Source organism: Micromonospora sp. NPDC005205 (genome assembly GCF_040608275.1).
Taxonomy (GTDB): domain Bacteria; phylum Actinomycetota; class Actinomycetes; order Mycobacteriales; family Micromonosporaceae; genus Micromonospora.
Window position 1 is genome coordinate 69,958 of record NZ_JBEXHV010000001.1, and the last position, 230,686, is coordinate 300,643.

Here is a 230,686-nt window from a genome sequence, read left to right on the forward strand (position 1 = left end):
AGGGCGCGGTAATAATGGTCCAGGGCCCGCTGCCGATCCCCCAACCCGTGGTACGCGAGGCCGATGTTGTTCAGGGTGATGGCTTCGCCGGCCCGGTCACCGACCTCCCGCTGGATGGGCAGGGCGCGGTAATAATGGTCCAGGGCCCGCTGCCGATCCCCCAACCCGTGGTACGCGAGGCCGATGTTGTTCAGGGTGATGGCTTCGCCGGCCCGGTGACCGACCTCCCGCTGGATGGGCAGGGCCTGGTGGAAGTGGCTGAGGGCCCGCTGCCGATCCCCCAACCCGATGTATGCGCCGCCGATGTTGTTGAGGGTGGTGGCTTCACCGGCCCGGTCACCGACCTCCCGCTGGATGGGCAGGGCCTGGTGGAAGTGGCCCAGGGCCCGCTCGCGATCCCCCAACCTGATGTACACGCTGCCGATGTTGTTCAGGGTGGCGGCTTCGTTGCCCCGGTCGCCGGCCTGCTGGTACATGGTCAGGGCCTGCTGAAGGTCCTCCAGTGCCGGCCAGGGCCGACCGGTCGACGACCGCGCCCAGCCACGTTGGTAGAGGGCGCTGGCATCCGGGCCGAGGGTCAGCGTCGCGGTGGCCACTGCCTCGACCGCCGCGAACCGCGAGGTACGCAACCACACCCGACACACTCGGACACTGGCATCGCGGGCGATCACCGGCTGCTGACCGGCGACAGCAAGCCGATGCACCTCCACAAGTCGGGCGACGGTGGTCGCCGCAGCGTGAGGACCGGGGCGTGATGGTGATGGTTCTCGATCCTCCATGCCGAATCCACCTCGCTTTTCCCACTGCTCCCGGTTGCCTGTTCAGCGTGTCCAGGGATCGGACCGTGGCACACCAGCGATGTACCGCTGTGACATGGGTCGTCATTGTTCTTCCCACGATCGCCGGGACTTGGTCAGCGAGTCGGAAACCCGTCAGCCGGGTTTACCGAGCGGTCCCGGGACGCGAATAAACGTACAGTGGCCGCCAAGGTCCACCCGTTGATCGTCTGGCCTGGGCCAGGAATCCGCGGTCCTGGGCGGGCTTGACCAGGCGCATCAGGGGAGGGTGCGGGTGATGGGAAACGCCACAGTGGAGGTGTCCGGGGCGCAGGCCGCGCGCTGGGCGGCGGAGCTGCGGTCCGCGCTGATCGGGGCGATGGGGCCGGACGACAGCGTGTCGCCAGTGCAGGTGCAGCGGTCGGCCGAGATGGTGATCGCGGTCATCGGGCTGGTGTTCTCCGGGGTCGAGGTGGCCAAGACGATCGCCGAGTGGTGGAGCGCCCGCCGCCGGGAAGGCGTTGCCGTGACCGTGCTGCTGCCGGACGGCACCCGGATCGAGCTGGCCGAGGGCAGCCAGGCTCGGCTGGAGATCGCCATGCGGCAGGAAGGCACCGAGCCGCACTGAACTGACCGCCACGACGGGATGGGCAGATGGGCACCTTCGAACTGGAGGTCTTCGCGCAGACCTCGAACTACTACGAGCTGCGGCTGTCCTTCGACGGCGCGGCGCCCCAGACCCGCAACCTGGACAGGGCGGCGGTCGATGAGCTGATCACGCTGGTACAGCGTGACTACAGCAGTGACGCCAACGCGCAGAAGGTGTACGGCGCGGTCCGGCTGACTGAGCTGGGGGCGAGGCTGGCGGATTTCCTCGACGGCGATCAGCGGTGGCTGACCCCGATCCTGGCCCATCCTGCCGGGGCGGTGCTGCGGATCGCCGCCGAGGAGCGGTTGCGGCACCTGCCTTGGGAACTGCTCGCCCGGGAGGGCACGTTCCTGACCGTGGCAGGGCGGGCACCGCTGTTGCCGGTTCGTGCGGTTGGCACCCACGCGGCACTGACCAGCCCGGTCACGCCGAACAACCGGCCGTTGCGGGTGTTGTTCATGGCAGCCTCGCCAGAAGGCGTCGAGCCGGTGCTCAACTTCGAGGCCGAGGAGGCGGCGATCCTCGCCGCGACCCGACGGACCGGCACCGACCTGGTGGTCGAGGAGAGCGGCACCCTGGAAGGGCTCCGGTTCCTGAGCCGCGCCTACGGGCCCGACCACTTCGATGTGCTGCATCTGAGCGGGCACGCCACCACCGACGGCGGGGAGCCGGTCTTCGTGGTGGAGGGCGAGTTCGGCGGGCGCGCCACGGCGACGGCCGACCAGATCGCCCAGGCGATGCAGGGACACTGGCCGCGACTGGTGTTCGTTTCCGGCTGCCTGACTGCTGACGCCCCCGGTGGTGGGGTTTTCCCCTCGATGAGCGAGAGTCTGGTCGATGCCGGCGCCCCTGCGGTGCTGGGCTGGGCGCTACCGGTGGGAGACGTCTCCGCCACCGATTTCGCCGCAGCTCTCTACCAGGCGCTGGCCGACGGCGGGTCGTTGGACCAGGCCGTCATCGAGGCTCGCCGTCACCTGTTTCACGACAAGAAGAGCAACTGCTGGCATCTGCTCCGGGTCTACGCCGACCGGTCTCCGCTGACTCCCCTGGTCACGCCGCTCCACGCCCGGGGCCGCAGGCAGTCGCAGGTGCGCGCCGCCGACCGGCAGTTCCTGGACCCGCAGACCCAACTGTCCCGGGTCGCGTCCCGCGCCGAGTTCGTCGGCCGGCGGCGGATCATCCAGCGCTGTCTGCGTGCCCTCCGGCAACCCGCCGACACCCCCGGCGCGGCACAGGGCCTGCTGCTGGCCGGCATGGGTGGGCTCGGCAAGAGCAGCCTCGCCTCCCGGCTCCTGGAACGCATGCCCACCCATCAGCATGTCGTCTGGTACGGCCAGGTCGACGCCATCAAGTTTCGTGAGCTGACCACCAAGATCCGCTTCGACAGCGGGGAGCAGTCCGAGGAGGCCGGCAGGCTTCTCGACAACGAGCAGATTCCACTCCCGACCCGGCTGCGGTACCTGCTCGACGCCGACGGGCTCCTTGGCAGAACACCCTGCCTGTTCGTGTTCGACGACTTCGAGACCGGCAACCTCGACACCCGCGACGACGGCAGCCGGGTGCTCGCCCCGGCGATGGCCGAGATCCTGCCCGCCCTGCTCACCGCGATCCGCGACACCGGCAGCCCGAGCCGTGTCATCATCACCAGCCGCTACCGCTTCCCCACCCCGGCCGGCACCACTGTCGCCGTCGAGGCTCTGGAGACCCTCAGCCCCGTCGAGCAGACCAAGAAGATCGCCAATCTGGTCAACCTGCGCCCCGAATCCACCATCGACCCGGCCATCCGGGACCGGGCGATCGAGGCCGCGGCGGGCAATCCCCGCCTGCTCGACTGGCTCAACCGGATCGTCAACGATCCCGCCCTCGACATCGATGGCCTGCTCACCGCCATCGAGAACGAGACCGACAGGTTCCGCCGCGAGACGGTGCTGGCCGACAACCTGCTCGACTCCCAGCCCCTCGAACTCCGCCGCATGCTCGCCAGGATCAACGTCGTCGAACTACCCGTACCGGCCGCCACCGTCCACGCAATGCACCAACATGCCGACGCCGATCGGCACATCCAGCGGGCCGTCCAGCTCGGCCTGCTCGAAGAGGGCATCGACCCCGAGACCCACCAGCCCCGCTACTACGTCTCCAACGTCCTGCACCCCCTCGTTCGCCCTCTGATCACCGACGACGAGTACATCGAGGCATGCGGCGCCGCCGCGCAGTCCCTCTACCAACTCTGGGTCCTCAACCCCGCCGGTTCCGATGGCCGCTGACCCGAGGAACCTCGCCCGATGGGTCGAGGTGCATCGGCTTGCCGTCGCCGGTCGGCAGTCGCTGATCGCGCGGCATCTAGGTGACAGGGTGTGTCGGGTGTGGTTGCGTACCTCGCGGTTCGTGGCGGTCGAGGCAATGGCCACCGCGACGCTGACCCTCGGCCCGGATGCCCGCGCCCTGTACCAACGTGGCTGGGCGCGGTTGGCCACCGGTCGACCCCGGCCGGCACTAAAGGACTTTCAGCAGGCCCTGACCATGTACCAGCAGGCCGGCGACCGGGGCAACGAAGCCGCCACCCTGAACAACATCGGCAGCGTGTACGACAGGTTGGGGGATCGGCAGCGGGCCCTTGACCACTACCACCAAGCCCTGCCCATCCGGCGGGAGGTCCATGACCGAGCTGGCGAGGCCGTCACCCTCAGCAACATCGGCAGCGTGTACAACGCCTCGGGGGATCAGCAGCGGGCCCTCGACCACTACCACCAGGCCCTGCCCATCGGGCGGGAGGTCGGTGACCGAGCCGGCGAAGCCGTCACCCTGACCAACATCGGCAGCGTGTACCACGCCTCGGGGGATCGGCAGCGGGCCCTCGACCACTACCACCAAGCCCTGCCCATCAGGCGGGAGGTCGGTGACCGAGCCGGCGAGGCCGCCACCCTCGGCAACATCGGCAGCGTGTACTACAGGTCAGGGGATCAGCAGCGGGCCCTCGACCACTACCACCAGGCCCTGGCCATCCAGCGAGAAGTCGGCGACCGGGCCGGCGAAGCCACCACCCGCAACAACATCGGCCTCGTTTATGACGGGTTGGGGGATCGGCAACGGGCCCTCGACCACTACCACCAAGCCCTCCCCATGACGCGGGAGGTCGGCGACCGGGCCGGCGAAGCCGTCACCCGGTACAACATCGCGGTGGCCCACCAGGCGGACGGTGACCTGGACCAGGCCATCCGGGAACTCGAACACGTGGTCGACCTCGATCGGCAGGTCGACCACCCTGACCTCGAAGCCGACACCGCCCTCCTCGAACAACTCCGCCAACAACGCTCCCTGGCTGACCCGACCAGGGGTCAGTGAGGACGGGTCAGGCTCGCGTAGATGTCCAGGTGTCGCTTGATGACCACGTCGGGGTGGAACGTCTGCTCGTACCGCAGCCGGGCCGGTGCGGAGAGCGCGGCGGCACCGGCCCGCGCGACCGGGAGCGCGGCGGCCAACGCGGCCGCTTCCGGCGGGACCACCCAGCCGGCGGTGCCGGTGACCAGGCCGGCCGGCACCGCAGGCGGACCCGCCGGCGGCGGCGAATGACCGGCGACGGCGGAGGCGATCTCGGCGGGCCCGGTGCCGGCGGGCTCGTGCGGGGCGTCGGCACCGACCAGGTACGGAATGCCGCCCAGCGCCGTCCCGAGCACGGGTCGGCCGTTCGCCAACGCCTCGATGATCACGGTGGGCAGCACGTCGTGCCACATCGCGGCGGCGATCACCACAGCGCTCGCCTCGACCGCGGCCTGCACGCCGGCCCGGTCGAGCTGACCGAGGTAGACCACGTCGGGTCGCTCGGCGGCGGCTGCCTCCACGAGCGGGCGCAGCTCGCCGTCACCGGCCACCCGCAGCGTGCCCAGCGAACCCACCGGGTGCCGGCGCCAGGCGTCCAGCAGCAGGTCGACGCCCTTCTCCGGAGAGAGTCGGGCCATGTAGAGGAACCCGTCGCCCAGCGGCGCCGGCCGACCCGGGTCGGGTACGGAGTTCGGCTTCACGACGATGCGTTCGTCCGGAATGCCGTAGTCGCGGAGGTGATCGGCGATGGCCGAGGTGAGCGCGATGTACCGATCCACCGAGCGCCAGGTGCCCCGGTGCACGGCCAGGGTGGTCGCCATCAGCGCGCTCTGCACCGCCGAGTCGCGGTAGCAGCGGTGCTTGATCGCGGGCACACCCAACGCCCGACCCTTGCAGTCCTGGCAGATCACGCCGTCGCGGAAGTAGATCCCCGACGAGCAGACCTGCCGGTAGTTGTGCACCGTCTGGACCACCGGCACGCCGTGCCGGTGGGCGGTTCGCACCACCCAGGGCGAGATCAGGGGGTACGGGTTGTGCAGGTGCAGAACGTCCGGTCGGTGCTCGGTGAGCAGGCGGCTCAGGTCGTGTTGGGCGCGGGGCGCCCAGATCGGCGAGATCGGCAGCAGGGCCTTCGCCGACTTCGACATCGACGGGATCTCGTCCGAACTGCGGATGAAGGGCAGCACCTCGACGCCGGCGGCGGTGAGCTGGGCGATCTCCGAGTCGACGATCGTGTTCTCACCGGAGGGCTGGGCTTCCCGGTACCGGTTGTGTGCCACCACGATTCTCACGGAGCTTGCCTCTCGTTCGCGGCTGTGCCGACTGTTGCTCGCGACTGCGGGGCTCGCAAGCTCACTCCTCGCGCTCGCGGTGGGAACTCGCAAGCTCATTCCTCACGCTCACGGGAAAGAAGGCTACCGTTGTGTCGTGCCCGAACTACCGGAGGTTGAGGCGCTCGCGGGTTACCTGCGTCAGCGCGCGGTGGGGCGGCGCGTCGATCGGCTGGAGATCGCCGCGATCAGCGCCCTGAAGACGTACGAGCCGGCACCTACCGAGGTCGCCGGCCGGGCGGTGGTCGACGCCAGTCGGCACGGAAAGTTCCTCGATGTCCTCTTCGAGGGTGGCCTGCACCTGGTGGTGCATTTGGCGCGAGCAGGCTGGCTGCACTACCGGGAGGCGTTCCCCGCCACCACGCCGCTCCGTCCGGGCAAGGGCCCGATCGCGGTGCGGGTACGCCTTGATGACGGTTCCGGCTTCGACCTCACCGAGGCCGGCACCCAGAAGAAGCTGGCCGCGTATCTGGTCACCGACCTCGCGACGGTTCCCGGGGTGGCCAAGCTGGGCCCGGACGTGCTCGCCGCGGATCTGCCCCTCTTCGCCGAGCGGCTGCGGAGCAGGCGGGGGCAGGTCAAGGGGGTGCTGACCGACCAGTCGGTGCTGTCCGGGGTGGGCAACGCGTACTCCGACGAGATTTTGCACGCCGCGAAGCTGTCCCCGTTCGCGATCACCGATCGGCTCACCGACGCCCAGATCGCCACCCTGCACGCCGCCACCCGACAGGTTCTCGGCGACGCGGTAGAGCGGTCCCTCGGTCAGCGGGCCGCGGAGCTGAAGGGCGAGAAGCGCTCCGGGCTGAAGGTGCACGCCCGCACCGGGCTGCCCTGCCCGGTCTGCGGGGACACCGTGCGCGAGGTGTCGTTCGCCGACTCCAGCCTCCAGTACTGCCCGACCTGCCAGACCGGCGGCAAGCCGCTGGCTGACCGTCGGTTGTCTCGTCTCGTACGGTGAGTAATTGCACTTCAGGACTACGGAGCGGAATCGCCCTCACTGAGTGAAAGCTCCGGTCCGCCGTTCTGGTCACGCGCGTATCCATCGGTATAGTGGCCCCGGTCCCCGGCTTCTGAAATGGTGCGGAGCCGGCCAGATCGCACCGGCACCGGCGGTCGCCAATCTCCTTCGGGGCGGCGACCGGTCGGAGCCCGCGTGGGAGACTGGAACGGTGGGCGACCCGGGCCCTCACTGCGAGTGAGCAGCCCGTGTCATGCGGGAGGACATGGGTGAGGTGACGGCAAGCCTCCAGCGCCCGGTAACCAACGAAGGCCGGAGCAGACTCGTGCGGCACGTCGACAGCTTCGAGATCCAGCCGCCGACGCCGCCGTCCCACAACGGCGTACCCCGGTCGGCGTGGACGAGGTCGCGACGCCGGGTTTCCCGCTGGCACCGCCCCTACATCGCGGTCCTGCTGCTGCTCGACTTCGGCGCGGCGGCGTTCGCCAGCTGGATCGCGATCCAGCTCTTCGACCAGGCCGCCTCCGGGTTCTCCGGCACCAAGCAGGACCCGACCTGGTTCCACACCATCTCCTACCTGCTGCTCCCGCTCGGCTGGGTGATCATCCTCTGGAGCAACAGGGCCTACGACCGGCGCTATCTGGGGCTCGGCCCGGACGAGTTCAAGCGGGTCATCCGGGCCGCGGTGACGGTCGCGGCGAGTGTCTCGTTCCTCGCCTTCGCCACCAAGACCGAGTTGTCCCGTTGGACGGTCGGCACGGCCCTGCTCGGGGCGCTGCTGTTGATCCTCTGGGGCCGTTTCGTGGCCCGCTGGGCGCTGCACTACATCCGGCGGCGGGCCGGCCAGGCCGCCCACCGGATGGTGCTGGTCGGCACCCTGCCCGAATGCCTGGAGGTCTACGCGGCGGTCACCCGCAGCCCGGCCGCCGGGCTGATGCCCGTCGCCATCCACATCACCGACGGGTACGCGGCGGCCAGAGGCATGCCGACCCCGGTTCCGGTGTACGCCGGACGCGACGTCCTGGCCCTGGTCCGTGAGGTCGGTGGGGACACCATCGCCGTCTGCGGGTCGGCCAGCGCCGAGCCGGGCGAGTTGCGCCGGCTGGCCTGGCAGTTGGAGGGCTCCGGTGTCGACCTGGTGGTCGCCCCGCAGCTCACCGACATCGCCGGCCCCCGGGTGCACATCCGGCCGATCGAGGGTCTGCCGCTGCTGCACGTCGAGGAGCCGACCCTCTCCGGGCCGGCGCTGCTGGCCAAGAACCTGATGGACCGGGTCGCCGCCGGCCTCGGCCTGCTGCTGCTGATCCCGCTCTTCCTGGCCATCGCCGTGGCGATCCGGATCTCCGACCCCGGGCCGGTCTTCTTCCGCCAGCCCCGGGTGGGGCACGAGGGGCGCACGTTCCGGGTGTGGAAGTTCCGGACCATGTACGTCAACGCCGAGGACCGGCTGGCCAGCCTGGTCGATCGGAACGAGACCGACGGCATGCTGTTCAAGATGAAGGAGGACCCTCGGGTCTTCCCGGTCGGTCGCTTCCTGCGGGCCACGTCGCTGGACGAGCTGCCGCAGCTGATCAACGTGCTGTGGGGCGAGATGTCGCTGGTCGGGCCCCGCCCGCTGCCGGCCGACGACGGTGACTTCCTGGGTGACGTACGGCGCCGACTGCTGGTCCGCCCCGGCATGACCGGGCTGTGGCAGGTCTCCGGCCGCTCCGACCTGTCCTGGGACGAGTCGGTCCGACTGGACCTCTACTACGTCGACAACTGGTCGCTCGCGTACGACCTGAGCATCCTGTGGCGCACCGTCGGGGTGGTGCTCGCCCGAAAGGGCGCGTACTAGAGGGTTGGCGCGCGGGCTCGCAGGGGCGAGGATCGCTGCGTGGCTGCCAACCTCTCCGCCGTGGTAGGCGTCGTCTCACTCGTCACCGCGCTGACCGCGGCTCTGCTGGCGGTGCTGCGGCTGCGGGCCCGCCGTGGCATCGCCACCGCCACCCAGCGGGCCACCTACGAGGTGCTGCACACCGCCGGCCTGGCCGCCGAGCCGCTGCGGGCGGGGTTGAGCGAGGCGGGCGCGGCGAAGGCCGTACGGCATCTGCGGGCGCTGGTGGGCGCGGTCGGGCTGGCGCTCGCCGACGCCGACCGGCTGCTCGCCCTCGACGGGCGCGGCACGCACCACGGGGAGCAACTGCTCGCGGCGGCGCAGCGGACTGTGGGCAGCGGCCGCTCGACGGTGCTGGGTGAGCAGGAACTGCACTGCGACCGGGTCGACTGCCCGGTCCGCGGGGCGGTGGTCGCGCCGTTGCTGGGGGCCGACGGCCGGGTGGTGGGCGCTCTGGTGGCGGTAGCCGACAGCCCGCCGCCTCCGGGGTTGGTGCAGGCCACCCTGGAGACGGCGCACTGGGCCGGCAACCAGCTGGCCCTGGCTGAGCTGGACTCGTCGCGGGAGCGGCTGGCCCGCGCCGAGATCCGGGCGTTGCGGGCGCAGATCAGCCCGCACTTCATCTACAACGCGCTGACCGCCATCGGCTCGTTCGTCCGCACCGACCCGGAGCGGGCCCGGGAGTTGATCCTGGAGTTCGCGGAATTCACCAGGTACTCGTTCCGTGCGCACGGGGAGTTCACCACACTGGCCGAGGAGCTGCGGTCGATCGACCGCTACCTGACCATCGAGCGGGCCCGGTTCGGCGACCGGTTGCAGGTGCGGTTGCAGATCGCCCCGGAGGTGCTGCCGGTGACGCTGCCGTTCCTCTGCCTCCAGCCGCTGGTGGAGAACGCGGTTCGCCACGGGTTGTCCCGCAAGCCGGGCACGGGCATGGTGAGCATCGAGGCCCGGGACGCGGGAGCCGAATGCCACATCACGGTGGAGGACGACGGAGTGGGAATGGATCCGACCACGCTGACCGCCGGCATCGCCGAGCTGGCCCACGGCACCGGCGACCCCGGTGAGGACACGGGCCAGCACGTCGGCCTCTCCAACGTTGACGAGCGGTTGCGCTCGGTCTTCGGGGACCGGTTCGGCCTGGTCGTGGAGACCGGGTTGGGCTCGGGCACGAAGGTGAGCATGCGGGTGCCGAAGTTCCACCCGGGCGTACGGGCAGGGTCGTGAGCGAGCGGACCGGGACGGGGGCGGTGAACGCGACCGGTTTCCTGCGCGTCCTCGCGGTGGACGACGAGCCGCCCGCGCTGGACGAGCTGGCGTACCACCTGCGGGCCGACCCCCGGGTGGCCCGCCTGCACACGGCCGGGGATGCCACCGAGGCGCTGCGGTTACTGCGCGACGGCGACGTGGACGTGGTTTTCCTGGACATCCGGATGCCCGGCCTGGACGGGATGGAGCTGGCCCGGGTGCTGCGCCGGTTCGCCCGGCCACCGGCGATCGTGTTCGTCACCGCGTACGACGACGGCGCGGTGGACGCCTTCGATCTGGGCGCCACCGACTACGTGCGGAAACCGGTGCGCGCCGATCGGCTGGCCGAGTCACTGCGCCGGGTGATCGGCTCACGGGTGGTGCCGTCGCACCCGGCGGCGCTGGCCCGCGCGGAGGAGGACCCGACCATCCCCATCGAGCTGGCCGGCACCACCCGGATGCTGCCCCGCTCGGCGGTGCGCTGGGTGGAGGCGCAGGGCGACTACGCCCGGTTGCACACCGCCGAGGGGTCGCACCTGGTGCGGGTTTCGCTGGCCACGCTCGCGGAACGCTGGGCCGATGCCGGCTTCGTCCGGGTGCACCGGTCGTACCTGGTGCAGTTGAAGTTGATCGCGGAGTTGCGGTTGGTCAACTCCGGCTACGTGGTGGTGATCGACTCGACCGAGCTCCCGGTGAGCCGGCGGCACACCCGGGAGCTGAAGGACAAGCTGGTCAGGGCCGCGAAGCAGGACTGGAGTCGCTGAGCCGGGAATGGAAGCAGCCCTACCGTACGTTGTACGCTAGTCCGTACGACTTCCGGGAGGCCTGCCGTGACCGAGACTCCGTTCGACGCCGCATCCGAGTTCGACAACCAACTCGACCGACTGGTGCAGCTCGGTTATCCCGCCCTCGCCGGGCTGACCGAGAGCGCCTTCCGCGACCTGGTCGCGCCACTGCGGGCCGCTGCGGTCGAGGGGGTCGCCGGGCTGCCCGCCCCCACCGACGCCCGGGTGCCGTTCCTGCTGGTCATCACCCGGGACCTGATCGGTGTGCCGGAACGGGTGGAGCTCACCACACTGGCCGGCAAGCGCAAGCCCGGCGTCATCGACCGGAACTACGCCGAGGACGACCTGCCCCGCTTCGACCCGATCAAGGAGTTGGAGGTGCCGGCCGGTCCGGCGTACCTGCTCTTCGACGTCGACCGGGGCGAGGAGTTCCGCAATCTGGCCCCGGCCACGGCCATGGAGGGGATCACCGCTCAGGGCCGGTTGCCGCTGAGCATCGACGAGGGGCTCGCCTTCATCACGCTGCACCCGGCCGCGTTGGCGAGCAACCGGTGCTTCTCGCTGGTCGGCTCCCGCTGCGGCGACAAGCGGGTGCCGGCGCTGTGGATCAGCCAGGGCGCACCCAAGCTGGGTTGGTGCTGGTACGGCAACCCGCACACCTGGCTCGGCTCCGCCTCGGCCCGACCGGAGCGCATCCCGTTGAAGATCTCGTAGGCCTGGTCGTCCTCGTGGATGCTCTGGAGTTCCCGCACGCCAGCCGGCATGATCCCCGAGTTATCCACAGCCGCGCGCGGTTCTCCACAGGTTATTCACAACGCAAACCACTGATCTCCACGGCCGCTCCCTACAGTCAGGACCCATGAACGAACGCCGGGTACTGGTGGTCGAGGACGAACGGACCATCGCCGAGTCCATCGCCGCCCGACTGCGGGCCGAGGGATTCACCGTGGAGATCGCGGCGGACGGGCCCAGCGCGGTCGCGCAGTTCCACGCCGGACAGCCGGATCTCGTCGTCCTCGACGTGATGCTGCCGGGCTTCGACGGACTGGAAGTGTGCCGCCGGATCCAGGCCGACCGGCCGGTGCCGGTGCTGATGCTCACCGCCCGGGACGACGAGACCGACCTGCTCGTGGGGCTGGCGGTCGGCGCGGACGACTACCTCACCAAGCCGTTCTCCATGCGGGAACTCACCGCCCGGGTGCATGTCCTGCTGCGTCGGATGGAGCGGGCCGCCGCCACTCCCGCGCCGCCGGCCATCCGCCTCGGCGACATCGAGATCAACCAGGCCGAGCGACGGGTCCGCCGGGCCGGGGCGGACGTGCACCTCACCCCTACCGAGTTCGACCTGCTGGTCCACCTCGCGGGACGACCCCGCACGGTGCTCCCCCGGGAACGGCTGCTCGCCGACGTCTGGGGATGGGTCGACGGGAGCGGCACCCGCACCGTGGACAGCCACATCAAGGCTCTGCGCCGCAAGCTCGGCGCCGACCTGATCCGGACCGTCCACGGCGTCGGGTACGCCCTGGAGATGCCCGCGTGATCGGCCGCGCGTTCGACTGGCTGGAACGGGTGCTACCGCGTCCACTGGATCCCGTCCGCTCGATCAAGATGAAGCTCGGCGTCCTGCTGGTCGCGTCCTGGGCCGTGGCCATCGGTTACTTCTGGTACGGCATCGGTTGGCTCCCGCCCGGCACGGCGGTCACCAGCATCTGCATCGCGCTGGTGACCTCGCAGGTGCTCGCCCACGGGATGACGTCGCCGCTGCGCGAGATGACGGCGGCCGCCGGGGCGATGGCCCGCGGCGACTACACACGTCGGGTGCGCGCGACCTCCCGCGACGAGGTGGGCGAGCTGGCCCAGGCGTTCAACAAGATGGCCGAGGACCTGCACGCCGCCGACCAGCGCCGACGCGAGCTGATCGCGAACGTCTCGCACGAGCTGCGTACGCCGATCACCGCGTTGCAGGGCGTGCTGGAGAACATGGTGGACGGGGTCGCCGACCCCGAACCGGCCGCGCTGCGTTCGGCGTTGGCCCAGACCCAACGGCTCGGGCACCTCGTCGCGGACCTGCTCGACCTGTCCCGACTCGACGCCGGGGTGGTGCCGCTGCGGCGAGTACGCATCGACGTGTGGGACTTCCTCGACGAGGCGGTGGAGCACGCCACCGCCAGCGCGTCCGGTGCCGGTCTGGACGTGCGCTTCGAGCTCCGGGACCTGCCGACACCGCTGACGGTCCACGCGGACCCGTGGCGGCTGCACCAGGTCTTCGCGAACCTCCTCGACAACGCGGCCCGACACAGCCCACCCGGCGGCACGGTACGGGTGTGCGCCGAGGAACACGGCGACCAGCTCCGCTTCGAGGTGAGCGACGAGGGCCAGGGCATTCCGCCGGCGGAGCGTTCCCGGGTGTTCGAGCGCTTCACCCGCGGCGACCGGTCGGCCGGCGGCGGGACCGGGCTCGGCCTGGCCATCGCCCGGTGGGTCGTCGAACTGCACGGCGGTCGGATCGGTGTCCTCGATCCCGCCGGACCCGACCGGGGTGGCCGGCCCGGCTGCCGCATCCAGGTCACCATCCCGTGCGACGGGACATACCGAGAAGAGGCAGCATGACCAGCCCCGGCAGCACCAATCTCCCGGCCACCGGGCCGACCGGACCGCAGGTCTCCCCGGTCGTCGGCCCCGGCCCGGCTGCCACACCGGTCGCCGTCCGAGCTCAGGCGTGGCCTGTCGCACCCGCCCCGCCCAGGCCCCCGTCGCTGATCCAGCGCCGCTGGCCGGGGCCGTCCGGACCTGCCCGTCCGCTGGTGCTGGGGGCGCTGGCGGCTGCGGCGGTCATTGGGGCGTCGATCCTGACGATGGTTCGTCCCGGCCTCGGTTGGCTGGTGGCGGCGCTGGCCGTCACCGCTGCCCTCGGCACCGCCAGCGTCGTCCGTTCCGGGAGGCCGTCCCCGACGGGGAGCGCCATCACGCCGACCGGCGCGGCGGTACCGCAGGGACCGACCGCCGCGCCGGAGCGGACTGTCCAGGCGGATCCGGCCGCCGCGCCCGAGCCGACCGTCCAGGCGGCCACCGCCCGTCCCGGTGCCACGGGGGCACCGGGGCGGGCGGTACAGGCCCTCTGGGCCGCCGCGACGGTCGCGTTGGTCGCCGTCGGCACGGTCCGGGCCGCCGGCTGGCTCTTCGCCCTCTGCCTGCTCGCGGCGGCGGTGACCGGGGCTCTCGCGGTGACCGGTGGGCGAAGCCCGCTCGGCATGCTGGTCGCCGTGACGCTGCCGCCCGCCGCGACGGTACGGGCGCTCCCGTGGGCGGTACGCGGAGTACGCGACACCCGCCCGGCAGGGTCCGGGGTCGGCTTCGGACGAATCCTCACCAGCGTGGCCGTCTCCGCCGTCCTGCTGACGCTGTTCGGGCTGCTCTTCTCCTCCGCCGACGCGGTCTTCGCCGAACTGGTCACCGGTCTGCTGCCCGACATCTCGCTACCCGGCGTGATCGGCTGGACGTTCCGCCTGGTGGTGATCGGCGGTGGTTTGCTCGGCGGCGCGTACCTGATCAGCCGCCCACCCGACCTGGAGGGCCTGCGGCCGAGGCCGTCACGACCGGTCCACCGACTGGAGTGGACCCTCCCGCTGGTGTTGCTCGACGCCCTGTTCGCCGCGTTCGTGCTGGTCCAGCTGACGGTGTTGTTCGGCGGCGCGGGGCACGTGCTGCGTACGGCCGGGCTCACCTACGCCGAGTACGCCCGTGGCGGGTTCTGGCAACTGCTCGCCGTCACCGCGCTCACCCTGCTGGTGATCGCGGTCGCCGCCCGCCGGGCGTCGCAGGCCACCCGCGCGGACCGGCTGCTGGTCCGCGTACTGCTCGGCACGCTCACCGCGCTCAGTCTGGTGATCGTCGCCTCGGCGCTCTACCGGATGCAGGTCTACGCCGACGCGTACGGGGCGACCCGGCTGCGGCTTGTCGTGGCGACCATGGAGCTGTGGCTCGGGCTGCTCTTCCTCCTGGTCGGGGTCGCCGTGGTGCGGCTGCGGGCCGAGTGGCTGCCTCGGTTGGTGATCGGCACGGCGGTGCTGGCGCTGCTCGGGTTGGCGCTCGTCAATCCCGACCGGTTGATCGCCGACCGGAACGTCGACAGGTACCTGGAGACCGGCCGGTTGGACGTCGGGTACGTGTCCGGGTTGTCCGCCGATGCGGTACCCGCGTTGGCCCGACTGCCCGATCCGATGCGCATCTGCGCACTGACGCAGCTCGCCGCCGAGCAGCCCCGGGACGGCCTCTGGGCGACGAACCTCGGCCGGCTGCGGGCCCGAGCGGAACTCGACACGATTCCGCTGAGCCGCACGCTGACCTACTGCCTCGAACTGGGACGCTGGTGAGTGTGAGCGCTTGACAATCGCGTACGGCGGGCGAGACTGCCGGGGTGGCCAAGCAACTCCCCGACGTGGGGTCGAGCGGTGCGGTGCCGCCGCCCCGGCGGTCCCGGATCGTGCTGGCCGAAATCACCAGGCAGGACACCCGCGCCGAGCGAACCCGCGCCGAGCTGGCCCAGCAGACCCAGGTCGGCGAGGCGCTGGTCCGCGGCCTGGTCCGGGCCCAGCTCGCGCTGGCGCTGCGGCTGTCCCTGGTGGTGGCCATCGGGTTGGGCGGGCTGCCCTGGCTGTTCGCGATCGCGCCCTCGCTCGGCCGGACCACCGTCGCCGGCGTCAACCTGCCGTGGCTGCTGCTCGGGGTGGCATCCTTTCCGTTCCTGATCGCCGTGGGCTGGGCGTACGTGCGGCTGGCCGAGCGCAACGAGCAGGACTTCACCGACCTGGTGCAACGGCCGGAGCGCTGAGTGGGCAACGACTTCGTGGTCCCGGCCATCGTCGCGGTCACCCTGGTCACCGTCGGGATCGGTTTCTACGGGCTGCGGTTGGCCCGGACCACGTCCGACTTCCTGGTGGCGTCCAGGGCGATCAGTCCGACCTGGAACGCCGCCGCCATCGGTGGGGAGTACCTGTCGGCGGCGAGCTTCCTCGGCATCGCGGGGCTGGTCCTCAAGTACGGCGTGGACGTGCTCTGGTACCCGGTCGGGTTCGCCGCCGGGTACCTGGCCCTGCTGCTCTTCGTGGCCGCGCCGTTGCGCCGTTCCGGGGCGTTCACCCTGCCCGACTTCTGCGAGTTGCGGCTGGGCTCGCGTCGACTCCGCATCCTGGCCACCGCCTTCGTGATCTTCATCGGTTGGCTGTACCTGGTGCCGCAGCTCCAGGGCGCCGGGCTGACCCTGGCCACGGTGGCCGGCTCCCCGTACCCTCTCGGAGCCCTGCTGGTGGCGGCCGTGGTCACCGCGAACGTGGCGCTGGGCGGCATGCGCGCGATCACCTTCGTCCAGGCGTTCCAGTACTGGCTCAAGCTGACCGCTCTCGCCGTACCGGTGATCTTTCTGGCCCTGCAGTGGCAGGCCGACGGCCGCCCGGCGGTGACCCCGCCCGACGGGCCGACGTTCCGGACCGCGACCACCGTCGTGGTCGAGCACCGCGCGGCCCTCACCCTGCCCAACGGTGACATCCGGGAGGTACGCCCCGGCGACGAGTTGACCTTCGCCGCCGGTGATCCGGTGCCGAACGTCTCCGGGGTGGCCACCGATGCCAACGACTGGTTGCTGCCCAGCGCCGCCGGTGACGACGACCGGGGCCTGTTCGCCACGTACTCGCTGATCCTGGCCACCTTCCTGGGCACCATGGGCCTGCCGCACGTGCTGGTGCGCTTCTACACCAATCCGGACGGCGCGGCGGCCCGTCGGACCACCCTGGTCGTGCTGGCGTTGGTCGGCGCGTTCTACCTGCTGCCTACTCTCTACGGGGTCCTCGGCCGGATCTACACCCCGCAGTTGCTGCTCAGCGGCCAGACCGACGCGGTGGTGGTGCTGCTACCCGAAGCCGCCCTGGGTGACGGCCTGGCCGGGCGGCTGCTCGCCGCGCTGGTCGCCGCAGGCGCCTTCGCGGCATTCCTCTCCACCTCGTCCGGCCTGCTGACCAGCGTCGCCGGGGTGATCTCGACGGACGTGCTCGGTCGGGGATCGGTACGCGGGTTCCGGCTGGCCACCGTCATCGCCGGTGGTGTGCCAGCGGTGCTGGCGCTGCACGTTTCCGGGCTGGACGTCTCACAGGTCGTCGGGCTGGCCTTCGCGGTCGCCGCGTCGAGCTTCTGCCCGCTGTTGGTGCTCGGCATCTGGTGGCGCGGGCTGACCGACGTGGGCGCCACCGCCGGCGTGGTGGCCGGCGGCGGCGCGGCGATCGGCGCGGTGCTGGTCACAGTGCTCGGCCCACCGTTGTCCGGATGGCCGGCCACGCTCATCGCGCAGCCGGCCGCCTGGACGGTGCCACTGGCCTTCACCGTGATGGTCGCCGTGTCGATGGCGACCCGCCGGCGAGCACCGGCCGACGTCGCCGCCACCATGCTCCGCCTGCACACCCCGGAAGCCCTCCGCATGTAGATGCGGTCAGCAGGCATCGGTGCCGGCACACAACCGGTCGGCTGCCCGTTTTGCCACCCGTCGGGCCTCCGATTCGGTCGAGTTGCCCAGCCGGATCTCTGCGACCAGATCGCCCTGTCGGACGAAGAGCGTGTAATCAACCAAGCTCGGGCCGTCGGATCTGATCAGGAGCGAACCGTCCCCGGCGAATCCGGAGTCGACAGTCGACAGCGAATACCGCTCGTCCTCCGGCTCGCACTGCGTCACCGTCCACGCCCAGAAGGTCATCGTGGCCTTCGCGCCTTCAAGGGAGTATCGCCCCACCCGCTCGATGACCGACGACGCGCCGGGCTTGCTGAACCCCGCGGTGCGCTCGGCGCGCTCCTGCGGCGACCGGTCCGGCGTGGCCGCGCAGGCGATGCTGACGATATAACCGAACGACCATTCACCATCCAGCAGGTCACTTCCGCCCACCCGGTAACCGGACGGCAGGTCCGACGCACGCAGGAGCGCCTGCGCAGGAATGGCCGGGCTGGTGGGGCCCTTCGTCGGTTGACCAGTGGTCGTCGACGGGCTCGACGGTGGTGCGCCGGGGGTGTTGCGGGGCGAGGTCGTCGGAAACGGAGATGGGGTCGGGGGGGCGGATGGCGTGGGTGTCGGGGTGGGCGATCCGGTCGCCGGCAGCACCGGCGGCGGCGCCCCCTCCCGGTTACCGGCCAGTGCCACCGCCCCGGTGGCCACCAGAGCCATCGCCACCACCGCGGCGAGCCCCGCCACAAACCTCGTCTGACGGGTCCGCCGCCGGCCGCGCTCCCGCACCTGCTCGGTAGCGGCCCAGCTCAGGTGCTCGGTGTCCTGGAACAGGTGCGCGAAGGGCTGATCAGGCATTGCTGACCTCCTCAGGGAGGGTGGTGCCGAGCAGAGATGCGAGAGCCTTGCGCCCTCGGGCGAGCCGGGCCTTGACCGTTCCGACCGGAACAGCGGTCCGCGTCGCGATGTCCGCGACCGGGAGATCCGCGAGGTGGTGCAGGACGATCGCCTCGCGTTGGTCCTTCGGTAACTGGCGTAACGCGGCGACCACCGCGACGGTGTTCTCCGATGGTGGCCCGACCGCGGTCACCGAACCATTCCGCCGCTGGGCGGTGATCCCGTTGCGGATCTTCCGCCAGCGGTTTTGAAGAAGGCGGTGTCCCACGAGGTGCACCCAAGCCTCCGGATCGTCGTACTCGCTGATGCTCCGCCAGCGCTGCCAGGCCCGCACGTACGCCTCCTGTGCGGCGTCCTGCGCCTCATGGATGTCGCCACCGAGCGCGTACAGCACGGTGACGACCCGGTGCCTGCTGGCTCGGTAGAACTCTTCGAAGCCGTCGTCTCTGTCCACTGCCTCTCCCCCGTGTCGATCCTGCCTCTGTCACCCGCCAGCCCGGTGTCCGGTTGCATGAGGTGCCGCGAGGTGAGTGGGAGGGTTGATCGAACCCGGGCGGTGGCCGCGTGGGAGCGGGACAACGGTCGTCAGCACCCGTACCAGGGGCTTTGAGGGGCTCGTCCGTCTCGGGGATGATCGTGGGTCCGCCTGTTGCCGGAGGGCGGAACTGGTGATCGGCGGATAACGTCGGCGCATGACTGTTGAGCACCCCGCGCTCGCACTGCGTGGCCTGGCCAAGCGGTTCGACGGCACGATCGCGGTGGCCGGCGTCGACCTGGACGTCCCCGCCGGCTCCTTCTACGGCCTGCTCGGCCCGAACGGCGCCGGCAAGACGACCACGCTGTCGATGGCTGTCGGGCTGTTGCGACCGGACGCCGGCTCTGCCTGGGTGCTCGGGCACGACGTCTGGCAGGACCCGGTCACCGCCAAGCGGCTGCTCGGCGTGATGCCCGACGGGGTCCGGTTGTTCGACCGGCTGACCGGGGCGGAGCTTCTGGCGTACAACGGTCTGTTGCGGGGGATGGACCCGGCGGTGGTCGACCAGCGGGCCGCCGAGCTGCTGGACGTGCTGGCGCTCGGCGACGCCGGTCGCACGCTGGTGGTGGACTACTCGGCGGGCATGAAGAAGAAGATCGGGCTGGCCTGCGCGCTGCTGCACGGTCCTCGGGTGCTCGTGTTGGACGAGCCGTTCGAGGCTGTCGACCCGGTGTCCGCGGCGCTGATCCGGGACATCCTCACCCGGTACGCGGCCGGTGGCGGCACCGTGGTGTTCTCCAGTCACGTCATGGAGGTCGTCGAGCGGCTGTGCTCGCACGTGGCGATCCTCGCCCAGGGCGTCATCAAGCGGGTCGGGACCATCGACGAGGTCCGCGGCGGTCGCTCGTTGGAGCAGGTCTTCGTCGAGGTGGTCGGCGGGCGCACCGCTACCGGCGAGGAGCTGTCGTGGCTCTCCCAGTGAGCGCGGACGCCACCCCCGCCGCGCCGCTACGGTCGGTCTCCGCTCGACACTTCGTACGGCTCAAGCTGCGGGTGATGGGCAACAACTTCCGGGGGCAGGGCTGGCGGATCGCCCTGTTCATCGGCGGCGCGTTGCTCGGGCTCTGGTTCGCGGCCAGCGGGTTCTTCCTCTTCGCCGCGCCGGGCCTGGCCGGCAACGGCCGGTACGCGGTGCTGGTCGCGGCGGCCGGCGGCGGGCTGCTGGTGCTCGGTTGGCTGCTCCTGCCACTTGTCTTCTTCGGCGTGGACGAGACACTCGATCCAGCCCGGTTCGCGCTGCTGCCACTGCCCCGGCGCACGTTGGTGACCGGCCTGTTCGCGGCGGCTCTGGTCAGCGTGCCGGTGCTTGCGGTGCTCCTCGCGACGTCCGGGCTGGTGCTGACCGCCTGGTCGTTGGGTGGCTGGTCGGCGGGGTTGGTCGCTGCCGTGGGTGTGCTCGCCGGGCTGCTGCTCTGTGTTGCGGCGAGCCGTGCGGTGACCAGCGCGTTCGCCACCATGCTGCGGTCCCGACGGGTCCGCGACCTGGCAGCCGTGCTGCTGGCGGTGACGGCGGCGCTGCTCGGCCCTCTCCAGGTCATCGGCCTCGCCGCGCTACGGGAGGCGGACTGGAGCCGGTTGAGCGGTGTGGCGACCGTGATCGGTTGGACGCCGTTGGGCGCTCCGTGGACCCTCGGCATCGACGTGGCCCAGGGGCGGGTCTGGGCGGCACCGGTCAAGTTGCTGATCACTGTGGTGGCGCTCGGTGGCCTGCTGGCCTGGTGGTCCCGGTCGCTCGAGTCAGCGATGGTGGGCGCGGCGAGCGGCGGTAAGGCACCGGTTCGACGCGGGGTCGCGGGTGGCGCGGTCGCCCAACTGTTCCCCCGGGCCGCTGGCTGGGCCCGCCGGGACCGGTTCGGTGCCCTGGTCGCCCGGGAGGCCCGTTACTGGTGGCGGGACGCGCGCCGCCGCGCCAACCTGATCTCGATCGCGGTGGTCGGCATCTTCGTGCCCGTCTTCGTCAACGTCACCGGCGGCGACTTCGCTGCCATGGACAGCGGGGGGTTGACGGCGGCTGCCAACGACAGCTCACCGGTCGTGGTCACCATTTCCATGGTTCTCGTGGGTGTGCTGGCCGCCGCCACCCTGGCCAACCAGTTCGGTTTCGACGGCAGCGCGTACGCCGCGAACGTGGTGGCCGGCGTACCCGGCCGGGTCGAGCTGCGGGCGAGGATGACGGCCTTCTCGCTGTACGTGCTGCCGATGCTGGCGTTCGTGTCGGTGGTGCTGTCGGTGCTGCTCAGTCGACCCGGGTGGATCGGGCTCACCTTCGGTAGCCTGGTCGCCACCTACGGCGTCGGGCTGGCGGTGAACAGCCTGGTCTCGGTGCTCGGGGCGTACTCACTGCCGGAGACCAGCAACCCGTTCGCGATGAACAGCGGAGCGGGCCTCACGAAGGGGCTGCTCACCCTGCTGAGCATGCTCGCCTCGGCGGTCGCCGCGGTGCCGATGGTGGTGGCCGCCGCGCTGCTCGGTGACGCGTGGCTCTGGCTGGCCCTGCCGGTCGGCGCGGCGTACGGGCTGGGCGCGGCGCTGCTGGGCGCGTACCTGGCCGGCGACGTGCTGGACCGCCGCCAGCCGGAACTGCTGGCCACTGTCACCCCGCGCCGTTAACCGACGCGGCGGCCAGCCCTCTGGCCAGCGTCGGCGAGAAACCCACGCCAGGCGGCCGGAGCGAAGGTGAGGACCGGGCCGGAGCGATCCTTGCTGTCCCGGACCAGCACGACACCAGGCAGGTTGTCCGCGACCTCAACGCAGTTGCCGCCGGAGTCAGTCGACCGAGCGGAGGTGCGCCATCGGGGTTCGTTGATCGTCATGGGGTCACCTTCAGCTTCCGGATCAGATCCATCGAGGCGCTTGTGGACAGCGCCTCGCCGAGCAGGCTATCCCATTTGCGATCAATCAACCGGAGTGTCTCCGGGTCGTCCATGACGTGTCCGCGAGCGGCATTCTCCAGGTAGAGCACTCTGTCTCCGTCTGGCAGATCGGCGAACACGAAGCCACCTCCAAAGCCGACATGCTCCCCGACGCTCAGGGGAATGACGTGCAGTCGGGCGGACGGAAGGTCCGCCACCTCAAGCAGTCGGCCGAGTTGGGCGTTGAGCACGGCGTGACCACCCACCGGACGGTGGAGGCCCATCTCGTCCACCAGGAACACGCACGTCGGCGGCGCACTACGGGACAGCAGCAGTTGGCGCTCCAGACGAACCGCGACAAGCTCGTCAACCACCGCGGGCGGATGCAGCCCACCCGCCGAGATGACGGCGCGGGCGTACTCCTCGGTCTGAAGGAGGCCTGGCACAAGACACGCCTCGAAGGCACGCAGGCGCGTCGCCCGCTGTTCGTATCCGCGCCAGGGAACGAACCAGGATGGGCCATATTCCTGGTCCGCAGCCTTGAGGAGTTCGGCGAGGAGGCCGCCGGTGGCGAGGGCCTCGTCGGCCGCCACAGCGAATTCCATCGTCGGGCGGCGTCGGCCGGTCTCGATGGCCGCGACAGTGGATGGGCTCCACCTGGTGAGCGTCGCCAACGCCTCCTGGGACACCTCAGCACCGGCGCGGGCGGCCTTCAACGCCCGTACCCACATTTCGACGTTCATCCTTACCTCTCCGGTAAGTACGTGACTGCGCTGCGTAGTAAGCCCTGGCATCCTCCCCTGTCCACGCCTTGCCGTCCAGGGTGGAGGGCACGCGGCCCGGCCGGTGGAGGCGACGTCCCGGCGACCGGGTCCTGCGTTCGGGCCGCCCCGGTCGTCCCCCGGCCGGGGCGGCCCTCGTCGACGGGAGGAGATCAGCCATGTTCGGGTTCATCCGGGGCAGCAACGGGGCGCTGTGGTCGTACCGGAAAAGGAAGGTGGCCGCGCCGGCGGCCGTGCCGGGCGCGACCGGATCGGAGCGGTCGGCAGGCCCGCCGAACCGACCACCCGCGTGGGCTGACGGGCCGACGGTGGCCCTGCCGCGACCCGGCCGGGCCGGTTGGCTGACCCCGGCGCAGACCTGGCGGGCGAACGGCGGGCGCTGGTGAACCCCGCAGCCCAGCAGCCGGATCGGGCCGCGAACCAGGCAGGCGACCGGACGGCGCGCCGCACCAGGGATCGGTGTCTCACCGCGAGCGTGATGTCTGTGAGGCATCAATATGACTCGCAGACATCACGGTCATTCGGGCATTGCCCTCCGCCGAGCGGACCGCGCCGCGGCCGGGCGACCCCACCGCCCCGGACGGCCGGAGAGCCGCGGTGAGCCGGCCGCACCTGCCGATGCGGCCGCTCTGGCGGTGCCGTGGGTGTGGCGCGCTCTGGCCGTGCCAGCCGGCGCGGCTGGCGCTGCTGGCCGAGTACCGGGACGACCGGGTGGGGTTGCTGGTCTACCTGGGCGCGCTCATGACGGAGGCGGGCGATCAGCTCGCCCGGCTCAACGGGCGGCCCGCCGACCTGCACGAGCGCTTCCTTGGTTGGGCGAGGGCCCGGGGCGGCACAATGTTTCACGTGAATCATGAGCCGGGTGCCGAGATCCACCACACCGATCCGTTCGCGGTGCCGACCGGGCAACGGTCGCCGGTACGCCGGCTGCGTGGTCGCCTCGCCGCACCGGTGACCCTCTGGACGGCGCCCGGTCCGGCCGGGCTGACCGTCTCGTCCACCCTGGTGGCCGAGGGGGAACCCGACCGGCTGCTCGGGCTGATCGACCCGGAGTCCGACCTCTGGGCATCGGCCGAGGAGTCGGGTCGGTTCGCTGTCACGCCGCTCGGCCCGCCACACCGGCAGCTCGCCGACCGGTTCGCCGGCCTCTTCCCCGCCCCGGGCGGGCTCTTCGCCACGGGCGCGTGGAACGAGACGCCGTACGGGCCGGTTCCGGCGGACGCCGGCGGCTGGGCCGGGTGCCGGCTGGACACCGCCCGGGAGTACGGCTGGGGCCTGCTGGTCGAGGCCACCATCGAGGCTGTCGACCTGACCGGGGAGGCCACCCCGCTGCTGCACTACCGGGGTCGTTACCACGAGCTGCCGATCTGAACGGACGCCTCACACGGGCGACCGATCACCGCAGTGACCTGAGTCACTTGGCGCAGCCAGCCAACCGCTCGGCGCACTCGCCGACCGGCGTCGATCTCAGCCTTCCCTGCCGGGGAGTGCGCTCTCTACGGTGCGCGAAACTCCTCTGACGCCTGTGAAGGTGGTGATCCACAGATGTCCACGGACACACCCGCTCCGGCCGCTTCCCAGTCGGACAAGTACCTGGCCGTACAACGGTCGGACGAGTTCGCCGGGCTGCGGCGTGCGCTGCGCGGCTTCGTCTTCCCGATGACCGTCGCGTTCTTCCTGTGGTATGCGCTCTACGTCATTCTCTCCGCGTACGCCCGGGACTTCATGGGCACGAAGCTGTTCGGCAGCAACATCAACGTCGCACTGGTCTTCGGCCTGCTCCAGTTCGTCTCCACGTTCGTGATCGCCTGGCTCTACTCCCGGTACGCGGACCGGAAGATCGACCCCATCGCGGACCGGATCCGCGCCGAGATCGGGGAGGTGACCCGTGAAGACGGTTCACGCGGTTGAGTCGTTCCTCGCGGCTGAGGCGGGCAATCACACCGCCCGCAACCTGACCATCACGCTCTTCCTGGTCTTCGTGGCGGTGACCCTGGGCATCACCATCTGGGCCAGCCGGCAGACCAAGACGGCTACCGACTTCTACGCGGGCGGCCGGTCCTTCTCCGGTTTCCAGAACGGCATGGCGATCGGCGGCGACTACATGTCGGCCGCTTCGTTCCTCGGCATCGCCGGCATCATCGCGTTGTACGGCTACGACGGCTTCCTCTACTCGATCGGCTTCCTGGTCGCCTGGCTGGTGGCCCTGCTGCTGGTCGCGGAGCTGCTGCGCAACTCGGGCCGGTACACGATGGCGGACGTGCTGGCCTTCCGGATGCGTCAGCGTCCGGTGCGTACCGCGGCTGCGGTCTCCACCATCACGGTGTCGATCTTCTACCTGCTCGCGCAGATGGTGGGCGCCGGCGCGCTGGTCGCGCTGCTGCTCGGCATCCGGCCGGGGACGACCTTCCTCGGCATGGACGCGGCCACCGCCAAGGTGGCCACCATCATCATGGTCGGCACCCTGATGATCATCTACGTGACCGTGGGTGGCATGAAGGGCACCACCTACGTACAGATCGTCAAGGCGTTCCTGCTCATGGGCGGCGCGCTGTTGATGACCATCCTGGTGCTGGCGAAGTTCAACTTCAACCTGTCGGAGCTGCTCGGCCAGGCGGCCGCCGCATCCGGCAAGGGCAGCGCGTTCCTCGAACCCGGGCTCCGGTACGGCGTCGAGGTCGCCGGCAACTCGACCCAGACGTTCTACAACAAGGTCGACCTGCTGTCCCTGGGCATCGCCCTGGTGCTCGGCACCGCCGGTCTGCCGCACATCCTGATCCGCTTCTACACGGTGCCGACCGCGAAGGCGGCCCGTAAGAGCGTGCTCTGGGCGATCGGCATCATCGGCACCTTCTACCTGCTCACCCTGGCCCTCGGCTTCGGTGCGGCGGCGCTGGTCGGCAGCCAGGCGATCACGGCACAGGACAAGGCCGGCAATACCGCCGCGCCACAGTTGGCCGAAGCGCTCGGCATCGACTTCTTCGGCGGCGAACTGGGCGGGGCAGCACTGCTGGCGATCATCGCAGCGGTCGCCTTCGCCACCATCCTCGCGGTGGTCGCCGGGTTGACGCTGGCCTCGTCGTCCAGCCTGGCGCACGACTTCTACGCGAACGTGCTGAAGAAGGGTGAGGCGTCGGAGCGGCAGGAGGTGCGGGTCGCCCGGATCTCCGCCCTGGGAATCGGCGCGGTGTCGATCGCCCTGTCGATCTACGCGCAGAACCTCAACGTGGCGTTCCTGGTGGCGCTGGCCTTCGCGGTCGCCGCCTCGGGCAACCTGCCGGCGATCCTCTACAGCCTGTTCTGGCGGCGGTTCAACACCTCCGGCGCGGTGTGGTCGATCTACGGCGGGCTGATCTCGGCCGTGCTGCTGGTGTTCTTCTCGCCGGTGGTCTCCGGTGCGGCGACCTCGATGTTCCCGGACCACGACTGGCAGTGGTTCCCGCTGTCCAACCCGGGCATCCTCTCCATCCCGTTCGGTTTCCTCTGCGGGTGGATCGGCACTGTCATCTCCAAGGAGCACGACGAGGACAAGTACGCGGAGCTGGAGGTGCGCGCCCTCACCGGCGCAGGCGCCCACTGATCACGGCACCTGTCGAGGGGTCCCCTGTTGACGTCCCACGTCAACAGGGGACCCCTTCGGCGAATTCGGCGGTCGGTAGGCTGAGCCGTATGAAGGTTGCTGAGCGCTTTGGTTCCGATCACCGCGTCCTCGTCACCGGCGGAGCTGGCTTCGTCCCGTCACACCTGGTGGACGCCCTGATCGCCCGAGGCTGCACGGTGGTGGCGCTGGACAACTTCGTGACCGGCTCCAAGGAGAACGTCGCCCACCTGCTGGACCGGCCGACCTTCACCCTCGTCGAAGCGGACATCTCCGACGGTCTACCGACCCACCACCCGGCGCTGGCCGAGCGGTTCGACGCGATCCTGCACATGGCCTCTCCAGCCAGCCCCACCGACTTCGCCCAACTGCCGGTGGAGATCCTCCGGGTCGGCTCGGTCGGCACCCTGCACCTGCTGGAGCGCGCTGTCGCCGACGGCGCCCGGTTCCTGATGGCCTCCACCTCCGAGGCGTACGGAGACCCGAAGGAGCACCCGCAGCGGGAGACCTACTGGGGCAACGTCAACCCGATCGGGGTCCGCAGCGTCTACGACGAGGCCAAGCGCTTCTCCGAGGCCGCGACGATGGCGTACCACCGCTACCGCGGGCTCGACGCGGCGATCGTCCGGATCTTCAACACGTACGGCCCGCGGATGCGCCCGGACGACGGCCGCGCCATCCCCACCTTCATCTCCCAGGCGCTGCGCGGCGAGCCGATCACCGTGCACGGCACCGGCAACCAGACCCGGTCGATCTGCTTCGTCGAGGATCTGGTGCGCGGCATCCTGCTGCTGCTCGACTCGACCGAGACGGGCCCGGTCAACTGCGGCACCGAGCACGAGCTGACCATGCGGCAACTCGCTGAGTTGATCGTGTCGCTCTCCGACAGCACCTCGAAGGTGACCTATGTCACCCGCAGCTCGGATGACCCGGAGATGCGCCGCCCGGATCTGACGCTCGCTCGCGAGCTGCTCGGATACGAGCCGTCGGTCGCGCCCGAAGATGGCCTGCGACGCACGATCGAGTACTTCCGGTCGCGGCTAGGGTAACCGGATTTCCGCGTAGCGCCTGCCGCTGAGTGTCGCCTGAAGGCGGCAGTGGCTCCCGCTACGTACCCTGATTTACATGTCCGCGACCTCGTCTGCCGGCGTCCCGCATCCGTACCTGCACCGCAGCGCCGGGCGCGCATCGGTGCCCGGCCCCGATCGGGGCGCCTCCGGGCGCGCCCGTCCGACCGAGGCGCGCTTCTACCCGTCGTACGACGAGGAACAGCCCCGGTCCGGCGGCCCGGCGGGGCCCACCGGGCCTGGCGGCCCGGGTGGCACCGGCGGGTCAGGACGGCGCGGCCCACGACCGCGTTGGGGCCGGATCGCCCTGGTGGCCGGGGCCGCGGTGCTGGTGCTGGCGCTGCTCGGCAGCGTCGGCGCCTGGTTGTACGCCCGCAACCTCAACAGTGACCTGGCCCGCACCGACCCGTTCGCGGAGATCACCGGTGGTCGGCCCGCCAAGACCGTCGATGGCGCGCTGAACATCCTGCTGGTCGGCAGCGACTCACGGGACCCGGACGCACCGGTCGACAGCAAGAGTCAGTGGCGCGCCGACACGATCATCGTCATGCACATTCCCGCCGACCACCAGGAGGCCTACCTGGTCTCCATCCCCCGGGACCTGTACGTGCCGATCCCGGAGAGCGCCGGCGCGGACTGCAGCTCCGGTTCGCGCGCGAAGATCAACGCAGCGTTCGCGTTCGGTGGGCTGCCGCTGGCGGTCCGCACCGTGGAGTGCTTCACCGACGTTCGGATCGACCACGTGATGGCGATCGACTTCGGCGGCTTCAAGGAGGTCACCGATGCTCTCGGCGGGGTGGACCTGAAGGTGGAGCGCACCATCACCTCGATCCACAAGCCGTACCGGACCTTCACCAAGGGCACCAACCACATGGACGGCGCGGAGGCCCTGGACTGGATCCGGCAGCGCAAGCAGTTCCCGGACGGTGACTTCGCCCGGATGCGGCACCAGCAGGAGTTCCTCCGGGCCCTGATGGACAAGGCGGCCAGCACCGGCACGCTGGCGAACCCGAAGAAGCTGAACGATTTCCTCAAATCGGTGACCGCGGCCGTAACCGTCGACCAGACTTTCTCGGTTACAGACATGGCGCTTCAGTTCCGTAACCTGCGCGGCCAGAACCTCACCTTTGTGACCAGCCCGAACTCGGGCAGCGACACGATCAACGGCGAGTCGGTGGTGGTGTCGGACCGGGAGAAGGCGCTCGCGATGTACCAGGCCATGTCCGCCGACACGATGGCCGACTGGGTCAAGGCGAACCCGCCGAAGAGCAACGACGGGGGCTGAGCGCGGCCCGGCTGGCACCACCCGTTCGGGTCATCGAGCGGCGACGATCGACTGAGTCTGCAAAATTCGACGTCCGGATTGACCCGGGATGAACTCGCCAAGTCGATTTGATGTACGTACAGTGGTGCCGCCCCCTCCTGATCACGAGCTGGAGCACGAATGCCGGTTCAGGCCAGTCGTCGCCCTTCTTCCTCCGGGTCCGCCGCCCCCAGCGGCCGAGTCGCTGCGGCCATACCCGCGCAGGCGCGCCCCTCGGGAGGCGGGCCGGGCTCGCGTCCGCCGGGTAGCGGCGGTGGTGGCGGTGGCGGCGACCGCCCGGGTGGCGGTGGGTCGAAGAAGCGGACCAAGCGCAAGGACCCGCTCTGGGCCAGGCTGACCGTCGTCTTCGGTGCCGTGCTGATGCTGAGCAGCGGGGTGGCCATCGTCGGCAGCAAGGCGTTGATCGGGCAGGCCACCGGCGGCATCGCGAAGGGCAACCTGCTGGGTGATGCCGGCAAGTCCGACGCCGAGGGCGGTGCGAGCCTGGACGGCCCGATCGACATGCTGCTGCTCGGCGTGGACGCGCGGGAGCGCTGGGCCGCCGACGACGTGCGTTCGGACAGCATCATCGTCCTGCACATCCCGGCCACGCACGACCAGGCGTACCTGATCTCGATCCCCCGGGACACCGAGGCGCAGATCCCGGCGTTCAAGAAGAGCGGCTACGGCGGCGGTTCCGGCAAGATCAACGCCGCGTTCCAGGCCGGTGCCGCCAACGGTGGCGGCTGGGAGGGTGGCGCCCAGCTGATGGCCCAGACGATCAAGCGGCTCACCGGGATCAGCTTCGACGGCGCGGCGATCATCAACTTCGGTGGCTTCAAGAACGTCATCGACACCCTGGGCACGGTGCGGATCTGTGTCAGCCAGGAGGTCAAGTCGCTGCACATGTCGTACGTCGACGGCAAGCCGATGTGGAACGCGGACGCCAAGAAGACCGGCAAGCAGCGGACCCCGGTGGTGCACAAGAAGGGCTGCCAGGAGATGGAGGGTTGGGCCGCGCTCGACTACTCCCGCCAGCGCAAGTCCCTCAAGAACGGCGACTACGACCGGCAGGCCAACCAGCAGCAGCTGATCAAGGCGATGGCGAAGAAGGCCACCGAGGGCGGGATGTTGTCCAACCCGGCCAAGATGAACAACCTGATCAAGGCGGCGGGCAAGGCGTTCGTGCTGGACACCGGCGGCGTGCCGATCGAGGACTTCATCTTCACGATGCGCGGGGTCACCGGCAACGAGCTGACCATGCTCAAGACCAACAACGGCACCTTCAACGCCAACAACAACAACACCGAGGGTCTGAACGAAGAGACCCTGGCGATGTTCCAGGCGGTCAAGCAGGACAAACTCGCCGAGTTCGTCTTCACCCACCCCGAGGTGATCTCCACCCGCAAGTGAGGCCGGGAGTCGCGGAAAGCCAGCGACGACCTCCTCACCGCCCGTAGCCTGACGTGAACGGGTTTCACGTATCGGCTGCGGGGAGGCGGTCACGTCCAGGTGGGGACGGAACGCAGCGGGCCGGGCCGGAGCAGCCCCGTCCGCCCGGTCGCCCCGCGCCCGTTGGCCGCGGATCCTGCTCGGCATCGGCCTGGCCCTCGTCCTGCTGGCGGGGCTCGCCGTGGCCGGGCTCAAGACGCTCAGCCACCGCTACGACCGCACGGTGACCAAGGAGCAACTGCTCGACGCCGACGCCCGCACGGGGCGCACCGACCTGGACGGGCCGCTCAACTACCTCCTGGTCGGCTCCGACCGGCGCCCGGGCGAGAGCGGCCCCGACCAGCGCTCGGACACCATCCTCATCGTGCACGTCCCCGCCGGGCAACGGGAGGCGTACCTGGTCTCCATCCCGCGTGACCTGCTGGTCACCATCCCGCCCGCGAACGGCTTCGGCGGCGGTCAAGACAAGATCAATGCCGCGTACGAGCACGGCGGCGGCGGGCAGGCCGGCGCCCAACTGCTCTCCGCCACCCTGCACCGGCTCACCGGCATCCGGTTCGACGGCGCCGCGCTGATCGACTTCTCCGGCTTCCGGAAGGTCATCGACCTGCTCGGCGGGGTGGAGATGTGCGTGGACACCGAGGTCCGCTCGATCCACACCAACCGGGTCTTCCCCACCGGCTGCCAGCAGATGGACGGCGCGCAGGCGCTCGACTACGTCCGACAGCGCTACGACCTGCCCGGCGGTGACTACGACCGGCAGCACCACCAGCAGCAGCTGCTCAGGGCGATGTTGGACAGCGCCGGCAGGGCGGACCTGCGGAGCAACCCCGTCAAACTGGACCAGGTGCTCCGGGCGGTCGGCGGCTCGTTGACCGTCGACACCAACGGCGTACCCCTGGAGGATCTGCTCCTCGCGCTGCGCGCGCTGCCGCCCGACGGGATGCGCGGCGTTCAGGTGCCCTCCTCGCCGCAGACCATCGACGAGGTCTCGTACGTGGTGCTGGACAACGGCGGCAACGGGCTGTTCGAGGCGCTGCGTGACACCCGGGTGCCGGCCTGGGCGCAGGCCAATCCCCGCTGGGTGACCCGGTTGTGACGGTGCCGACGGCCCGGTCGGTGTCGAACCGGGCCACGAGGATCTAGTGTTGCTTCCTGTGTTTGGACCCCAGGTTCCCACGGTGCCCGTGACCGAGATCGCCGACGAGACCTACCTGCTGGATGTGCGGGAGGACGACGAGTGGGCGGCCGGCCACGCGCCCACCGCTCACCACCTGCCGATGATGCAGCTGCCGGCCCGGCTGGCCGAGGTGCCCACCGACCGGGAGGTGGCGGTCGTCTGCCGTTCCGGTGGGCGTTCCGCCCAGGTCGTCGCCTACCTGATCAACAACGGTTGGGAGCAGGTGCGCAACGCCGACGGCGGGATGCGCCAGTGGGCTGCCGTCGGCCGACCGGTGGTCGACGCGAACGGGCAGCCCGGCCAGGTCATCTGAGGCCGGCGCAATGGGCGGGCCACTGGTCTTCGCGCACCGCGGCGCCTCGTTCGACCTACCCGAGCACACACTCGCCGCGTACCTGCGCGCCCTCGACGAGGGCGCCGACGGCCTGGAGTGCGACGTCCGGCTGACCCGGGACGGGCACCTGGTCTGTGTGCACGACCGACGACTGGACCGCACCAGCAACGGTCGCGGTCTGGTCAGCGCGCGTACGCTCGCCGAACTGGACGCCCTGGACTTCGGCTCGTGGCACCCGGGCGGCGCCCCGGACGGTGATCTGCCGCCTGACGAGTCACACACCCGGCTGCTGACCCTGGCCCGGCTCCTGGACGCGGTGCTCGCCGCCGGGCGGCCGGTCCGACTGCTGGTGGAGACGAAGCACCCCTCCCGCTACGGCTCGAACGTGGAACGGCGGCTGGTCAGCCTGCTGCGCCGGTACGGGCTCGCCGACCCCGCGCCGGACGACCCGGTGCAGGTGACAGTCATGTCGTTCTCCCCGCTGGCGGTCCGTCGGGTGCGCGAGCTGGCCCCGACGCTGCCCACAGTGCTGTTGCTGGAGGTGCTGCCGCGCTGGCTGCGGTTGGGTCGGCTGCCGTTCGGCACCCGGATCGCCGGGCCGGGCATCGGCCTGGTCCGGACCCGCCCGCAGTTGCTGCCCGCGCTACGCGCCGCTGGCAACCAGGTGTACGTCTGGACGATCAACGAGCCGACCGACCTGGAGCTGGCGCTGGCCGCCGGGGTGGACGGGATCATCACCGACCGGCCCGCGTACGCCCTCGCCCGGCTGGACCGCTGACCCATCGACCGGGCGGGGGTGCCCAAAACCGGGTCGGCGGGGCAGACTCGGCACATGCCGGAGCGTATCGATTTCCCCGCTCTCCTCGCCGGCCACACCGTCGTGATCGAGATGATCAACTCTGGGGACGCGGGCCTGCCGGTCCTCACCCAACTGCTCCGGGTGGCCCAGCCGGCGCTCGGCGCGACCGGGATGGCGTTCGTCGAGTTCGGTCCCACCGGCGGTCGCGTCATCGCCGCGACCGGCGCGGCGGAATGGGCCCTGGGCCGACCACTGGCGGTCGACGACCCGGACACCGTCTGCCTGCTCACCGGACCACGGGTACGACAGGCGCGGGTGAGTGACCTCAACGGCAAGCTGGCCGCCGAACTGGCCGGCAGCGGCCTGCGCCGGATGGTGGTCTCCCGGGCCGAGATCGGCGGTCACACCGTCGGCAGCCTGCACGCGCTCTACCCGGGCGACGACGAGCCGGGCGCCGAGCAGCAGGGGGTGATCGCCTATCTCGCCTCCTGCGTCGGGCACATGTACGGCGACCAGAGTGGCCTGCCGGTGCACGGCGACGGCCCGGTGGTGGCGGCCCTCGCCGACGGGCTGGCCGTCGTCGACCGGGACGGGCACGTCCGGCTCTGGAACCCGGCCGCCGCCCAGGTCACCGGCCGGACGGTCGAGCAGTCGCTGAGCCGCCCGTTGCCGTTCCCGCTGCCACCCTCCGGGCAGGTTCGGGACCACCGGATGCCGGACGGCCGCTGGCTGCGGATCACCTCCGGCGACCTGCCCGGCCCGGGAACGTTACGGGTGGTCACCTTCCGCGACATCACCGACCAGCAGCGCCGCGACCACGACCGCGAACTGTTCGTCGCGGTGACCAGCCACGAGCTGCGCACCCCGGTCACCGTCATCAAGGGGTACGCGGACACCCTCACCGACCACTGGGAGTCGCTGACCGACGTCGACCGACGGCAGGCGGCCCGGGTGATCGGGCAACGCGCCAACGAGCTGGCCCGGCTGGTCGACCGTCTGCTCAGCTCGGCGGCCGAGGTGGGGCCGGGCGACGACCCTCCCACCCCGTTCGACCTCGGTGAGGCGCTGCGCTCCGCCGTCGTCGACCTGCCGGCTGAGCTGCGCCGCCGGCTGGTGCTCCGCCTTCCGAGCGACCTGCCCAAGGCGCTCGGTCACCGGCCCAGCCTGGCCACGGTGCTGACCGAGTTGACGACGAACGCCGGTAAGTACTCGGCACCTGATTCTCCCATCGAGATCACCGCCTCGGGCGACGGTCATCTGGTGGCGTTCCGGGTCAGCGACCAGGGCATCGGCATCAGACCCGAGCACGTGGAACGGGCGTTCGACAGGTTCTGGCAGGGCGAGTCCGGCGACCGGCGCGGCTATCCCGGAGCCGGGCTCGGGCTCTATCTCGTCCGCCGAATCGTTGAACAACAGAATGGATGGGTATCCCTACGTCCGAGGGCCGGCGGCGGTACGGTCGCAGAGGTGCGGCTACCGCGCGGTTGACCAGGGGTGGCGCGACGTGGAGGCGACGGTGGCAGCGGCAACGAGGGATCGGGCCTGGTGCGTGGTGGTTCCTCACCACCCGGGCGGGGCACGGCTGGCCCGACACCGGCTCGCCGCCGAGCTGACTGATGTCGTACCCCCGACGATCCTCGCGGACCTGATCGCTGTGCTCGCGGAGCTGGTGGGCAACGCGGTGCGGCACGCCAGACCGCTGCCCGGCGACGTCATCAGGGTTGCCTGGCAACTGCGGCCGTCGGCCGAGGGCACACTGATCCAGCTTCGGGTCACCGACGGCGGCAGCGCGAGCACCGGGCCACGGCTCCGGACGGCCAGCCCGGATGCGGCGGACGGGCGCGGCCTGCACATCGTGGCCGGCCTGGCGACCCGTTGGGGCGTCGAGCAGGATGGCATGGGCCAGCGCGTCTGGGCGGAGTTCGACAGGGTGCCGACACCCCGACCCGACCTGGTGCCGGCGGGCTGAGGACGACTCGGGCGGGTCCCGGTCACGGCGAGCCGCTCGAAGCTCTAGGCTGTGACGCCGTGAGTAAGCGTCGAAAGAGCCAGCGCGCCGCCGCCGACACCACCCCTCGTCGCGACAAGGTGCGGGACGTCTTCGTGCCGCGTCCGTTCGACGGGCTGGTCGACGAGTCCGAGTGGATCGCGCTGCGCGAGTTGGTGCCCGCCGCCTCCGCCCCGCTGCGGCTGGCGCCCGCCCTGGTCGAGGAATTCGGCGACCGGACGGCGACGCTCGCCACGGTGCTGCCCATGGCCGCCCCGGCGATCACCAAGCCGGACGGACGGGTGCTGATCGGCCTCCAGCGCCACCAGCAGTCCGGTGACGTGTCGCGGGATCTGGCCGACGCGTTGCTCAGCGCGCTGCGCGCCGAGCCGGGTGGCCAGGTGGCGGTGGCGCCACTGCCCGGCCCCGGGCCCCGGCTGCAGGACATCCTCGTGGACGGTCCGCTGGACATCACCATGCACGACGGTTTCGACTTCTGGCTCGACCCCGGGGCCGCCGACGACCCGACCGTCCAGGCGTCGCTGGAGCGGGCGAACGCGGCCATCTACCCAACGGTCCGGCTGACCGCGGCGAAGGCCGCGTACTGGTGTCAGGTCCCGGAGAAGGCCCACGTGCGCTGGGTGCTGCCGGACGACGAGGACGCCGCCCTGGACGCGCTGGCCCGACTCGGCGCGGCCGGCACGTTGACGCTCGGCGAGCAGACCAAGTTCGCCGGCATGTTCCGCGCGCACGGTCGACTCGTGCCGGTCTGGGACCTGCCGGAGGAGACCCCGGCCGCCGAGTGGGAGGAGCCGGTGGCGCAGTTCGCCAAGCGGTACGCCGAGGCGCTCACCGTCACCGACCCACTCGACGCCGCCGGCCGCCGGGCCCGTCAGGGGCTGCTCGGCCGTCAGCTCACCCTGCGCTGAGCCGGGGACGACAGCGCCCCGCGCGGCGGGCGCTGTCGTCCACTCAGCGGGGCGGCGGCTGCGCCCGTCGCGTGCTCAGCCGGCGACGGGTAGCGGGTCCCGGGTGATCGGGCAGGACATGCAGCGCGGTCCGCCCCGACCGGAGCCCAACTCGGAGCCGGCGATCGGGATCACCTCGATGCCGGCCCGCTCCAGTTGGGCGTTGGTCGCCGTGTTGCGCTCGTAGCCGACGCAGAGCCGGGGGGCCAGCGCGAGGGTGTTGTTGCCGTCGTCCCACTGCTCGCGTTCCGCGGTGACCGGATCCAGGCCGGTGTCGATGACCCGGAGCAGGTCGAGGTCCATCGCGTCGGCGGCGGCCCGCAGGAACGGTGCCGGCCCGTCCACCCGCGGGTCCTCGCCGTCCCCGCCGGAGATCACCGTGTACGCGGACAGCGTGCTGGCGATGTTGGGGTACATCAGGACGGCGTCCACGTCGACCATCGTGCACACGGTGTCCAGGTGCATCGTGGCGCGCTTCTGGGCGATCGGCACCACCAGGATGGTGTGGGCCAGGCCGGCGGCGAAGACCTGCCGACCGAGGCGTTCCGCTCCGGCCGGTGTCGTCCGCTCGCCCACCCCGACCGCCAGTACGCCGGGCGCGAGCAGCAGCACGTCCCCGCCCTCCAGGTGCTCGAGGGTGGGGCGGTAGACGAACTCGGTGCCGGCGAACCGGGGGTGGTGGCGGTAGATGGCGTCGGTCAGGGTGGTCTCGCGGCGGCGGGCCGGCATGGCCAGGCTGGTGACGCCGACCCGGTCGCCGATCCACAGCGACGAGTCGCGGGTGAAGAGCAGGTTGGGCAACGGGTCGATGACGAAGTCGTGTCGGTCCATCAGCGTGTAGACCAGCCCACCGGGCCGCTCCGAGCTGATCCGCAACTCCTCGTGGGCCAGCCCGGCGGTGAGCACGTCGGCCAGCGCGGCCGGGTCCAGGTAGGAGAGGTGGTCGGCGACGCGGGCGCGCAGCGTGTCGCCGAGCCGCCGGGAGCGCAGCACCTGTTCGGTGAGTTCGGCCCGGGCGTCCGCGACGGCCAGCGTCTCGGCCAGCAGGGTGGCCAGGTAGAGCACCTCGACGCCGCGTTCGCGCAGGGCGGCGGCGAACGCGTCGTGCTCCTCCTGGGCGCGCTCCACCCAGGGGATCGCGTCGAACAGGAGCGAGTCGTTGTTGCGCGGGGTGAGCCGGGCCAGTTCGGGGCCGGGCCGGTGCAGCAGTACGGTGCCGAGCCGGCCGACTTCACTGTCGACGTAGTGGGTCACTCCCGCAGCGTAGGGCAGGGTTTAGCGGCATCCGAGAAAAGAACTGTGGATGAATATGGCATTCATCCACAGTCACTCCGGCGCTCCGGCTTGCAGAACACCGGTAGTGGCAACGTAGGGTAGTGAGGACATAACTTCGAGGGACCTTTTGCCGGAGGTCGCGATGACTGTCTTTCCCGCACGACGAGCCGTACCGTCCGCTCGGGCACTGCCGCCCGTCGCGGTGCCACATCCCCGCGTCGAGGCGCCGGGGGTTCTCGAACCGGTCCGTCCGACACCGCTCGAATGGGCCCGCCGCCGTCGTGCTGAGCGGGGTGCACGCCGCCTGGAGGCGGCCGGGGCACGGGCGTTGGGCCAACTCGACCACCTCGGGCCGTCCTGGCACGTGATCGAGTGGCCGCGCACCGACGTGACAGACGTCCTCGACCACGGTCAGGACGATCGAGCCGGGTTCCTCGCCATCGGGCCGAGTGGCCTCTTCGCCGTGACCATCGCCGACCATGGCCGGGCCCGGGTGCTCGTCGCCGGAGACGTGGTGCAGATCAACGGCAAGCGACCTCCGTACGTGGCCGAGTCCCGCCGGGACGCCAAGCGGGCCAGCAAGGCCCTCTCCGAGGCGGTGGGGCTTCCCGTACCGGTGACACCGGTGCTGACCTTCGTCGGTTCGGGCGTGATCAGCGTCTACGGCCTTCCGAAGGACTGTCTGATGGCCACCCACCGGGAACTGGACCGGCTGCTCGTGGCCGGCGGCAGCCGGATCAGCCCCGCCACCGCCGAGAAGCTTTCCCGGGTCGCGCAGCACCCGGGCACCTGGCTGAACGGCACGTACCGTCCAACCGCCGACTACCGGTGGTACGACGAGGGCCGAACGGCCGCTGACAAGCCGGCCCACCGCCGGTAACGTCACCGGCGACGCCACGCGGCTCCGGTCCCCCCGTTCACCTCACCGGTTTCCGCGCCGTCACCGGTCGCTGCGGTTCACGCTGCGCGCCCCGGTGACCCGGTGCGCTCGGTGATTCCGTCGGCGACCCGCTAGCGTGGACAGTCGATCGGTGCACATAGGAGGCGCGGTGGCCCACGTCGAACTTTCGCTCTCGGAAGCGTTCGTGCCGGCGGTGCGGGCCTCGACAGAGCCGGAGTCCGACAATGTCGGCCAATGGTCGTCGACAGTCTCCCGGGCCGACGAGCCGTGCCTGCTGATCGACGCCGACACCCGGGTGGTGGCGATCTCCACGGCCGGTTGCGAGCTGCTCTGCCTCGGCGAGCCGGCCGGGCTGATCGGTCGACCGTTGCTCGATGGCGGGCTGCGCCTGCTCGACTTCACCGCCAACCGGGGCGAGCTGACCGAAGCCGAGATCGACAAGATTCCGCCCCTGCTGGCGCTCTCCTCCGGCCGACTCGCCCGGGGGCTACTCAGGGTGCAGGCCGCCTCCGCGAACAGCTCCGACGCGACAGTTGACGCGATCTCCACCCCGGTGCTCACCGACGGCACCGTCACTGGCTCACTCACCTTCTTCTCCGAGGTCTGACCTGCGGCGCAGTGTGCCCTTCGCCGCACGCGGCGTTGCCGGGGCGGGGTTGCACGAAGGCCGTAGGGTGCCCTCATGCTCGATATCGCTCTGCTGCCGGGGGAATACGCTGTGTGCCGGCTGGCTCCCGGCAACACAGTGCCGTACGCGCTGTCGAGCGGGCTGCGCGGCGCGGACGTGGTGACCGTGAGCTGGACCTCCGACGGGATCTCCGTGATCTGCCCGACCGAGCGGGCGCCGGCACAGGCCGTGGTGGAGACGACCTGGCGCTGCCTACGGGTCACTGCCCCGGTGACGCTGGCCGGCACCGGCAGTCTGGCCGCGCTGGTCGACCCGCTCGCCGAGGCCCGGGTCAGTGCCGTCACGTTCTCCACGTTCGACACCGACTATCTGCTGGTGCCGACCGTCCGGTTGACCGAGGGCACGGCCGCGCTCCAGCGCGCCGGGCATCGCGTCACCGGCTGACCTTCACCCGACCGGCCGCTCACCCTACGATGGGCTCGGCCACCCCGGCCGCGACGAATTCTCCGATGTCCCGAGGATCGGCCCGTGCCGTTCACCCCGCCCCCGCCCGCGTCCCCCGCACCGCGGTCGACGATCCACCCCGCACCGGCGGCTCCTGGCCGGCCAGTCGATCGCGTTCCGGCGCGGAGCCTCGCCCGAGTCCTGCCGATGGCGCTCGCCGTCGCGGCGCTGGCCGGCTGTGGCGCCCCACCCGGGCTGGGGGAGCCGACCAGCGTTCCCACCCACACCGCAGCCCCGACACCGTCCGCCCCGAGCACCGCACCGGCCACCCCGCCGACCACCGCCCCGTCTCTCGGCACTGTCACGCCCACCCCGGACGCCGGATTGGTCGCGACGGCCTGCCGCAACGGGCCGACCGGCCAGCGGGTGCTGCAACTGTTGCGCGGCAGGGCCGGAGTGCTGCCGGCGAACGTCCGGGTCCAGGTCCGCACCGGTCCGCTCTGCGCCGGCGACTGGCAGTTCACAGTGCTGACGGTGACCGGGCACGAGGAACTCCAGGTGATCACCCGGGGCGAGCCCGGTTCCCCGGTGCTGGTCACCGCCGGCACTGACGTCTGCACCATCGAGGTACGCGCCACCGGCCCGGCCGGGATTCGCGCCCTCGCCTGCGACGCCGGCCCGGCCAACGGGCCGGGTGCGTAGGCTGATCGGCATGCCGGGAACACCGCCGACACGTTTCGTCTTCCTCGGGCCGGAAGGCACCTTCGCCGAGCAGGCCCTGCGCTCGATACCCGCCGCCGAGCGCGGCGCCCGTACGCCCGCTCGCAGCGTCGGAGAGGCGCTGGACAGCGTCCGCGCCGGCGACGCCGACGCCGCCCTGGTGCCACTGGAGAACTCGATCGGCGGGGCGGTGGGCGTCACGCTGGACGAGATGGCCGAGGGCGAGCCGCTGGTGATCACCCGGGAGGTGATCCTGTCAGTGGAGTTCGTGCTCGCCGCACGGCCCGACACCCCGCTGACCTCGATCCGCACCGTGGCGGCCCATCCACAGGCGTCCACCCAGTGCCGGGGCTGGTTGCGCAACCACCTGCCCGACGCCGTGGTGGTCGACGTGCTCTCCAACGGCGCGGCGGCCGCCGGCGCCGGCACGGGCGAGTACGACGCGGCGATCTGCGCACCGATCGGAGCCGCCCGGCACCGACTCACCACCCTCGCCGACAAGATCGCCGACCACCCCGACGCGGTGACCCGGTTCGCGCTGGTGTCCCGCCCCGGGCCGCCACCCCCGCCGACCGGTGACGACCTCACCTCGCTCGCGGTCTTCATCGCCCACGACCGGGTCGGCGCGCTGCTGTCCGTGCTGATGGAGTTGGCCGTCCGTGGGGTCAACCTGACCCGGATCGAATCCCGGCCGACCGGCGAGGCGTTGGGCCGCTACGTCTTCTTCCTGGACTGCACCGGCCACGTGGCCGACGTCCGCCTGGGCGAGGCGTTGCAGGGGCTCCGCAGGGTCTGTGCCGACGTCCGCTTCCTGGGCTCCTACCCCCGGCACCGGTGGGCCGAGGCGGGCGAACGCCCGGTGCCCGCGCCGGCGGGCCTCTCCGACGTCGACTACGCCGACGCGGCGGCCTGGTTGGCCCGCCTGCGTACCGGCGAGTTGACCTGACCGGCGCAGAGCGCCCCCGAGGGAACGGGAACGCCCGCGCCGCCGCGGTCAGCTCTACGGATCAGGTGCGCGTCGCGCGACTGTCGATCAGCTCAGCAGACCGCCGAGCAGACCGCCCTCCTGCTGCTGCTGGCCACTGCCCATGACCGGTGGCTCCTCGGACGGCTGCACCACCACGAAGCCCTGACCGGCGAAGCTCATCGTGAACGACTCACCGGTGCGGCGCCCCAGCAGAGTGCCGAGGCCGAGCTGCTCGGCCCGGTGGTAGCCGGTCTGGAGGTTGGCCGACCAGCAGACCGCAGCCTGTGGGTCGACGTACGTCGGAGCGTCCACGTTCAGCACGACCGGGGTGCCCTTGGTGGTGATGGCGATCCGCCCGTAGCCGCTGAACACACAGTTGAAGAGGCCGGACGAGGACGCCATCCCGGCGCCGCCGACCATCCTGATGTCGTACTGGAGGGTGGAGTCGAAGGCGAGCACGCTGCTGCCGTTGATGGAGAGGGCGTCGCCCGGCTCCAGGTCGATGATGTGCACGTCCTTGGCCAGCTCGGCGAGGAAGACGTCACCCTGCCCGGTGACCTTCATCAGCGGGACGCCCTCGCCGGTGAGCTTCTGCTTGAGGAACTTGCCGAGCCCACCTGAACCCAACGCCTGGAACTGCACATTCCCCTGGTAGGCGACCATCGACCCGACCCGGGCCATCGCCTCGCCGTTGAGCTCGATCTTCAACATCTTGGAGTTCTGCAACCGCATGCCGGGCTGCGCGGACTCCTTCTCCAGGTTCTCCGCGGAGAACAGCTCGCTGCGCATGAAAGGGCCTCCTGAATAGGGTCGCGTTCGCTGCACCGACGGTAGGCGACCTCGGCAAGCACCGGCCGTCGGAGGGGCGGCGCGGCGCGTTCGCGTGGCGCGGGTGGGCGGGCGTCGAGCGGCGGGGCTCAGCCCCAGCCGAGCGCGTGCAACCGCGCGTCGTCGATGCCGAAGTGGTGGGCGATCTCGTGCACCACCGTCACCGCCACCTCGTCGATGACGTCGTCGTCGTTGTCACAGATCCGCAGGATCGGACGGCGGTAGATGAAGATCCGGTCGGGCAGCACACCGGAGTAGCCCCAACCGCGCTCGGTGAGCGCGTGCCCCTCGTAGAGGCCGAGCAGGTCGACCTCTCCCGGTGGTGGGTCGTCCTCGACCAGGATCACCACGTTGTTCATCAGGCCGAGTAGTTCTTCGGGCACCTCGTCGAGGGCTTCGCCGACCAACTCCTCGAAGCGCTCACGGCTCATCTCCACCGGCACCTCGCCCATTGTGCCCGACGCTGGCGCACGCGGCCCGGTCCTGTTGGACGACGGTGACTGTCATCCGCACATGCACGGAAGAAGCGACCACCCGCAACCGGGCGGAGGCTCCTTCCGTGGACGTACGGTGTGGGCCGGCTGGCTCAGGCAGCCAGGCGGGCGTTGAGGGTGATCTCGGCACCCGGCGAGAGCAGGCGGGAGATCGGGCAGTTGGCCTTGGCGGCCTCGGCGAGCTTCTGGAACTCCGCCTCGTCGATCCCCGGGACCTGGCCGACCGTCTCCAGGTCGATCCGGGTCACGGTCATGCCGGCGTCGGTCTTGTCCAGGTGCACCTTGGCGGTGGTCTCGACCGAGGTGGCCGTCGAGCCCGCGTCGGCAAGCGCCTTGGAGAACGCCATCGAGAAGCAGCCGGCGTGCGCGGCGGCGATCAGCTCCTCGGGGTTGGTGCCCTCACCCTCCTCGAAGCGCGACTTGAAGGAGTAGTTGCCGGACAGGCCGCCCTTACCGGTGCGAATGGTGCCCGCGCCCTCGGTGAGATTGCCCTGCCATTGTGCTGAAGCGGTACGGATAGGCATGGGGCAAACGCTAGCGGAAAGGCGACCATCGGGCGACAGACCGGCGCGCGCGCCAGCCCTGCGATCCCTGTCACCACCAGCTTGCTGTGCCATGATGCGACCCAGGTCCGTGACCGGCGGAAGGGTGGCCGATGTCCGAGGAGCTTCCGATCCCGCGGCAGGGCGACCGCTCCGAGGCCCCTGCGGTGATCGAGTGGGGTGCCGACGAGCCGGCCCGGCGACGCCGCTTCGCCTGGTCCCTGGCTGACCTCGCGCAGGATCCCCGGCTGCCCCTGCTGCTCGCCGGTCTGGGCGCGGTGGCCGCGATCGCCTCGCTCGTCGGTGAGTGGCTGGTGATGAGCCTGCCGAACGGTGGGCCCGAGGGCAACACGACGATCGAGGTGCCCGCCGGGGTGTCCGAGGTCGGTGGCTTCGGGGTCGGCTACCTGGTCGGGCTTATCGCCCTCGTCTGCGCCGTGGCGCTGACGTTGCGCGGCACGGCGGCCGTACGGCCGAACGCCCGGCTGGCCGGCCTCACCCTGGCCGGTGCCCTGCTGGTGCTGCTGGTGGCCGCCACCGCGGGCCTCGACAACCCCGGTCAGCGAAACTTCTTCTACTCGCTCGAGGACGGTTTTCGGATCGAGTACGGCCGTGGGCTGGTGATGGCGTTCGTCGCCTGTGTGCTGTTCGCTGCCGCTCTGCGACTGACTCCCGCCGCGCCCCCCGCCGTGTTCGGCGGCCCACCGGACGATGACCGGCCCGGCGACGCGCCAGCACCGCGCCCCTGGCGCCGCCGCCGGGACCCCGACCCGATCGAGGACGGCCTTCCGTCTCCGGCCGACCTGACGGTCACCCCCGCCGCCCCCTTCGCCCGCCCCGACTCCCAGCCCTGACCGGCCCCCTTCACCCGCCCACCGCCCGGGAGTGGGTGGGAGTTGGCGTCCGATTCGCCTGGAAGTCATGGATGCGACCCATTCCGCGAGGTACGGTTGCTGACCCGCCGTCACTCCGAGACTCGGGTTCCCTGACCCTGGCGGTGCGACGGCGGCGGGCGAAGGAGGAACCATGACCCGCCCGGGACTGCCCAAGTTGATCGCGACCGACCTCGACGGGACGCTGGTCCGCAGCGATGACACCGTCTCCGCGTACACCCATGGGGTGCTCGACCGGGTGCGCGCCGCCGGAATTCCGGTGGTCGGCGCGACCGGACGCGGCCCTCGGTTGACCGAGTTGACCCGCAACGACATCCGCGCCGCCGACTTCCTGGTGATGGCCGGCGGTGGACGGGTGGTCGACCAGAGCGACCCGAGCGGCCCGGTGGTGCTCCGCGACGAGCGGCTGCCCGCCGAGGTGCTGGCTCGGCTCCTCGCCGATCTGGAGGCGGAGGTCGGCCCGCTGACCGTGATGGTCGAGGCGTCCGACGAGCACGACGCCCCGCTGTGGGGCGACTACCACGAGAGCTGGCCGTACCAGGACCGCTTCGAGGCGCGCACACGCGACGAGTGCCTCGCCTGCGACGTGATCAAGGCGTTTGCCCGGACCGCCGACCATCACGTGGACGAGCTGCTGGCGGTGGCCCGCCGGATCGTCCCGCCGCAGGTCGCCACACTCACCCAGGCCGGGCTCGGCTTCATCGAGATCTGCCCGCCCGGCGTGGACAAGGCGACCGGGTTGACAGTGGTGGCGCAGACCCTCGGGGTCGACCCGGCCGATGTGCTGGTCTTCGGCGACATGCCCAACGACCTGCCGATGTTCGAGTGGGCCGGCTGGTCGCGGGTGGCCGTGGCCAACGCGCACCCCGAGTTGCGTGCCGTCGCCGACGAGGTGACCTTGCGCAACGACGACGACGGGGTGGCGGTGTATCTGGACCGGCTACTGTCCCGCTAATGCGAGACACACCCCGCCTCATCGCCACCGACATCGACGGCACGCTGATCCGCGACGACCACACCGTCAGCCCACGCACCGCCGACCTGCTCGCGCGGATCTCCGCGCAGGGCACGCCGGTCGTCCTGGTCACCGGCCGTCCGGTCCGCTGGCTCAAGATGGTGTACGACCAGCTCGCCCGACCGCTGCCGGCGGTCTGCGCCAACGGCGCCGTGGTCTACGACCCGTTCTCCGACGAGGTGGTGCGGGCTAACCCGCTCGCCCCGCACCACCTGGCCGAGGTGGCCCGGAGGCTACGGGCCGAGGTGCCCGGGATCAGCTTCGCCGTGGAGATCCTGGACAGCCGGGAGATGCGGCACGAGGAGCACTACCCGCTGCGCTGGGACGCCGACGCCAGCGGCATCCGACCGGTCGAGACGCCGGAGGAGCTGCTCTCCGTTCCGGCGGTGAAGCTCCTCGCCCGAGCCGGCGAGCAGGACCCGGATGCCTTCGCCGAGCTGATCGCCACGGCGGTGGCGGGGTTGGCCGAGGCCACGCACTCGTCGTCCTCCGGGCTGGTGGAGATTTCGGCGGCCGGCGTGACCAAGGCGGCGGGGCTGGCCTGGTACTGCGACCAGGTCGGGGTGGCCGCGGCGGACGTGCTGGCCTTCGGCGACATGCCGAACGACGTGCCGATGCTGACCTGGGCCGGGCGTGGTGTGGCGGTGGCCAACGCGCACCGCGCCGTCCTGGCGGTCGCCGACGACGTGACGACGGCGAACACCGAGGACGGCGTGGCGGCGTACCTGGAGAAGATCTTCGGGGTGGACTGAGGTCAGAGGTACTGACCGGTGTTGTGGCCCTCGCCGCCGCCCGGCTGGCCGATGCCCGGCATCCCGGGGACGACCCCACCGGGGCCGCTGGGCAGCGCCTGCCGGCCGCCGCGCATCTGCTCCAGCTGCACCCGGGCGGCCATCTGCTGGGCCACCAGGGCCGCCTGGATGCCGTGGAACAGGCCCTCCAGCCAGCCGACGAGCTGGGCGTGCGCGATCCGCAGCTCGCTCTCGCTGGGGGCCTTGTCCTCAGCGAAGGGCAGCGAGATGCGCTCCAGCTCGTCGCGAAGCTCGGGGGCGAGGCCCTCCTTGAGCTCGACGATCGACCGCTCGTGGATCTCCCGCATCCGGCTGCGGCTGGCGTCGTCGAGAGGTGCGGCCTTCACCTCCTCCAGCAACTGCTTGATCATGCTGCCGATCCGCATCACCTTGGCCGGCTGTTCGACCAGGCGGGTCGGGTCCTCGCCCTGGCCCTCGTCGGTCTGCATCGTGCCGATCGGGCGGCCGTCCGGACCAACCACCACCACTGTGCCGGAGTGGCCGGAGTCGTCGGGGCCGGGCTCGTCGTTCTGTCCAGCGGAGCGCGCTTCGGTCATGGGGTCCATCTTTACCCAGCGGGCGCGACCCATGCCGCCCGGGACCGACTACCGGGGCCGAACCACCCGGGCGGGGCGCGCTACCGTCGCGCCATGCCTGTCGACCCGCGCGCCGTGTTGACCCGGCCCGCCCCCGAACCCGACCGGACGGTGGCGTACGGGGACCACCCGGATCAGGTGGCCGATCTGCGCCTCCCGGCGGGCACCGGGCCGGCCCGGCCGCTGGTCGTCGTCCTGCACGGCGGCTTCTGGCGGGCCGAGTACGACCGACGGCACACCGGCCCGCTGGCCGCAGCCCTCGCCGCCGCCGGTTACCCGGTGGCGCAGCTGGAATACCGCCGCACCGGGCAGCCCGGAGGCGGCTGGCCGGGCACCCTCACCGACGTACTGACCGGGGTGGCCGAGCTGCCAGCGCTGGCGGCCGAGGCGCTGCCCGGCCGGGTGAGCCTGGCGGCGCCGATCCTGGTCGGGCACTCCGCCGGCGGCCACCTGGCGCTGTACGTGGCGGGCACCGCACCGGCGACGGTGGGCGGAGTACTCGCGCTGGCCCCGGTGGCCGATCTGGGCGAGGCGTACCGGCGGGATCTGGACTCGGGCGCGGTCGCCGCGCTGCTCGGCGGCGGCCCGGCGCACGTCCCGGACCGGTACGCGGCAGCGGATCCACGGATGTTGGTACCGATACGAACACGCACAGTAGTCGTTCACGGCTCTGACGATCATCAGGTTCCAGTGGAGATGAGCCGGGATTTCGTCGCGGAGGCGCGTGCCACGGGTTCCGATATCTCCCTTGTTGAACTGCCCGGATGTGAGCATTTCGGGCTGATCGACCCGGAGGCCGTCGCCTGGCCTCAGGTCCTTGCCGTGTTGCGGTCCCTGCACGATGATCAATAGCCATTGACGCAGCGTCGCGGACCAGGTAGAACGCCGTTGGGGCGGTGTTCAGCCCTGCAACGCTTCCCTGGAAGGAACTCGGTGTCGCAGATGAATCGCAGGCGGGCGCTCCAACTGTTGGCCGCGCTCGGAACGACCGGGTTCGTCGCCGCGTGCGGCTCAGACGGTGACGCCGAGTCGACCGCCGACCGGGGCCCGATCAAGATCGGCTTGATCACGCCGCAGGCCGGTGGTTTCAAGAGCATCGGCGACGACATCACCAATGGCTTCCAGCTCTTCCTCGACCTGCACGACCAGCGGCTGGGCGGCCACCCGGTGGAGCTGCTGACCGCCGACGAGGGCGACACCGCCAAGACGGGCAAGGCTGCCGTCGAGGGCCTGCTCAAGCAGGGCGTGCTGGCACTCACCGGGGTGGTCAACTCGGCGGTGATGGTCGGCATCCGGGACACCGTGGAGCAGGCCCGGGTCCCGCTGATCGGCTCCAACGCCTCACCGAGCAGCCTGCAGAGCGTCTTCTACATCTGGCGGACCTCGTACGTGCTCGACGAGGCCGGCAAGGCGCTCGGCCGCTACCTGCGCGACCAACTGCCGGCAAACGGCCGCGTCGCGATCATCATGCCGGAGAACGTCGGCAGCCCGGACGTCGTGCGCGGCTTCCGGCAGGACTTCGGCACGAACGACCCCCGGATCCGCGACGCGGTGACCTACACCAGCGCCACCTCCAACCCCGGCAAGACGACGTACGCCTCGGACATCAGCAGGGCGCTGGCCAAGAAGCCCACAGCGGTCTTCTGCTTCTTCGCCGGAGCGGCGGCGGTGGAGTTCATCAAGCAGCTGCGCGAGAAGTTCGCCGGGCCGATCTACGCACCCGGCTTCCTCACCGAGGGCGCCGTGCTGGAGAACCTGAAGGACAACGCGCTGGGCATCCAGACCGCGCTGAACTACTCGGCCGACCTGAACAACACGTCCAACCGGGTCTTCGCCTCGGCGTACCGCAAGAAGTACCAGGTCACCCCCACCACGTACGCGATGGCGTCGTACGACGCGGCGCAGGTGCTCGACCAGGCCATCCAGCTGACCGGTGGGAAGCCCACGCCGCAGCAGGTCAACCTGGCCCTGGGCAAGATCGGCCAGATCGACAGCCCGCGCGGCATCTGGCAGTTCAACCAGCCGCGTACCCCGCAGCAGAAGTGGTACCTGCGCGAGGTGCAGCGCGACGGTCAGGTCATGTCGAACGTGCTGATCAACGAGCTGGCCACGCTGGGCTGAACGCCCACCCGGAGCACGATTCGGGGCCGGTCTCCCAGTGGGAGGCCGGCCCCGGAACGTTCGCGGGTCAGTGCCGCAGCTCGGCGATGCAGCACTTCACGCTGCCGCCACCCTTCTTCAGCTCGGCCAGCTCGACCGGGACCGGGGTATACCCGGCCGCCTTGAGCTTGCCGGCCAGGCGGGTGGCCTCGCTGTTGAGCACCACGTTCGCGCCGTCGCTGACCAGGTTGAGCCCGAAGGCCATCGCGTCCTCGTCGTCGGCGATCACCGCGTCCGGGAAGAGCTGGGTGAGCACCCGCTGACTGGCCGCGGAGAACGCACCCGGGAAGTAGACGACATTCGCGTCGTCGATGGCCGCGAGCGCCACGTCCAGGTGGTAGAAGCGGGGGTCGATCAGGCGCAGCGACACCACCGGACGGCCCAGCGCCTCCTGCGCCTCCGCGTGCGCCGGGATCTCGGTACGGAAGCCGTGCCCGGCCAGGATGAGCCCGCCGTGCGCCTCCGGCACGTACGCGAAGTCGCCCTCACCCTCGTTGGTCTCGCTGGGTGCGATGAACCGCCAGCCCTGCGCGTCGTAGAAGGCGTGGTGGGCGGCGGCCTCGGCGGCCCGCTGCTCGTGCTTGAACCGGGCGCCGTAGACGCTGCCGTCCACCACGAAGCCACCATTGGCGGCGTAGACCATGTCGGGCAGGCCCTGCTCGGCGGTGAGCAGGTGCACCTCGTGGCCGAGGCCGACAAGCGTCTCGCGCAGCCGGTCCCACTGCTTGACGGCCAGGGCCCGGTCGACCGGGGTGGTCACGTCCATCCACGGGTTGATCGCGTACTCGACCGCGAAGTACTCCGGCGAGCACATGAGATATGTCCGCTTTCGCGGGAAACGCTGCTGGTTCACGGTCACCAAGAGTAGGTACCGTGGAACTTTGAAAACAGCCACAAGCGTTGCTTCCCAGAGGCGGAACGTTGCAGATAGACGCGGTAGACCAGCGGATCATTGCGTTACTCGTCGCGGACGCCCGTGCGTCCTACGCCGACATCGGTGCCCGGGTGTCACTCTCCGCCCCGGCGGTCAAGCGTCGCGTCGACCGACTGCGGGCCACCGGCGTGATCAGGGGATTCACGGCCGTCGTTGATCCGGCCGCCGTCGGCTGGACCACGGAGGCCTTCGTCGAGCTGTTCTGCGCCGGCCGGACCACCCCGGCGCAGATCGGCGTGGCCTCCCGCCGGCACCCCGAGGTGGTCGGCGCGTACACCGTCTCCGGGGAGGCGGACGCGCTCGTGCACCTGCGCGCCGCCGACATCGCCCACCTGGAGACGGCGCTGGAGCGGCTGCGTGCCGAGTCCTTCGTGACCTCCACCCGCAGCACCATCGTGCTCTCGCGGCTGGTCGAATCGCCCGGCGTCGGCCCGTCCTCCGGCACCTCTTGACCTCAACCCAGGTTGAGGAGATGGACTGGCCCCGAGTGGGCGAGGCAGCCCACCGGGGCCGAGGGGGCTGTCATGCGGGCGATCTGGTTACGTGAGTTCGGCGGGCCCGAGGTGCTGGTGCCCGGCCCCGCTCCGGACCCGGTCGCCGGTCCCGGCCAGGTGCTGATCGACGTCGCACACGCGAACATCACCTTCGTCGAGACCCAACTGCGCGCCGGTCACCCCGGCCCGTTCCGCCTCACCCCACCGCTGATCCCCGGCAACGGCGTCGGCGGGGTGATCACCGCCGTCGGGCCGGACGTCGACCCGGCGCTGACCGGGCAGCGGGTGGTCAGCGCCACCGGAGGTTCCGGCGGTTACGCCGAACGCGCCGCAGTGGACGCGTCGGCGACGATCGCGGTGCCGGCCGGGTTGGCTCTGGACGAGGCGGTGGCACTGCTGGCCGACGGGCGGACCGCCACCATGCTGATCGAGGCGGTCGGCGTCCGCCCCGGTGACCGGGTGCTGGTGGAGGCCGCTGCCGGCGGTGTCGGCAGCCTGTTGGTGCAGCTCGCGGTCCGCGCCGGGGCACTGGTGATCGGCGTGGCCGGTGGGCGACGCAAGGTGGACCTGCTACCCGGCCTGGGCGCCGAACTGGCCGTCGACTACCTGCTGCCCGAGTGGGCCGAGCAGGTACGCGCCGCGGTGGGCGGGGTCGACGTGGTGCTCGACGGGGTCGGTGGTTCGGTGGCCCGGGCCGCCTTCGACCTGCTCCCGCCGGGCGGCCGGATGGTCAGCTTCGGGCTGGCGAGCGGAGAGTGGTCCCCGGTGTCGACTGAGGCCGCCACGGCACGGCAGGTCACCATGATCCGCCCGGACGTGCCACCGGCCCGGCTGCGGGCGTACACCGAACAGGCCCTGACGGACGCGGCGGCCGGCCACCTGCGACCGCTCATCGGCCAACGCTTCCCACTGGACCGCGCCGCCGACGCGCACGCCGCCATCGAGGCGCGCGCGACGGTCGGCAAGACCCTGCTGGACGTGGCCTGACCGAGCTCAGAGGTACATGCCGGTGCGGTGCTCCGACTCGTCGCGTCGGACCGGCTTGTCACCTTCACCGAAGAACCGCTTGCCGCCGAACTCGCCGTGCAGACGGTCGTCCAACTCGTCGGCGAGACCGGTCATCACCTGCACGGCCAGCATCAGATGGGTCGCCTGGAAGTTGCGGCCGAAGACCGGGATGGACGCCCACACCGTGTCGTCGGCGCAGTAGAGGCGGCCGATCGGCATCCGGTTCGTCAGTTCGGAGAGCTTGACGTAGAGCCGCTCGGTCGGCTCCACCTCGGTGAGCACCGGGGAGAAGACGTCCACCAGGGGCGGGTTGTCCCGCACCCGCACGAAGACCATCGCCGAACCGGCGCGGATGGTGATGTCGCCGTCCGAGTCGATCTGCAACCGGTCGGTGTCCGACTTCAACATGGTGGAGACCACGGTTCGGACCCGATCGGCCAGGTCGAGCACGTCGTCCTGCTCGACCTGCGCGGCGGCCGCCTCGGCCAACGCCTCCTCCAGGTCCGCCTCGACGTCGGCGTCCGGACCGAACTCGCTGCGAGCGGTGCCCAGCGGTTCCACGGCCAACGGCTCGCCCTCGGCGTCGTGCACCAGATAGACGAGGAAGGCCGGGTGCGGAGCACCGTAGACGTCCCGCAGCGTGCGGGAGAGCAGGGTGGCGACCTGGGTCGACTCGGCCGTCGTGGCGTTCAGCCCGAAGGAACCGCCAGAGCCGGCGACCACCCCGGGCGGGGACCAACCGAGCGCGACCATGTCCGCCACCGCGCCCCGGTCCAGTCGGTAGCCCGCCGGCAGAGCGGCGTTGCCGACCGCGCGGGCGGACAACACCCGGTCCGCGTCCACGTCGACGCTGATCGAATAGACAGCGTCCCCGGTGCCGGAGGCGGTGGGGTCCAGGGTCAGGTCGAGGTTTGCGCCGACGGGGAGTTCCCGCAGCCGTACGGCGAGCGCGCGGGCGAACTCCCGCCACGCCTCGGTCACCTTCGCCCGCAGGTCGGTGGTGCTGGGCTCGTCGAGCAGGATCGATTCCGCCGGCTCAGTCGAAGCGCCGGGCAGCTCACCGTGCGGCGCCGAGGGGTGGTCAGCCGTCATGATCGCCTCCGTCCGTCACGATCACCCTACCCACGCCGCCCGTGGGTCGGATCAGCCCGGACCGGGATCGGACAGCGGCGGTCAGGGGGCCGTCGGGTCCGTCGGGTCGGCGCCCAGCTCGACCGGCCACGCGCCCGCCAGCGCGCTGAGCCGGGCCGCGGCGTCCGCCGGGTCCGCGCCCCGGCCAACCGCCAACCCGAAGAGGTACGCGGTGACCGGCGCACCCGGACGCAGCACCTGGTGGGCGACGTCCCGGGCCAGATCCAGCACCGCCGGCACCGGCACCGCGGTCGGGTCCAGATCCAACTCGGCACACACCGCCGTGACCCAGTCGTCCATCACCGTCATCGCGCCCACTCCTCCGCCCGGCGTACGTCCTCGTCAGTGTCGCAGTCGAACCACGGCGGCGGGCCCTCGCCGGACCAGGCCACCTCCGACACGACGAGCCCCGCCAGCAACGCCCGGACCGGGGCTCCGGACAAGCTGCCGCCCCGCTCGACCGCCAACCGGTCCACCGCTGCCCGCAGCGCGGCCACCCGCCAGACGCCACAGAGCGACTGCCGCCGCCCGTCCCCATCCACGAAGCACGCCCCGTCGGGTTGCTCACCGCCGCCGAGGCCGTCGCGAGCCGGCGGTGCCGGATCGGTGGGGCCGCCCGCCGAACCGGTGTCGGGGGTCTCCCGATCGAGGTGGTGCAGCAGATCGCCGATCGCGGCCCGGGTGAGCAGCGGCAGGTCGGCGGCGAGCAGCGCGACCAAGGTGACGTCGGTGTCCAGCAGCGCCAGTCCGGCCGCAGCCGCGGCGACAGGGCCCCCGCCGGGCGGGTCCTCCCGGACGACCCGGACGCCCGCCGGCACGGCGTCGGCCGCACCGACAAGCACCCGCGGCGTCGCGTCGGCGACTGCGGCCAGCACCCGGTCGCGCATCGGCCGGCCGCCGACCGGAAGCGCGGGCTTGTCGAGCCCGCCCATCCGTCGGGCGGCCCCACCCGCGAGCACCACAGCGGCGTACGTCCCCACCCGGCCACCGTAGCCGGGACCGGTCCCACCCAGACGTCGGGCGGCTGCGCGAACCCAGCGCGGCGAACGACCACCATGATCCACTCGGATTCGCCGAAATCGCGGTGTCCCGGTGCCGGGGATACCCCGACTTCAAGGAACACGAGTGGATCACGCCCCGGGCACCGCCGGCAGACCGGATCGGAGGGGCATCGGTCGGACGGCGCCGCCGGATGCCCGGTGACCCGTCGCCCGGCCAGCCCCTCGCCCCGGTGATCATGGAGTTTATCGCTCGACACGCCGACGACACGCACGGGCAACTCCATGATCAACGCGTCGGGGGCGTCCGGGGCGTCGGGGGGCACGCGCCCGGGGGCGGGCGTTGGGGTGGGGTGGGGGTATGGGGTGGGGCTGGGGGTGGAGGATGGCGGGATGGGACGGGCAACTGATCGACGGGGCGTACTCCGGATCGACCTGGACGCGGCGAGCGCCGGACGCGGGGCGATCCGCCGACCGGACACGCTCGCCGTGGAGGAGCCGCTGGAGATCCGGGTCGGCGCGGCAGGCCCCGGCCGACGCCGGCCGCTCGCCGTCACCATGCGTACTCCCGGCGACGATCTGGACCTGGCCATCGGGTTCCTGCTGACGGAGGGGCTGATCCGGTCGACCGACGACGTGTTGACCGCGCAACTCTGTGCCGGCGCGGAGACGCCGAACACGTACAACGTGGTGGACGTGGTGCTCGCGCCCGGCGTACCGGAACCGGCCACCGACCCGTCCCGGAACTTCTACACGACCAGCTCCTGCGGTGTCTGCGGCAAGGCCAGCATCGACGCGGTACGCACCCGGTCGCTCTTCCCGGTCGCGGCGGACCCGCTCAGCGTCCCGGCCACGTTGCTCGCCGAGCTGCCCGACCGGTTGCGCGCCGCCCAGCGTGGCTTCGATCGGACCGGCGGGCTGCACGCGGCGGGGTTGTTCACCCCCGACGGTGAGCTGGTGGTGCTCCGGGAGGACGTGGGCCGGCACAACGCCGTGGACAAGGTGATCGGCTGGGCCGTGCGGGAACGCCGGCTGCCGCTCGCCGGGCACCTGCTGCTGGTCTCCGGGCGGGCCAGCTTCGAGCTGACCCAGAAGGCGTGGATGGCGGGGTTGCCGCTGCTGGCAGCGGTGTCCGCCCCGAGCACCCTCGCCGCGGAACTGGCCGACGAGGCGGGGATGACACTTGTCGGCTTCCTGCGCGGGCGGACCATGAACGTCTACGCCGGGCCGCACCGGATCACCGTGGAGCAGGCAGCCTGACCCGAGCGGCCCGTCAGCGACCGATCCGGTCGATCAGGTCGAACAGGCCCAGCCGGGCGGCGGCGTCACGGGCGATCAGGAAACCGGCGATGCCGAGGATCCAGCCCAAGGCGCTGCCCGCCTTCGTGACGATCCAGGTGTTCAGGCGGGCCAGCACCGGCTCGACCAGTCGCGGGCTGGCCACTCTGGCACCCAGCAGCAGCACCGCCGGCAGCACCATGACCAGGCAGTATCCGGCGAGCAGCACCACCACGCTCGCCGCTCCCACCTCCGAGGTGGCCAACAGACCCACCGCACCGAGGTACGGAAGCATGGTCGCCACCTCGGCCAGCGCCGCGAGCAGCGCGAGCCCGACCAACCAGCGGGCCGAGGAATCTCCGGCGGTGGCCCGGTCCCGCCAGCGCAGGACGCCACCGGTACGGGGACGCCGCTTGCCGTCGTAGCGGAAGCTGAGCGCCAGCATTCCCACGCCCAGCACGAGTTGCGCCCAGAGGACGCCCCGGTTGTCCAGGGCGCCGCCCAGCGCGTCGCCCAGGCTGCTGCCTCCCCAGACCAGAAGCAGCCCAACCGCGAGGTAGAACACCGCGATGGTGGCGAGGTAGCCCAGGATCCGCCGGACGTTGACCGGCCCGGGGGCGAGCAGCAACCAGACCGGGATGAAGAGGGTGCCGATGCTGGTGCTGTCGATCAACGCCAGCCCGGCCAGCGACAGCAGCAACTCGGGGGTCATGTCGTACCAACGCGGAGAACGGCCACGAGATCATTCTCCGGCGGCGGCGAGCCTGCCGCGTCGGCCGTGAACAGGAGCAACGCGTACATCCTTCGACGGAGGCGTCGCCGGAAGACCCGTCACGCCAGGTCGAGAATGCTCCAGTTGGTCGGGAGCACCTTCGCCGCCACCTTGGGTCGCACTGTCGCGTAGTGCGCCTCGTGGGTGAGTGCCGCGCGGGCGGCATGGCCGAACGAGATGTCGCCGTCCACGGCGCGGGCCAGCCTGCCGGTGTCCTGCACGTCCTCGACGTCGAGCGGCAGCAGACGGATCATCGGGGCAGTCATCATCAGGGCCAGTAGCGCGGCATCGATCTCGTCGGCCACGCTCGCGAAGGCGACAGCGAGGCACGTCGCTGGGACGGCGACCTGCCGACCCTCGTCGGCGACCTCCAGCATCAACTCCCCCACCGAGACGTTGCCCTCGATGTAGGCAGTCAGCGCCGACGCGTCGAACACGGCAGCGATCTGATCGCTCATCCGGGGCGGCCCAACATCCGGCGTCCCTCAGCCAGGGCGTCCGCCGGGATGGGTGTCGCCAGCCGCTTGCGCCATCGCGCCCGGCCAGCCTCGGTCACCTCGATGCCGGCTCGCCGCAGCACCTCGTCGAGGTGCGTCCCGTTCATCTGGGCCCGCACCGCCGCGGTGATAGCGGCCGAGACGTTGGGCTGCTGGTCGAGCCAGTCCGCGACGTCGTCGGGAAGGCTCACGGAGCGCTTCACTGTCACGTCCGCCAGCCTATCAATTCTGGTAGCACCTGCGGTATTACCGCGCGGGGGGTCGCGTCCTTCAGCGGCGACCACGACGGCTCCGCTTGCGGGTGCGGATGACGCCGGGCATCCCGACCGACGGCCAGCCGTCCAGCTCGGCCGGGGGAACGCCCCGTCGGAGCAGGTCGTCCAGCAGCAGCGCGAGCGAGTAGTCGGGGTGCAGGCTCAGCGTGCGTTCGAGCGCGACCGCCGCCAACGCACCCTGCCCAGCACGCCAGGCGGCGAACGCCAGCAGCGCACCCGGCGCGGCGGCCACCTCCGGCTCGGCGCGGCGCAGCACGTCGGTCCAGAGGGCGATGTCCCGGTCCCGGCCGTCGGTGCGTTCCCACGCGTGATCGCGGACCGGCAGGTGGGTCATCAACAGGCTCAGCCAAGCCACCTCGTCGTCGTCGAGCCGTTCACCACGCCGCTGCCGACGCTGGGCCTCGCGGACCGCAGCCACCCCGGCGGCGCGCAGCGCCCGCGCCCCGAGCAGATCACTCTCGGGTGCCTGCTCGACCAGCTCGGCCAATCTCAGCTCGGCGCGGGCGGTGGCCGCGCGGGCCGCCTCCCGGGCCGGCCCGTCCACCGGTGCCACCTGCGCCACCAGGGCGGCCCGGTCGGGGAGCGCGACCTGACCGGCGAAGACCGCCGAGGCGGTCACCGGGTTGGCGGTCGGGTCGTAGCGGCGGCCCTCGGGCGGGCAGCACTCGGGCTCGGTGCAGAGATAGGACCACCAGCGGCCGTCGGTCACCCGCAGCGCGTCGAGCACGTGCAGCCCGAAGTCGTTCAACGCGTCGCGCAGCGCGTCCACTGCCGGGGTGACCTGCTCGGGTTGCCCGTAACCCACGACCGTGGCGGCCTCCGCGCCCTGCCGGCGGAGCACACCAGCCAGGTGCCCGGCCAATCCGCCCAGCTCGGTCGGGTCGGGCAGGTCCGCGCGGGCGGCGAAGACGATCTGTCGGCCGACCAGCGCCACGGCGACGACGCTGTCGGTGGGGTGGAAGCCGAGCAGGTACGGCACAGCGGCGATCAGGTCGGCGGGTGAGCGGACGGCGAGCTGAGGGCGTTCGGTCGAGGTCATGTCGGAAGCCTGCGGCGGGCGTGCCGAGCCCTGCCACCCCTGTGGACGACACGCGGCTTATCCACAGTTACTGAACGTGTTTTCCCTGCTCACGTGCCACCTACGGGTGCGGAAAGAGCGCCGATGTCGTCGGGCGACACCTGGCTGTCGTAAGGAGCGGTTACCGTGCGCTGATGGACCTGGCGTACCTGCGCGCGCATCCGGCACACCTCCCGACCTTCCGGACCCATCAGCGGCTCCGGGAGACGCCGGTCGCCGGTGGAAACATCTGCGCAGCCGCCCGGCTCACCCTCGACGACGGCCACTCCGTCTTCGCCAAGTCCTGGCCGGAGGGCGCCGACCGACCGGCGCCGGAGGGCTTCTTCGCCGCCGAGGCCGCCGGCCTGCGCTGGCTGCGGGAGGCGGGCACTGTCGGCGTACCCGAGGTGATCGTGGTGTTGCCGGAGCTGCTGGCGCTCGACTGGGTGGAGCCCGGCGAACCGACGCCGGAGGCAGCGGAGCGCTTCGGCCGGGAGCTGGCCGGCCTGCACCGGGCGGGCGCAACCGCCTTCGGTGCCGCCTGGCCCGGCTTCATCGGCTCGCTCCCCCAGGACAACACCCTCACCGGCGGGCGCTGGTCGACCTGGTTCGCCGAGCGACGCCTCGCCCCCTACCTGCGACGCTCGGTCGATGCTGGCGCGCTGACCAGCGCCGATGCCGCTCTGGTCGAGCAGGTGATCGGTCGCCTCGACGGGCTCGGCGGCGACGAGCCGCCCGCGCGCATCCACGGCGACCTGTGGCCGGGCAACGTGCTGTGGGGGATCGACGACCGGGCCTGGCTCGTCGACCCGGCGGCGCACGGTGGGCACCGGGAGACGGATCTCGCCCAGCTCGCCCTCTTCGGCGGCATTCCCCACCTGGATCGGGTGCTGGCCGCCTACCAGGAGAGTTGGCCACTGCCGGACGGTTGGCGTGACCGCGTGCCAGTGCATCAGCTGCATCTGCTGCTCGTGCACACAGCACTCTTCGGCGTCAGCTTCCGAGATGTGGTCGTCCAGACCGCCCGTGGCGTCCTGAGCCGGGCCGAGCGCGCTACGGTCGACAGGTGAGCGTCGCCCCGGGGATCGACGGCGTCCTCGTCGACCGGTACGACCGTGTCGCCCGGGACCTGCGCGTGTCCCTCACCGACAAGTGCAACCTGCGCTGCACCTACTGCATGCCGGCGGAAGGGCTCCCCTGGCTGGCCGGCCCCGAGTTGCTGACCGACGAGGAGATCGTCCGGCTGGTCCGGGTGGCTGTCGAACTGCTCGGCGTGACCGAGGTGCGGTTCACCGGCGGTGAACCGCTGATCCGAGCCGGGCTGGTCGACATCGTGACGGCTGTCGCCGCCCTCGAACCCCGCCCCCGGGTCTCGCTGACCACCAACGGCATCGGCCTGGACCGACTGGCCCCGGCGTTGCGGGCGGCCGGCCTGGACCGGGTGAACGTCTCACTGGACACCCTGGACCCGGACCGGTTCACCAAGCTCACCCGGCGCCCCCGCCTCGACGCGGTGCTGGCCGGGCTCGCCGGTGCGGCGACCGTCGGGCTCAGCCCCGTGAAGATCAATTCAGTGCTGATGCGTGGTGTCAACGAGGACGAGGCGCCGGCGCTGCTCCGCTTCGCCCTCGAGCACGACTACCAGCTGCGGATCATCGAGCAGATGCCGTTGGACGCCCAGCACGGTTGGGCCCGCGACACCATGGTCACCGCCGAGGAGATCCTGGCGTCACTGCGTACCGTCTTCGATCTGAGCCCCGACCCGACCGAGCGCGGCGCGGCACCGGCGGAGACCTGGCTGGTTGACGGAGGCCCCGCCCGGGTCGGCGTGATCGCCAGCGTCACCCGCCCTTTCTGCGGGGACTGCGACCGCACCCGGTTGACAGCCGACGGCCAGGTCCGCGCCTGCCTCTTCGCCACCGAAGAGTCGGATCTGCGCGCCGCGCTGCGCACCGGTGCCGACGACGACGAGTTGGCCCGGCGCTGGCGTACCGCGATGTGGGGCAAGCGTGCCGGGCACGGCATCGACGATCCCACCTTCCTCCAGCCCACCCGCCCGATGTCAGCGATCGGAGGCTGAGCGTGGAGTCGACGACGCTGACCGTCCGCTACTTCGCGGGCGCCCGCGCCGCCGCCGGCCGCGCCGAGGAGGCCATCCCCGCCGGGCGGTCCTTGGACGACCTCACGGCAGAGCTGACCCAGCGCCACGGCGACCGGCTCGCCGGCGTGCTGCGGGTGGCGAGTTTCCTCGTGAACGGCGTCAGCTGTCATGATCGTCAGACCCCCCTACCGGCCGGGGCCACGATCGATGTCCTGCCCCCGTTCGCGGGCGGCTGAGGGAGGCTTCACACATGATGGCGGTTCTGGGGTTCGTGGCTGTCCTGGCGCTGGTCACCGGCCTCATCCACCTCTACCTGTGGAAGCGGCTCGTTCGGGACGCCACCGCGCCGGGCCGCTGGCGACGGGTCGGCGGGATCGCCGCAGTGGTGCTGGCACTGCTCGTGCCGGTCACGATGGCCGGCACGCAGGCCGGGCTCTACTGGCTCGCCTGGCCCGGCTACCTGTGGCTCGCGCTGATGTTCTACCTGCTGATCGTCCTGGTCGTGCTGGAAGTCCCGATGCTCGTCGCCCGACTGGTGCTGCGCCGTCGGGTGGTCGCCGCAGAGCCCACCACCGCCGCGCCCGAGCCGGTGCTCGTCGGGGCCGCCGGGCCGACCGACCCGCCGGCCGCCGACGCCGTCGCCGCACCGGACCACGACCCGTCCCGTCGGTTGGTGCTCGCCCGTGGGGCCGCCATCTTCGCCGGTCTCACCGCCACCGGCATCGTGGGGTACGGCGTTCGCACGGCACTCGGTCCACCCCAGCTCGACCGGGTACGCATCCCGCTCGCCAAACTCCCCCGCAGCATGGACGGCCTGCGCATCGCCACCGTCTCCGACATCCACCTCGGTCCGCTGCGCGGCCGGGCGCACACCGAGCGGATCGTCGCCGCGATCAACCGGCTCGACGCGGACCTGGTAGCGGTTGTCGGCGACCTGGTCGACGGGTCCGTCGCCGAACTCGGCGCGGCCGCCGAGCCCCTGCGTGACCTGCGCTCCCGGTACGGCAACTTCTTCGTCACCGGCAACCACGAGTACTACTCCGGGGTGGAGGAGTGGGTCCAGGAGGTCGACCGGCTCGGCCTACGAGTCCTCCAGAACCAGCGGCAGGAGATCCAGGCTCGGGGTGGTGTGCTCGACCTGGCCGGCGTGAACGACCTCACCGGGGCCGGCACCGGCCTCGCCGCCGGCCCGGACTTCGCCGCCGCCCTCGGCGACCGCGACCCGAGCCGTCCCGTGGTCCTGCTCGCGCACCAGCCGCTGGCGGCGAAGGAGGCCGCCCGGTACGGCGTCGACCTGCAACTGTCCGGGCACACCCACGGTGGGCAGATGGTGCCGTTCAACCTGGCCGTCAGGCTCGAACAGCCGGTGGTCAGCGGCCTCGGCGAAGTCGACGGCACGAAGGTCTACGTGACCAACGGCGCCGGTTTCTGGGGGCCACCGGTCCGGGTCGGGGCGGAGCCGCAGATCAGTCTGGTCGAGCTGCGCTCGGCATAGCGGAGGTCACGTCCGCGCGTGGCGGCGGGTGGCCGGCGCGGCGGGCGTGACAGGATGCGGCGTGCCCCCGTTCAGCGCCGTACCCCCCGGTGGCCTACCGCCATTCGTCGCGGACCTGCACATCCACTCGAAATACTCGCGCGCGTGCAGCCGTGACCTCACAGTGCCGAACCTCGCGTGGTGGGCCCGGCGTAAGGGCATCGGCCTGCTCGGCACCGGCGACTTCACCCACCCCGCCTGGTACGACCACCTGCGGGAGACGCTGCGCCCGGCCGAACCGGGGCTCTACCGGCTCGACCCGGAGGCGGAACGGGACCTCGCCCGGCGGCTGCCACCCCGACTCGCGCCGAACGCGGAGGCGGACCCGGTCCGTTTCATGCTGAGCGTGGAGATCTCCACCATCTACAAGCGGGACGACCGGACCCGCAAGGTGCACCACCTGATCTACCTGCCGGATCTGGACGCGGTGGCCCGGTTCAACACCGCGCTGGGCCGGATCGGCAACCTCGGCTCCGACGGCCGGCCGATCCTCGGACTGGACTCCCGCGACCTGCTGGAGATCACCCTGGAGGCCAGCCCGGACGGCTACCTGGTGCCGGCACACATCTGGACTCCCTGGTTCTCCGCGCTGGGCTCGAAGTCCGGCTTCGACGCGATCGCGGACTGCTACGCCGACCTGGCCGGGCACATCTTCGCCGTGGAGACCGGGCTCTCCTCCGACCCCGCCATGAACTGGCGGGTCGGCAGCCTGGACGGCTACCAACTGGTGTCCAACTCGGACGCGCACTCGCCGCCGGCGCTCGGCCGGGAGGCGACGGTGCTGACCGCCGAACGGGACTACTTCGCCGTTCGGGAGGCGCTGCGTACCGGTGACGGCCTGGCCGGCACCATCGAGTTCTTCCCGGAGGAGGGCAAGTACCACGCGGACGGGCACCGGCTGTGCGGGGTCAACTGGACTCCGGAGCGCACCCGGGCCGCCGACGGGTGCTGCCCCGAGTGCGGCAAACCCCTCACCGTGGGTGTCCTCAGTCGGATCGAGGAGTTGGCGGACCGGCCGGACGGGCACCGGCCGGCGCACGCCCGGGACGTCACCCACCTGGTGCCGCTGGCCGAGATCCTCGGCGAGATCAACAAGGTGGGTGCCCGGTCGAAGAAGGTCGAGGGGCGGCTCAACGAGCTGCTGGCCACGCTCGGCCCCGAGCTGGAGATCCTGACCACGACGCCGCTGACCGAGATCGCGCAGGCCGGTGGTGAGCTCCTCGCGGAGGGCATCGGGCGGCTGCGGCGCGGCGACGTCCGCCGGGTGCCCGGCTACGACGGCGAGTACGGCGTGATCACGCTCTTCGACCCGGCCGAGCTGGGAGCGCAGGAGACGCTGTTCGACGTACCGGTGCCGGCGCAGCGACGACCCTCGGAGCCGGCTCCACGGGTCCCGGCCAAGCGCCCGACGGCGGCCAAGGCGGAGCCGAAGCGGAAGCCGGTCCCGGCGCCCGCGCCGCCGATCGCGTCACCGCCGTCTCCGCACGAGCCGTTCGAGCCGATGCTCTCCGGCATGGAGGAGGTCGGCACCGGCCTGCTGGACCGACTGGACGCCATGCAGCGGGTGGCCGCCTCCGCACCCGGCGGTCCGCTGCTCATCGTGGCCGGTCCGGGCACCGGCAAGACCAGGACGCTCACCCACCGGATCGCGTACCTCTGCGCGGAGCTGAACGTCTTCCCCGAGCACTGCCTCGCGATCACCTTCACCCGCCGGGCAGCCGAGGAGCTGCGGCACCGCCTCGACGGTCTGCTCGGCCCGGTCGCCGAGGACGTCACGGTGGGTACCTTCCACGCGTTGGGGCTGACCATCCTGCGGGAGAACGTCGGCGCGGCGGGTCTCCCCGCCGACTTCCGGATCGCCGACGACGCCGAGCGGGCGGCGGCACGCACCGAGGCCGGCGACGACAGCGCCGCTTACGTGTCGCTGCTGCGCAAGCAGGACCTGGTCGACCTGGACGAGCTGGTGACCCTGCCGGTGGAGCTGCTGCGGGCCGACCGGAAGCTTGTCGAACGGTACCGGGACCGCTGGCGGTGGATCTTCGTCGACGAGTACCAGGACGTCGACGAGGTGCAGTACGAGCTGCTGCGGCTGCTCAGCCCCGCCGACGGCAACCTCTGCGCGATCGGCGACCCGGACCAGGCCATCTACTCGTTCCGGGGTGCCGACGTCGGCTACTTCCTGCGCTTCTCCGAGGACTTCACCGACGCCCGACTGGTCCGACTCAACCGCAACTACCGCTCGTCGGCCCCGATCCTGGCCGCCGCCGTGCAGGCCATCGCACCGTCCTCGCTGGTCCGGGGCCGACGGCTCGACCCGGCCCGGCTCGACCCGGAAGCTCCGCTGGTCGGGCGGTACCCGGCGGCGTCGGTGAACGAGGAGGCCGACTTCGTCGTGCGTACCGTCGACGATCTGGTCGGCGGGTTGTCGCACCGCTCGCTGGACTCGGGCCGCATCGACGGCCGGTCCACCTCACTGTCGTTCTCCGACATCGCCGTGCTGTACCGCACCGACGCGCAGGCCGCCCCGATCGTGGACGCCCTGACCCGGGCCAACATCCCCGTGCAGAAGCGTTCCCACGACCGGCTGCGGGATCGGCCCGGGGTGGCGGCCATCGCCCGCGAACTACGACACGCCGACGGCCTGGCCGGCTCACTTGCCGCCCGGGTGCGGCTGGCCGGTCAGGTGGTCGCCGAGCGGTTCGCCGTGCCCACCCTGGACGGCGCCAGCAGTGCGGTCCGACCCGAGGACGTCCGCTCGGCCGTGGACCTGCTGACCCCGCTGGCCCGACGCTGCGGCGACGACCTGGAGGTCTTCCTGTCGCAGTTGGCCACCGGCGCCGAGGTGGACGCCCTCGACCCGCGCGCCGAGGCGGTCACGCTGCTCACCCTGCACGCCGCGAAGGGCCTGGAGTTCCCAGTTGTCTTCCTGGTCGGTGTCGAGGACGGGTTGTTGCCGTTGCGCTGGCCGGGCTCGACCCCCGACGAGGACGCCGTCGCCGAGGAGCGCCGGCTCTTCTTCGTCGGCCTGACCCGGGCCCAGGATCGGCTGTACGTCAGTCACGCCGCCCGCCGCACCCGGCACGGCACCGAGCGGGACTGTTCACCATCGCCGTTCCTCGGCACCATCGACCCCGGCCTCTTCGAACGCTTCGGCGAAGCCGAACCCCGCCGCCCCAAGGACCGCCAACTCCGCCTGATCTAAGCCCCGCGCCCTCACGCCGCCGAGCCTCCGCCGATCTTGCGCTTTCGGTTGGCGATGTGCGTGGGATGCACCTTGTGTCGGCGCAGAAACTGCAAGATCGACGAAGCCTGGGGCCGGGACCACGGCCACGGCCGGGGGCGGGGCCGGGGCGGGGGTGTCAGGGGAGGAGGGCGGCTAGCCAGGCGCCCGCCAGCATTGCCGGGCCGAGGGGTAGCAGGGTGGTCCGGTGCACCTTTCGGGTGACGAGCAGGGCGAGCACCAGACCGCCGTGCAGCACGTGCGGCAGGAGCAGCCCGGTCAGCAGGGCGTCCCACCCCAACCAGCCGAGCGGCAGGCCGAGGACGGCGGCGAGTTTCACGTCCCCGAAACCCAGCCGTGAGCCGGGCAGCAGGGCCAGCAGCACGTGGGCCGCGCCCGCGACGACCGCACCTGCCAGCGCGCCGAGCAGCCGGCCGGGAGTGCCGGACAGCAGCGCCGCTGCGGTCAGCCCTCCGAGGGCCAGCAGCCCGGCGACGAGGACCAGCGGGTCGGGCAGCCGCAGGCAGGCCAGGTCGACCCGCGCCAGCACCAGACCGACCGCCGCGACCGCGAGGAAGGCCGGCAGCGCCGCGTCGTCACCCATGGCGACGGCAAGGCCGGCGAAGACGCCGGCCGCCACCACCGGGTCGACCCAGGGCCGCCGGACCGGCTGCGGCAGTGGAAACGTCGGTGGCCGCGCGTCCGCGGTGGTGAAGCACCGCGACACCAGGGGTACGACGAGGCCGACCATCGCGCCGAGCAGCGCGATCGACACCAGCGCGGCGGCCGACATGGGCCGGACGTTACTGGCGGTCGCGCACCGGCGTGTCCCCCGATCGTGATGCCGGCTTGTCCCCCGATCGTGATCCCGTGCCCGCCCGACGCGGCCGTTCGGTGGTCACCACCACGGCGACCCCGGCGACGATGACGGCACCGCCGAGCAGCACCTGCGGGGTGATCGGCTCGGCCACCAGCAGCGCGCCGAGCGCCACCGCGACCGCCGGGTTCACGTAGGCGTACGTCGACACCAGCGAGATCGGCGCGTTGTGCAGCAGCCAGACGTACGCGGTGAAGGCCACCAGCGAGCCGGCCACCATGAGGTAGCCCAACGCCAACCAGGACCGGGTGCTCACCGCCGCCGGGTGGAAGTCGGCCAGTTCGCCCCGACCGGCGGCGAGGGCCACCAGCACCAGCGCGCCGGCCATCATCTCGTACACCGTGGCCACGAACGGGTCGGCGGGCATCCGGATCCGTCCGGACAGGAACGACCCGACCGACCAGGAGGTGGCCGCCGCCACCACTGTCAACGCCCCGACCAGGGGCACCGCTGCCGAACTACCGCTCGGCAGCACCAGCAGGACGAGGCCGGCGAAGCCCACTGTGACCCCGGCGAACGTCCAGATCGGCGGCCGGTCCCCGGTGGCCGAGCGCAACAGCACGACCAGCAGCGGCACCGTGGCCACCAGCAGCGCGGCGATCCCGGACGGCAGCGCCACTCCCGGCGGCCCTGATTCGGCGAGCACCACCAGGCCGTTGCCGGCGGTGAGCAGGAGCACCCCGACCAAGGCGGCCGAGCCGAGTTGCCGTCGGTCCACCCGCAGCGCGCCGGGGCCTCGACGCAGTCGCAGCACCACCGCCAGGACCAGGCCGGCCACGGCGAAGCGGAGCGCGGCCGACAGCAGCGGAGGCATCGTCTCCACTGTGATCCGGATGGCCAGATAGGTCGAACCCCAGAGCACGTAGACCACGATCAACGCGGTCCAGATCACTGTCGGTGTGCTGTTGGCACGACGGCCGGCGAGGGCCGTGGCGCTCGGTGGAGGTGAGCTCATCAGTGGACCACGCTACGGTGACCCCGGAGCCCGCGTCGCGCTTTGGTGGCCGGCCTCTCACCACTTGTGCAGGAGGGCGGCATGACGAACTACGGACAACCGGGGAGCGGCCACCCGGGGCCGTGGCGTGGGCAAAGACCCGACGAGACGCCCGGTCGACCGCCGCAGCAGCCCTACCCGCCCGCGGCGGAGCCCTACCCGCCGGCGGTCCCGTCGTACCCGCCCGCACCGCAGGGACGACCCGGGGAGTACGGCGGCCCACCCACCCCACCCTACGGTGCGGCACCCGACGCGCCCTACGGCGGCGGTACGGCCACGCCCTATGGTCACGAGCCCCGCCCGCCCTACGGCGGCCCGTACCAGCCGACCCCGACGTACGGCGGGCAGCCGTACCGGCCCGACGACCCGTACGGCGAGGATCCGGCACCGAGCCGGCGCGGCCGGGGGCCACTGATCGCGGTACTGGCCGTCGTACTGCTGGTGGTGGCCGCCGCCGGGGCGTTCTGGTTGCGCAGTGGGCCGAGCGACCCGCCGCCGGCAGCCGCGCCGAGCAACTCGGCCGTTGCCGGTGAACCCAGCGCGGACGCGGTAGAGCCCGCGCCGAGCGCGGCCGCGCCGGAGTCGTCGGCCGATCCCCGGTTCGCGAAGGTCGGCCAGTGCGTCCGCAACGACGGCACCGCCGGTGGCAAGCCGAAGCTGCTGATCAGCGGCTGTACCGCGAAGTCGTACGAGGTGCTGAGCCGGATCGACGGCCCGACCAGCGGCGAGCGGGACGCCGAGGCCAAGTGCGGCAAGGTCGAGGGCTACACCAACTGGTATTTCTTCGACAGTGAGCTGGACACTCTCGACTTCGTCCTCTGCCTCAAGCAACGCTGAGACCACCCACCCCCGGGGATGACATGACGACCTACGGACCTGCGGGTTCCGACCAGCCGGACGATCCGTACCAGCGCCCGCCCAACGGGCCTGACAGCTCACCACCGGTCGATGAGACGGTGCCCCTGCGGAGCACGCCGCCGCCCGCGGATGACCCGACCCGGCAGCAGTGGGGTCCTCCGCCGGCTGGCGCGGAGCCACCGACGGCACCCATGTGGGCGCCGCCACCCACCGATCCGGAGCCGCCGACCGCGCCGATGTGGGCGCCGCCGCCCACCTCGGGCCCGGGTTACCCACCGCCCGGCCCGTACCCGCCAGCGGGTCCGACACCGCAGGCCGGGCCGTACCCACCCGCCGGCTCGACACCGCCGACCGGGCCGTACCCACCGACCGGGCCGTACCCACCGGCCGGCCCGATGCCCGGTCAGCCTGCCGGGCCGGCACCGGGGCAGCCACCCGCGCCCTGGGGTCAGCAGCCTCCCGGCGGCTACGGGATGCCGCCCGTCGCGCCCGCGAAGAAGACCGGCCGCAACGTCGCTCTGATCATCACCGTGGTGGTGCTGCTCGTGCTCTGTCCGTGCCTCGGCCTGGCCGGATGGGTGGTCTGGAAGGTGGCCGACGCTGGCAGTGACGCGGCGCGTACCCCGTCGACGAGTGCCCCGGGCGTTCCACCCGCGCTGCCCAGCGACGCTCCGAAGTCGCCCGCCCCGACTCCGGGCCCGGAGTTCGCCAGGGGTGACTGCGTGGTGAACGACGGCAGTGAGAGCGACGCGGAGCTCCGTAAGGTGCCCTGCGGCCCGAACACCTATCAGGTGCTGCTGCGGATTCCGGCGACCACCGACGGCGACCGGTGCGAGATGCTCGCGCCGCAGGCGACCGCGAACTATGTGCACGACAACTCGGTCGACCTGTTCGACTACGTGCTCTGTCTGAAGGAGCGCTAAAGCCTGTTGCCAAAACTAGGGCTGTCTAGCGTGGATGCTAGACAGCCCTAGTTTATGGTCGACGGTCTCGACACGCCGGTAGCCCCATCTATCCATGTCTAGCCTCGCAGCTAGACGGCCCGATAATCTGCGATGCGTGGATCCGGTCCGCAACCCGTACGCGCCGGGCGCCGGTCAGCGTCCGCCCGAACTTGCCGGGCGGGGGCGAGAGCTGGACGTCTTCGACATCGTGCTCGAGCGCATCGCCCGAGGCCGACCCGAGCGCAGCCTCATGCTCACCGGGCTGCGGGGCGTCGGCAAGACGGTCCTGCTCAACACGCTCCGGTCGCAGGCGATCAACCGACTCTGGGGCAGCGGCAAGATCGAGGCCCGACCGGACCAGTCGTTGCGCAGACCGGTCGCCGCCGCACTGCACATGGCCGTCCGGGAGCTGGCCCCCCGCCACCGCGCACCGGACCGCATCGACGCGTTCCTCGGCGTCCTCAAGGCGTTCGCCCAGCGGTCCAACCCGACCGGCCGGGCCGGTGCCGCCACCAAGCTGCGCGACCGGTGGCAGCCCGGCATCGACGTGCCGGCCGCCAGCGGTCGGGCCGACTCCGGCGACATCGAGATCGACCTGGTCGAACTGTTCAGTGACGCCGCCGCCGTAGCCAGCGACGTCGGCACCGGCATCGCCATCTTCATCGACGAGATGCAGGATCTCGGCCCGGAGGACGTGTCGGCGCTCTGCGCCGCCTGCCACGAGCTGTCCCAGCTCGGCGCGCCGCTGATCGTCGTCGGCGCCGGCCTTCCGCACCTGCCGGCGGTGCTCAGCGCCGCCAAGTCGTACTCCGAACGGTTGTTCCGTTATCAACGCATCGACCGGCTCGACCGGATCGCCGCCGACCGGGCGCTCTGCGCGCCCGCCGAGCGCGAGGAGGTCGAGTACGAGCAGAAGGCGCTCGACCTGCTCTACGAGAAGTCCGGCGGCTATCCCTACTTCGTCCAGGCGTACGGCAAGGCCACCTGGGACCACGCGCCACGCTCGCCGATCACCGCCGCCGACGTGCGGGTGGCCGCTCCCGAGGCGGAGGCCGAGCTGGCGGTCGGGTTCTTCGGTTCCCGGTTCGAACGGGCCACTCCCGCCGAACGCGAGTACATGCGGGCGATGGCCATGATGTCCGCGGTCGAGGGCGAGCCCGGCGAGGTGGTCCGCGACGACATGGACGCCGCGGTGCCCACCGCGGAGATCGCCCGTACCCTCGGCCGCAAGCCGGCCAGTCTGTCTCCGGCCCGGGACGCGCTGATCAAGAAGGGGCTGATCTACTCCGGTGAGCGGGGCACTGTCGCCTTCACCGTCCCGCACTTCGGCCGGTACCTGCGGACGCAGCCGGCCTGAGGCCCGGTCAGACCTTCGACCAGGGAGCCGGGAAGAGCACCTCACCGCGAGGCGGGGGGCCCTCCTCGCTGGTGGACGGCGGCAGCACCAGCGCCTGCCAGGGCTCGCCGAGGCCGGCCCAGGGGCTGGTCAGGCCCAGTTCACTCGCCGGACCGAACCCGAACCGACGGTAGAAGACCGGGGCACCGAGGACGACGACGAGCCGCTCACCCAACTCGGTGGAGGCATCCAGGGCAGCCTGCACGACCGCCGTGCCGTGCCCGACACGCTGTCGGTGCGGCGCGACCGCCACCGGGCCGAGGGCCAGGACTGGCACGTCCGAACCCCGCTCCGGCCGCAGCCGCACCCGGGTGAGCAGCGCGTAACCGACCACCTCACCGCCGTACTCGGCGACCATGGCCAACTCCGGCAACCAGGCGGTGGTGTCGCGCAGCTCCTCGACCAGGCTGACCTCCGGCGGCGTCGCCACGTCCGGGCGGGCGAAGGCGGCGGCCAGTACCCGGCGGACCGGGCCGGCGTCGGCCGGGTCCTCGGGGCGTAGCCGCAGCGTGGTCACCCGCGCGACGTTACCCGCCAGCGCCCGTCCATCCGTGACGGTCGCTTGACTCGGCGTGGCGCACGTGTACGAACACCAATCCGATCCTGCGGTTGACGGGGTAGCAAACGTCGCGAGGGGGTATGACTGATCCATGACGCCCGTACGTTCCCTCGCCCGCGCCATGCTGAGCGGCATCTTCGTGGTCAGCGGGTATCGCAACCTACGCGACCCCGGCCGACTCGCGGTGGCCGCCAAACCGGTGACCGACAAGGTCGCGCCGATGCTGAAGAAGGCACACCCGAGCTTCCCCACCGAGACCGAGACGTTGATCCGGCTCAACGCGGCTGTGCAGGTCGGTGCCGGTCTGATGCTGGCCACCGGCCGGTTCAGCCGACCCGCGGCGCTGGTTCTGGCCGGCACGCTGGTGCCGGTGACCGTCGCCGGGCATCCCTTCTGGAACAACGACGACCCGATCGCCAGGAACAACAACCAGATTCACGCCCTGAAGAACCTCGGGCTCCTCGGCGGTCTGCTCCTCGCCGCCGCGGACACCGGCGGCAGGCCGGGTCTGCGGTGGCGGACGGGCCATCGCATCGGTCATTCTCGACGTTCCATGCAACGCGCCGTCCGAACCGCCCGCCGCGAGGCCCGGATCGCCGTCCGCTCCGCGTCCACCGCACGTCGACTCCCCGGCTGACCTGCGTCGATCCGTCTCCGTCTCACCCCCACCCCTCGCTAAGGCCGCGAATTACCTGAACCACCCGGTAGGCGTTAACGCGGTGGAAATGTCAAAAACATGTGTGGGATCGGACACGGTCGCATAACGCGGGAGGCACTGACGTGAGGCGCCGTTCTAGGCTCCGTGCAGGACCTGGACGGGTAGGACGACCTTGGTACGGGGGTGGCCACGCCATGCCGACGGATGTCGGTAGACGGGCGGACCGCCTCGCCCCAATCCAACGTGTGACACGCGGGATCGATCGCGTGGCTCGCGGGATCGATCGCAGGAACGTCGTACGGGGGGCCATCGTGGCCGCCGTCGCCTATGCCGCATGGCTTGCCATCGGTGCCTTCGGGCGGCCGTACAACTTCTTCGACATGAAGATCTACCACGGTGCCGTGGTGTGGTGGGCGAGCGGTCACGAGCTCTATGAGTTCATCGCGCCCGAAACCACACTCGGGTTCACCTACCCGCCCTTCGCCGGGCTGGTCATGCTGCCGATGGCGCAGCTGCCGATCGGCGTGGCCGGCCTGGTCAACGCCGCCGCCAGCATCGCCGCCCTGGCGCTGGTGCTGGCCGGGCTGCTCCGACCCATCGTGGACCGACTGGGATGGCCACTGTGGTTCACGGTGGCCCTGGCGGTGCCGCTCGCGGTCGCCATCGAGCCGGGTCGGGAGACGCTCGGCTACGGCCAGGTCAACATCCTGCTGTTCGCCTTGATCATGGCTGACCTGATCGGCCTTCGCTGGCGGTCCCGCCGGGGCACCCACTACGCCGCCACCGACGGGCCGCTGCTGCGCTTCATCTACGGCGGGGCCTGGGCAGGGGCCGGTATCGGCCTCGCCACGGCGGTCAAGCTCACCCCGGCGCTGTTCATCGCCTACCTGCTGATCACCCGTCAGTGGCGGGTGGCGGCCACCGCCATCGGCACGACGATCGGCGTGACGTTGGGGACCTTCGCGATCGTCGGGGACGAGTCGCGGACCTACTTCGGCAGCGTGCTGTGGCAGACCGAACGCGTCGGCGCGGCGGACATGACGCCCAACCAGTCCCTCGCCGGCCTGCTTGCCCGGCTGTACGACTCGATCGAGACCCCGGGGCTGCTGTGGCTCGCCTTCTCGGTGCTGGTCCTGGCGCTGGGCCTGTCCCGGGCGGCCAGTTCCCGCGCCGACGGTGACGAGTTGACCGCCTTCACGTTGGTGGGTCTCACCGCGAACGTGATCAGCCCGATCTCCTGGACGCACCACCTGGTCTGGGTGATCCCGGCGATCATCGTGCTGGCCGACGCCGCCGTGCGTCGCCGCGAGGCGAGCCGGGGGATGCCGCAGCGCACCGGCCAGGGGCCGGTCTTCGGCGGTCTACCCGGTGTCAACGGGCTCCGCCCACCGATCTGGTACCCGGCGCTGACCGGGCTCCGCCACGGCTTCGCCGCGATCGGGCTCTACCTGCTCTTCCTGATCTCCCCGATCTGGCCGTACGAACACCAACTGCCGGAAATGTCGCACTACCAGGACGGTCTGTTCGGGGCGCTGATGGAAAACTCGCTCGCGCTCGCGCTGATCGTCCTGGTCGCCGCGCTGCCCTGGCGCCCCGGCGCGGAGCCGGCGTTCTACGGCGACCGGCTCGCCCGGGCCGTGGTGGTCAACGGCCGCCGCTGAGCGTCAGGGGCAGTTGACCCATTCCTCGGTGCCGTCGGTGAAGACCTGCCGCTTCCAGATCGGCAGTCGCGCCTTGACCTCGTCGACCAGCCGGGCGCAGGCCGCGAAGGCCGCCGCCCGGTGCGCGGTGCTCACCGCGGCGACGAGCGCGACGTCACCGATCGCCAGGGGGCCGACCCGGTGCGAGACCGCCACCGCGTAGACGTCGGGCTCTGCGGCGATCTCGGCGGCCACCTCGCGCAGCACCTGTGCGGCGCTCGGGTGGCCCTCGTACTCCAGGCTGGTGACCTGGCGACCGTGGTCGTGGTCGCGGACCACGCCCTGGAACGACACCACGGCGCCGGCCCGGCGGTCGGCGACCGCCGCCTCGTGCGTGGCGAGATCGAGCGGCTGGTCGGTGACCTCGCCGAAGGTGATCGCTGGCGCGGTCACGACGCACGCTCCCCGGGAAACAACGGCAGTGGCACGATCGGCACCCGGTCGCCCGGCTCACCGCGGGTGCCGGGTCGGATGACCGCGAACCCGTCCGCGCCGGCCAGGCCCCGCAGCATCGCCGAGCCGACGTGACGGACCGGGAACGCGACGCCGGCGGACCGGTCCAGTCGGACCAACGCCAGGTGGGTGTGGTCACCGCGACCGGGCACCGCCTCGGCCAACGTGACCTGCGGCAGCACCGGCATCGACCGGCCCTGGAGGCCGGCGAGCAGCGGGGCGACCAACGACACCAGCGCAACGATGGCGGACTGCGGGTTGCCAGGCAGCCCGGCCACGAACCGGGCTCGCCCGTCGGGCCCGGTCAGCCGGGCCAGCAGCATCGGGAAGCCCGGGCGAACCGCCACCGTGTTGACGACGTAGTCGGCGCCGAGCGCCTCCAGGGTCGGGTGCAGGTGGTCGACCGGACCGTTCATCGTGCCGCCGGTGGTGCAGACCAGATCGGCGTGGCCCAGCGCCGAGCGTAGGGCCGCCACGTGCGCGGGCAGCGTGTCGGCCACCGGGCCGACCACGTCGGACGGGCGGACCTGGCAGCCGTAGCGCCGCAGCCAGGCCGGCACCGCGGGGCCCAACGCGTCGCGGATGCGACCGGCCGCGGGCGGACCCGCCGTCAGCAGCTCGTCGCCGAAGACCAGCAGCGCGGCGCGCGGCAAGCGCCGGACCCGCAGCGTGTCGTGCCCGCAGGCGGCGGCCAGGCCGATCACCGCCGGGTCGACCGGCGTGCCGACCGGCAACAACTCCTCATCGGCGTACGCCTCCTCGCCGGGCTTCCGCCATTCGGGCGTCTCCCGGGGAACGCCGCTGATCAGGCCGGCGGTGGATGCGGCGGACTCCTCGACGCGGAGCACGGCGGTGGCGCCCTCGGGCACCATCGCGCCGGTCGCGATCTCGACAGTGGTGTCGTCCTCGGTGAGCGGCGCGGGGGTGCTGCCGGCCAGGACCCGGCCGACGACGCGCCACGGCCCACTGCCGCGCACCGCCCAGCCGTCCACGCTGGAGGTCGGGAACGCCGGCAGGTCGGTGCGGGTGGTCAACGGCTCGGCCAGTGTCGACCCGTCGGTGTCGGCAAGTGGTCGGGCGGCGGCGGGCAGCGCGGCGGCCAGACCGACCGCGTAGACCCGCGAACGGGCTTCTTCCCACCCGGCTGGCGGGGGTGCGGTGACCCGATCCGCGGTGGGTGCGGTTTCCGTGCTCACCGACCGAGCCTATCGGCCCGGACCGACACCCGCCCGGGCCTGGCGCGCACCGGTCAGCGCTCGCCGCGGAGCGGTCAGTGGTCCCGTCGTGCGGAGCGGTCAGTGGTCTCCGCCGCGGAGCTGGTCGACGGTGTGGCCGAGGATCGGCCCGAGAACGGCCAGGCCATCGCGGGCACCGCCGGTCGAGCCGGGCAGATTGACCACCAGCATCCGACCGGTGACCCCGGCCAGGCCCCGGGACAGCACCGACGTCGGCACGCGGTCACGACTGTGCGCCCGGATCGCCTCGGCGACGCCAGGGATCTCGTAATCCAGGAGGCCCCGCGTCACGTCCGGGGTCCGATCCGTCGGGGTCACTCCGGTGCCGCCGCTGGTCAGCACCACGTCGACACCGTCGGCGCGGGCGGCCCGCAGAGCGTCGCCGACCGGCTCGCCGTCGGGCACCACCACCGGGTCGTCGACCTGGCAGCCCAGCTCACGCAACCCGGCGACGAGAAGCGGCCCGCTGGTGTCGGCGTAGACACCGGCCGCAGCCCGGTTGGAAGCGACGATCACCCGAGCCCGGATCACTGCCGGTCCTCCGGCCGAACCCACTCGCCGGTCTTGCCGCCCTCCTTGCGCAGCACCCGGACCGCCTCCACCGAGGCCGCCGGGTCGACCGCCTTGACCATGTCGACCAGGGCGAGACCGGCGACAGCAACCGCCGTCAGTGCCTCCATCTCCACCCCCGTCCGGTCCGCCGTGCGGGCGGTGGCCGTGATCTCCACGGTGTCGGCGGTCAGCCGTAGGTCGACGGTGACGCCGTGCAGCGCGATCGGGTGGCAGAGCGGAATCAGGTCAGGAGTGCGCTTGGCCCCCATGATCCCGGCCAGCCGTCCGACGGCCAACGCGTCACCCTTGGGCAGCCCGTCGCGATGCAACAGGTCGATGACCTCTGGCGTGGTCCGCAGACGGCCCGCCGCGACGGCCAACCGACCCGTCACCGCCTTGGCGGAGACGTCGACCATGCGGGCCGCGCCGGCGCGATCGACGTGGCTGAGCTGCGCGGGTTCGGTCACGGTCGTGAGCCTATCGGTGCGGTACGACGGCGGTCGGAAGGAGCGGCGTCACGCTGGCGACCGCACCGGGTGCTGCCGGCGCAACGGCCCCGACGCCGCTCCTTCCTCACCAGCCCGCCGCCGAGGTCGCTGGGGGGACCCGGCAGCGGGCGTGTGCCGACGACCCGGTTCTGCCCAGGGGCAGAACCTCCCCCGTTCGTCGATACGGCCGGTAAGTTACCGGGCCTGCCGATAAGAAATCGATAAGCGCCGTTCAGGCTGGTCAGCGCTCCGCGACCACTGCCGCCCCGGTCAACTCGGCGAGGCGACGTTCGGCCTCGAAGCGCTCCGGCACGCCCATCCGCCGGAAGATCGCCAACGCCCGCTCCCAGTGCCGCCGCGCCTCGGCCGGGTCGGTGCGGGCAAAGTGTTCGGCGAGCCCGGCCAACGCTCGACCCTGCTCGTGCGGGTGCGCGATCCGGGTGGCCAGCCGCAACGCCTCCTGGTGCACCTCGAACGCCTCGCCGCCCCGCCCCTGCGCCAGCAGGGTGCGGCCGAGTTCGTTGAGCGCAGCCGCCTCGACGTGCCGCTCCCCCGAACCGATCGACAGCTTCCGAGCCAACTCGTGCTCCTGCTGGGCCTCCACCAGTCGACCCAGAGCGCGGTAGGCGATGCCGAGGTCGTTGCGCACCTCGGCTTCCGCGTACCGGTGGCCGGTGCGGTCGCGTAGGGCCAAGGAGGCCAGGAGAATGCGGATCGCCTGCGGAAGGTCACCCATCCGGAGGCGTACGGCGCCGATGTGACTGAGAGCGTTGAGTGTGTGGAACTCGTCGGAGTTCGTCCGGGCCCAGGCCAGGTGCAGACGGTGCATCCGCAGTGCCTCCTCGTAACGGCCCAGGGCTGAGAGCGCCAGACCGAGATTCGGCAGCAGGATGGACCCGCCGACATTCCCATACACCTTGTGATCGCGCAGACACGCGAAGCCGAGCTCCACCGACTCGGACAGGTGACCGCTCCACCAGTAGACGGCAGCGAGGTTCGCGCGGTACCGGGCCGGGTTCAGCGGGTCCCGGGAGTTGTGGGAGAGCTCGACCGAGCGGGTCAGATGGTCGAGCGCGCCCTGCTTGTTCCCGGTTCGGACATAGGCGGATGCGAGGTAGTTGTTCATCAGCGCGAGCGCGTCGATGTCCCCGGTGACCTCCGCCGCCTCCAGCCCGTGACGATGGGTCAGGATGATGTCCTCGAAGTAACCGCGGATGTAGCAGAAACGCCAGAGAGCGCGGGCCAGTTGCCAGCACTGCTGGTGGAACCCCGACTCGCGTGCCGACAACACCATCGTCACCAGGTCCGTCCGCTCGGCCTCCAACCAGTCAGCCGTCGGCTCCCCGATGGCCCTGACGAGTTCGCGTCGTCCGGTCGGGCTGTGCGTCACCTGGGATCTGATGACGCCCGGCTCCAGCAGGTCGGCGACCTTCAGGACGACCTCCAGCATGAAGTCGAACAGTCGAGCCAGTCCACTTTGGCGGTCGTTGGGCGAGTCGGTACCCGAGCACAGATCGATTGAGTACTGCCGCATGAGGTCGTGCAGTCGGTATCGCGTCGAGTCCAGGTCCTCGACCAGGTTCCGGTCGACGAGGTCGTCGAGCGCCGCGCGAGCTTCCGCGATCGTCAAACCGGTCAGTGCGGCGACCGCCGGCACGCCGAAGCGGCTGCCGGGGTACAGGCCGAGGAATCGGAACACCCGCTTGGTCGGAGGTGCAAGCGGTTCATAGGAGGCAGCGAAGGCCCCGGTGACAGTGCTCTCCTCCTGAGCGAGATGGTGCAGCACCGGAGCATCGCCAGCCATCTGCTCGACCAGGTCCGCCAACCGCCAGCCGCGCCGATGCGCCAGTCTCGCCCCGGCCAACCGAATCGCCAGTGGGAGATACCCGCACCGGCGTACCACCTCGGCGGCGGCATCCGGCTCGGCATCGACCCGGTCCCGACCGACGCTCAGGCGGAGCAGATCCACGCTCTCCTGCGGGCTCATCACCGGTAGCGTCCGCGACGGGCCGGCATCCGGGTGGGACAGCCGTCGTCGCGAGGTGACCAACACAACGGTGGTCGGCTCTGCCGGCAGCAGGGGCATGATCTGCTCGCTGCTCGCGGCGTTGTCGAGGATCACCACTGCCCGGCGACGGGCCAACTCCTGTCGCCACAACTCCACCCTGTCGTCGAACTCCACCGGAACCCGGTCGGCCGGCACCCCGAGCTGTCGAAGCAGGGTGAACAGAGCACCCGCCGGCTCGATCCGGTTCTTGTCACCGTGCCCGCCCAGGTCGATGAACAAGGCGGCGTCCGGGTACCAGGCGGACAGCCGACGGGCGAGATGCACGGCGAGGGCCGTCTTCCCGCTGCCCGCCATGCCGTCGATGATGTGTACGGCCGGCACCCGCTCCTCGACCCGCCGGGTCTCCGTGAGAATCCGCACCACCACGTCCGCTCGCCCGACGAAGTCGGTGACAGCTCGGGGAAGGTGATCCACCGGGTTGATCTGAGATGCCGGCTCCGCTGCCGCGCTGACCGCCACGCCCGCTGGCGGGCGCGCCCGGTCAGGTCCGCCAACCCGTACGGCGGCACGCGCCGAACCAGGGCGCGACATGGCCGTGACGATGGAACGGCGCAACTCCTCGAGATTGCCCCCGGGGCCGACACCCAACTCCGTGGTCAGCGTTGTTCGAATCTCGTCGTACACCGCCAGCGCTCCCGCGTTGTCCCCGCGCTCGTACAGCGCTCGCATGAGCAGGACGTAGGCCGGCTCGCGCAGAGGGTGGCGGGCCACCACCTCCCGCAACAGGGCAACTGCCAGGTCGTCCCGACCCGATCTCAGTTGGACGTCGGCGAGAAGTTCCACTGTCAACAGCCGCTCCTCCTCGGCTGCGACAGTTCGGGAGGTGAGGACGGGCCCGAGCGGTACGCCGGCGAGCATCGGTCCCCGCCAACGAGCCAGGGCGCGCCCCAGCAGTTCACGGGCATGGTCGAGGTGGCCTCCGGTCAGCGCTTCCCGACCCGCGTTCCGCTCCAGCTCGAAGCGGAAGACGTCGACTCGTTCCGGGTCGACCACGAGCCGATAGCCGCTGCGCTGGCGCTCGATGGCACCGCGGCCGGCCGGGAAAGCCTCGAAAGCCCGGCGCAGATTGGCGGCGTAGGTGCGCACATTAGCTACTGCTGATCGCGGTGGGCGATCGGCCCATAGCTCATCGACGAGGTCGTCCACCGTCACAAGGCGTTCGGGCGCAACGGTGAGCATCGCGAGGATTGTCTGCTGTTTGGGTGTGCCAAGGCGCAGCGTGTGGGTAGAGAGTTGCACCGAAAGGCCGCCCAGAACCCGAATCTCCACCCGCCCCCGCCAGCCCTATCAGGTATTCAGCCGATCACGCAACGGAGTGTACGACCCCGTGGCGTGGCGTTCCGCTCACGGGGCGATACGAGCGACCGTTGGGTGTCCAGGAGTGATGCGCGGAGCTGTGCGAATGCCGGTCCACGACGGGCACGGTGCCGGCCGCAAGTTGCATCTCGGCCTGCTGAAACGCGGTTATCCACCTGTCGTCGCCAACGACCCCGGCGAAGGCTGTCACCATTACCTGCACTCGCCGGGCGCCTACGACCACGCCAACTCTGCCCATGCCGCCCTTACGCCTGACCAAACTCCGGATGAGACAACTCCCGAAGAGCCCTCAGACTCAAGGAATAAGGCGTCCAATAACCTGGTCAGATACCGTCCGCAGTTGCAAGGTGCCACTTGAATCCCGCGTTGGCAAGCTCGACCGCACTCCGTTCAGCAACGATGGACAGAACGTAATAAACGGGCTTCAACTTGGCTAATGTTGCGCATACCGACATATATTTCTTCTAGCCTGCCCTTCCGGCTCTTAAGCTGCCTTTCGGAGGAAGACCTCCCCATCCGGGGACAGGTACTCCAATTGACGCAGCGGGAGAAGGGGGCAACGCGATGCGTGGCACCGACTGGAACTGACAAGTTCGACACAGGACTTCTGAGGGCCCGAGCAGTAGGCTGCGAGAACGCGCAGGCAGTCCTCCGGGAGCGGCATGACCCTTCCTCAGCGACGAGAGATTGAGACCGATCGGCGGCTGTTGCTGCTCGTCGGTCTCGTCGTCGTTGTTGCCGCCGTCATCGTCGCCACGTCACTCCCGGCCGCATTGCGTTCGGCAAGGCCGGAGACGGGGAATGACGTTGCGGTCCTGGTCATGCTTACGCTCATGATCGCGTTGGGCACGCTGGTCAAGGCCCGCGTAAGGATCCGGTCGACGACCCAGTCGATCAGCTGGAACGAGACAGCGATCATCGTCGGTGCAGCCATCGCGCCAACGTCGGTAGTCGTGCTCTGCACCGCCGTCGGGATCACCCTCGCCTCGATTCGCCTCACACCGATAAAGCTGGCTTTCGGTATCGGCAAGAACGTCATCGTGGCCTGGGGCGCCGGCACGGCACTCGCGATGACGACCTGGACCTGGCCGCCCACGGAAACGGGCCCCCTGATGCTGCTGGGGCCGTTGGCCCTCGCCTACCTGGTCGCGGCGCTCCTGGACGACCTGCTCGCCATCCCAGTCATCGCGCTCGCCTCCCAGACCAGGATCGCGAAGCACTTCCGCAGCAACCTCGACCTTCGGCTCGCTGGCTTCGCCGTGCGGTTCGCCGTCGCGGCCTGCACGCTGCTGATCATCCGGATGGACCCACGGCTCCTTCTCGCCGTGCCACCCCTGGTCCTGAGCCTGCACCTGGCCTACTCCGCGCGCATCCGAGGCCGCACCGAGCAACAGGCGTGGCAGCGGCTCGCCCGCGCCACCGACGCGCTCAACGTGGTCGACCTCAACGACGTCCTCACCACCGCCGTCACGCAGGCCGCCGAGCTGTTCTCCGCCGACGAGGTCGAGATCGAGCTGAGCGACGGCAGCCGCACCGTACGCGGCGGCACCGGCGGCATCACCTTCGACGGCCCGAGCGGCACGCCCACCAGCGTCGACGGCACCATCGTCCCCGCACCGCTGGAAGGCCACGACCGGACGGTCGACGTCGGCACGCTCCGGCTGCGGTTCCGCGGTCCGGTGCAACTCTCCGAGCGGGAGCAGTACACCCTGCGGACCTTCGCCTCCGCGCTCTGCACCGCCGTCCGCAACGCCCGGGCGTACGCCGAACTGGCCCGGGTCGCCGACGAGCACGCGTACGCGGCCTCGCACGACGCGCTGACCGGCCTGGCCAACCGCCGGCACCTCCTCGACGAGGGCACCGAACAGTTGAGCACCCGCCACGCCGAAGGGGTGACCGCGCTGGTCCTGATCGACCTCAACCATTTCAAGGAGGTCAACGACACCCTCGGGCACGCCGCCGGCGATCAGGTGCTGGTGCAGGTGGCCGACCGGTTGCGGGGTGCGGCCCAGCCGAGCGACCTGGTGGCCCGCCTCGGCGGCGACGAGTTCGCCGTACTCATGCGCGGTCTGCCGGCCCCGGCGGTCGCCGCGCACCGGGCCGAGACGCTGCTCGCCGCCCTGCACGAGCCGTTCGAGTTGGACGGCATGCGCATCAGCGTCGAAGCCAGCGGCGGCATCTCCGCCGCCCCGTCCAACGGCGGCATGGCCGAGTTGCTGCGCCGCGCCGACGTGGCCATGTACCAGGCGAAGCGAGCCGGGCAGCGGATCTCCACGTACGCCCCGACCCGCGACACCGCCGACCTCGGGCGTCTCACCCTCGGCGGTGACCTGCCGCGCGCGGTCGCCGACCACGAGTTCGTCGTCAACTTCCAACCGATCGTCGACCTGGGCACCGGTGAGGTGACCAGCGCCGAGGCCCTGGCCCGCTGGCACCACCCCACCCACGGCCTGATCGACCCACTGCGGTTCCTGGAGGCGGTGGAACGATCCGGCCTGCTACCGGCCTTCGCCGAAGCGATCCTCGACCAGGCGCTGATCGCGGCGGTGAGTTGGCGCGACGCCGGCTTCGACGTACCGGTCGCGGTCAACGTGTCCCCGCGCAGCCTTCTCGACGCGCGGTTCCCCGGCTCGGTGCTGGCCCGCCTCCGCGCCCACGACCTACCACCGGACCGGCTGGTCCTGGAGTTGACCGAGACGCTGACCCTCAGCCAACTCGACGTGGTCGACCGGGTGCTCAGCCGACTACGCGACGAGGGCGTCCGGTTGGCGTTGGACGACTTCGGCACCGGCTACTCCTCACTCTCGCTGCTCTCCCGAATCCCGGTTCACGAGCTGAAGATCGACCGGACCTTCGTGACGACGATGGAGAGTTCGGCGGAGGCCGCCGCCGTCATCCGCTCCACCCTCGACCTGGGTCGCAGCCTCGACCTGGACGTGGTGGCCGAGGGGGTGGAGAGCGAGCCGCAGCGGCGGGCCCTCTGGGAGTTGGGCTGCGTCGCCGGCCAGGGGCATCTGTTCGCCCGGCCGATGCCGTCCGGCACCCTGCTCGCGGCGATGCAGCGCGGCTCGGGCGGCCGACCGGGCACCCTCGCCGCGCCGCTGCACGACACCGGGGCGGTGATCCGGTTGAGCCAGAACCGCCGCCAGGCCGGCCGCTCCAGGCCCGACCGCCTGCCACACCTGCCCGCCTGAGCAGGCATCGGCCCGCTGCGCGGGCAGCCTGGTCTGCCAGACTGTCGCGCGTGATCGTCGACGACCCGACCGCCCACCGCAGTCGCTGGCACTGGCGCACTGTCGACAACGCCGCCGGCGGGCTCGCCCTCGACCTGGGGCTCTACGCCGTGTCGGCCGCCTTCGCGGCGATCACAGCTGTCACGTCCACCCTGCTGCCGCACCGCGCCTGGGGCGCGGTCGCCGCCGTCGGCTACCTGCTCGCGACGCTGACGGTGACCGCCCAACTTCTGCTGCGTCGACGCTCTGCAACCTCCCGGCTGACCGGTCTGCCAGCCCGCTGGGCGGTCACCGGTCTCGCCTGGGCCGCCACCACACTGCTGCCCCTGGCCTGGCAGAGCATCGACCGGGCCGGTGGGCGCACCGACCGGGCCCAGGAGGAGGTGCTGGTCGTGGAGCAGGCCGGCAGCCGCCTCCTGGAACACGGCACGCCGTACCTCGGACCGGACGCCATCGCCGCTCTACCACCGGGCGAGCAACTGATGGGCTACACCCCGTACCAGCCCGGCATGGCGATGTTCGGCCTGCCCAGGGCGCTGCTCGACACCTGGTGGACCGACTCCCGGGTCTGGTTCGCGGTGGGCACCGCGCTGGCGCTCGCCCTGGCCGTGGCCGCCCTACGCCGAACACCGGCCACCACCAGCGAGGCCACCCCCGGCCAGGCCACCAACGGCGCGACCCGCCGACGGGACGCCGCCCTGCTGCGCGGTGTACAGGCCGCCACCGTACTGCCGATCTGTGCCCTCACCCTCGCCACCGGCGGTGACGACCTACCCGTACTCGCGCTCTGCCTGCTGGCCCTCGCGTTCGCCGCCGCCGACCGGCCCGGCCGGGCCGGCGTCGCGGTCGGACTCGCCGGCGCGCTGAAGTTGTTCGCCTGGCCGGTCGCCCTGGTCCTGATCGTCTGGGGCCTGACCCGACGCGCCGGCACCCGGGTCGCCGCCGGCGCGATCGGACTGCCCGTCGCCGCACTACTGCCAGCGCTGCTGGTGGACCGCGACGCCCTCACCGAGAACGTGCTGCGCTTCCCCCTCGGCCACGGGCTGGTCACCAGCCCAGCGCAGTCCCCGTTCCCCGGCTACCTGATCGCCAACGCGCTACCCGCCGGCCGGTTGATCGCCGCCGGGCTGCTGGTCGCCGCCGGACTGGCCATCGCCGTCCGGCTCGCCCGCCGCCCGCCCCGCACCGCCGTCGCCACCGCGCTGATCTGCGGGTACGGCCTGCTCGCCGCCATCGCCCTGATGCCGACCACCCGCTTCGGCTACCTGCTGTACCCGTTGGCCCTGCTGACCTGGGCCCCCGCCCTGCACCGCCCGATCGACACACCGACCGCCACCGTTGCCGAAGAAACCTCCGGTCGGAGCACTTCGGCCTAACTTCCGGGCGGAACGGCACGTCAGGGCGTAGACCTGAAGGCATGACCACGTACCGCGACCGGGCCGACGCCGGCCGGGTGCTCTCCGAACGGCTCACCGCGCTCATCGGCGAACCGGACGTCGTCGTCCTCGGCCTCGTCCGGGGCGGCCTGCCGGTCGCCCGGGTCGTCGCCGAACGGCTCGGCGCACCACTCGACGTGCTTGTCGTCCGCAAGCTCGGCGTGCCGTGGGCGCGGGAGGTCGCCTTCGGCGCACTCGGGCCGGGCGGTGTCCAGGTGCTCAACGACCCGGTGGCCAGCCGACTCAGCAACGACGACATCGCCGAGGTCCGTCACCGGGAGCAGGCCGAACTGGAGCGCCGGGAACGGCTCTACCGGGGCGACCGCCCACAGGTGGACCTCACCGGGCGGACCGCCGTTATCGTCGACGACGGCCTCGCCACCGGCGCGACCGCCCGCGTCGCCGTCGAGGTCGTCCGCCAACTCGGGGCACACCGCGTCGTGGTCGCGGTCCCGGTCGGCGCGCAGGAGGCGTACGAACTGCTCTCCGCCGAGGCCGACCAGGTCGTCTGCGCCCAACGCCCAGCGGACTTCGGCGCGGTCAGCGCCTACTACGACGATTTCCACGAGGTGAGCGACGAAGAAGTCACTAGGGCGCTCACAGCAACTGCATAGGTCCACCGGGTACCGTCGGGCGATGAGTAGCCTCACCTGTCCCAAGTGTCACGGAGAAATGCGCCAGTACGAGCGCAGCGGCGTCGTCATCGACCAGTGCGGGGAGTGCCGAGGCATCTTCCTGGACCGCGGCGAGTTGGAGAAGCTGTTCGAGGCGGAGGCCAACTGGAGCCGCCAACAGACCGGAGGCGCGCCGGGGCAGCCCGCGCAACAGCCGGCCGGCTACCCACCCCCGCCGCCCCCGCCGCACCAGCCCGGTTACGGCACGGTCCCGCCGCCCCCGCCGCCCGCCCACGGCTACCCGCCGCAGCCGGCCTACGGCCACCAGCAGCAGCAACACCACGGCTACCACGGCCACTACCGGCAGAAGAAGCGCAAGGGCTTCCTCGACGACATGTTCGGCTGACCCCGGGCCGACCTTCCGCCCGGGTCGATCACGCGTCGACCCGGGCACACCGCCCGCGCCATTGATCGTTGGCGCGCGCCACGCTTCGTGCGAGGCTCAATCGCATGACCGCGATCCGACCGGACGAGGCGCTGGCCCAGGCGTACGACGGCATCACAGCGGTGGTCGGTCGCCTCGACGACTCCGGCCTGCAACAGGCCACCCGGTGCCGGGGCTGGCTCATCGCCGACCTGCTCCTGCACGTGCTCGGCGACGCCCAGCGGGCACTCGTCACCCTGGCCAGCCCGGTCGACGGCCCCGCCGACGTCGACGACGTGAGCTACTGGCGCGACTTTCCCGGCGCCGACACCGACGAGGCTGCCCGCCATGCCTGGTGGGTCCGCCGCTCGGCTGCCGCCTTCGACCGTCCGACCAGGATCGTCGAACTCTGGCGGGACACCGCCCCGGCCGCGGTCCGCGCCGCCGCGTCAGCCGACCCCGACGGGTACGTGACCACCCAGGGACACGTGCTGCGCGTACCGGATTTCCTCGCCACCCTGACCACCGAGGCCGCCGTCCACCACCTGGACCTGACGCTGGAACTGCCCGACGCTCCGCCGCCCGGCCCACTGGCCGTACAGGTCGCGGTAGCGACAATGGACGGCCTGCTCAGCGACGACACAGTTCGACCCGCCGCCTGGGACGACAATGACTTTCTGCTGAAGGCCACCGGGCGCGTACCGCTGACCGACCGGGACCGGCTGGAGCTGGGTGAGTCGGCGGGCTGGTTCCCACTGCTCGGCTGACCGACGACAGGCTGCCGCGTCGGTCAGCCGATGGCCATGTCGACGAAGCGGGACAGGTGCAGCTGAGCCGCGACGGTCACCGTGTCGGTGGGCCCATTTCGATGTTTGGCAACAATAAAATCCGCCTCCCCGGCCCGCGGCGACTCCTTGTCGTAGTAGTCGTCGCGGTGCAGGAGGATGACGACGTCAGCATCCTGCTCGATCGAGTTGTGGGTGGAGATGCCGTTGGCGATGAAGTTGTGCTTTCCAAGCACAGTCGCGTCGAACACTTCCTGCTCACCCAGCGACTCGATGGACACGATCGAGTCCCAGAAGATGTCGTTGGTCGCGTGCAGGTCGAGGTCGGCCGCGTCGAGGACGGTGGCGATCGCCGCCAGCCGGGAGCGGCTGGGCGCATGCTTCCAGAGGGTGCTGCCGCAGAACTGGGTGCCGATGGCCTTCGCGAACTCACGGTGCGTCATGCCCTGCTCGACCAGAATTTTCTTGACTCTGGTCCACACCTCGCGCGGCACGGTGTCAACGTTGGTGTTGCTCTCCGTCGACTCCAGAGCAGCAAGCAGAGCAGCGCAGCCCTCCGAGCGTTGCCCGTAGACGCCAATCTCGCGCAGGAACCTCAACTGGTCGTCCCGACCGGAGATGTCGAGCGTGTACTGAGGCCGATGTCCTACGACTGGTACGGCCCGCAGTCGGGCTGTAATGCCGTACCTGAGGAGCAGTCGAGAGATGTCCTCAAGCATTCGACGGCTCGTGGACGCGAAATATACGCGCCCTCCGCGGCCTGTGCCGTTGACGGTCACCGAACCGTCCGTGGCCCAGAGATGCCGCAGGAAGCTGGTGATCTGTTCCTTGGGCAGGCTGAAGACAGCAGAAGGAAGGAACTTTTCGTGTGACCTCAACCCGAAGAGACCCAGCTCGTCCAGCCAAGACGCGATCGGGTTACGCCGACCGCGAGCCAGGCGATAAGGCGCCGGCAGGCGGAGGGTTGTCACCCTCGCAGCCGCATAGTCGTCGCGGACGGCGGCAATCCCGAAGTGCTTCGCTGCTTCCGCCACGGCCTGCAGGTTCAGCTCATCACAACTTGCGTACCGGATGGGTTGGTGCCGCACGAAGGACCCGTCGCCCAACAGGTGCGCCAACATGACCACCTCGGCGTCGGCCCACGGGCGGGTGACCATGGGAGGCGGTAGGTGTCGGGGCGTAGCAATGCGATCTCCGGGCGACAGCTCACCGAGCGGCAACCAGCCGGTGAACGCTAGGAATGGATGGTTCGCTGTTGCGTCGATCTGCTTGCCCGACGCGAGGGTCAGCCGGAACACTTCGCGAGTGCCGCTCGGGAAGACGTGGGTCATGGTGCGAGGCGTATAGCGAAGGCTCTCGTCCAACGCCCAGACCGGGATGCCCTTTGCGCCGCTGGACAACAGCTCACCGAGCGTGATCTCGGTATTGTCATCCGCTCGAACCACGCGGGTCTCCGCCGTGAGGCAGCCTGATTCACGCAGATCGGATAGCTGGGGTCGCTTGTCGGTGCGTTGCTCAGGGCCACGGTTCAGCTGACTGACCGCGATCACCGGGCACTCGACCTCCTTGGCCAACAGCTTCAGGCCACGGGACAGGTCGGCGACCTCCTGCTGGCGGCTCTCGGTGCGCTTGGGTGAGGTCATCAGCTGGAGGTAGTCGACCACGATCATCTTGAGGTCGTGCCGCTGCTTGAGCCGCCGAGCCTTGGCCCGGATCTCCATCAGGTTCATGCTCGGCGTGTCGTCGACGAAGAGTGGAGCCTCGCTGATCTCGCCCATGCATCGGGCCAGCTTGGTCCAGTCGTCGTCGGAGAGTTGACCGCTGCGCAACACGTGCAGCGGCACCCGCGCCTCGGCGGAGAGCAGCCGCATGACGATCTCGACCTTGCTCATTTCCAGCGAGAAGATGGCTGCGGCCTGGTTGGCGCGAATAGCTGCATTTCGGGCAAAGTCCATACTTGCCGTAGATTTACCCAAACCAGGCCTGCCTGCAACGATGATCAACTGTCCGGCGTGCAGGCCGTTGAGCAGTCGATCCAGGTCGCTGAAGCCGGTCGGCACGCCGGTCATCATGCCGCCGGTCGCGCCCACCGCCTCGATCTCGTCCAGCGTCGGCTGCAACATGTCCGCGAGGATCGCGAAGTCCTCGCTGACCCGCCGTTCGGTGACGTCGTACACGGCCTGCTGGGCGAGGTCGACGACGTCGTCCACGTCGCGGCTGCCGCCGCTGGCGGTGCCGTAGCCGAGCTGCACGATCTTCGTGCCGGCCTCGACCAGTCGGCGTAGCACCGCCCGCTCGCTGACGATGCGGGCGTAGTACGCGGCGTTGGCGGCGGTGGGCACGCTGGCGATGAGTGTGTGCAGGTACGGCGCGCCACCGATGCGTACCAGATCCCCGGAGTCGGCGAGGGCCGCCGCGACCGTGATCGAGTCGGCCGGCTCACCCCGGCCGTAGATGTCGAGGATGATGTCGAAGATGGTGGCGTGCACCGGCCGGTAGAAGTCGTTGGTCTTGAGGATCTCGACGACATCGGCGATGGCGTCCTTGGAGAGCAGCATGCCGCCGAGGACGCACTGCTCGGCCGCAACGTCCTGGGGCGGGGTCTTGTCGAACTGGCCATCCCGCTGTGCGGGTGGCTGGCCTCCGCCGGAGCGTGGCTCTGCCCGCATGTCGTCGGTGACCGACACGGGTCCCCCCTCCACTGCGCCGGATCCAACCCCAGCTCTACTGCTGGGGTGCGACACTTCTCCTCCGACCGGGCCGGTCGATCGGGGGCCATCGCCGGCGGTCGAGGGCCAACCATACGGACCCCGAGGTCAGAGACTCAACAACGCCGGTGGACGAGCCTCGGGACAACCTGTGGATCCCGGTGGACAGCATGTGCGCAGCGTGTGCACAGCCTGTGGATAACCATTGGGGAATTCTCGACCATAAGTCGTTGACCTGCGAAGACATACTCCCCAGCCTGTGGAGGAGAATATTTCGGTCGGGCCTGTGACACGATCGTCCCGTACTATCTCCAGCGAACGGCTACACCTGGACAGCGGATTCCGCTTTCGGTTCAGAAGGGTCACACTCCGGCCGTGAATTACCGGGACTGGGGACGCGGCGATGGCAGCCCGCGCGAGCGCCAGCCAACCGCCTCGTGGAGTGAGCGCGCGGCGTCCGTTCCGGTTGATCCGTACGACGAGGACGGGCGCTACCGCACCTCCAGCCGTCAACGTGCGTTGGAACGCGGCCAGGACGAGCCTGTCGACGCCTACCTGCCCCGGTGGGCGCTGGAGTCAGGGGTCCGGCACGCGGACGGCGCTGGTCGGCACGCGGCACCGGACGACGACGAGGACGAGCCCGAGCGGCCGATCTCCGCGGCGGGCCGACGGTCCGCCGAGTCGTCGGGTGGTCGGCGGCGGGGCAGCGAGCCGCGTCGACGGGAGCAGGCAGCGATCGGCCCGGCGCCAGACTCGGACCACACCCGGGAGTGGACGCTCGACCGTCCGCAGGACCAGGGTTATTCCGGCCGCCGAAGGGCCGACGCCGGCGAGGACGAGCCAATCTCTGGTGCTGTCTCGGAACGGCGTCCCCGCCGCGCGCCGGTTGGCCGTCCGCAGGTGATCTGGTCGGGCGGGGAGCCGGAGTCTCCCCCGAGTGAGCAGGTCCCGGACCAGGAGCCGAGCCGTCCCACCCGGCGTAGCCGTCGTGCGGCGGAGGAGTCCTGGTCCCGTCCGGCGGCCGACCCGTGGGTCCGCAGTTCGGAGCAGGTGGCAGAGCCGGATCCGTCGTACCCGCCTGCTGTGGACCCGTGGGACGCCTCGGGCGTGCACGCGTGGCCGCCGGCGGCCGGCGCGGACAGCGGGGACCTGAGCGGGCAGTGGTCGGCGGTGGAGAGTGTCGGCGGCTGGGAACGGTCGGACCGCACCGGCCAGTGGGAGCGGTCCGCGATCGAGGACGACCAGTGGGACCGTACGCTGGCGCCGCGCTCCGATCGCCCGGTGGCTGCCGAGGGGTGGCCGAGCCGGGAGGACGGGTTCTGGTCCGGCACCCGGTTGGCTGATGACGACCCGCGTTGGATGGACCCGACGACGTCGGCGCCCCGGTCTCCGGTGGTGGGATACACCGCCCCACGGCCGCGCAGCGCGCCTGCGCCTGCGCCGCGTCCGGGTACGCCCCGGCGTAGGGCCGACCGGCCGGCGGTGGGCACGGCGTCGGTACGTCGGCGGGTCGAGTCGGCGGCCACGGGTGCCTGGGCGCGGCGCCTGGAGGACGACCTGCTCGACCCGGATCCGGGAGGGTCCGTCCGGCCTCTGCTGTATACGGCGGCCTGTTACCTGGTGCCGGCGATGCTGATCTTCGTTTGGCTGTTGACGTTGGACAGCCAGGCACCGGCTGGTTGTGTGACCGACATCAGCGGGGGCGGGTGTGAGTCCGCCCGGTCCCGCGCGCTGGAGTCACTTCTGGCCGGTTCGCCGCGCTTCGGTCTGGCCCTGGTGAGCAGCCTGGTGGTGGCGGCGCTGCTGCGGCGGGTGGGTACGACCTGGCGCTCGGCGACCATCGCGGTGGCAGCCGCGGTGGTGGGCGGCGGCCTCTCGACGGTGTTGATCAGCGCGGTGACGGGCCAGCCCATCGGGTGACCTGTCGGCGGGTCGGGGCACGCCCGGCCGTGGCCCGGGTTGCCGGCTTTGATGACGTACGCACGAGAGCCCGCACCGATCGCTCGGTGCGGGCTCTCGTGGTGGTGTTACGGACGTCAGCCCTGAACGACGTTCAGGTTGAACGACGCGGTCACCTCGGGGTGCAGCTTGATCTTCACCAGGTAGGTGCCGGTCGACTTGATGTGACCGGGCACCTCCAGCCGACGCCGGTCGAGGACCGGGCCGCTGGCCGTCTTGACGGCGTCGACGATCTCGGCCGGGGTGACCGAGCCGAAGAGCCGTCCGCCGTCGCCGGCGCGGACCTTCAGGTTGACCTTGAGACCCTCGAGCTGAGCCTTGACCTCGTTGGCGTGGTCGAGGTCGCGGATCTCGCGAGCCCCACGGGCCCGCTTGATAACCGTGACCTGCTTTTCCGCGCCCTTGGTCCAGACGATCGCGAAGCCCTGCGGCAGCAGGTAGTTACGGCCGAAGCCGTCCTTGACCTCGACGATGTCGCCTGGGGCACCGAGGCCGGACACTTCCTGAGTCAGGATGATCTTCATATCGGTGCCTCCTCTCAGCGGGCGGTGGCCGTGTACGGCAGGAGCGCCATCTCACGGGCGTTCTTGACCGCACGGGCGATCTGACGTTGCTGCTGCGAGGTCACGCCGGTCACCCGACGAGCGCGGATCTTGCCGCGATCGGAGATGAACTTGCGCAGCAGCGCGGTGTCCTTGTAATCGATGTAGGCGATCCCGTCCTTGTCGAGCGGGTTCACCTTCTTCTTGGGCTTGCGCAGTGCCGCAGCCTTGGCCGTTGCACGTGCTCCTGGTTTGCGATCGCGAGCGCTAGGCGCCATTAGAACGGTGGCTCCTCGTCAAAATTGGCGCCCGAACCGGCACGCGCGGGAGAGGGAGCGGCCGAAGCCCAGGGGTCGTCGAAGTTGCCTCCGCCGCCGCCCTGGTTGCCACCACCACCGCCGCCACCGAAGCCGCCGCCACCGCCGCCGGAGCGGGACATCTTCTGCACCTTTGCCGTGGCGTAGCGCAGCGACGGGCCGATCTCGTCGACCTCAAGCTCGATGACTGTGCGCTTCTCACCCTCGCGGGTCTCGTACGACCGCTGACGCAGCCGGCCTGACACGATCACCCGGGCGCCACGCTGCAGCGACTCGGCGACGTGCTCGGCGGCCTGCCGCCACACGGTGCATGCGAGGAACAGCGGCTCGCCGTCCTTCCATTCGTTCGACGCCTTGTCCATGAAACGGGGTGTCGAAGCGACTCGGAACTTGGCGACCGCAGCCCCGGAGGGGGTGAACCGCAACTCGGGGTCATCGGTCAGATTGCCGATGACCGTGATGGTGGTGTCTCCTGCCATGACCATCTCCTCGCGCACTCAGCGTCTCGTCGTACAGGCTCTCAGAGCCCTCCGACAGAGTCGCGGAGGCTGATCCGGACGAACCGGGGGTTGGAAGGCTTAGCGCATTTCCGGTCGGATGACCTTGGTGCGCAGCACGGACTCGTTGAGCCGGAGCTGACGGTCCAGCTCGGCCACCGCAGCAGGCGTGGCCTGCAGGTCGATGACGGCGTAGATGCCCTCGGCCTTTTTGTTGATCTCGTACGCGAGGCGCCGGCGGCCCCACACGTCGGTCTTCTCAACCGAGCCACCCGCGGTCCGAATCACGTTCAGGTACGTGTCGAGCGACGGTGCGACGGTGCGCTCCTCGAGGCTGGAGTCGAGGATGACCATCAGTTCATAGTGACGCAAGACGTGCTCACCTCCTGTGGGCTAAGCGGCCACGGTCCTTCCGTGGCAGGAGGTCTTGTGTCGCTGCCCGCACGCGCCGAGGGAACCCGGCCGGACGCGGACAACCTGACCAGGATACCCGGTCCCAACGATCATGCCCGGGGTGGTCGGGACCGGACCCGGACGAGCCGACGGGGGCCCACCGTCCGACCGTCAACCGGTCGGTGGTGAACCCCCGTCTACGAGGCCGCGGGGCGTCCGGTCCGCATTCCTTGGGTGGGACCTGGGGAGGAACGACCACACCGATGAGGTTGGACCGAAGACGCCCCGCGGAGCTTTATCGTGTTGTTATCTGACGATACAACAGCACTCATACCTTGTAGGGGGAAAAAGCACAATTTTCCGAGATCCGTCGTCGCTCGGTACCCGTTGTGCGATGGGTCGCCCCCGCTGCGCCGGGCCGCGCCGCGGGGGTGACCTCGCTGTCGGCCGTCGACCGCCGGTCGCCGTGTGCGACGCTCGCGCCGCTGGCGGCACCGGGACGCTGGTCGCCGGTTCACACCCATCAACGATCGTCGGTCCCTCCGGTGACGCGACACCGCCCCGGCCGTCGCCTCGCCGGTCGGGGGCGCGACGTAGGCTCGCTCGCATGCGTATCGGAGCCCACGTCGACTCGACCGACCCGCTGGCGGAGGCGGCCGCCCGGTCCGCCGAGACCGTGCAGTTCTTTCTCGCCGACCCACAGGGTTGGAAGGCGCCCAAGCCTCGCGAAGATGCCGATCGGCTACGCGCCGCCGAGGTCGACCTCTACGTGCACGCGCCGTACGTCATCAACGTGGCCACACTCAACAACCGCATCCGGATCCCGAGCCGAAAGCTGCTGCTCGGGCACGCCAACGCCGCCACCGCCATCGGCGCCAAGGGCCTGATCGTCCACGGTGGGCACGTCAACGCCGGCGACGACCTGGCCGTCGGCTTCGACAACTGGCGCAAGACCTTCGCGTACGCGGCGGACGCCGGCGGTTTCGGCGTACCGGTCCTGATCGAGAACACCGCCGGCGGTGACAACGCCTGCGCCCGACGGCTGGACGCGCTCGCCCGACTCTGGGACGCCATCGGTGACTACGAGGTCGGCTTCTGCCTGGACACCTGCCACGCGTACGCGGGCGGCGAGGAGCTGCTCGGCCTGGTCGACCGGGTCAAGGCGATCACCGGGCGGATCGACCTGGTGCACGCCAACAACTCCAAGGGCGCGTTCAACTCCGGCCAGGACCGACACGACAACCTGGGCGGCGGGACGATCGACCCGGAGCTGGTGGTGGCGGTGATCCGGGCGGCCGGCGCGCCGGTGGTCGTCGAGACACCGGGCGGCGTGACCGGCCAGGCCGCCGACATCGACTTTCTGCGTGAGCAGCTCGGAGCGGAGAGCCCGGCGGCATGACGAGCGGACAGCCCGGGACCGGCAACGCGCGGCCCACCCCCGCCGGCGCGGCCGGCGAGAGTCAACCCGCCACCACTGCCGCGGCCGGCACCCCCACCCAGCCGGCTCGCACCTCCGACAAGGCCCCCGCCGAAACCACCGCGGACCAGTCCCCGCCTGTCGGTGGCGACACGACCGCAGCCACCCCGAACGGCGACGCCGGGGCAGACCGCGCGACGAGTGGTGCCGCCAGCAAGGACACGGCCCGGCACGGCGACAAGCAGGGCAACGCGGCCAAGAAAGACGACGCGGCCAAGGACAGCAAACCGGCTAAGGACAGCGGCACGGCCAAGGACAGCGGCACGGCCAAGGACGCGAAGGCGGACGGCGCCGACGCTACGGACAAGGCCGACAGCGAGGCAAAGCCGGTCGGCCCGGAGCGTTGGGAGGCATTCGCCTCCGCACCGGAGCCACGGCCCTCCATCTTCACTCGGGCGGGCCGGGCGGTCGGGCGGTTCCTGATCCACGAGTGGACCCTGGCCGCCCTCGGCGCGTTGGCGCTTGCCGTGTTGATGACCTGGCCGACGCTGCGCTATCCGCGCTACACCCTTCCGCAGGACTACTGGGACCCGAGCCTGCAAGCCTGGCAGATGGCCTGGTCCGGGCACATCCTGCTGGCCGAGCCGGCGCGACTGTGGCAGTCCAACACGTTCTTCCCCGAGCTGTGGAGCTTCGCGTTCTCCGACACCCTGCTCGGGTACGCCCCGGCCGGGATGCTCGGCAGCGGTCCCGAGGACGCCGTGCTGCGCTACAACATCATGTTCGTGCTGGCGCACGCGCTCGCCACGCTCGGGGCGTACGCGCTGGCCCGACAGCTCGGGGCCGGCCGGATCGGCGCGGCCGTCGCGGGCGTGAGCTACACCTACGCGCCGTGGCTGCTGGCCCAGGCCGGGCACCTGCACGTGCTCTCCAACGGGGGCATTCCGCTGGCGCTGGCGATGTTGGCGCGCGGGCACGGGTGGTCGCTGCGACACGGCTACCGGCCGGAGCGCCGGCACGACGGTTGGGTCTACGCGGGTTGGCTGGTGGCGGCCTGGCAACTCAGCCTCGGCTTCGGCATCGGGCTGCCATTCGCGTACTTCCTGGCCGGTGCGGTGCTGGTCACCGCCGTCCTGTTCTTCGCGCGGCGGCTGCGCACCGGGCAGGCCGTTCCGTTCGGTCGCCGGTTGTTCGCCGCCGACGTGCTCGGCGGGGTGTTGTTCGCCGGCGTCGGCCTGCTGATGGCGTTCCCGTTCTTCAAGGTGACCGAGCTGCACCCGTACGCCGAGCGCACCATCGGCGACATCGGCCTCTTCTCGCCACCGGCGTCGGGCTTCGTGACAGCGCCCGGGGAGTCGCGGATCTGGGGTGGGCTGCACGAGGGTGCACGGGCAGCGCTGCCGTGGCACCCGGAGATGACCCTGCTGCCGGGCTTCGTGCTCTACGCGCTCGCCGCGGGCGGGTTGTTCTTCTCAGTCTGGCGGTTGCGGCACCGACTGCTGCTGCTCGCCGGGGTGCTGCTGACGATGGTCTTCGCCATGGGCACCCGTTTCTTCGACGGCACCTTCACCTACGTACCTCTTTTCGAGCACCTGCCGGGCTGGAGCGCGTTGCGTACCCCCGGGCGGTTGATGCTCTGGACCACGTTGTTGCTCGGCCTGCTCGCGGCGGGCGCGGTCACCGCGCTCACCGACCGGGTCCGCGAGTTGACCGCGCAGCGGATCCCGTCGTGGCCGGGGCCGTGGCTGCGGATGGCCACCCTGCTGCCGTTGCTGCTGGTCACCGTTGAGGGCCTGAACACCACCCCGCACCCGGTGGTGCCGACCCAACCGGCGGCGATGCGTTCGGCGGAGGGGCCGATGCTGGTGCTGCCCAGCAGTCAGAGCCTGGACCAGCACGTGATGCTCTGGTCGACCAGCGGGTTCCCCGACGTGGTCAACGGCGGTAGCGGCTTCACACCGCGCCAGCTCGACGACGTCCGTCGGGTGAGCCAGTCGTTCCCGGACCAGACCAGCGTCGAATACCTGCGCACGCTCGGTGTCCGCAGTGTGGTCCTGCTGCGCGGCCAGGTGGCTGGCACGCCGTGGGAAATCACCATCGACGCGCCGGTCGAGTCGCTCGGCATCAGCCGGCAGGAGGTCGGCGACGCCGTCGTCTACCGTCTCTGATCCGAAAGCATCAAACTACCCAAAGTACGCCCGACGCATTGAAGTCCCTTGACTTTACGTGGCCTTGGCTGACATAGTCGCTCAACTGCTCACCACGGGGGTGAAATGGTTAAGTACAGACTATTGGGGCCATTGACCATTCAAAGGGGCGATTCGTTCGTCCCAATTTCGAGTCCACGTCATCGGAAACTGCTCGCAGCGCTGCTGATCAGCGGATCCAATGCGGTTTCGGTGGAACGACTGATCGACGTCGTCTGGCCGAACGACCCACCGGCCACCGCCCGCCAGCAGGTGCAGAACTGTGTGGGTCGGATCAATTATCTGTTGGCAGAGTACGAGCACCCGCGAACGGTACGACGTCAGGGCTATCACTACGTACTCGAAGTAGAAGAGGACTCGGTCGACGAGCGCCTCTTCCGTACCGAGTACGACGCCGCTTCCCAGTTCGCGCGACGTGGTGACCTTGGTCGCGCGGCCGAACGGCTCCGGAAGGCGCTGACGCTCTGGCGCGGAGGCGCACTGGAGGATGTCGGCTCCGATCGCCTGGCCGGCGAGGCCGCCCGGCTGGAGGAGATGCGGGTGAGGGCCCTGGAGCAGTTGATTGACTGGGAGTTCGGCCAGGGTCGGCACGCGGAACTGATTCCCGACCTGAGCCTCTGGACCAAGTCCTACCCCTACAACGAACTCATGCATGCCCACCTGGCGCAGGCGTTGCACCAGGCGAGACGGACGGCTGACGGCCTCGGGGTGCTCGATCGGCTCCGCCAGCGGCTGAACAACGAATTGGGCCTCGAACCTGGCACCGCACTGCTCCGTCTGGAAAATCAGCTTCGGGGTTCGGACGAGGCGATAGAGCGCGGCAATCCGATGGCCCTTCCGACGCTTCAGGCGATCAGGGCCGCTCTCATCGATCTGTCCGAGGCGATGCAGTCCTTGGTGGCGGATCCTGGGTCGCAGCGTCCGAGCGCTTCCTCTCGCTCCGATGGCACCAGCAACGGCGGAACCGGCCACAGTGCAACCGTGAGTTCGTGAGCGAAGGGGCCTGGATCCGTCCAGGCCCCTGACTCACATCGCCTGCCGTTCTGAATCGTCACCGCGAAGCAGTCTGCGGACCCCGGAAAGAATCGCCAGCCCGACCACTGCCATTAGGCCGAAAAGCCCGTTCAGCCACCAGTCAACCATGGCCGCGGAGAAGCACAGGGCCCGTGGGGAGCACTCGCCGTCGTTGAGATCCAGGTGGCCTGCGATGATTCCGGCGGGCAGGCAGAGCAGGGCGGCACCGGCGGCCAGGCCGAAGAACCACATCGACACCCGACGGGCGATGGTCAGCACCAGCCAGGTCGCGACGATCAGGACGGGCAATATCAGGTCTGCGCTGCGCGTAACGCTCACGTCTGTGCCAGCCTCCCGTCATGGCCCTCCACCCGTCCCCCACGGCGTCACTCCCAGACCGCGTCCGAGCGTGACAACGACTCCCGTCCGGTACGGCGCTGCGTCGTCGCGCCCGTGGTCGAGAGCACCTCGATCACCGGATACTTGATCGTGCTCAACGGGCCAACCGGTGTCAACGTGGACACCCGGAGCGAGACGTCCAGGACGTCGTCCGGGCCCAACCGCAGGGCCGCCGCCCAGGTGGCCTGATACAGCAGAGGACGGCGGGTCGTCGACACGGGGCGTACGGCACCGGCACGGCTCTGGCCGTTGAACCGCGCTGAAGCGACCTGGATGTCACCCACCACCTGAGGGTCGACCGCGATGCCGAAGAGCAACGATGAGGGCGACTTCCCCGGCCCGGCACCACGGAGGGTGACCTGGAGGGGGTAGTCGTATCGGAATCGACCGCCATCCCCCCAGGTCTTACGGGCCCAGGTGCCTGACAATTCGACTCCCCACGCTGCGGCTGGGCCACCGAAGGACGACGGGCGTCTCGGCTGGAGGCTACGGCGCGAGCGACCGCCCCTCGCGCTGCGCATTTCCGCGCTGGCGTCGGCGGGGGTGCGGACCATGTCCCGCGGGTACAACAGCGGATGCGCGGTGCCCACGACCACCAGCAGGTCACCCGCCGACGGTACGGTCTCGGTCAGTTCGACAGTGCATGAACGCAGACCTGTCGCGGGGTCGGTCGTCGTGGTGGTGCCAGCGGCCACACCTCGCCCGTTCAACGTGACGATCGCCGGTTGGGCAGGGGCGTAGAGGCGCGGGTCGAACGTCACACTGATCCGGCTACCCGCTGGCAGTGGCGTCGAGCGGATCACCTTGACCGCCAGTTGGCGGGGGCACACGGCGGGGGCGGCGCCGGTCCCGGAGAGGACGGACACCGGCTGGTCCCCGACCGGCTCCAGGATCGGTGTCGGGTCGGCGGCCGAGGCCGGGGATGACGACATCCCGAGTTCGACGACGCCCACACCGAGCGATACTCCGGCGACGGTCAGCGCCTGCCGCCGGGATAGTTGAGGCATGGTCACCAGGGTCTCCTTAACCAGCGGTGGACGGGGCATCAACTGACACCGGCGTACTGCTTGATGACGTCGACGAACGCTTTTGCGGTGCCCCGGCGGGCCTCCTCGGGGACCAGGGTCGGGTGCAGATAGTTGTCACTGAACTGCTCGAACCAGAACGCGTCCCGGATCGGCCCGGTGCTGGTGTCGACGATCAGCCCGAACATGCTCATGCACGCCGCCTCGGCGGTGCTGGCCGAACTGTTGAACCGACGGGAGTAGTAGGTGGTGAAGCGGGCCACTGCGGCTGCGGGGGTGGCATACCAGTTGACAAACAGGGAGGACAGCGGCAGCGAGGGGTTCGCTCGGCTCTGTTGCCCGATCACGAGGGCGTCGACGTCCGCGAAGAGATCACCGAGGGTCAGGAAGGAGTTGTCCGCCCGCGTCGCGATGCGGCTCATCGCGAAGGAGTACGCCTGTGCGGCCGGCAGCCCACTCTGAGTCCACTGGCCGAGCACGCTGAGAACGTCGCCGCCCCATGAGCCGAAGTCGGCGAGGTTCACCTTGGTGCGGTCCGACTCCAGGTCGTGGTTGAGGATCGCTCCGAACGACGCTCCGAAATGGTCGATGTCCAGATCCCACAGGTGCTTCGGGTCGCGCAGCGGACGGTCGTCCGGACGCCCTGGGTAACTCCGGACGAAATCGATGAACCCGCTGTCCAGCTCGCCGAAGACGGTGTTGGACCCGGTGAAGGCGTACTGGTTGGACCGCATACGGAGGAACTGAGCAACCAGTTCGGGTGCCGAGCGGGCGGTGTGGCCGTGATCCTCGCGCCACTGCTTGGCCCGCGCCTCCAGCCAGATCAACATCGTGTAGAAGCCGTCATTCGGATCGCTGGGACGGGTGACGCTGTCCACGCCGAGGTCACGACCGGAGACAATATTGTTGTCGATCTCCACCGCTCCGGCGGTGCCTGCACCCAGCACGAAGTTGCTGATCTGGTCGAACGCCCAGTTCGCCGGCAGCGGATAGCCCAGGTTTCCGCTGTAGCCGGTGGACATCCCGCTGACGAAACTGCGGCTGGTCAGACCCTCGGCCTCAAGCCGGAGGCAGGTGTTACGGCATCCGTAGGCGCCGACGGCGAACTGGTTGCCGTCGGCATTGAAGGCGTCGCGCACTCCCTTGAAGTGGGGGATCACGGCGCTGGTGATCTCTTCGTCGAGCGCATCGAAGTCGATGGAGAAGTAGATGACGGTGCCGTATGGGATGCCGAATCGCCGGGCAGCCGTGCAGGCGGCGGTTCCGGCTTCGAAACCCTGGACGTAGTCGAAATACTGGACGGCGTCCCCCCATTCCTGGTAGAGGGGGAAGATGGAGAGTCCATTGGCGAAGATCAGGGCGATCTCGGAATGTGTGAGCACCTTGTTCGTGCCCCCGGTGAGGTACCGGCCGGCATATTTGTAGCCCGCATTCTTTACGGTCTGGATCGTGGTGCTGTTCAACGGATACATACAGTCGATGGCGGTGCCTCTACGTTCCGGATCGCCGGTCGACACCAACAGCGACATCCAGGTCTGGTAGTCGCCCTTCCCTGTCTCGGGAAGCATGCAGAACCGCTGGAAGACACCAACGATGCGAGCAAGTTCGTCATTGAAGCTTCCGCCCCCGTCACCCCAGCGGTTGCCGTACCGGTTGAACGCCATGCCGCACTGGAAGAGCCTCACCCAGCCAGTCGGTCCACTGTCCCGGGAACCGCTCTGCACCAGCGCCTGGCTCCGCAGTCCGTTGCGGGTCCCTGGGCCGATGTAACCGGTGACCTCGCTGTCGCTCATGCCCAACTGGTACTGAATGGCCAGCACGAGGGCCTGCTGCACGTTACGCGAGAAGTGCCCGTCGCAGGGGCCGACGAAGAACTGCCCGCGCCCGATGTAGGCACCGTTGAGCCATCGCTGACACTCCTGGATAGCAGTGCTTCCGTTGTTGACCAGGACATAGGCATCCATGGTCAGCAACGCCTTGAACACCTTCGGCTCCACGCCGTTGAGCATCAACGGTAGTTGCGGCACTGGAAGACCCATGTCACGAACCACAGCAGCGAGCCCGGACTGGGTGTCGAGCGCGAAGGTGCCGTCGATCTGGCCGCCGCTGTACCCCTTGCAGTAGAGGGCGGCCTCGGCGATGGTCCGCATGTTCATGTTTCCGGAGTTCTGGCCCACGGTGCCGTATGCGATCAGTCGGGACAGTGTCGTCGGGCCGAAACTGTCCGACAGCGCGGCGATGCCGAGCTCATGTTGCAGCGCCCTGGTCAGCGAGTAGATGGTCTGCCATCCGGTCCGGCCGTTCTCGGTGCACTTGTTGTAACCCGGCACGGCGGCATAGGTGGCGTTCACCCATCGCTGCGCCTTGAGCACCATCTCGTCGGTCATCCAGGACCCCCTGGCTCTGCTCGGGCCCCTCGACGCGAGGACCACTCCGGCTGATTGCGGACGGCCGGAGGATCCAGCAACCGGACATCAGGGCTCCACCGTCGGCCCACCGTGCACTCATCCGCCCGTCCATGGGGCTTCGGGCCGCCATGTTGGGCAGCGCACGCGCACCCGGCGTCATCGTGAACCGCGATCGACCACCGGCGGCGTGGCGACATGATGCGCGTTTGATGGCCACACTGCCTACCGTCACTGGCTCAGCCGGTTCACGTCGACCCCTCGGTCGGTCGACCGTTCGACAAGGAGACAGATGACGAACACAGAGGTGTCTCAGCCAGGCCGCCGCCCGTGGCAATCCCGACTCCTGCTGGTGCTGGCCATGGGCATCGCGATGATCATCGGTTTCCAGGCCCCGGCGATGGCCGCCACGTCAGGGTGTGGCTCGGTCTGCGACGGCAAGGACCCCGACACCTACTTCGCGACGGTCGACGGGAAGGTCATGAGGTGCAACTACATCGACGTCATCACCCCGTACCGTGCGACGAACGTGGAGTTGCGGTACAGCCCCTTCTGCCGTACGGCATGGGCGCGACAGACCGACAGCTTCGGCTGGCTCTCTGGTGTCCTGGTCCAGAGCTACAACTCGAACGGGACGCTGCGTCGGACCGTTGACGACAAGTCCACCTCGGGCACCTGGTCGGCCATGGTCAACGACAAGGGCTTGACGGCGCGGGCTTGCTTCTACCAGTACGACACCGAGTGGGACTACGAGGCCGGCAACCGCCGCATCCTCTACTGCACGGCACGCTACTGACACTGAGACGGCAACACCATCGGTGGCCGGAGCGTCGCGCTCCGGCCACCGATGGTGTCTACCGCGTCCGGCCCAGAGCCGTCGCCGCTTCGACTGGCGCAGCTTGTCGAAGTCGCCAGCGGTCTGTCCAGGGGGCGTCCGGGGCGCCGTCGAGAACGCCGCCGTCCGGGTCGTCCGGGTAGGTGGCCCGCACCGCGTCCTGCTCAGGGTGCAGGATCTCCCTGACGACGAACACGCAGAGCACCACCACAGTGGCCAGCCGCAACGTCGAGGCCAGCACGAACACCCCCTCCGGGAAGACGGGCTTGCTGGTGGCCGCACCGAGCAGTTCCCCGTAGAAGGCGACGAAGTAGCAGACCTCGGCGATCTGCCAGGCCAGGAACGCGCCCCACTTCGGCCGGGCGAGCACCACCAGCGGGAGCAGCCAGAGCACGAACTGCTGCGACCAGACCTTGCTGAAGATCAGGAACACGGCGACCACCAGGAAGGCGAGCTGACCCAGCCGGGGCCGGCGCGGTGCCCGCAGCGCCAGCACGGCGATGCCGAGGCAGGCCAGCCCGAACAGCGCGTACGAGAGGGTGTTGAGAGTCGGGATGTTGGCGTTGAGCCACTCGAACGGGCCGAGATTGGCGGGGTCGTTGCCGACCTTGCCGTCCAGGTAGCGCCCGATGTACCAGAGCGTGCCCCAGTCGATGGGCCGGGTGGTGTTCAGCTCGAAGAACCGGTCCCAGTTCTCCGGGTACGCGCGGGCGGCCGGCAGGTTCACCAGGACCACCGCCGCGACAGCCGTCCCGATGGCGATGAGCGCGGCCCGAACCCGGTCGGCCCGTAGCGCCAGGATGAGGATCGGCCCGAGCAGGAACAGCGGCCAGAGCTTCGCCGCGCCGGCCAACCCGAGCAGCACGCCGGCCACTGCCGGTCGTTTTCGGGCCCAGGCCAGCAGGCCGAAGGCTGCCAGCCCGATGGCCAGCAGGTCCCAGTTGACGGTGGCGGTGAGTACCAGAGCCGGGGCGAGTGCGAACATCGCCGCATCCCAGGGTCGTCGTCGGCGCAACGACAGGATCACCGCCACCGTGGCCACCGCGAGCGCGCCCAGCACCAGCGCGTTGAGGTTGTAGAACCACTGGCCCTGGTTGATGCTCGGGTCGCCGTCACCGATGGCGTGCACCGGCAGACCCAGCGCCCCCATGAAGTAGCCGGTCAGCACCGGGTACTCGACCGGGTGGTCGCGGTAGGGCACCTTGCCCTCGTTGAGCCCTTCGGCGTAGTAGAGGGCGAGGACGTCGGTGTAGCAGAACCGGGTGTACTGGACGTTGTTCTGCCAGGCGCCGTTCTGGCAGGGCGATTTCTGCACCCAGTGCAGCGCGAGCGTGAGGCACACCAGCGCCAGCACGATCCGCGCGGCCGTCCAAAAGCGATGCTCCCGACCGGCCGGCCGGTTCAGCGTTGTCGCGTGGTCGCCGAGCGGCCCGCCGATGACGCTGGAGATGCCGCGGACGAACCCGTCGGAGCGGGACGGGTGATCGGTGGTTCCGGCGTCGTCGATGCCGGGCGTCGACTGGGTGCTCATGAAGAGGCATCCTGCCGTACGAGAGGGGTGCCCGTCCCGTCCCGGCGTGGAGTTCCGGGTACGAAAACGCCGCCGCCGGCCGGGACGTGTCGTCCGGCCGGCGGCGGCGTCGTGTACTGGTGCGGGTCAGTCCCGGTTGGGTGGCAGGCTGGGCAACAGCCCGCCGCCACCACCACCTGTGCCGCCGCCCGGATTGCCGCCAGGGTTTCCGCCGGGGTTGCCACCAGGGTTTCCGCCGGGATTGCCCCCAGGGTTGCCGCCGCCGCCGGGGTTGTTGCCGCCGGGGTTGCAGAGGATGTCGATCAGCGGGTTACAGGGTTGTCCCTGGCCGGGCTGACCCCCCGGGTTCGGCGGTGGCGGCGGGGGCGGCGGCGCTTCGCCGTTTCCGGAGTCCTTGTCGCCGATGTTCGCCGCCGGCGGGAAGTCCACCTTCGGTTTGCCCTTCAACGCCTCGTTCATGAACCGCTCCCAGATGTCGCCCGGGAGGTTGCCACCACTGACCTTGCGCTTGTCCTTGAGGATAAGCGGCTTCCGGTTCCCCACGTTGCCCACCCACACCGCGGTGGCCAGCTGCGGCGTGTAACCGATCATCCAGGCGTCGCCGTTGTCCTCGCTGCCACCCTTGAGTTCCCAGGTGCCGGTCTTGGAGGCCGCCTTGCGACCGTCATCGAGCCGGTGGTTGACGGCGGCCGGGTAGTCCTTCAGCACGGACGTCACATCGTCCACCACGCTCTTCTCGATTCTCCGCTTCGAGTCGAGCTTCTCGCTGTAGACCTTGTCCCACTTACCTGTGGTCGGGTTCTGCTTCTCCACCGAGTAGAGGAAGTGGGCCTTGTTGTAGACGCCCCCGTTGGCGAAGGTGGCAACGCCGTTGGCGTGGTCCAGCACGGTGATCGGATACTGGCCGTAGCCGACCACGTTGAAGAACGGCTCCGGCGTGATGTCCTTCGGGTCGGTCTTGGTCAGGTCGTAGGACTTCGCCGGGTTGGTGTCGGTACGCCACATGGTGGTGACGCCCGCCTGCTTGGCCATGTCCACGACCTTGTCCGCGCCGATGTCCTCGGTGACGTAGTAGAACGGCACGTTCAGGGACTTGAGCGTGGACACCCGCAGTGTGCAGGAGTTACCGCAGTCGGGGTTGTCGTCGCCCGCGTTGCTGACCTTGAACTCGGTGCCTTCCGGCTTGAATGCCTTGCCCTTCCAGCGAGACTCGAGCGCCTTCTTCTCCTTGAGCGCCGCCGCCAACGTGTAGATCTTGAAGCTTGATCCGGGCGAGTGACCGCCGCTGATCGCCCCGGTGGAGTCGGTGTTCTTACCGGCGTAGTCGGTGCCGGTGCCGTTGTCACCGCCGTAGTACGCGACCACCCGACCGTTTGTGGGATCGATCGACACCACCGCGGCCATGATGTTGCTTGGCTGACCGGCCACCTCGGAGCCCTTGGACTTGCGCTGGGCCGTCGCGACCGCCGCCGCCTGCATCTTGGTGTCCATCGTGGTGCGGATCCGGTAACCGCCGGACATCAGCGCCTGGGAGCACGACGGCTTGGCATCCGTCACCTCCGTGTCCTTCTCGACACAGATGCCCCTGTCCCGCATCTCCTGCCGGACGTAGTTGATGACGTTGCCGTACGGGGTGTCGACGCCGAAGTCGACGCCGATGCCGCCCTTCTTCGGGGCCTTGATGGCTTTCAGCGGGTACTCGGCAGGACGCGGCTCCATGCCGGGCACACCCAGCCAGCCCTCCTTGACCATGCCGTCGATCACGTAGTTCCAGCGATCCTGTGCGGCGGTCGGGTTGATGGCCGGGTCGTACCCCTGGTGGGTGGAGCTGGGTTCCGGTTGCTTGATCAGAGCCGCGAGGACGGCACCCTCGGCCGGGTTGAGCTTGCCCACCGGCTTGCCGAAGTAGGTCTGCGCCGCGGCCTCGATGCCGTAGGCACCCCGGCCGAAGTAGATCACGTTGAGGTAGTGCTGCATGATCTGCGGCTTCGTGTACTCGTCGTTGAGCTTGGAGGCGAAGATCGCCTCCTTCACCTTCCGGGCGTACGTGTCGTCCTTCAGGTTGTCGTAGGCGTTACGCGCGTACTGCTGGGTGATGGTGGAGGCACCCTGCTTGTCGCCGCCGGAGAGGTTGTTCCAGCCGGCCCGGGCGATGCCCTTGTAGTCCACACCCGAGTGTCGGTAGAAGTTCCGGTCCTCGGCGGCGGCCACCGCCTTCTGCACGTGGTCCGGGATCTGGTCGATGGTGACCAGGGTCCGGTTCTGATCGCCCACCTTCGCGATGATCGTCTTGTTGTCGAAGGCGTACAGCGTGGTCGCCTGCGGCGGAGTGATCTCGTCCGGAAGCACCACGTTCGTCGAGTAGTAGGTGAACCCGACCACGCCGATGCCGGCGAGCATGACGAAGACGGCGAACCCGGCGATCAGCAGGTTCATCCGCTTGCGCTTCTTCGCTCGCGCCGCGGCGCCCGAGTCGCCCGGACCACGGCCGCCCCGACCGGGACCACCCGGGCCGCCCGGCCCACCGGGACCCCCAGGGCCGCCCGGCCCACCGGAGACCGGTGAGACGCTCGCGCGCGCGACCGCCGCACGGCCACCGACCGACGCGGACCCGACGCTGGCCCGGCCCGCCGAGGCGGTGCCGACCGAGGCCGCACCGACGGAGGCGGCACCGACCGCGGCCCGACCTGCGGGCGCGCCCGGCGCCGGGGAGACGGGCACCGAGGCCCGACCGGCGCCGGCGCGGCCGGCTGCCGCACCCGGTGCCGGCGACACCGGCACCGAGGCCCGACCGGCCCGGCCGGTCGCTGCCGAACCCACCGACGCGGACCCGGCGGCCGCGCTGCCACGCGGCGGCACCGAGGCGGAGCCACCGACCGTGGCGCGGCCACCGGCAGCCCGGGGCGTCACCGAGGCGCGGCCCGGGGTTGCCGCGCCGCCCTCCGGGGCTGACCAGCCGCTCCCGCCGGAGTCACCGCCGGGCCGGCGGTACGCGTCGTCCGCGCCCGGTCCGGGGTCACCGTCCGGACCCGAGTACTGGGCCCGCCCGCGCGCAGAACTGGGATCACCGTACGAGTTCATTCCTCACACCCTGCCGGTCGCGGTGGGGCGCGGCTGCGCCGCCACCGGGTTGCCGTGAGTTGCTTCACCCGGGACGCCGGCACGGGGGTGCCGGCCGACCGGGGTCATTGCCGTATCAATCGGGCCAATCGGGCGAACAAGCGGTCGGCCGTCCCGGGTTTCGTCTGCCACTCCGGGGCCGGTCCAACCAGCTGATGTCACCGTTGCGCCTCTCGCCTCCGCCGACCGGCGCCTTCGGCGCCCGCCGCGTCCTGTTCGCTCGTGCCGTCGCTGTCGCCGGTCAGACCGTCCCGGCCGAGCAGGTACTGCTCGACGAGATGGTTCCAGTCACAACCGAGGCACACCTCCACGACGAAGACCTGGAACTCACGCAGCGTCATCGCCAGCACGGGCAACTCGGCAAGTGTCCGAGCCTGGCCGGCGGACTGCTTGAGTTCGTCACCGTAAATGTAGTGGACCAGCGTCAGGTTTTCGCTGCGGCAGATCGGGCAGCGCCGGTCCGTCGGCTCTCCGTGGAACCGAGCGGCGTTCTTCAGGTACGGCGACGCGTCGCAGACGTCGTACGTGCCGACCCGACCGGCCAGGAGCTCACGCAGCACTGCTCGCTTCTGAAGCGAGTAGTCGACGACCTGGCGCTGCGTACGCATGCGGAGAAGGGTACGCGGTCCGACCCGAGCAGGCGACCACGCTCACAATCCGTGACGACGACATCTCGGAACGGGGGTTTGCCCTGACCCACGCGACCCGCTAACGTGCGATGTATCGGTCCGATACATCGCGGCGGTTACCACTCCACGCCGGAGGGTAAAGAGAGGGTGGCCAGTGCTTGAGTTCGCCATCCTCGGCCTCCTGCAGGAGTCTCCGATGCACGGCTATGAGCTGCGCAAGGAGCTGACCGCCAAACTCGGCGCGATCCGGGCGGCGATCAGCTACGGCTCGCTCTATCCCACGCTACGCAGGCTGCAGGCGGCGGGATGGATCACCGAAGCTGCTGAGACACCCGTCACCGCCGAGGAGGTTCCCGCGCTGACCAGCCGACGAGGTCGGGTGGTCTACAAAATCACCGCGGAAGGCAAGGAACGCTTCGGCCAGCTGATCGCACAGGCCGGGCCCGAGACGTATGACGACACGGGCTTCGGGGTGCACTTCGCGTTCTTCGCGCGGACCGACCAGGCGACCCGACTGCGCATTCTGGAGGGTCGCCGCCGCAAGATCGAGGAGCGTCGCGAAGGGCTTCGCGACGTGCTTGGCCGAGCGGCCGAGCGCCTCGACGCTTACACCTTGGAACTGCAGCGCCACGGCCTTGACGCCTGTGAGCGCGAGGTCCGCTGGCTGGAGGAGCTCATCGCCAACGAGCGCTCCGGCCGAGCCCCGACGGTCCCGAACATAGGGACAGCCGGCGGCCGACGAGAAGACAACAGCCCGCCTCCGCCTGGAGAGACCAGGAATGAGCGGCCGTGACAGAAAAGAAGGAGGCAGACGCTATGGGCTCCGTCCGCGTCGCCATCGTCGGTGTGGGTAACTGCGCCTCGTCCCTGGTTCAGGGCGTCGAGTACTACCGGAACGCCGACCCGAACGACCGCGTCCCGGGTCTGATGCACGTCGCCTTCGGCGAGTACCACGTCTCTGACGTGGAGTTCGTCGCGGCGTTCGACGTGGACGCCAAGAAGGTCGGCATGGACCTCTCGGAGGCGATCGTCGCCAGCGAGAACAACACCATCAAGCTCTGCGACGTGCCGCCGACCGGCGTGTCCGTGCAGCGCGGCCCGACCTTCGATGGTCTGGGTGAGTACTACCGCGAGATCGTCGAAGAGTCCGACGCCACCCCGGTCGACGTTGCGCAGACGCTGCGCGACGCGCAGGTCGACGTCGTCGTCTGCTACCTGCCGGTCGGTTCCGAGCAGGCCGCCAAGTTCTACGCCCAGGCCGCGATCGACGCCGGCTGCGCGTTCGTGAACGCCCTGCCGGTCTTCATCGCCTCCAACCCCGAGTGGGCGAAGAAGTTTGAGGACGCGGGCCTTCCGATCGTCGGTGACGACATCAAGAGCCAGGTCGGCGCCACCATCGTGCACCGCGCCCTCGCGAAGCTCTTCGAGGACCGCGGCGTCGAGCTGCTGCGCACTTACCAGCTCAACTTCGGCGGCAACATGGACTTCATGAACATGCTGGAGCGTAAGCGCCTGGTCTCGAAGAAGATCTCGAAGACCCAGTCGGTCACCTCGCAGATCCCGCACGAGATGAGCAAGAGCGACGTGCACATCGGCCCGTCGGACCACGTGCCGTGGCTGGACGACCGCAAGTGGGCGTACATCCGCCTGGAGGGCCGCTCGTTCGGTGACACCCCCCTCAACGCCGAGCTCAAGCTCGAGGTGTGGGACTCTCCGAACTCGGCCGGCGTCATCATCGACGCGGTCCGGGCCGCGAAGATCGCCCTGGACCGGAAGATCGGCGGCCCGATCCTGTCGGCCTCGTCGTACTTCATGAAGTCTCCGCCGGTGCAGTACGCCGACCACGACGCCCACCAGGCCGTCGAGGAGTTCATCGCCGGTGAGGTCACGCGCTGACGCGCTGAATCATCAAGCACGTGGAAGGGCCGGGTCCGTGCGGACCCGGCCCTTCCACGTGGGTCGGCTTTCCCGGGGTACGACCGCCCGTCCCGTGACCTCCGCCACCGTTTTCGGGACCACGGCGAGCGGGGGAGCTATCGATAATCGATTCATGGTCTCCCGCACCAGCTCCGCACCGACGGGCCCGCACCCGGCCCGACCTCCTCGGCCGCGCATCGTCGCGCTGGCCTGCCTACTGCTTGCCCTGGCCGCCGTCGCGCAACTGGCCGCACTTCCGCTCCGCTACTGGCACCAGGACTTCTTCCACACGGCCGCCGACTCCTTCGAGCCCACGGACGGGGTGGCCTTCGCCGCCCTGGGCAGCACCGCCGATCTGGCTGCCGACCTGTTGACGGCGGTGCTGGCGATCGGACTCCTCACGCTGGCCGCAGCCAACGCCGTGGGCGTGAACCGCGCACGGATCGCCTCCTGGGCCTCGGCACCAGTCCTCGCCTGCTGCGCCGCCGTCGGGGCGGCCCGGTCGCCGCGACCGCTCTATTCCATCTATTCCGCCGAGAACATGGACCGGATCACCGAGATGGCACGGGATGACATGCCGAATTGGTTGGAGCCCCTGCTGCTCAGCCTGGGCCTGGGCGTGCCGGTGGCGATACTCGTCGCGCTGGTTCTGCTGGCCCTGCCACCGGCCAACGCCTTCTACCAGCCGCGGACCACGATCGACCCGCCGTGGCCCGTTCGGACCGCACCCGCCGGCGGACCGGAAGGGTCGCCCAGCGCCGGGTGACGCCACCACCGACGCCGGACGGCTCAGGACCACGCGTGCCGCAGCGCGACACCGGCCTCCAGCTCCAACAGGTTGACCTTGCGAGGTAGGCCTCCGCCGAAGCCGACCAGCTTGCCGCCCGCCCCGACGATCCGGTGACACGGCACGATCACCGGGACCGGGTTGCGGTTGCAGGCCACTCCCACCGCCCGTGCCGCCCCAGGGTCGCCCACCAGGCGCGCCACCTCGCCGTACGTCAGCGTCTCCCCGTACGGGATCCGCGTCATCTCCCGCCACACGGAGCGCTCGAAGTCGGAGCCGCGCGGCACCGACACCGGAACGGTGAACGTGGTCAGCTCACCGGCGAAGTACGCCCGCAGCTCGTCGACGGCCTGCCGGGACAGCGCGTCATCGGGCTCGTCGGTGGCCGCCTCGAGCCGGCCGAAGTGGGCACCGCAGACGCTCGTGCCGTCGGTGGCCACGGAGAACTCACCGATCGGTGAGTCGAGCACGGCCCAGCGCATCCACCTATCCTCCCCGACGCGGACCATCTGGCCGGCCCGGCCCGGCCTCCGGCGTCGGGCCGAGCGCCACTCCCGACCCGTACCGGTAGATCATCTTCGCGTCCTGTCAGGCCGTCTGGCGTTGCACGGCGTCGATACCGTCAAGGTCGTGGCAACGGGGACGCTCATCTTTCTGATCATCGGCGGGGCGGGCATCGGTGTGCTCGCGCTCGCGCTGCTCGGCACCGAGCTGCTCCACTTCGGGCACGCCGACGTGGACGGGCCGATCTCGGTCGAGACGGTCGCCGGCTTCGCCGGGGCTTTCGGGTTCGGCGCGGCCATCGTCAACGAGCTGCTCGGTGCGCGTACACCTGGCATGGTCGTCGGGGCGGTGGCCGGCGGCGTGCTCGCAGCCGTGCCCATCGGCTGGTTGGCGTCCCGGCTGAGCCGGGCGGCGCGGAACATGCGCACCGACCCCACCCCCACCCGCGACGACCTGGTCGGCGCGCTCGGCCTGGTCGTCACCCCGGTGCCGGCCAACGGGTACGGCGAGGTCCGCGTTCGCCTCGCCGGCCAACCGGTCAAGCTCAGCGCCCGCGCCGACCAGCCGATCCCGATCGGCGCCCAGATCTTCGTCGTACAGGCGCTCAGCGAGACCAGCGTGCACGTAGAGACCTACTGATCTCCCCCTCACAGACGGGACTTTTATATGGCCCTACTCATCGCCATCGGTGGCGCGGTCCTCCTCGTGCTCATCCTGGTGTTCTTCGTGCTCTCCCGGATCAAGGTGGCCGGCCCGAACGAGGCGTTCATCGTCACCGGTCGCAAGGGCCGCACCACGCAGACCGCCGACGGCGGGCGGTCCACCGACACCTCCGGTCAGAAGGTCGTGCTGGGCGCCTCGGTGTTCGTGCTACCGGTGGTGCAGAAGCTCCAGTCGCTCGACCTGTCCAGCCGGCGGATCGACGTCGGCATCCGCGGCGCTGTCAGCAAGCAGGGCATCCGCGCCGACCTGCACGGCGTGGCGATCGTCAAGGTCGGCGGGACCGAGGACGCGATCCGGGCCGCCGCCCAGCGGTTCCTGCACCAGCAGGACGAAATCGACAACTTCACCCGGGAGGTGCTGGCCGGCGCGCTGCGCTCGATCGTCGGCCGGCTCACCGTCGAGGAGGTCATCCGGGACCGTGCGGCGTTCGCCAGCGCCGTGGCCGAGGAGGCCGAGCACTCGATGACCAACCAGGGCCTGGTGTTGGACACCTTCCAGCTCCAGGACATCCTCGCCGAGGGCTCCTACCTGCAGGACCTGGGTCGGCCTGAGGCCGCCCGGGTGCTCAAGGACGCGGCGATCGCCGAGGCGCGGGCCCGGCAGCAGGCCGAGCAGGAGCGCCTGCTCGCCGAGGAGGCCATCGCCGAGGCGAACCGGAACCTGGCCCTCAAGCAGGCCGGCATCCAGGCCGAGATCGACGCGGCGAAGGCGAAGTCCGCAGCGGCCGGACCGCTCGCCCAGGCCGAGCGGGATCAGGCGATCCTTTCCGAGCAGCAGAAGGTGGCCGAGCGCAACGCCGAACTCAAGCAGCGCCAACTCGACACCGAGGTTCGCAAGCCGGCCGACGCGGCCCGGTACAAGGTAGAGCAGGAAGCCGAGGCGTCCCGCGCCGCGGCGGTGCTGCACGCGGACGCGCAGCGGCAGTCGGTCATCGCCGCTGCGCAGGCCTCCGCCGAACAGGCGCGGCTCACCGGTGAGGGCGAGCGGGCCCGGCGTGCCGCGCTCGCCGAGGCCAACGCCATCGAGGGTGCCAAGGAGGGTGAGGCCGAGCAGCGGCGACGCTCCGCCATCGCCGAGGCGGTGGAGCGGGAGGGCCAGGCCGAGGCTGCGGCCATCCTCGCCAAGGGTGAGGCCGAGGCCGACGCGATGGCGCGCAAGGCCGAGGCGTTCGCCGCGTACGGAGAGGCGGCCGTGCTGGACCTGCTGGTCAAGGTGCTGCCGCAGGTCGTCGAGGCCGCCAGCGCGCCGATCGGGGCGATCGACAAGATGACCGTCATCTCCACCGACGGCGCGTCGTCGCTCACCAGGTCGGTGGCCGGCAACGTGGCCCAGGGCCTCCAGCTCGGCAGCGATCTCACCGGGATCGACCTGCCCGGCCTGCTGGCACGGCTCGGTGCCGGACGGACCGACGCCACCGCGCCGGTCGCCGGGGGCGGCACTGTGGACGGCAGCACCGTCTCGCGCTGAGCACGCGCAACCGGCCGACAGTCAGGGCTCTGGCCGGCACGGATCACCCACCAACGGCCGGCGCCCGCCGGCACCGCCTCCCGAGGGAGGGGTGCCGGCGGGCGCCGGTCGTGATTCCGTGGTTGGTTCAGACGAGGCCCATGACGAAGCGCTCGCCCGCCGAAAGGCCGAAGTCCTCGCTCCAGAAGTCGAAGTCCTTGTTCGGGATCAGCTGGCTGGTGCCGGCGCTGCCGGCACTGACCGCCTGCCCGTCGACGTTCGCGTAGATCCAGCCCGACCCGTCCGTGGTCCCGACACCCCGGTGCCAGAAGGTGAAGGCCTCCCAGGCATTGATTCCGGCGGCCGAAGCGACCAGAGGCTTGCTGCCCGCACCGTCAGCCGAGACGAACTTGTTGTTGGCCAACGAACGCAGGCCGAAGTAGCCGTAGTAGTCCAGGTCGTACAGCTCGAACTTCTCCCAGGTGCTGACCTTCGTGGCCACCGGGATCAACGGCTTGCTGCCGGCACCGTCAGCGGAGACGAACTTGCCGCTGGCGGAGGACTTGAAGCTGACGATCAGGTTCGTCTCGAGGTCGAACTTCTCCCAGGTGCTGGCGTTCGTCGCGCTGGCAATCAGCGGACCACCGTTGCTGGGGGCACTGACGTACTTGTTGTTGACAGTGGCCTTCAGGCTCACGGTGCCGTCGGTCTGGTGAACCAGCTGGAACCTCTCCCAGGTGCTCACCGTCGAGGCAACGGCGATCAGCGGCTTGCTGCCGGCACTGGTGGCGCTGACGTACTTACCGTTGACGTTCGCCCGCAGTGCGACCAGGCCGCTGCCGGCGTCGACGATGTCGAGCTTCTCCCAGCCGCCCAGCACCGGGCCGACGGAGGCCAGGGGCTTGCTGCCCGCACCGTCAGCCGAGACGAAATAGCCGTTGGAACGCGCCAGCAGACCGTGCGCGGTGCGCGCCGGGGAGAGGGCCGCCGCGACGTTGAGCAGACGGTCCACCCCGCCCTGCGGGTTCAACACAGCGCCGGCGAGCCCTCGGGTCACGATCGTGTTGCGCACCTGCGTCGGGGACCACGTCGGGTTCGACTGGAGCAGCAGCGCAGCGGCTCCGGCCACGTGCGGTGAGGCCATCGAGGTCCCGCTGAAGGCCACCGACCCGTTGGTGGTTCCGCTTGCGGCCGAGACGATGTCCACGCCCGGAGCCCAGACGTCGACACACGGACCGTAGTTCGAATCGAAGTATTCGGTCGAGGCCCGACGGTCGAACCTGTCGGTGGCTCCGACAGTGATCGCCGCCGACACCCCGGCCGGGGTGTACGAGCAGGCATCGTCCGCTTCGTTGCCGGCGGCCACCGCATAGGTGAGACCGGTGGCGATGGAGTTGCTGACCGCCATGGAGATCGCCGGGTAGTCCGGGTTCTCCGGCCCGCCGAGGCTCATGTTGACCACGGCAGGCTTCTGCGCGTTGGCGGTCACCCAGTCGATCCCGGCCACGACCTCCTCGGTGGTGCCAGCACCATCGCAGTCGAGGACCCGGACGGCGACCAGGCTCACGTCCTTGGCCACGCCGTACTTCGTGCCGCCGACGGTGCCCGCCACGTGCGTGCCGTGACCGTGGCAGTCCTGCGCCACATTGTCACGCTCGATCGCGTCGTAACCGTTGGAGGCACGGCCACCGAAATCGCTGTGACTGATGTCGATGCCGGTGTCGACGATGTACGCCTTCACCCCGGCACCGGTGTTGGGGTAGGTGTAGCTGCCATTCGGCTTGGGCGAAACCTGATCGATCCGGTCCAGGCCCCAGGAGGGAGGCGAACTCTGCGTTCCGCTCGCGTGGACGCGAACCACCGGCTCCACGGATGCGACATCCGGGTCGGCGGCCAGCCGGCCGGCCTGCTTCGCGCTCATGGCGGCGGAGTAGCCGTTGACGGCGCTGCTGTACAGCCGGCGGACGGTGCCGCCGTTCTCCTTGGCCAGAGCCGAAGCGGCGGCCTTGATCTTGGCAGGCGTGGTCTTCTTGTCCTTGAGGACCACGATGTAGCGATTCGGTACGACCTCGGCGGGCTTGGCCTTGGCCAACCGGCCGTCCGCCTTGGGGGCGGTCAACTTGCTCGCGGGCTTCGGGGCCAACGGAGCGGTCGGCTCGGCCATGGCGGCCCCACCGGTCGCAGCGGTGACGATGATGGTTGCGGAGGCGAGAGCAACGCTCGCCACCGCCGAGCGGCGTATTACGCCACGGCGTTTCACTAGGTGATCTCCCCGTTGATCGTCGCCCGTCCAATCCGGACGACCGGACGGGCGGTGGGGTCGGCGGCGGTGTCGATGCACCGATAGCCGACGGACGCCCAGCCATCATGGACGACAATCAAAGCGATACACCTCAGCCATTCGGTCGATCCGCTCGCGTTTCGTCGTCGACCGGACAGCTGCGCGTCGCCGTCGGCGACGTCCTGAAGTGACGGTTCCCGCCACCGCACCGCAGAGCGCGCTGCCTGACCAGCATCGCGTTGAGCGCGTCAGCCGAGGATGCCCTCGGCGCGGGCCCAGCGCAGCAGCTCCGCCTCAGCGGCGTCGCGGTCCAGCGGACCCTGCTCGAGGCGTTGCTCCTTGAGGTGCTTCCAGGCCCGCCCGACCACCGGCCCCGGCGGTACGCCGAGCAGTTCCATGATCGCGTTGCCGTCCAGGTCGGGTCGAACCCGCGCCAGGTCCTCCTCGGCCGCGATCCGCGCGATCCGATCCTCCAGCGCGTCGTAGTCCGCCGCGAGCTGCGCGGCCTTGCGCCGGTTGCGGGTCGTGCAGTCGGAGCGGGTCAGCTTGTGCAGTCGGGGCAGCAGGTCACCGGCGTCGGCGACGTAGCGGCGCACCGCCGAGTCGGTCCACTCGCCCCGCCCGTACCCGTAAAAGCGCAGGTGCAGCGCGACCAGCGCGGTCACCTGCGCGGTGACGTCCTTGGGGTAACGCATCGCCTTCATCCGGGCCTTGGTCAGCCGGGCGCCGACCACCTCGTGGTGGTGGAAGCTGACCCGGCCGTCGGACCCGACCGCCTTCGTCGCCGGCTTGCCCACGTCGTGCAGGAGGGCGGCCATCCGCAGGATGAAGTCGCAGCCCTCCTCCTCGAAGGAGACCGCGTTCTCGACGACCGTCAACGTGTGCTCGTAGACGTCCTTGTGCTGGGCGTGCTCGTCGATCTCCAGTTTCAGCCCGGTCAGCTCCGGCAGGAACCGCTCGGCCAGCCCGGTGTCGACCAGCAGCCGCAGGCCGGTGATCGGATCCGCGCCGCAGAGCAGCTTGGTGAACTCGTCGCGGATCCGCTCGGCGGTGATCCGGTCCAGGTCGGCGGCCATCTCGGTCATCGCCCGGTGCACGTCCGGGTGCACGGCGAAACGCAGCTGGGCGGCGAACCGGGCGGCCCGCAGCATCCGCAGCGGGTCATCGCCGAACGACTCGCCAGGAGTGCTCGGGGTACGGATCACCTTCGCCGAGAGATCGTCCAGCCCACCGTGCGGGTCGGTGAACCGGTGGTCCGGCAGGCTGACCGCCATCGCGTTGATCGTGAAGTCGCGCCGCTTCAGGTCCTCGTCGAGGCTGGTGCCGTACACGACCACCGGGTTGCGGCTGACCTGGTCGTACGACTCCGCGCGGAAGGTGGTGATCTCCAGTCGGAGGCCGTCGCGCTGAGCGCCGATGGTGCCGAACTCCCGACCGGTCTCCCAGATCGACTCGGCCCAGCCCTTGATGATCCGCAGGGTCTCGTCGGGGTGCGCGTCGGTGCAGAAGTCGAGGTCGTCCCCGAGTCGACCGAGCAGGGCATCCCGTACCGAACCGCCCACCAGGTGCAACTCGTGACCGGCGCGGACGAAGCGGCGGCCCAACTCGTCGGCGACCGGGGACACCCGGAGCAGTTCGGCGACGGCGTTGCGCTGCGCGGCGGTGAGTTCGCGGCGGTCGGCGGCGTGAGGAGCGGAGGCTTCGGACATGGGATCGCCAGCTTATCGGGCCGGGGTGTGATCCGATCCGCCGGGCGCGGGTAACGGGTGGGGGTTGACTATGGTCTGTGGCGTGCGGGTCGGTGTCCGACTCGACGTACCCCTGGGAGGCTGGAGATGAGCGGCGGGCTCTACCGCAGCGCCAACGCCGCGAATGACGGCGATCCCGGTGTCCGTCCCGGGGATGGCGCCACCTTCATCTCCGCCGAGCCGCTGAACCAGCCGGCCATGGAGTCGACCGCGCCGCCGCAGGAGCAGGTGGGCGAGGCCAGCGCGGCGGCCAACAGCGCGGTGATGGCGATCGGCAGCCTGGTCAGCCGGGGTACCGGCTTCCTGCGCACGTTGGCGTTGACCGCCGCGCTGGGTGGGGCGCTGGTGGGTGACGCGTACACCACGGCGCAGATCCTCCCGGGGATGGTCTACGAGTTCCTACTCGGCGGCATCCTCACCAGCGTGCTGATCCCGGTGTTGGTCCGTCGGCGCAGGGTCGACACCGACGGCGGGCAGGCGTACGCCCAGCGGTTGCTGACCCTCGCGGTGCTGACCCTTGCCGGCGCGGCGCTCCTCGCGGTGCTGTCGGCGGGACTGTTGACCAAGCTCTACGCCGGTGACGACACCGGGGAAGGCTTCCGGAGTCTGGTCAAGGCTCTGTCGTACCTGATGCTGCCGATGATCTTCTTCACCGGTCTCAGTGCGCTGATCAGCGCGGTGCTCAACACCCGGGGGCACTTCGCCGCACCGATGTGGGCGCCGATCCTCAACAACATCGTGGTGATCGCCACCGCCGGGTTGTACATCGCGATCTTCGGCGCGGAGATCGTCAAGCCGGAGGAGATGACCCCCGGACGGATCCTGCTGATCGGTGGCGGCACCCTGCTCGGCGTCGCGATTCAGGCCGCCGGGCTGCTGCCGGCCTTGCGCAAGGTGGGCTTCCGGTGGAAGTTCCGGTTCGATTTCCGCACCCTCGGCCTACGGGAGCTGGGGCGTCTCGGCGGCTGGATGTTCTGCTACGTCGCGGTGAGCCAGGTCGGCCTGATCGTGCTGTTCAACCTGCTGAACCGGGCAGGCAAGGAGAACGCCGCCGGCCCGCTGATCTACAACAACGTGTTCCTGCTGCTGATGATGGCGCACGGCATCATCGCCGTATCGATCATCACCGCGCTGATGCCCCGGATGAGCGCGGCCGCCGCCGACGGCCGGTACTCCGACGTCGCCGCCGATCTGTCCCGGGGTACTCGCACCGTCTCGGCGGTGCTCGCCCCGATCGCGGTCTGCTACGCGGTACTGGCGACTCCGCTGGCCGTGACGTTGTTCCGCTACGGCGCGTTCACCGACGAGAACGCGGCGGACACCTCGCTGGTGCTGCTCCTGGCGGCACTGGCGTTGGTGCCCTTCGCGATCAGCCAGCTCTTCACCTTCGCCTTCTACGCCCTGCCGGACACCCGCACCCCGGCGCTGATCAACATTCCGGTGGTCGCCCTGCGGATCGGCGTTCAGGTGGTGCTCTACGTGGCCTTCGCCGCCCACTTCGCCGCGGCCGGGATGATGATCGGCAACGCTGTGTCCTACCTGGCGGCCGCCTTCGCCTCCGCGTGGCTGTTGCGGCCCCGAGTGGGCCGGATCGGAATGGGTGCCATCCTGCGCACGCTCGGCCGAGTCGCGGTCGCCGCGCTGGGCGCCGCCCTGGTCGGCCTCCTCGTGGTGAGTCTTCTGCCCGGCGGCGACCGGCCGAGTTGGATTCAGGCCGTTGTGCAGCTCGTGGTCGGCGGCGTGGTGATCGGCGGGACCTATCTGGGTCTGGCCATGCTCCTGCGGATCGGGGAGATCACCGAGGTGGTCGGTATGGTTCGCCGCCGCCTCGGTCGCTGAAAGTCCGCATCCGATTACAACAAGTTGGCACTCATACGGAATGTGACTACGGATCACCAGGCTGGGGATGCGCCTGTGGATAACTCCGCGATTCGCCGGTCAACCGCCGCTTCGGCCTGTGGATAACCAACCGTACGGCTGAGGGTGGCGACCCGATCGGTGGGAACGTACGGGGCAACGCGAGCGCCACGCCAGCCCAGCCCCGGCGTCGGTCACTTGCGGTGAAGCCGTAGATTAGCTAGTACATGTGCCAGCAACGTGGCTGACAACGGTCGTAACCGGACGAGTTTTCTGACAGCCAGAACCCCGCCAGGTACGGCGGGAAGATGACATGTCGGAGAGACGGGCAACCCGGGTAAGGTCGCTCTCGACGGGTACGGCAGGGGCCGACGCTGGGCGTCGACACCGGTCGGCCGGTTCCTTCAACGGCAGAGCGGGAAGCCACATGCCCAGCAGTTCGGGTTCATCGATCGACACGATCACCGAGGGAGGACGGGTGACCCAGGTCGGCGAGGGTCAGGAGGCAGACGAAAGCGCTCCTCCGGTCATGACCTTCGGTGCTCCCACGGCCGGTGAAGTCCTCGCCGAGCGGTACGAACTGGTTGAGCACATCAACAACGACAGCGCGGGTCGGCTGGTCTGGCGCGGGGTCGATGTCATCCTGCGCCGTCCCGTTGCCGTCGTGCTGCGTTACCCCGGTGGCGACTCCGCCACCGAGATGCTTCAGGCCGCCGTCGCGGCCAGCCGGGTCATCCACCCCAACCTGGTCGGCGTCTACGACGCGATCGACGAGGCCGACCGGGCGTACGTGGTGCGCGAGTGGGTCGACGGGCAGTCCCTGCGGGACCTGGCGACCGACGGCCCCCTGGACCCGGCTCGGGCCACCGCGATCGGCAACGCCGTCGCGAGCGCGCTCGCCGCGGTGCACGCCACCGGCATGGTGCACGGCAACGTCCACCCCGGCACCGTCATGATCAGCGATGAGGGTCGGGTGGTCCTGGCCGACGCCCGCACCGACGGCGCCGACAGCCAGGAGAACGACATCCGGGCGGTCGGCGGGGTCCTCTACTTCGCGCTGACCGGCTCCTGGCCGCACGCCGAGGCCCCACTGCACGGCGCCACCGCCGGCCACGGCCGCGCCGCCATCCCGGACGCTGTTCGGGACGCCGGGGGTGCCATCGCCGCACCGCGCCAGGTCCGGGCGGGCGTTCCGGCGTACCTGGACGACCTGACCATGGACCTGCTCGACGCCGAGATCGCGCCGCCGTCCTCCGACGTGCTCGCCGCGGAGCTGGCGCGACTGGACGTGCCGGCCGAGGATGAGCACTACCTCGACAACAGCGGGCCGCTGCGGTTCGCCGCCGAGACCGGGGAAGAGCCGTCGCCGCTGGCTGCGGCCGGGGGTCGCAAGGTCGCCGTCGGCATCGCTGGTCTGCTGGCCGTCGCCCTGGTCGGTCTGCTGATCGGGATCATCGCGTTGGGCGGCGACGACGAGGACCCGCAGTCCAACCCGGTCGCCGCGCCGACCTCCAGTGCCCCGGCCGGCGACGCCACCCCGGCCGCCGCGGCGACGCGCAAGCTGACAGTGAAGAACGTCCGGATCATCGACCCGGAGAGCAAGGACCGCAGCGAGGTAAAGGACGCCGAGAAGGTCATCGACGGTGACGAGGACAAGGGCTGGGAGACGGAGACGTACGTCAACAAGCCCAACTTCGGCAACCTGAAGAAGGGCATGGGCGTCTGGATCGATCTCGGCGAGCCGCACACCGTCAAGTCGGTGCAGGCAGTGTTGTCGGCCACCAACGCGTCCGCTCAACTGCTCGCCGGCACGACGACCTGGCCGTCCAGCTCCAGCGGTGACAAGCAGTTGGTCGCGAGCTACAAGACCGCCATCGGCCAGCCGTTCGAGGACCACGACGGCACCACAATGACGTTCAACGGCTTCGACGCCGACACGAAATACCAGTACCTGCTGTTCTGGATCACCGAATTGGCTCCGGTCGAGGGTGGGTTCAAGCTGGGGGTGCAGGAGATTACGGTCCAAGGGTCGTGAGCCAGGCGCCACGATCCGGGCATCGCACGCACTGGACTTGGTGATGGACGGGCGCGCGGCCGCGAGTGACCTGGAGCTGCTGCGCGCGCACGTCGCCGGAGACCGGGACGCCTTCGCCGAGTTGTTCCGCCGGCACCGGGACCGGCTGTGGGCGGTGGCCCTGCGGACGCTCGGCGACCGCGAGGAGGCAGCCGACGCGCTCCAGGACGCCCTGCTGTCGGCGCATCGGGCGGCGGCCCGGTTCCGTGGTGACTCCGCCGTCACCACCTGGCTGCACCGGATCGTGGTCAACGCCTGCCTGGACCGGATCCGACGTCGGCAGGCGCACCCCACAGTGCCACTGCCGGACGGCAACCGGGCCGACGGCGGATCGGGCACCGGCGGGCTCGAACCGGCGGCGCCGGCAGCGGACCACGACACCGCGCTCGTGGTCCGCGAGGCGCTCGCCGCACTGCCCCTTGAGCAACGCGCCGCGTTGGTGCTCGTCGATGTCCAGGGTTATCCGGTCGCCGAGGTGGCACGCATCCTCGGCGTCGCCGAGGGGACGGTGAAGAGCCGGTGTGCCCGGGGCCGGGCCCGGCTGGCCGTGCTGCTCGGGCATCTCCGCCCCGCCGTCGTGGCGACGCCTTCGCACCGGCCGGACCCCGCCGCCCCGAGCACCGGCGTGCCCGGCGTCACGCCGGGGAACCCAGGCCCGGTGCAGGGCGTCGGATCGGGGTCAGGTCGATACCGGCGGGACGCCAACCAGGAGGACACGTGACGACCGAGGGGTTCCGGGAGGTCGACGTCGACCTTCTCGCTGACTACCTCGGCGGGGCGTTGGACGGCACCCCGCAGCAGGACGAGGTCGCCCTGCTGGTCTCCACCGACCCGTCCTGGGCCGAGGCGTACGCGCTGTTGGCCCCCGCCGTGGCCGAGGTGCGGGCGGATCTGAGCCGCTGGGCCGAGCCGTCCCCGGAGATGCCCTCGGAGATCACCGACCGCCTCCTGGCCGCGCTGGCCGCCGCGGAACCGACGAGCGACGCCTCGACCGGGCAGACCGGCGATGCGACCACGCCGTCGGTCGTACCGGCGCAGGGTGGAGTCGGTCGCCGACCGCCCGCTCCAACGCCCGCCGGGCGCTGGGCGTCCACCGGTCCGGGCCGCCGACGGCGTGGCTGGGCCCGCCGTGGCGCACCCGTGGCCGCCGCCGCGATCGCCGTCGTCGCCGTCGCGCTGGGCCTCAACCAGCTCTCGATGCGGGCGTCGGACGACTCCGGCGGCACCGCCATGAACCAGCCGGCCAGCGCGCCGGAGGGCGTCGCGGGGGCCGGGACGGCCCGCACCACCGGCCCAGCACTGCGCAGTGGTACGAACTACACCCCGCAGACCCTCGGGGACGCCCGCGGCCCGGATGCTCCGGCTGCCAGCCGGGCGACCGGCAACACCCCGGGCGGGCAGCCGCACGTGGATGCCGAGGGCGGACGCCTTCCGTCTCCCGACGGGTCGGACCAGCTCGCCCGGCTCACCGACGAGGCCGCGCTGACCAGCTGCCTGACCAGCGTCGCGGCGGAACACGGATCGGCCCCTCTGGTGGTCGAGGTGATCGACTACGCGCGGTTCCAGGGCGACCAGGCACTGGTCATCCACTTCACCGACGCGAACGGGGCCCGGTGGGCCTGGGTCAGCGGCCCGGAGTGCGGCGTGCCCGGGTCCGGCTCGGACAGCCGGTATTCGGCGCGGGTAGGGTGAATCCACGGTCAATGGCACGATGACCCCCCACGTGACCTGACCCACCGGATGCCCGGCTCGGGAATCCCCGGTTCGTACGATGACGTTCTGGAAGTCAGCTGCCGGCCCCACCCAGGCGTCGGCGACTCGGATCAGCATCGGTGCTCGCGCCGACGCCGAACACACACAACTCGGGAGACGGCAGTGGACGAGGTCCGCAACCTGATCATCATCGGCTCCGGGCCGGCCGGCTACACAGCGGCGGTCTACGCCGCACGTGCCAACCTGAAGCCGCTGATCATTGAGGGCGTGCAGTCCGGTGGCGCGCTGATGACCACGACCGAGGTGGAGAACTTCCCCGGCTTCGCCGACGGCATCCTCGGCCCCGAGCTGATGGACAACATGCGCAAGCAGGCCGAGCGGTTCGGTGCCGAGTTCCTCACCGACGACGTGACCCGGGTCGAGCTGGTGGACACCGGCGACGCCGGCTCCGGCGCGGTGAGCACCGTCTGGGTTGGCGAGACCGCCTACCGGGCGCGATCCATCATTCTCTCCACCGGTTCGGCCTGGCGTCCGCTGGGCGTGCCCGGTGAGCAGGAATTCCTGGGCCACGGCGTCTCCGCGTGTGCCACCTGTGACGGCTTCTTCTTCCGCAACCAGCAGATCGTGGTTGTTGGCGGCGGCGACTCGGCGATGGAGGAGGCCACCTTCCTCACCCGCTTCGCGGAGTCGGTGACCATCATCCACCGCCGCGACTCGTTCCGGGCCAGCAAGATCATGGCCGACCGGGCGCTGAGCAACGAAAAGATCAAGGTCGAGTGGAACAGCACCGTCGAGGAGATCCTCGGCGAGGACGGCAAGGTCACCGGCGTACGCGTCCGTAACGTGCACACCGGCGAGACCAAGGTGATGGACGTGACCGGTGTCTTCGTCGCCATCGGTCACGACCCTCGCAGCGAGCTGTTCCAGGGCCAGGTCGAGCTGGACGACGAGGGCTACGTGAAGGTCCACGCCCCGAGCACCCGTACCAACGTGCCAGGTGTCTTCGCCGCCGGCGACGTGGTCGACCACACCTACCGTCAGGCGATCACCGCAGCCGGCACCGGTTGTGCCGCAGCGCTCGACGCCGAGCGGTTCATCGCGACGCTCAGCTGAAACAAGGAACACATCCCGGAGGAGGGGCATAGTGGGAACAACCAAGGCGGTCACCGACAAGAGCTTCGTCGCTGACGTGCTGCAGGCCGACAAGCCGGTGCTTGTGGACTTCTGGGCGGAGTGGTGCGGGCCGTGCCGCAAGGTGTCGCCACTGCTCGAGGAGATCGCCCGGGAGATGGGTGACCAGGTCACCATCGTCAAGCTCAACATCGACGAGAACCCGGAGACCGCCCGGGCCTACCGGGTGATGTCGGTGCCGACCCTCACCGTCTTCAAGAACGGTCAGCCGGTGCAGTCGATCGCTGGCGCCAAGCCGAAGGGCGAGCTGGTCCGGCTCATCGAATCGGCCCTCTGAGCAGCAGAAACATCAACCGAACCCCGTACCCGCTGGTCGGGTGCGGGGTTCGGTGCCTTCCCGGCCGTACCGTCGACGTATTTCCCGGCCCAGCCACCTCGCCGCCCCCGGAGCGCATAGCCTCAAGCCTGGGCCGCCCGGCCAGCGAGTGTCGTGCAGAGGGGGTCGTGCGTGCGTCCGATCCGACCCGGTGACCGGGGACCCGCGGTCACGGAGATCCGTACCATCCTGACCGGCCTCGACCTGCTGGCCGCCGCCGACCCGCACACCGACGAGTTCGACCTCGACACCGAGCGGGCGGTCCGCGCGTTCCAGCAGTCGCGGGGGCTCAGCGTGGACGGCCGGGTCGGCGCGGAAACCTGGCGCGCCCTGGATGCCGCCCGTTGGCGGCTCGGCGCCCGCACCCTCTACCACGCGGTTCCCGAACCGCTCACCGGCGAGGACGTCCGGTCGCTCCAGGAGCGACTGCTGGAGATGGGGTACGACACGGGCCGCGCGGACGCCATCTACGGTGTCCGGACGTCGCGGGCGCTGGCCCAGTTCCAGCGTGAGGTCGGGCTCACCCCCGACGGCTCCTGCGGCCCGCACACGATGAACGCGCTTCGCCGGATCGGCCGCAAGGTGGTCGGTGGCCGCCCGCAGTGGCTCCGCGAATCCGACGCGATCCGCCAGTCCGGGCCGGCGCTGGTCGGCAAGACTGTCGTCATCGACCCGGGGCACGGGGGCACCGACCCCGGGATGGTGGTGCCCGACGGCTCACTGCGCTGGACCGAGGCGGACCTGGTGCACGACCTGGCCAGCCGACTGGAGGGACGCCTCGCCGCCTCCGGAGTGCGGGTGCAGCTCACCCGGGGCCCGTCGCCCGACAGCTGCCTGCCGGACGCCGACCGGGCCCTGCTCGCCAACTCGCTCGGCGCCGACGTGTTCATCTCGCTGCACCTGGACGGGCACGCCAACCCGGATGCGGAGGGCGTGGCGACCTACCACTACGGCACCGACAACGGGGTGACCTCGGCGACGGGTGAGCGCCTGGCCGGGCTCGTGCAGCGGGAGATCGTCGCCCGCACCGGGCTGCGGGACTGCCGCACCCACGCCAAGACGTGGGAGTTGCTGCGACTGACGCGGATGCCCGCCGTCCGGGTCGAGGTCGGCTATCTCACCTCTCCGACGGACCGCGCCCACCTCGTCGACCCCCGGTTCCGGGACCGGGTGGTGGAGGCGATCGTGGCCGCTGTGCAGCGGATGTACTACCCGATCGAACGAGACGTGCCGACCGGATCGCTCGACGTCAGCGAACTGCGTGCCGTGGTGACCGCCGGCACCGTGCTGGACTGATCAGCCGGACGTCAGCCGTTGGTGGAGCGGGTGGCCGGGGCTGGACGGACCGGCCGGAGCAGCGTCTCCGGGCTCATCGACCCGAGCAATTTCTCCAGCGCGTACTCGACGTCTGACTTCCAGCTCAGCGCCGTACGCAGCTCAAGACGCAACCGGGGGAAGCGCGGATGCGGACGTACGGTCTTGAAGCCCACAGAGAGGAAGAAGTCGACGGGGGCCACGCAACCGCCGGCCGGGTCGTCCGCGTCGCCGAACTTGGCGTCGCCGAAAGCCTCGATCGCCTTGATTCCACGCTTGGTGAGATCCCGGGCGACACCCTGCACCAGCATCCGGCCCAACCCGCCGCCCGAGAACGCGGCGACCACGTTGGCGGTCATCAACAGTGCCGCGTCCGCGGAGACCGGTGAGGTCGGGAACGCCATCGAACGGGGCACGTAGGCGGGCGGGGCGTACATCACGAAGCCGGCCGGCATGCCGTCGACGTACGCGAGCTTGCCGCAGGAGCCCCACTCCAGCAGCGTCTGGGAGACCCACGCCTCCTTCTCCAGGCCCGGATCGCCAGCGGCGCAGGCGCGCTCCGCGGAGACCGGATCGAGCTCCCAGTAGACGCACTGTCGGCAGGGGCGCGGGAGGTCTTCCAACGTGTCGAGGGTCAGGCTGACCAGACGTCGCGACATATGGCGCATCCCCACAATAGGCTCGGTGGTGAGACCGGCATGGAACGACAGCGCCGCCTTCCTGCCCCCGACGAGCGATCGTACGCCGCCGATCGACGATACGGGAGGGGACGCGCGAATGCCCACCGCGACGGGGGACGCCGAGGACGGTCCGCGATGTGGTCGATCTGCTGCGGTACGGCGGCAGTACGGTTCAGGCGGACTAGGATCGACAATCGGTGTGTCCGCCGCCATGGTCAGCGGTGTGCGGGGTACCCGGGGCGGGAGCCACTCGAGCAGCGATCGAGGTGAGGTCATGACCGGCACGACACTCGACGACTACACCGACCGGTACGCCCGGCGGGTACGCGGGATGACCGCCTCCGAGATCCGAGCACTGTTCGCGGTGGCCAGTCGTCCGGAGGTCGTCTCGCTCGCCGGTGGCGCACCGTACATCGCGGCCCTCCCGCTGGACGCGGTCGGCGAGATGCTCGGCCGGCTCGGTTCCGAGCACGGCGTGAGCACCCTTCAGTACGGCATCGGTCAGGGCACCCTCGAACTCCGCGAGCGGATCTGCGAGGTGATGTCGCTCTCCGGGATCGACGCCGCGTGTGGGGCCTCCCCGGAGGACGTCGTCGTCACCGTGGGCGGGCAGCAGGCACTGGACCTGGTGGCCCGGCTCTTCCTCGACCCGGGTGACGTGGTGCTCGCCGAGGGGCCTACGTACGTCGGTGCGCTCGGCGTGTTTCAGGCCGCCCAGGCGCAGGTCGTCCACGTACCGATGGATGCGGACGGGCTGATCCCGGAGGCGCTGGAGACGGCCATCGCCGACCTGGCCCGCGCGGGCCGGCGGGTCAAGTTCCTCTACACGATCCCCACCTACCAGAACCCGACCGGCGTGACGCTCAGCGAGGAGCGCCGGGAACGGGTGCTCGACATCTGCGAGCGCGCCGGCCTGCTCGTCGTCGAGGACGACCCGTACGGCCAGCTGGGGTTCGAGGGTGAGGCCCCGGCCCCCCTGCGGGCCCGCCGCCGCGACGGCGTCTTCTACCTCAGCACCTTCTCCAAGACCTTCGCCCCCGGGCTGCGGGTCGGCTGGATCCTGGCGCCGCACGCGGTGCGCGACAAACTTGTCATCGCCAGCGAGGCGCAGATCCTCTGCCCCAGCGGTTTCGCCCAGGCCGCGGTGGCCACCTACCTGAGCACGATGCCCTGGCGGCAGCAGCTCAAGGTCTACCGCGAGGTCTACCGGGAACGCCGCGACGCCCTGCTCGACGCGATGGCCGACCTGATGCCCGAGGGCACCAGCTGGACCACCCCCGCCGGCGGTCTCTTCGTCTGGGCCAGCCTGCCCGACGGGCTCGACTCGAAGGCCATGATGCCGCGAGCGGTCGCCGCCCGGGTCGCCTACGTTCCCGGCACCGGCTTCTACGCCGACGGCACCGGCACCGACGCCATGCGGCTCAACTTCAGCTTCCCGCCGCCGGAGCGGATCCGTGAGGGCGTCCGCCGGCTGGCCGGGGTGATGGAGCAGGAAATCGCGATGCGCCGGGTCTTCGGTGCCGTGGGTGGCGCCGCCGGCCGACGCGGCCGGGCGGGCTCCGACGTGCCCGGGCCCGACTTGGCATGATGCCGGCATGGCTACGACCGCCGAGCGCCTCCTCGTGACCGATTCCGCCATCTCGGCCGACCTGCGCGTCGTGGTGCTCGCCGGTGGGCTCTCCTACGAACGGGACGTGTCGCTGCGCTCCGGTCGCCGGGTGCTCGACGCGCTGCGCGCCGTCGGGGTGGAGGCCGAGCTGCGGGACGCGGACGTGGCGCTGCTGCCGGCGCTCGCAGCCGACCCGCCGGACGCGGTGGTGATCGCACTGCACGGCGCGACCGGCGAGGACGGCTCACTGCGCGGGGTGCTGGATCTGTGCGACGTCCCGTACGTCGGCTGCGACGCTCGGGCCTCCCGGGTCGCCTGGGACAAGCCCTCGGCCAAGGCGGTGCTCCGCGAGGCCGGCATCCCCACCCCCGACTGGGTGGCGCTCCCGCACGATCGTTTCTCCGAGCTCGGCGCGGTCGCCGTCCTGGACCGGATCGTCGACCGTCTGGGCGTACCCCTGATGGTGAAGCCTGCGCAGGGCGGGTCCGGGCTGGGCGGGGCGGTGGTCCGGGACGCCGCCGCACTGCCCGCCGCGATGGTCGGCTGCTTCGCGTACTACTCCACCGCGCTCGTGGAGCGGTACGTGCCAGGGATGGATGTGGCAGTCTCCGTCGTCGACCTGGGCGACGGCCCGCAGGCGCTGCCCCCGGTGGAGATCGTGCCGCGTAACGGCGTGTACGACTACGCCGCCCGCTACACCGCGGGGCGGACCACCTGGCACGCCCCCGCCCGGCTGGACCCGGAGGTGGCTGCGACTGTCGCTGACGTGGCCCTCGCCGCGCACACCGCGCTCGGTCTACGGGACCTCTCCCGCGTCGACGTGATCGTGGACGCGGACGGCCAGCCGCACGTGCTGGAGGTCAACGTCTCCCCGGGGATGACGGAGACGTCGCTGCTTCCGCTCGCCGTGCAGGCGGCCGGGCTGGACTTCGGCCGACTCCTCGGCACCCTCGTCGCCCGAGCAGCCGCCCGCCTCACCAGGCACTGACCTACCCGCCAACCCGTTCGGCGGAGCGGACCACCCGCGGGCCGACCATGAGGTTGGCCTTGTCCTGCCGGGTCAACCTCATGGTCGGTTCCAGATCAGTGAGTCGCGCGTACGTCGGGAGTGCCGCTGCCGTCGGTGCGCGCGGCCTCGCCCGGAGTGCCAGTGCCCCTCTCGGGGGCGTTCCTGCTGACGGCCTCTCCGGAGGCTTCTCCGTTCGCCGGGTCGGACGCTGCCGGGTTGGCGGATCCAGCCTCGTCGCTTCCGCTCGCCGGGCCGACGTGGGGCCCTCCGGTGGGCTTCTCCGCCGAGCCGACGCCGTGAGGTCTGGCGGTGGGCTGCTCCGCCAGGCCGGGACGGAGTCCGTCGGTGGCCGTCGTGGCGGCGCTGCCGGATGCCGCGCTGCCGGATGCCGCGGTGGTGGACTCCCGGGTGCCGGCGGCCGGGACGCCGGGCAGGTCGGTGGCGGATGCCGTCCGAGCGGGTTCAGCCGCCGGACGGTTGACAGTGCCCGACTGGGCGGGCTCAGCCGCGCGGTCGGTGACGGTGGTCGTCGTCGAGCCGGCACCGGCGCCGGGGTCCGCTACCGGTTCGGCCCGGGGGCCGCTGTCGGCGTCGGTCGGATCAGGAGTGGAGTCGAGGGGCGGTTCCGGGATCTCCTCTGCCGCCTCGATGACCGAGACGGCCTCCGTCCCGGCTGCTGCCGCTGAGGCAGCCTCCGCTGCGGCAGCGGCGTCCGCGGCGGCGGACTGGGCCAGCAGACTGGACGGCGCCTGCCACTGGATGCGGGGCGGCTCGGCGAGCGGGCGGCCACCGAACTCGGCGAGCCAGGCCGCGACGAGCGCCAGATTCTCCCGCCACTGCGCTTCGGAGATCGGCGGCAGGATCGAGTCCCACAGGGACAGGAACGTGCCCCGCAACTGGAGGCGGCCGTACGGGCGAGCGAGGAACCACATGTGCAGATGAGCGGAGCCGTCGCCCCAGCGGTTGACGTGGACCCGTGCCACGCCGTCGAGCGACCGGATGGCCCGCTCCAGACGTACCGTCATCACCCCCAGCTCGGCAGCCAGCAGGTTCGGCAGGTCGCCGAGGTCGAGGTGGGTGCGCGATTCCAGGATGAGCACCATGGGCAGACCGGTGGGCCGGTCCATCGCGCGGACCCGCCACCGCTCGCCCACCCAGATGTAGGCGTCGTCGGGTGCGTTGCAGGCAGTGCATTCCCGGAGACCCTCGCCCTTCCGGGGCGGTTCGACCGGGACCGGATCATCGAGTTGCTTCACGTGGAGGTCACCCTCGAAGGGAAATGACGGCCACTGGGTGAAGTCCGGGACTGAGGGAGGGTTGTCGTGCACGACGCTGACCCTAACCGAGTCTGGCACCGCTGTCCCTACCTGATCGAGCGGTCCCGGGCCACCGGATCGGTGCCCGCCGCCGGCCGGCTGCTCGTGCTCGCGCAGGCACCGAAAGGCGATATCCACAGGCTGCCGAGATCCTGAACACAGGCCGTCATCCACAGGCTCACACCCGCTCCCACGCGCTGTTTCACGTGAAACGGGGGGTGCCTGTGGACAACCGGTGTGGATAACTTTTTGGCCAGTCGGTCGTTGTCCGCGAGCCTCCAGATCGGCGGGTTCGACGGCCACCGGAGACGGAATCGAACGGGTGCCTTCCGAAGGGCTTCGCGTGCCACCGTCGGAGCGGTATCGAGCCGCCGGCGACCCGTCCGCTGACTCATGTGACCCACGTCGGCGCTGACGGGTTGACTCGTTCGCGGACCCGCACCAGCACAGACCTCGACCGTGCGGCCTGGACGCCCCGGAGGCCCGGATGCTCTGAACGCCGACGGACGGAGAGGCCGCACCGCAGCACCGACATCGCGTGTCTGAGGTGAAGGGGTCACGCCGCTTGACTAGCCACTCCGAACGCCGGGTTTTCGATCGGTGCCAGCGAGCCGCTGTCTCGGTTTCACGTGAAACCGCGCGCCGGCTGCTGAGGCGACCGGCGGCGGCTCGCGCTTCCGGGCCATCGCCGCCGGCACCGCGCGTACCCACGGTCGGTGGGCGCGCATGCGGCCTACCGACCGTGCACCTGGTTCACGAGGTGTCGCGGCCGAGCGGTGTCGCGGCCGAGCGGCCGAGCGGTCTAGCGGTCTTCGCGGTGTCGCGTTGTGGCGGTCCACCGACCAGCGCCCGGCGGCCCAGCGGTCGCTGTGAGGAGGCCGCTCCGGAAGACCCAACCACGATCGCGGGCCTCGGCCCCTTACCGATAGCCACGGAGACGTCGTTTCGCGCCTCTCAGCGGCTCGCTGGTGCTTTGAGCGGCGCCAGGGGCAGTTGCGGACGAGTGGACCTTCCCGAAGGCTTCTGCGACGCGTGTAGGGGTTCCAGCAAGGCCCACACTCGCCCAGTGGCGCCGCCAGTAGCGAGCGACGCGCCCCGCCGCCAGTCGCGCCACCGCGCCCCGCCCGTCGCTGCGTCCGCTCCGCCACCAGCCCCGCTCACGACACCAGGCCCGTCGCCCACCGCCGCGCGCACCGCCTACCGCCGCGCGCACCGCCTACCGCCGCGCGCACCGCCCACCGCCGCGCGCACCGCCTACCGGCGCCCCGCCGCTCGCCGATTGCGCTTCCGAACCTGCCGGCCAGCGCGACCAACCGGACCCCTCCGGCCCGCCTCCGTCAACTTCTCCTGCGGTAAGAGCGGGACCCCTGGTTGGCTGGGCGACCCAAGGATGGCGACGGGTCCACGGTCATGCCGATCTCAAAATCAGGTCCGACGCCTGTTTCACGTGAAACAGGCGTCGACGCCGGGATGCGGAACGGCCGCGCTCCCGGTGGGGTGGCGCGGCCGTAGGTGAGCGGGCGGGGTCAGTCCTCCCCGCTCTCCTCCTGTTGCACTCCGATGATCCCGACGATCCGCTCAAGGTCGTCCACCGTCGCGAACTCGATCGTGATCTTGCCCTTGCTCCGGCCGATGTCCACCTTCACGCGGGTGTCGAACCGGTCGGAGAGCCGATCGGCGAGATCGGTCAGGGCCGGCGCGTGCGCCTTGGGTCGCCGCTTCGCGGCCTGACCCTTCGCCGGCCCGTCGTTGAGCGCCAAGGCCACGATCTCCTCGGTCGCCCGAACCGACAGCCCCTCGGCCACGATCCGCAGAGCAAGCTGTTCCTGCGCCTCCGCCTCGTCGAGGCTCAGCAGGGCGCGAGCGTGCCCCGCCGACAGGATGCCGGCGGCCACCCGGCGCTGCACCTGTGCGGGCAGGTTCAGCAGTCGGATCGTGTTGGAGATCTGCGGGCGACTCCGGCCGATCCGGCGGGCCAACTCCTCGTGGGTGGCCCCGAACTCCTCCAGCAGTTGCTGGTAGGCGGCGGCCTCCTCCAGCGGGTTCAGGTTGGCCCGGTGGATGTTCTCCAGCAGGGCGTCGCGGAGCATCGCGTCGTCACGGGTGTCCCTGACGATCGCCGGGATGCTCTCCCGTCCCACCGCCTGGGCGGCCCGCCAGCGCCGCTCGCCCATCACCAGTTCGTACTTCTCGGCGTCGAGCTGCCGAACGACGATGGGCTGGAGGAAGCCGACCTCCTGGATCGAGGTCTTCAGCTCCTCCAACGCCTCCTCATCGAAGACCTGGCGGGGCTGCTTCGGGTTGGGCATGATCGAATCGACCGGGATCTCGGCGAATCGAGCACCGGGCACCGGGCTCAGCACCGGCTCCGGCTCGCGGATCGGCGCGTCGGCGGGCACAGCGGCGATGGCTTCGGTGCCGCCGTCGTCCAGGTGCTCGTTCTCCGGCTCGGCCGTCGCGGTGCCAGCGGCACCCGGCGCGGGCCCGGTCGGGATCAGCGCCCCCAGGCCCCTACCCAGACCGCCCCGAGGACGGTTCTTCATGCGACGCCTCCCAGCGACTCGTCCGCACTACGCATTCCGGCCCACCGGCTCCTTGACGCCCCGCTCGGCGATCTCCTGGGCGGCCTCGAAGTAACTCGTGGCGCCCCGCGAACCGGGATCGTAGGTCATCACCGACTGGCCGTAGCTCGGCGCCTCGGAGACCCGGACGTTGCGGGGGATGACCGCCTGGAGAACCTTGTCGCCGAAGTGGTTCCGGACGTCCTGCTCGACAGCGTCGGCCAACCGGGTGCGACGGTCGTACATGGTCAGCAGGATGGTGGAGACATCGAGCTTCGGGTTGAGGTGCTGGCGTACCAGGTTGATGTTGTTGATCAGCTGGTTGAGCCCCTCCAGCGCGTAGTACTCGCACTGGATCGGGATCAGCACCTCCTGCGCGGCGACCAACGCGTTGACAGTGAGCAGGCCGAGCGAGGGCGGGCAGTCGATGAAGACGTAGTCGAACTCGCCCGGGTAGGCGGCGATCGCCCGGTCCAGACGCGACTCCCGGGCCACCACCGACACCAGCTCGATCTCCGCGCCCGCCAGGTCGATGGTCGCGGGTACGCACCAGAGGTTGGGGATGCCCTCGACCGCCTGCGCCACCTCGGCCAGCGGCACGCTGTTGATCAGGCAGTCGTACACGTCGGGGATTCCGGTGTGGTGTGGGACGTTGAGCCCGGTCGAGGCGTTGCCCTGCGGGTCGAGGTCGACCACGAGCACCCGGTTGCCGTGCAGGGCGAGCGCCACCGCAAGGTTGACGGTGGTGGTGGTCTTACCCACGCCACCCTTCTGGTTGGCGACGCACATGACCCGGGTCCGGTCCGGCCGAGGCATTGTCACCTCGCCACTGGGATTCAGGATCTGCACGGCGCGCATCGCCTCCATAGCCAACGGTGGGTCATCCTCTTCGCGCGTCGGGGTTTCACGTGAAACGTACGTGGAATCGGCCGCCACAGCGGCCAAGGACTCGGTCGAAGCGACAGGGGCGTCGGCAACCACCGGCCCGGCGTCCCGAACGGCCGCCGCAGTGGGTTGGTGTGGGACGGCCGGCTCGAAGCGAACCGCTGCGGCGGTGTTGCGACGACCTGAGGTCGACCGCACCTCGGCGGCGTTGACGGGTCGACCCGACGCCTCCGGCGTCCGGCGACCACTCGCCGGCTCCGGAATGGTCGAGCCCTCCGGCCGCCCGGCACCCGAGGGCGGGTCGAGCGCGGCCGGCGGATCGCCGTCGGTAGGTCGGGTAGATGGCCCGGTCGCGCCGGGCGACCAGCTCGGGTAGTCGGTTTCACGTGAAACGGGATCGCTGGGCGACCCGGTCACGCGTGGATCGTCGTACCTGCCGTCGTCATGCACCTGTCATCCCTGCCCGCTTCGGATGGTCGGTCCGCGCCCCGGTCAACTTGGCCGCATCCTCGCCCGCAACCCGGAGCGTACGGCCCGCGGGAGCGGTCGGAGACCCGCGACGTCCGTCACCCGCTCCACACTATCGACGCGCGGTCAGCCTACGGCGGACGGGCGCGGCCGGTCCACGTCGGGTTCTCATCCCCTCGTCCATCCGTACCGGTACAACGAGGCAACCCACCGGCCGGAAGCCCGATGGCGCGAAGTGTCAACCTCGGCGGGAGCGTCCGCCCCGGGCGCGCTTCCTGGCCGCCGGGCGTGCCGGGCCGACCATCCGCTCGCGCACGATCTCCACAACCGTGGTGGGCGGATCGATCACCCCGACGCCGCAGAGCTGCACGGCCGGCACCCCGCCGCCGAGTCGCGCCACCACCTCGGCGTGCTCCTCGATCTCAGTTGCGGCGGATGAGCCCTTGAGCGCCAGCAGCCGACCACCGCGAACCGCCAGGGGAAGGCTCCAGCCCGCGAGCCGATCCAGTGGCGCGACGGCGCGCGCGGTCACCACGTCTCCGCTGATCGGCTCCCGGCCGCTCGACCCGCTGGCCGCCTCGTCGGCCCGACCACGGAACACCCGCACCGACTTGGCCAGACCGAGTCGCTCGACGACCTCGATCAGGAACGACGTCCGCCGGGCCAGCGGCTCGATCAGGGTGACAGTGAGGTCGGGGCGGGCGATGGCCAGGACGAGACCCGGCAGACCGGCGCCGGAGCCCACGTCGAGCACCGTCGCGCCGGCCGGGATCCGCTCCGCGACCGCGGCGCAGTTGAGCAGGTGCCGGTCCCAGATCCGGGGTGCCTCCCGGGGACCGATCAGGCCGCGGACCACCCCGTCGGTGGCCAGCAGTTCGGCGTACGCGGCAGCCAGGTCGAGACGGTCACCGAAGAGCGTCAGCGCGGCCGGCGCCAGCTCGGGCGGCAACGCCGCGTCGGCCGGGGCCGGGGCGGTGTCGCGCCCTGCCGAGTCGGCATCGGCGTCGCCCGTGGCCGGGCGGACAGCGGACGGCCCGGGCGGCGTGCCGCCCGGGCCGGACACGGCATCGGCCGTGTTGTCGTCGTGAGTCACCCGGTCAGTCCGCGGGCCGTACGACGATGCGCCGGTTCGGCTCCACACCCTCGGACTCGCTCGCCACGCCGGACATGGCGTTGACGACGTCGTGCACGCACTTGCGCTCGAACGCGGACATCGCGTCCAGGCGGACCGGCTCGCCGTACTCCTTGACCTTCTCGACGGCGTTCTTGGCGACCGCGGCGAGTTCCTTACGGCGGTTCGCCCGGTAGCCACCGACATCGAGCAGCAGACGGCTCGGCGTACCGGTCTGCCGGAAGACGGCAAGGCGGGTAAGTTCCTGGAGCGCCTCCAGGGTGGCGCCGCGCTGACCGACCAGATTCTGCAGCCGCTCGCCGACCACCTCGACCATGGGACGGCCGGCGGCGACCAGCTCGTCGATGTCGCCGTCGTAGTCGAGGATGTCGAGCAGGCCTTCGACGTAGTCGGCGGCGATCTCGCTCTGCCGGAACAGGTCGCCCTCGCCCACAGCCTTCTTCACCCGGGTGCCGGCGGCGGTGTCGGTGTGGTCGTCCGCCTCGGTGTCATCGGCTTCGGTGTCGTCACCGTCCACCGCGATCGTGGCGGTCTCCTCCTCGTCCACTGACTGCTCGGCGCGGGGGATGCTGGTCTCGGTCACGGTCTCATCTCCGTACTCGCTCGGCCGGACCGTCGGGTCCGACTGGTTTCCCGGGGCCGGCTGGAGGTTGCCGGTGACCACAGGCACGTCTGTACGGGCAGTGTCGCCCGTGGCCGCGCGGTGCGCGGTCGGTTCCGCCCGGCGCCGGCCGTACGGCGGCTGCGCGGTGCGGAACGGGCCGCCGCCGGATCGCCGGCGACGGCCCTCGCTGGTCAGCCCTGTCGCTTGGCGGGGCGGCTCTTCTTCGGGTTGTTCACCGGCTTGGCACCCGGCTTCGGCCCGGCAACCTTGGGCGCGGTCGCCTTGACCGGGGCCGGCGGGGTGGCCTTTCCGCGACCGAACAGGCCACCGGACTTGGCGGGCTGCACCGGGTTACGGCTGGCGGCGGGCGCGACGGCCTTCTTGGCGGTCACCGGCGGCGGGAACTTCCGCAGCACCCACTGCTGCTGGCCCAGGGTGAAGAGGTTGTTGGTGACCCAGTAGATGATGACGCCGATCGGGAAGATCGCGCCGGAGATCAGCAGCGACGCGGGGATGCCGTAGAGCATCAGTCGCTGGATCATCCGCTGCTGCGGGTCCTCGGCCCAGCCGGTCTTGAGGATCATCTGACGGCTGGTCAGGTAGGTGGTGGCGATCATGACCAGGACCAGGACACCAGCAATGATCTTCACGGTGCTGCCGTTGGCGCCGAGGCTGGCCAGCTCGTCGGCCGTCGAGCCGAACTTGCCGGCGATCGGGGCGGTGAAGAGCTTCGCCTGCGAGGCGCTCTCGAACTGGTCGGCGGTCCAGCCGTAGAGGGTCTTGTTCTGCTTGTCCGGGTCGAGCCGGCGCAGCACGTGGAAGAGGCCCAGGAACACCGGGATCTGAAGGAACATCGGAAGGCAACCCATCAGCGGGTTGGCCTTCTCCTTCTTGTAAAGCTCCATCATTTCTTTCTGGAGCGTCTCCCGGTCACCCTTGTGCTTCTCCTGAAGCTCCTTGACCTTGGGCTGGAGCGCCTGCATCGCCCGCTGGGACTTGATCTGCTTGACGAAGACCGGGAACAGGATCACCCGGACGGTGACCACCAGGAAGATGATGGCCAGGATCCAGGCGAAGTTGGTGCCGATCACCGCACCGACGGGCACCCCGATGGCGTCCCAGGCAGAGTGCCAGGTCAGCAGGATCCACGAAATCGCGAAGTAGATCCAGTCGAGACTCAGACTCAATTCGGGGCTCCAGTCACATCAGCACGGCGGCGGCCGCCCGGCTCCGGCACCGGGTCATGTCCACCAGGGTGAAAGGGGTGGCAGCGCAACAACCGCCGGGCCGCCAGCACGGCTCCCCGGAGCGCGCCGTGCCGAACGACCGCCTCCTGGGCGTACGCACTGCACGACGGGTAGAACCGACAGCGAGCCGGCAGTGCCGGACTTATCCACCGACGGTACGCGATGATGGGCGCGATCAGCACCTTGGCACCGGTTGTCGACGGCCGTGGGCTGCTCTGCTCGGTGCCGCTCATCGGGACCGCCGTTCGCGCGGCGACCGGGCGACCGCGATGGCGGCGTCCAGGTCGGTGGCGAGCCGAGGGTACGACGCCTGCGCGGCGGCGGGGAGCGCCCGGACGACAAGCGTGCTGCCGGCGGGCAGGTCGGTCAGTCGTTCCCGGACCAGCGCCCGCAGTCGGCGCCGGACCCGGTTACGGGTCACCGCGTTGCCGACCGCCTTGGACACGACGAAGCCGGCACGGGACGGCACGGACGACTGCTCCGCACTGTTGTCCCGTACCGGCTCCGGCAAGGTCGGTGTGCTGGGGTCGACGGTCACCGGCACGCTCAGGTGGACCACGACGGCACCACGTCCGGCGCGTCGGCCACCGCGAACCGCTGCGGCGAAGTCAGTGCTGCGCCGCAGTCGCTGTGCGACGGCCAGCACGACTGCCCACGTCCCCTGGACCGGCCCGGTCGGCTCAGGCCGACAGGGTGGTGCGACCCTTGGCGCGACGGCTCGACAGGATGGCACGGCCGGCACGGGTGCGCATGCGCAGCCGGAAGCCGTGGGTCTTCGCGCGCCGGCGGTTGTTCGGCTGGTAGGTGCGCTTGCTCACGTCAGGCTCTCCGTTTTCGTACGCGCCCCGCGCGACGGGATCGCCGGGGTCGTGTGGTGGTCCAGGCCACCTCGACGGTGGCCCACGATCGGTGCTGTCCGGCGGAGCGGGACCTCGGCGATGCGGGGTTGCGACCGCGGACAGCAAGCACCCATCACCCTAGCAGAGGGCGAGAAAGCAGCCGTTCCAGCCTACGCAGGGGTGCAATGACCGTCAAACACCCCGAGCAGGGGGACAACGGGACGCGCCCGAGGCCGAAGGGCGGTTTTCACTGATGCCGACAAGGCCGTCGCCGCGTCGCCGGTTGATGGCGCAGGGACAACGCTGTTACCGTGCCCGATTGCGGTGAGCGTCGGAAGCTCCGGTCGTCGCGCAGGCAAGACCGGACATGGCAGTGAATCGTTCGGCACGGTGAACCCGCTTCAGCGCCCGATCAGGCAGGGGCAGGTCCCACCCGCGTCCGGCGGCGGCCACAATCGGTCGGTACACAGGCTGTGGATAACTTGTGGATGACCACCGGTCGACCGTCCGGGTGGGTGTTGTTCCACCCGCGAACGCGGCGGGCCCGGGACGGCCGGCTGGCAGACAGCGGCGGCCGGGAGCAGAAGCGAGGGGGTGGCACGACGGTGGCCGGTACGACCGACCTTGCCGCGGTGTGGTTAGCGGCGACCGACGAGCTCGCCGACGAGATCATCTCCGCCCAGCAGCGTGCCTATCTCCGACTGACCCGGCTGCGAGCGATAGTCGAGGACACCGCACTGCTCTCCGTCCCGGACGCGTTCACCCGCGACGTGATCGAGTCACGGCTGCGCCCGGCGATCACCGAGGCGCTCACCCGCCGGCTCGGCCGACCGATCCAGGTCGCGGTCACCGTCCGGGTGGCCGAGGACGCCACCGGCCGACCGGCCGGCACCGTCTACCGCAGCGCCCCGGAGACCGGGCAGCTCGACATCGACGGCCCGGGTGTCACGCCGTACGACGACGACCAGGGCGCTCGACAGTCGGCCGACGCGATGATCCCTGAGCAGTCGCCAGCGCCGCGTCACCCCGATCCGGGTCCGCTGCCCGCGCCGGCGGGTCCGCCGCTCGCGCCGCCGGTGGAGGGGCATCGCGCGGGGTTGATTCCCGCCAGCAGGGACGGGCAGGAGGCGCTGTTCAGCGCCTCCTTCGCGGAGCCCCTGCGGCCCTCCCGGTCGGGTCCGGACCGGCGCGGTTACGACGAGCAGGCCGCCCGCCTGGACCCGTCCGGCCCCGACACCCGGCCCTACGATCCCCGCTACCGGGACGACTCGGCGTCACCGCGCGACCAGCACGTGATCCGTTCGCTCCCCCGGGACAGCGGGACGGACAGCGGCCCGGGTCGCAGCGCGGTGGACCACCGGCCCGGTGGGCGGGACGACCGCCGGTTGCCCGGGGCCGACACCGGCGGCAACCGGCTCAACCCGAAGTACATGTTTGAGACGTTCGTCATCGGCTCGTCCAACCGCTTCGCCCACGCCGCGAGCGTGGCGGTGGCGGAGTCGCCGGCCAAGGCGTACAACCCGCTGTTCATCTACGGGCACTCCGGGTTGGGCAAGACGCACCTGTTGCACGCCATCGGGCACTACGCCACGACGCTCGGCAACGCCCGCTCGGTCCGGTACGTGTCCACCGAGGAATTCACCAACGACTTCATCAACTCGCTCCGGGACGACAAGACCAGCGCGTTCCAACGGCGCTACCGCGACGTCGACATCCTGTTGATCGACGACATCCAGTTCCTGGAGAACCGCGAGCGCACCCAGGAGGAGTTCTTCCACACCTTCAACACCCTGCACAACGCCAACAAGCAGATCGTGATCACCTCTGACCGGTCGCCGCGCCAGCTCGCGACCCTCGAGGACCGGATGCGAACCCGGTTCGAGTGGGGGCTGCTGGCCGACATCCAGCCACCGGATCTGGAGACCCGGATCGCGATCCTGCAGAAGAAGGCGGCGCAGGAGCGGATGTACGCCCCGCCGGACGTGTTGGAGTTCATCGCCTCCAGGGTGTCGAACTCGATCCGGGAGCTGGAGGGCGCGCTGATCCGGGTGACAGCGTTCGCCAGCCTGACCCGGTCGACCGTCGAGCTGTCGCTGGCCGAGGAGGTGCTTCGGGACTTCATGCCCGACGGCGCCGGTCCGGAGATCAACGCTGACCAGATCATGGCCTCGACCGCTGACTACTTCGGTGTGAGCCTGGAGGATCTGCGCGGCCAGTCGAGGTCCCGGGTGCTGGTCAACGCCCGCCAGGTGGCCATGTACCTGTGTCGGGAGTTGACCGAGCTGTCGCTGCCCCGGATCGGGCAGGCGTTCGGTGGCCGGGACCACACCACTGTGATGCACGCCGACCGGAAGATTCGTCAGCAGATGGCGGAGCGCCGTTCGCTCTACAACCAGATCGCCGAGCTGACCAACCGCATCAAACAGAACAGCTGAGGCGTACGACCGCCCGCACGGCGGCGCACAGCCGCAGGACACGCCCGACCGGATCTCCGGTCGGGCGTTCTTTTTGGTCAGTCAGCTGGACTCTCAACATGGTGCAGACCACAGCATTGAGGCCGTGACCGCCTCGATCCCCACTCGTTGTCCACAGCTCGTTGTCCACCGTCGGTGGATAACTACGGACCGTCCTTCGCCAGTTACCCACAGGCTGTGGAGAAACCCTGTGTACGAGGCTGTGGACGCCTGGGGACGACGGTCAGGTTATCCACCGATCATCATCAACCTGTGTACGAGCTGTTGAAGGTTCTGGGGATGACGGCAATGGTGATCTTCCCCGCGGTCCACAGGCTTGGGGAGAAAGTCGGTGGATTACCGGTGGACAACCGGTGGACAACGGTGGACAACCGGCGGTCGTCGGCGAGCTGTGGACACACAAGCCGGTTGTACCCCGGGTTCTCCACAGCTAAATCACCGGTGGATAACGTGTCTGACCTGCGCAGACTTCGGTTTTCCACAGTTTGCACAGGTGCGATGAAGACGATGAGTTATCTCTTCTAAGAGAACAAAAACCAATCATCACCGTTGGGCTTTCTGTGGATCGGGCCGAACGCTGTCGGATCAGCCGGTCAGCATCGACACGATCCATGGGGTCGGGCGCACAGCCGATGTCCCCGCGCCCTAAGGTGCGATGGGTACCCGCACGGTCGGGCGGGACGGTAGGCAGCGGTCGGCATGAGAGAGTTGTCGCTGACGTCGACGCGGAGGCATTGATGAAGTTCCGAGTGGAGCGCGACGCGCTCGCCGAGGCTGTGGCGTGGACCGCGAAGAGCCTGCCCAACCGGCCATCCGTACCGGTGCTCGCCGGGGTGATGCTCCGCGTCACCGACGGCAACCTGCGGGTCTCCGGGTTCGACTACGAGGTCTCCAGCCAGGTGACCGTCGAGGTGCAGGGCGACGCCGACGGTGCCGCGCTCGTCTCCGGCCGCCTGCTCGCCGAGATCACCAAGGCGTTGCCGGCCAAGCCGGTCGACATCGCCGCGGTCGGCGCGCATCTCGAGTTGGTCTGTGGCAGCGCCCGGTTCACGTTGCCCACCATGCCGGTGGAGGACTACCCCGCGCTGCCCGAGATGCCGCAGAGCGCCGGCACTGTCGACGCCGCGGCGTTCGCCACCGCTGTGGCCCAGGTGGCCATCGCCGCCGGTCGTGACGAGACGCTGCCGATGATGACCGGCGTCCGCGTGGAGTTGTCGGGCGACACCCTGTCGATGCTCGCCACCGACCGTTACCGGTTGGCGCTGCGCGAGATCCAGTGGCGGCCGGACGACCCCGAGGTGAGCATCAACGCCCTGGTGCCCGCCCGCACCCTGAACGACACCGCCAAGGCCCTCGGCCCGCTGGGCGGCGAGGTCACCCTCGCCCTCGCCCAGGGCGCTGCGGGCGAGGGCATGGTTGGCCTCGCCGGCGGCACCCGACGTACCACCAGCCGGCTGCTCGACGGCGCCAACTACCCGCCGGTGCGGTCACTCTTCCCGGCCACCCACAACGCCGCGGCGCGGGTGCCGGTCAGCACGCTGATCGAGGTGGTCAAGCGGGTCGCGCTGGTCGCCGAACGGACCACCCCGGTGCTGCTCAGCTTCAGCGCCGACGGCCTGGTGGTCGAGGCCGGCGGTTCCGAGGAGGCACGGGCCAGCGAGGCGATGGAGGCGACCTTCACCGGTGAACCGCTGACCATCGGCTTCAACCCGCAGTACCTCATCGACGGTCTGGCAAACCTGGGCGCTCAGACGGCCGTGCTCTCGTTCGTCGACGCCTTCAAACCCGCGGTGATCTCACCCGCTGGCGAGGATGGCGAGGTCATTCCGGGGTACCGGTACCTCATCATGCCGATCCGCGTCTCGCGCTGATCGCGCCCAGCAACACCCAGATCCACGGAGGTAGAAACACATGCAGCTCGGCCTGGTAGGACTCGGCCGTATGGGCGGCAACATGCGGGAGCGGTTGCGTTCGGCCGGGCACGAGGTGGTCGGCTTCGACCACAACGCGCAGATCAGCGACGTCACGACCATCGCGGGCCTCGCCGAGAAGCTTGAGTCGCCGCGCGCGGTCTGGGTCATGGTGCCCGCCGGTGTCACCGACGCCACCATCGACGAGCTCGCCGAGGTGCTCGGCGAGGGCGACATCATCATCGACGGCGGCAACTCGCGCTTCAGCGACGACGCCCCCCGCGCGGAGCGACTCAACCAGCGGGGCATCGGCTACATGGACGTCGGGGTCTCCGGCGGCGTCTGGGGCCGGCAGAACGGCTACGGGCTGATGGTCGGCGGTGCCCAGGAGCACGTGGACCGCCTGATGCCGATCTTCAACGCGCTCAAGCCGGAGGGTGAGTTCGGCTTCGTGCACGCCGGCCCCGTCGGTGCCGGGCACTACTCGAAGATGGTGCACAACGGCATCGAGTACGGCCTGATGCACGCCTACGCCGAGGGCTACGAGCTGATGGCCGCCTCGGAGCTGGTGACCAACGTGCCGGGCGTCATCAAGTCCTGGCGGGAGGGCACTGTCGTCCGTTCCTGGCTGCTCGACCTGCTCGACCGGGCGCTCGACGAGGATCCGGAGCTGGCCGATCTGAGCGGCTACACGGAGGACACCGGCGAGGGCCGGTGGACTGTCGACGAGGCGGTCCGGCTGGCGGTGCCGCTGAACGTCATCACCGCTTCGCTCTTCGCCCGGTTCGCCTCGCGGCAGGACGACTCGCCCGCCATGAAGGCCGTCTCCGCGCTGCGTCAGCAGTTCGGTGGCCACGCCGTCCACAAGCGCTGAGCGGTATCCACAACCTGTGTACGTTCACCGGCTGGAACTGGTCGACTTCCGCTCGTACGAGCGGGTGGCCGTCGACCTCCAGCCGGGAGCCAACGTCCTGATCGGGGCCAACGGCGTCGGCAAGACCAACCTCGTCGAGGCGCTGGGCTACGTGGCGACCCTGGACTCGCACCGGGTCGCCACCGACGCGCCTCTGGTCCGGATGGGCGCCACGTCCGCGGTGATCCGCTGCGCTGTGGTGCACGACGGCCGCGAACTCCTGGTCGAGCTGGAAATCGTGCCCGGCAAGGCCAACCGGGCGCGACTGGGCCGGTCACCGGCGCGGCGGGCACGGGACGTGCTCGGTGCGCTCCGGCTGGTGCTCTTCGCCCCGGAAGATCTTGAGCTGGTCCGGGGCGATCCGGCTGAGCGCCGCCGCTACCTGGACGACCTGCTGGTCAACCGGCAGCCCCGGTTCGCGGGCGTGCGGGCCGACTACGAGCGGGTCGTCAAGCAGCGCAACGCCCTGCTGCGCACGGCGTACCTGGCCCGCAAGACCGGTGGCTCCCGCGGTGGTGATCTCGGCACCCTCGCGGTCTGGGACACCCACCTGGCCCAGCACGGGGCGGAGCTGCTCGCCGGCCGCCTGGAGCTGGTGGCCGCGCTCACCCCGCACGTGGCAAAGGCGTACGACGCGGTGGCCGCCGGTCGGGGTGCGGCGGGCATCACCTACCGGCCCTCGATCGAGCTCGCCGAGCCGACCACCGATCGGGCCGCGCTGGCCGAGGCGCTGACGGCGGCGCTGTCCGCGTCCCGCTCCGCCGAGATCGAGCGGGGCACCACCCTGGTCGGCCCACACCGCGACGAGTTGGCGCTGAGCCTCGGTCCACTGCCCGCCAAGGGGTACGCCAGCCACGGTGAGTCGTGGTCGTTCGCCCTCGCGTTGCGGCTGGCCGGGTACGACCTGTTGCGCGCCGACGGCATCGAGCCGGTGCTGGTGCTCGACGACGTCTTCGCGGAGTTGGACACAGGCCGCCGGGAGCGGTTGGCGGAGCTGGTCGGCGGGGCGAGTCAGCTGCTGGTCACCTGCGCCGTGGACGACGACGTGCCGGCCGCCCTGCGCGGCACCCGCTACCAGGTAGGCGAAGGGACGGTACGCCGTGTCGGATGAGCCAGGCAGCAAACGACCAGCGGCCGGCGACGGTCCTGCTGCGCGTACCCCGAAGGCGGCACAGGGTTCGGCGGGCGGTGAGCCGTCGGCGGCCGCCAGCGGGCCGGAGCTGGCCCGGGCGGTGCTCGACGCGGCGCTGTCCCGACGGCAGGCGGCGGCCCGCGCCCGACGTACCCCCGGTGGTGGCGGCGACGCTGCCGGCGGCTCGGGGCGGCGGTTGCGCGGCTACTCCGGCCCTGGGCCCGACCCGCGCGATCCGCAGCCGCTCGGCGCCGTGCTCAACCGGCTGGTGAAGGCGCGCGGCTGGCAGCAGCCGGCCGCCGAGGCCACCGTGTTCGGCGCCTGGGAGCGGGTCGTCGGCGCGGAGGTCGCGCAGAACAGTCGCCCGGTGAAGTTGGAGAACGGCGAGCTGACGGTGGAGGCGCGTTCGACAGCCTGGGCCACCCAGCTGCGGCTGCTCGCCGGCTCGCTGCTCAAGCAGATCGCCAGCGAGGTCGGGCACAACGTGGTGCGCAAGCTGCACATTCACGGCCCGGCCGCGCCCTCGTGGGGAAAGGGGCCGCGCCGGGTACGCGGCCGGGGCCCGCGCGACACCTACGGCTGAGCTGCGCCGGTCAGCCTCGCCGGTCGGCCTCGCGTGCTGCCCGCTTGCGTTCCCGCTGTTCCCGGGTGAAGCGCTTGCGCTCGGCCAGGTCACGTTTCCACGCCTCACGGGCCTCGGCCGAGCCGCCCTGCACCGCGCCCTGCACACCCTCGGCCGGGCCCGCGAGGTGCCGGAAGGCCCACCGCATCAGTCGGCCGCCCTCGCCCGGGGCCTTGGTGACCGCGCCGTCCTCGCTCATCTGCCGCCCTCTTCCGCGCGTCGCCTCGCCGGTGCTCGCCCATCGCACGAGCAGACCTTTGGGGCACCAATGGTTGGTGTACCAATGATCGGTACGATAGTCACCGTGCGCAGGGAGGGCAACCGATGAGCGAACGACCGGGCGGCGTCGACCCGCTGGCCCTGGAGCAGCAGGTCTGCTTCGCCCTCTCGGTCGCCGCGCGCAGCGTGGTGGCCGTCTACCGGCCACTGCTGGAGCCGATGGGGCTGACCCATCCGCAGTACCTGGTGATGTTGGCGCTCTGGCAGCACGCGCCACTGTCCGGTCGTGACCTCAGTCGCCTGCTCCAGCTCGACCCGGGCACGCTGTCACCCCTGCTCAAGCGGCTGGAGGCAGCCGGCTACCTGCGCCGGGAACGCGACCCGAGCGACGAGCGCAGCCTCGCCGTCACCCTCACGGCCAGCGGTGCCGCGCTGCGGAGTCAGGCCGAGCTGATCCCGGCCGCGATAGTGCAGCGGCTCGGGCTGCCCGTCGAGGACCTGCAACATCTGCACGCCGTGCTCACGAAGGTGATCTCGGCAGCCAACCGGCCGGCCGCCTCGGAGACCGACGCGGCGGCTCAGGCGTCGGCGTAGACGGCGAACCCGCGCTCGGCGCAGCGCCGGTAGAACGCCGCCAGCACGCCCAGCTCGGCGCAGGTGAAGTTCCACTGCGGCGGGTCACCGCTCTCGTCGCGCAGCGCGTCGAGCCGGCTCTCCAGCCAGCGCAGCTGCTGCTCGGCCAACCGACCGTCGCCGAGCAGGGAGCGCAACACGGTGCTCACCGACTCGAAGGTGACCGCCTCGCCGGTCGGACGGTGCGCGGCCACGAACCGTTCGATGCCGCTCGCGATCCAGGAGCAGCCGTCCGGGTCGATCACCGGGTCCTCGTCCTCGGCGGCGGCGTCTGTGGCGTACAACACACCTTCGAGGCCGAGGAGCAGATCCACCAACTCGGTGTACGCGGTCGCCCGGATGGTGCCGGTCTTCGCGATCAGCTCGGCCAGCGCCGCGGTCGGCGCGGAGATGCGCGGCAGGTCGACGATCTCGCCGAAGTCGACGAACTCGGCCGGCGCGACCGGATCGTAGAAGCGGCCGGTCCGCGGCCAGTGCACCGCGACGTTGTCCAGCCCCATCTGTCACCTCTTAAAGAGCACGTGTCGGGTCGATCGGGTCGATCGTCCCGGTTCCAACCGGTAAAGATCAAGGCCGGTTCCGGGGCGCCGCAAACGTACGGCACCGACGCTTCGGCCGCGACCCCCGACCCGCCCGACTGCGGGTCAACCCGTCCTGGGGCGGCGCGTGCGATGGGGGTCAGGCGTGTGGGGGGAGTCGTGGGCGGCAGGGTTCTGCCGGCTATGGACTTCTCAGCCGCCTCGCTGAGGGTGCCGAGTGGCGGTTCTGTCCCCCGCGCACAGTAGGATTGACAGCGAGACGAAGACCCGGTGCGGGAGTGCGACGGGGCCGGTGGGCCCCAGATTCATTCTCCACGTCGGGTCGAGCCGATCGCGATCCGCGGGCAACCGCGGCGACCGGCGCGTTCGACCCGCTGTCCGGAGTTCTTCGGCACAGGTCTGCGCGCCGACGTCGCGTCCTGTCCGCCGAACCCGCGCCCGACGCGCCCTACCGGCGCGGCTGACGCGAGAAAGTGGCCGAGGGTGGCAGCGCAGGACAAGCAGGAGTACGGCGCAGAGTCGATCACCGTTCTCGAGGGGCTGGAGGCAGTTCGCAAGCGGCCCGGTATGTACATCGGGTCCACCGGCGAGCGCGGTCTGCACCACCTCGTCTGGGAGGTCGTCGACAACGCTGTCGACGAGGCGATGGCCGGCTACTGCGACACCATCGACGTGGTGCTGCTCGCCGACGGCGGCGTCCGGGTCACCGACAACGGCCGTGGTTTCCCGGTCGACCTCCACCCGAAGCTCAAGAAGCCGGGTGTCGAGGTCGCGCTGACCGTGCTGCACGCGGGTGGCAAGTTCGACGGCAAGGCGTACGCGGTCTCCGGTGGTCTGCACGGCGTCGGCGTTTCCGTGGTGAACGCGCTGTCGACGAAGATGGCCGTGGTGATCCACAAGTCCGGCTTCGTCTGGCGGCAGCAGTACACCAACTCCAAGCCCGGCCAGCTGGAAAAGGGCGAGACCACCGACAGCACCGGCTCGGCCGTCTCCTTCTGGCCCGACCCGGACGTCTTCGAGACGATCGACTTCGACTTCCAGACCATCTACCGACGCCTGCAGGAGATGGCCTTCCTCAACCGGGGCATCACCATCCACCTGCTCGACGAGCGGGTGGCGGAGGACGAGGAAGGCAAGACCCGCGAGGTCACCTTCCGCTACGACGGCGGTATCGCCGACTTCGTCCGGCACCTCAACGCCTCCAAGAACCCGATGCACAAGACGGTGGTCGAGTTCGAGGCCGAAGAGGAGGGCATGTCCCTCGAGATCGCCATGCAGTGGAACGAGTCGTACGGCGAGTCGGTCTACACCTTCGCCAACAACATCAACACGCACGAGGGCGGCACCCACGAGGAGGGCTTCCGGTCGGCGCTGACCAGCGTCGTCAACCGGTACGGCACCGACAAGAAGCTGCTCAAGGGCGACGAGAAGCTCTCCGGCGAGGACATCCGCGAGGGCTTGGCCGCGATCATCTCGGTCAAGCTGACCAACCCGCAGTTCGAGGGCCAGACCAAGACGAAGCTGGGCAACACTCCGGTGAAGAGCTTCGTGCAGCGGGTCTGCAACGACCGGCTTGTCGACTGGTTCGACCGCAACCCGGCCGAGGCCAAGACGATCATCCAGAAGGCTTCCCAGGCGGCCCGGGCGCGGATTGCCGCCCAGCAGGCGCGCAAGCTGGCCCGGCGCAAGTCGCTGCTGGAATCCGGCTCGATGCCGGGCAAGCTGGCCGACTGCCAGTCGACCGACCCCCGCGAGTCCGAGGTGTTCATCGTCGAGGGTGACTCGGCCGGCGGCTCGGCCAAGCAGGGCCGCGACCCGCGGACCCAGGCGATCCTGCCGATCCGCGGCAAGATCCTCAACGTGGAGAAGGCCCGGATCGACCGGGTGCTGAAGAACAACGAGGTCCAGGCGCTGATCACCGCGCTGGGCACCGGCATCCACGACGACTTCGACATGGAGAAGCTGCGCTACCACAAGGTGGTGCTGATGGCCGACGCGGACGTCGACGGCCAGCACATCCAGACGCTGCTGCTCACCCTGCTGTTCCGCTTCATGCGTCCGCTTGTCGAGATGGGGAACGTCTACCTGGCCGCCCCGCCGCTCTACAAGATCAAGTGGAACAAGAAGGGCGACGACGCCCAGTACGCGTACTCCGACCGCGAGCGGGACGGTCTGATCGCGCTGCGCCAGCAGAAGAAGCCGAATGCGAAGCCGGATGACATCCAGCGCTTCAAGGGCCTCGGCGAGATGAACTATCCCGAGCTGTGGGAAACCACGATGAACCCCGCGACGCGTACCCTGCGTCAGGTCACTCTCGACGACGCGGCGACCGCCGACGAGTTGTTCAGTGTGTTGATGGGTGAGGACGTCGAGGCGCGCCGGTCGTTCATCCAGCGCAACGCCAAGGACGTGCGGTTCCTGGATATCTGACGGGCTGCGCCGGATCGGCCGGGCATCGCTCGGCCGATCCGGCGGTCCACAGAGTTATCCACAGCTTGGCCGGTATCCACAGCCGTTATCCACAGCACGAAAACGACTCTGAGTCTGATAAGGGTACACAGTGACTGATTCGCCCGAGTCCACACCGAACGAGCCAGAGGTCCCCGCCGAGGCCATCGCCGCGGTGGTCGCGCACGACCGGATCGAACCGGTCGGGCTCGAGGTGGAGATGCAGCGCTCCTACCTCGACTACGCGATGAGCGTCATCGTCGGTCGCGCGCTGCCGGACGTCCGGGACGGCCTCAAGCCGGTCCACCGCAAGATCCTCTACGCGATGTTCGACTCTGGCTACCGCCCGGACCGCGGCTACGTGAAGTGCTCCCGCGTCGTCGGTGACGTGATGGGTCAGTTCCACCCGCACGGCGACTCGGCGATCTACGACGCGCTGGTCCGGATGGCGCAGTCGTGGTCGCTGCGCTACCCGCTGGTCGACGGCAACGGCAACTTCGGCTCGCCGGGTAACGACCCGGCCGCCGCCATGCGATACACCGAGTGCAAGCTCGACCCCCTCGCCATGGAGATGCTGCGGGACATCGACGAGGACACCGTCGACCTGCAGGACAACTACGACGGCCGGGCCAAGGAGCCCACCATCCTGCCGTCGCGGATCCCCAACCTGCTGGTGAACGGCTCCGAGGGCATCGCTGTCGGTATGGCCACCAAGATCCCGCCGCACAATCTGCGGGAGATCGGCGCGGCGGTGCAGTGGTGCCTGGAGCACCCGGAGGAGGACGAGGAGACCACCCTCGAAGCCCTGCTCGGCATCGTCAAGGGCCCGGACTTCCCGACCTACGGCCTGATCGTCGGCACCACCGCGATCCAGGACGCGTACCGCACCGGTCGCGGCTCGATCCGGATGCGCGCCGTGGTGGAGGTCGAGGAGGACAAGCGGGGCCGCCCCTGCCTGGTCGTCAGCGAGTTGCCCTACCAGGTCAACCCGGACAACCTCGCCGAGCGGATCGCCGAGCTGATCAAGGAGGGCAAGCTCGCCGGGATCGCCGACATCCGTGACGAGTCCTCCGGTCGTACCGGCATGCGGATCGTCCTGGTGCTCAAGCGCGACGCGGTCGCCAAGGTCGTGCTGAACAACCTCTACAAGCACACCCAGCTCCAGGAGACCTTCGGCGCCAACATGCTGGCCCTGGTCGACGGGGTGCCGCGCACGCTCAACCTGGCCCAGTTCCTCCGCTACTACGTCGAGCACCAGATCGACGTGATCCGCCGGCGGACCGCGTACCGGCTGCGCAAGGCCGAGGAGCGGGCACACATCCTGCGGGGGCTGGGCAAGGCGCTGGACGCGCTGGACGAGGTGATCGCCCTGATCCGGCGCTCCCCGACGGTGGACGACGCCCGGCAGGGCCTGATCCGGCTGCTGGAGATCGACGAGATTCAGGCGACCGCGATCCTGGACATGCAGCTGCGCCGGCTCGCCGCCCTGGAGCGGCAGCGGATCATCGACGACCTGGCGAAGCTCGAGATCGAGATCGCCGACCTCAAGGACATCCTCGCCAAGCCCGAGCGGCAGCGGAAGATCGTCTCGGAGGAGCTGGGCGAGATCGTCTCCAAGTGGGGCGACGACCGCCGGACGCAGATCATCCCGTTCGACGGCGAGGTCTCGATGGAGGACCTCATCGCCCGCGAGGACGTGGTCGTCACGATCACCCGCACCGGGTACGCCAAGCGGACCAAGGTCGATCTGTACCGCTCACAGCGGCGCGGCGGTAAGGGCGTCAGCGGCGCCACGCTGCGGCAGGACGACATCGTCAGCCACTTCTTCGTCTGCTCGACCCACGACTGGATCCTGTTCCTCACGAACAAGGGCCGCGTCTACCGGGCCAAGGCGTACGAGTTGCCGGAGGCCAGTAGGGTAGCCAAGGGCCAACACGTGGCCAATCTGCTCGCCTTCCTACCCGACGAGCAGATCGCGCAGATCATTGAGATCCCGAACTACCAGGTAGCCCCCTATCTGGTACTGGCCACGAAGAACGGCCTGGTGAAGAAGACGCGGCTCGAGGAGTTCGACTCCAACCGTTCCGGCGGCATCATCGCGATCAACCTGCGCGATGAGGACGAGCTGGTCGGTGCTGCGCTGGTTGCGCCGGAGAACGACCTGCTGCTGGTCTCCAAGAAGGCACAGGCGATCCGGTTCAACGCCTCGGACGAGGCGTTGCGGCCGATGGGCCGGGCCACCTCCGGTGTGATCGGCATGCGCTTCACGGACGACGACGTCCTGCTCGCCATGGAGGTCGTGCGGGAAGGTCTGGACGTTCTGGTGGCCACGAACGGGGGATACGCGAAGCGGACCCCGATCGAGGAATACCCGGTGCAGGGCCGGGGAGGTAAGGGCGTGTTGACTGCAAAGATCACCGAACGGCGCGGTGGTCTGGTTGGCGCTGTGGTGATCGATCCGGACGACGAGCTGTTTGCGATCACCAGCAACGGTGGTGTCATTCGGACTCCGGTGAAGCCTGTACGGCGTACACGTGACCGGAACACAATGGGGGTCAAGCTGATGGACCTCCCGGACGGCGTGACTATCGTGGCGATTGCTCGCAATGCCGACGAGCCTGACGAACAGGACTAGTTGAATGACGGAGACACAGGCGAAGTCGGGGAACACGGGGACCTCGGCCAAACCGGTCGACGAGGAGGCCGCCAAGGGCGGCACACCAGCGACCGGCCGCGCGGCCGTGGGCCGGGCAACGGTCCCCGCCGATGCGCCTGCCCCGAAGTTCACCAGGGCTCCAGGTATGACACCCCCGCCGGAGCAACCGGGCGAGGACGGCGAGTCCAGCGACAAGACCGAGGCGACCAGCGCCGAGGCGCCGACGTCGGCCGCCGCCAATCCTCCGGGTCCGGCGGCGGCACCCTCGGCACGTCCGGCGACCACCCAGCCGATCGGTCTCCGGGCCGGTCAGGCGGCGTCAACCGGGTCCACCGGCACCCAGCCGCGGATCACACCCGGGATGACCCAGCCACAGCCGGACGCGGCGCGGGCGACCGCCACCGCCGGCCGCCCGGCCAGCGGCGGTGGCCTGCCACCGGGGATCGGCAACGCGTCCGCCGTCGGCGCAGCCCGCGTCGGTGATGCGGTGCGTGCGGCGCGTACGTCGGTCAGTTCGGCCGCCTCCCGAGGACCGCGACGGGCCCGGCTGAACCTCAAGCGGATCGACCCGTGGTCCGTGATGAAGTTCGCATTCGCGGTGTCGGTGGTGCTCTTCATCGTCGTGGTGGTAGCCACCTCGGTGCTCTACCTGGCGCTGGACGCGATGGGTGTGTTCCAGAGCGTCAACGAGAGCCTGAGCGATCTGGTCAACGCCGGCGGTGGGCAGAGCACCAGCGGCTTCCAGATCACCGCCAAGGGCGTGATCCTCAGCTCGGCGCTGATCGGCCTGGTCAACGTGGTGCTGTTCACCGCGCTGGCCACCCTTGGCGCGTTCGTCTACAACGTCTGCGCCGACCTGGTCGGCGGGATCGAGCTGACCCTCGCCGAGCGGGACTGAGCGACCGGGACGCCGGGGCGCCGCGGAAAGCGGTCGCTCCGGCGTCCCGTACTCGGGTAGGTTTTGCAGGCGGCGACGGGCCTGGCTCGCAAGCCGGACCCCCGATTTGGGGCCGGCGGAGCGGATGGGTTAATCTTGCTCGTCGCAACGCGGGGCTATAGCTCAGTCGGTTAGAGCGCAGAGCTGATAACTCTGAGGTCGATGGTTCGATTCCATCTAGCCCCACCGCATGTCGTCCGACGGTAGTCGAGCGCGAGGGGTCGCCCCATGTTCAAGAAGCTGCTGATTCTGGCTGGCGTCGTCGGTGTGGCCGCCGTCGTGTTCAACAAGATCAAGGCATCGAACGACGAGCGTGCCCTGTGGCACGAGGCGACCACCGCGCCCGACCTGCGCTGACGCTCGCGCCGCGCGCCAATCGCCGCGCAATCGCGGGGCCCTAGCTCAACTGGCAGAGCACTGCCTTTGCAAGGCAGGGGTTAGGGGTTCGAGTCCCCTGGGCTCCACCAGCACTTCCTTGGTTGATCTCGGTCCCGAGTACAGCCATTCGTCCGGATCGTGGAGTGCCCGAGCAGCTCCATGACTGTCCGCAGCTCCTCGCCCTGGTCGAGCAGGAACGTGGCGAAGGCGTGCACCTTGATGATGCTGGCCGGCGCTAGGTTCCCGCGCAGCCCGGTGAGGAACCGCTCCACGTCCCGAGGCGTCAGATGCCGCCGCAGATCACCTCACCGGGCACCACGAGGGCTACCAGCCTACGACTGCCCGACGAGGAGATCCGCCTCCCTGCCTGGTTGCTACGCTTCGCGGCCTGACAGGGAGGGAACCGTGAGCAAGTTCCTAGACCGCTTTCGCAAGGTTGACCGAAGTGAGCCTGCTCCGGGCCTCAACCCGGAAGGCGCTGCCCTCGGTATCGCGGCGGCCCGTCGGCTGAGGGAACTCGGACACGTCAAGATTCAGCGCGGTCTGACGGAAGCGGAACTTGCTCACGTGGAACACGCCTTCGGCTTTCAGTTCGCCGACGACCACCGCGCCTTCCTGGTCGCCGGGCTACCGACCGGGCCTTCTTGGCCAGACTGGCGAAGAGGAGACCACGCGGCCCTCCGTGATCGCCTTGCGTGGCCCGCTCATGGCGTGTTGTTCGATGTCGAGCACAACGGCTACTGGCATGAGAGCTGGGGGGAGCGGCCCAGTAACCGCCGTGAGGCTGTAGCAGCTGCCGAGCCGCACCTTCAGAACGTGCCGCAGATGGTTCCGGTGTTCGGGCACCGTTTCCTGCCCTCCGGCCGCGGCTCGTACGGGCACCCGGTCCTGTCGATTCATCAGACCGACATCATCTTCTACGGCGACGACCTGGAGGACTACATCTATTCGGAGTTTGGTGGACCAGCACCGGACCGAGACCAGGAGCCGCAAGCCACCGTCCCCTTCTGGAGAGACTTCCTCTAGCTGGTCCTGTACAGCCATCTGTACAGCCAAGCCGGCTGACAGCCAGGAGTGACCAGCGACGGCGGTCGACAAGTCGAGCCGGTCAGCGGCACCGGCCGACGCTTACCTAGAGTCCAGTCCGGCCGCCGCGCGGAGCTGCTCGGAGCGCCGGTTGACGTTTCGTGGCTCCATCGCGGTGCCGATGGCGCTGGCGAAGTCCAGATAGGTCGCGGCGGCGACCTGACGCACCAGCGTCCGAGGGATGGTGTGTAGCCGAGCGAGAGGAGCCTCCTGTGCCCCTGCGAATCATGGTGCTGAGCTTCGCTAGCCTCTGCACGTGATCTTCTACCGCGCTGCCGCCCTCGGAGACATCGACCGCGTGACCCCGTGGATCGTGACCGAGCCCGTTGGGTGGATCCCCGCCGACCGTTACCTGGCCGAACTGGCCGAGGACATGTACCGGCCGGAATGGACATGGATCGCCGAGCATGACGGCCAGGTCGTGGGGCGGGCATTGTGGTGGGGGCCGAAGGGCAGCCTGTATCCGGTCGCGCTTGACTGCCTCGATGTGGATCCTGCCGTGGGTGACCGCGCCGCTGTCGCCGCCGAGCTGATCAGGGCGGCGCTGGCTGGGTTCCCGGAGCCGGTTCAGTACCAGATCAAGGTCACCGGTGGCTGGCGTGACGATCCGGCTACCTCGGCTGCGGTGGAGTGGCGGCGGGCGGCGGCGCACGCGGCTGGCCTCACCCGGGAGGTGGAGCGGCTGCAGTTCGAGTGGGCACCCGCCGACGGGGTGCCCCCCGCGGCCGGCAGGCTGCGGTTCACCGAGGCCTCCGACGAGGAGTTCCTCGCGGTGTTCAGGAGAATCGCCGAGGGGAGCCTGGATGCCCAGACCCGTGCGAACCTGGCCGCCAAGGGCGTGGACGCGACCGCGCGCGAAGAGATGGACTTCTATCTCAGGGCGCCGGGGAAGCGGGAGTGGTGGCGGATCGCCTACACGCGCGAGGGCGAGGTGGCGGGCATGGCGATTCCCTCCGCGACCCCGTACAACGTGAACGTCGGCTATCTCGGGGTCGTGCCGGAGTTCCGCGGGCGCGGCTACGTGGACGAGGTGCTCGCCGAGATCACGCGCCTTCACGCGACCAACGGGGAGTCGCGCATCACCGCCACCACCGACATGGGCAACGCGCCTATGGCGGCCGCTTTCGGTCGCGCCGGATACCGCACCACGGAGATCCGGATCAACCTTTCCAACGACGTCGAGCACTAGACGAGGAAAGGTCGGTGCCGACGTTGCAGCACCAGCAGACGCCGACCGACAGCAGTCTTGACCTTTGCAAGGCAGGGGTTAGGGGTTCGAGTCCCCTGGGCTCCACCGCCGCTTCCCTGTTCAGTCCTGCTGCCGACGGCCGGATGGGCCGGCGTCGAGGTCTGGACCGAAGCCCTCAGTTCGCACTGAGTCCGCAGCAGCTTCCGGTGGGGTGTGGTTGTGGAGGACGTCAACCCGGCCGCGGACGCCAGCAGCGTCGGGACCGGGATCGGAGCCGGTGGGGAGACGAGGGTCTGGCCGAGGTCGCCGCCTGTTCGCTCGATCGCGTCCGTGGTCAGGAGGTCGTCGGGGCGTGGCCCCGAGGGGCTGCTTCCCAACGCACGCCGGGCGGGATGATGCCGAACCAGGCTCCGGTGGCGGCCATCAGGGCGACGAGGTACGCCGCCCACCACCCGAGCAGCGCCCACATACCGTGGGCGAGGGCGTTGGCCAGGCCGGGCACGAGGAACACGAGAAAGAGATAGGCCAGACGGCCGTACGAGAGGCTGGCCCTCTTCGGCAGCCCCCGGGCCTTGCGGAACGGAATGAGTCCGACCCCGTAGGGACGACGGCGCAGCGTGAAACTCGCCGGCCAGAGCCGCCCGTACCCGGCCACGTCGACCACGCTGACGCCGGGCCCGTGCCGGACCGTAGCCTGACGCGACCTGGTCAGCTCCCGCAACCACGGTTCCCAGACGACACGTTGGTGCAGGACACCGCCCCCGCCCCGGCCGCTCACCGTCAGCCACACGGAGTATCCCTTGGGGCTGGTGTCGATCCCGCCGGCGGCGCTTACGGCGTGCGCCGCAGCGGTGACCCGCCCCGCGCTTCCCGGCTGCGGCGACTGCGCCAGATGCGCGATCACCATGGCGCGCCTCGCGGGAGCACGAGCGGCACCCCACCACTGCACCAGGCGGACGAGCCAGGACAGCACCAGAAAAGCTCCCGGAGCCAGCGCCACGCGGATGACGTCCCCTCCGTGCCCGACCCGCGGGCCGTTACCCAGCATGTACCCCAGCGCGATGAGGGCGGCCAACGCCACGACGCTGCCGATCACGACCATCGGCGCGCGAGCACGCCGATTCGCCAAGCTAGCTGTGCTTCCGCCGCTGGCCATCGCGTCGTCCTACCTGTTCGCCCCGAGACGTAGCCGCGACGCTAGCAACGCCGAGCAAGGCTCACATCGCGCGTCCGTGGCAGATTTTCACCGCGTTGTACGGCGGTGGCAGGCTCTCGTGCAGTGCAGTGCAGTGCACTGCACTGCACTGCACTGCAGTGCGGTCGCGGACGGGCCCCTGAGCCGATCGGCATCGTGCACTCTGCTGCGAGCGCCGCCAGTCAGCCTTCGGAGCCACCGGCGGCCCTGGGACGGGTTTCCGGGAGGCGTTCCACCAGCTTGGTGAGCGCGCCGTTGGCGAAGGTCGCGCCGAGCGCCGACCCGGCCCCGATGGTCCAGCCCACCGGCCCGAGCGGGGTGCAGCCGAAGAACTGGCTCACCCCCGGGGTCTGCACCACCACGACCAGGACTCCCAGTGACGCCACAGTGGAGGCCAGCACGGTCGGGCTGGTGCCGCCGGCCAGGATGGTCTGCCCGAGTTGGGTGCCGACCAGGGAGACCAGGGCGACGGTGCCGGCCCGCTGCCGGCGTCCGGTGTAGCGGGCCAACGTCCAGCCCGCAGTGGCGCCCAGCGTGGTGGCTGCCGCCCGCAGCCCGATCTCCCTGGTCAGGCTTTCGCCGAGCGCCGTGTCCGGGCCCTCCTTGAGTAGCGCGTCGGTCCGGTCGGACGCGGGTGGGCGGACCGCGATGGCCAGCGCCGGCGCCAGGTCGGTGAGCAGGTTGACCAGCAGGAGTTGGCGTCCGGTGAGCGCGGAACGGCCGGTCGCGGCAGCGGTGAGCACACTGAACGCGATCTCGCCGAGGTTGCCGCCGACCAGGATGCTGAGCGCGTGCCGCACCGACGACCACATGGCCCGCCCTTCGATGAGGGTGGCGATGATGGTTTCCAGCCGGTCGTCGGTGACCACCAGGTCGGCTGCGGCGCGGGCTGCCGGGGTGCCCCGTTGGCCGAGGGCGATGCCGACGTCGGCCAGCCGGATCGCCGGGGCGTCGTTGGCGCCGTCGCCGGTCATCGCCACGGTCCGTCCGCACTTCTGCAACGCCTGGATGATCCGCACCTTGTGCGCAGGGGTGCAGCGGGCCACCACGTCGGTGTTGGCCAACCGTTCGGCGAGCGCGTCGTCGTCCAGCTGGTCGAGTTCAGCGGCGGTGACCACCCGCTGCTCGTCGTGTTCACTGATGGTGGCGGCGATCGCCTCGGCGGTGGCCGGGTGATCACCAGTGATCATGATGGTGTGCACGCCGGCCTGCCGGATCCGGCGTACCGCCGGGGCTGCGCTCTCCCGGACGCCGTCCGCCAGGGCCAGGAAGCCCACGAAGGTCAGCCCGCGGACGTCGGAGTCGGTCACCTTCGGGTCGTTCACCGGGCACTCCGCGACGGCGAGGATCCGGTTTCCCGCACCGGCCCGGTCGGCGAGCATCCGCTCCAGCTCCGCGCGGCCGGCGTCGTCCAGTGGCTCCTGACGACCGTCCATGCGTCGGGACGAACAGCGCGGCAGCACCGTCTCCGGAGCACCCTTGACGCTCAACAGCAGGTGACCATCGGTCTGTCCGATGCTCGCGTGGTAGCCGCGGGACGGCTCGAACGGCAGCCCCCCGGCGGCCCGCCACCCGACGGCACCGGTCTGCTCCACCACCCCGGCCTCCCCGGCGCCCTGGCGGACCGCCCGGTCGGTCTGCAACGCCAGCTCCTCCGGGTTCTTCGCGGCCGGGGTGGCCCGCAGTGCCGCGGCCAGCGTCATCCGGAGCCGGTCGTCCAACCGGTCCGGCGGGGCGTACCGGTCGCCGACGCTGTCGCCGACCCCGGCCAGCAGCAACTGGCCCTCGGTGAGGGTGCCGGTCTTGTCGAAGCAGAGCACGTCCACCCGGCCCAGCGCCTCGATGGTGCGCGGGTTGCGGACCAGCGCGCCGTGCTCGGCCAGCCGCCGGGCCGCGGCCAGCTGCGCCGCGCTGACCAGGAACGGCAGCCCCTCCGGCACCGACGCCACGGCGAGGTTCGCGGCGGTCGCCGCCGTTTCGGCCAGGGGTACGCCTCGAAGCAGGCCCGCGCCGGCCACCGCCACCGCGGAACCGGCCGCCAACGGGATGGCGGCGCTGGTCAACGCGCCGAGCCGAGCTTCCACTCCACTGGCCGGCGGGTCCTGCTTGACCAGGGCGAGGCTGCGGCCGGATTCGGTGTCCGACCCGGTCGCCACCACCACGGCAGTGCCGTGCCCGGCGGCGACGGTGGTGCCCTCGTAGAGCATCGAGTGTCGGTCGGCGATGGCGGCGGCCACCACCGGTCGGTTGGACTTGGCGACCGGCAACGACTCGCCGGTCAGCGACGACTCGTCCGCCTCCAGACCCACCGACTCGAGCACGCGGCAGTCGGCTGGCACCGAGTCGCCCGGCTCAAGGGTGATGACGTCCCCGAGGACGAGGTCTTCGGCGGCGAGGACCTGCTCGGCACCGTCCCGGCGGACCCGGGCGGTCACCGCCGACCGCGACAGCAGTTCCGCCAGCGACCGCTCGGTGTTGCGCTCGTGCACCGCCCCGATCAGGGCGGACCCACCGACGACGCTGCCCACCAGCGCGGCATCGACAAGCGAACCGAATGACGCGGAGAGCACCGCCCCGGCGGCCAGCACCGGGGTGAGCGGGTTGGACAACTCGTCCACGAAGGCACGCAGCAGCCCCCCGCTCCCCGGTGCGGCATTGCCGTTCCCGCCAGCGCCCTGGTGCCGGCGCTGCGCCTCCGCGCTGGTCAGACCGTCGGGCGTGGAGCGCACGTGGTCGAGCACGGTGCCGACGGGCATCAGGTGCCAGGCGGTCGTGACCGGTGCCGGGGTGTCCGACTGGTCGTGCAACCGGCGGGCCTGCCAGACCCCGTTGGCGAAGGCCAGCCCGGCCGCGCCGTTGACCGCGACGAGCGACCGGCCGGGCAGCTCGGTCGGCGGGGCCGTGAACGCGCCCAGCGCCCCGAGACCGGTGCCGGCCATGGCCAGCCGGATGTTCTGCTGGGCCGTACGCCGAGCCACCCCGGTCGCCTCGATCACCAGGGCCACCACCCGCAGGTCGGCACCGACCAGCAGGTGCGCGCCCCACGGCGGCAGCTCCTCCGGCGCGGCGAACCCGAGACCGCAGTCGGACGCGCCGAGCGCCTTCCGGTCCGCGGAAACGAGCATCACCACCGCGCCGTCGCGCTGCAACGCGCGTACCGACTCGGCCAACTGGTCCCCGCCGGGGAGTTTCGCGTCGGCGAAGCCGTACCGCTGCTCGTCGCCGCCGGCGACGACCAGCCGCAGGCCGGCATGTCGGGCGGCGGAGGGCAGGCCGTCGACGCCCGGCGCGGGTTCCGGCTCGACCCGCAACAGTGCGGCGAGCCGGTCGCCGTGGGCGAGGCCGAGCAGTTGGCCGCCGGCCGAGCGCAGCCGGTCGCCGTCCGGGACGGTGCCGGGGTCGTGGTCCGGCATCTGGTCCAGCGGCCCGAGCCGCCAGCCGTCCGCCGTACGGGAAGCGGCCGGGTCGTCCGGGTCGAACAACGCGAAGGCCCGCTCGGCCACCTGGTCGACGTCCGCGTCGGCCGCTGGCGCCAGATCGGCCAGAACGCCCCGGTCCGAGCCGAGCACCGCGGCGTCCAGCACGAGCGTGTCGATGCGGTCCAACTCCCGCAGCACACTGCGGTCCATCGCGATCACCCCGCGCCTGGCCAGCATCCGGCCGAGCTGGGCGCCGTACCCCTCGCGTCCGCTTCCGGGCGCCTTCGGCAGCGCGGACAGGCCCAGCGCGGCGGCCCGCTTACGCCCGGCGAAGGGCACCGCCGCCGCGCCGGCCGCCGTACCGGCGGCGAGCGCCCGGTTGATGTACCGCTCGACCGGGCCGTGTGGCTTGGGTCGGGGACGGTCGGCTATCGGCCACCGGGCGACGGCACGCTCGGGGGCGCCGGTCAACCGCGGTTCGGCGCTCTCCCAGGCGGAGAACTGGGCCCGGTCCTCGCTCCACTCCACGAGCCGTTGGGCGCTGTCGACGACGATGCCGGTCCAGCGGCCGGCCAGGCCCTGTACGACAGCCTCGGCCAGGGGAAAGAGAATCTCCGCGCGCGGGTCGGAGCGCAACGTCCTGCCAAGGAACGCGTGCAGCTTCGGCTGAAGATCCACCGCGGCGAGCAGACCGGCCACCTCACCGGGCAACGGCGCGAACGGCAGGATCCGGGTGGCCGCCCAGAGGGTCAGACCCAGCGCGTCCGAGGCGAGCGCGCCGAGGGTGCGCGGGTTGTGTGGGCCCTCCTCGGGCGGGTGCGGGGGCGGGATCTCCGGGTCGGGCTCGTGGTCGCAGGTCCGTTCGACGCGGTCGATGGTGGCGATGAGGTCATCGAGATTCGGTTCGGGGGCCCGCACGGCCACCACCACCCGCCCGGAGGGAGCGTTCACCCGGGCCCAGGCCACCCCGGGCATCCGCTCCAGCGCGCCCTCCACCTGGCGGGCGAGCTGGTCGCCGCCCTCCTGGCAGACACCGTGCACCTCGATGTGGTGCCGGCCCGGCCGGGACCAGACCCGACGCCGCGTCAACCCGACCGTCCGGGCCAGCCGGACCGCGGCCGAGCTGACCGACCGGGACGCCTCGCCGACCAGGTGCGGCACGCCGAAGGACGGCAGGATGCGGCCGGCAGCGCGACCCGCCGCCGTCATCGAGGCGTACGGCTGGACGGGCGCCGGCCCGGCTCCCTGTTGCCGCTCGTCCTGAGCTTGGCCATGTCGTCCTCCCACCGCACTCACGTCCGGCGGCCTGGCTTCCCGACCTGCCATCCGTTATGCCCCCTGGGTGGCGGAATTTTCCGCCGTCGCTGGCGCATGGACGGGATGGGCCGTGGAACCCGACCATCATCACCGGACATGGGGAGGCCGGCATGAGCACGCTGACGCGACATCTCAACGGTGCACGGGAGAACGTCAACATGTACAACCGGCGGGTGCACCTGCCGATGCTGGGTGAGATGGCGGTGCCGCCACCGGACAAGGTCATCTACTACGCCGGGCTCGGGGCGCTCGCCGCGCTACAGGTCATCGAGTGGCCGATCGCTGTGGTGATCACCGCTGGCCACCTGCTGGCGGACCAGCATTTTTCCGGGCTGGCGCGCGGTGTCGGGGAGGTGTTGCAGGACGCCTGACGAGAGCCGGGTCACCGGACTGTTGACATGAATCCGGGTTCAGGTCGCATGCTCGGTCGATGCCGAGCACCGCCGTCACCGATGCACCCGCCGCACCAGGACTCTTCGCCCCCCGGCTGCGCGCGATGACGGTGGGCAGCGTCGCGCTGATCTCACTCCTCGCGTTCGAGGCGTTGGCGGTCGGCACGGCGATGCCGACCGTCGCGCGCAGCCTGGACGGGCTGGCGCTCTACGGGATCGCCTTCGGTGGCCCGTTCGCCAGCGGTGTGCTGGCCATGGTGGTCTCCGGCATCTGGTGCGACGCGCGGGGTCCTCGGGGGCCGATGTGGCACGGCGTCGCGTGGTTCGTGGTCGGGTTGCTGATCGCCGGGACCGCGCCCGTGATGAGCGCGCTGGTCGTCGGGCGGGTCGTGCAGGGTTTCGGCTCCGGGCTGCTCTCGGTGGCGCTCTACGTGATCGTCGGCCAGGCGTACCCGCCGGACCTGCACCGGCGGATCTTCGCGGCGTTCGCGGCGGCGTGGGTCGTGCCGTCGCTGGTCGGGCCGGCGGTTGCCGGCCTGATCGTGCAGCACCTGGGCTGGCGGTGGGTCTTCCTGGCGGTGCCGGCGGTGGCGGTGCCGGCGGGGCTGCTGATTCATCCCGGCCTGCGGTCGCTGGGCCGGAGTGCGGCCACGAGCCCGCCGACGGGTGCGGCGGCACGGATCGGTTGGGCGTGCGGGGCCGCAGTGAGTGCCGCACTGCTGCACATCGGGGGACAGCAGCGCGGCGCCACGGCCCTGGTGCTGGTCGCGTCCGCCGTGGTCGGCCTGCTGGTCTGTGCCCCGCGCCTGCTGCCGGCCGGGTTCCTTCGGGCCGCACGAGGGTTGCCCACCGTCGTGGGACTGCGTGGCCTGGCGTCGGCGGCCTTCGTCGGCAGCGAGGTGGTCATCCCGTTGATGCTCTCCCGGGAACGAGGTTTCTCGCCGACTGCGGCCGGGCTGGTCCTCACTGTCGGCGCGCTGGCCTGGTCGGCGGGCTCCTGGTTGCAGGGCCGGATCCCGGTGCCGGCGTCGCGGGCGAGCCTGCCGCGCGCCGGGTTGACCTGCATCACCGTCGGCACGGCCACCGTGGCGCTGGCCGTCCGGCCCGAGCTGCCGGTGGCCGTCGCCGTGGCCGGTTGGGCGATCGCCGGTCTGGGCATGGGGTTGCTCTATCCGCCGTTGTCGGTGCTCACCCTGGAGTTGTCCGCGCCAGGTGAACAGGGCCGCAACAGCTCGTCATTGCAACTGAGCGACTCCCTCTTCGCGGCGACAGTGCTCGCGCTGACCGGGGCCGTGTTGGCGGCAGGAAGTGCGCCGGGCCCGGCGAGCTACGCGACGACGCTCGTGGTGACGGCGGGCCTGGCGCTGCTCGGGGCGCTGCTGGCCGGCCGGGTCGTGGTGGGCGGGGGTGCGCGACAGGCCGGGTGATCGGCGGATTCCGCCGCGTCCCACCTGCTCGTGCCGGGAGGATGGCGGGCGATGAACTTCCTGACCGTGCTGCCGCTCGCCGTGGTCATGGTCGCCGGGACGCAGTTGGTGGTGGCGGTCTTCCTGGCCTCGTCGGATCGGCCCCGGGCGGCGTCGCTGGGCTTCCTCGCCGGCGCGGGGCTGGTGGTCGCCGCCGGGGTGACCCTTGCCTGGTTGTTGACCAAACTGGTCGGCGGCGCGGCCGCCGACGCCAGCGCCGTCGCCGGGAAGGTCGACCGCGGCCCCGCCATCGACCTGGTGGTGCTGGTCCTGCTCGTGATCCTGGCCGTGCTGATCTGGGTACGCCGGAACCGCTCCGGACCGCCGCGCTGGCTGGGGAGCATCGAGCAGGCCGGTCCGCCGCAGGCGCTGCGGCTGGGTGCGCTGCTCTTCGTGGCGACGCCCACCGACGACCTGACCATGGCCACCGTCGGGGCGAGCGTGGCCCGACACGACCTGCCGTGGTGGCACCTGGTGCCGTTCGTGTTGGTCACCGTGCTCCTGCTCGCGCTGCCTCTGCTGGCGTTGCTGCTGTTGGGGGGCAGGGCCTCGCGGGTGCTGACCCGGATGCGCGAGTGGGCCGAGGGGCACGCCTGGATCGTCAACGAGATCGTGATCGCGTTCTTCGCGCTGCTCACCGTGTTGGACCTGATTCGATCGGGATGATTGGCCGCCCGCCGTCACGGGTTGCCGCGATGTCTCGTCAACACCAGTCGACCGAGTGGGGAGGGCGAGATGAAGGTTCTGGTCACCGGGGCGTCCGGCAATCTGGGCCGTGCGGTGCTGGGCCGGTTGCGCGACGACGGATTCCCGGCCGGCTCGGTCGCGAGCTGCGGGCCGGTGGTCTGGCCACCGAGGCACTGCCCCGGGGCGTGCGTACCCGGGCCGACCATCTGGCCGACACGTACGGGGGAACCGGCCGGAAATGAGAGCAACAACGGTTCACGTTCGTCTTACCGTGACGCCATGTTCGCTGTCGTCACCACTGTGATCCTCTACGTCTTCGGCTTCGTCTTCCTCTACGGCGTGATCCGGCTGGGTGTCCGGCACGCGTTCGAGGATCTGGAGCTGCAACGGGCCAAGGCCCAGCGCGAGGAGGAGTTGGCCGCTGGCCGCGACCGCTCCTTCATGCGCGACAACGCGTTCCTCGCCGGCAGTTGAGCGCCGGATCGATCCGACCCCGGCCGGTGGCGTCGCCGGGGGGTCGGGGAGCCGCTGGGCGGTTCAGCGTCGCGGATGCGAGGATCGCACCCGTGATGGGAACGCTGAAGACCGAACCGGCCCGCGCCCGCCTGGATCTGCTCGCCCCGCCGGTCGCGGAGGCCATCGCGCAGTGGCCGGCCGACGCGCCGGTGGACGTCAACGACGTGCTGGTCGCGCCGATCGACGCCGACCTCGCCGACACCGCGGCGTTCTGCGCGGCGTACGAGGTGGGGTTGGACGTGTCGGCCAACTGTGTCGTGGTGGCGGGCAAGCGCGAGGGAGTGGTGCGCTACGCGGCGTGCATCGTCCTGGCCACCACGCGGGTCGACGTGAACGGGGTGGCCCGCCGGGCGCTGGACGTCCGCAAGGCGAGCTTCGCCCCGATGGACGACGCTGTCGAGTTGACCGGCATGGAGTACGGCGGCATCACCCCGATCGGGCTGCCGGCGCAGTGGCCGATCCTGGTGGACTCGCGGGTCATCGCCACACCGCACGTGATCGTCGGGTCCGGCGTACGGCACAGCAAGATAGCGCTGCCGGGGCCGGCGTTGGGCGCGCTGCCGGGAGCCCAGGTGGTCGAAGGGCTGGCCAGGCCAGCCTGACCAGGCATCGGCATCGATGTTGTTGCACGTGAAACATCGTGATCATCGATGCCAGACGCCCGACCCCCGGTGACTCAGTGTGAGTGCGCTGCGGACTCCCGCTGCTCGACCTCGGCGAACGCGGCGAGCAACGTCTGCACCTCCTGCGCGCCGGAGACCGCGTACTTCCCGGCCAGCACGAAGGTCGGCACGCTGGTGATGCCCAGATCCCGGGCGGTGGCCAGTGCGGCGGCGACGTCGGCGACGCGCTCGTCGGAGTCGAGGAACCGGCGCGCGTCGGCCGCGTCGAGGCCGATCTCGCCGGCCAGGGCGGCCAGCGCCTCCCGCGAGCCAACGTCGACAGCGTTGTTGAAGTGCGCCTGGTAGAGCGCCTCCACCATCTCGGGCGCCCGGCCCTGGTCGGTCGCCCACGAGACGAGGCGGTGCGCGTCGAAGGTGTTGGCGATCACCGCGCGGTCGTAGTCGAGCCGCAGCCCGTCGGCCGCCGCGACCTGGGTCACGTGGTCGACCATCTGCCGGGCGCGCTCCGGGCCGCCGAACTTCCCGGCCAGCGCCTGCACCAGCGGCAGGGGCTGCGGCACCGGCGACGGGTCGAGCTGGAACGGCCGGTAACGGACCGTCACCTCGCCGTCGTAGCTGGCGAGGGCCTCATCCAGGCGGCGCTTGCCGATGTAGCACCACGGGCAGATGACGTCCGCGTAGATCTCGATCTCCATGCTCGGTGGCAACCCCGCGGTCAGCCGAGTTGTTCCCGGATCTGCCGCTTCAGGCGGCCCAGGATCGCGGTGCCGCCACGGACTCGTAGTGGGCTGATCGCCTGGGCCAGCCCCATCCGCTGATAGAGGTCGTCCGGCACGGCCAGCACCTGCTCAGCGCTCGCCCCCGCCAACCCCTCGGCGAGGATCCCGGCGAACGCCCGGGTGGTGGGCGCTTCCGGAGGGCAGTCGAAGAGCGTCTCCACCGTGCCCTCCGCGGTCACCTTGGCCCGCAGGAAGAACGCCGTCTGACACTCGGGCACCTGCTCCATGCCCTCGCGTTCCGCGGCGCCCTCCGGCAGCGCCGGGACGACGTCCGCGTACTCCAGGAGCATCTCCAGCACCAGGTCGCGCGGCGCGGCGGCGAACTCGTCGACGATCTCGGCCAGTCGGGCCGGCATGTCAGCCATGCGTCGAGGCTACCGCCGTCATGCCCGGGCCCCGCTCACACCGTCGGTGACTGCTCGCTGATCTCGCTGAGCGCGCTGGTGGGGTCGAGCTGCATGGCCAGGTCGCCGAGCGAGACGATCCCCACCAGCTTGCGGTCACTGTCACAGACCAGCACCCGTCGGATGCCCCGATCCCGCATGAGCGCCGCCGCCTCACCCGCAGTGCAGTGCTGCTCGATCATGACGACCTCGCGGGTGACGATCGAGCCGATGGTGGTGGCCGCGGGGGAGCTGTTCTCCGCCACGGCCCGCACCACGATGTCCCGGTCGGTGAGCATGCCGGCGAGGCTGGCGCCGTCGGTGACCACCACATCACCGATGTCGGCCTCCTTCATCACCCTGGCCGCCTCGTCCAGGGTGGTCTCGGCCGGCAGGTACACGACCTGCTTGGTCATCACGTCACTGACCCGGTAACCGGTCATGAGAGCCTCCGAAGACGTATCCAGCCGATCCGACTGCACTACCCCGTGACACCGTCGCTACACCAGGTTCGCACGTTCCTGCCGTACCTCGTCGACGAGTCGATCCACCAGACCGGCCAGCGGCAGCTCGATGCGCTCGCCGCCGGCCCGCTCGCGCAGCTCGACGTACCCCTCGGCGAGCCGGCGGCCGACCACGACGGCCCGGGGGATGCCGATCAGCTCGGCGTCGGTGAACTTGACCCCGGCCGAGACGTGCGTGCGGTCGTCGACGAGCACCCGCAGGCCGGCGGCGGCGAGACGCCCGCCGAGCTCCAGCGCCGCGTCGAGCTGCGGGCCCTTGCCCGCAACCACCAGGTGTACGTCACACGGTGCGATCGCCGCCGGCCAGACCAGCCCCCGGTCGTCGTGGTGCTGCTCGGCGACGGCCGCCACCGCCCGGGAGACCCCGATGCCGTAGCAGCCCATTGTCGGCCGGACCGGCTTGCCGGCCGGCCCGAGCACGTCGACGGCGAAGGCGTCGGTGAAGCGGCGACCGAGCTGGAAGATGTGCCCGATCTCGATGCCCCGCCGGATGGTCAGCTCGCCCGCCTCGCACGCGGGGCAGGGGTCGCCGGCGCGGACGTCGGCCCCCTCGATGGTGCCGTCGGGGGTGAAGTCCCGTCCGCACACCACGTCGGTCGCGTGTCGGCCCGGCTCGTTCGCCCCGGTCAGCCAGGCAGAACCGGTCACCACCCGAGGGTCGACCAGGTAGCGGATGCCCAGCTTGTCGAGCAGTTGCGGTCCGAGGTAGCCGCGCACAAGCTCCGGATGCTCGGCCCACTCCTCGAAGACGGCCACCTGTGCCGGGTGCAGTGCGGCGGCGACCCGCTTCAGGTCGACCTCCCGGTCACCGGGCAGCCCGACGACCAGGAGCTCGGCCCGGTCGGCACCCGGCTCACGAACGGACAACACGACGTTCTTCAGGGTGTCGGCGGCGGTCCAGCCGTCCCGACCGCCCAACCGGCGCGCGTTGGCCAACTCCACCAGACTCGCGATGGTCGGAGTCTCCGGAGTGTCGTGCACCTCGACGGCCGGCTGCGCGCTCGGGTCACCGGCGCTCGGCACCCGGGTGGCCACCGCCTCGGTGTTCGCCGCGAAGTCGCAGGAGGTGCAGCCGACGAACGTGTCCTCGCCGACCGACGTCGCCGCCAGGAACTCCTCCGACGCTGAGCCGCCCATCGCGCCGGACATCGCCCGCACCACCGTGTAGTCCAGCCCCAACCGATCGAAGATCCGCTGGTACGCGGCACGATGCCGCCCGTACGCCTCCCGCAGCCCCGCCTCGTCCAGGTCGAAGGAGTACGCGTCCTTCATCAGGAACTCCCGGCCGCGCAGCAACCCGGCCCGCGGCCGCGCCTCGTCGCGGAACTTCGTCTGCACCTGGAACAGCGTCACCGGGAAGTCCCGGTACGAGTTGAACAGGTCCTTGACCAGCAGCGCCGCCATCTCCTCGTGGGTGGGTGCCAACAGGTGCTCGGCACCGCGCCGGTCGGCGAGGGTGAAGATGTCGTCGCCGTACTCCGTCCACCGGCCGCTGGTGCGGTACGGCTCGGCGGGCAGCAGCGCCGGAAAGTGCACCTCCTGGTCGCCGATCGCGATCAGCTCGGCGCGTACGACGTCGGTGATCCGATCCAGCACCAGCTTGCCCAGCGGCAGCCAGGTGTAGCCGCCCGGTGCGGCACGACGGATGTAGCCGGCGCGCAGCAGCAGCCGATGACTCGGCACCTCCGCGTCGGCCGGATCCTCGCGCAGGGTCCGCAGCAACAGGGTCGACATGCGTAGCAGCATCCGCGCAGCCTACGGCCGGTAAGGCAGGATGAGCGATCCATTTCGATCCGAACCGGACCCGACACCGGCAACCATCGACGCCGTTGCTGGCGTCTGCAAGGACACCAAGCCCTCGTACCTCGACCTGAAGGATTGGCCCGTGTGGACCCTCTGCTGAGTGAGTTCGACTCGTTCGTCCGTGCCCGCACCCCGGCGTTACTGCGCTCGGCCTACCTGCTCACCGGCGACCAGCACCTGGCCGAGGACCTCGTCCAGTCGGCCCTGGCCCGGACCCACCGCTCCTGGAACCGCCTGCACCACAGCGGCAACGCCGAGGCGTACACCCGCAAGACCATGTACCACCTACAGGTGTCCTGGTGGCGACGGCGCCGGGTACCCGAGTCGATGCCGGGCGATATGCCCGAGCCACGCGGAGGCGACTCGGCCCCGGACCACGCCCACCAGACCAGTCTGCGGCTCACCCTGCGGGCGGCACTGGCGAAGCTCTCCCCGAAGCAACGTGCCGTGCTGGTGCTGCGGTTCTTCGAGGACCGCACCGAGGCTGAGGCGGCGGACCTGCTCGGCGTCACGATCGGCACCGTGAAGAGCCAGACGGCCAAATCACTGGCCAGGCTGCGCGCCGTCGCGCCCGAACTCGCCGAGCTGTACGTCCTGGAAGGGAGTACCCAATGAACGACCAGCGCCTTCGGCTCGACCTGACCGCCCTGGCCGACGAGGTCACCTCCGTCGACCTGCGGGACCGGACCCTGCGTACGTCCCGTCGGCTTGGTATCCAACGGGCGGTTGCCACGTCGGCCGCCGCGCTGGTGCTGATCGGCGTGGCGGCCGGCACCGCCTTCGCCGTCCGATCGGACCAGTCCCCGCCTCCGCTGCCGGCTGACACCCCGTCGGTCACCGCGTCGCCGTCGCCGACTCCGACGCCCACCCCGACGCCGTCCAACAGCGCCGGCGACACGCCTGGCGCCCCGCCCAGCGGCGGGTCGGGCACGAACACCCCGTCCGTGCAGTTCGGCAAGCTCTTCTACGGCCCCGCCAAAATCGCCAAGGCCGAAACCGCGAACCTGTGGTCCTGGCGTCCGGGCAACAGTCCGGTACGACTAGGGGCTCTGCCTGAACCCTTTGCGGCCGTCAGGCGGGTGAGTATCTCGCCGGACGGGCACCGGGTTGCGTGGGTGCAGGGTGACGGCGAGGGTAGTATCAACCTCTACACGGCCGACGTCGACGGCTCCGACAGGCAGCGGATGCGCACAGAGGTCGACCAGTTATGCGTCCACCCGGTCTGGTCGCCCGATGGGCGGTACTTGCTGTTCGGCGAGTGGACCGAGGCGGAGGGGCCTGGCCGTTACGGGGTGCTGGACACAGGCTCGGCGAATAGGACGGTGCGCTGGTGGTCCAGCGAGCTTGCTGGGTGCAATCCCCGCTGGTCGTCCGACGGTGCCACCATCGCGATGAACACCCATGACGGTGTGGTGCTGCTCGATAGCAGTGGCAATCGAAAGCATGACATGCCAGTGCTGGATCCAAGTGACTTCTTGGCGAGCGGTGACGTTATGAGCCTCTCCCCACATGGTGATCGCATCGCACTGAACCGCCGCGACTCTGGCAGTAGAAATCAGGAGGCCGGGGTTCTAACTTCCGGCGTCGCCGTGGTGCGGGCCACACAGACGGGCAAGGAGATACGACTGCCCCTGGGTGGCCGGAAGCCGCAGCAGGTCTACTTCCAGGCGGACGGTTCGATGGTCGTGCGGGTCAAGACCAGTAACGGGTACGCGGTGCTGCTGGTGGACGAGGACGGGAAGAAGATCTCCGAAATCGCCGAGCCGGCGAGTCTGAAGAACGAGCAGATTCTGACGGTCGTCGACTAACGATCAGCGCGAGATGGGCGGGTCACCCTCGGGCGGCCCGCCCTTTCTGCGTCTGCGCACCGCTGCGGAGTCGGTGTTGATCACGGTCGGTGATCTGCGGAAAAGGTTGCCGGCGCGAGCGGATCCGACTGTCCGGTAGTAGCGCGCCGCGGCGGCAACTCGCCACGGCCAGGCGCTCGTCTTGGGTGGTGTCAGGCACGGTAAGCCTCCACAAAGGACAACGACGATGAACCTCGGTCCGTTCACCCGCACCACCCGCCCCGCCTCGGCCCGCCGTTCCGGCGCGCTCGCCGGCACGGCCGCACTGCTGCTGCTGACGTTCGGCGCTGCGGCCTGCGGCACCGCCGACCCGAAGACCACGCCCGCTCCGACCGGTACCGCCACCGCCACTCCCGTTCCCGCAACCGGCGACACCTCGGCCGCCGGCACGGGCGGAGCCGGCGACGCGCCTGGCGCCCCGCCCAGCGGCGGGTCCAGCACGAACACCCCGTCCGTGCAGTTCGGCAAGCTCTTCTACGGCCCCGTTACTAGGCCCAGCGGCGAGAATGGGAATCTGCGGTCGTGGCGTCCGGGTGACAACCCGGTACGACTCATGGCGCTGCCGGAGAGCGCAGCGGTCCTCAACGTCAACGTGTCGCGGGATGGCCGCCGGGTGGCCTGGGCGGGCGAGGGTGCCGACGACGGCGGCGATCTCTACATCGCCGATGTCGACGGGTCGAACAAGCAGAAGATGCGCTCGGAGGTGGATCCGTACTGCGTCACTCCGGCCTGGTCTCCCGACGGACGGCAGTTGCTGTTCCGCGAGGACAAACCAACTGGTGGATTTGGCCGGTTCGGATTGCTGGACGTGCGCTCGGCGAAAAAAACGGTGCGCTGGTGGACCACCGAACCTGAGGACTGCCACGCCCTTTGGTCGGCGGACGGTAAGACCATCGCCATGAGCACCTACGCCGGGGTCACGCTCTACAGCCCGGACGGCACGAAGCTACGCGTCATCCCCGGCTTTTCCCGTGACGGTTGGAGCGCCGACGATCTTGCCAGCCTTTCGCCGGACGGTTCCCGGATCGCCTTGCTGCGAATGAGGCCGGGTGATGCTGCGGTCATGGTGAAGCGCGATCTGCGGGCCAACGTGGTGCTGGACACCCGTACGGGCAAGCAGGTCTCGTTGCCGTTGGGTGGGCGCACGCTGGAACAGGTCTACTTCCAGGCGGACGGTTCGATGGTCGTGCGGGTCAAGACCAGTAACGGGTACGCGGTGCTGCTGGTGGACGAGGACGGGAAGAAGATCTCCGAGATCGCCGAGCCGGCGAGTCTGAAGAACGAGCAGATCCTGGCCGTCGTCGACTGAACGATCAGCGCGAGAAAGGGCGGGTCACCCTCGGGTGGCCCGCCCTTTCTGTGTCTGCGCACCGTCGACGGGCGAGTGTTGATCACGGTCGGTGAACTGCGGAAAAGGTTGCCGGTGCGAGCGGATCCGACTGTCCGGTAGTAGCGCGCCGAGGCGGCAACTCGCCACGGCCAGGCGCTCGTCTTGGGTGGTGTCAGGCACGGTAAGCCTCCACAAAGGACAAAGACGATGAACCTCGGCCCGTTCACCCACACCACCCGTCCCGCCTCGGCCCGCCGTTCCGGCACGCTCGCCGGTACGGCCGCACTGCTGCTCCTGGCGTTCGGTGCCGCGGCCTGCGGCACCGCCGACCCGAAGACCACGCCCGCTCCGGCCGAAAGCGTCACCGGCACCACTACCGCCACCCCCGTTCCCGCGACCGGTGACACCCCGGCCGCCGGCACGGGCGGCTCCGTGCCGGATGCGGCCCCGGCCGTCGCGCCGGCCCGTCCGGCGGTCGGCTCGACGCAGTGGCCGCAGATGACCTGGTACACCGCCGAGGAGTACGGCCAGAAGCAGAACGACCCGGCCCGGATCTGGCGGCGTACCGCTGCTGGGACGTGGCAGGTGGTGCGTTCGGGTCGTCTCGGGAACAGCATGGACGCCGGCCCACTTGCCGTCTCGCCGGACGGCCGACGGGTGGCCTGGCTGGAAGGGTCCGCCCGCCGCCTGGTGATCAGCGCGTTCGACGGCACGAAGCGGCACGTCATTCCGACCCAGGGTCAGCAGACCTGCGCGCCGAGCTGGCTCGACTCCGGGCGGGTGCTGTACGGCCTGGGGCGGGAGAAGGAGCTGACGCTCATCGCGGTCAACGCCGACGGGACCGGGCAGAAGGTGCTCGCCACCCACCACCCGAAGTGCCCGACGGTGTCCGGTGGGTGGATCGCCCAGGTCGGCGCGCAGACCGTGGCGATCTCTGACGAGCGAGGCGTCCGACGGGCGGTCAGCCCGCGCCTCCCCGCCGGCCTCGTCATCGGCGGAGTGGCGGCGATCTCCGGTGACAGCCGGACGCTGGTGATCAGCGCCCACACGACCAGCCCCGGCGGATGTGCCTGCAGCGAGCGGTTCCGCAACTACCGGCTCGACGCCGCCAGCGGGGCTCTCACCGAGCTGGCGCCGTTGGACCCGGCGTGGAAGAAGCCGACCGGGCACGGCCAGGCCATCGACGGTGTCGTCCTGGCCGACGGCGGTCTGGTGGTGCAGGTCAACGCGGCGACGCCGGCCGACGGCGCGCCGGCGTACCGGCTGGTCCGGTACGCGGCCAGTGGCCGGGTGCTGGCCACCGCGTCGGTGCCCGCCGGCCAGCCGTGGGGTGGCCTGCTGGGCTGAGCTCCCGGTGCAGCGTCACCGGGTAGGAGGGACCGGCCACTCACGGGGGTGGCCGGTCCCTCCCGTCGTCGTCGGCGCAATGACCTCCGACACGTAGTGGATTCGGGGCGGTGCCGGGCGTTGCCGCGGTGACAGACTGGTCGCCGCAGGCAACGGGTGGCGTAGGGGAGGCGCGGGTGCGCTGGCGCAGTTATGTCGCGGTCGGGGACAGCTTCACCGAGGGTATGGATGACGCGTACCCCGATGGCACCTTCCGGGGTTGGGCGGACCTGGTGGCGACCCGGCTCGCCGCCGACGCGGGGCCCGACTTCCGGTACGCGAACCTGGCCATCCGGGGCCGGCTCTTCCCCGGCGTGGTCGCCGAGCAGGTGCCCTCCGCCGTGGCGATGAAGCCCGATCTGATCAGTTTCGCGGCCGGTGGCAACGACGTGCTGCGGCGCACCTTCGATCCGGACACGCTGGTCGCCCGCTTCGACGAGGTGGTCCGGCAACTGCGCTCGGGTGGCGCGGACGTGCTCCTCTTCCGGTTCGCGGACGTGATGGCCCGACTGCCCGGTCAACGCCTCGTCGCCCCCCGGGTGCAGCTGCTCAACCAGGCGGTCGGTGAGACCGCCGAGCGGCACGGCGCCATCATGGTCGACCTGTACGCCGACGACACGTTCCTCAACCCCATGCTGTGGAGCACCGACCGGCTGCACCTCTCCCCGGCCGGGCATCGCCGGGTCGCCGGGCAGGTGCTGAACGCCCTCGGGGTTGGTTGCGACGAGGAGTGGCTGATGGTTCCGCCGCACCCGGCGCCGTCACCATGGTTGGCCGCCCGCGCCTCCGACCTGCGGTGGGCCGGTCAGTACCTCGCTCCCTGGGTGAAGCGGCGGTTGACCGGTCGGTCGTCCGGCGACACTGTGACGGCGAAGCGCCCGCAACTCGGCCCGCTCGTCGACTGATCATGCTCACAGTGCACACGGCGGCCCTGCTGCGCCGTGACCCGGACGGCGAGCCGGTGCCCGACCACGCCGTGCTGGTCAGCGGCGACCGGATCGAGGCCGTCGGCCCACTGGCCGAGCTGACTTCGGCGTACGCCAACGCCCGGCTTCGCCGCTGGCCCGGCTCGCTGGGGCCGGGTCTGCTGCACGACGGTCCGCTGCCGCCCGCCCCGACCCCGCGTGAGCGGGTGCACGCGCTGCTGCGTACCGGGGTGACGGCGGTGCTGGCGGAACACCTGACCGACCCCGCCCTGCGCGCCGCTGCCGAGCGCGGCGACCTGCTGGTGCTGGCCACCGCCGTGGCGCCGACGCTGCGTCCGGGCGGGCGGGCCGACCTCGCGGTGCACGGCCTCGACGGCACCTGCCTGGTGACCGTCGTCGCTGGTCGGATAGCCCACCGGCGCGCCTGAGCAGGGCCGTGGCTTCCACTGTGGATTGACCTGGCCGGATCGGGGTCGCCCGATGTCCGCCTTCCTCGATAGCATCCGCTGCCCCCGCTGATCGGAAGGCGGGGACATCGGGGAAAGGTAGATGAGGGATGACCTTCATGCCTGGCACGACGACATCCGCAAGACCGGCCCGGGCCCTGCTGACCGTGGGGCTTTCCGTGGCGGTCGCCGCCGGGATCCTCACGCTCCCGGCCGCGCCGGCCGCAGCGAACGAGCTTCCCATTGGTGCCAACAACCCACCGGGCGCGCCGACCGAGCTGCAAACCTCCGGCGAACCGTGTACGACGGCCGAGCCGTACCAGTTGTGGCAGAACGACGATGTGGCGCTCTCCGCCATCCTGCATGACCAGGACATCAACGAGAGCGGTGGCACCGACAGGTTGACCACCACCTTCGCGCTCTGGCCTGTCGACGAGCCGACCGCTCGGATCGAACGGTTCGGCCAGTACGGTCGGGAAGGTGATCGGGAGAGCGTCCTCGTCGAACGGGAGACGCTCACCCACGACCGGGTGTACGCGTGGCAGGTGCGGGCGGCGGACAGTTGGGCAACCGGGGAGTGGAGCGGCCTCTGCTATCTCCGGACCGACTTCCAAGGCCCGGTGGTCGCCCCGATCGTCACCTCCACCGACTTCCCCGTCGAGGGCTGGACCCCGGCGCTGCCGGGTCGGTTCACCTTCGACGCGGCGGCGACACCGGACGCGGTCGGCTTCCGGTATGAGCTGCTCGGCGGGGACGGCGTCCACGCGGTGTCGGCGGACCACCTCGGCGGCTCGGCAACCGTCACGCTCCACCCCGATGCGGGCCCCAACACCCTCCTGGTGTGGAGCCTGGATGCGGCCGGGAACAGGTCTCCCGAGGCGAGGTACGAGTTCCGGGCCAGCGACGTCGCACCGATCGTCACCGGCAGACTCACTGAGATCGGCGTGCCGACGACGTTCACAGTGCAGCCGCAGATGGCTGGGGTGGTCCGCTACCGGTTCCAACTGGACGGCGACCCCGAGCAGACCGTCGAGGCGGCGGCCGACGGCACCGCAGCGCTCACCGTCACCGCCACCAGGGGCGGCAACCGGACGCTCTCCGTGACCAGCGTGACCGCCGACGGCGTGACCGCCACCACGACGAGCACCTTCGTGCTGTCCACCACCCCGAAGATCACCGCGACGGTCTATCGGCAGGGCGCCACCAGTGGGGCGCCGGGTGTGCCCGGTGTCTTCACCTTCACGCCGCGCCAGGCTGACGTGGTCAGCTACCGCTACAGCTTCAACACGGTGACCAGCACCGTGGCCGCGGCGGCCGACGGCACCGGATCGGTGACCTGGACGCCGGCCAAGGCCGGGCTGACCATGCTCACCGTCTGGAGCATCGACCGGAGCGGCACCGAGTCGGCTTCGGCATCCTTCATCTTCTTCGTCGGCAACCCGCCGCCCAGCAACCCGGCGCAGGCCGGCGACCAGTAGCCAGTGGATCGGCCGACCGGCCCACCATCCCGTGCGGGTGGTGGGCCGGTCCCGTTACAGCGGTCGCTGGCGGCGATCCGGCGTACCTTGGGGATCATGTCTGTGCCGAACGATCCCGATCCCCGCCTCCAGTCGTACGCGGACCCGCAGCGGCTGGTCACCACCGAGTGGCTGGCCGAGCATCTGGGCGATGAGGGCCTCGTCGTCGTCGAGTCCGACGAGGACGTGCTGCTCTACGAATCCGGTCACATTCCCGGTGCGGTCAAGGTCGACTGGCACCTGGAGCTGAACGATCAGGTGACCCGGGACTACCTGGACGCCGCGAGCTTCGCCGAGATGTGCGCCGCGAAGGGCATCGGCCGGGGCGACACCGTCGTCTTCTACGGCGACAACTTCAACTGGTGGGCCGCGTACGCCCTCTGGGTCTTCTCACTCTTCGGCCACGCCGATGTGCGACTGCTCGACGGCGGCCGGCAGAAGTGGATCGCCGAGGGGCGCGAGGTGACCCGCGACAAGACGGCTCGCCCGCGCGCCGACTATCCGGTGCCGTTGCGTGACGACGCCCCACTGCGGGCCTTCCGGGAGCAGGTCATGGCGCACGTCGCGTCCGGCCGGCCACTCGTCGACGTCCGGTCGCCGGGTGAGTACACGGGCGAGATGCTGCACATGCCGGACTACCCCCAGGAGGGTGCGCTGCGCGGTGGGCACATCCCGGGCGCGGTCAGCAAGCCGTGGAAGTCCGCCGCCAACGAGGACGGCACGTTCAAGTCGGCCGACGAGCTGAAGGTGATCTACGCCGACCAGCTCGGGCTGAGCCCGGACGACGACGTGATCGCGTACTGCCGGATCGGCGAGCGGTCCAGCCACACCTGGTTCGTGCTGCGGCACCTGTTGGGCTACCCGCAGGTGCGCAACTACGACGGCTCGTGGACCGAGTGGGGCAACCTGGTCCGGGCGCCAGTGGTCAAGGGCGATCAGCCCGGCGGCCTGGCCGTCTGACCGGTTCGTTGTGTGATCGACTCGGGTTCCCTGATGTCGAGCTGTCCCCTTCGCTGGGACACCGCGGTATCCATGAACCCGAGTCGATCACGTCGAGGCGACGCGACCCCTGTCAGCTGGCCAGCACGATCACGCCGCGCAGGTCGCGGATGATTCCGGTGATCTCGCCGGTCTCCGGATGCCAGCGCGCCAGGGCGGCCGGTTCCAGTCGGAGCAGCACCGCGCCCCTGTTGTCCCAGCCCAGCACCTCGCAACAGCCCTTGCCGCGCTCCCGGCCCAGGTCGAGCAGGTGGAGCACGGCGCCGGTCCGCGCGTCCAGCACCGCGGCCCCCTCGGCGCCACTGATCTCGCCGCTGGTGATCCAGGCTGCTCGGGCCAGCCGCTCGCCGTGCAGCCAGCCCCGGCCGTAGAACTCGTTGACCTGGTAGGGCGACGGCAGCGCCGAGGCGTTGATCGGCTGTTCGGAGCGGAGCTTGCCCTCCCGGGCGGTTCGGCTGCGCAACTGCAGGCTGGTCCCCTCGCCGTACGTCTCAATGAGCGGGGCCTCGCGGCCGGCGGCCGGGTCGGGCGCGATCAACTCCCAGGTCGACACGTCGATCGGGCTGGCCGCTCCGGTAGCGCGGTCCACCGCGTACGTCCGGTCGTCGCCCCCGACCAGCACCCGGTCGTGCGCCCACACCACCTGCTCCAGGTAGCCGTCGAGCGGTATCCGGCGGACGGCCGCCGTGGTGAGGTCGATCATGATCAGCTCTTTGGTCTGCGCGAACGCGGCCGACCGGCCGTCCGGCGACAGCACTCCCGGCCTGAGGGCCGCTACCTCATTGCCGCTCGCGTCCCGGGTGGGTGCCAGCGGCACCACGTCGAGGCTGCGCACCACGCCGTCGTTGCCGAGCACCCGAACCGAGCCGTCCTCGCGACCCTCCTCGTCAAGCGGCTGGAACAGTGCCAGTGCCCGCTGGACCGGTCGCTCGGAGAGCGGCACCGTCGCCGGGGCACCGAGCTTCGCCAACGGATCGGGCGGGTAGGTCAGGTCTGCGGGCGGTCGCTGCACCGGACCAGCGTGGGTGGGATCGGCGGTCGGGGTCACCGTCGGGCCGACCGGTGGGACCGGTACCGGATCGGCGGGCGGTCGCAGCGCCGCAACGGTGCCACCGCCGACAAGGAGCACGGCCACGGCGACCACTCCGACGGCCCGCCGGTTACGCCGGGTGCGTCGAGCCCGCTCCCATCCGGCGGCGGCCGGCTGGCTGGGCAGCACGTCCTCGACGCTGACTGTCAGCAGTTGGCGCAGTTCCTGCTCGTTCACGGGTTCACCTCCAAGCCGCTGGCCAGATCGGCCGAGCCCTGGCTCGGTCGGGCATCGCGGGCGAGGTCCGGGGCGACCTCGCGGAGTCGGCGCAGCGCCGCGTGGCACTGGCTCTTCACGGTGCCGACGGTCACCCCGAGCGCCTCGGCGGTGGCGACCTCGGTCAGGTCCTCGTAGTAGCGCAACACCAGCACGGCCCGCTGCCGTGGTGGCAGCAGGCCCAGCGCGTCGTGCATCGTCAGCCGTAACGCGCCGTCACGGTCGTGGGCCACCTGGTCCGGCGGTGCGGCGCTGAGCCATTCCCGCCGTCGGCGACGCCACCACGACACCGAGTCGCGATAGAGGATGGCCCGCACGTACGCGGAGGGGTCGCCGTTGCGGACCGAGGGCCAGCGCAGCGCCAGCTTCAGCAGCGCGTCCTGGAGGAGGTCCTCGGCCTGATGCTGGTTGCCGCAGATCAGGTAGGCCGCGCGGAGCAGCCGGTGCTGGTGGTTCTCCACGAAGGCGAGGTAGCCGTCGCGTCCGTCGTCCTTCGGCGGCGCCATCCGCCCCCCTCCCGGCCGTCGCGCTGTACGCGTCAACTGGCAGACGCACGGGAGGTGGGAAAAGGTTGGGTCAGCCCGGTGGCGTTCCGGTCAGATAGCGCTGGAGCGTCGGCGCGATCCAGGAGACCAGGTCGTCCGGCGGGGTGTCGACCATGGGCGGCAGGCGGACGATGTACCGGGTGAAGGCGAGGCCGAGGATCTGGCTGGCCACCAGGCCGGCCCGTCGGGCGGTCAGCGCCGGGTCGCCGCCGAACGTGGCCACGGCGGCGGTGAGCTGGTCGGCGAAGATGCCGCGCATGCGTTCGGCCGCGCCGGGGTTGGTGCTGGCGGCCCGCAGCAGCGCCACCAGGGTCTCGTCGCCCTCCCAGCGCGCGAGGAAGTGCCGGACCAGCACCTCACCGAGTCGAGCGGGCGGCACCGAGGTCAGGTCGGGCAGGCGTAGGTCGAACTCGGCCGCCGCCGCGAACAGCCCCTCCTTGCTGCCGTAGTAGCGCATCACCATCGAGGGGTCGATCTGGGCGTCGGCGGCGATGGCCCGGATCGTGGCGCGCTCGTAGCCGTCCGCCGCGAACCGTTCCCGGGCCGCTCGCAGGATCGCCGCCCGGGTGGTGTCGGAGCGTCGGGAGCGCGTCGGGCTGGTCATGCCAACGACCGTAGGCCAACAAGTGTTGACACGCAATCGGGCGGGCCCTAGCGTTGCCAACAAGTGTTTGCCAACAAGTGTTGGCAACGGCTTTCTGGAGGTGGCCATGCTGCCCACGAGCACCGACGTCCTGGTGGTGGGCGCGGGCCCCACCGGTCTCGCCACCGCGTTGACGCTGGCAAGGCGCGGCGTCGAGGTGACGGTGCTGGACCGGTTGGCCGCGCCGCCGACGACCTCCCGCGCTGCCGTCGTGCACGCGTACACCTTGGAGGTGCTGGACCGGATCGACGCCGCGGCGCCGCTGATCGCCCAGGCGGTGCGGACGCCGCGCTTCACGGTGCGCGACCGGGACCGGGTGCTGCTGTCGGTGCCGTTCCACGAGTTGCCGTCCCGCTTCCCCTACGCGCTGCTGGTCTCCCAGGCGGTCACCGAGGCCGTGCTCACCGAGAAGTTGGCTGAACGCGATGTCCAGGTACGACGGCCGTGCCAGCTCACCGGGCTGAGCCGCGCCGGTGACGGCATGCTCGCGCAGGTCGACGGGGCGGCGCTGCGGGCCCGGTTCGTGGTCGGCGCGGACGGCCTGCACAGCACGGTCCGACAGTTGGCCGGCATCGGCTTCACCGGCAGCAGCGACGAGGAGTCCTTCGTGCTCGCCGACGTGCGGGTGCGCAGCGTGCTGCCCCGCGACGAGGCGGCGCTCTTCCTCGCCCGCCCCGGGCCGCTGGTCTGGGCGCCGCTGCCCGGCGGGGTGGTCCGGTTGGTCGCCGCCGTGGCGGACGCCCCGACCGAACCGGACGCGGCCTACCTCCAGGCGCTGCTCGACGAGCGTGGCCCGGCGCGACGACCCGACCGGGTGACCGAGGTGCTCTGGGGCTCCCGGTTCCGGGTGCACCACCGGATCGCCGACACCTTCCGAGTCGGACCGGTGCTGCTGGCCGGCGACGCCGGGCACGTGCACAGCCCGGCTGGCGGGCAGGGCATGAACCTCGGGATCTGCGACGCGGTGGCACTCGGCACCGCAGTGGCGGACGTGCTCGACGGCGGCCCGGAGACGCTGCTCGACGACTACACCGCCCGGCAGCGGCCGATGGCCGAGGACGTGCTGAGCTTCGCCGCCGGGCTGACCAGGATGGCCGGTGTCTCACCGGCTCGTCGGCCCGCCCGGGACGTGCTGCTCCGGCTGCTCGGTGCCGTTCCACCGGCCCGCCGACGCATCGCGCTGCGCCTGTCCGGGCTGTCGCACCGGGAGCGGACGCCGGGCTAACCCGCGCCGCTCGACACGGCGGACACAGCCGGTCGCAGTGTCCGCCACGCGGCGACGGTGACCAGCGCGAACGTCGCCGCCGCAGCGCCCGCCACCGGTGCCGTGCCGTACGACGCGGCGCCCAGCCCGGCGAGCGCCGCCCCGAGCGGTGCGGTGAGCAGACCGACCATCCGCTGGGCCGCACCGACCCGCCCTAGCAGTTCGCTCGGCACCTGCCGCTGCCCGTACGACGCCCACAGGCTGTTCCACACCACGGTGCCGGCGGCGAAGACGGCGAGCGCGATCCCGCCCGACACCGGATGCCGAGCCAGCGCGAAGCCGGTCAACGCCACGGTCTCCACTGCCAGCACCGCACGCAGCGCCGGCACCGTGCCGAGTCGGGCGGCGAGCCGTCCCGCCCCGAGCGCCCCCGCCACACCCCCGACGATGGCGGCGGCGGCGAACAGCCCGTACCCGGCCGGTGGCACCCGGAGCACGTCCAGCGCGTAGAGCACCAGCACCGCCATGATTCCGCTGATCGCCAGGTTGCTCGCGGCGGTGAGCACGGTGACCCGCCACAGGGTCCGGTGCGCCACCAACCACCGCAGCCCCTCGACGATCTCGCCCCACACAGTGTCGCGCCGCCGTGCCGTTCCCGGGGTGCTGGCGGGAGGCGCACCGAGGGCCAGCACGAGCAGGGCTGCCGCCGCGAAGGTGACGGCGTCGACTGCGAACGGAAGTGCCGGGGCGACGGCGAACAGGACACCGGCGGCGGGCGCCCCGAGGAACCCACCGGCCACCGCCGCCCCCGCCTGGAGCCGACCGTTCGCCCGGGGCAGCGCGTCCGGTGGCACCAGCGCGGGGAGTAGCGCGAACGACGCGGAGTCGAAGAGAGTGCCAAACGTGGCGAGCAGAAACGCCACCACCAGCAGCACCAGCACGCTGACCCGGTCGAGCGCGACCACCACGGCCAGCGCCGCCACCACTGCCGCGCGTACCCCGTCGACCACCGCCATCGTCCGACGGCGGTCCCAGCGGTCCGCGTACACGCCGCCGAGCAGGCCGAAGAGCAGCGGCGGCAACTGCCCGGCCACGGTGACCGCCGCGATGATCCGCGGATCACGGGTCACGGTCGCGGCCAGCAGGGCCAGCGCCGGGGTACGCAGCGCGTCCCCGAACCGGGACGAGACGGCCGCGGACCACAGGAGCTGGAAGTCCCGGCCCAGAGCGGAGGAAGTCATGCCGGCGACCGTGCCGGTTCGACCGGGTCGAGGGTCAAGCCGCCGGGCAGAGAGGGGACCGCGCCGGTCGGTGATCATGGGTACGGTGAGCGCCGATATCGGGACGGGGAGACAACAGGCGTGGATCACACTTTCCAGGTCGACCTACGTGGCGTGGTTGACCTGCTCAGTCATCACCTCTACGGCAGCCCGCGGGTCTACGTCCGTGAGCTGCTCCAGAACGCGGTGGACGCGATCACCGCCCGCCGCAGGACCGAACCGGACGCGCCGGCGCTGGTACGCATCGAACCCCCGGACAGCACCGGCGACGGCACTCTGCGGGTGCACGACACCGGCATCGGCCTGACCGAGGCGCAGGTGCACGAGCTGCTGGCCACCATCGGCCGCAGCTCGAAGCGCGACGAGCTCGGCTTCTCCCGGCACGAGTTCCTCGGCCAGTTCGGCATCGGTCTGCTCTCCTGCTTCCTGGTGGCCGACGAGATCCAGGTGCTCACCCGGCACGGCGACGAGCCCACGGTTCGCTGGACCGGGTACGCCGACGGCCGATACGCGGTGACGGTGGCCCCGCCGGAGGCCGCTCGCGCCGAGCCGGGCACCACCGTCACGCTGGTGCCCCGCCGCGACGCGGACCAGTGGTTCACCACCGCGACCGTCACCGACCTGGCCCGGCTCTTCGGCGCGCTGCTGCCGGTCACCGTCCGCGTCGGCGACGTCGTCACCACCGCCGGGGAGCCGCCCTGGCCGACCACGCCGGGAGCGCCGCTGGACCGCGCGGCGCTGATCCGGTACGCCCGGGAGACGCTCGGCGTGGACCCGTTCGACGTCCTGCCGCTGGCCGTGCCGGAGGCCGGGCTGACCGGCGTCGCCGTCATCCTGCCGACGCCGGTGAACCCGGCGGCCCGGGCCGGGCACCGCGTCTACCTCAAGCGGATGCTGCTCACCGAGAACGCCGACGGGCTGCTGCCGGAATGGGCGTTCTTCGCACACTGCGTGGTGGACGCGACCGAGCTGCGCCCGACCGCCAGCCGGGAGGCCCTCTACGAGGACACCCTGCTGACGGCGACCCGGGAGGCACTCGGCGACCAGGTGCGCGGCTGGCTGGTCCGGTTGGCCCGGCACGACCCGCACCGGCTGGCCGAGTTCCTCCAGGTGCACCACCTCGGCGTGAAGGCCCTGGCGCTGCACGACGACGAGATGCTCCGGCTGGTCGACCGGTGGTGGCCCATGGACACCAACGTCGGCACGCTCACCCTCGCCGAGTTCCGGGAGCGCTACGGCGTGGTCCGCTACGCGGCCAGCCTGGACGAGTTCCGTCAACTGGCCGCTGTCGCCGCCGCGCAGGACCTGGCGGTGGTCAACGCCGGCTACACGTACGACACCGAGCTGATCGAGCGGCTGCCGGTGGTGGACCGCTCGGTGCTCATCGAGCGGCTGGAGCCGAGTGACCTCACCACCCGGTTCGACGCGCTCGACCCGCAGGTGGAGTTGGCGTTGCGACAGTTCCTCGCGGCGGCGCAGCGGGCCGTCGAGCGTTCCGGCTGCGAGGTGGTCATCCGGGCGTACGACCCGGTTTCCCTGCCCGCGCTCTACCTGGTCAGCCGGTCGGCGGCGTTCAACGACCAGCTCGCGGCCAGCCGGGACCGGGCCGACGAGCTGTGGGGTGGAGTGCTCGACGCGCTCGCCGCCACCGCCCCGCCGGACCGTCCGCAGTTGGTGCTCAACCACCGCAACCCGCTGGTACGACGGGTGACCGTGCTTAGCGATCCGGAGCTGGTCGGTCTGGCCATCGAGGCGCTGTACGGGCAGGCGCTGCTGCTCGGCCACCATCCGATCCGCGCCGCCGACGCGGCGTTGCTGAACGATTCCTTCCTCGGCCTGCTCGGCCGGGCTGTCCCGGGACGGGAGTGAGCATGAGCGACGAGGATCTGTGGCGGGTGCTTCGCGGCATCGCCGACATGCCGTACGGGGCGGGGCAGATCGCCGCCCTGGAGCAGTTGCTGCGCCGGGTGGACGCCGCCGACGACCGGCACCTCGCATTCGTCACCCGGATGCAGGCCACCACCGGCTACATCTACGGCGGTGAGCCGGCCAAGTCCTTCGTGACCTTCTCCTGGTGCCTGTCCGAGTTCGACAGCGACCCGCAGCCGTACCACCAGGGGCACCTGCACAACCTGCTCTGGCACTTCAAGTACATGATCAACGGCCTGCTGAACTTCCCGGAGGTGCCGCTCGACCGCACGTACGCCGTGCTGGACGACATGGAACGCCGCTACCGGGCCGGCGGGCACAGCCTGCAGGCCGTGCACAAGCACCGGTTCCGGGTCGCCGACCACGTGGGCGACGTCGAGGCCGCGGCGCACTGGTACCGCCTCTGGCAGACCACCCCGCGCGACGCCCTGTCCGACTGCGCCGGTTGTGACCCCACGAGCCAGGTGGGCTACCTCGCCGACACCGGGCGGGACGTCGAGGCGGTGGAGCTGGCCGAGCCGGTGCTCGCCGGCCGGCTCAACTGCAACGAGCAGCCGCAGTCGATCCTCACCGCGCTGCTCCTGCCGTACCTGCGGACCGGGCGGGTCGAGGAGGCGCGGGACGCGCACCGGGAGGCGTACCGCCGGCAGCGCGGCAATCTCGCCAACCTGTGGGACATCGCGGACCACGTCGAGTTCTGCACGCTGACCGGCAACGAGGCGCGAGCCATCGAGCTGGTCGAGCGGCACCTGGACTGGCTGGACCGGCCGCCGTCGCCGGCCGCCGCCATGCACTTCTCGGCGGCGGCCGCCGCGGCCCTGCGTCAGGCCGGCCCGTCGGCCGTGTACCGCCGGGCCGCCGAGGGCCGGCCGGCCGCCGAGGTGTCGGCGGCGTCGTTGGCGGACGAGCTGGCCGAAACCGCTGCCGGTCTGGCCGCCCGCTTCGACGCCCGTAACGGCACGAGCCACCAGTCGGAGTGGATCGCCAGTCGGCTGGCCGTGCGGGCGAGCGGCGAGCATGTGCCGCTGTCCGCGAGCGTCCGCCGCCGTCCGGCCCGACCGGTCGGGGACGAGCCGGCCGGCGCGCCGGGGACACCGGCGTCGTCCGCGGACCGGGCCCGGCGGGTGCGAACCGGCAGGGCTGAACCACAGGTCGTGACAGTGCCTGAAGACGCCGGCCCGGACGATCTGCTGGACCTCGCGGAGCGGAGCTGGGGCCGGCACGACCGGGGCACCTTCCGGGCGGCGCTGGTTGCCTTCGACGACCGGTTCGGCTCCGCCGAGCTGCCCGCCCGCACGTCCGCGCACCGGCTGGCCCTGCGCGCGTCGGAGCGTGGCGACGAGGACGACATCGAGGGTGCGATCACGCTGAATCGGGCGGCGTTGGAGCTGTACCGGGAGGCGGGCGAAGAGGTGGCGGCCCAGACGGTCGCCGGGCGGCTCGGCGTGCTGTTGACCCGGTCCGACGAGGACACCGAGGAGGGCCTGCTGCTGACCCGGGAGGCGGCCGACGTCCTGGACCGGCTCGGCGACGCCCAGCAGCGGGCGGCCGGACACGACCGGGTGGCGTTGGCGCTGCTGCACCGCGAACGTTGGGCGGACGCGCTCGCCGCGCTCGACCGGGTACCGGCCGACGCGGGCGGCGATCGGCACCTGGCGGCCCGGATCGCACTGCACCGGGGGCACCTGCTGGAGCAGTTGGACCGCGTCGACGAGGCCCGCGCCGCCGTCGACGAGGCACGCCGGATCGGCCGGGAGTTGGGTGTCGGCGAGGTGGTCACCGGTGCCTGCCTGGCGTACGCGCGGCTGGTCGACGATCCGGCGGACGCCGTGGCCGCCTGCGACGAGGCGTTGGAGGCGGCACCGGCGGACGCGGAGCTGCCCGTCCGGGTCGCCCGCGCTCGTGCCTTGCTGGCGGCCGGCCAGGCTGCGGACGCGGTCGACGACTTCGTCGAGGCGGTGACGCTGTGCGTGGAGCGGGGCGCCGAGGGGGACGCGTTCCTGCGGTGGGAGCTGGCGAACTCGTACCGGATCGTGGGCCGGCTAGCCGAGGCCGCCGAGGTCGCCGAGGAGGCCGTGCTCGGTCTGGACCGGTTGGGCGCTCAGGCGGAGGCCGACCGCTGCCGGCACCTGCTGGCCGGCGTCTACGCCGGACTTGGTGAGATCGATCCCGCGTTGGCGCTGTTGGAGCAGTTGGCCGGCAATCTGGACGGACCGGACAACCTTCCGCACCGGGCGCAGGTTCTGGAGGAGGCCGGCGGGATCCTCTACGACGCAGACCGGGACGCGGCGGCGGGCGAGCGGTTCGCCGCCGCGGCCGAGGCGTACCGGCTCGGTGACCTGCCGCTCGACGAGCTGCGTGCTCGCCGCCGGGAGACGTACGCCTGGTTCTGGGCCGACGACCGGGACGCGGCGTTGCGCACCGTCGAGGTGATGGACGCGTTGGCGGCGAAGCTGGCCGGGCAGGCCGAACCGCCGGTGCTGTACGAGCTGGCACTGGCGGCCGAGGCCGGAGCGCGGGTGCTCACCGGTGCGGACCGCCCGGACGAGGCCCTGGGCCGGCTCACCGGGGTGCCGGACCGGTTGCGCTCGATCGAGGCGTTCGGCGAGGCCGCCCAGGTGGAGGCCCTGATCGGTGAGCTGCTGCTGCGCCTGGACCGGCCGGCCGAGGCGGAGCCGCTGCTGCGCCGCGTACTCGGCGGGTTGCCGGCCGCCTCGCGGCAGGTCCGCCAGACGGCCTGGCTGCTGGCTCGGGTGTTGGATCTGCTCGATCGGCCCACGGAAGCCGCGGCGCTGCGCGCCGAACACGACCTGGACGAGGACGACTGACCTCGGCGGCCGCCCCTGGCCAGGTCAGGGGCGGCCCGGTCCGGGACGGACGGACGGGACTGACCGGCAACCATCGCGGGCTCCTCGCGGTCTAGGCTTGTCCGGTGACGGTGGAGCAGCAGGCACGGGGTGCGGCGGGCGCGGGCCGGCGCAGGTCCCGCAAGGACGAGATCCTGGAGATCGCGGTAGGTCTGTTCGCGGCGCGTGGCTATCACGGCGTCTCGATGGACGACATCGGCGCGGCCGCCGGGGTCACCGGTCCGGCGCTCTACCACCACTTCGCCGGCAAGGAAGCCATGCTGGCCGCCGCGCTGATTCCCGTCAGTGAGGGGTTGCTGGCCGGTGGGCGGGAACGCGCCGTCGGGCGCTCGGACGACCCGCGCGGCGTCCTGGAGTCGCTGATCGACTTCCACGTCGAGTTCGCGCTGGCCAACCCGGCGGTGATCGCGTTGCACCTGCACGAGCTGGACCGCCTGCCCGAGGAGCCGCGGCGGCGGATCCGTCGCCTGCAACGGCTCTACGTCGAGGAGTGGGTGACAGTGCTCACCGCGCTGCACCCGGGGATGCCCGACGGGGAGGCCCGGGTGCTCGCGCACGCCGCGTTCGGCCTGATGAACTCGACGCCGTTCCTCGGTGGTGAGGTGGACCGGCGACGCCGCGCGGAGCTGCTGCGCGGAGCGACACTGGCCGCGCTGCTCGCCTGAGCCGACTCGTCAGAACCGTGCCGGTCATGATTCCCTGACATCGTCCCACCATCCGGACGCCGGGAGGAAACATGATCGAGTCACTGCTGGTCGCCAATCGGGGCGAGATCGCCCGCCGGATCATCCGGACCGCCAAGCGGCTCGGCATCCGCGTGATCGCGGTGCACTCGGAGGCCGACGCCGACCTGCCGTTCGTCGCGGAGGCGGACGAGGCGGTCCTCATCGGCCCACCGAACCCGGCGCTGAGCTACCGCAACACCGAGGCGATCCTCGCTGCCGCCAAGTCGACGGGCGCGCAGGCGATCCACCCCGGGTACGGCTTCCTGTCGGAGAACGCCGAGTTCGCCCGTACCGTCGAGGCGAGCGGCCTGATCTGGGTCGGACCCGACGCGGACGCGATCACCGCGATGGGCGACAAGATCAACGCCCGGAACCTGATGGCGGCGGCCGGTGTTCCGGTCGCGCCGGGCACCACCGACCCGGCCGCCGACCTGGACGCTGCGGTGACGGCCGCGGCCGAGATCGGCTACCCGGTGATGGTCAAGGCCGCCGCCGGCGGTGGCGGCATGGGCATGGGCGTGGCGGTCGACGAGGCCGCGCTACGCACCGAGTACGACAAGGTGCGCGCGTTCGCCGAGCGGATGTTCGGCGACGGCTCGGTGCTGATCGAGCGGTACTTTCCCCGGGTTCGGCACGTCGAGGTGCAGATCCTCGGCCTGGCCGACGGCCGGGTGGTGGCGCTCGGCGAGCGGGAGTGCTCGGTGCAGCGGCGCAACCAGAAGTTGGTCGAGGAGTCCCCGTCGCCGGCTGTCTCGCCGGAGCTGCGATCCCGGCTCCTGGCGGCGGCGGTGCGGGCCGGCGAGGCGGTCGGCTACCGCAACGCGGGCACCGTGGAGTGCCTGTTGGTCCCGCGTGAGCGGGACTCCGAGGGCGACGCTCCCGGCTCCGAAGACTTCTTCTTTCTGGAGATGAACACGCGGTTGCAGGTGGAGCACCCGGTGACCGAGTACGTGTACGGCATCGACCTGGTCGAGGAGCAGTTGCGGGTGGCCTCCGGGTTGGCGCCGACGTTCGACCCGGACGCGTTGACCCCGAGTGGGCACGCCATCGAGATGCGGATCAACGCGGAGGACCCGAAGCGCTTCCTGCCCGGCCCGGGTGTGATCAGGACGTGGGTGGAGCCGACGGGTGAGGGTGTCCGGGTGGACTCCGGCTACACCGAGGGCAACACGGTCACCCCGTTCTACGACAGCCTGCTGGCCAAGCTGATCGTCAGCGGCGCGACCCGTGACGAGGTGCTCGATCGCGCCAAGGCAGCCGTCGCGGCGTTCCAGATCGAGGGTCCGAAGAACAACGTCCCCTTCTTCGCCGAGTTGCTGGAGAACGAGGAGTTCCGCTCCGGCGCCTACGACACGGGCATCGTCTCCCGCATGCGCTGAACGGGTAGGCCGCTGGGGCGGTGCGGTCTGGCCGTGCCGCCTGGCGGCCGGGCAAGACTGGTTTGTGGGCCCTTTGCTCTGCTTACCTATATGCGCCAGCCGCTGCCCGATGACGGACAGTAGCCGGCGCACATAGGGCAGCAGAGCAAAGCGGCCGACGTGCTGTCCCGATCCGACGTCACAGCGAGGTGACCGATGAGCCAGTTGCCAGATTCCGTCTCGATCCGTGAGGTCGGGCCGCGCGACGGGTTGCAGAACGAGGACCCGATCCCGACCGACGCCAAGGTGCGGCTGCTCGACGCCCTCTCCGGCACCGGCGTACGCCGAATCGAGGCGGTGTCGTTCGTGCACCCGAGGGCGATCCCGCAGATGGCCGACGCCGACGAGGTGTGGCAGCGGGCGGTGAAGGCCGACGGGGTGCGGTACTCCGCGCTGGTGCCGAACACCCGGGGCGCCCAGCGGGCCCTCGCCGCCGGGTTCACCGAGATCGAGGTGGTGGTCTCGGCCAGTGACACGCACAACCGGCGCAACGTCAACCGGTCCACTGACGAGTCGCTGGACGACATCGCCGAGCTGATCGACCTGCTGCAAGGCGCGTCGGCGCGGGTCGAGGTGATCGTGGCGACCAGCTTCGGCTGCCCGTACGAGGGGGACATCGATCCGCAGCGGGTGGCCGGGATCGTGGACCGGGTGGTCCGCGACGGCGCGGACCGGGTCGCGTTCGGCGACACCACCGGCATGGGCACCCCACGTCGGGTCCGCGAGCTGCTGACCGCGGTACGCGACCGCAACGCGCACGTGCCGGTCCTGCTGCACTTCCACAACACCCGGGGTACGGCGCTGGCCAACCTGCTGACCGCGCTGGAGCTGGGGGTGACCGAGTTCGACGCGAGCGTCGGTGGCCTCGGTGGCTGCCCGTACGCGCCGGGGGCGAGCGGCAACCTGGCCACCGAGGAGGCCGTGCACATGCTGCACGACATGGGCATCGACACCGGCATCGACCTGCCGGCGCTCATCGAGGTGGCGGAGTTGGCCGAGGAGTTGCTCGGCAAGAAGCTGCCGTCGGGTGTGCTGCGGGCCGGTCCGCGTACCCGGCTGACGCCGCTGCCGAGCTGAGGACGCGACGAAGGGGCCGGCGCACGCGCCGGCCCCTTCGTTTTTTGGCGGGTTCGGTCAGTTCACCGTGGTGAGCGCGCTCGGCCAGCTGTCGCGGAAGATGTCCGCGCTGCGGTCGGTGGCGCTGAACGTGCCGGCGAAGAGGTTGCTGACCCGGTTCGCCTCGGCGGTGCTCGGGTAGGCGTTGGTGCAGCTGGTGCCGGCGCTGCCGCCGGACATCAGCAGCGCGCAGTTCCCGTTGTAGTTGTCCGGCAGGCCGAGGATGTGCCCGATCTCGTGGGTCATGATCCGCAGCACGCTGTACTGGGCGGCCTGCTGGGTGTCGATGTAGACCCGGCCGTTGCCGAGGCTGGTCCGCTGGGCGTACGAGCCGCCGCCGGTGATCCGGTAGATGCGCAGGTTGGAGCCGCAGTTGGCGGAGAGTGTCAGGTTGACTGTGGCGTTGTTCCAGATCGAGGCGGCCTGGTTGGCGACGCTGGCGTAGCTGCCCGCCTGGCTGGTGTTGTAGCAGATGGTCATGGCGGCGGACGCGGGCGACGGGTTGGCGACCGTGATGCCGAGGGTGGCGAGTGTCGTCGCGAGCATCGCGACGGCGAGCCGGTTGAGTCGTGAGGTCATCGCTGACTCCGATCTGAAAGAAGGGGTGTCAGGAGCCTAGCGATATGTATTCACGTTTTTCAATGTCTTGCTCTCGGCTCAACTGTCTGGTTCGCTCGTAGGTCGCCGACAACCGCGCCGATGCGCTAGCCTAACGATCGTTCAGGTCAGTATGGCGGAGGAGTCGGCGTGACGCTCGACGGTGAGGCACTGGAGCAGCTGCGCAAGCGGGCCCGGTCCGGCGGCGCGGACAAGTACCACGCGGCCAACGCGGCCAAGGGCAAGCTCTTCGCCCGTGAACGGGTCGCGCTCCTGGTCGACGAGGGCTCGTTCGTCGAGGACGGCCTCTACGCCAACACGATGGCCGAAGGGCTGCCCGCCGACGGCGTGGTGACCGGCACCGCCACCATCGACGGCCGACAGGTCTGCCTGATGGCCAACGACTCCACGGTCAAGGCCGGCAGCTGGGGTGCCCGCACCGTCGAAAAGATCATCAGGATCATCGAGCGGGCGTACGGCGCCGGCGTGCCGATGGTCTACCTGGTCGACTCGGCCGGCGCCCGGATCACCGACCAGGTCGATCTCTTCCCCGGTCGGCGTGGCGCCGGCAAGATCTTCTGGAACCAGGTCCGTGCCTCCGGCTCGATCCCACAGGTCTGCGCGCTGTTCGGCCCGAGCGCCGCCGGTGGTGCCTACATCCCGGCGTTCTGCGACGTGGTGGCGCTGGTCGACGGCAACGCCAGCATGTACCTCGGCTCCGACCGGATGGTCGAGATGGTCACCGGCGAGAAGACCACCCTGGAGGCGATGGGCGGGGCGAAGGTGCACACCGCCGAATCCGGCGTGGGGCACTTCCTCTGCAAGACCGAGGCCGACGCGCTCGACGTGGTGAAGACCTACCTGTCGTACCTGCCGGCGAACTGGACGCAGGCGCCGCCGACCGCGCCGGCGGTCGCCGCGCCCGCGAAGGCCGACCTGGCCGCCCTGGTGCCGGCCAGTGAGCGGCAGGCGTTCGACATGCGGCGGTACGTCAAGGGCCTGCTCGACGAGGGGTCGTTCTTCGAGATCCAGGCGCTGTGGGCCAAGGAGCTGACCATCGGCTTCGGCCGCCTCGACGGCCAGGTCGTCGGTGTGGTCGGCAACAACTCGATGTTCAAGGGCGGCGTGCTCTTCGTCGACTCGGCCGACAAGGCCACCCGGTTCGTGCAGCTCTGCGACGCGTTCAACGTGCCGCTGCTGTTCCTCAGCGACGTGCCCGGCTTCATGGTCGGCAGCGCGGTGGAGAAGCAGGGCATCATCCGGCACGGCGCCAAGATGATCACCGCGATCTCCGAGGCGACAGTTCCGAAGATCTGCGTGGTGGTCCGCAAGGCGTACGGCGCCGGTCTCTACGCGATGGCCGGGCCCGGGTTCGAGCCGGACGCCACCATCGCGCTGCCGACCGCGAAGATCGCCGTGATGGGCGCCGAGGCCGCCGTGAACGCTGTCTACGCCAACAAGATCGCCGCCGTTGCCGACGAGGACGAGCGGGCGGCCTTCGTCGCCGCCAAGCGGGCCGAGTACGAGCAGGACATCGACGTCGTCCGGTTGGCCAGCGAGCTGGTGGTGGACGCCATCGTCGAGCCGCAGGACCTGCGCACCGAACTGGTCCGTCGATTCGCGGCGGCGCGTACCAAGGATCGGCACTTCTCCCGCCGTCGGCACGGCGTCACCCCGGTCTGACCATCGACTCAGGCCCGCACAGCGACCCGCCCCCGGCGTCACGAGCGCCGGGGCGGACCGTCCTTACAGGAGGATGAGATGGACTTCCGGCTCACCGACGAACAAGCGGCGCTGCGCGAGAGCGTGCGGGAATTCGCCCGCGAGGTGATCGCCCCGGTCATCGCCGAGCACTACGAGCAACACACCTTCCCTTACGAGGTGATCCGGCAGATGGGCAAGATGGGCCTGTTCGGTCTGCCCTTCGCCGAGGAACACGGCGGCATGGGCGGCGACTACTTCGCGCTCTGCCTGGTCCTGGAGGAGCTGGCCCGGGTCGACTCCAGCGTGGCCATCACCCTGGAGGCGGCGGTCTCGCTGGGCGCGATGCCGATCTACCGCTTCGGCACCGAGGAGCAGAAGGCGACCTGGCTGCCCCGACTGCTCAGCGGCGAGGCGCTGGCCGGCTTCGGTCTCACCGAGCCCGGCACCGGCTCGGACGCCGCCGGCACGCAGACCCGGGCCGTGCTGGACGGCGACGAGTGGGTGATCAACGGATCGAAGGCGTTCATCACCAACTCGGGTACCGACATCACCGCCATGGTCACCGTCACCGCGGTGACCGGCACGAACCCGGACGGTTCCAAGGAGCTGTCGACGATCATCGTCCCCACCGGAACGCCCGGGTTCGCCGTCGCGCCCGGCTACTCCAAGGTGGGCTGGACGGCCTCGGACACCCACGAGCTGACCTTCGACGACTGCCGGGTGCCGGCCGCCAACCTGCTCGGCGCCCGGGGTCGGGGTTTCGCGCAGTTCCTGCGGATCCTCGACGAGGGCCGGATCGCGATCGCCGCGCTCGCCGTCGGCCTCGCGCAAGGCTGTGTCGACGAGTCGATCAAGTATGCGAAGGAGCGGCACGCCTTCGGTCAGCCGATCGGCGCCAACCAGGCCATCCAGTTCAAGATCGCCGACATGGAGCTGAAGGCGCACACCGCTCGCCTCGCGTACTACGACGCCGCCGCACGGATGCTGGCCGGCGAGCCGTTCAAGCGGCAGGCTGCCATCGCCAAACTGCACGCCAGCACGATCGCCGTGGACAACGCCCGGGAGGCCACCCAGATCCACGGCGGGTACGGCTTCATGAACGAGTACCCGGTGGCCCGGTTCTGGCGGGACTCCAAGATCCTGGAGATCGGCGAGGGCACCAGCGAGGTGCAGCGGATGATCATCGCTCGGGATCTGGGCCTCTGAGCGGCCCGGCCGAACTGATCGGCCGGTCGTCCCGGACGGGCTGTCCGTACGGCTGTCGGGTTTCGGCGAGCGGGCGTCAGTAGCCCGACGTTCGACTGCCGACGGTCGTAGTCCATCCGTACTCTTCGAGCCCATGACTCCGGATCATGAATGGTCGCGGAGCCCGGCTGGACGTACCACCCTGCCGGAGCTGCTCCGCGGGCATCGACGCGCCGCCGGCCTCACCCAGGCCGAGCTGGCGTCCCGAGCCGGGGTGGGTGTGCGGACGGTCCGTGACCTGGAGCGTGGCCGATCGAACCGGCCACAGCGCACCACTGTGGAACTGCTCGCCGGGGCACTGGCGCTGACCGGCACCAGTCGGGCGGCGTTCCTGGCCGCTGCCCGCGGCGCCGGTGCCGAACCGGCCTCGCCGGACGTCACTTCGACGGCGCTGGCGGTCGGCGGCAACGCCACGTCGGCCGCCGCCCCCGCCGACAGGGCGGTCGCGCTCCCGCCGCCGGTGGAGTTGATCGGCCGGGAGCGCGACCTCACCGAGCTGGCCGAAATGCTGACCGCGGAGCGGGGACCCCGGTTGGTGAGCCTCGTCGGGCTGGCCGGCGTCGGCAAGACCGCCCTGGCGACGTCGGTGGCGCACCTGGTGGCCGCCGCTCACCCGGCCGGTGTTGCCGGGGTGCTGGTGGGCGAGGGCGCCGACGGTCCGGACGTGCTCGCCGCCTCGATGTCCGTGCTCGGCGTGGCGCGCCTGTCCGAACTCGTGGCGCTGCTCGCCGGGCGGCCGACGCTGCTGGTGATGGACGCTGTGGAGCGCGCCCCGGGCCCGGTGGCCGCGACAGTGCACCGGTTGCTCGGAGCGCTGCCCTCGCTGCGGGTGCTGGTCACCGGGCGGCACCCGGTCGGGTTGCCCGGCGAGCGGGTCTGGCCGGTCGCGCCACTGGACGTGCCACCACCGGAGGCCGAGCACTCCGGGCTCGAATCGTGGCCGGCTGTCGCGTTGTTCACCGCCCGGCTCGCTCAGGTCCGCCGAGAGCCGCCCACCCCCGCTGAGCTGCCGGCGCTCGCCGCGTTGGTGCGCCGGTTGGGCGGGCTGCCGTTGGCCATCGAGCTGATGGCCGCCCGGGGCCGTCTCCTCGACCTCACCGAACTGCTCGACAGGTACGGCGATCGGGTGCTCGACCTGGCCACACCTGCGGACGCGCCCGCCCACCCGGCCTGGGACGCACCGGTGGCGTTCGGCAGCCGGACGAGCGGAACCGACACCAGTGCGGCGGTCTCGGTCGCCGTCACCCTGCGGGACGCGGTGGCGTTCAGCTACCGCCTGCTGGCGTCTGACGAACAGGCCGCGCTGCGGAAACTGGCCGTCTTCGGTAACCGCTGGTCGGTCGAGTTGGCCGAGGAGATGCTCGTCGACGAGGCCGACCGGGACGGCACCGTGGCGATCGACCCGGTTCCACTGTTGGACCGCTTCGTCGAGTTGGGGCTGCTGAGCGTACGCGGCACCGGGTCGTTCCGGTTCCGGCTGCTCGACGCGGTTCGGGACTACGCCGTCGAGCAGGCGGCCGGCGGAGGTGAGCTGACCTGCATCCGGCGTCGACACGCGGAGGTCATCGCGCGCCTGGTGGCCCGTACCGCCAGTGACCTGATCGGCCCACGGTTACCCGACGCGGTGCACCGGCTGGACGAGATGAGCAGTGACATCAGCTCGTCGTTGGCCCACGCGGCCACCGACGACCCGTTGACAGCGCTGCGGCTGGCGGCCTGCCTGACCCGCTGGTGGCGGTTCCGCGGACGCGACGTCGTCGGGCGGCAGTGGCTGCGGCGGCTGCTGGCGGACCCGCGGACCGCCGACGCCGATCCTCTCCTGCGTGGCTGGGCCGCCCTCGGCGTCGCCCGGCTGGCGGCGGAGCACGGCGCCGGTGCCGAGGAGTTGTCGACGGCCCGTGCGGCGTTGGACACCTTCCGGCAGGCCGGCGACGTCACCGGGGAGTTGGAGGCGCGAAACGTGCTCGGCACCCTGCTGATCTCCGTCCGGCGGCAGGACGAGGCTCGCGAGCAGGCCGAGGCGCTGCTGCGGTTGGCCGCCCGCAACGGGCGGACCCGGGACCTGGCGGTGGCCCAGAACAGCCTCGCCTGGCACGAGATCCGCGCGGGCGATCTGGCTGCGGCCCGCCGCCGACTCGCCGCGGTGGACCGACTCGCCGCCGAGAGTGGGGAGCAGCGGCTGCGGGTGCTGGGCTGGGCCAATCGAGCCGAGGTCGCCCGGCTGGAAGGCTGGTACGCGGACGCCATCGACCGTGGTCGGCGAGCGATCGCTGCCCTGTCCGAGCTGGGTGATCCCGGGCGTCGCCGGCGGGTGCTCGGGACCGTCGGGCTGGCGCTCGCCCAGGACGGGCGGGCCGCGGAGGCGACAGCGGTGCTGACCGAATTGCGCGCCGGGGGCGGGGAGGCGCTGCCGGCGCGCACCGTGCCGCGACCGCGTTCGGACGACTCGGCGCTGGTCTGGGGTGGCCCGGAGGCCGGGCTCTGTGCGCTGATCGAGGGGAACCTGGCGCTGCACCGAGGGGACCGGGAGTTGGCTGCCGAGTGGTTCGCGGCCGCCGCCGACCATGCGGGGCAGGATCGCCGCGACGTGGTGGAGGCGCTGGTGGGGCTGGCTGCGAGCACTGCGGACCCGTCGGTGCTCGATCGACTGGACCGGGTCTGTGTGGAGAGCGGCATCAGGCTGTTGCCGCAGGAGTCGGGACTGCTCTACGCGCTGATCGCCGCCCGGGGTGGACCGGCTCAGTAGCCCTGCGCTGTCCCGGAGCGGATCGAGCCCTGCGCTGTCTCCGAGCGGATCGCAACGGGAGAGTGGCGCGGGCGAAGAGCCCCCTTTGGTGCTACCCCTCGCTGATCGCCCGCGCCGTCACCCCCCGGTGATCCCCGGTGCCCGAAGCCTGCCACCGGCGGGGTGGCAGAAAGTCGGCTTGGACCGAATTCTCCAGCTTGGCTGGATCAGTTCTGCCGGTCTTTCTGCCGCTGCCGCCGCCCGACGGCGAGTGGTGATCAGTGCCGTCGGGTGGCTTCGTCGGTGGCGGTGGCCTGCTCCGGGCTGACGTCGTCACTGCCGGCGGTGGCGCACGGATGAGCGGCGTCGCGGACGCGGCGCAACCCGTCGAGGAGTGCCACCAGCGCCTCCGGGTCGAGTTGCCCGGTGAACCACTGCTCGATCATCTGAAGGTGCCCGGGCAGCGTCTCGTTGAGGCGTTGCATCCCGGAGGCGGTGACCACCGCGTACGAGCTGCGGCGGTCGTTCGGGCAGGCCCGGCGGGTCAGCAACCCGTCGCGCTCCATCCGGTCCACGACCCGGGTCACTCCGCTTGTCGACAGAGAGGTCTGTGCGGCAAGGTCGGTCATGCGTAGTTGGTTGCCCGGCGAGCGGGCCAGTCGCGTGATGACCTCGAACTCGACCGCGGAGAGGCCGTGCTCCTCGAGTTGGGCGTTGAACCGGGCGGACAGCCCGGCGTGTGCCTCGAAGAGCAGGCCGACGGCGGTGATCCGGGGATCGTCGAAGACGTTGGTCACCCGTTCATCATACCAGTGCTTGACACGGGGAATATTGTTGCGGTTATAGTTGCTCAGGCAGTCGTTGGGCTATTAAACAATCCCCTGGAGGACAGCAGCATGACCAGCAGCATCGAGACGGTTACCCGCGACTGGGACGGCCTCACCATCCCGGCGGCCGGCACCTACGCGCTCGACGTGGCGCACAAGCGGGTCGGCTTCGTTGCCCGGCACATGATGGTGAGCAAGGTTCGCGGTGAGTTCAACGACGCGACCGCCACCGTCACCGTCGCCGAGGACCCGCTGCAGTCGTCGGTCGTCGCCACCATTCAGGCCGCCAGCGTCGACACCACCCAGGCCGACCGGGACGCGCACCTGCGCAGCCCCGAGTTCCTGGACGCCGAGAAGTTCCCGACGCTCGAGTTCCGCAGCACCGGGGTCAAGTCCCGTAGCGGCAGCGAGTTCGTGCTCACCGGTGAGCTGACCATCAAGGACGTCACCCGTCCGGTCGAGCTGGAGGTGGAGTTCGAGGGTGTCGGCCGCAGCCCGTTCGGCCAGGACATCTTCGGCTTCTCCGCGAGCACCGAGATCGACCGCGAGGAGTTCGGCCTGACCTGGAACGTCGCCCTGGAGACCGGGGGCGTGCTGGTCAGCCGCAAGATCAAGATCGAGATCGAGGGCGAGGCCGTCCGCCAGGCCTGACCCCCGGGGATCGCCGGAGGGCCAGGGGAATCCTCCCGGCGATCCGGTACGCAGGGCCCGCGCCGCACGTCGGCGCGGGCCCTGCGTCGTTCCCACTGGCGGTGGTAATTGTCACGGGTTGTTCTCACCGCTTTCGGGTCCAGCCGGTCGATGGCGGGGTACAGATGGCGCCACGAGCGCGTCCGCCCCGGTCGACGTCGGATCACCGCCGTCGGCCTCTGGCCCCGGTCAGGTGGGCGCTCTTACCGTGGATGCTTCACAAAGCGCTTCCGGGACGGGATGATCCCGACCGCGCCGGCCGTCGGGAGGACACATGGGCAGGGACGTCTCAGAGGGCGCCTTCACCCGGGATGATCGCGTCCGATATCGGCAGAAGGTGCGGCGGTGCCTGGACGTCTTCGCCCTGATGCTGGACGACTTCGGCTTCGACGCCGACCGGCCGATGACCGGTCTGGAGATCGAGCTCAACCTGGTCGACTCGGCCGCCGAGCCGGCGATGCGCAACGAGGAGATCCTCGCCGACATCGCGGACCCCCTCTTCCAGACCGAATTGGGGCAGTTCAACCTGGAACTGAACGCCGAGCCCCGACTCATTGAGGGCAACGGCTTCGCCGACTACGAGCACGACCTGCGCGGCAGCCTCTCCCGGGCCGACGAGCGTGCCGCCAGATCCGACGCGAAGATCGTCCTGGTCGGCATCCTGCCCACCCTCACCGAGGGGCACCTGGTCGAGGACAACCTCTCCACCAACGAGCGTTACCGGGTGCTCAACGACCAGATCGTCGGCGCCCGGGGCGAGGACATCGAGCTGGACATCCGCGGCGTCGAGCAGTTGCGCACGCACACCGACTCGATCGCCCCCGAGGCCGCCTGCACGAGCCTCCAGTTCCACCTCCAGGTCGCCCCGGACAGCTTCGCCGACTACTGGAACGCGTCCCAGGCCATCGCGGGGGTGCAGGTGGCGGTCGGGGCGAACAGCCCCTTCCTGTACGGCCGCCAACTGTGGGCCGAAACGCGGATCGCCCTGTTCCAGCAGGCCACCGACACCCGACCGGACGAGCTGAAGGCCCAGGGCGTACGGCCGCGGGTGTGGTTCGGCGAACGGTGGATCACCTCGATCTTCGACCTGTTCGAGGAGAACGTCCGGTACTTCCCGCCGCTGCTGCCGATCTGCGAGGACGAGGACCCGGTGGAGGTCCTGCACGCCGGCGGTGTGCCACAGCTCGGGGAGTTGCGGTTGCACAACGGCACGGTCTACCGGTGGAACCGTCCCGTCTACGACATCATGAACGGCCGACCCCATCTGCGGGTGGAGAACCGGGTGCTGCCGGCCGGCCCGACTGTGGTGGACATGTTGGCCAACGCTGCCTTCTACTTCGGGCTGGTACGCGGCCTGGCCGAGGCCGACCGCCCGATCTGGAGCCAACTCACCTTCAGCTCCGCCGAGGAGAACTTCCACGCCGCCGCCCGACGTGGCCTCGACGCCGTGCTGCACTGGCCCGGGCTCGGCGACGTGCCGGTCACCAAGCTGGTCCTGGACCAACTACTGCCCACCGCTGCCACCGGCCTGGACGGGTTCGGCGTCGCCCCGGCACAGCGGGACCGGCTGCTCGACATCATCGAGCAGCGCTGCCGTACCGGCCGCAACGGCGCCGTCTGGCAGACCGAGGCGGTCTGGGCGGCGGAGCGGCGCCACGGCATGGACCGGCCTGCCGCGCTGCACCACATGGTCCAGCGCTACGCCGAACTCCAGCGCACCAACGAACCCGTCCACACCTGGCCAACCACCTAACCCCCTGCACCCCTGCACCCCACCCACCCCCCTCGAAGCGCGTTGATCATGAAGTTGTTGCCATGACACGCCGAGCGAGGTGGCAATAACTTCATGATCAACAGGGTGAGGGCCGCCGGGCGGGGGCGGCCGGGCCGGGGCGGCCGGGCGGGGTTAGTCGGTGGTGGGGCGGCGGGCTGCGCGGGTGCGGCGGCTGCTCGGGGCCGTGTCCTTCGTCGTGGCTTCGGTGGGAGGGGTCGGATCCGAGCGGTCGGGGTCCGTACGCGGAGCGGGCAGCTGCGGTGCGGCGGTGGCTTCGCCCGGCAGCGAGCCTGTCCTGGGCATCTGCGACGGAACGCTGACCTTCCTGCGGCGCCCCGTGGTGTCAACCGTCGAGGCCGAGGCTCCGGCAGTCGACGCAGTGGGTTCGCCCGTCGCGCCGGAGACCGGCGGCTCGGTCCCGGTCACCGGGGCCGGGTCGGTCACCGTGTCCCGAGGCACAGCACTCGGCCGGGCCGGGCGGTTCTGTTCGGCCGGGCGGTTCCGTTCGCTGCGCTCGCCGAGTCGGGCGGCCAGAACAGAGCCGCCGATACCGGCGATCACCGCGTACGGGGCGATCAGCTGGGTGGACAGCTGCGCGGGGCCCAGCGTCGACCAGTGCGGCAGGGTGGTCAGGTACGCGAGCGCGACGAGCACCGGGCCCGCCGCGCCGGAGGCCGCCGCACCCACGCGGTGTCCGCCCGAGCGGGCGGACCGCCGAGCGGCCAGTACGCCGATCAGCAGCGCGGGCACCAGTGCCAGCAGCGCACCGGGCCAGTAGATCTGGCCCCCGATCCAGTACCGGGCGTGGTCCGGGTCGAACTGCCAGGTACCGAGCTGCGCGCCGGTCAGCCCTCGTCCGACGCGTACCCCGTCGATGACGGAGATCACCGCGAGCAGCCAGAGCCAGGCGGCCGTCGCTGTCACGTTGACCGCGGCGGCTCGGGAGCGAAGCGCCCAGATCGCGACGAGTACGCCGATCAGGATGCCCAGCGTCGCCTGTACGGCGGCCGTGCGTTGCGGGGCGCCGGTGTCCGCGCCGGTCGCGACCCGTGCGGGTACCGCGATCAACAGGACGGTGACCAGCCCGCCCAGCCCGGCGCCAAGCGCCACTGCCACCCGGCGCAGCAGGCCGCCCCGGTCGTTGACCGGCGAGTCGGCCGCCGCTGGTGGCGTGCCCGCCACCTCCGGGCGGGCGGTGTCGACGACCGGTGAAGGCCCGTCGACCGGGCTGTCGTGCTCCGGCCGCCGTTCGTCGAGCCGCAGGCCCTCCTGAGGGGCAGCACCGTCTGGCGAGGTTTCCGGAGAGATCACTGTCTTCGCCGGGGCGTTGCGTTGGTGAAGCCGCTGCGCGCAGACCGCGCCGAGGACCGTCGAACTGGCGGCGAGCCAGGTGGCCCAGGCGAGGCCGTCCGCCCAGGCTGTGTCGGTCGCACCGGCATCGGTGGGCGTCCAGGTGATGACGCCGAGCCCGTAGCCGAAGCCCAGTTGTGCGGCACCCGCGCCGGCAGCGACCCCGATCGCCGTCGCGATCGACACTCCCCAGCCCTGTCTGGCCATGCCGGGCAGCGTAACGTCCCGTCGTCGGCGCGGCGAGTCGCAGAGACCCGCCGGTGTGGACCGCCGGTGCGGGCGGGTTGGGCGGCGGGCGGTACGGTCGCCGGTGATGAGGCGGTGGGCGTTATGACGGACACGAACACGGGCCAGCAGAATGCCGCCGGTGGCGGTGCGGGCCGGGCCAGCGTTGTGCTCGGCGGTGGGTTGGCAGCGGTGCTGCTCGCCGCCGTGGGTGCGACCGGCGGCTGGTTGCTGGCCGGCGAGGACGACACATCCTCCGGTGACCCGCTGGCCGTTGCGACCACGGCTGGCGCGTCGACCACCCGGCCCACCGCACCCCGGCCGAGCAGCGGCCGACCGACACCGTCGGCGGTCCAGACCTCCGCCGCCCCGACCAAGGCAGCCGGCCTGACCGTGCCGCCGGTGATCGGCACCGACTTCGAGCAGGCTCGGGAGGCGCTGCGCAAGCAGCGGCTCGGTTGGCGGCTGGTCTTCGGTGGCGGCGTCGGCCGTACGGTCGAGAGCACCACACCGGACGTGGGCACCGAGGTCGCCCGGGGGACGACTGTGCAACTCCAGGTTGCCGGGCCGGCGCCGGCCGCCGAGGTGCCGGACGTGGTCGGCGAGAGTTGCGCCGACGCCGCCGACGAGTTGGTCGACGAGGGCCTCTACCCGCGCTACCTCAGCGGACGTACTGGAAAGGTCAGCCGGCAGGAGCCCGCCGAGGACGGCCCGGCCCGGTGGAACGACCAGGTCAGCATCTGGTGTGGTTCCGACGGCCAGCCGACCCCGAAACCCACTCCCTGATTCCAGGCCGGCGGGTTCGCGCCTCGTACCGCGTCCTGTCTCGCCGACAGCCGGCGCGGCTCGGCACGCTGGTCCCCACCGATGGCGGTGTGGGCGACTAGGTTGGCGGTCGAGGGCCATGACGCCCGTCCGGGTTCGGGAAAGGACGTGCGATGAGCGACGACCGCCAGGAGCCTCCCGCCGACGAGCACGACGACGACCGGACCCGACCCCTGCCCTCCTCCGCTGATCGGCCGGCCCCGACCGGGCCCGCCGCCGACGGACCGGACGAGACGGCACCGATCGACCGGACCGTCCCGGCTCGTCCCGACCTTTCGTCCGACCAGACAATGCCGATCGACCGGTCCGCCGGCACCCAGCCGGGCCCGCCGGCCGACGAGACAATGCCGATCGACCGGTCCGCCGGCACCCAGCCGGGCCCGCCGGCCGACGAGACGATGCCGATCGACCGGTCCGCCGGCACCCGGCCGGGCCCGCCGGCCGACCGGACGGCGCCGATACCGCCGGCCTGGTCCGGCCGGGCCGAGGTGCGCTCGCCCCGACCGGAAGACGCCGGCGGTGAGTGGTACGTCGAGGAGCAGGGTGGTCGGCGGTGGTGGTCGCCGATCCTCTGGGGCGTACTGGCGCTGCTGCTCGCCGGCCTGCTCGGGGGCGCGCTCTGGCTGGTGCTCTCCCAGCAGGACGACGACCGGGACGATCGCGGGCCCACCCCGTCCCCTCCGCCGACCAGTGCACCCAGCGCCCTGCCGACCAGCGCAGCCCCCACGTCGGCGGCGCCCACCAGTGAGTCGCCGAGCAGCTCGCCGACCACGGAAGCGCCGGACGAGCTGCCGGTGCCACCGCTCGCCGGCCTGCCGCAGGCCACCGCCGAAGGGCTGTTGGCTCGGCTCGGCCTTACCTACCGGGTGGTGTACCGCCCGTCGGAGTTGCCACCCGGGACCGTGGTGGGCACCGAGCCGGACGCCGGCACGTCGGTTTCCACCGACGACGAGGTGTTGTTGATCATCTCCCAGGCTCAGCCCTCGACCGGGGCGAGCCCGACCACACCGAGCCCCACTGTGACGAGCACGTCGTGACCGCTGGTCACCACATCCGGCGGCGGGTGCCGACGAGGCCGATGCCGGCCAGCGAGATGGCGAGGCCGAAGATGCCGGACCAGAAGAGGGAATGGCGGATGTCCGTGGCGCTGTGCCCAGCCGGAGCGGCCTCGGTGAGTTCCTGACGGCGGTCGGACTGGCCGCCGGCACCCAGCCCGGACACCGGCCCGGTCCGGTCGGTACCACCAGCCGGGTCGGCCGGGGTGTCGGTGTCGGTGTCGGTCCAGCCGGGTTTCTCGTAGACCGACTGACCGTCGCCCGTCGGCGGGTCGGAGTCGAGCACGGTGATCTCCGGCGCGGGCACCGGTGCGGTCAGCCGGGTGGACGACATCGCCGGGTCGCGGGCGAGGACCAGGAGTGTCGCCATCGCCCCGAGGAGGGCGAGGAGTCCAAAGGCATAGGCGATAAGAGAGCGGTGGTGCCGCCGCAGGGCGGGCTGATTGACCATGACCATCCCAGGGTCAGGGTCCTGGACGAGCGGGTGGAACGTGCCGGGGTGGGCGTACCGATTCTATGGCGATGGCACGCCCACCGGCGGCGGTTCGGGTCGGTCAGCCCACCCGGAGCGGGGTACGCGCGACCGGGCGGCGGGCCCGCACGGTGTGCGGACGGGGTTCGGGGGCGGCCTGCAGTTGCTGCAACCCTTCCCGCTGGACGAAGATCGACCGTCGGGTGACAGCGTCACCCGCGGTGTTCAACTCGTAGCCGTCGAGCCACAGCCAGCCGTCATAGGTCGGCCAGTCGAGGACCCGGATCACCCGGAACTTGATCGGCCTGAGGAACTGGACACTCGCCGCGCGTGTCACATGCAGTACGTCACCGGTGCGGGGAAGCACATGGGCTCCTGGGGAGGATCGGCCGGCGATTGCGCCGGCGGTGCCTGAACGGGGGACGTCTCGGCCGGTGACGGGGTCGTGCCTCGTGAACCGGTGGTGCGGATGGCAGTGGTCGGGCCGTACCCCGCTGGTGACGTGCCGTCACCCGACCACCACCCGGTTGCTTCCGGGAACGCGCCCGCCGCCGCAGCTTGCCGGCTTGCAGCGGCGGGGTCCTTACCCCGGAGCAGGTCGCGTTGTCGTCGGCCGGGCCCGCGTCGTGCCCGGCTTCCCCGAAGCGGTGGGGTCACCACTCCGAGGGACCGAACGGAGACGCTGAGTGATCCGTGCCATACGGACAGAGTGCATCAGGGACGTGCTTCATGCAAGTTGCACGTCGACTTTTGCCGATACGTGAGCGTGTCGCGCGAAAGGCCTATTGAAGCCATCCGCGTCCGGACGGCAGACTGGGGATCGGTTTCGCCCGTCGCGGCCGGCCGAGGACCGGCACCACCCCCTTCGTCGCGAACGCTCGCCGGTCGACGGTCGCGCCCCCGGCGGGTGTCACCCAGAGGCGCGTTACCGGAGGTAGCCCGAGTGGGGTCGAGCAGCCAGCGGCGGAGACCAGTGACTCACGGGGTTGCGCGATGAGCGAGCGGCGCAGTCCCACCATCAGACGGCGGCGGCTCGGGGCCGAGCTGCGTCGCCAGCGGGAGTCCGCCGGAATCACCATCGAGGTGGTCGCCGAACAGTTGGAATGCTCGGCGTCCAAGGTCTCCCGGATCGAGACCGGGCACACCACGGCCACCCCACGCGACGTGCGGGACATGCTGCGCATCTACGGCGTCGTGGGCGCCGAGAGCGACGAGCTCGTGCAGATCGCCCGGGAGGCCCGCCAGAAGGGCTGGTGGCACCCCTACAGCACCGTGCTCGTCGGCGCGTACGTCGGGCTGGAGGCGGCGGCCAGTTCGATCCGGGCGTACGAACAGCAGGTCGTTCCGGGTCTTCTGGAGACCGAGGAGTACGCCGGGGCCATGATCCGTGCCGCTCGGCCGGACTTCACCGCCGATCAGGTGCATCAAAGAGTGCGTGTCCGTTTGGGCCGTCAGTCGTTATTGACCCAGGACGATCCGGTCGATCTGTGGGTGGTGCTCGATGAGGCGGTGGTAAGTCGGCCGGTGGGCGGGGACGAGGTGATGCGCGGTCAACTCAAGCGGTTGGTCGAGGTGGCCGAGTTGCCGAACGTGACGCTGCAGATCCTGCCCTTCGAGGTGGGTGCGCATGCCGGCATGGACGGCACTTTCACGATCCTCAGCTTCCCTGAGCCCGGTGATCCGGATGTTGTGTACGCGGAGAACGCCACGGGTGGGCTCTTCCTCGAGAAGAGCGACGAACTGCAGAAGTACAGCTTCATCTTCGATCACATCCGCGCTGCGGCCATACGTCCGGAGGAGTCCGTCGCACACATCGCAAAACTGGCAGAGGAGCCGTTGTGGAAATGGCGACCAAAGGGTTCCCCGTGGACCTGACGCAGGCAGCATGGTTCAAGAGCTCGAAGAGCGGGCCGAACTGTGACAACTGCGTGGAGGTGGCGTACGTGACGGGGGCGGTCGGAGTGCGGGACTCGAAGGACAAGGCGGGCCCCGCCCTGGTCTTCGCACCGGGTGACTGGCACTCCTTCGTTGCCGGCACCAGGGGTGGTGTGTTCGGCGCGGTCTGACCGACTGGTCAGTGGAGTCCCCGTCCGGTTCGCCGGACGGGGACTCCGCCGTGTCCGCGGTAGGCGCGACTGACTGCCGCGTAGCGGCAGGAGTCGGCCAGGTTCCGTCGGGATTCCCGTCGCCAGAGCGTCCCCGTCTCGTTGAACCGGTCGGTACGGCGCTGGTCGACGACCCGCCGCACCGACCCGCAACCGAGCGATTAGGCGAGACGGATGACGACGATCGGTTCAGACAACCTCACCACCGGTCCGGCCAAGCCGGAGCGGTTCGGTGGCAAGTACCGCGGAGCTCGTCGGGACACGGTTCTGACCGAGGTGGTCTCGACCGACCAGGAGTTGAGCGGGCGGGAGGGTGATTCCGAGACGACGGATCCTCCGCTGTCGCTGCCCTCACTGGACCCGAACCCGCTGATCGAGCCGTCGTTCCCACCGGCGGGCTGGCCGATGGAGCCGCCCGAGTCCCTGGCGGACCACCCGTTGCTGCGTGGTCTGCTGATGGAGTTGCCGCCGAAGGGCACAGTGCCCTCGCAGGACTGGCTGGACCGCTGGTTCGAGGCGACCAGGTCGATCCTGGAACTGCTATACGTGCAGAGCGCCAGCCGCCCGCGTTGACCCTGCGACGGCGGGCTGGGCCCGCTCCGCGAGGCGGTTGTGGCGTAGCGCGTGCCGGACCCCGATGGCGATCACCGCAAGCGCGCCCACGGTGATGGCCGGCCCGGTGACGCCGGGGTCGGCCCCGAGGTCGGCGCCAGCGGCGGCGATCAACGCCGGCACCGTGGCCAGGGCGGTGACCTGTAGCGGCAGCCCGACGAGCGGGTGGGCCGCGGCGGCGCGCAGCCCGTGCGGCGCGGGGGTGGCGGGGGCACTGGCGAACGCGCCCGCGCCGGCCCACAGCCGGCGGATCCGTCGTACCGAGCAGACCGTCGCCACGAGCGCCGGGCCGGCGGCCAGTGTGAGCCCGGCGGCGGCCCGGTCGATCGGAGCGGTGCCGGCGCTGAACAGCCCGCCGCCGAGCACGGCGGCGGTGAGCGCCAGGCCGGTGAGGGCCAGCACCAGCAACCATCCGGTACGCCGACGCAGCATGCGGGTGTTGCGCAGCCGAGGAAGGCCGTCGGCAACGACGCCGGCGGCCAGCCAGACGGTGGCGACCGGGAGCAGGATGCTGAGCTGACTCTCCATGTTCGAGAGTCTTTCCCGAATCCGGGCGGAGCGAATCCGGGCGTGCCCCCCGTTCGCCCCGGACGCCAGGCCCGTAGGGGGTCATCACTCGAAGGTATGGCCGTTTCGACATGTTCAACTGCCCGACGGCTGACCTACCCTCAGCTAGATCGGCAAGTGTCGATTGATGTTGGGACCGGTGGTCACGTTCCACCGCCGGTCAGAGGGAGGTAGGAAATGGGTCTTCCACGAAGGTCCGTACTGATCGGGGTGGCCGCGGCGACCGTGCTGGCCGTCGGTACCCCAGCCCTGGCCGCCGAACCCGTGGGTGTGGTTCGGGCCGCCGGCGGAGCCACCGCCGTGCCGGACAGCTACATCGTCGTACTCAAGGACAGCGCCGTGGCCCGGGACCGGGTCGGCGACACCGCGAAGCGGCTCTCCGGCCGCCACGGCGGCACGGTGGCCCGTACCTACGGCGCGGCGTTGCGCGGCTTCGAGGTCAAGGTGAGCGCCAGCGCGGCGGCCCGGATCGCGGCCGACCCGGCTGTGGCATACGTCGAGCAGAACCACACCGTCTCGATCTCCGGCACGCAGGCCAACCCGCCCTCCTGGGGCCTCGACCGGATCGACCAGCGCAACCTGCCGTTGGACAGCTCCTACACCTACCCGAACACGGCGAGCAACGTGCACGCCTACATCATCGACACCGGCATCAAGTTCTCGCACAACGACTTCGGTGGCCGGGCCACCTCCGGCTACGACGCGGTGGACGGCGGGTCGGCCGACGACTGCAACGGGCACGGCACGCACGTGGCCGGCACCGTCGGCGGGTCCGCGTACGGGGTGGCCAAGGGCGTCCAGCTCGTCGGCGTACGGGTGCTGAACTGCTCCGGCAGTGGCACCAACGCCGGTGTGATCGGCGGCGTCGACTGGGTCACCGCGAACGCGATCAAGCCGGCGGTGGCGAACATGAGCCTCGGCGGCGGCGCGAACACCTCGCTGGACAACGCCGTCCGCAACTCGATCGCCTCGGGTGTCACGTATGGTCTCGCGGCCGGCAACGACAGCGGCGCGAACGCCTGCAACACCTCACCGGCGCGCACCACGGAAGCCATCACTGTAGGCTCGACGACCAGCACGGACGCCCGCTCGTCGTTCTCCAACATCGGCACCTGCCTGGACATCTTCGCGCCCGGTTCGTCGATCACCTCGGCCTGGTACACCAGCAACACCGCCACCAACACGATCAGCGGCACCTCGATGGCCACCCCGCACGTGGTCGGAGCTGCGGCCCTGGTGGCCAGCGCCAACCCGAGCTGGACCCCGGCCCAGGTCCGCAACCAACTGGTGGCCAACGCCACCCCCAACGTGGTGGGCAACCCCGGCTCGGGCTCGCCGAACCTGCTGCTCTACGTCGGCACGGGCGGCACCACCCCGCCGCCGCCCACCGGCTGCACCGGCACCAACGGCACCGACGTGTCGATCCCGGACGCCGGCTCGGCGGTGACCAGCTCGATCACCATCTCCGGCTGCGGTCGCAACGCCTCCTCGGCCTCCACCGTGGCGGTGAACATCGTGCACACCTACCGCGGTGACCTGGTCATCGATCTGCTCGCCCCGGACGGCAGCTCGTACCGGCTGAAGAACAGCAGCACCTCGGACAGCGCCGACAACGTGAACGCCACGTACACGGTCAACGTGTCCGGTGAGGCCGCCGACGGAATCTGGCGACTCCAGGTGCGCGACACCTACTCGGCCGACACCGGCTACATCAACACCTGGACCCTGACCGTCTGATCGGGTTCCGACGACCGAGGCCCTGACGATCGAGGCCCCATCCGGCACGCCGGGTGGGGCCTCGCGTCGTACGGATCAAGCTCAGACCGAGAAGGTGGCCGGCCGCTCGGTGGCCGGGGCCGGCGGGCGGGCCTTCCACAGGCCGGTCTTCTGCGCGGCGAGCCGGCTCAGGTAGGCCGGGTTGAGGATGACGTAGCGGCGCCAGAGCCGCTTCGGCTCCAGACCGAGGCGCCAGAACCACTCAAGGCCGACGCGCTGCATCCACGGCGGGGGCTGGCGCAGCAGCCCGGCGTGGTAGTCGAAGGCCGCGCCGACCGCCATCAGCGGCATGTCGAGCAGCGGCCGCATGGCGTACGTGAAGACCTCCTGGCGCGGGCAGCCGAGCCCGACCAGCACCAACCGGGCGCCACTGGACCGGATCCGGTCGGCGATCTCGGCGTCCTCACCGGGTTGAACGGCTCGGAACTTGGACGGCTCCACCCCGGCGATCTTCAGCGCCGGGAACATCTGCTCCAGGGCCGGGATCAACCGGGCGAGGGTCTCCTCGGTCGAGCCGTACAGGTAGACCGGTAGCCCCTCGTCGGCGAAGCGCGACAGCACGTGCAGGGTCAGGGTCGGCCCGTACACCCGGTCGCTGAGCCCCGCGTGGTGCAGCAGGTTGAGCGCCCACCGCACGGGCTGCCCGTCCGGCGTCACCACGTCGAAGGAGTTGAGCCGCGCGTTGTGTGCCGGGTCGAGCACCCCGGTCATCACACCGTGCACTGCCAACGCGGTCAGCGCGAGGGGACGCCGTTCGTGTGCCGCGGTCACCACCGCGTCGGTCGCCGTGGCGTAGTCGGTGGCGTCGACCAGGACGCCGAGCACGTTGCGCTTCGTCCGGGCGCTCACGGCTGGGCCACCCACTTGTCCACGTTGGCCTCGTAGATCTCCCGCAGGATCATCGGCACGTCGTAGGTGATCTTCCAGTCCGGATACTGCGCCTCGAACCGGGCCATGCTGCTCACGTACCACTGGTGGTCACCGGTGCGGTTCTGCTCGACGTAGTTGATCTGCGCCTCACGGCCGGTGATCTCCTCCGCGATCCGGAACGCCTCGATGTGCGAGGTGTTGGAGTGCCGGCCGCCACCGAGGTTGTAGACCTCCGCGGATCGCGGGGCCCGGAAGAACGCCTCGAACGCGGTCAGCACGTCGTGCGAGTGGATCGCGTCCCGGACCATCTTGCCCTTGTAGCCGAAGAGGTTGTACGTCCGGCCCTCCATGACGCAGCGCATCAGATAGGCCAGGAACCCGTGCAGCTCGGCGGCGGAGTGCGCCGGGCCGGTCAGCGTGCCGCCCCGGAAGCAGGCGGTCTTCATGTCGAAGTAGCGCCCGTACTCCTGGACCATCACGTCCGCGGCGACCTTGGAGGCGCCGAAGACCGAGTGCAGCGAGTGGTCGATCGACATCTCTTCGGTGATGCCCTGGTACCAGCGGTGGTCCTCGGGCAGCTCGTACCGGGTCTCCAACTCGATGAGCGGCAGGCTGTTGGGCCGGTCGCCGTACACCTTGTTCGTCGAGCAGTGGATGAACGGCGCGTCGATCGCGTGCCGGCGGGTGTTCTCCAGGATGTTGAGCGTGCCGCCGGCGTTCACGTCGAAGTCCGTGTACGGCTCCTTGGCTGCCCAGTCATGGCTCGGCTGGGCAGCGCTGTGGATCACCACTGCGATGTCCGAGCCGTACTTCTTGAACACCTGCTCCAGGCCGTCCCGGTCCCGGATGTCCACCGCGAAGTGGGTGTACGCGTTACCCAGGTCACGGCCGAGCCGTTCCAGGCTCCACGAGGTGGAGCCGTCCTCGCCGAAGAAGTACCGGCGCATGTCGTTGTCGATGCCGACGACGTCCAGACCGAGGCCGGCGAAATGCCGGACCGCTTCGGAGCCGATCAGACCACCCGACCCTGTCACCAACGCGACACTCACACGCCACTCCTGGTCCATCGGAGGCAGAATCCATCGGAGCATAGCGTGACGTCCAGCACGCCCCGATATGACGGAAGGGCCCCGCATAAAGCGGAGCCCTCGTCGGTGGTGGGGATGGGGGGAGTTGAACCCCCACGCCCTTTCGGGCACACGGACCTGAACCGTGCGCGTCTGCCATTCCGCCACATCCCCGTGGCACAACCCGGAACACTCTAGCTGCCCGGCCCCGCTGTCTCCAACGGGCCTCGGGAATACTACGCTGTCCCTGACGCTCGCCACGAGCGATTACCGTTCGTGGCGGACGAAAGATTAGCACGACAATCCCGGCCCTTCCGAACGGGTCGAGAGCAGCCGGCCGAGCGGCGTGTGAGCTGCGCGCGCGCCGGCCGGATACCATCATGTCCTCGGGACCCGAGGAGGAGCCGGTGAGCGTGCTGCAACGCTTCGAGAAGCGTCTGGAAGGCCTGGTAGAAGGGGCCTTCGCCAAGGTCTTCAAAGGGGTGGTCCACCCCGTGGAGATCCTCAACGCCATGCAGCGGGAGGCCGAGGCGCACAAGGCGATCCTGGCCGGTGGGCGCACGTTGGTGCCCAACCGCTACGTGATCGATCTCTCGCCGTTCGACCACAGTCGGCTGGCGCCGTACGCCGCCGCGCTGGCCCAGGAGTTGGCCCAGTCGCAGGCGGAGTTCATCGGCGAGCAGGCGTGGACGGTCTACGGCGACGTGATCGTCGAGATCGAGCGAGGCGAGGGCCTGGACACGGGCATGTTCCGTGTCACGGCCGAGGTCTACACCGGCGGCGAGGTCGCCCCGGTGTCGGCGCCCGGCTACGACGCCGGCCCGCCCGCCTACCCCGCGTACGACCAGGGCGGTGGCTACGGCCCGCCGCCCGGGCACGGTGGCGGTCGCAACGTGCGGCTGGTCTCCGGCGACGGTCGCACCTACCCCCTTCAGATGGGGTCGACGGTGATCGGTCGCGGCGACCAGGCCAACCTGCGTCTGCCCGACGTCGGCATCTCCCGGCGACACGCCCGGCTGGATTTCGACGGTGGCCAGGTCGTGCTGACCGACCTGGGTTCGACCAACGGCACCATGGTGAACGGGCAGCGGGTCTCCGCCGTCGCGCTCAACCCCGGTGACATGGTCCAGCTCGGGACGACGACGCTGACCTTCCGCGTGGACGGCTGACCCGCCTTGCCGGAACTGGTCATCACCGTTGCCCGGTTCGGGTTCCTGATCCTGCTGTGGATCTTCGTGTTCACGGTGGTCGGGGTGATCCGCAGGGACCTCTTCGCGGGCGCCCGGTCCGGTCGTCTGGTGGCCGCGCCACGCGCGGTGGGCGCCTCGACGGGGCAGGGGGCCAAGCCAGCGAAGGTGAAACGGGGCAGAGCGGCGCACCAACTGGTGGTGACGGCCGGTCAGCTGGCCGGCACCAAAATCACTCTCGGGGAAGCGCAGATCACCATCGGTCGGGCTGAGGACTCCACCCTGGTCATCACCGACGACTACGCCTCCGCGCGACACGCCCGGCTCATGCCGCGTGAGGGGCAGTGGTACGTCGAGGACCTCGGCTCGACTAACGGCACGTACCTCGATCGCGCTAAGGTCTCCGGACCAACCCCCGTCCCCCTCGGCGTGCCGATCCGGATCGGCCGCACTTCCCTCGAATTACGGCCATGACTCTGACCCTGCGCTATGCGGCCCACAGCGACCGCGGTCTGATCCGAGACGGCAATCAAGACTCCGTCTACGCCGGGCCGCGGTTACTCGCCGTTGCCGACGGCATGGGCGGTATGGCCGCCGGTGACGTCGCCAGCAACATCGTCATCGGTGCCATGGCGCCGCTCGACGAGGACGTCCCAGGGGACGCTCTCGTCGACGCGTTGCGTTCGGCAGTGGGCACCGCCAACCAACAACTCCGCGACACAGTGGACGCCAACCCGCAGTTGGAGGGGATGGGCACCACGCTGACGGCGACCCTCTTCACCGGCAGCAAGCTGGGGATGGTCCACATTGGCGACTCGCGGGCCTACCTGCTGCGCAATGGCGAGTTCGCGCAGATCACCAAGGACGACACCTACGTCCAGATGCTGGTCGACGAAGGCCGCATCAGCGCCGAGGAGGCGAGCAGTCACCCGCAGCGGTCGCTGCTCACCCGCGCCCTCGACGGTCGGGACATCGACCCGGAATACTCGGTCCGCCAGGTCATGCCCGGCGACCGGTACCTGATCTGCAGCGACGGCCTCTCGGGTGTGGTCAGCGCCGAAACCATCGGCGAGACCCTGCGGGAGTACACCGACCCGCAGCAGTGCGTCGAGCGGCTGGTGCAGCTCGCGCTGCGCGGCGGTGGGCCGGACAACATCACGGTGATCATCGCCGACGCCACCGACCAGGACATCGTCGAGGCGACCCCGATCGTGGGCGGCGCCGCCGCCCGGGACCGTGGCATGGCGACCTCCGCCGACAACTCGACTCCGGCCGCCCGAGCGTCGGCGCTCTCCGCGCCGCGTCCGGCCGCGCCCGAGGAGCCGGCGGCCTCCGACGATGACGCCGACCGGCCGAAGCGACGCCCGGTCCGGACCGCCGCCATGGCGCTGGCCCTGCTGGTGATCGTCGGCGGTGCGTCGTTCGGCGGTTGGACGTACACCCAGCGGCAGTACTACGTGGGAGCCACCGAAGAGGGCCAGGTTGCCGTCTTCCGCGGTGTCCAGGGTCAGATCGCCGGGATGGACCTGTCCAGCGTGCACCAACGCAGCGGCACCCGCCTGGACGACCTCACCGTCGCCGCACAGGACACCGTCAAGGTCGGCATCCGGGCGAAGAGTGAGCCGGACGCCGAGCGTCAGCTCGCCGAGCTGACCAGCGACACGCCGAGCAACCCCAACCTCAAGCCGCTCTGCCCGCTCGACCCGACCGCCGTCGGGGTCACCACGCCGACGCCGACGCCACTCGGTTCGACGCCCACCCCGAACGGCAGCCCGAGCGCCAACGCGTCGCCGACCCCCAACGGGGTTGTCAGCGCAAGCCCGACCGCAGGTGCCACCACCGCTCTCGGTGCTGCCGGCGCGACCACCACACCCGACGTCACGCCCTCCGACTCGGCCCCGCCGGCGCTCGACACGGCCGGCTGCCGGTCTCCTGAGTGAGCGTCGGCTGAGATCCTGAGGACTCCACCCGTGACCGTAGCGGCCACACCGGCACCCTCGCCCGCCACTGCGGGCGAGCAATCCGGCGTACGCCTGGCGCGGTCGCGCCGCAACGCCGAGCTGTACCTGCTGTTGCTGGCGATGGTGCTGGTGGCCGCGTACGGGGCGACCGTCGAGGCGAACCTGCTGGACACGGTCACCTCGGACTTCTGGATGCCGGCCGCCGCGCTCGGCGCGGTCTTCCTCGGCCTGCACCTGGTCATCCGGTTCCTGGCCCCGTTCGCCGACCCGGCGCTGCTGCCGGCGGTGGCCCTGCTCAACGGGCTCGGGGTGGGCTTCCTGCGCCGGATCGACCTGGGCGACGCCCCGGTGGCCGAGCGGGAGAGCCTGGCCGTCTTCGCGGGGCAGGGCGGGCGTCAGCTCGCCTGGACGCTCGGTGCGGTGATCCTCGCCGCCGCTCTGCTGGCGATCATGCGCGACCACCGGTCGATCTCGCGGTACGCGTACACCCTGGGGTTGGCCGGCATCGTGCTGGTGATGATCCCGGCGGTGCTGCCGTCGAGCATCTCCGAGATCAACGGCGCGAAGCTGTGGATCCGGGTCGGCAGCTTCTCCATCCAGCCGGGTGAGTTCGCCAAGCTGGCGCTGCTGGTCTTCTTCGCCTACTACCTGGTGCGCAAGCGTGAGGTGCTCTCGCTGGCCAGTCGGCGCTTCCTCGGCATCGACTTTCCGCGTGGCCGCGACCTCGGGCCGGTGGTCGGCGTCTGGCTGATCAGCGTCCTGGTGCTGGTCTTCGAGAAGGACCTGGGCACCTCGCTGCTCTACTTCGGCATGTTCGTGGTGACGCTCTACATCGCCACCGAACGGGTCAGCTGGCTGCTGATCGGCCTTGTCCTCTTCTTCGGCGGCGCGTATCTCGCCTACGTCCTCGGTTCGACGGTCGGCGGGCCGTTCGCCAACTTCTACGTGCGGGCGGAGATCTGGCTCGACCCGTTCGCCGACCCGACCAACAAGGGCTACCAACTCGTGCAGGGCCTGCTGGCCCTGGGCACGGGCGGGCTCTTCGGTGCCGGGCCGGGCGGCGGTCAGCCGGAGATCCTGCCCGAGGTGCAGAACGACTTCATCTTCGCCGGCATCGGTGAGGAGATCGGCCTCTTCGGCCTCTCCGCGCTGCTGGTCGTCTACCTGCTCATCGTGGAGCGCGGGCTGCGCGCCGCGCTGGCGGTACGGGACTCGTTCGGCAAGCTGCTGGCCGGCGGTCTCGCGTTCACCCTCGGCCTCCAGGTCTTCGTGATCGTCGGCGGGATCAGCAAGCTCATCCCGCTGACCGGTCAGACGACCCCGTTCCTGTCCGCCGGCGGGTCGTCGTTGATGGCCAACTGGCTGCTCATCGCGGTGCTGCTGCGGGTCTCCGACGGCGCCCGCCGACCGGTGACCGCAGGAGGCGGCGGCAAGGCGGCTCGTCCCAGCGGCGGCCCGCCCGAGCAGCTGCACGGTGCTCCCACGGAGGTGATCAAGCCGTGAACGCACCCCTGCGCCGTGTTGGCGTCGTCGTCATGGTCCTGTTCGGTCTGCTCTTCGCCAACCTCAACTGGATCCAGGCCTACAAGGCCGACGAATACCGGACCAGCGACTACAACGGTCGGGTCCAGGTCGCCGAGTACGACCGCAAGCGCGGCAACATCGAGGCTGGCGGCACGGCCCTGGCCACCAGCAAGGAGACCACCGGCAACCTGAAGTTCCGGCGCATGTATCCCAGCGGCGCCAAGTACGCCCACGTGCTCGGTTACAAGCCGGTCAACCTGGCCGACCAGGGCATCGAGCGGGTGGAGAACGACTTCCTGGCCGGCACCAGCGACCAGCTGATCGGCGACCGGTTGAAGGACATGTTCACCGGCGACGACACCGGCGGCGGCAACGTGCTGCTCTCGCTCTCCAAGCGGGCCCAGGACGTGGCGTACGACCAGCTGCGCAACAACGAGGTGGGTGCGAAGCGGGGCGCGGCGATCGCCATCGACCCGCGTACCGGTGCCGTCCAGGCGCTGGTCTCCATGCCGAGCTTCGACCCGAACCCGCTGGCCAGCCACGACACCAACGAGGCGACGGTGGCGTACAAGAAGCTGGAGCAGGACCCGGCCGAACCGCTGAAGAACCGCGCGCTCGACGAGACACTGCCGCCGGGCTCCACCTTCAAGATTGTGGTCGCCGCAGCGGCACTGGAGAACGGCATCACCAAGTCCACCCAGATCCCGGCCGGTTCCAGCTGGACCCCGCCCACCTCGGGCACCCCGATCCGTAACGCCGCCGCCTCGATCTGCCCGGAGCCGAAGGTCACCCTGCTGGAGGCGGTCACCGAGTCGTGCAACACCGGCTTCGCGCAGCTCGGCGTGCGACTCGGAGCCGACACCCTCAAGGAGAAGGCCCGGCAGTTCGGCTTCGAGCAGGAGGACCTCACCGTCGGTCATCTCGGTGAGGGCGGCCTGCCCACTGCGGCCAGTCGGACCGGCGACATCCAGAACCCGGACGGCAGCACGGACCCGGCCGCACTGGCCCAGTCCTCGATCGGCCAGAACAACGTCCGGATGACCCCGCTCGAAGGGGCCATGATCGCTGGCGCGATCGCGAACAACGGCAGCCAGATGCGGCCCTACCTGGTGCGGCAACTGCTCGCGCCGGACCGGACCACCAGCTACTACAGCGCGAAGGCGCGGGAGCTGCGCCAGCCCGTCGAGCCGCAGGTCGCCGCCGACCTGCGCGAGATGATGGTCAGCGTGGTCCAGAACGGCACCGGCAAGAAGGCCGCGATCAGCGGCTACACGGTCGGCGGCAAGACCGGAACCGCCCAGTCCGCCCCGGACCGGCCCGACCACGGCTGGTTCATCGGCTTCGCCCTGGACAAGAACGGCAACCCGGTCTCCGCTGTCTGCGTCATGCTGGAGCAGGCCGGCCCCGGTGGCAGCGCCGAGGCGGCGCGGATCGCCGGCCAGATCATGAAGGCCGCCATCGCCGACCCAGGGGGTCGCTGACATGCTCAGCCCCGGCGTGCAGCTCGGCAACCGGTACCGTCTCGACGAGCGGATCGCCAGCGGCGGCATGGGCGACGTCTGGCGCGGCACCGACCAGGTGCTCGGCCGGACGGTCGCGGTGAAGAGCCTGCTCCCCGCCCTGCTCGACGACCCGGACTTTGGCGAGCGGTTCCGCGGCGAAGCCCGCACCATGGCCACCATCAACCATCCCGGCGTGGTGGACGTCTACGACTTCGGCAACGACCAGCAGATCGCCTTCCTGGTCATGGAGTACGTCGAGGGTGACGCCCTGTCGTCCACGTTGAGCCGGGTCGGCCGGCTCACCCCGGCGCGGACGATGGCCCTCGTCGCGCAGGCCGCCGACGCGCTGCACGCCGCCCACGAAAAGGGCATCGTGCACCGCGACGTGAAGCCGGGCAACCTGCTGGTCCGGCCGAACGGCACACTGGTGCTGACCGACTTCGGCATCGCCCGCTCCGACATGGTCGGCCAGCTCACCGCCGCCGGTTCGGTGCTCGGCACCGCCTCGTACATCTCACCGGAGCAGGCCACCGGTGGCGTGGCCACCCCGGCATCCGACGTCTACGCCCTGGGCGTTGTCGCCTACCAGTGCCTGGCCGGTCGGCGGCCGTTCGAGGGCGACAACCCCCTCGACATCGCGATGCGGCACGTCCGGGAGACACCCCGGCCACTGCCGGCCGACATCCCTCCGCAGGTGCGCGCTCTGGTCGAACGGGCGTTGGCGAAGGATCCGGCCGCCCGCTGGCCGAGCGCCGCCGCACTCGCCGGGGTCGCCCGTCAGCTCAAGGCCGCGCTCTCCCAGCAGGCTCGGGCCGGCGCGAACTCCGGGCCGGTGTCCGCGGCGCCCGCCTCGCCGGCCGCGCCGGGCCGGGCCCAGGTGCCGCAGGCGCACCAGATGCGTCCGCCGGCCGCCCGCCCGCCGGTGGCCGGAGCGAGGCCGACCGCTGTCGCACCCGCCCAACAGCCACGCCCCACCGCCGTCGCGCCGGCCGTCCAGCCCGTCCGCCCGCAGGGGCCCCCGAACGGCTACCCACGCGGTGCGGCAGCCGTTCCGTCCGGGCCGCCCCGGCAGGAACACCCGCCGGCGTACGTCCGGCAGGCCGGCCCGGCGACGCCGTCGCCCCAGCCCCAGCGGTCCCGGCCTGGGATGGTGCTTCTCGCCATCCTGCTGGCCGTGTTGGTCCTGCTCTGCTCTGGCGTGATTTCCTACAACCTGCGGAAGCAGTCGCAGGACGGCGCATCCGCCGGGCTTGCGCCGCGCACCGTGACGTCCGGCGCGCTACGACTCGACGGGCGCGACGATCCGACCCGGACGTCGTACCGTCGAGAGGTACGACTCCAGCCGGGCGACGGCGGGACGACGACGAGCGAAGGACGACAGACGCGATGACAGCGCAGGCCCGCCTGCTCGGTGGCAGGTACCAGGTCGGCGAGCTGCTCGGCTATGGCGGCATGGCCGAGGTGCACCGTGGTCGCGATCTCCGGCTCGGTCGGGACGTCGCGATCAAGATGCTCCGCACCGACCTCGCCCGGGACGCGACGTTCCAGATGCGGTTCCGTCGGGAGGCGCAGAACGCCGCCTCGCTCAACCACCCGGCCATCGTGGCGGTCTACGACACCGGCGAGGAGACCGCGCCGACCGGTGAGACGCTGCCGTTCATCGTCATGGAGTTCGTCAACGGGCGGACCTTGAAGGAGGTCCTCGGCGCCGAGGGGCGACTGCAACCACGCCGTGCGCTGGAGATCTGCGCCGACATGTGCGCCGCCCTGGAGTTCAGCCACCGGCACGGGATCATCCACCGGGACATCAAGCCCGGCAACGTGATGCTCACCCAGACCGGCCAGGTCAAGGTGATGGACTTCGGCATCGCCCGGGCGTTGGCCAGCGGTGCGACCACCATGACCCAGACCAGCGCGGTCATCGGTACGGCGCAGTACCTCTCCCCGGAGCAGGCGCGCGGCGAGGCCGTCGACGCCCGCTCCGACGTGTACGCGGCCGGCTGTGTGCTCTTCGAGTTGGTCTGCGGGCACCCGCCGTTCGTCGGGGACAGCCCGGTCAGCGTCGCCTACCAGCACGTCCGGGAGACGCCGCCGACGCCGAGCGACATCAACCCGGACGTCACCCCGGCGGTCGACGCGATCGTGCTCAAGGCGCTGTCGAAGAACCCGCTCAACCGTTACCAGAGCGCTGGCGAGATGCGGGCCGACCTGCTCCGCGCCGCCGCCGGCCGGCCCGTGCTGGCCACCCCGGTGCTGCGCGAAGCGGAGACGGTGGCGATGGCCCCGGCCGGCGGTGGGGGCGGCTATCCGGCTGCCGGCCGTGGGCCGCAGACCGGGCAGATCCCGGCCCGGGTGGGCGATCCCCGTCAGCGCAAGGCGTCCTCGTTCCTGATCGCGTTGTTCAGCGCGGTCGGCGTGCTGGCCGTGATCGCCCTGGTCGCCGCCCTGCTCTGGGACCAGCAGAAGGGCAACGAGCTGAAGTCGGTGCCCACCCTCACCGGCAAGGCCCGGGACGTGGCGATCGCCGAGATCCAGAAGGCCGGTCTGTCACCACAGGTGGGTGACCCGGTGCTGGCAAGTGACTGCACCGAGGGCACTGTCGTTCAGCAGAACCCGCTGCCGACCACCCAGGTGAGGCAGAACGGCACTGTCACCATTCAGATCTGTGGCGGTAAGCCCGAGGTGCGCGTTCCCGCCGGGCTCAAGGGCAGCAAGCGGGAGAGCGCCATCGCCCGGCTCACCGAGGCGAAGCTCAAGTACGACATCAAGACGGTGGACGACGAGGCGAGCCAGGACGAGGTTCTCAAAGTCGATCCGCCCGAGGGCGAGAGCGTCCCCGAGAGCACGAAGATCACGCTCACGGTCTCGAACGGCAAGGTTCGTGAGGTGCCGGACGTCGTCGGGTTGAGCCAGGAGGAGGCCACCCGCGTCCTCCGCAACGACGGCTTCACTGTCGTCGTGCAAAAAGGGCCGGAGGTGCCTGCCGACCAGGCGGGGAAGGTCACCGACCAGAGCCCGAACGGCAACGAGAAGAAGCCCACCGGCACGAGGGTGACCATCAAGGTGAGTCAGCCCGAGCCGGAGACCGACCCGACGCCGACGACCACGCCGACGACCACACCGACGGGCACACCGACCACTCCCGGCGGCGGGGGCGGCATCGGTCTGCCGATTCCACCTCCGCCGGGCCGGCCCCAGGACTAGGGCATCTGCATGACCGAGGCGGCGGCGTCCCCGGTCGGGGCGGTACGGCGGTGGCCTCGCCGCCTCCGCCGGCTGGCCGTCGCAGGTCTCGTCGTACTGGTGCTCGCCAGTTCCCCGTGGCTGTGGACGACGTTCGCCGCACGCGGGCACGTGTACGCCGCCGCCGACGCGCCGGCTGCCGATGTGGTGATCGTGCTCGGCACCGAGGTGGCGGCCGATCGGCAGCGACCGGGTGACCGCCTCGCCGGCCGCCTGGACACCGCCGCCGAGCTGGTGACCAGCGGGCGGGCCACAGTCGTCCTCGTGTCGGGCGACGGCGGCGGGGCGTCCGGCGACGAGCCGGCGGTGATGACGACGTACCTCGCCGAGCGCGGCGTCGACAGGCGTCGGGTGGTGGCCGACCCGTTCGGCCTGGACACCTACGACAGCTGCGCGAGAGCGCGCGAGGTGTACGGCGTCGAGCGGGCCCTGATCGTCACCCAGTCGTACCACCTGTCCCGGGCGGTGACGCTGTGCCGGCAGCTCGGCGTCGACGTCGACGGGGTGACCGCCCGCTGTGACGGTTGCGGCGCTGCCCTGCTGGCCGAGAAGTCGGTCCGGGACTACTTCGCCAGTGGCAAGGCGGCGTGGGACGCGGTGCGCGGCCGACCGCCGGCGGTGCGTTCGCCAGCTAATTCCGCGGTCCAGGACGCGCTGCGAGGCTGACCCGGCAGGCGCGAGGTCCGGTGACCGGGCCCTGACGTCCGGCCCTCAGGCGGTGGCGAAGGCTGCCAGACGACGGGCGTCCACCTCGGCGGCCAGCGCGGGTGCCCGCTCCAGCGCCTCGGGGTGACCGCAACTGGCCAGCCAGTTCGCCAGCATCAGGTGGCCGCCCTCGGTGAGCACCGACTCCGGGTGGAACTGGACGCCCTCGATGGGCAGCGTCCGATGCCGCATCGCCATGACCACGCCGGAGCCGGTCCAGCCGGTGACTTCCAGCTCGTCGGGGAGCGTCTCGGGCAGCACGGCGAGTGAGTGGTACCGGGTGGCGGTGAACGGGTCGGGCAGACCGGCGAGTACGCCGACCGAGTTGTGGCGTACCTCGGAGGTCTTTCCGTGCAGCAGTTCGGGGGCGCGCGTCACTGTCGCCCCGAACGCTTCGCCGATCGCCTGATGGCCGAGGCAGACGCCGAAGATCGGCAGCTTGCCCGCGTACTTCCGGATGACGTCCAGGCAGATGCCGGCCCGGTCCGGGCTGCCCGGCCCTGGCGACAGCAGGATGCCGTCGGCGCCAACCGTGCCGACCTCGGCGACGTCGATCTCGTCGTTGCGGCGGACCTCGCAGTCCACGCCGAGCTGGCCCAGGTACTGCACCAGGTTGAACACGAAGGAGTCGTAGTTGTCGATCACCAGGACGCGCATGGTCACCTGCTCGGGGAGGGGGGCGCTGGGTTGTTCTGGTCGGTGTCGTACGGCAGTTCGTGCTCGTCACCGGCCGGGGTCTCCCCGGTCACCGGGTCGCCGCCGCCACCCGTCTCGGCAGGTACGCCGGACTCGACCTGCACGTCGTCGAAGGGCAGCAGGGGCTCGGCCCACGGGAAGGCGACGTACCACAGCAGGGCCACCGTGGCGGCCACCAGGAGCACCGAGCCGGTCAGCTTCCCGACCACGCCGAACGGCAACTTGCGCCAGATGAAGGCGTACATCGGGTCAGCCTTCCAGCTCCGCCGGGCGGCCCGCGGACTTGGGTTGGGTGCGGTCCAGTTCGGCGTGGATGATCAGGCGCTGGTAGTTGTCGAACTTCGGGTTGCACGTGGTGAGGGTGAGCATCCGCTTGGTTGCCTTCTTGTCCGGTTGGCCGGGCACCGGCGCCACCACCTCGACCTGGGTCGGCCGGACGATCCGGGACTGCGACACCCGGTAGACGTACCAGTCGGTCTTGCTCTCGACCACTATCGGGTCGCCCTCATTCAGCTCGTCCAGCCGCCAGAAGGTGGCCCGGTTGCGGTGGCCGGCGACGGAGAAGTTGCCGACCTGGCCGGGGAGCGCGCTGGTCGGGTAGTGGCCGGGGGCGAAGCGGATGTCCTCCTGCGTGACGCCCTCTACGACCACCCAGTTCTTGTCGAGCTTGGGGATGTAGAGGCCCGCGAGCGGCTTTCCGCGTACCGGTGGGGACGGTTTGACGCTCGGGCCGACCGACGGGGCCACCGTCGGGTCGTCGGTCGGACCCCACGCCTGGGTCAACTCGTTGTTGAGCTCGTTCTGGTGGGCGTCGACGATCGCCGACTTGCCCCAGACCTCGTATCCGGCGAAGAGCAGGACGACCAGGCCGAAGGTGATCAGGACTTCGCCGGTGACCCGGATGCCGGTGCGCAGTCGCGAGCCGAACGACGGGCGGGTCAGCTCGGAGTAGACGCTCTTGTAGCCCTCGCCGGTCTGGTGCGGCCGGAGTTGCACCACCCGCTCGCCGCGTCGGGGCTGGGGAGGGTCGGCAGGGCTGGCAGCGGTCGGCTCATCCGGGACCGCGATGCGGGGGACGGCACCCATCAACGCTGTCGAGTCCATGGTCGGCGGTCTGGTGGCAGGAGCGGCGGGCACGGCCGGAATCATCGCGGTGACGGCCGGGTCCGCGCCGCGATCCACGCCAGCGCTCGGCGGCACCCGGCCCGGCCCGGTCGGCGGGACCCGGCTGGGCCCGGTCGGCGGGAAGCCTTCCGGCCCGGCCGCTGCGACGCGGTCGGGGGCGGGTGGGGAGACCGGGGAGTCGGTGGGTCGGGCTGGCCGAGCGGTGACCTGCGGGATGTACGCGGTCGGTGAGTCGGCCAGCGGCGGCGTCGAGGGGCCGGAGGAGACCGGCCGGCTCGGCGTGCCAGGGGCCGCCGGACGGGTTGGCATCGGCACCCCGCCGGGGGTGGCCGGAGGGGTCGGTGCGGCACCTGGTGGGTTGCCGGCACCCGGCGGGCGGGTCGGTGCGGCGCTGGGCGCGGGGGGTCGGGTCGGGGCGTTGCCGGGGGCAGCGGGCCGAACCGGGCCCTGGTTGCCGACGGACGGCCGGCCGGGGGTGGTCGCGGGGGGAACCCCGGCCCCGCCGCGCGAGCCCGGCCCGGCAGTTGCGCTGCCCGGCCAGGGCGGCGGCGCTTCGGCACCCGGGCGGCCCGGGGGCCCGGTCGGCGCGGGTCGAGTGGCGCTCGGTGGCGGCTGCTGGGTTCGTGGCGGCTGCTCAGGTCGCGGCGGCTGTTCGGCTCGCGGCGGCTGCTCAGCTCGTGGCGGCTGTTCGGCTCGCGGCGGCTGCAGCACCGGCTCCGGCCAGTTGCTGGCCGGGGTCGGTCGGCCCGGCGCCGACTCGGGTCGGTCGACCTTGGGCAGAAAGGCGGTCGGCTCGTCGGTGTGGTCCCGGTGTCGCCCGTCGCGTCGTTCGTCCGGCCCGCTCACTTGGGCACCGTAGCCGAGCGCAGGGCTGTGGAATCCTCGAATGCGGGAACTCGCACCGTGGAGGCAGTCTCCTTGTAGCCAAGCTGGTAGTCGTCGACCGCGTCCTTGAACAACCGGACTCCCTGGGAGCTGGCGAGGGCCTGCTGGAGGGCAGCGGGATCGCCGATCGCTACGATCTTGAACGGTGGGGAGTACACCCGGCCGTGAAGGAGCAGGGTGTTACCGACGCAGCGTACCGCGCTGGTGGTGAGCACGCGGACATTCATGATTGACATGGCCTCGGCCCCGCCGGCCCAGAGCGCGTTGACCACCGCCTGCACGTCTCCCTGATGCACCACCAGGTCGTCGTTGCTGGCGTCCGACTGCGTCTGGTCGAGCTGGGGCGCGTCGTTCAGCTCGACGGTGACCCCGGGCCCGGCCAGGGCGGTGAACCCGGCGTTCTGGAGGCTGCCCTGGGCGCGATTCTGCTGAGCCTTGATCGGGGCGTCCGAGCCGGCCAGCGTGTTGGTCCGTTGCTCGACCTCGCCGCGCAGCTCGGCGGCGCGGCGCTCGCTGGCGGCGACCTGTTCGCGGCGGTCCTCGATGAGCTGGTTGAGCTGGGGGCGTCGGTCCTCCCGGAGAGAGGTGCCGCCTGCGGTGGTCGCGGTGGTGGTGAAGAGCAACCCGGCCGCCGCGGCGATCAGGGGCACCCCGATCGACCAGCCCGGACGGCGTTGGCGCGGTCGCCGGGGCAGCAGCCCGGCGGCGGCCCGTCGGAGGACCTTCTGCCAGGAGGTTGCGCCGGATGTGTACTCCACCGAGCGTTCCTTCCGCGTGTCGGGGATCGGTCCGTGCCGGCTGGGCCGGTGCGAACAGTCCCGCCTCTTTCGGTCACTCCGTGCACCGGCCTGACCCCATTCGTGGTCCGGGCGGCCAATCGGGACTACGCTAGCTCTCGAACATTATTGGCCATGGACCGTCGCCCCCGCGCCCGGTTGTCAGGCCGGACGAGGTCGTCACCCCTCTGGAGAGCGCCGTGCCCAAGTCTCAGGTCCGTAAGAAGAAGGTGTACACCCCGCCGACGGACGTGCGTCCGACGACGACGTCGTCGTCGCGCAAGCCTAGCCCGGTGTGGTTGCCGATCACCGCGGTCGCCTTGATCGTCGTCGGCATCGGCTGGCTGGTGCTCTACTACCTGTCCGAGCAGGAGTACCCGGTCATGGCGTGGGGTTACTGGAACCTCGCCGTCGGCTTCGGTGCGATGGTCGCGTCGCTGGCGTTGCTCTCTCGCTGGCGCTGATCCGCCGACCGTCGCGTCGGCGGTCCCACGTCACCCCGTCGAGCCCCTGCCCAGCAGGATCGGGTGGGGCCCCCTATGGTGTGCGCAGGCAGCGCGGCCTACTGCGAGATGACTCACGTTACCGCTGGGTAACCTTCGCGTAGGCTGCACTGCATGGCCGAGCAGAGCGAGGTCATCAGGCAGCAGACCGGGGAGGCCAACTCGATGGGCAGCGTCCAGATCGTCACCACGATCCTCGCAGCCGCCATCACCGCCGTGGCGGTGTGGCTTGCGGTGCGTGCGGTCCTGAAGATGGTGGCAGTCATCCGGCTCGGGCAACCCGCGCCGGAGCGGTTCTCCGACAAGGTCGCCCGCGCCAGGACGATGCTGGTGGAGACGGCCGGCCACACCCGGATGCTCAAGTGGGGCGTGGTGGGTGCCGCGCACTGGTTCGTGATGGTCGGCTTCGTCGTGCTGTCGCTGCTGGTGCTCGAGGCGTACTTCGAGGTGGTCACCACCGACGGCGGTCTGCCGATCATCGGGCACTGGACGATCTTCGGTCTGGTCACCGAGATCATCGGGGTGCTGGGTCTGGTCGGCATCCTGGTGCTGATGGCGATCCGGCTGCGCAACCGGCCGACCCGCCCGGGAGGGCGGTCCCGGTTCACCGGCTCGACCATGTGGCAGGGCTACTTCGTCGAGTGGATCGTGCTGCTGGTCCTGATCTTCGGCTTCGTGATCCGGGGCTTCAAGGTCGCCACCGACCACTTCGAGTTCCCGTTCTGGGCCACTCCGGTCAGCCACGCGGTCGGCGCGGTGCTGCCCGACTGGGCGGACGGCGTCAGCGTCGCCGCGGCTATCAAGATCATTATTTCGATGACGTGGCTGATCGTCATCTCCCTGAACGTCACGATGGGCGTCGCCTGGCACCGCTTCCTGGCGTTCCCCAACATCTTCTTCAAGCGGGAGCCCGCCAAGCCGGCCGGCTCCGGTCTCGGCGCGCTGCGCCCGATGACGAGCCAGGGCAAGCCGCTCGACTTCGAGGAGGCGGACCCGGAGAAGGACCAGTTCGGCGTCGCCCACGTCGAGCAGTTCAGCTGGAAGGGCCTCCTGGACTTCAGCACCTGCACCGAGTGCGGTCGCTGCCAGTCGCAGTGCCCGGCCTGGAACACCGGCAAGCCACTGTCGCCGAAGCTGCTGGTGCTGAGCCTGCGCGACCACGCGTACGCGAAGGCGCCCTACCTGCTGGCCGGCGGCGGCAAGGACCTGACCGGCGAGGAGAAGGCCACCCAGGCGCAGCTCGCCCACCTGGACGTGCTGGCCCTCGCCGAGGCCGACAAGCCGTTGATCGGCACCGCCGAGGAGGGCGGTGTCATCGACCCGGACGTGCTCTGGTCCTGCACCACCTGCGGTGCCTGCGTCGAGCAGTGCCCGGTGGACATCGAACACGTCGACCACATCGTCGACATGCGCCGCTACCAGGTCCTGATCGAGTCGAGCTTCCCCTCCGAGGCCGGGGTGATGCTGCGGAACCTGGAGAACAAGGGCAACCCGTGGGGCGCCCCGCAGAACACCCGCGAGGACTGGACCAAGGGTCTGGACTTCGAGGTGCCCCGGGTCGGCGAGGTGGACGACTTCGAGTACCTGTTCTGGGTCGGCTGCGCCGGCGCGTTCGAGGACCGGGCCAAGAAGACCACCCGCGCGGTGGCCACGCTGCTCAACGAGGCGGGCGTGAAGTTCGCGATCCTGGGCGAGGGCGAGACCTGCTCCGGCGACCCGGCGCGACGGATCGGCAACGAGTTCGTCTTCCAGATGCTCGCCCAGCAGAACGTGGAGACGTTGAACGAGGCGTTCGAGGGTCGGGAGAAGGCCAAGCGCAAGATCGTGGCGACCTGCCCGCACTGCTTCAACACCCTGGGCAACGAGTACGGGCAGCTCGGCGGGGAGTTCGAGGTGGTCCACCACACGCAACTGCTCGCGCACCTGGTCGCCACCGGCAAGCTCACGCCGGTGCAGCCGGTCGACGGCGGCGTCACCTACCACGACCCCTGCTACCTGGGTCGGCACAACCGCGTCTTCGCGGCCCCCCGCGAGGTCCTCGGTGACGCCATCGCGGGCGACCTGACCGAGATGCCGCGTAACAGTGAGCGGTCCTTCTGCTGCGGTGCCGGCGGCGCCCGGATGTGGATGGAAGAGAAGATCGGCAAGCGGATCAACGTGGACCGCGTCGAGGAGGCCATGGCCACCGGGGCGAAGACGGTAGCGGTCGGCTGCCCGTTCTGCTCGACGATGCTCAGCGACGGGGTCAACGGCAAGGGCGCCGGCGAACAGGTCGAGGTGATCGACGTAGCCAGCGTGCTGCTCCGCTCGGTCAAGCCCGAGCAGCCGCAGGGCGGCAAGGAGACCGCGCCGATCGGCGGCTGAGACGCGTACCTCCGGGATCTGTTCATCGACGGCGGCGGCCCCTGAGGGCCGCCGCCGTCGTGCAAGAATCTCGCCGAGGTGAGGCGACATCGACGGCCTACTCTTGATGACGCTGTTGCCCCTGGTCGGCTTCGCAGCCCTGACCGCGGGCAACGCGTTCTTCGTCGCGGCCGAGTTCGCCCTGGTCACTGTCGACCGGGCGGAGATCGACCGGCGGGCCGCCGCGGGCGACCAGGCCGCCCTGACGGTACGCAAAGCGCTGCGCGAACTCTCCTTCCAGCTCTCCGGGGCGCAGCTCGGCATCACCATCACCGCGCTGCTCACCGGCTATCTGGCCGAGCCGGCCCTGGCCCGGCTCTTCACCCCGCTGCTGCGCCCGTTGGCCGGGGACAGCACCGAGCGGCTCACCCCGTTCATCGCGTTGGCACTGGCCACACTGATCTCCATGCTCTTCGGCGAGTTGGTGCCGAAGAACGCGGCGCTGGCCCGGCCCATGCCGGCGGCGCTGGCCACGGCCGGTCCGATGCACACCTTCTCCCGGACGTTCGGCTGGGTGATCCGGGGGTTGAACGGCTCGGCGAACCGACTGGTCCGGGCGTTCGGCGTGGAGCCGCAGGAGGAGTTGGCCAGCGCCCGCTCGCCGGAGGAGCTGGGCCTGCTGGCGGGCATCTCGGCGCGGGCTGGCGCGCTGCCCACGGACACCGCGATGCTGCTGCGTCGCACCATCCGCTTCGGTGACAAGCGGGCAGCGGAGGCGATGACCCCCAGAGTGGACGTGGTCGCGCTGCGCGCCACCGCCACCGTGGCGGAGCTTCTGGAGGAGTCGCGACGGACCGGGCGGACCCGGTTTCCGGTGTACGAGGAGACCCTGGACCTGGTGACCGGTGTGGCCGCGGTGCCCGACGCGCTGGGCGTGCCGCTGGCCGACCGCGCGTCGACCCGGGTCGGTTCGGTGGCCCGCGAGCCGGTGTACGTGCCGGAGAGCCTGAACCTGGACGGTGTCCTGGCGGCGTTGAAGGCGGCCGGGGCCGACCTGGCCATCGTGGTCGACGAGTACGGCGGCACGGACGGCGTGGTGACCGTCGAGGACCTCGTCGAGGAGTTGGTCGGGGAGATCGCCGACGAGTTCGACCCGGCGAGCGTGGACGACAACGGGTCGGACGAGCTGACCGTGCCGGGCGGTGAGCGCACAGTGCTGGTCGACGGTGTGCTCCGCTCCGACGAGTTGGCCGAGCAGACCGGCTTCCGGCTACCCGAGGGGCCGTACGAGACCCTGGCCGGGTTCCTGATGGCCCAGCTCGGGCACATCCCGCTCGCCGGCGAGACGGTCGAGGCGGCCGGCTGGGAGTTCACAGTGGTCGAAGTCGAGCGGCACCGGATCGAGCAGGTCCGGGTGTTGCGCCCGGCGGACCCGGACGACGATGACTGAGCTGCTGGTGACAGTGCTGTTGCTGCTCGGCAACGGGTTCTTCGTGGGCAGCGAGTTCGCGCTCATCGCGTCCCGGCGGACGGTGATCGAGCCGCTGGCCGCCGGGTCGAAACGCGCCCGCTGGGCGTTGTCGGCGATGAACCAGATTCCGCTGATGATCGCTGGCGCGCAGCTCGGCATCACTGTCTGCTCGTTGGGTCTGGGCGCGATCGCCGAACCGGCACTCGCTCACCTGCTGGAGCCGCCGTTCCACGCGGCGGGCCTGCCGGAGCGGGCGGTGCACCCGGTGGCTTTCGTGCTGGCGCTGGGCGTGGTGGTTTTTCTGCACACGGTCGTCGGTGAAATGGTGCCGAAGAACATCACGCTGGCCGGTCCGGAGGTCTCCGCGCTCTGGCTCGGCCCGGCGATGCTGGCATTCTGTGTGGCCACCAAACCGTTGTTGCTCGCGATGAAATGGGCGGCCCGGAGGGTGCTCGGGTTCTGGCGGATCGAGGCGTCCGAGTCGGTGAAGACGGTGTTCACCGCCGAGGAGTTGGCTGGGTTGGTCTCGCAGGCGCGGACCGAGGGGCTGCTCGACGCGGAGCAGCACGCGCGGATCACCGGCGCGCTGGCCCTGCACGCCCGGACGGCGGCGGACGCGCTGCAACCGTGGTCGACAGTGGTGACGGTGGCCGAGGACGTCTCGCCGGCGTCGCTGGAGGTGCTGGCGACCCGGACCGGCCGGTCCCGGTTCCCTGTGGTGCAGCGGTCGACCCGTCGGGTGCTCGGCTTCGTGCACGTCAAGGACGTGCTCGGGTACGCCGGGCAGGGCCGCCGGTCCCCGGTCCCGGCCGACGTCTACCGGCCGCTGGCGGTGGTGCCGCCGGACCGTACGCTGGCCGACCTGCTGCTGTCCATGCGTCGCGAACGGCGGCACATGGTGCTGGTCAGCGACGGGCGACGGCCGATCGGTGTGGTCACTCTTGACGATGTATTGACCGCAATCGTTGGGTGATGGACCAATACCCTTGGTGTGCAAGCGGTTGCACGACAGTGATGGTTACCGCCCTCGCCTTGATTACCGCCGCGAGCTTCCCTAATGTGAGGCACCGACCGCTGTGGGTCGTCTGCCTCGGCCCTTTCCTCACGCGAGGCGCCCGGCGGTCGGTTGCAAAGGAGTCGGTGCCGGTGGCAACCATGCCCCCTCATCGTCACGACCTGTCTGCGTCTGCTCGCTCTGGTGGCCTGCGTCGCGTCGCGCACCGGGTGCTGATCCTGGTCGCCGCTGCGGCGGTCGGCGCCGGTCTGCTGACCGCGCCGGCACATGCCGCGCCCACGGTCGACGAGATCGAGGCGCAGATCGACAAGAAGTGGGAGCAGTTGGAGCCCACCATCGAGCAGTACAACAAGGTCCGGGCGCAGCTGAAGGTCAACCGGCAGAAGTCGGCGAACCTGCAGAAGAAGATCGAGCCGCTGGCGCTGCAGAGCGAGCTGGCGCTCAACCGGGTCGGCGACCTCGCCTCCCGCTACTACATCTCCGGCCCGTCACACGACATCGGCGCGCTGCTGGTCAGCGCCAAGCCGGACACGCTCACCGAGCAGCTCACCATCCTCGACCGGCTCGCTTCGCAGGAGCGCAAGGAGGTCGAGGGCGTGCTGGCCGTGCGGGCCAAGTACGACGGCGAGAAGCAGAAGCTGGACGCACTGATCGTCACCCAGACCAAGCAGCAGAACGATCTGGCGGCCAAGAAGAAGCAGATCGACGCCGAGATCAAGCAGCTCGAGGCGTCGATGCCCAAGACCACCGTCAAGACGGCGGCCTGCCCGACCATCAACGGCGTGTTCAGTGCGGCGGCCCGCACCGCGATCAAGACCGCCTGCGGCAAGGTCGGCAAGCCGTACGTCTGGGGTGCCACCGGGCCGAACTCGTTCGACTGCTCGGGGCTGACCCAGTACGCCTACAAGGCGGCCGGGATCTACCTGACGCACCACACCGGTGACCAGTGGAACGAGGGCAAGGCCATCTCGCGCGCCGACGCCCGCCCCGGTGACCTGGTGTTCTTCTTCTCCGGCCTGAGTCATGTCGGGCTGTACCTGGGTAACAACCAGATGGTGCACGCGCCACGCGCCGGCAAACCGGTGCAGGTGTCCAGCATTACCACGATGCCCATCGCCGGGTTCCGCAGACCTGGCTGATCGACCTCGCGCGACACGACGGCCCCCGGTCACCGACCGGGGGCCGTCGTGGTTCTCAGCGGGGTGCCCCCACCGGGGAGGGCACCAGCTGCACGTCGGCGAGGTCGACGTACATGATCCGGTGGCCGAACTGGATCTGCGCGTACCGGTTCTTGCCGCGAATGACCGTCCAGTCGCCGGGTGAGGAGCCGTCGAACGTGCTGGCCCGGTAGTACTCGCCGGCCAGCACCGCGCCGACGGCGTACCGCTGCCCGGCGGCCAGCGTGTACTGCAGCGGCGTGATCGCCTGGTAGGGCACCCCGTCCGGGTACGCGGACTGCTCCGGGTACGCCCGTCCGTACACCGGAACGGTGGCCCTTCCGGGCTTCGGCGTCGCCACGACTCCGACGGTCCAACTGGCGGTCGGCGCGGACGTCGGGTTGTGGAACCAGGCCCGCTGCCCGAGGTACCAGATCGCCGTCCAGTCGCCCTGCCGGCCGGCCAACGCGTACGTCTGCCCGGCGGACGCCCGGGCCCCGTGGTCCGACACCGCCATCGTGTTCGGGCTGCCGTCCGGGCGGAGCGCGATGTCGTTGACCAGCGGCGCGTCAGCGGACGGTGCGCTACGCAGCACCACCGCCGAGGAGCCGCGCGGCGCGCAGGGCACTCCCACCGTGACGCAGTCGGTGAACGCCGGCTGGTTGGTGGTGTAGTCCGGGTCGATCCGGACCAGCCCGGTGGCCGGGGTGCCGGTGTCCAGTCGAGGGGCGTGCAGCAGGTCGAAGTAGTGCGTCCAGTCCCAGTAGGGGCCCGGATCCCAGTGCATTCCCCGCACTGTGGAGGGGATGGTGCCGGGCACGTTGTCGTGGCCGATGATGTGCTGGCGGTCCAGTGGGATGCCCAGCCGCAGCGCCAGGTGCCGGACCAGCTTCGCCGAGGTCCGGTACATCGCCTCGGTGTACCAGGTGCCCTGCGCCGCGAAGCCCTCGTGTTCCAACCCGATCGACTTCGCGTTGACGTACCAGTTGCCGGCGTGCCAGCCGACGTCCTTCGTCTTGACGTGCTGGGCAATGTGCCCGTCGACCGAGCGCAGCGAGTAGTGCCAGCTCACGTAGGTCGGGTCCTGGACGAGTTGCAGGGTGGTGGCCCAACTCGCCTCGGTGTCGTGGATGACGATGTACTCGATCTTCTGCCGCGCGGGCCGGTCGGAGAGGTCGTGGTTGCCGTAGTCCCCGTCGCCGAACGCCTCGTAGGGCGCCGGGATCCACTCGCAGGAGATGGTGCGGGGGCATTCCACCCCGTCCGGGCGGGCCAGCCGGCGCAGGCCCAGCCGGTCCAGCCAGGAACGTTCGGGCCGCACCGCGCGGGCCGGCAGGGTGATCCGTTGGCCGTCGTCGGTCACCCGGGCTTCGCCCGCGCCGATGGTGGTGAAGACCTCGTCGGCGAAGGCCGCCGCGGCGTCGGCGCTGTCCGCGCCCGAGTAGCGGGCCACCGCGCCGTACCAGGCCGCCGGGTCGGTGTCCGCGCCGACCGGCGCGCCCAGATCCCTCTGGTACGCGCTCAGCAGCGCCGCCCCACCCCGGATGTTGAGGCCCGCGTCGGTACGCAGAGCCTCGGGGGCGGCACCGGTCAGCGCCGCGGCGGCGTCGACGGTCTGCAACGCGGCGGTGGACGGGGCGGGCGCCTCGACCGGTCGGGGCGCGGGCACCCGGGCCGGCCGGGAGCCGTCACCGCGTGGGTCCTCGGCACCGGTGTCGTGGTGACCGCGTCCGGGTAGGGCGGCCACGTGCCGTGCGTCGGTCAGGTGCATCGGGCCGTAGCCGCCACTGGTGCTCGGTGTGCCGGCGTTGGTGTCCCAACGGGACTCCAGGTAGGAGACGCCGAGCAGCACGACGGCCGGTACGCCGTACTCGGTGGCCGCGTCGGCGTACTGCTGTTGGCGGTCGGTGGTGGGCGCGGCAGCGGCCGGGCCGACGGAGAGTGGCACCGTGGTCGCGGCGGCGACCACGGTGGCGGCGAGCAGCGCGCGCCAGCCGGTCGACAGGGTTGGATGGTGCATCGAACCCCCTAGATTCTCGCGGAGTGAGGTCAAATCACCATCGCGCCGTCCGGGAGCTCGCGTCAATACCTTTCCATCTATCGAAGCTTGGGGAAAGAATTCTTCACACGGTCGGTGACCTCATCCAATCCGTACGGAGTGTCACGGCCGCACGGGTTGCGGATCGGTAACGGGCGTCTCTACTCTGGTCATTTGTCGGCCCGACAGCAGCTCCGCCCACCCCGGGCGGTAACGGACCGACACCGCCGAGTCGTTTCCGAGCGAACCGGGGACCCAGGTCCCTCGGGGTGAATCCGCAGCCACTGCGGTAGGGCGCCGACTTCCCGCCCGAACCCGTCAGCTAACCCGGTAGGCGGTCAGGAAGAAGGAGTACGGAACCCCGGTGGCACTCCATGCCCCGCGGCCGTCGTCCGAGCGGTCGGCATCAGCCGGCCCGGCGTCGATAGTGCCGCGTCCACGCTGGTCCCGCTTCACCACCGCACTCGCCGCGCTGGCCGGCGTCGCCGTCGTTCTGACCGGCAGTGCCACAGCGGCCCACGCCGACCCCTCCGTCGCCGAGATCGAGCGCCAGATCGACGCCGACTGGAACAAGCTCGAACCGATCATCGAACGGCACAACGCCACCCGCATCGACCTCGCCGCGAAGCGCAAGCAGGCAGACGCGCTGGCCGCCCGGATCACTCCGCTCGAGCGCCAGGTCGACGCCGCGATGGACAAGGTCAGCGCCCTTGCCGTACGCGCCTACATGGGTGAGAACGTCTCGACCGTCAACGCGATGCTGGGCAGCCGGTCGCCCAGCGAGGTGGTCGGCCAGCTCGAAATGCTGGACCGCTTCGCGCACAACCAGCAGAAGGACGTCCGCGAGGTGGCCGACCTGCGCGACCAACTGGCCGCGCAGAAGGCGCCACTGGACGAGATGGTGGCCCAGTTGACCCGCACGGAAGCCCAGCTGGCGGCGAAGAAGAAGCAGATCAACGACGAGATCGACCGCCTGCAGAAGCTGCGCCTGAAGGTGTACGGCAGCGGTGGCGGCGGTCCGCTGCGCCCGGCGCCCTGCCCGGGTAGCTACCCCGGCGGCGCCGCGGGTACCGCGGTCAAGTTCGCCTGCGCGCAGATCGGCAAGCCCTACGTCTGGGGTGCCGAGGGCCCGAACTCGTACGACTGCTCCGGGCTGATGCTGGCCGCCTGGGCGAAGGCCGGCGTGTCGCTGCCGCACAACGCCGCCGCGCAGAGCCGGGTCACCAAGAACGTCAGCAAGGGTGACCTGCGCCCCGGCGACCTGGTCTTCTACTACAGCGACATCCACCACGTCGGCATGTACGTCGGCGGCGGCTGGGTGGTGCACGCCTCGCAGGCCGGTCAACCGGTCAAGATGAAGAAGGTCGACGACGGCCCGATCCACAGCTACGGCCGTCCAGGCTGACCCAGTGTGACCGAAGGGCCCGTCGCGATCCCGTCGCGGCGGGCCCTCGTCGTTCTGGTCCTAGCGGGTGGGCCAGGTGCGCCAGTGCTGCCAGGCGCGGCTGGGTGTCGGCCCCCGCTGGCCCTGGTAGCGCGAGCCGTAGACCACCGAGCCGTACGGGTGCTCGGCCGGCGAGGAGAGCCGGAAGATGCAGAGCTGCCCGATCTTCATGCCCGGCCACAGGGTGATCGGCAGGTTCGCCACGTTCGAGAGTTCCAGCGTCACGTGACCGGAGAAGCCTGGGTCGATGAAACCGGCGGTGGAGTGCGTGAGCAGCCCGAGCCGGCCCAGGGAGCTCTTGCCCTCCAGCCGGCCGGCGAGCTGGTCACCCAGCGAGATGACCTCCAGCGTCGAGGCGAGCA

General features: G+C 70.7%; 207 protein-coding genes, 3 tRNA genes, 2 pseudogenes and 1 riboswitch (1 of these 213 cut by a window edge). Of the genes and pseudogenes, 133 read left to right on the top strand and 79 right to left on the bottom strand.

What is annotated here, in order from left to right:
* A partial coding sequence (locus ABZU43_RS00345; RefSeq protein ID WP_355005150.1) for a tetratricopeptide repeat protein occupies positions 1-635 on the bottom strand: 635 nt, incomplete at its 3' end.
* Between the two features lie 439 nt (positions 636-1,074).
* Here ABZU43_RS00345 and ABZU43_RS00350 point away from each other — a divergent pair.
* From ABZU43_RS00350 to ABZU43_RS00360, 3 genes are all read left to right on the top strand, one after another.
* On the top strand, positions 1,075-1,404 hold the full coding sequence (locus tag ABZU43_RS00350) for a hypothetical protein (protein WP_355004457.1): 330 nt from the start codon (positions 1,075-1,077) through the stop codon (positions 1,402-1,404).
* A gap of 26 nt (positions 1,405-1,430) precedes the next feature.
* Positions 1,431-3,689 carry a CHAT domain-containing protein gene (locus ABZU43_RS00355; RefSeq protein ID WP_355004458.1) on the top strand — a complete coding sequence of 753 codons (2,259 nt, stop codon included), beginning with the start codon at positions 1,431-1,433 and terminating at the stop codon, positions 3,687-3,689.
* Between the two features lie 97 nt (positions 3,690-3,786).
* On the top strand, positions 3,787-4,767 hold the full coding sequence (locus ABZU43_RS00360; protein ID WP_355004459.1) for a tetratricopeptide repeat protein: 981 nt from the start codon (positions 3,787-3,789) through the stop codon (positions 4,765-4,767).
* Here the strand turns inward: ABZU43_RS00360 and ABZU43_RS00365 are convergent.
* Complete coding sequence (locus ABZU43_RS00365; protein WP_355004460.1) at positions 4,761-6,035, bottom strand: glycosyltransferase; 1,275 nt, start codon at positions 6,033-6,035, stop codon at positions 4,761-4,763. The genes ABZU43_RS00360 and ABZU43_RS00365 overlap by 7 nt on opposite strands.
* 136 nt (positions 6,036-6,171) lie before the next feature.
* Here ABZU43_RS00365 and ABZU43_RS00370 point away from each other — a divergent pair, with 136 nt between their 5' ends.
* The 10 genes from ABZU43_RS00370 to ABZU43_RS00415 all read left to right on the top strand — a co-directional run bounded on the left by ABZU43_RS00370 (position 6,172) and on the right by ABZU43_RS00415 (position 17,413).
* Positions 6,172-7,032: a DNA-formamidopyrimidine glycosylase family protein gene (locus ABZU43_RS00370; RefSeq protein WP_355004461.1), complete on the top strand. Its 861-nt coding sequence runs from the start codon at positions 6,172-6,174 to the stop codon at positions 7,030-7,032.
* 265 nt (positions 7,033-7,297) lie between these two features.
* Positions 7,298-8,869, top strand: coding sequence for a sugar transferase (locus ABZU43_RS00375; protein WP_355005151.1), 1,572 nt, complete (start codon positions 7,298-7,300; stop codon positions 8,867-8,869).
* A gap of 39 nt (positions 8,870-8,908) precedes the next feature.
* Positions 8,909-10,135 carry a histidine kinase gene (locus ABZU43_RS00380; protein WP_355004462.1) on the top strand — a complete coding sequence of 409 codons (1,227 nt, stop codon included), beginning with the start codon at positions 8,909-8,911 and terminating at the stop codon, positions 10,133-10,135.
* A gap of 23 nt (positions 10,136-10,158) precedes the next feature.
* On the top strand, positions 10,159-10,920 hold the full coding sequence (locus ABZU43_RS00385; protein ID WP_355005152.1) for a LytTR family DNA-binding domain-containing protein: 762 nt from the start codon (positions 10,159-10,161) through the stop codon (positions 10,918-10,920).
* Between the two features lie 66 nt (positions 10,921-10,986).
* Positions 10,987-11,655, top strand: a complete 669-nt coding sequence (locus ABZU43_RS00390; RefSeq protein ID WP_355004463.1) for a DUF5701 family protein — start codon at positions 10,987-10,989, stop codon at positions 11,653-11,655.
* A gap of 145 nt (positions 11,656-11,800) precedes the next feature.
* On the top strand, positions 11,801-12,481 hold the full coding sequence (locus ABZU43_RS00395; protein WP_124861938.1) for a response regulator transcription factor: 681 nt from the start codon (positions 11,801-11,803) through the stop codon (positions 12,479-12,481).
* A 68-nt stretch (positions 12,482-12,549) separates the two neighbouring features.
* A complete protein-coding gene (locus ABZU43_RS00400) occupies positions 12,550-13,551 on the top strand; it encodes a HAMP domain-containing sensor histidine kinase (protein WP_355005153.1) in 1,002 nt (333 codons plus the stop codon).
* Positions 13,548-15,314, top strand: coding sequence for a DUF4173 domain-containing protein (locus ABZU43_RS00405; protein ID WP_355004464.1), 1,767 nt, complete (start codon positions 13,548-13,550; stop codon positions 15,312-15,314). The genes ABZU43_RS00400 and ABZU43_RS00405 overlap by 4 nt, the downstream gene beginning before the upstream one ends.
* 44 nt (positions 15,315-15,358) lie before the next feature.
* Positions 15,359-15,772, top strand: coding sequence for a hypothetical protein (locus ABZU43_RS00410; protein WP_328651696.1), 414 nt, complete (start codon positions 15,359-15,361; stop codon positions 15,770-15,772).
* Entirely contained in the window at positions 15,773-17,413 is a 1,641-nt protein-coding gene (locus ABZU43_RS00415) for a cation acetate symporter (RefSeq protein ID WP_355004465.1), read from the top strand. It abuts the gene before it with no gap.
* A gap of 6 nt (positions 17,414-17,419) precedes the next feature.
* On the opposite strand, the gene ABZU43_RS00420 is transcribed toward ABZU43_RS00415, so the two are convergent.
* A complete protein-coding gene (locus ABZU43_RS00420) occupies positions 17,420-18,280 on the bottom strand; it encodes a hypothetical protein (protein ID WP_355004466.1) in 861 nt (286 codons plus the stop codon).
* Entirely contained in the window at positions 18,273-18,773 is a 501-nt protein-coding gene (locus ABZU43_RS00425; RefSeq protein ID WP_355004467.1) for a SigE family RNA polymerase sigma factor, read from the bottom strand. Before ABZU43_RS00425 ends, ABZU43_RS00420 begins: the two co-directional genes overlap by 8 nt.
* A 238-nt stretch (positions 18,774-19,011) precedes the next feature.
* Here ABZU43_RS00425 and ABZU43_RS00430 point away from each other — a divergent pair, with 238 nt between their 5' ends.
* The gene (locus tag ABZU43_RS00430) at positions 19,012-19,776 is read left to right on the top strand and encodes an ABC transporter ATP-binding protein (protein ID WP_203119014.1); all 765 of its coding nucleotides are present in this window, start codon (positions 19,012-19,014) and stop codon (positions 19,774-19,776) included.
* Positions 19,773-21,464, top strand: coding sequence for an ABC transporter permease (locus ABZU43_RS00435; RefSeq protein ID WP_355005154.1), 1,692 nt, complete (start codon positions 19,773-19,775; stop codon positions 21,462-21,464). Before ABZU43_RS00430 ends, ABZU43_RS00435 begins: the two co-directional genes overlap by 4 nt.
* Here the strand turns inward: ABZU43_RS00435 and ABZU43_RS00440 are convergent.
* Together ABZU43_RS00440 and ABZU43_RS00445 are read right to left on the bottom strand one after the other, a co-directional pair.
* The gene (locus ABZU43_RS00440; RefSeq protein WP_355004468.1) at positions 21,461-21,667 is read right to left on the bottom strand and encodes a DUF397 domain-containing protein; all 207 of its coding nucleotides are present in this window, start codon (positions 21,665-21,667) and stop codon (positions 21,461-21,463) included. The genes ABZU43_RS00435 and ABZU43_RS00440 overlap by 4 nt on opposite strands.
* Entirely contained in the window at positions 21,664-22,449 is a 786-nt protein-coding gene (locus ABZU43_RS00445; protein WP_355004469.1) for a helix-turn-helix transcriptional regulator, read from the bottom strand. Before ABZU43_RS00445 ends, ABZU43_RS00440 begins: the two co-directional genes overlap by 4 nt.
* A gap of 197 nt (positions 22,450-22,646) precedes the next feature.
* Here ABZU43_RS00445 and ABZU43_RS00450 point away from each other — a divergent pair, with 197 nt between their 5' ends.
* From ABZU43_RS00450 to ABZU43_RS00510, 13 genes are all read left to right on the top strand, one after another.
* Entirely contained in the window at positions 22,647-22,874 is a 228-nt protein-coding gene (locus ABZU43_RS00450) for a hypothetical protein (protein ID WP_355004470.1), read from the top strand.
* A 232-nt stretch (positions 22,875-23,106) separates the two neighbouring features.
* The gene (locus ABZU43_RS00455; RefSeq protein ID WP_355005155.1) at positions 23,107-23,859 is read left to right on the top strand and encodes a flavin reductase family protein; all 753 of its coding nucleotides are present in this window, start codon (positions 23,107-23,109) and stop codon (positions 23,857-23,859) included.
* Positions 23,860-24,033: 174 nt separating this feature from the next.
* Positions 24,034-24,399, top strand: coding sequence for a DUF485 domain-containing protein (locus ABZU43_RS00460; RefSeq protein ID WP_355004471.1), 366 nt, complete (start codon positions 24,034-24,036; stop codon positions 24,397-24,399).
* On the top strand, positions 24,377-26,068 hold the full coding sequence (locus tag ABZU43_RS00465) for a cation acetate symporter (RefSeq protein ID WP_355004472.1): 1,692 nt from the start codon (positions 24,377-24,379) through the stop codon (positions 26,066-26,068). The genes ABZU43_RS00460 and ABZU43_RS00465 overlap by 23 nt, the downstream gene beginning before the upstream one ends.
* Before the next feature lie 89 nt (positions 26,069-26,157).
* The gene (locus ABZU43_RS00470; protein WP_091396807.1) at positions 26,158-27,135 is read left to right on the top strand and encodes an NAD-dependent epimerase/dehydratase family protein; all 978 of its coding nucleotides are present in this window, start codon (positions 26,158-26,160) and stop codon (positions 27,133-27,135) included.
* A gap of 76 nt (positions 27,136-27,211) precedes the next feature.
* Entirely contained in the window at positions 27,212-28,438 is a 1,227-nt protein-coding gene (locus ABZU43_RS00475) for an LCP family protein (RefSeq protein WP_355004473.1), read from the top strand.
* 159 nt (positions 28,439-28,597) lie between these two features.
* Complete coding sequence (locus tag ABZU43_RS00480; protein WP_355004474.1) at positions 28,598-29,869, top strand: LCP family protein; 1,272 nt, start codon at positions 28,598-28,600, stop codon at positions 29,867-29,869.
* A gap of 220 nt (positions 29,870-30,089) precedes the next feature.
* Positions 30,090-31,007: an LCP family protein gene (locus tag ABZU43_RS00485; protein WP_355004475.1), complete on the top strand. Its 918-nt coding sequence runs from the start codon at positions 30,090-30,092 to the stop codon at positions 31,005-31,007.
* 58 nt (positions 31,008-31,065) lie between these two features.
* Positions 31,066-31,401, top strand: coding sequence for a rhodanese-like domain-containing protein (locus ABZU43_RS00490; RefSeq protein ID WP_030331693.1), 336 nt, complete (start codon positions 31,066-31,068; stop codon positions 31,399-31,401).
* Between the two features lie 10 nt (positions 31,402-31,411).
* Positions 31,412-32,200, top strand: a complete 789-nt coding sequence (locus ABZU43_RS00495; protein WP_355004476.1) for a glycerophosphodiester phosphodiesterase family protein — start codon at positions 31,412-31,414, stop codon at positions 32,198-32,200.
* Between the two features lie 54 nt (positions 32,201-32,254).
* A complete protein-coding gene (locus ABZU43_RS00500) occupies positions 32,255-33,709 on the top strand; it encodes a PAS domain-containing sensor histidine kinase (protein ID WP_355004477.1) in 1,455 nt (484 codons plus the stop codon).
* A gap of 61 nt (positions 33,710-33,770) precedes the next feature.
* Positions 33,771-34,190 carry an ATP-binding protein gene (locus ABZU43_RS00505; protein WP_355005156.1) on the top strand — a complete coding sequence of 140 codons (420 nt, stop codon included), beginning with the start codon at positions 33,771-33,773 and terminating at the stop codon, positions 34,188-34,190.
* A 59-nt stretch (positions 34,191-34,249) separates the two neighbouring features.
* Positions 34,250-35,137, top strand: a complete 888-nt coding sequence (locus ABZU43_RS00510) for a DUF5926 family protein (RefSeq protein WP_355004478.1) — start codon at positions 34,250-34,252, stop codon at positions 35,135-35,137.
* A 75-nt stretch (positions 35,138-35,212) separates the two neighbouring features.
* On the opposite strand, the gene ABZU43_RS00515 is transcribed toward ABZU43_RS00510, so the two are convergent.
* Positions 35,213-36,430, bottom strand: a complete 1,218-nt coding sequence (locus ABZU43_RS00515) for an arginine deiminase (RefSeq protein WP_355004479.1) — start codon at positions 36,428-36,430, stop codon at positions 35,213-35,215.
* Between the two features lie 163 nt (positions 36,431-36,593).
* Between ABZU43_RS00515 and ABZU43_RS00520 the strand changes: the two genes are divergently transcribed.
* The 5 genes from ABZU43_RS00520 to pheA all read left to right on the top strand — a co-directional run bounded on the left by ABZU43_RS00520 (position 36,594) and on the right by pheA (position 40,090).
* On the top strand, positions 36,594-37,331 hold the full coding sequence (locus ABZU43_RS00520; RefSeq protein WP_355004480.1) for a hypothetical protein: 738 nt from the start codon (positions 36,594-36,596) through the stop codon (positions 37,329-37,331).
* A gap of 169 nt (positions 37,332-37,500) precedes the next feature.
* Positions 37,501-37,959 carry a hypothetical protein gene (locus ABZU43_RS00525; protein ID WP_355004481.1) on the top strand — a complete coding sequence of 153 codons (459 nt, stop codon included), beginning with the start codon at positions 37,501-37,503 and terminating at the stop codon, positions 37,957-37,959.
* A 75-nt stretch (positions 37,960-38,034) separates the two neighbouring features.
* Positions 38,035-38,424, top strand: a complete 390-nt coding sequence (locus ABZU43_RS00530; RefSeq protein ID WP_355004482.1) for an ACT domain-containing protein — start codon at positions 38,035-38,037, stop codon at positions 38,422-38,424.
* A 207-nt stretch (positions 38,425-38,631) separates the two neighbouring features.
* Positions 38,632-39,126 carry a hypothetical protein gene (locus ABZU43_RS00535; protein WP_355004483.1) on the top strand — a complete coding sequence of 165 codons (495 nt, stop codon included), beginning with the start codon at positions 38,632-38,634 and terminating at the stop codon, positions 39,124-39,126.
* A 10-nt stretch (positions 39,127-39,136) separates the two neighbouring features.
* A complete protein-coding gene (gene pheA / locus ABZU43_RS00540) occupies positions 39,137-40,090 on the top strand; it encodes a prephenate dehydratase (protein WP_355004484.1) in 954 nt (317 codons plus the stop codon).
* Between the two features lie 87 nt (positions 40,091-40,177).
* Here the strand turns inward: pheA and ABZU43_RS00545 are convergent, their stop codons facing one another.
* The 3 genes from ABZU43_RS00545 to ABZU43_RS00555 form a co-directional block, all read right to left on the bottom strand.
* Positions 40,178-40,900, bottom strand: coding sequence for an AIM24 family protein (locus tag ABZU43_RS00545; RefSeq protein ID WP_354969821.1), 723 nt, complete (start codon positions 40,898-40,900; stop codon positions 40,178-40,180).
* Between the two features lie 128 nt (positions 40,901-41,028).
* Positions 41,029-41,376, bottom strand: coding sequence for a metallopeptidase family protein (locus ABZU43_RS00550; RefSeq protein ID WP_355005157.1), 348 nt, complete (start codon positions 41,374-41,376; stop codon positions 41,029-41,031).
* Positions 41,377-41,525: 149 nt separating this feature from the next.
* Positions 41,526-41,957 carry an OsmC family protein gene (locus ABZU43_RS00555; RefSeq protein WP_355004485.1) on the bottom strand — a complete coding sequence of 144 codons (432 nt, stop codon included), beginning with the start codon at positions 41,955-41,957 and terminating at the stop codon, positions 41,526-41,528.
* 131 nt (positions 41,958-42,088) lie between these two features.
* On the opposite strand from ABZU43_RS00555, the gene ABZU43_RS00560 reads away from it, so the two are divergent.
* The 3 genes from ABZU43_RS00560 to ABZU43_RS00570 all read left to right on the top strand — a co-directional run bounded on the left by ABZU43_RS00560 (position 42,089) and on the right by ABZU43_RS00570 (position 44,635).
* Positions 42,089-42,829 carry a hypothetical protein gene (locus ABZU43_RS00560; protein ID WP_355004486.1) on the top strand — a complete coding sequence of 247 codons (741 nt, stop codon included), beginning with the start codon at positions 42,089-42,091 and terminating at the stop codon, positions 42,827-42,829.
* Positions 42,830-43,001: 172 nt separating this feature from the next.
* On the top strand, positions 43,002-43,823 hold the full coding sequence (locus tag ABZU43_RS00565; protein ID WP_355004487.1) for an HAD hydrolase family protein: 822 nt from the start codon (positions 43,002-43,004) through the stop codon (positions 43,821-43,823).
* Positions 43,823-44,635: an HAD family hydrolase gene (locus ABZU43_RS00570; protein WP_355004488.1), complete on the top strand. Its 813-nt coding sequence runs from the start codon at positions 43,823-43,825 to the stop codon at positions 44,633-44,635. The genes ABZU43_RS00565 and ABZU43_RS00570 overlap by 1 nt, the downstream gene beginning before the upstream one ends.
* A gap of 2 nt (positions 44,636-44,637) precedes the next feature.
* Here the strand turns inward: ABZU43_RS00570 and ABZU43_RS00575 are convergent, their stop codons facing one another.
* Positions 44,638-45,240, bottom strand: coding sequence for a bacterial proteasome activator family protein (locus ABZU43_RS00575; RefSeq protein WP_355004489.1), 603 nt, complete (start codon positions 45,238-45,240; stop codon positions 44,638-44,640).
* Positions 45,241-45,324: 84 nt separating this feature from the next.
* Here ABZU43_RS00575 and ABZU43_RS00580 point away from each other — a divergent pair, with 84 nt between their 5' ends.
* Together ABZU43_RS00580 and ABZU43_RS00585 are read left to right on the top strand one after the other, a co-directional pair.
* Positions 45,325-46,122 carry an alpha/beta hydrolase gene (locus ABZU43_RS00580; RefSeq protein WP_355004490.1) on the top strand — a complete coding sequence of 266 codons (798 nt, stop codon included), beginning with the start codon at positions 45,325-45,327 and terminating at the stop codon, positions 46,120-46,122.
* Between the two features lie 81 nt (positions 46,123-46,203).
* On the top strand, positions 46,204-47,391 hold the full coding sequence (locus tag ABZU43_RS00585) for an ABC transporter substrate-binding protein (RefSeq protein ID WP_355004491.1): 1,188 nt from the start codon (positions 46,204-46,206) through the stop codon (positions 47,389-47,391).
* A gap of 67 nt (positions 47,392-47,458) precedes the next feature.
* Here the strand turns inward: ABZU43_RS00585 and ddaH are convergent, their stop codons facing one another.
* Entirely contained in the window at positions 47,459-48,292 is an 834-nt protein-coding gene (ddaH, locus tag ABZU43_RS00590) for a dimethylargininase (protein WP_355004492.1), read from the bottom strand.
* 59 nt (positions 48,293-48,351) lie between these two features.
* On the opposite strand from ddaH, the gene ABZU43_RS00595 reads away from it, so the two are divergent.
* Positions 48,352-48,816: an Lrp/AsnC family transcriptional regulator gene (locus tag ABZU43_RS00595; protein ID WP_355004493.1), complete on the top strand. Its 465-nt coding sequence runs from the start codon at positions 48,352-48,354 to the stop codon at positions 48,814-48,816.
* Between the two features lie 72 nt (positions 48,817-48,888).
* Positions 48,889-49,845 (top strand): zinc-binding dehydrogenase, encoded by a 957-nt coding sequence (locus ABZU43_RS00600; protein WP_355004494.1) that lies wholly within the window; start codon positions 48,889-48,891, stop codon positions 49,843-49,845.
* Between the two features lie 6 nt (positions 49,846-49,851).
* Here the strand turns inward: ABZU43_RS00600 and ABZU43_RS00605 are convergent, their stop codons facing one another.
* The 3 genes from ABZU43_RS00605 to ABZU43_RS00615 form a co-directional block, all read right to left on the bottom strand.
* Positions 49,852-50,958, bottom strand: coding sequence for a hypothetical protein (locus ABZU43_RS00605; protein ID WP_355004495.1), 1,107 nt, complete (start codon positions 50,956-50,958; stop codon positions 49,852-49,854).
* An 81-nt stretch (positions 50,959-51,039) separates the two neighbouring features.
* Positions 51,040-51,306 (bottom strand): DUF6457 domain-containing protein, encoded by a 267-nt coding sequence (locus ABZU43_RS00610; RefSeq protein ID WP_355004496.1) that lies wholly within the window; start codon positions 51,304-51,306, stop codon positions 51,040-51,042.
* Entirely contained in the window at positions 51,303-51,977 is a 675-nt protein-coding gene (locus ABZU43_RS00615) for an NTP transferase domain-containing protein (protein WP_355004497.1), read from the bottom strand. The genes ABZU43_RS00610 and ABZU43_RS00615 overlap by 4 nt, the downstream gene beginning before the upstream one ends.
* 411 nt (positions 51,978-52,388) lie before the next feature.
* Here ABZU43_RS00615 and fdhD point away from each other — a divergent pair, with 411 nt between their 5' ends.
* Positions 52,389-53,255, top strand: a complete 867-nt coding sequence (gene fdhD, locus ABZU43_RS00620; protein ID WP_355004498.1) for a formate dehydrogenase accessory sulfurtransferase FdhD — start codon at positions 52,389-52,391, stop codon at positions 53,253-53,255.
* Between the two features lie 13 nt (positions 53,256-53,268).
* Here fdhD and ABZU43_RS00625 read toward each other — a convergent pair whose 3' ends face one another.
* The 4 genes from ABZU43_RS00625 to ABZU43_RS00640 form a co-directional block, all read right to left on the bottom strand.
* Positions 53,269-53,985, bottom strand: a complete 717-nt coding sequence (locus ABZU43_RS00625) for a GAP family protein (protein ID WP_355004499.1) — start codon at positions 53,983-53,985, stop codon at positions 53,269-53,271.
* 119 nt (positions 53,986-54,104) lie between these two features.
* A complete protein-coding gene (locus ABZU43_RS00630) occupies positions 54,105-54,503 on the bottom strand; it encodes a hypothetical protein (RefSeq protein ID WP_355004500.1) in 399 nt (132 codons plus the stop codon).
* Positions 54,500-54,751 carry a hypothetical protein gene (locus ABZU43_RS00635; RefSeq protein ID WP_355004501.1) on the bottom strand — a complete coding sequence of 84 codons (252 nt, stop codon included), beginning with the start codon at positions 54,749-54,751 and terminating at the stop codon, positions 54,500-54,502. The genes ABZU43_RS00630 and ABZU43_RS00635 overlap by 4 nt, the downstream gene beginning before the upstream one ends.
* A 61-nt stretch (positions 54,752-54,812) precedes the next feature.
* A complete protein-coding gene (locus ABZU43_RS00640) occupies positions 54,813-55,856 on the bottom strand; it encodes a DUF4192 domain-containing protein (RefSeq protein WP_355004502.1) in 1,044 nt (347 codons plus the stop codon).
* Between the two features lie 173 nt (positions 55,857-56,029).
* Between ABZU43_RS00640 and ABZU43_RS00645 the strand changes: the two genes are divergently transcribed.
* From ABZU43_RS00645 to ABZU43_RS00665, 5 genes are all read left to right on the top strand, one after another.
* A complete protein-coding gene (locus ABZU43_RS00645) occupies positions 56,030-56,944 on the top strand; it encodes a fructosamine kinase family protein (RefSeq protein ID WP_355004503.1) in 915 nt (304 codons plus the stop codon).
* Positions 56,941-57,954, top strand: a complete 1,014-nt coding sequence (moaA, locus tag ABZU43_RS00650) for a GTP 3',8-cyclase MoaA (protein ID WP_355004504.1) — start codon at positions 56,941-56,943, stop codon at positions 57,952-57,954. The genes ABZU43_RS00645 and moaA overlap by 4 nt, the downstream gene beginning before the upstream one ends.
* Before the next feature lie 2 nt (positions 57,955-57,956).
* Positions 57,957-58,211, top strand: a complete 255-nt coding sequence (locus ABZU43_RS00655; protein ID WP_355004505.1) for a MoaD/ThiS family protein — start codon at positions 57,957-57,959, stop codon at positions 58,209-58,211.
* 14 nt (positions 58,212-58,225) lie between these two features.
* On the top strand, positions 58,226-59,470 hold the full coding sequence (locus ABZU43_RS00660; protein ID WP_355004506.1) for a metallophosphoesterase: 1,245 nt from the start codon (positions 58,226-58,228) through the stop codon (positions 59,468-59,470).
* A gap of 61 nt (positions 59,471-59,531) precedes the next feature.
* Positions 59,532-62,711, top strand: coding sequence for a UvrD-helicase domain-containing protein (locus ABZU43_RS00665; RefSeq protein ID WP_355004507.1), 3,180 nt, complete (start codon positions 59,532-59,534; stop codon positions 62,709-62,711).
* A gap of 157 nt (positions 62,712-62,868) precedes the next feature.
* Here ABZU43_RS00665 and ABZU43_RS00670 read toward each other — a convergent pair whose 3' ends face one another.
* Both ABZU43_RS00670 and ABZU43_RS00675 read right to left on the bottom strand, forming a co-directional pair.
* Positions 62,869-63,522 carry a prepilin peptidase gene (locus ABZU43_RS00670; RefSeq protein WP_355004508.1) on the bottom strand — a complete coding sequence of 218 codons (654 nt, stop codon included), beginning with the start codon at positions 63,520-63,522 and terminating at the stop codon, positions 62,869-62,871.
* 10 nt (positions 63,523-63,532) lie between these two features.
* Positions 63,533-64,561 (bottom strand): EamA family transporter, encoded by a 1,029-nt coding sequence (locus ABZU43_RS00675; protein WP_355004509.1) that lies wholly within the window; start codon positions 64,559-64,561, stop codon positions 63,533-63,535.
* A 408-nt stretch (positions 64,562-64,969) separates the two neighbouring features.
* Here ABZU43_RS00675 and ABZU43_RS00680 point away from each other — a divergent pair.
* The 3 genes and pseudogenes from ABZU43_RS00680 to ABZU43_RS00690 form a co-directional block, all read left to right on the top strand.
* Positions 64,970-65,437 (top strand): annotated as a pseudogene (locus ABZU43_RS00680) (hypothetical protein); the annotation flags it as partial.
* A 539-nt stretch (positions 65,438-65,976) separates the two neighbouring features.
* Positions 65,977-66,381, top strand: coding sequence for a hypothetical protein (locus ABZU43_RS00685; RefSeq protein WP_355005158.1), 405 nt, complete (start codon positions 65,977-65,979; stop codon positions 66,379-66,381).
* 136 nt (positions 66,382-66,517) lie between these two features.
* Positions 66,518-67,759: an ATP-binding protein gene (locus ABZU43_RS00690; RefSeq protein WP_355004510.1), complete on the top strand. Its 1,242-nt coding sequence runs from the start codon at positions 66,518-66,520 to the stop codon at positions 67,757-67,759.
* A gap of 7 nt (positions 67,760-67,766) precedes the next feature.
* Here the strand turns inward: ABZU43_RS00690 and ABZU43_RS00695 are convergent, their stop codons facing one another.
* Positions 67,767-68,315: an N-acetyltransferase gene (locus ABZU43_RS00695; RefSeq protein ID WP_355004511.1), complete on the bottom strand. Its 549-nt coding sequence runs from the start codon at positions 68,313-68,315 to the stop codon at positions 67,767-67,769.
* 133 nt (positions 68,316-68,448) lie between these two features.
* On the opposite strand from ABZU43_RS00695, the gene ABZU43_RS00700 reads away from it, so the two are divergent.
* Positions 68,449-68,994 carry a DoxX family protein gene (locus ABZU43_RS00700; protein ID WP_355004512.1) on the top strand — a complete coding sequence of 182 codons (546 nt, stop codon included), beginning with the start codon at positions 68,449-68,451 and terminating at the stop codon, positions 68,992-68,994.
* Between the two features lie 215 nt (positions 68,995-69,209).
* On the top strand, positions 69,210-70,676 hold the full coding sequence (locus tag ABZU43_RS00705) for a glycosyltransferase 87 family protein (RefSeq protein ID WP_355004513.1): 1,467 nt from the start codon (positions 69,210-69,212) through the stop codon (positions 70,674-70,676).
* 3 nt (positions 70,677-70,679) lie between these two features.
* Here ABZU43_RS00705 and ABZU43_RS00710 read toward each other — a convergent pair whose 3' ends face one another.
* The 5 genes from ABZU43_RS00710 to ABZU43_RS00730 form a co-directional block, all read right to left on the bottom strand.
* Positions 70,680-71,108 carry a molybdenum cofactor biosynthesis protein MoaE gene (locus ABZU43_RS00710; RefSeq protein WP_130405760.1) on the bottom strand — a complete coding sequence of 143 codons (429 nt, stop codon included), beginning with the start codon at positions 71,106-71,108 and terminating at the stop codon, positions 70,680-70,682.
* A complete protein-coding gene (locus ABZU43_RS00715; protein WP_355004514.1) occupies positions 71,105-72,364 on the bottom strand; it encodes a molybdopterin molybdotransferase MoeA in 1,260 nt (419 codons plus the stop codon). Before ABZU43_RS00715 ends, ABZU43_RS00710 begins: the two co-directional genes overlap by 4 nt.
* Positions 72,365-72,463: 99 nt before the next feature.
* Positions 72,464-72,934 (bottom strand): MogA/MoaB family molybdenum cofactor biosynthesis protein, encoded by a 471-nt coding sequence (locus tag ABZU43_RS00720; protein WP_355004515.1) that lies wholly within the window; start codon positions 72,932-72,934, stop codon positions 72,464-72,466.
* On the bottom strand, positions 72,931-73,422 hold the full coding sequence (gene moaC / locus ABZU43_RS00725) for a cyclic pyranopterin monophosphate synthase MoaC (RefSeq protein WP_210782042.1): 492 nt from the start codon (positions 73,420-73,422) through the stop codon (positions 72,931-72,933). The genes ABZU43_RS00720 and moaC overlap by 4 nt, the downstream gene beginning before the upstream one ends.
* 262 nt (positions 73,423-73,684) lie before the next feature.
* The gene (locus tag ABZU43_RS00730) at positions 73,685-76,780 is read right to left on the bottom strand and encodes a BTAD domain-containing putative transcriptional regulator (RefSeq protein ID WP_355004517.1); all 3,096 of its coding nucleotides are present in this window, start codon (positions 76,778-76,780) and stop codon (positions 73,685-73,687) included.
* A 710-nt stretch (positions 76,781-77,490) separates the two neighbouring features.
* Between ABZU43_RS00730 and ABZU43_RS00735 the strand changes: the two genes are divergently transcribed.
* The 5 genes from ABZU43_RS00735 to ABZU43_RS00755 all read left to right on the top strand — a co-directional run bounded on the left by ABZU43_RS00735 (position 77,491) and on the right by ABZU43_RS00755 (position 83,302).
* Positions 77,491-80,022, top strand: a complete 2,532-nt coding sequence (locus ABZU43_RS00735) for a bifunctional diguanylate cyclase/phosphodiesterase (RefSeq protein ID WP_355004518.1) — start codon at positions 77,491-77,493, stop codon at positions 80,020-80,022.
* Between the two features lie 50 nt (positions 80,023-80,072).
* Positions 80,073-81,437 (top strand): glycosyltransferase family 87 protein, encoded by a 1,365-nt coding sequence (locus ABZU43_RS00740; RefSeq protein WP_355004519.1) that lies wholly within the window; start codon positions 80,073-80,075, stop codon positions 81,435-81,437.
* 41 nt (positions 81,438-81,478) lie between these two features.
* The gene (locus tag ABZU43_RS00745) at positions 81,479-82,111 is read left to right on the top strand and encodes a phosphoribosyltransferase (protein ID WP_355004520.1); all 633 of its coding nucleotides are present in this window, start codon (positions 81,479-81,481) and stop codon (positions 82,109-82,111) included.
* Positions 82,112-82,133: 22 nt separating this feature from the next.
* Positions 82,134-82,517, top strand: a complete 384-nt coding sequence (locus ABZU43_RS00750) for a zf-TFIIB domain-containing protein (protein ID WP_355004521.1) — start codon at positions 82,134-82,136, stop codon at positions 82,515-82,517.
* 104 nt (positions 82,518-82,621) lie between these two features.
* Entirely contained in the window at positions 82,622-83,302 is a 681-nt protein-coding gene (locus tag ABZU43_RS00755) for a maleylpyruvate isomerase N-terminal domain-containing protein (protein WP_355004522.1), read from the top strand.
* A 23-nt stretch (positions 83,303-83,325) separates the two neighbouring features.
* Here ABZU43_RS00755 and ABZU43_RS00760 read toward each other — a convergent pair whose 3' ends face one another.
* Positions 83,326-86,022: a replicative DNA helicase gene (locus ABZU43_RS00760; protein ID WP_355004523.1), complete on the bottom strand. Its 2,697-nt coding sequence runs from the start codon at positions 86,020-86,022 to the stop codon at positions 83,326-83,328.
* 381 nt (positions 86,023-86,403) lie between these two features.
* On the opposite strand from ABZU43_RS00760, the gene ABZU43_RS00765 reads away from it, so the two are divergent.
* Positions 86,404-87,948 (top strand): hypothetical protein, encoded by a 1,545-nt coding sequence (locus ABZU43_RS00765; protein ID WP_355004524.1) that lies wholly within the window; start codon positions 86,404-86,406, stop codon positions 87,946-87,948.
* Between the two features lie 116 nt (positions 87,949-88,064).
* On the opposite strand, the gene rplI is transcribed toward ABZU43_RS00765, so the two are convergent.
* The 4 genes from rplI to rpsF form a co-directional block, all read right to left on the bottom strand.
* Positions 88,065-88,511: a 50S ribosomal protein L9 gene (rplI, locus tag ABZU43_RS00770; protein WP_355004525.1), complete on the bottom strand. Its 447-nt coding sequence runs from the start codon at positions 88,509-88,511 to the stop codon at positions 88,065-88,067.
* A gap of 14 nt (positions 88,512-88,525) precedes the next feature.
* Positions 88,526-88,807 (bottom strand): 30S ribosomal protein S18, encoded by a 282-nt coding sequence (rpsR, locus tag ABZU43_RS00775; protein ID WP_091249063.1) that lies wholly within the window; start codon positions 88,805-88,807, stop codon positions 88,526-88,528.
* Positions 88,807-89,343: a single-stranded DNA-binding protein gene (locus tag ABZU43_RS00780; RefSeq protein WP_181518404.1), complete on the bottom strand. Its 537-nt coding sequence runs from the start codon at positions 89,341-89,343 to the stop codon at positions 88,807-88,809. Before ABZU43_RS00780 ends, rpsR begins: the two co-directional genes overlap by 1 nt.
* 81 nt (positions 89,344-89,424) lie before the next feature.
* Positions 89,425-89,715, bottom strand: a complete 291-nt coding sequence (rpsF, locus tag ABZU43_RS00785) for a 30S ribosomal protein S6 (RefSeq protein WP_036391391.1) — start codon at positions 89,713-89,715, stop codon at positions 89,425-89,427.
* Positions 89,716-90,343: 628 nt separating this feature from the next.
* On the opposite strand from rpsF, the gene ABZU43_RS00790 reads away from it, so the two are divergent.
* From ABZU43_RS00790 to ABZU43_RS00800, 3 genes are all read left to right on the top strand, one after another.
* On the top strand, positions 90,344-91,135 hold the full coding sequence (locus tag ABZU43_RS00790) for a deoxyribonuclease IV (protein ID WP_355004526.1): 792 nt from the start codon (positions 90,344-90,346) through the stop codon (positions 91,133-91,135).
* Positions 91,132-93,321, top strand: coding sequence for a hypothetical protein (locus tag ABZU43_RS00795; RefSeq protein ID WP_355004527.1), 2,190 nt, complete (start codon positions 91,132-91,134; stop codon positions 93,319-93,321). Before ABZU43_RS00790 ends, ABZU43_RS00795 begins: the two co-directional genes overlap by 4 nt.
* Positions 93,322-93,426: 105 nt before the next feature.
* Positions 93,427-94,353: an AfsR/SARP family transcriptional regulator gene (locus ABZU43_RS00800; RefSeq protein WP_355004528.1), complete on the top strand. Its 927-nt coding sequence runs from the start codon at positions 93,427-93,429 to the stop codon at positions 94,351-94,353.
* A 33-nt stretch (positions 94,354-94,386) separates the two neighbouring features.
* Here the strand turns inward: ABZU43_RS00800 and ABZU43_RS00805 are convergent, their stop codons facing one another.
* The 3 genes from ABZU43_RS00805 to ABZU43_RS00815 are packed head-to-tail and all read right to left on the bottom strand — an operon-like array spanning position 94,387 to position 98,173.
* Positions 94,387-94,713: a hypothetical protein gene (locus ABZU43_RS00805; RefSeq protein WP_355004529.1), complete on the bottom strand. Its 327-nt coding sequence runs from the start codon at positions 94,711-94,713 to the stop codon at positions 94,387-94,389.
* A gap of 47 nt (positions 94,714-94,760) precedes the next feature.
* Complete coding sequence (locus tag ABZU43_RS00810; RefSeq protein ID WP_355004530.1) at positions 94,761-95,786, bottom strand: hypothetical protein; 1,026 nt, start codon at positions 95,784-95,786, stop codon at positions 94,761-94,763.
* Positions 95,787-95,818: 32 nt separating this feature from the next.
* A complete protein-coding gene (locus ABZU43_RS00815) occupies positions 95,819-98,173 on the bottom strand; it encodes a glycoside hydrolase domain-containing protein (RefSeq protein ID WP_355004531.1) in 2,355 nt (784 codons plus the stop codon).
* Positions 98,174-98,495: 322 nt separating this feature from the next.
* On the opposite strand from ABZU43_RS00815, the gene ABZU43_RS00820 reads away from it, so the two are divergent.
* On the top strand, positions 98,496-98,999 hold the full coding sequence (locus ABZU43_RS00820; RefSeq protein WP_355004532.1) for a DUF2690 domain-containing protein: 504 nt from the start codon (positions 98,496-98,498) through the stop codon (positions 98,997-98,999).
* Positions 99,000-99,057: 58 nt separating this feature from the next.
* Here ABZU43_RS00820 and ABZU43_RS00825 read toward each other — a convergent pair whose 3' ends face one another.
* The 3 genes from ABZU43_RS00825 to ABZU43_RS00835 form a co-directional block, all read right to left on the bottom strand.
* Positions 99,058-100,569, bottom strand: a complete 1,512-nt coding sequence (locus tag ABZU43_RS00825) for a glycosyltransferase 87 family protein (RefSeq protein ID WP_355004533.1) — start codon at positions 100,567-100,569, stop codon at positions 99,058-99,060.
* A gap of 126 nt (positions 100,570-100,695) precedes the next feature.
* Complete coding sequence (locus ABZU43_RS00830; protein WP_355004534.1) at positions 100,696-103,650, bottom strand: transglycosylase domain-containing protein; 2,955 nt, start codon at positions 103,648-103,650, stop codon at positions 100,696-100,698.
* A 197-nt stretch (positions 103,651-103,847) separates the two neighbouring features.
* On the bottom strand, positions 103,848-104,297 hold the full coding sequence (locus tag ABZU43_RS00835) for a DUF5318 domain-containing protein (protein WP_355004535.1): 450 nt from the start codon (positions 104,295-104,297) through the stop codon (positions 103,848-103,850).
* Positions 104,298-104,472: 175 nt separating this feature from the next.
* Here ABZU43_RS00835 and ABZU43_RS00840 point away from each other — a divergent pair, with 175 nt between their 5' ends.
* The 3 genes from ABZU43_RS00840 to ABZU43_RS00850 all read left to right on the top strand — a co-directional run bounded on the left by ABZU43_RS00840 (position 104,473) and on the right by ABZU43_RS00850 (position 107,001).
* Entirely contained in the window at positions 104,473-105,111 is a 639-nt protein-coding gene (locus ABZU43_RS00840; protein ID WP_110564821.1) for a PadR family transcriptional regulator, read from the top strand.
* A gap of 23 nt (positions 105,112-105,134) precedes the next feature.
* Positions 105,135-106,214, top strand: a complete 1,080-nt coding sequence (locus ABZU43_RS00845) for an inositol-3-phosphate synthase (protein WP_355004536.1) — start codon at positions 105,135-105,137, stop codon at positions 106,212-106,214.
* 154 nt (positions 106,215-106,368) lie between these two features.
* Complete coding sequence (locus ABZU43_RS00850) at positions 106,369-107,001, top strand: hypothetical protein (protein ID WP_355004537.1); 633 nt, start codon at positions 106,369-106,371, stop codon at positions 106,999-107,001.
* A gap of 23 nt (positions 107,002-107,024) precedes the next feature.
* Here ABZU43_RS00850 and ABZU43_RS00855 read toward each other — a convergent pair whose 3' ends face one another.
* Positions 107,025-107,504, bottom strand: coding sequence for a methylated-DNA--[protein]-cysteine S-methyltransferase (locus ABZU43_RS00855; RefSeq protein WP_355004538.1), 480 nt, complete (start codon positions 107,502-107,504; stop codon positions 107,025-107,027).
* Between the two features lie 115 nt (positions 107,505-107,619).
* On the opposite strand from ABZU43_RS00855, the gene ABZU43_RS00860 reads away from it, so the two are divergent.
* Together ABZU43_RS00860 and ABZU43_RS00865 are read left to right on the top strand one after the other, a co-directional pair.
* Positions 107,620-108,165 carry a hypothetical protein gene (locus tag ABZU43_RS00860; protein WP_355005159.1) on the top strand — a complete coding sequence of 182 codons (546 nt, stop codon included), beginning with the start codon at positions 107,620-107,622 and terminating at the stop codon, positions 108,163-108,165.
* 27 nt (positions 108,166-108,192) lie between these two features.
* Positions 108,193-109,716 carry an SPFH domain-containing protein gene (locus ABZU43_RS00865; RefSeq protein WP_355004539.1) on the top strand — a complete coding sequence of 508 codons (1,524 nt, stop codon included), beginning with the start codon at positions 108,193-108,195 and terminating at the stop codon, positions 109,714-109,716.
* A gap of 127 nt (positions 109,717-109,843) precedes the next feature.
* Here ABZU43_RS00865 and ABZU43_RS00870 read toward each other — a convergent pair whose 3' ends face one another.
* Together ABZU43_RS00870 and ABZU43_RS00875 are read right to left on the bottom strand one after the other, a co-directional pair.
* Positions 109,844-111,922 carry a S8 family serine peptidase gene (locus ABZU43_RS00870; protein WP_355004540.1) on the bottom strand — a complete coding sequence of 693 codons (2,079 nt, stop codon included), beginning with the start codon at positions 111,920-111,922 and terminating at the stop codon, positions 109,844-109,846.
* A gap of 302 nt (positions 111,923-112,224) precedes the next feature.
* Positions 112,225-113,685 carry a CCA tRNA nucleotidyltransferase gene (locus ABZU43_RS00875; RefSeq protein WP_355004541.1) on the bottom strand — a complete coding sequence of 487 codons (1,461 nt, stop codon included), beginning with the start codon at positions 113,683-113,685 and terminating at the stop codon, positions 112,225-112,227.
* A gap of 126 nt (positions 113,686-113,811) precedes the next feature.
* On the opposite strand from ABZU43_RS00875, the gene murJ reads away from it, so the two are divergent.
* From murJ to ABZU43_RS00910, 7 genes are all read left to right on the top strand, one after another.
* A complete protein-coding gene (murJ, locus tag ABZU43_RS00880; protein WP_355004542.1) occupies positions 113,812-115,563 on the top strand; it encodes a murein biosynthesis integral membrane protein MurJ in 1,752 nt (583 codons plus the stop codon).
* Between the two features lie 445 nt (positions 115,564-116,008).
* Positions 116,009-117,616: a protein kinase family protein gene (locus ABZU43_RS00885; RefSeq protein ID WP_355004543.1), complete on the top strand. Its 1,608-nt coding sequence runs from the start codon at positions 116,009-116,011 to the stop codon at positions 117,614-117,616.
* Positions 117,617-117,659: 43 nt separating this feature from the next.
* On the top strand, positions 117,660-118,376 hold the full coding sequence (gene sigM / locus ABZU43_RS00890) for an RNA polymerase sigma factor SigM (protein WP_355004544.1): 717 nt from the start codon (positions 117,660-117,662) through the stop codon (positions 118,374-118,376).
* On the top strand, positions 118,373-119,347 hold the full coding sequence (locus ABZU43_RS00895; RefSeq protein ID WP_355004545.1) for a hypothetical protein: 975 nt from the start codon (positions 118,373-118,375) through the stop codon (positions 119,345-119,347). Before sigM ends, ABZU43_RS00895 begins: the two co-directional genes overlap by 4 nt.
* A 183-nt stretch (positions 119,348-119,530) precedes the next feature.
* A complete protein-coding gene (gene trxB, locus ABZU43_RS00900; RefSeq protein ID WP_091396582.1) occupies positions 119,531-120,481 on the top strand; it encodes a thioredoxin-disulfide reductase in 951 nt (316 codons plus the stop codon).
* 31 nt (positions 120,482-120,512) lie between these two features.
* The gene (trxA, locus tag ABZU43_RS00905) at positions 120,513-120,836 is read left to right on the top strand and encodes a thioredoxin (RefSeq protein ID WP_030331849.1); all 324 of its coding nucleotides are present in this window, start codon (positions 120,513-120,515) and stop codon (positions 120,834-120,836) included.
* A gap of 171 nt (positions 120,837-121,007) precedes the next feature.
* Entirely contained in the window at positions 121,008-122,171 is a 1,164-nt protein-coding gene (locus tag ABZU43_RS00910; protein WP_355004546.1) for an N-acetylmuramoyl-L-alanine amidase, read from the top strand.
* A gap of 11 nt (positions 122,172-122,182) precedes the next feature.
* Here ABZU43_RS00910 and ABZU43_RS00915 read toward each other — a convergent pair whose 3' ends face one another.
* Entirely contained in the window at positions 122,183-122,848 is a 666-nt protein-coding gene (locus ABZU43_RS00915) for a GNAT family N-acetyltransferase (protein ID WP_355004547.1), read from the bottom strand.
* A gap of 295 nt (positions 122,849-123,143) precedes the next feature.
* On the opposite strand from ABZU43_RS00915, the gene ABZU43_RS00920 reads away from it, so the two are divergent.
* On the top strand, positions 123,144-124,457 hold the full coding sequence (locus ABZU43_RS00920) for a PLP-dependent aminotransferase family protein (RefSeq protein WP_355004548.1): 1,314 nt from the start codon (positions 123,144-123,146) through the stop codon (positions 124,455-124,457).
* A gap of 7 nt (positions 124,458-124,464) precedes the next feature.
* Positions 124,465-125,466 (top strand): D-alanine--D-alanine ligase, encoded by a 1,002-nt coding sequence (locus ABZU43_RS00925; RefSeq protein ID WP_355004549.1) that lies wholly within the window; start codon positions 124,465-124,467, stop codon positions 125,464-125,466.
* Positions 125,467-126,224: 758 nt separating this feature from the next.
* Here the strand turns inward: ABZU43_RS00925 and ABZU43_RS00930 are convergent.
* The 9 genes and pseudogenes from ABZU43_RS00930 to rpmH form a co-directional block, all read right to left on the bottom strand.
* Positions 126,225-126,815: pseudogene (locus ABZU43_RS00930) on the bottom strand (hypothetical protein); the annotation flags it as partial.
* A gap of 1,514 nt (positions 126,816-128,329) precedes the next feature.
* Positions 128,330-129,346: a ParB/RepB/Spo0J family partition protein gene (locus ABZU43_RS00935; RefSeq protein WP_355004550.1), complete on the bottom strand. Its 1,017-nt coding sequence runs from the start codon at positions 129,344-129,346 to the stop codon at positions 128,330-128,332.
* 27 nt (positions 129,347-129,373) lie between these two features.
* On the bottom strand, positions 129,374-130,699 hold the full coding sequence (locus ABZU43_RS00940; RefSeq protein ID WP_355004551.1) for an AAA family ATPase: 1,326 nt from the start codon (positions 130,697-130,699) through the stop codon (positions 129,374-129,376).
* Between the two features lie 256 nt (positions 130,700-130,955).
* Entirely contained in the window at positions 130,956-131,666 is a 711-nt protein-coding gene (gene rsmG, locus ABZU43_RS00945) for a 16S rRNA (guanine(527)-N(7))-methyltransferase RsmG (RefSeq protein WP_355005160.1), read from the bottom strand.
* A gap of 148 nt (positions 131,667-131,814) precedes the next feature.
* Positions 131,815-132,432 carry a R3H domain-containing nucleic acid-binding protein gene (locus ABZU43_RS00950; protein ID WP_355004552.1) on the bottom strand — a complete coding sequence of 206 codons (618 nt, stop codon included), beginning with the start codon at positions 132,430-132,432 and terminating at the stop codon, positions 131,815-131,817.
* A gap of 212 nt (positions 132,433-132,644) precedes the next feature.
* On the bottom strand, positions 132,645-133,634 hold the full coding sequence (gene yidC, locus ABZU43_RS00955) for a membrane protein insertase YidC (RefSeq protein WP_355005161.1): 990 nt from the start codon (positions 133,632-133,634) through the stop codon (positions 132,645-132,647).
* Between the two features lie 2 nt (positions 133,635-133,636).
* A complete protein-coding gene (gene yidD / locus ABZU43_RS00960) occupies positions 133,637-133,933 on the bottom strand; it encodes a membrane protein insertion efficiency factor YidD (RefSeq protein WP_355004553.1) in 297 nt (98 codons plus the stop codon).
* Complete coding sequence (gene rnpA / locus ABZU43_RS00965; RefSeq protein ID WP_355004554.1) at positions 133,930-134,346, bottom strand: ribonuclease P protein component; 417 nt, start codon at positions 134,344-134,346, stop codon at positions 133,930-133,932. Before rnpA ends, yidD begins: the two co-directional genes overlap by 4 nt.
* Positions 134,347-134,380: 34 nt before the next feature.
* Positions 134,381-134,518, bottom strand: a complete 138-nt coding sequence (gene rpmH, locus ABZU43_RS00970) for a 50S ribosomal protein L34 (RefSeq protein WP_007453904.1) — start codon at positions 134,516-134,518, stop codon at positions 134,381-134,383.
* Between the two features lie 626 nt (positions 134,519-135,144).
* Between rpmH and dnaA the strand changes: the two genes are divergently transcribed.
* The 5 genes from dnaA to ABZU43_RS00995 all read left to right on the top strand — a co-directional run bounded on the left by dnaA (position 135,145) and on the right by ABZU43_RS00995 (position 141,551).
* The gene (gene dnaA, locus ABZU43_RS00975) at positions 135,145-136,974 is read left to right on the top strand and encodes a chromosomal replication initiator protein DnaA (RefSeq protein ID WP_355005162.1); all 1,830 of its coding nucleotides are present in this window, start codon (positions 135,145-135,147) and stop codon (positions 136,972-136,974) included.
* 776 nt (positions 136,975-137,750) lie between these two features.
* Positions 137,751-138,884 carry a DNA polymerase III subunit beta gene (gene dnaN, locus ABZU43_RS00980; protein WP_210782097.1) on the top strand — a complete coding sequence of 378 codons (1,134 nt, stop codon included), beginning with the start codon at positions 137,751-137,753 and terminating at the stop codon, positions 138,882-138,884.
* A gap of 40 nt (positions 138,885-138,924) precedes the next feature.
* On the top strand, positions 138,925-139,797 hold the full coding sequence (gnd, locus tag ABZU43_RS00985; RefSeq protein ID WP_091396544.1) for a phosphogluconate dehydrogenase (NAD(+)-dependent, decarboxylating): 873 nt from the start codon (positions 138,925-138,927) through the stop codon (positions 139,795-139,797).
* Between the two features lie 16 nt (positions 139,798-139,813).
* On the top strand, positions 139,814-140,947 hold the full coding sequence (gene recF, locus ABZU43_RS00990) for a DNA replication/repair protein RecF (protein ID WP_355004555.1): 1,134 nt from the start codon (positions 139,814-139,816) through the stop codon (positions 140,945-140,947).
* Entirely contained in the window at positions 140,937-141,551 is a 615-nt protein-coding gene (locus tag ABZU43_RS00995) for a DciA family protein (protein ID WP_355004556.1), read from the top strand. Before recF ends, ABZU43_RS00995 begins: the two co-directional genes overlap by 11 nt.
* Before the next feature lie 10 nt (positions 141,552-141,561).
* Here the strand turns inward: ABZU43_RS00995 and ABZU43_RS01000 are convergent, their stop codons facing one another.
* The gene (locus tag ABZU43_RS01000) at positions 141,562-141,789 is read right to left on the bottom strand and encodes a hypothetical protein (RefSeq protein ID WP_355004557.1); all 228 of its coding nucleotides are present in this window, start codon (positions 141,787-141,789) and stop codon (positions 141,562-141,564) included.
* Between the two features lie 125 nt (positions 141,790-141,914).
* On the opposite strand from ABZU43_RS01000, the gene ABZU43_RS01005 reads away from it, so the two are divergent.
* Positions 141,915-142,403, top strand: a complete 489-nt coding sequence (locus ABZU43_RS01005; RefSeq protein WP_355004558.1) for a MarR family transcriptional regulator — start codon at positions 141,915-141,917, stop codon at positions 142,401-142,403.
* On the opposite strand, the gene ABZU43_RS01010 is transcribed toward ABZU43_RS01005, so the two are convergent.
* Positions 142,388-142,942 carry a hypothetical protein gene (locus ABZU43_RS01010; RefSeq protein WP_355004559.1) on the bottom strand — a complete coding sequence of 185 codons (555 nt, stop codon included), beginning with the start codon at positions 142,940-142,942 and terminating at the stop codon, positions 142,388-142,390. The two genes, ABZU43_RS01005 and ABZU43_RS01010, sit on opposite strands and share 16 nt — an antisense overlap.
* A 522-nt stretch (positions 142,943-143,464) precedes the next feature.
* Here ABZU43_RS01010 and gyrB point away from each other — a divergent pair.
* The 6 genes from gyrB (at position 143,465) to ABZU43_RS01040 (ending at position 149,489) form a co-directional block, all read left to right on the top strand.
* Positions 143,465-145,411, top strand: a complete 1,947-nt coding sequence (gene gyrB, locus ABZU43_RS01015; RefSeq protein WP_355004560.1) for a DNA topoisomerase (ATP-hydrolyzing) subunit B — start codon at positions 143,465-143,467, stop codon at positions 145,409-145,411.
* 130 nt (positions 145,412-145,541) lie between these two features.
* A complete protein-coding gene (gene gyrA / locus ABZU43_RS01020; RefSeq protein WP_355004561.1) occupies positions 145,542-148,064 on the top strand; it encodes a DNA gyrase subunit A in 2,523 nt (840 codons plus the stop codon).
* Between the two features lie 4 nt (positions 148,065-148,068).
* Positions 148,069-148,983: a DUF3566 domain-containing protein gene (locus tag ABZU43_RS01025; protein ID WP_355004562.1), complete on the top strand. Its 915-nt coding sequence runs from the start codon at positions 148,069-148,071 to the stop codon at positions 148,981-148,983.
* A 151-nt stretch (positions 148,984-149,134) separates the two neighbouring features.
* Positions 149,135-149,208, top strand: a tRNA-Ile gene (locus ABZU43_RS01030).
* A gap of 42 nt (positions 149,209-149,250) precedes the next feature.
* Positions 149,251-149,379: a DLW-39 family protein gene (locus ABZU43_RS01035; protein WP_209444550.1), complete on the top strand. Its 129-nt coding sequence runs from the start codon at positions 149,251-149,253 to the stop codon at positions 149,377-149,379.
* Positions 149,380-149,413: 34 nt separating this feature from the next.
* Positions 149,414-149,489, top strand: a tRNA-Ala gene (locus ABZU43_RS01040).
* Here ABZU43_RS01040 and ABZU43_RS01045 read toward each other — a convergent pair.
* Positions 149,460-149,672, bottom strand: coding sequence for a hypothetical protein (locus ABZU43_RS01045; RefSeq protein ID WP_355004563.1), 213 nt, complete (start codon positions 149,670-149,672; stop codon positions 149,460-149,462). The genes ABZU43_RS01040 and ABZU43_RS01045 overlap by 30 nt on opposite strands.
* Positions 149,673-149,805: 133 nt before the next feature.
* Between ABZU43_RS01045 and ABZU43_RS01050 the strand changes: the two genes are divergently transcribed.
* Positions 149,806-150,426, top strand: coding sequence for a hypothetical protein (locus ABZU43_RS01050; protein WP_355004564.1), 621 nt, complete (start codon positions 149,806-149,808; stop codon positions 150,424-150,426).
* Between the two features lie 316 nt (positions 150,427-150,742).
* Positions 150,743-151,675 carry a GNAT family N-acetyltransferase gene (locus ABZU43_RS01055; RefSeq protein WP_355004565.1) on the top strand — a complete coding sequence of 311 codons (933 nt, stop codon included), beginning with the start codon at positions 150,743-150,745 and terminating at the stop codon, positions 151,673-151,675.
* Between the two features lie 334 nt (positions 151,676-152,009).
* Here the strand turns inward: ABZU43_RS01055 and ABZU43_RS01060 are convergent, their stop codons facing one another.
* Both ABZU43_RS01060 and ABZU43_RS01065 read right to left on the bottom strand, forming a co-directional pair.
* Positions 152,010-152,804, bottom strand: a complete 795-nt coding sequence (locus tag ABZU43_RS01060; protein ID WP_355004566.1) for a hypothetical protein — start codon at positions 152,802-152,804, stop codon at positions 152,010-152,012.
* A gap of 248 nt (positions 152,805-153,052) precedes the next feature.
* Positions 153,053-157,498 carry a cation-translocating P-type ATPase gene (locus ABZU43_RS01065; RefSeq protein WP_355005163.1) on the bottom strand — a complete coding sequence of 1,482 codons (4,446 nt, stop codon included), beginning with the start codon at positions 157,496-157,498 and terminating at the stop codon, positions 153,053-153,055.
* A gap of 218 nt (positions 157,499-157,716) precedes the next feature.
* On the opposite strand from ABZU43_RS01065, the gene ABZU43_RS01070 reads away from it, so the two are divergent.
* The 5 genes from ABZU43_RS01070 (at position 157,717) to ABZU43_RS01090 (ending at position 161,269) form a co-directional block, all read left to right on the top strand.
* Entirely contained in the window at positions 157,717-157,977 is a 261-nt protein-coding gene (locus tag ABZU43_RS01070) for a hypothetical protein (protein WP_355004567.1), read from the top strand.
* A 59-nt stretch (positions 157,978-158,036) separates the two neighbouring features.
* Positions 158,037-159,425 (top strand): MFS transporter, encoded by a 1,389-nt coding sequence (locus tag ABZU43_RS01075; protein WP_355004568.1) that lies wholly within the window; start codon positions 158,037-158,039, stop codon positions 159,423-159,425.
* A 51-nt stretch (positions 159,426-159,476) separates the two neighbouring features.
* Entirely contained in the window at positions 159,477-160,130 is a 654-nt protein-coding gene (locus ABZU43_RS01080; RefSeq protein ID WP_355004569.1) for a GAP family protein, read from the top strand.
* 300 nt (positions 160,131-160,430) lie between these two features.
* Positions 160,431-160,625: a hypothetical protein gene (locus ABZU43_RS01085; protein ID WP_355004570.1), complete on the top strand. Its 195-nt coding sequence runs from the start codon at positions 160,431-160,433 to the stop codon at positions 160,623-160,625.
* Positions 160,626-160,720: 95 nt separating this feature from the next.
* Positions 160,721-161,269 carry a YbaK/EbsC family protein gene (locus ABZU43_RS01090; protein WP_355004571.1) on the top strand — a complete coding sequence of 183 codons (549 nt, stop codon included), beginning with the start codon at positions 160,721-160,723 and terminating at the stop codon, positions 161,267-161,269.
* Positions 161,270-161,343: 74 nt separating this feature from the next.
* On the opposite strand, the gene ABZU43_RS01095 is transcribed toward ABZU43_RS01090, so the two are convergent.
* The 4 genes from ABZU43_RS01095 to ABZU43_RS01110 are packed head-to-tail and all read right to left on the bottom strand — an operon-like array spanning position 161,344 to position 164,722.
* Entirely contained in the window at positions 161,344-161,985 is a 642-nt protein-coding gene (locus tag ABZU43_RS01095) for a DsbA family oxidoreductase (protein ID WP_355004572.1), read from the bottom strand.
* 20 nt (positions 161,986-162,005) lie between these two features.
* Positions 162,006-162,434, bottom strand: coding sequence for a SufE family protein (locus ABZU43_RS01100; RefSeq protein ID WP_355004573.1), 429 nt, complete (start codon positions 162,432-162,434; stop codon positions 162,006-162,008).
* A 35-nt stretch (positions 162,435-162,469) separates the two neighbouring features.
* A complete protein-coding gene (locus ABZU43_RS01105) occupies positions 162,470-162,895 on the bottom strand; it encodes a CBS domain-containing protein (protein ID WP_030487636.1) in 426 nt (141 codons plus the stop codon).
* Between the two features lie 57 nt (positions 162,896-162,952).
* Positions 162,953-164,722 carry a proline--tRNA ligase gene (locus ABZU43_RS01110; protein ID WP_355004574.1) on the bottom strand — a complete coding sequence of 590 codons (1,770 nt, stop codon included), beginning with the start codon at positions 164,720-164,722 and terminating at the stop codon, positions 162,953-162,955.
* A 141-nt stretch (positions 164,723-164,863) separates the two neighbouring features.
* Here ABZU43_RS01110 and ABZU43_RS01115 point away from each other — a divergent pair, with 141 nt between their 5' ends.
* From ABZU43_RS01115 to ABZU43_RS01150, 8 genes are all read left to right on the top strand, one after another.
* A complete protein-coding gene (locus ABZU43_RS01115; RefSeq protein WP_355004575.1) occupies positions 164,864-165,394 on the top strand; it encodes a SigE family RNA polymerase sigma factor in 531 nt (176 codons plus the stop codon).
* Positions 165,391-166,587, top strand: coding sequence for a hypothetical protein (locus tag ABZU43_RS01120; RefSeq protein ID WP_355004576.1), 1,197 nt, complete (start codon positions 165,391-165,393; stop codon positions 166,585-166,587). The genes ABZU43_RS01115 and ABZU43_RS01120 overlap by 4 nt, the downstream gene beginning before the upstream one ends.
* Positions 166,588-166,813: 226 nt before the next feature.
* Positions 166,814-167,935 (top strand): hypothetical protein, encoded by a 1,122-nt coding sequence (locus ABZU43_RS01125; RefSeq protein WP_355004577.1) that lies wholly within the window; start codon positions 166,814-166,816, stop codon positions 167,933-167,935.
* 228 nt (positions 167,936-168,163) lie between these two features.
* The gene (locus tag ABZU43_RS01130) at positions 168,164-169,303 is read left to right on the top strand and encodes a hypothetical protein (RefSeq protein ID WP_355004578.1); all 1,140 of its coding nucleotides are present in this window, start codon (positions 168,164-168,166) and stop codon (positions 169,301-169,303) included.
* A gap of 176 nt (positions 169,304-169,479) precedes the next feature.
* Positions 169,480-170,247 carry an SGNH/GDSL hydrolase family protein gene (locus tag ABZU43_RS01135; RefSeq protein ID WP_355004579.1) on the top strand — a complete coding sequence of 256 codons (768 nt, stop codon included), beginning with the start codon at positions 169,480-169,482 and terminating at the stop codon, positions 170,245-170,247.
* A gap of 2 nt (positions 170,248-170,249) precedes the next feature.
* Positions 170,250-170,696 carry a hypothetical protein gene (locus ABZU43_RS01140; RefSeq protein WP_355004580.1) on the top strand — a complete coding sequence of 149 codons (447 nt, stop codon included), beginning with the start codon at positions 170,250-170,252 and terminating at the stop codon, positions 170,694-170,696.
* 128 nt (positions 170,697-170,824) lie between these two features.
* Positions 170,825-172,192, top strand: a complete 1,368-nt coding sequence (locus tag ABZU43_RS01145) for a hypothetical protein (RefSeq protein WP_355004581.1) — start codon at positions 170,825-170,827, stop codon at positions 172,190-172,192.
* 96 nt (positions 172,193-172,288) lie between these two features.
* Positions 172,289-173,191 (top strand): sulfurtransferase, encoded by a 903-nt coding sequence (locus ABZU43_RS01150; RefSeq protein WP_355004582.1) that lies wholly within the window; start codon positions 172,289-172,291, stop codon positions 173,189-173,191.
* Positions 173,192-173,303: 112 nt separating this feature from the next.
* Here ABZU43_RS01150 and ABZU43_RS01155 read toward each other — a convergent pair whose 3' ends face one another.
* The 3 genes from ABZU43_RS01155 to ABZU43_RS01165 form a co-directional block, all read right to left on the bottom strand.
* Positions 173,304-174,497 carry a hypothetical protein gene (locus tag ABZU43_RS01155; RefSeq protein WP_355004583.1) on the bottom strand — a complete coding sequence of 398 codons (1,194 nt, stop codon included), beginning with the start codon at positions 174,495-174,497 and terminating at the stop codon, positions 173,304-173,306.
* Positions 174,494-175,042: a SigE family RNA polymerase sigma factor gene (locus ABZU43_RS01160; protein WP_355004584.1), complete on the bottom strand. Its 549-nt coding sequence runs from the start codon at positions 175,040-175,042 to the stop codon at positions 174,494-174,496. Before ABZU43_RS01160 ends, ABZU43_RS01155 begins: the two co-directional genes overlap by 4 nt.
* A gap of 70 nt (positions 175,043-175,112) precedes the next feature.
* On the bottom strand, positions 175,113-175,685 hold the full coding sequence (locus tag ABZU43_RS01165; protein ID WP_355004585.1) for a TetR family transcriptional regulator: 573 nt from the start codon (positions 175,683-175,685) through the stop codon (positions 175,113-175,115).
* A 67-nt stretch (positions 175,686-175,752) separates the two neighbouring features.
* On the opposite strand from ABZU43_RS01165, the gene ABZU43_RS01170 reads away from it, so the two are divergent.
* Positions 175,753-176,949 (top strand): FAD-dependent oxidoreductase, encoded by a 1,197-nt coding sequence (locus ABZU43_RS01170; RefSeq protein ID WP_355004586.1) that lies wholly within the window; start codon positions 175,753-175,755, stop codon positions 176,947-176,949.
* On the opposite strand, the gene ABZU43_RS01175 is transcribed toward ABZU43_RS01170, so the two are convergent.
* The gene (locus ABZU43_RS01175; RefSeq protein WP_355004587.1) at positions 176,946-178,169 is read right to left on the bottom strand and encodes an MFS transporter; all 1,224 of its coding nucleotides are present in this window, start codon (positions 178,167-178,169) and stop codon (positions 176,946-176,948) included. The genes ABZU43_RS01170 and ABZU43_RS01175 overlap by 4 nt on opposite strands.
* 120 nt (positions 178,170-178,289) lie before the next feature.
* On the opposite strand from ABZU43_RS01175, the gene ABZU43_RS01180 reads away from it, so the two are divergent.
* The 5 genes from ABZU43_RS01180 (at position 178,290) to ABZU43_RS01200 (ending at position 186,224) form a co-directional block, all read left to right on the top strand.
* Positions 178,290-180,077 (top strand): HSP90 family protein, encoded by a 1,788-nt coding sequence (locus ABZU43_RS01180; RefSeq protein ID WP_355004588.1) that lies wholly within the window; start codon positions 178,290-178,292, stop codon positions 180,075-180,077.
* Between the two features lie 2 nt (positions 180,078-180,079).
* Complete coding sequence (locus ABZU43_RS01185; protein WP_355004589.1) at positions 180,080-182,965, top strand: hypothetical protein; 2,886 nt, start codon at positions 180,080-180,082, stop codon at positions 182,963-182,965.
* A gap of 104 nt (positions 182,966-183,069) precedes the next feature.
* Complete coding sequence (locus ABZU43_RS01190) at positions 183,070-183,669, top strand: TetR/AcrR family transcriptional regulator (RefSeq protein WP_238669677.1); 600 nt, start codon at positions 183,070-183,072, stop codon at positions 183,667-183,669.
* A gap of 71 nt (positions 183,670-183,740) precedes the next feature.
* Positions 183,741-185,108: a biotin carboxylase N-terminal domain-containing protein gene (locus tag ABZU43_RS01195; protein ID WP_355004590.1), complete on the top strand. Its 1,368-nt coding sequence runs from the start codon at positions 183,741-183,743 to the stop codon at positions 185,106-185,108.
* A 195-nt stretch (positions 185,109-185,303) separates the two neighbouring features.
* Positions 185,304-186,224, top strand: a complete 921-nt coding sequence (locus ABZU43_RS01200; RefSeq protein ID WP_355004591.1) for a hydroxymethylglutaryl-CoA lyase — start codon at positions 185,304-185,306, stop codon at positions 186,222-186,224.
* A gap of 57 nt (positions 186,225-186,281) precedes the next feature.
* Here ABZU43_RS01200 and ABZU43_RS01205 read toward each other — a convergent pair whose 3' ends face one another.
* Positions 186,282-186,842, bottom strand: coding sequence for a snapalysin family zinc-dependent metalloprotease (locus ABZU43_RS01205; RefSeq protein WP_355004592.1), 561 nt, complete (start codon positions 186,840-186,842; stop codon positions 186,282-186,284).
* A 168-nt stretch (positions 186,843-187,010) separates the two neighbouring features.
* On the opposite strand from ABZU43_RS01205, the gene ABZU43_RS01210 reads away from it, so the two are divergent.
* The 3 genes from ABZU43_RS01210 (at position 187,011) to ABZU43_RS01220 (ending at position 192,555) form a co-directional block, all read left to right on the top strand.
* Positions 187,011-188,543 carry an acyl-CoA carboxylase subunit beta gene (locus ABZU43_RS01210; protein WP_355004593.1) on the top strand — a complete coding sequence of 511 codons (1,533 nt, stop codon included), beginning with the start codon at positions 187,011-187,013 and terminating at the stop codon, positions 188,541-188,543.
* A gap of 78 nt (positions 188,544-188,621) precedes the next feature.
* Positions 188,622-189,770, top strand: a complete 1,149-nt coding sequence (locus tag ABZU43_RS01215) for an acyl-CoA dehydrogenase family protein (protein ID WP_355004594.1) — start codon at positions 188,622-188,624, stop codon at positions 189,768-189,770.
* 133 nt (positions 189,771-189,903) lie between these two features.
* Positions 189,904-192,555 carry a helix-turn-helix domain-containing protein gene (locus ABZU43_RS01220; protein ID WP_355004595.1) on the top strand — a complete coding sequence of 884 codons (2,652 nt, stop codon included), beginning with the start codon at positions 189,904-189,906 and terminating at the stop codon, positions 192,553-192,555.
* A gap of 257 nt (positions 192,556-192,812) precedes the next feature.
* Here the strand turns inward: ABZU43_RS01220 and ABZU43_RS01225 are convergent, their stop codons facing one another.
* Positions 192,813-193,331 carry a MarR family transcriptional regulator gene (locus ABZU43_RS01225; RefSeq protein WP_355004596.1) on the bottom strand — a complete coding sequence of 173 codons (519 nt, stop codon included), beginning with the start codon at positions 193,329-193,331 and terminating at the stop codon, positions 192,813-192,815.
* Between the two features lie 99 nt (positions 193,332-193,430).
* Between ABZU43_RS01225 and ABZU43_RS01230 the strand changes: the two genes are divergently transcribed.
* Entirely contained in the window at positions 193,431-194,012 is a 582-nt protein-coding gene (locus tag ABZU43_RS01230; RefSeq protein ID WP_355004597.1) for a YceI family protein, read from the top strand.
* Between the two features lie 313 nt (positions 194,013-194,325).
* Positions 194,326-195,804: a glutamate--cysteine ligase gene (locus tag ABZU43_RS01235; protein WP_355004598.1), complete on the top strand. Its 1,479-nt coding sequence runs from the start codon at positions 194,326-194,328 to the stop codon at positions 195,802-195,804.
* Positions 195,805-195,957: 153 nt separating this feature from the next.
* Here the strand turns inward: ABZU43_RS01235 and ABZU43_RS01240 are convergent, their stop codons facing one another.
* A complete protein-coding gene (locus ABZU43_RS01240) occupies positions 195,958-197,382 on the bottom strand; it encodes a hypothetical protein (protein ID WP_355004599.1) in 1,425 nt (474 codons plus the stop codon).
* A gap of 123 nt (positions 197,383-197,505) precedes the next feature.
* Between ABZU43_RS01240 and ABZU43_RS01245 the strand changes: the two genes are divergently transcribed.
* Together ABZU43_RS01245 and ABZU43_RS01250 are read left to right on the top strand one after the other, a co-directional pair.
* A complete protein-coding gene (locus ABZU43_RS01245; protein WP_355004600.1) occupies positions 197,506-198,186 on the top strand; it encodes a PASTA domain-containing protein in 681 nt (226 codons plus the stop codon).
* A 152-nt stretch (positions 198,187-198,338) separates the two neighbouring features.
* On the top strand, positions 198,339-199,262 hold the full coding sequence (locus tag ABZU43_RS01250; protein WP_355004601.1) for a PASTA domain-containing protein: 924 nt from the start codon (positions 198,339-198,341) through the stop codon (positions 199,260-199,262).
* 7 nt (positions 199,263-199,269) lie between these two features.
* Here the strand turns inward: ABZU43_RS01250 and ABZU43_RS01255 are convergent, their stop codons facing one another.
* Together ABZU43_RS01255 and ABZU43_RS01260 are read right to left on the bottom strand one after the other, a co-directional pair.
* Positions 199,270-199,650, bottom strand: a complete 381-nt coding sequence (locus tag ABZU43_RS01255; RefSeq protein ID WP_355004602.1) for a hypothetical protein — start codon at positions 199,648-199,650, stop codon at positions 199,270-199,272.
* Positions 199,651-199,834: 184 nt separating this feature from the next.
* Positions 199,835-200,119, bottom strand: coding sequence for a hypothetical protein (locus ABZU43_RS01260; protein ID WP_355004603.1), 285 nt, complete (start codon positions 200,117-200,119; stop codon positions 199,835-199,837).
* Between the two features lie 626 nt (positions 200,120-200,745).
* Between ABZU43_RS01260 and ABZU43_RS01265 the strand changes: the two genes are divergently transcribed.
* From ABZU43_RS01265 to ABZU43_RS01275, 3 genes are all read left to right on the top strand, one after another.
* Positions 200,746-201,627, top strand: a complete 882-nt coding sequence (locus ABZU43_RS01265; RefSeq protein WP_091396372.1) for a helix-turn-helix transcriptional regulator — start codon at positions 200,746-200,748, stop codon at positions 201,625-201,627.
* Positions 201,597-201,818 (top strand): DUF397 domain-containing protein, encoded by a 222-nt coding sequence (locus ABZU43_RS01270; protein ID WP_091396369.1) that lies wholly within the window; start codon positions 201,597-201,599, stop codon positions 201,816-201,818. The genes ABZU43_RS01265 and ABZU43_RS01270 overlap by 31 nt, the downstream gene beginning before the upstream one ends.
* A gap of 213 nt (positions 201,819-202,031) precedes the next feature.
* Positions 202,032-202,430 carry a hypothetical protein gene (locus tag ABZU43_RS01275; protein WP_355004604.1) on the top strand — a complete coding sequence of 133 codons (399 nt, stop codon included), beginning with the start codon at positions 202,032-202,034 and terminating at the stop codon, positions 202,428-202,430.
* Here ABZU43_RS01275 and ABZU43_RS01280 read toward each other — a convergent pair.
* The gene (locus ABZU43_RS01280; RefSeq protein ID WP_355004605.1) at positions 202,398-202,997 is read right to left on the bottom strand and encodes a hypothetical protein; all 600 of its coding nucleotides are present in this window, start codon (positions 202,995-202,997) and stop codon (positions 202,398-202,400) included. The genes ABZU43_RS01275 and ABZU43_RS01280 overlap by 33 nt on opposite strands.
* 216 nt (positions 202,998-203,213) lie before the next feature.
* Here ABZU43_RS01280 and ABZU43_RS01285 point away from each other — a divergent pair, with 216 nt between their 5' ends.
* Positions 203,214-204,773, top strand: coding sequence for a S8 family serine peptidase (locus ABZU43_RS01285; RefSeq protein ID WP_355004606.1), 1,560 nt, complete (start codon positions 203,214-203,216; stop codon positions 204,771-204,773).
* An 81-nt stretch (positions 204,774-204,854) separates the two neighbouring features.
* Here the strand turns inward: ABZU43_RS01285 and ABZU43_RS01290 are convergent, their stop codons facing one another.
* The 3 genes from ABZU43_RS01290 to ABZU43_RS01300 form a co-directional block, all read right to left on the bottom strand.
* The gene (locus ABZU43_RS01290; protein WP_355004607.1) at positions 204,855-205,661 is read right to left on the bottom strand and encodes a WecB/TagA/CpsF family glycosyltransferase; all 807 of its coding nucleotides are present in this window, start codon (positions 205,659-205,661) and stop codon (positions 204,855-204,857) included.
* The gene (locus ABZU43_RS01295) at positions 205,658-206,773 is read right to left on the bottom strand and encodes an NAD-dependent epimerase/dehydratase family protein (RefSeq protein ID WP_238687678.1); all 1,116 of its coding nucleotides are present in this window, start codon (positions 206,771-206,773) and stop codon (positions 205,658-205,660) included. The genes ABZU43_RS01290 and ABZU43_RS01295 overlap by 4 nt, the downstream gene beginning before the upstream one ends.
* Before the next feature lie 64 nt (positions 206,774-206,837).
* Positions 206,838-206,923 (bottom strand) — tRNA-Leu (locus ABZU43_RS01300).
* A gap of 206 nt (positions 206,924-207,129) precedes the next feature.
* Between ABZU43_RS01300 and ABZU43_RS01305 the strand changes: the two genes are divergently transcribed.
* Genes ABZU43_RS01305 through ABZU43_RS01340 form a run of 8 tightly spaced genes read left to right on the top strand, consistent with a single transcriptional unit; the run spans position 207,130 to position 216,832 of the window.
* The gene (locus ABZU43_RS01305; protein WP_007454122.1) at positions 207,130-207,918 is read left to right on the top strand and encodes a DUF3662 and FHA domain-containing protein; all 789 of its coding nucleotides are present in this window, start codon (positions 207,130-207,132) and stop codon (positions 207,916-207,918) included.
* 6 nt (positions 207,919-207,924) lie between these two features.
* Entirely contained in the window at positions 207,925-208,410 is a 486-nt protein-coding gene (locus ABZU43_RS01310) for an FHA domain-containing protein (protein ID WP_355004608.1), read from the top strand.
* Positions 208,407-209,876, top strand: a complete 1,470-nt coding sequence (locus ABZU43_RS01315; RefSeq protein ID WP_355004609.1) for a PP2C family serine/threonine-protein phosphatase — start codon at positions 208,407-208,409, stop codon at positions 209,874-209,876. Before ABZU43_RS01310 ends, ABZU43_RS01315 begins: the two co-directional genes overlap by 4 nt.
* Before the next feature lie 30 nt (positions 209,877-209,906).
* Entirely contained in the window at positions 209,907-211,400 is a 1,494-nt protein-coding gene (locus ABZU43_RS01320) for an FtsW/RodA/SpoVE family cell cycle protein (RefSeq protein ID WP_355004610.1), read from the top strand.
* On the top strand, positions 211,397-212,902 hold the full coding sequence (locus tag ABZU43_RS01325) for a penicillin-binding protein 2 (protein WP_355004611.1): 1,506 nt from the start codon (positions 211,397-211,399) through the stop codon (positions 212,900-212,902). Before ABZU43_RS01320 ends, ABZU43_RS01325 begins: the two co-directional genes overlap by 4 nt.
* Before the next feature lies 1 nt (position 212,903).
* Positions 212,904-214,313: a protein kinase gene (locus tag ABZU43_RS01330; protein ID WP_355004612.1), complete on the top strand. Its 1,410-nt coding sequence runs from the start codon at positions 212,904-212,906 to the stop codon at positions 214,311-214,313.
* The gene (gene pknB / locus ABZU43_RS01335) at positions 214,310-216,127 is read left to right on the top strand and encodes a Stk1 family PASTA domain-containing Ser/Thr kinase (protein ID WP_355004613.1); all 1,818 of its coding nucleotides are present in this window, start codon (positions 214,310-214,312) and stop codon (positions 216,125-216,127) included. Before ABZU43_RS01330 ends, pknB begins: the two co-directional genes overlap by 4 nt.
* A 9-nt stretch (positions 216,128-216,136) precedes the next feature.
* Positions 216,137-216,832 carry an ElyC/SanA/YdcF family protein gene (locus ABZU43_RS01340; RefSeq protein WP_355004614.1) on the top strand — a complete coding sequence of 232 codons (696 nt, stop codon included), beginning with the start codon at positions 216,137-216,139 and terminating at the stop codon, positions 216,830-216,832.
* A 45-nt stretch (positions 216,833-216,877) separates the two neighbouring features.
* Here ABZU43_RS01340 and ABZU43_RS01345 read toward each other — a convergent pair whose 3' ends face one another.
* The 4 genes from ABZU43_RS01345 to ABZU43_RS01360 all read right to left on the bottom strand — a co-directional run bounded on the left by ABZU43_RS01345 (position 216,878) and on the right by ABZU43_RS01360 (position 220,335).
* On the bottom strand, positions 216,878-217,528 hold the full coding sequence (locus ABZU43_RS01345) for an aminodeoxychorismate/anthranilate synthase component II (protein WP_355004615.1): 651 nt from the start codon (positions 217,526-217,528) through the stop codon (positions 216,878-216,880).
* Between the two features lie 2 nt (positions 217,529-217,530).
* On the bottom strand, positions 217,531-217,812 hold the full coding sequence (locus ABZU43_RS01350) for a hypothetical protein (protein ID WP_238687886.1): 282 nt from the start codon (positions 217,810-217,812) through the stop codon (positions 217,531-217,533).
* A 4-nt stretch (positions 217,813-217,816) separates the two neighbouring features.
* Positions 217,817-219,001 (bottom strand): class E sortase, encoded by a 1,185-nt coding sequence (locus tag ABZU43_RS01355; protein ID WP_355004616.1) that lies wholly within the window; start codon positions 218,999-219,001, stop codon positions 217,817-217,819.
* 533 nt (positions 219,002-219,534) lie between these two features.
* Positions 219,535-220,335 (bottom strand): DUF881 domain-containing protein, encoded by an 801-nt coding sequence (locus ABZU43_RS01360; RefSeq protein ID WP_355004617.1) that lies wholly within the window; start codon positions 220,333-220,335, stop codon positions 219,535-219,537.
* Between the two features lie 218 nt (positions 220,336-220,553).
* Here ABZU43_RS01360 and ABZU43_RS01365 point away from each other — a divergent pair, with 218 nt between their 5' ends.
* The 5 genes from ABZU43_RS01365 (at position 220,554) to ABZU43_RS01385 (ending at position 226,824) form a co-directional block, all read left to right on the top strand.
* Positions 220,554-220,817, top strand: coding sequence for a cell division protein CrgA (locus ABZU43_RS01365; protein WP_112583988.1), 264 nt, complete (start codon positions 220,554-220,556; stop codon positions 220,815-220,817).
* Between the two features lie 204 nt (positions 220,818-221,021).
* Positions 221,022-223,220 (top strand): (Fe-S)-binding protein, encoded by a 2,199-nt coding sequence (locus ABZU43_RS01370; RefSeq protein ID WP_355005164.1) that lies wholly within the window; start codon positions 221,022-221,024, stop codon positions 223,218-223,220.
* A 106-nt stretch (positions 223,221-223,326) separates the two neighbouring features.
* Positions 223,327-224,649, top strand: coding sequence for a hemolysin family protein (locus tag ABZU43_RS01375; protein ID WP_355004618.1), 1,323 nt, complete (start codon positions 223,327-223,329; stop codon positions 224,647-224,649).
* A complete protein-coding gene (locus ABZU43_RS01380) occupies positions 224,642-225,643 on the top strand; it encodes a hemolysin family protein (RefSeq protein WP_355004619.1) in 1,002 nt (333 codons plus the stop codon). The genes ABZU43_RS01375 and ABZU43_RS01380 overlap by 8 nt, the downstream gene beginning before the upstream one ends.
* Before the next feature lie 167 nt (positions 225,644-225,810).
* Positions 225,811-226,824 (top strand): NlpC/P60 family protein, encoded by a 1,014-nt coding sequence (locus ABZU43_RS01385; RefSeq protein ID WP_355004620.1) that lies wholly within the window; start codon positions 225,811-225,813, stop codon positions 226,822-226,824.
* Between the two features lie 55 nt (positions 226,825-226,879).
* Here ABZU43_RS01385 and ABZU43_RS01390 read toward each other — a convergent pair whose 3' ends face one another.
* Positions 226,880-228,862, bottom strand: a complete 1,983-nt coding sequence (locus ABZU43_RS01390; RefSeq protein WP_355004621.1) for a peptidoglycan recognition family protein — start codon at positions 228,860-228,862, stop codon at positions 226,880-226,882.
* 233 nt (positions 228,863-229,095) lie between these two features.
* A riboswitch (cyclic di-AMP (ydaO/yuaA leader) is annotated at positions 229,096-229,231 on the top strand.
* A 76-nt stretch (positions 229,232-229,307) separates the two neighbouring features.
* Between ABZU43_RS01390 and ABZU43_RS01395 the strand changes: the two genes are divergently transcribed.
* Entirely contained in the window at positions 229,308-230,285 is a 978-nt protein-coding gene (locus tag ABZU43_RS01395) for an NlpC/P60 family protein (RefSeq protein WP_355004622.1), read from the top strand.
* A gap of 60 nt (positions 230,286-230,345) precedes the next feature.
* On the opposite strand, the gene dcd is transcribed toward ABZU43_RS01395, so the two are convergent.
* A protein-coding gene (gene dcd, locus ABZU43_RS01400) for a dCTP deaminase (RefSeq protein WP_030332009.1) crosses the window boundary here: on the bottom strand, positions 230,346-230,686 show its 3' portion. 238 nt of this gene lie beyond the right edge of the window; only the last 341 of its 579 coding nucleotides appear in the window; the start codon falls outside the window, past its right edge — the gene reads right to left on this strand; its stop codon occupies positions 230,346-230,348.

Excerpts from the sequence above, each read along its gene's own strand:
- ABZU43_RS00350 (WP_355004457.1), top strand. The coding sequence starts at position 1,075 with ATGGGAAACGCCACAGTGGAGGTGTCCGGGGCGCAGGCCGCGCGCTGG.
- ABZU43_RS00355 (WP_355004458.1), top strand. The coding sequence starts at position 1,431 with ATGGGCACCTTCGAACTGGAGGTCTTCGCGCAGACCTCGAACTACTAC.
- ABZU43_RS00375 (WP_355005151.1), top strand. The coding sequence starts at position 7,298 with ATGGGTGAGGTGACGGCAAGCCTCCAGCGCCCGGTAACCAACGAAGGC.
- ABZU43_RS00395 (WP_124861938.1), top strand. The coding sequence starts at position 11,801 with ATGAACGAACGCCGGGTACTGGTGGTCGAGGACGAACGGACCATCGCC.
- ABZU43_RS00400 (WP_355005153.1), top strand. The coding sequence starts at position 12,550 with ATGAAGCTCGGCGTCCTGCTGGTCGCGTCCTGGGCCGTGGCCATCGGT.
- ABZU43_RS00405 (WP_355004464.1), top strand. The coding sequence starts at position 13,548 with ATGACCAGCCCCGGCAGCACCAATCTCCCGGCCACCGGGCCGACCGGA.
- ABZU43_RS00420 (WP_355004466.1), bottom strand. The coding sequence starts at position 18,280 with ATGCCTGATCAGCCCTTCGCGCACCTGTTCCAGGACACCGAGCACCTG.
- ABZU43_RS00430 (WP_203119014.1), top strand. The coding sequence starts at position 19,012 with ATGACTGTTGAGCACCCCGCGCTCGCACTGCGTGGCCTGGCCAAGCGG.
- ABZU43_RS00440 (WP_355004468.1), bottom strand. The coding sequence starts at position 21,667 with ATGACGATCAACGAACCCCGATGGCGCACCTCCGCTCGGTCGACTGAC.
- ABZU43_RS00445 (WP_355004469.1), bottom strand. The coding sequence starts at position 22,449 with ATGAACGTCGAAATGTGGGTACGGGCGTTGAAGGCCGCCCGCGCCGGT.
- ABZU43_RS00450 (WP_355004470.1), top strand. The coding sequence starts at position 22,647 with ATGTTCGGGTTCATCCGGGGCAGCAACGGGGCGCTGTGGTCGTACCGG.
- ABZU43_RS00455 (WP_355005155.1), top strand. The coding sequence starts at position 23,107 with ATGCGGCCGCTCTGGCGGTGCCGTGGGTGTGGCGCGCTCTGGCCGTGC.
- ABZU43_RS00460 (WP_355004471.1), top strand. The coding sequence starts at position 24,034 with ATGTCCACGGACACACCCGCTCCGGCCGCTTCCCAGTCGGACAAGTAC.
- ABZU43_RS00470 (WP_091396807.1), top strand. The coding sequence starts at position 26,158 with ATGAAGGTTGCTGAGCGCTTTGGTTCCGATCACCGCGTCCTCGTCACC.
- ABZU43_RS00475 (WP_355004473.1), top strand. The coding sequence starts at position 27,212 with ATGTCCGCGACCTCGTCTGCCGGCGTCCCGCATCCGTACCTGCACCGC.
- ABZU43_RS00480 (WP_355004474.1), top strand. The coding sequence starts at position 28,598 with ATGCCGGTTCAGGCCAGTCGTCGCCCTTCTTCCTCCGGGTCCGCCGCC.
- ABZU43_RS00495 (WP_355004476.1), top strand. The coding sequence starts at position 31,412 with ATGGGCGGGCCACTGGTCTTCGCGCACCGCGGCGCCTCGTTCGACCTA.
- ABZU43_RS00500 (WP_355004477.1), top strand. The coding sequence starts at position 32,255 with ATGCCGGAGCGTATCGATTTCCCCGCTCTCCTCGCCGGCCACACCGTC.
- ABZU43_RS00520 (WP_355004480.1), top strand. The coding sequence starts at position 36,594 with ATGACTGTCTTTCCCGCACGACGAGCCGTACCGTCCGCTCGGGCACTG.
- ABZU43_RS00530 (WP_355004482.1), top strand. The coding sequence starts at position 38,035 with ATGCTCGATATCGCTCTGCTGCCGGGGGAATACGCTGTGTGCCGGCTG.
- ABZU43_RS00535 (WP_355004483.1), top strand. The coding sequence starts at position 38,632 with ATGGCGCTCGCCGTCGCGGCGCTGGCCGGCTGTGGCGCCCCACCCGGG.
- pheA (WP_355004484.1), top strand. The coding sequence starts at position 39,137 with ATGCCGGGAACACCGCCGACACGTTTCGTCTTCCTCGGGCCGGAAGGC.
- ABZU43_RS00545 (WP_354969821.1), bottom strand. The coding sequence starts at position 40,900 with ATGCGCAGCGAGCTGTTCTCCGCGGAGAACCTGGAGAAGGAGTCCGCG.
- ABZU43_RS00555 (WP_355004485.1), bottom strand. The coding sequence starts at position 41,957 with ATGCCTATCCGTACCGCTTCAGCACAATGGCAGGGCAATCTCACCGAG.
- ABZU43_RS00560 (WP_355004486.1), top strand. The coding sequence starts at position 42,089 with ATGTCCGAGGAGCTTCCGATCCCGCGGCAGGGCGACCGCTCCGAGGCC.
- ABZU43_RS00565 (WP_355004487.1), top strand. The coding sequence starts at position 43,002 with ATGACCCGCCCGGGACTGCCCAAGTTGATCGCGACCGACCTCGACGGG.
- ABZU43_RS00570 (WP_355004488.1), top strand. The coding sequence starts at position 43,823 with ATGCGAGACACACCCCGCCTCATCGCCACCGACATCGACGGCACGCTG.
- ABZU43_RS00575 (WP_355004489.1), bottom strand. The coding sequence starts at position 45,240 with ATGGACCCCATGACCGAAGCGCGCTCCGCTGGACAGAACGACGAGCCC.
- ABZU43_RS00580 (WP_355004490.1), top strand. The coding sequence starts at position 45,325 with ATGCCTGTCGACCCGCGCGCCGTGTTGACCCGGCCCGCCCCCGAACCC.
- ABZU43_RS00600 (WP_355004494.1), top strand. The coding sequence starts at position 48,889 with ATGCGGGCGATCTGGTTACGTGAGTTCGGCGGGCCCGAGGTGCTGGTG.
- ABZU43_RS00605 (WP_355004495.1), bottom strand. The coding sequence starts at position 50,958 with ATGACGGCTGACCACCCCTCGGCGCCGCACGGTGAGCTGCCCGGCGCT.
- ABZU43_RS00610 (WP_355004496.1), bottom strand. The coding sequence starts at position 51,306 with ATGACGGTGATGGACGACTGGGTCACGGCGGTGTGTGCCGAGTTGGAT.
- fdhD (WP_355004498.1), top strand. The coding sequence starts at position 52,389 with ATGGGACGGGCAACTGATCGACGGGGCGTACTCCGGATCGACCTGGAC.
- ABZU43_RS00625 (WP_355004499.1), bottom strand. The coding sequence starts at position 53,985 with ATGACCCCCGAGTTGCTGCTGTCGCTGGCCGGGCTGGCGTTGATCGAC.
- ABZU43_RS00630 (WP_355004500.1), bottom strand. The coding sequence starts at position 54,503 with ATGAGCGATCAGATCGCTGCCGTGTTCGACGCGTCGGCGCTGACTGCC.
- ABZU43_RS00640 (WP_355004502.1), bottom strand. The coding sequence starts at position 55,856 with ATGACCTCGACCGAACGCCCTCAGCTCGCCGTCCGCTCACCCGCCGAC.
- ABZU43_RS00645 (WP_355004503.1), top strand. The coding sequence starts at position 56,030 with ATGGACCTGGCGTACCTGCGCGCGCATCCGGCACACCTCCCGACCTTC.
- ABZU43_RS00660 (WP_355004506.1), top strand. The coding sequence starts at position 58,226 with ATGATGGCGGTTCTGGGGTTCGTGGCTGTCCTGGCGCTGGTCACCGGC.
- ABZU43_RS00670 (WP_355004508.1), bottom strand. The coding sequence starts at position 63,522 with ATGTCGGCCGCCGCGCTGGTGTCGATCGCGCTGCTCGGCGCGATGGTC.
- ABZU43_RS00675 (WP_355004509.1), bottom strand. The coding sequence starts at position 64,561 with ATGAGCTCACCTCCACCGAGCGCCACGGCCCTCGCCGGCCGTCGTGCC.
- ABZU43_RS00700 (WP_355004512.1), top strand. The coding sequence starts at position 68,449 with ATGACGCCCGTACGTTCCCTCGCCCGCGCCATGCTGAGCGGCATCTTC.
- ABZU43_RS00705 (WP_355004513.1), top strand. The coding sequence starts at position 69,210 with ATGCCGACGGATGTCGGTAGACGGGCGGACCGCCTCGCCCCAATCCAA.
- ABZU43_RS00735 (WP_355004518.1), top strand. The coding sequence starts at position 77,491 with ATGACCCTTCCTCAGCGACGAGAGATTGAGACCGATCGGCGGCTGTTG.
- ABZU43_RS00745 (WP_355004520.1), top strand. The coding sequence starts at position 81,479 with ATGACCACGTACCGCGACCGGGCCGACGCCGGCCGGGTGCTCTCCGAA.
- ABZU43_RS00750 (WP_355004521.1), top strand. The coding sequence starts at position 82,134 with ATGAGTAGCCTCACCTGTCCCAAGTGTCACGGAGAAATGCGCCAGTAC.
- ABZU43_RS00755 (WP_355004522.1), top strand. The coding sequence starts at position 82,622 with ATGACCGCGATCCGACCGGACGAGGCGCTGGCCCAGGCGTACGACGGC.
- rplI (WP_355004525.1), bottom strand. The coding sequence starts at position 88,511 with ATGAAGATCATCCTGACTCAGGAAGTGTCCGGCCTCGGTGCCCCAGGC.
- rpsR (WP_091249063.1), bottom strand. The coding sequence starts at position 88,807 with ATGGCGCCTAGCGCTCGCGATCGCAAACCAGGAGCACGTGCAACGGCC.
- ABZU43_RS00790 (WP_355004526.1), top strand. The coding sequence starts at position 90,344 with ATGCGTATCGGAGCCCACGTCGACTCGACCGACCCGCTGGCGGAGGCG.
- ABZU43_RS00795 (WP_355004527.1), top strand. The coding sequence starts at position 91,132 with ATGACGAGCGGACAGCCCGGGACCGGCAACGCGCGGCCCACCCCCGCC.
- ABZU43_RS00800 (WP_355004528.1), top strand. The coding sequence starts at position 93,427 with ATGGTTAAGTACAGACTATTGGGGCCATTGACCATTCAAAGGGGCGAT.
- ABZU43_RS00815 (WP_355004531.1), bottom strand. The coding sequence starts at position 98,173 with ATGGTGCTCAAGGCGCAGCGATGGGTGAACGCCACCTATGCCGCCGTG.
- ABZU43_RS00820 (WP_355004532.1), top strand. The coding sequence starts at position 98,496 with ATGACGAACACAGAGGTGTCTCAGCCAGGCCGCCGCCCGTGGCAATCC.
- ABZU43_RS00825 (WP_355004533.1), bottom strand. The coding sequence starts at position 100,569 with ATGAGCACCCAGTCGACGCCCGGCATCGACGACGCCGGAACCACCGAT.
- ABZU43_RS00830 (WP_355004534.1), bottom strand. The coding sequence starts at position 103,650 with ATGAACTCGTACGGTGATCCCAGTTCTGCGCGCGGGCGGGCCCAGTAC.
- ABZU43_RS00835 (WP_355004535.1), bottom strand. The coding sequence starts at position 104,297 with ATGCGTACGCAGCGCCAGGTCGTCGACTACTCGCTTCAGAAGCGAGCA.
- ABZU43_RS00845 (WP_355004536.1), top strand. The coding sequence starts at position 105,135 with ATGGGCTCCGTCCGCGTCGCCATCGTCGGTGTGGGTAACTGCGCCTCG.
- ABZU43_RS00850 (WP_355004537.1), top strand. The coding sequence starts at position 106,369 with ATGGTCTCCCGCACCAGCTCCGCACCGACGGGCCCGCACCCGGCCCGA.
- ABZU43_RS00855 (WP_355004538.1), bottom strand. The coding sequence starts at position 107,504 with ATGCGCTGGGCCGTGCTCGACTCACCGATCGGTGAGTTCTCCGTGGCC.
- ABZU43_RS00865 (WP_355004539.1), top strand. The coding sequence starts at position 108,193 with ATGGCCCTACTCATCGCCATCGGTGGCGCGGTCCTCCTCGTGCTCATC.
- ABZU43_RS00875 (WP_355004541.1), bottom strand. The coding sequence starts at position 113,685 with ATGTCCGAAGCCTCCGCTCCTCACGCCGCCGACCGCCGCGAACTCACC.
- murJ (WP_355004542.1), top strand. The coding sequence starts at position 113,812 with ATGAGCGGCGGGCTCTACCGCAGCGCCAACGCCGCGAATGACGGCGAT.
- ABZU43_RS00885 (WP_355004543.1), top strand. The coding sequence starts at position 116,009 with ATGCCCAGCAGTTCGGGTTCATCGATCGACACGATCACCGAGGGAGGA.
- sigM (WP_355004544.1), top strand. The coding sequence starts at position 117,660 with ATGGACGGGCGCGCGGCCGCGAGTGACCTGGAGCTGCTGCGCGCGCAC.
- ABZU43_RS00915 (WP_355004547.1), bottom strand. The coding sequence starts at position 122,848 with ATGTCGCGACGTCTGGTCAGCCTGACCCTCGACACGTTGGAAGACCTC.
- ABZU43_RS00920 (WP_355004548.1), top strand. The coding sequence starts at position 123,144 with ATGACCGGCACGACACTCGACGACTACACCGACCGGTACGCCCGGCGG.
- ABZU43_RS00925 (WP_355004549.1), top strand. The coding sequence starts at position 124,465 with ATGGCTACGACCGCCGAGCGCCTCCTCGTGACCGATTCCGCCATCTCG.
- ABZU43_RS00935 (WP_355004550.1), bottom strand. The coding sequence starts at position 129,346 with ATGAAGAACCGTCCTCGGGGCGGTCTGGGTAGGGGCCTGGGGGCGCTG.
- yidD (WP_355004553.1), bottom strand. The coding sequence starts at position 133,933 with ATGAGCGGCACCGAGCAGAGCAGCCCACGGCCGTCGACAACCGGTGCC.
- dnaN (WP_210782097.1), top strand. The coding sequence starts at position 137,751 with ATGAAGTTCCGAGTGGAGCGCGACGCGCTCGCCGAGGCTGTGGCGTGG.
- gnd (WP_091396544.1), top strand. The coding sequence starts at position 138,925 with ATGCAGCTCGGCCTGGTAGGACTCGGCCGTATGGGCGGCAACATGCGG.
- ABZU43_RS01000 (WP_355004557.1), bottom strand. The coding sequence starts at position 141,789 with ATGAGCGAGGACGGCGCGGTCACCAAGGCCCCGGGCGAGGGCGGCCGA.
- ABZU43_RS01005 (WP_355004558.1), top strand. The coding sequence starts at position 141,915 with ATGAGCGAACGACCGGGCGGCGTCGACCCGCTGGCCCTGGAGCAGCAG.
- ABZU43_RS01010 (WP_355004559.1), bottom strand. The coding sequence starts at position 142,942 with ATGGGGCTGGACAACGTCGCGGTGCACTGGCCGCGGACCGGCCGCTTC.
- ABZU43_RS01025 (WP_355004562.1), top strand. The coding sequence starts at position 148,069 with ATGACGGAGACACAGGCGAAGTCGGGGAACACGGGGACCTCGGCCAAA.
- ABZU43_RS01035 (WP_209444550.1), top strand. The coding sequence starts at position 149,251 with ATGTTCAAGAAGCTGCTGATTCTGGCTGGCGTCGTCGGTGTGGCCGCC.
- ABZU43_RS01065 (WP_355005163.1), bottom strand. The coding sequence starts at position 157,498 with ATGACGGCGGCGGGTCGCGCTGCCGGCCGCATCCTGCCGTCCTTCGGC.
- ABZU43_RS01070 (WP_355004567.1), top strand. The coding sequence starts at position 157,717 with ATGAGCACGCTGACGCGACATCTCAACGGTGCACGGGAGAACGTCAAC.
- ABZU43_RS01075 (WP_355004568.1), top strand. The coding sequence starts at position 158,037 with ATGCCGAGCACCGCCGTCACCGATGCACCCGCCGCACCAGGACTCTTC.
- ABZU43_RS01080 (WP_355004569.1), top strand. The coding sequence starts at position 159,477 with ATGAACTTCCTGACCGTGCTGCCGCTCGCCGTGGTCATGGTCGCCGGG.
- ABZU43_RS01085 (WP_355004570.1), top strand. The coding sequence starts at position 160,431 with ATGTTCGCTGTCGTCACCACTGTGATCCTCTACGTCTTCGGCTTCGTC.
- ABZU43_RS01090 (WP_355004571.1), top strand. The coding sequence starts at position 160,721 with ATGGGAACGCTGAAGACCGAACCGGCCCGCGCCCGCCTGGATCTGCTC.
- ABZU43_RS01095 (WP_355004572.1), bottom strand. The coding sequence starts at position 161,985 with ATGGAGATCGAGATCTACGCGGACGTCATCTGCCCGTGGTGCTACATC.
- ABZU43_RS01100 (WP_355004573.1), bottom strand. The coding sequence starts at position 162,434 with ATGGCTGACATGCCGGCCCGACTGGCCGAGATCGTCGACGAGTTCGCC.
- ABZU43_RS01105 (WP_030487636.1), bottom strand. The coding sequence starts at position 162,895 with ATGACCGGTTACCGGGTCAGTGACGTGATGACCAAGCAGGTCGTGTAC.
- ABZU43_RS01110 (WP_355004574.1), bottom strand. The coding sequence starts at position 164,722 with ATGCTGCTACGCATGTCGACCCTGTTGCTGCGGACCCTGCGCGAGGAT.
- ABZU43_RS01120 (WP_355004576.1), top strand. The coding sequence starts at position 165,391 with ATGAACGACCAGCGCCTTCGGCTCGACCTGACCGCCCTGGCCGACGAG.
- ABZU43_RS01125 (WP_355004577.1), top strand. The coding sequence starts at position 166,814 with ATGAACCTCGGTCCGTTCACCCGCACCACCCGCCCCGCCTCGGCCCGC.
- ABZU43_RS01130 (WP_355004578.1), top strand. The coding sequence starts at position 168,164 with ATGAACCTCGGCCCGTTCACCCACACCACCCGTCCCGCCTCGGCCCGC.
- ABZU43_RS01140 (WP_355004580.1), top strand. The coding sequence starts at position 170,250 with ATGCTCACAGTGCACACGGCGGCCCTGCTGCGCCGTGACCCGGACGGC.
- ABZU43_RS01145 (WP_355004581.1), top strand. The coding sequence starts at position 170,825 with ATGACCTTCATGCCTGGCACGACGACATCCGCAAGACCGGCCCGGGCC.
- ABZU43_RS01150 (WP_355004582.1), top strand. The coding sequence starts at position 172,289 with ATGTCTGTGCCGAACGATCCCGATCCCCGCCTCCAGTCGTACGCGGAC.
- ABZU43_RS01160 (WP_355004584.1), bottom strand. The coding sequence starts at position 175,042 with ATGGCGCCGCCGAAGGACGACGGACGCGACGGCTACCTCGCCTTCGTG.
- ABZU43_RS01165 (WP_355004585.1), bottom strand. The coding sequence starts at position 175,685 with ATGACCAGCCCGACGCGCTCCCGACGCTCCGACACCACCCGGGCGGCG.
- ABZU43_RS01175 (WP_355004587.1), bottom strand. The coding sequence starts at position 178,169 with ATGACTTCCTCCGCTCTGGGCCGGGACTTCCAGCTCCTGTGGTCCGCG.
- ABZU43_RS01185 (WP_355004589.1), top strand. The coding sequence starts at position 180,080 with ATGAGCGACGAGGATCTGTGGCGGGTGCTTCGCGGCATCGCCGACATG.
- ABZU43_RS01195 (WP_355004590.1), top strand. The coding sequence starts at position 183,741 with ATGATCGAGTCACTGCTGGTCGCCAATCGGGGCGAGATCGCCCGCCGG.
- ABZU43_RS01200 (WP_355004591.1), top strand. The coding sequence starts at position 185,304 with ATGAGCCAGTTGCCAGATTCCGTCTCGATCCGTGAGGTCGGGCCGCGC.
- ABZU43_RS01205 (WP_355004592.1), bottom strand. The coding sequence starts at position 186,842 with ATGACCTCACGACTCAACCGGCTCGCCGTCGCGATGCTCGCGACGACA.
- ABZU43_RS01215 (WP_355004594.1), top strand. The coding sequence starts at position 188,622 with ATGGACTTCCGGCTCACCGACGAACAAGCGGCGCTGCGCGAGAGCGTG.
- ABZU43_RS01220 (WP_355004595.1), top strand. The coding sequence starts at position 189,904 with ATGACTCCGGATCATGAATGGTCGCGGAGCCCGGCTGGACGTACCACC.
- ABZU43_RS01230 (WP_355004597.1), top strand. The coding sequence starts at position 193,431 with ATGACCAGCAGCATCGAGACGGTTACCCGCGACTGGGACGGCCTCACC.
- ABZU43_RS01235 (WP_355004598.1), top strand. The coding sequence starts at position 194,326 with ATGGGCAGGGACGTCTCAGAGGGCGCCTTCACCCGGGATGATCGCGTC.
- ABZU43_RS01240 (WP_355004599.1), bottom strand. The coding sequence starts at position 197,382 with ATGGCCAGACAGGGCTGGGGAGTGTCGATCGCGACGGCGATCGGGGTC.
- ABZU43_RS01245 (WP_355004600.1), top strand. The coding sequence starts at position 197,506 with ATGACGGACACGAACACGGGCCAGCAGAATGCCGCCGGTGGCGGTGCG.
- ABZU43_RS01250 (WP_355004601.1), top strand. The coding sequence starts at position 198,339 with ATGAGCGACGACCGCCAGGAGCCTCCCGCCGACGAGCACGACGACGAC.
- ABZU43_RS01255 (WP_355004602.1), bottom strand. The coding sequence starts at position 199,650 with ATGGCGACACTCCTGGTCCTCGCCCGCGACCCGGCGATGTCGTCCACC.
- ABZU43_RS01265 (WP_091396372.1), top strand. The coding sequence starts at position 200,746 with ATGAGCGAGCGGCGCAGTCCCACCATCAGACGGCGGCGGCTCGGGGCC.
- ABZU43_RS01270 (WP_091396369.1), top strand. The coding sequence starts at position 201,597 with ATGGCGACCAAAGGGTTCCCCGTGGACCTGACGCAGGCAGCATGGTTC.
- ABZU43_RS01275 (WP_355004604.1), top strand. The coding sequence starts at position 202,032 with ATGACGACGATCGGTTCAGACAACCTCACCACCGGTCCGGCCAAGCCG.
- ABZU43_RS01280 (WP_355004605.1), bottom strand. The coding sequence starts at position 202,997 with ATGGAGAGTCAGCTCAGCATCCTGCTCCCGGTCGCCACCGTCTGGCTG.
- ABZU43_RS01285 (WP_355004606.1), top strand. The coding sequence starts at position 203,214 with ATGGGTCTTCCACGAAGGTCCGTACTGATCGGGGTGGCCGCGGCGACC.
- ABZU43_RS01295 (WP_238687678.1), bottom strand. The coding sequence starts at position 206,773 with ATGCTCCGATGGATTCTGCCTCCGATGGACCAGGAGTGGCGTGTGAGT.
- ABZU43_RS01305 (WP_007454122.1), top strand. The coding sequence starts at position 207,130 with ATGTCCTCGGGACCCGAGGAGGAGCCGGTGAGCGTGCTGCAACGCTTC.
- ABZU43_RS01315 (WP_355004609.1), top strand. The coding sequence starts at position 208,407 with ATGACTCTGACCCTGCGCTATGCGGCCCACAGCGACCGCGGTCTGATC.
- ABZU43_RS01330 (WP_355004612.1), top strand. The coding sequence starts at position 212,904 with ATGCTCAGCCCCGGCGTGCAGCTCGGCAACCGGTACCGTCTCGACGAG.
- pknB (WP_355004613.1), top strand. The coding sequence starts at position 214,310 with ATGACAGCGCAGGCCCGCCTGCTCGGTGGCAGGTACCAGGTCGGCGAG.
- ABZU43_RS01340 (WP_355004614.1), top strand. The coding sequence starts at position 216,137 with ATGACCGAGGCGGCGGCGTCCCCGGTCGGGGCGGTACGGCGGTGGCCT.
- ABZU43_RS01345 (WP_355004615.1), bottom strand. The coding sequence starts at position 217,528 with ATGCGCGTCCTGGTGATCGACAACTACGACTCCTTCGTGTTCAACCTG.
- ABZU43_RS01350 (WP_238687886.1), bottom strand. The coding sequence starts at position 217,812 with ATGTACGCCTTCATCTGGCGCAAGTTGCCGTTCGGCGTGGTCGGGAAG.
- ABZU43_RS01355 (WP_355004616.1), bottom strand. The coding sequence starts at position 219,001 with ATGCCAACCCGTCCGGCGGCCCCTGGCACGCCGAGCCGGCCGGTCTCC.
- ABZU43_RS01370 (WP_355005164.1), top strand. The coding sequence starts at position 221,022 with ATGGGCAGCGTCCAGATCGTCACCACGATCCTCGCAGCCGCCATCACC.
- ABZU43_RS01375 (WP_355004618.1), top strand. The coding sequence starts at position 223,327 with ATGACGCTGTTGCCCCTGGTCGGCTTCGCAGCCCTGACCGCGGGCAAC.
- ABZU43_RS01380 (WP_355004619.1), top strand. The coding sequence starts at position 224,642 with ATGACTGAGCTGCTGGTGACAGTGCTGTTGCTGCTCGGCAACGGGTTC.
- ABZU43_RS01390 (WP_355004621.1), bottom strand. The coding sequence starts at position 228,862 with ATGCACCATCCAACCCTGTCGACCGGCTGGCGCGCGCTGCTCGCCGCC.